The 167,880-nt window shown below is 69.6% G+C and carries 165 protein-coding genes and 1 riboswitch; of the genes, 75 read left to right on the plus strand and 90 right to left on the minus strand.

The genetic code is table 11. The features are described 5' to 3' along the window. On the minus strand, positions 1-1,415 hold a 1,415-nt coding region (locus V7Z82_RS14445; RefSeq protein ID WP_334152240.1), incomplete at its 3' end, for a gamma-aminobutyraldehyde dehydrogenase. Positions 1,416-1,514: 99 nt separating this feature from the next. On the opposite strand from V7Z82_RS14445, the gene V7Z82_RS14450 reads away from it, so the two are divergent. Genes V7Z82_RS14450 through V7Z82_RS14460 form a run of 3 tightly spaced genes read left to right on the plus strand, consistent with a single transcriptional unit; the run spans position 1,515 to position 3,770 of the window. Further along, complete coding sequence (locus V7Z82_RS14450; protein WP_334152241.1) at positions 1,515-1,979, plus strand: Lrp/AsnC family transcriptional regulator; 465 nt, start codon at positions 1,515-1,517, stop codon at positions 1,977-1,979. Positions 1,980-2,007: 28 nt separating this feature from the next. Further along, entirely contained in the window at positions 2,008-3,411 is a 1,404-nt protein-coding gene (locus V7Z82_RS14455) for an NAD(P)/FAD-dependent oxidoreductase (protein WP_334152242.1), read from the plus strand. Further along, positions 3,408-3,770 carry a cupin domain-containing protein gene (locus V7Z82_RS14460; protein ID WP_334152244.1) on the plus strand — a complete coding sequence of 121 codons (363 nt, stop codon included), beginning with the start codon at positions 3,408-3,410 and terminating at the stop codon, positions 3,768-3,770. The genes V7Z82_RS14455 and V7Z82_RS14460 overlap by 4 nt, the downstream gene beginning before the upstream one ends. Positions 3,771-3,875: 105 nt before the next feature. Here the strand turns inward: V7Z82_RS14460 and V7Z82_RS14465 are convergent, their stop codons facing one another. The 3 genes from V7Z82_RS14465 to V7Z82_RS14475 are packed head-to-tail and all read right to left on the minus strand — an operon-like array spanning position 3,876 to position 7,563. Further along, a complete protein-coding gene (locus tag V7Z82_RS14465) occupies positions 3,876-4,628 on the minus strand; it encodes a phosphatase PAP2 family protein (RefSeq protein ID WP_334152246.1) in 753 nt (250 codons plus the stop codon). After that, positions 4,625-6,226: a carboxylesterase/lipase family protein gene (locus V7Z82_RS14470; RefSeq protein WP_334152247.1), complete on the minus strand. Its 1,602-nt coding sequence runs from the start codon at positions 6,224-6,226 to the stop codon at positions 4,625-4,627. The genes V7Z82_RS14465 and V7Z82_RS14470 overlap by 4 nt, the downstream gene beginning before the upstream one ends. Positions 6,227-6,255: 29 nt before the next feature. Next, positions 6,256-7,563: an MFS transporter gene (locus tag V7Z82_RS14475; protein WP_334152249.1), complete on the minus strand. Its 1,308-nt coding sequence runs from the start codon at positions 7,561-7,563 to the stop codon at positions 6,256-6,258. Positions 7,564-7,712: 149 nt separating this feature from the next. Between V7Z82_RS14475 and V7Z82_RS14480 the strand changes: the two genes are divergently transcribed. Next, positions 7,713-8,282: a TetR/AcrR family transcriptional regulator gene (locus V7Z82_RS14480; RefSeq protein WP_334152250.1), complete on the plus strand. Its 570-nt coding sequence runs from the start codon at positions 7,713-7,715 to the stop codon at positions 8,280-8,282. 24 nt (positions 8,283-8,306) lie between these two features. Here V7Z82_RS14480 and V7Z82_RS14485 read toward each other — a convergent pair whose 3' ends face one another. The 5 genes from V7Z82_RS14485 to V7Z82_RS14505 form a co-directional block, all read right to left on the minus strand. Continuing rightward, positions 8,307-9,203, minus strand: coding sequence for a DNA-methyltransferase (locus V7Z82_RS14485; protein WP_334152437.1), 897 nt, complete (start codon positions 9,201-9,203; stop codon positions 8,307-8,309). 125 nt (positions 9,204-9,328) lie between these two features. Continuing rightward, positions 9,329-10,378 (minus strand): lipoate--protein ligase family protein, encoded by a 1,050-nt coding sequence (locus V7Z82_RS14490; protein ID WP_334152251.1) that lies wholly within the window; start codon positions 10,376-10,378, stop codon positions 9,329-9,331. Positions 10,379-10,424: 46 nt separating this feature from the next. Next, the gene (locus V7Z82_RS14495; RefSeq protein ID WP_334152253.1) at positions 10,425-11,162 is read right to left on the minus strand and encodes a DUF1684 domain-containing protein; all 738 of its coding nucleotides are present in this window, start codon (positions 11,160-11,162) and stop codon (positions 10,425-10,427) included. Between the two features lie 167 nt (positions 11,163-11,329). After that, positions 11,330-12,199, minus strand: a complete 870-nt coding sequence (locus V7Z82_RS14500) for an alpha/beta fold hydrolase (RefSeq protein ID WP_334152254.1) — start codon at positions 12,197-12,199, stop codon at positions 11,330-11,332. Between the two features lie 20 nt (positions 12,200-12,219). Beyond that, on the minus strand, positions 12,220-12,969 hold the full coding sequence (locus tag V7Z82_RS14505) for a copper homeostasis protein CutC (RefSeq protein WP_334152255.1): 750 nt from the start codon (positions 12,967-12,969) through the stop codon (positions 12,220-12,222). Between the two features lie 55 nt (positions 12,970-13,024). Between V7Z82_RS14505 and V7Z82_RS14510 the strand changes: the two genes are divergently transcribed. From V7Z82_RS14510 to V7Z82_RS14525, 4 genes are all read left to right on the plus strand, one after another. Beyond that, on the plus strand, positions 13,025-13,465 hold the full coding sequence (locus V7Z82_RS14510; protein WP_334152256.1) for a MarR family winged helix-turn-helix transcriptional regulator: 441 nt from the start codon (positions 13,025-13,027) through the stop codon (positions 13,463-13,465). A 5-nt stretch (positions 13,466-13,470) separates the two neighbouring features. Continuing rightward, positions 13,471-14,799, plus strand: coding sequence for an MFS transporter (locus V7Z82_RS14515; protein ID WP_334152439.1), 1,329 nt, complete (start codon positions 13,471-13,473; stop codon positions 14,797-14,799). A 32-nt stretch (positions 14,800-14,831) separates the two neighbouring features. Continuing rightward, positions 14,832-16,718, plus strand: coding sequence for a BCCT family transporter (locus V7Z82_RS14520; RefSeq protein WP_334152258.1), 1,887 nt, complete (start codon positions 14,832-14,834; stop codon positions 16,716-16,718). 70 nt (positions 16,719-16,788) lie between these two features. Then, the gene (locus V7Z82_RS14525) at positions 16,789-17,112 is read left to right on the plus strand and encodes a hypothetical protein (protein WP_334152259.1); all 324 of its coding nucleotides are present in this window, start codon (positions 16,789-16,791) and stop codon (positions 17,110-17,112) included. Between the two features lie 152 nt (positions 17,113-17,264). Here the strand turns inward: V7Z82_RS14525 and rocD are convergent, their stop codons facing one another. The 7 genes from rocD to V7Z82_RS14560 all read right to left on the minus strand — a co-directional run bounded on the left by rocD (position 17,265) and on the right by V7Z82_RS14560 (position 25,742). Next, positions 17,265-18,452: an ornithine--oxo-acid transaminase gene (gene rocD / locus V7Z82_RS14530; RefSeq protein WP_334152260.1), complete on the minus strand. Its 1,188-nt coding sequence runs from the start codon at positions 18,450-18,452 to the stop codon at positions 17,265-17,267. Next, positions 18,449-19,261, minus strand: a complete 813-nt coding sequence (ddaH, locus tag V7Z82_RS14535; protein ID WP_442927644.1) for a dimethylargininase — start codon at positions 19,259-19,261, stop codon at positions 18,449-18,451. The genes rocD and ddaH overlap by 4 nt, the downstream gene beginning before the upstream one ends. Positions 19,262-19,529: 268 nt before the next feature. Further along, complete coding sequence (locus V7Z82_RS14540) at positions 19,530-20,531, minus strand: NAD(P)-dependent alcohol dehydrogenase (protein ID WP_334152261.1); 1,002 nt, start codon at positions 20,529-20,531, stop codon at positions 19,530-19,532. A gap of 1 nt (position 20,532) precedes the next feature. Further along, complete coding sequence (locus V7Z82_RS14545) at positions 20,533-20,748, minus strand: helix-turn-helix transcriptional regulator (RefSeq protein ID WP_045277879.1); 216 nt, start codon at positions 20,746-20,748, stop codon at positions 20,533-20,535. Further along, positions 20,748-21,182 carry a hypothetical protein gene (locus tag V7Z82_RS14550; protein ID WP_334152264.1) on the minus strand — a complete coding sequence of 145 codons (435 nt, stop codon included), beginning with the start codon at positions 21,180-21,182 and terminating at the stop codon, positions 20,748-20,750. The genes V7Z82_RS14545 and V7Z82_RS14550 overlap by 1 nt, the downstream gene beginning before the upstream one ends. A gap of 232 nt (positions 21,183-21,414) precedes the next feature. Next, a complete protein-coding gene (locus tag V7Z82_RS14555; RefSeq protein ID WP_334152265.1) occupies positions 21,415-25,095 on the minus strand; it encodes a proline dehydrogenase family protein in 3,681 nt (1,226 codons plus the stop codon). A gap of 86 nt (positions 25,096-25,181) precedes the next feature. Next, positions 25,182-25,742: an acyl-CoA thioesterase gene (locus V7Z82_RS14560; RefSeq protein ID WP_334152266.1), complete on the minus strand. Its 561-nt coding sequence runs from the start codon at positions 25,740-25,742 to the stop codon at positions 25,182-25,184. A gap of 130 nt (positions 25,743-25,872) precedes the next feature. Between V7Z82_RS14560 and V7Z82_RS14565 the strand changes: the two genes are divergently transcribed. Then, entirely contained in the window at positions 25,873-26,379 is a 507-nt protein-coding gene (locus V7Z82_RS14565; protein ID WP_045277873.1) for a GNAT family N-acetyltransferase, read from the plus strand. 121 nt (positions 26,380-26,500) lie between these two features. Here the strand turns inward: V7Z82_RS14565 and V7Z82_RS14570 are convergent, their stop codons facing one another. From V7Z82_RS14570 to V7Z82_RS14580, 3 genes are all read right to left on the minus strand, one after another. Then, positions 26,501-27,517 (minus strand): cytochrome b/b6 domain-containing protein, encoded by a 1,017-nt coding sequence (locus tag V7Z82_RS14570; RefSeq protein ID WP_334152268.1) that lies wholly within the window; start codon positions 27,515-27,517, stop codon positions 26,501-26,503. 779 nt (positions 27,518-28,296) lie between these two features. Beyond that, entirely contained in the window at positions 28,297-29,268 is a 972-nt protein-coding gene (locus V7Z82_RS14575; RefSeq protein WP_334152270.1) for an electron transfer flavoprotein subunit alpha/FixB family protein, read from the minus strand. Between the two features lies 1 nt (position 29,269). After that, complete coding sequence (locus tag V7Z82_RS14580; protein WP_334152271.1) at positions 29,270-30,046, minus strand: electron transfer flavoprotein subunit beta/FixA family protein; 777 nt, start codon at positions 30,044-30,046, stop codon at positions 29,270-29,272. A gap of 140 nt (positions 30,047-30,186) precedes the next feature. On the opposite strand from V7Z82_RS14580, the gene V7Z82_RS14585 reads away from it, so the two are divergent. The 3 genes from V7Z82_RS14585 to V7Z82_RS14595 are packed head-to-tail and all read left to right on the plus strand — an operon-like array spanning position 30,187 to position 31,635. Further along, positions 30,187-30,723 (plus strand): MarR family winged helix-turn-helix transcriptional regulator, encoded by a 537-nt coding sequence (locus V7Z82_RS14585; protein WP_334152272.1) that lies wholly within the window; start codon positions 30,187-30,189, stop codon positions 30,721-30,723. 1 nt (position 30,724) lies between these two features. After that, positions 30,725-31,195 (plus strand): SRPBCC family protein, encoded by a 471-nt coding sequence (locus V7Z82_RS14590; protein ID WP_334152273.1) that lies wholly within the window; start codon positions 30,725-30,727, stop codon positions 31,193-31,195. Beyond that, a complete protein-coding gene (locus V7Z82_RS14595) occupies positions 31,192-31,635 on the plus strand; it encodes a YdeI/OmpD-associated family protein (RefSeq protein ID WP_334152274.1) in 444 nt (147 codons plus the stop codon). Before V7Z82_RS14590 ends, V7Z82_RS14595 begins: the two co-directional genes overlap by 4 nt. 14 nt (positions 31,636-31,649) lie before the next feature. On the opposite strand, the gene V7Z82_RS14600 is transcribed toward V7Z82_RS14595, so the two are convergent. The 6 genes from V7Z82_RS14600 to V7Z82_RS14625 all read right to left on the minus strand — a co-directional run bounded on the left by V7Z82_RS14600 (position 31,650) and on the right by V7Z82_RS14625 (position 38,321). Further along, positions 31,650-32,426, minus strand: a complete 777-nt coding sequence (locus tag V7Z82_RS14600) for an enoyl-CoA hydratase-related protein (RefSeq protein ID WP_334152275.1) — start codon at positions 32,424-32,426, stop codon at positions 31,650-31,652. A 112-nt stretch (positions 32,427-32,538) separates the two neighbouring features. Continuing rightward, entirely contained in the window at positions 32,539-33,444 is a 906-nt protein-coding gene (gene mmsB / locus V7Z82_RS14605) for a 3-hydroxyisobutyrate dehydrogenase (RefSeq protein ID WP_334152276.1), read from the minus strand. Beyond that, the gene (locus V7Z82_RS14610) at positions 33,441-34,637 is read right to left on the minus strand and encodes an acyl-CoA dehydrogenase family protein (RefSeq protein WP_334152277.1); all 1,197 of its coding nucleotides are present in this window, start codon (positions 34,635-34,637) and stop codon (positions 33,441-33,443) included. Before V7Z82_RS14610 ends, mmsB begins: the two co-directional genes overlap by 4 nt. A gap of 27 nt (positions 34,638-34,664) precedes the next feature. Next, positions 34,665-36,164, minus strand: a complete 1,500-nt coding sequence (locus V7Z82_RS14615) for a CoA-acylating methylmalonate-semialdehyde dehydrogenase (protein WP_334152279.1) — start codon at positions 36,162-36,164, stop codon at positions 34,665-34,667. A gap of 303 nt (positions 36,165-36,467) precedes the next feature. Further along, positions 36,468-37,652 (minus strand): thiolase family protein, encoded by a 1,185-nt coding sequence (locus tag V7Z82_RS14620; RefSeq protein WP_334152280.1) that lies wholly within the window; start codon positions 37,650-37,652, stop codon positions 36,468-36,470. Positions 37,653-37,685: 33 nt separating this feature from the next. Beyond that, the gene (locus tag V7Z82_RS14625; RefSeq protein WP_334152281.1) at positions 37,686-38,321 is read right to left on the minus strand and encodes a response regulator transcription factor; all 636 of its coding nucleotides are present in this window, start codon (positions 38,319-38,321) and stop codon (positions 37,686-37,688) included. 276 nt (positions 38,322-38,597) lie between these two features. Here V7Z82_RS14625 and V7Z82_RS14630 point away from each other — a divergent pair, with 276 nt between their 5' ends. Continuing rightward, a complete protein-coding gene (locus tag V7Z82_RS14630) occupies positions 38,598-39,182 on the plus strand; it encodes an antibiotic biosynthesis monooxygenase (protein ID WP_334152282.1) in 585 nt (194 codons plus the stop codon). Between the two features lie 9 nt (positions 39,183-39,191). On the opposite strand, the gene V7Z82_RS14635 is transcribed toward V7Z82_RS14630, so the two are convergent. Next, complete coding sequence (locus V7Z82_RS14635) at positions 39,192-40,355, minus strand: ROK family transcriptional regulator (RefSeq protein ID WP_334152283.1); 1,164 nt, start codon at positions 40,353-40,355, stop codon at positions 39,192-39,194. A gap of 123 nt (positions 40,356-40,478) precedes the next feature. On the opposite strand from V7Z82_RS14635, the gene xylA reads away from it, so the two are divergent. Together xylA and xylB (V7Z82_RS14645) are read left to right on the plus strand one after the other, a co-directional pair. Beyond that, positions 40,479-41,669: a xylose isomerase gene (gene xylA / locus V7Z82_RS14640; protein ID WP_334152284.1), complete on the plus strand. Its 1,191-nt coding sequence runs from the start codon at positions 40,479-40,481 to the stop codon at positions 41,667-41,669. A 7-nt stretch (positions 41,670-41,676) separates the two neighbouring features. Further along, the gene (gene xylB / locus V7Z82_RS14645) at positions 41,677-43,005 is read left to right on the plus strand and encodes a xylulokinase (protein ID WP_334152286.1); all 1,329 of its coding nucleotides are present in this window, start codon (positions 41,677-41,679) and stop codon (positions 43,003-43,005) included. Between the two features lie 141 nt (positions 43,006-43,146). Here xylB (V7Z82_RS14645) and V7Z82_RS14650 read toward each other — a convergent pair whose 3' ends face one another. The 5 genes from V7Z82_RS14650 to V7Z82_RS14670 all read right to left on the minus strand — a co-directional run bounded on the left by V7Z82_RS14650 (position 43,147) and on the right by V7Z82_RS14670 (position 49,020). Next, positions 43,147-44,082 (minus strand): aldose 1-epimerase family protein, encoded by a 936-nt coding sequence (locus tag V7Z82_RS14650; RefSeq protein ID WP_442927645.1) that lies wholly within the window; start codon positions 44,080-44,082, stop codon positions 43,147-43,149. Then, a complete protein-coding gene (gene araA, locus V7Z82_RS14655) occupies positions 44,082-45,605 on the minus strand; it encodes an L-arabinose isomerase (protein ID WP_334152289.1) in 1,524 nt (507 codons plus the stop codon). Before araA ends, V7Z82_RS14650 begins: the two co-directional genes overlap by 1 nt. Before the next feature lie 9 nt (positions 45,606-45,614). After that, positions 45,615-47,198, minus strand: a complete 1,584-nt coding sequence (locus V7Z82_RS14660; RefSeq protein ID WP_334152290.1) for a xylulokinase — start codon at positions 47,196-47,198, stop codon at positions 45,615-45,617. Then, a complete protein-coding gene (locus V7Z82_RS14665) occupies positions 47,195-47,914 on the minus strand; it encodes an L-ribulose-5-phosphate 4-epimerase (protein WP_334152291.1) in 720 nt (239 codons plus the stop codon). The genes V7Z82_RS14660 and V7Z82_RS14665 overlap by 4 nt, the downstream gene beginning before the upstream one ends. A gap of 95 nt (positions 47,915-48,009) precedes the next feature. Next, positions 48,010-49,020: a LacI family DNA-binding transcriptional regulator gene (locus V7Z82_RS14670; RefSeq protein ID WP_334152292.1), complete on the minus strand. Its 1,011-nt coding sequence runs from the start codon at positions 49,018-49,020 to the stop codon at positions 48,010-48,012. A gap of 57 nt (positions 49,021-49,077) precedes the next feature. Between V7Z82_RS14670 and V7Z82_RS14675 the strand changes: the two genes are divergently transcribed. Next, a complete protein-coding gene (locus V7Z82_RS14675) occupies positions 49,078-49,923 on the plus strand; it encodes an NAD-dependent epimerase/dehydratase family protein (RefSeq protein WP_334152293.1) in 846 nt (281 codons plus the stop codon). A gap of 171 nt (positions 49,924-50,094) precedes the next feature. Here the strand turns inward: V7Z82_RS14675 and V7Z82_RS14680 are convergent, their stop codons facing one another. Then, entirely contained in the window at positions 50,095-51,354 is a 1,260-nt protein-coding gene (locus V7Z82_RS14680) for an FAD-binding protein (protein ID WP_334152294.1), read from the minus strand. A gap of 78 nt (positions 51,355-51,432) precedes the next feature. On the opposite strand from V7Z82_RS14680, the gene V7Z82_RS14685 reads away from it, so the two are divergent. The 5 genes from V7Z82_RS14685 to arfA all read left to right on the plus strand — a co-directional run bounded on the left by V7Z82_RS14685 (position 51,433) and on the right by arfA (position 57,471). Further along, the gene (locus tag V7Z82_RS14685; protein WP_334152296.1) at positions 51,433-52,479 is read left to right on the plus strand and encodes a LacI family DNA-binding transcriptional regulator; all 1,047 of its coding nucleotides are present in this window, start codon (positions 51,433-51,435) and stop codon (positions 52,477-52,479) included. A gap of 204 nt (positions 52,480-52,683) precedes the next feature. Further along, the gene (locus tag V7Z82_RS14690) at positions 52,684-54,021 is read left to right on the plus strand and encodes an extracellular solute-binding protein (RefSeq protein ID WP_334152297.1); all 1,338 of its coding nucleotides are present in this window, start codon (positions 52,684-52,686) and stop codon (positions 54,019-54,021) included. After that, positions 54,018-54,986, plus strand: a complete 969-nt coding sequence (locus V7Z82_RS14695; RefSeq protein ID WP_334152298.1) for a carbohydrate ABC transporter permease — start codon at positions 54,018-54,020, stop codon at positions 54,984-54,986. Before V7Z82_RS14690 ends, V7Z82_RS14695 begins: the two co-directional genes overlap by 4 nt. Further along, positions 54,986-55,897: a carbohydrate ABC transporter permease gene (locus tag V7Z82_RS14700; protein WP_334152299.1), complete on the plus strand. Its 912-nt coding sequence runs from the start codon at positions 54,986-54,988 to the stop codon at positions 55,895-55,897. Before V7Z82_RS14695 ends, V7Z82_RS14700 begins: the two co-directional genes overlap by 1 nt. Positions 55,898-55,935: 38 nt before the next feature. Next, entirely contained in the window at positions 55,936-57,471 is a 1,536-nt protein-coding gene (gene arfA / locus V7Z82_RS14705; RefSeq protein WP_334152300.1) for an arabinosylfuranosidase ArfA, read from the plus strand. 142 nt (positions 57,472-57,613) lie between these two features. Here the strand turns inward: arfA and V7Z82_RS14710 are convergent, their stop codons facing one another. From V7Z82_RS14710 to V7Z82_RS14735, 6 genes are all read right to left on the minus strand, one after another. Further along, on the minus strand, positions 57,614-59,077 hold the full coding sequence (locus tag V7Z82_RS14710) for an MFS transporter (RefSeq protein WP_334152301.1): 1,464 nt from the start codon (positions 59,075-59,077) through the stop codon (positions 57,614-57,616). A 288-nt stretch (positions 59,078-59,365) separates the two neighbouring features. Then, entirely contained in the window at positions 59,366-60,556 is a 1,191-nt protein-coding gene (locus V7Z82_RS14715) for a bifunctional 2-methylcitrate synthase/citrate synthase (RefSeq protein ID WP_334152302.1), read from the minus strand. Positions 60,557-60,558: 2 nt separating this feature from the next. After that, on the minus strand, positions 60,559-61,473 hold the full coding sequence (gene prpB, locus V7Z82_RS14720; RefSeq protein WP_334152304.1) for a methylisocitrate lyase: 915 nt from the start codon (positions 61,471-61,473) through the stop codon (positions 60,559-60,561). Further along, entirely contained in the window at positions 61,473-62,999 is a 1,527-nt protein-coding gene (locus tag V7Z82_RS14725; RefSeq protein WP_334152306.1) for an MmgE/PrpD family protein, read from the minus strand. The genes prpB and V7Z82_RS14725 overlap by 1 nt, the downstream gene beginning before the upstream one ends. Further along, entirely contained in the window at positions 62,996-63,667 is a 672-nt protein-coding gene (locus V7Z82_RS14730) for a GntR family transcriptional regulator (protein ID WP_334152308.1), read from the minus strand. Before V7Z82_RS14730 ends, V7Z82_RS14725 begins: the two co-directional genes overlap by 4 nt. A 177-nt stretch (positions 63,668-63,844) precedes the next feature. Next, entirely contained in the window at positions 63,845-64,825 is a 981-nt protein-coding gene (locus V7Z82_RS14735) for an EamA family transporter (RefSeq protein ID WP_334152309.1), read from the minus strand. 39 nt (positions 64,826-64,864) lie between these two features. On the opposite strand from V7Z82_RS14735, the gene V7Z82_RS14740 reads away from it, so the two are divergent. From V7Z82_RS14740 to V7Z82_RS14770, 7 genes are all read left to right on the plus strand, one after another. Beyond that, positions 64,865-65,401, plus strand: coding sequence for a CGNR zinc finger domain-containing protein (locus V7Z82_RS14740; RefSeq protein ID WP_334152310.1), 537 nt, complete (start codon positions 64,865-64,867; stop codon positions 65,399-65,401). A gap of 298 nt (positions 65,402-65,699) precedes the next feature. Further along, positions 65,700-66,278, plus strand: a complete 579-nt coding sequence (locus V7Z82_RS14745) for a glucose-6-phosphate isomerase family protein (protein WP_334152311.1) — start codon at positions 65,700-65,702, stop codon at positions 66,276-66,278. Positions 66,279-66,284: 6 nt separating this feature from the next. Further along, entirely contained in the window at positions 66,285-67,775 is a 1,491-nt protein-coding gene (gene xylB, locus V7Z82_RS14750) for a xylulokinase (protein WP_334152312.1), read from the plus strand. Next, complete coding sequence (locus V7Z82_RS14755; protein WP_334152313.1) at positions 67,775-68,728, plus strand: phosphoglycerate dehydrogenase; 954 nt, start codon at positions 67,775-67,777, stop codon at positions 68,726-68,728. The genes xylB (V7Z82_RS14750) and V7Z82_RS14755 overlap by 1 nt, the downstream gene beginning before the upstream one ends. A gap of 10 nt (positions 68,729-68,738) precedes the next feature. Further along, positions 68,739-69,704, plus strand: coding sequence for a shikimate dehydrogenase family protein (locus V7Z82_RS14760; RefSeq protein ID WP_334152314.1), 966 nt, complete (start codon positions 68,739-68,741; stop codon positions 69,702-69,704). Then, positions 69,701-70,663 (plus strand): phosphotriesterase family protein, encoded by a 963-nt coding sequence (locus V7Z82_RS14765; RefSeq protein ID WP_334152315.1) that lies wholly within the window; start codon positions 69,701-69,703, stop codon positions 70,661-70,663. The genes V7Z82_RS14760 and V7Z82_RS14765 overlap by 4 nt, the downstream gene beginning before the upstream one ends. A gap of 82 nt (positions 70,664-70,745) precedes the next feature. Then, positions 70,746-71,042: a putative quinol monooxygenase gene (locus V7Z82_RS14770; protein ID WP_334152316.1), complete on the plus strand. Its 297-nt coding sequence runs from the start codon at positions 70,746-70,748 to the stop codon at positions 71,040-71,042. A 208-nt stretch (positions 71,043-71,250) separates the two neighbouring features. Here V7Z82_RS14770 and V7Z82_RS14775 read toward each other — a convergent pair whose 3' ends face one another. The 4 genes from V7Z82_RS14775 to V7Z82_RS14790 form a co-directional block, all read right to left on the minus strand. Beyond that, positions 71,251-72,252 carry an ABC transporter substrate-binding protein gene (locus tag V7Z82_RS14775; protein ID WP_334152317.1) on the minus strand — a complete coding sequence of 334 codons (1,002 nt, stop codon included), beginning with the start codon at positions 72,250-72,252 and terminating at the stop codon, positions 71,251-71,253. Between the two features lie 97 nt (positions 72,253-72,349). Beyond that, complete coding sequence (locus tag V7Z82_RS14780) at positions 72,350-73,384, minus strand: ABC transporter permease (RefSeq protein ID WP_334152319.1); 1,035 nt, start codon at positions 73,382-73,384, stop codon at positions 72,350-72,352. Then, on the minus strand, positions 73,384-74,886 hold the full coding sequence (locus V7Z82_RS14785; protein ID WP_334152320.1) for a sugar ABC transporter ATP-binding protein: 1,503 nt from the start codon (positions 74,884-74,886) through the stop codon (positions 73,384-73,386). The genes V7Z82_RS14780 and V7Z82_RS14785 overlap by 1 nt, the downstream gene beginning before the upstream one ends. Positions 74,887-75,073: 187 nt before the next feature. Then, positions 75,074-75,943, minus strand: a complete 870-nt coding sequence (locus V7Z82_RS14790; protein WP_334152321.1) for a sugar phosphate isomerase/epimerase family protein — start codon at positions 75,941-75,943, stop codon at positions 75,074-75,076. 193 nt (positions 75,944-76,136) lie between these two features. On the opposite strand from V7Z82_RS14790, the gene V7Z82_RS14795 reads away from it, so the two are divergent. Continuing rightward, a complete protein-coding gene (locus V7Z82_RS14795; RefSeq protein ID WP_334152323.1) occupies positions 76,137-77,138 on the plus strand; it encodes a LacI family DNA-binding transcriptional regulator in 1,002 nt (333 codons plus the stop codon). Positions 77,139-77,165: 27 nt separating this feature from the next. On the opposite strand, the gene V7Z82_RS14800 is transcribed toward V7Z82_RS14795, so the two are convergent. The 3 genes from V7Z82_RS14800 to V7Z82_RS14810 are packed head-to-tail and all read right to left on the minus strand — an operon-like array spanning position 77,166 to position 79,874. After that, positions 77,166-77,585 (minus strand): RbsD/FucU family protein, encoded by a 420-nt coding sequence (locus tag V7Z82_RS14800; protein WP_334152325.1) that lies wholly within the window; start codon positions 77,583-77,585, stop codon positions 77,166-77,168. Between the two features lie 32 nt (positions 77,586-77,617). After that, on the minus strand, positions 77,618-78,592 hold the full coding sequence (locus tag V7Z82_RS14805; protein WP_334152327.1) for an aldo/keto reductase: 975 nt from the start codon (positions 78,590-78,592) through the stop codon (positions 77,618-77,620). Then, positions 78,579-79,874 (minus strand): L-fuconate dehydratase, encoded by a 1,296-nt coding sequence (locus V7Z82_RS14810; protein WP_334152328.1) that lies wholly within the window; start codon positions 79,872-79,874, stop codon positions 78,579-78,581. The genes V7Z82_RS14805 and V7Z82_RS14810 overlap by 14 nt, the downstream gene beginning before the upstream one ends. A 118-nt stretch (positions 79,875-79,992) precedes the next feature. Between V7Z82_RS14810 and V7Z82_RS14815 the strand changes: the two genes are divergently transcribed. Together V7Z82_RS14815 and V7Z82_RS14820 are read left to right on the plus strand one after the other, a co-directional pair. After that, entirely contained in the window at positions 79,993-80,853 is an 861-nt protein-coding gene (locus V7Z82_RS14815; RefSeq protein WP_334152329.1) for a fumarylacetoacetate hydrolase family protein, read from the plus strand. Continuing rightward, entirely contained in the window at positions 80,835-81,602 is a 768-nt protein-coding gene (locus V7Z82_RS14820; RefSeq protein WP_334152330.1) for an SDR family NAD(P)-dependent oxidoreductase, read from the plus strand. Before V7Z82_RS14815 ends, V7Z82_RS14820 begins: the two co-directional genes overlap by 19 nt. Before the next feature lie 98 nt (positions 81,603-81,700). Here V7Z82_RS14820 and V7Z82_RS14825 read toward each other — a convergent pair whose 3' ends face one another. Next, entirely contained in the window at positions 81,701-82,666 is a 966-nt protein-coding gene (locus V7Z82_RS14825) for an amidohydrolase family protein (protein WP_334152331.1), read from the minus strand. A gap of 46 nt (positions 82,667-82,712) precedes the next feature. Between V7Z82_RS14825 and V7Z82_RS14830 the strand changes: the two genes are divergently transcribed. Next, complete coding sequence (locus V7Z82_RS14830; protein WP_334152333.1) at positions 82,713-83,390, plus strand: FadR/GntR family transcriptional regulator; 678 nt, start codon at positions 82,713-82,715, stop codon at positions 83,388-83,390. A gap of 58 nt (positions 83,391-83,448) precedes the next feature. Here the strand turns inward: V7Z82_RS14830 and V7Z82_RS14835 are convergent, their stop codons facing one another. Next, complete coding sequence (locus tag V7Z82_RS14835; RefSeq protein WP_334152334.1) at positions 83,449-84,111, minus strand: transaldolase family protein; 663 nt, start codon at positions 84,109-84,111, stop codon at positions 83,449-83,451. A gap of 122 nt (positions 84,112-84,233) precedes the next feature. On the opposite strand from V7Z82_RS14835, the gene V7Z82_RS14840 reads away from it, so the two are divergent. The 7 genes from V7Z82_RS14840 to V7Z82_RS14870 all read left to right on the plus strand — a co-directional run bounded on the left by V7Z82_RS14840 (position 84,234) and on the right by V7Z82_RS14870 (position 89,741). Next, positions 84,234-85,196, plus strand: coding sequence for a ribokinase (locus V7Z82_RS14840; protein WP_334152335.1), 963 nt, complete (start codon positions 84,234-84,236; stop codon positions 85,194-85,196). A gap of 15 nt (positions 85,197-85,211) precedes the next feature. Continuing rightward, a complete protein-coding gene (rbsD, locus tag V7Z82_RS14845) occupies positions 85,212-85,616 on the plus strand; it encodes a D-ribose pyranase (protein WP_334152337.1) in 405 nt (134 codons plus the stop codon). A 1-nt stretch (position 85,617) separates the two neighbouring features. After that, positions 85,618-86,430 carry a GntR family transcriptional regulator gene (locus tag V7Z82_RS14850; protein ID WP_334152338.1) on the plus strand — a complete coding sequence of 271 codons (813 nt, stop codon included), beginning with the start codon at positions 85,618-85,620 and terminating at the stop codon, positions 86,428-86,430. Between the two features lie 35 nt (positions 86,431-86,465). Beyond that, on the plus strand, positions 86,466-87,284 hold the full coding sequence (locus V7Z82_RS14855; protein ID WP_334152339.1) for a hypothetical protein: 819 nt from the start codon (positions 86,466-86,468) through the stop codon (positions 87,282-87,284). A gap of 22 nt (positions 87,285-87,306) precedes the next feature. Continuing rightward, entirely contained in the window at positions 87,307-88,365 is a 1,059-nt protein-coding gene (locus tag V7Z82_RS14860) for a PLP-dependent cysteine synthase family protein (protein ID WP_334152340.1), read from the plus strand. A gap of 190 nt (positions 88,366-88,555) precedes the next feature. Further along, positions 88,556-89,071, plus strand: coding sequence for a glycine cleavage system protein R (locus V7Z82_RS14865; protein WP_334152341.1), 516 nt, complete (start codon positions 88,556-88,558; stop codon positions 89,069-89,071). Positions 89,072-89,093: 22 nt separating this feature from the next. Beyond that, complete coding sequence (locus tag V7Z82_RS14870) at positions 89,094-89,741, plus strand: class I SAM-dependent methyltransferase (RefSeq protein WP_334152342.1); 648 nt, start codon at positions 89,094-89,096, stop codon at positions 89,739-89,741. 156 nt (positions 89,742-89,897) lie between these two features. Here the strand turns inward: V7Z82_RS14870 and V7Z82_RS14875 are convergent, their stop codons facing one another. Continuing rightward, complete coding sequence (locus V7Z82_RS14875) at positions 89,898-90,581, minus strand: FadR/GntR family transcriptional regulator (protein WP_334152344.1); 684 nt, start codon at positions 90,579-90,581, stop codon at positions 89,898-89,900. A gap of 164 nt (positions 90,582-90,745) precedes the next feature. On the opposite strand from V7Z82_RS14875, the gene V7Z82_RS14880 reads away from it, so the two are divergent. From V7Z82_RS14880 to V7Z82_RS14895, 4 genes are read left to right on the plus strand one after another with little or no spacing between them, the layout of a single operon-like run. Next, complete coding sequence (locus tag V7Z82_RS14880) at positions 90,746-91,981, plus strand: aminotransferase class V-fold PLP-dependent enzyme (protein ID WP_334152345.1); 1,236 nt, start codon at positions 90,746-90,748, stop codon at positions 91,979-91,981. Between the two features lie 43 nt (positions 91,982-92,024). After that, positions 92,025-93,335 (plus strand): ABC transporter substrate-binding protein, encoded by a 1,311-nt coding sequence (locus tag V7Z82_RS14885; protein WP_334152346.1) that lies wholly within the window; start codon positions 92,025-92,027, stop codon positions 93,333-93,335. A gap of 3 nt (positions 93,336-93,338) precedes the next feature. Continuing rightward, positions 93,339-94,286, plus strand: coding sequence for a carbohydrate ABC transporter permease (locus V7Z82_RS14890; RefSeq protein WP_334152347.1), 948 nt, complete (start codon positions 93,339-93,341; stop codon positions 94,284-94,286). After that, positions 94,283-95,188 (plus strand): carbohydrate ABC transporter permease, encoded by a 906-nt coding sequence (locus tag V7Z82_RS14895; protein WP_334152348.1) that lies wholly within the window; start codon positions 94,283-94,285, stop codon positions 95,186-95,188. The genes V7Z82_RS14890 and V7Z82_RS14895 overlap by 4 nt, the downstream gene beginning before the upstream one ends. Positions 95,189-95,324: 136 nt before the next feature. On the opposite strand, the gene V7Z82_RS14900 is transcribed toward V7Z82_RS14895, so the two are convergent. From V7Z82_RS14900 to V7Z82_RS14915, 4 genes are all read right to left on the minus strand, one after another. Further along, entirely contained in the window at positions 95,325-96,338 is a 1,014-nt protein-coding gene (locus V7Z82_RS14900) for an aldo/keto reductase family protein (RefSeq protein ID WP_334152349.1), read from the minus strand. A gap of 133 nt (positions 96,339-96,471) precedes the next feature. Further along, the gene (locus V7Z82_RS14905; protein ID WP_334152350.1) at positions 96,472-96,969 is read right to left on the minus strand and encodes a hypothetical protein; all 498 of its coding nucleotides are present in this window, start codon (positions 96,967-96,969) and stop codon (positions 96,472-96,474) included. A gap of 62 nt (positions 96,970-97,031) precedes the next feature. Then, positions 97,032-98,666: a DUF4407 domain-containing protein gene (locus V7Z82_RS14910; protein WP_334152352.1), complete on the minus strand. Its 1,635-nt coding sequence runs from the start codon at positions 98,664-98,666 to the stop codon at positions 97,032-97,034. A 75-nt stretch (positions 98,667-98,741) separates the two neighbouring features. Continuing rightward, positions 98,742-99,311: a TetR/AcrR family transcriptional regulator gene (locus V7Z82_RS14915; protein WP_334152354.1), complete on the minus strand. Its 570-nt coding sequence runs from the start codon at positions 99,309-99,311 to the stop codon at positions 98,742-98,744. A gap of 65 nt (positions 99,312-99,376) precedes the next feature. Between V7Z82_RS14915 and V7Z82_RS14920 the strand changes: the two genes are divergently transcribed. Continuing rightward, entirely contained in the window at positions 99,377-99,970 is a 594-nt protein-coding gene (locus V7Z82_RS14920) for an NAD(P)H-dependent oxidoreductase (RefSeq protein ID WP_334152356.1), read from the plus strand. Between the two features lie 88 nt (positions 99,971-100,058). Here V7Z82_RS14920 and rlmN read toward each other — a convergent pair whose 3' ends face one another. Further along, complete coding sequence (rlmN, locus tag V7Z82_RS14925; RefSeq protein ID WP_334152358.1) at positions 100,059-101,360, minus strand: 23S rRNA (adenine(2503)-C(2))-methyltransferase RlmN; 1,302 nt, start codon at positions 101,358-101,360, stop codon at positions 100,059-100,061. A 93-nt stretch (positions 101,361-101,453) separates the two neighbouring features. On the opposite strand from rlmN, the gene V7Z82_RS18135 reads away from it, so the two are divergent. The 4 genes from V7Z82_RS18135 (at position 101,454) to V7Z82_RS14950 (ending at position 104,237) form a co-directional block, all read left to right on the plus strand. Next, a complete protein-coding gene (locus tag V7Z82_RS18135; RefSeq protein ID WP_442927642.1) occupies positions 101,454-102,014 on the plus strand; it encodes a ribosomal protein L7/L12 in 561 nt (186 codons plus the stop codon). Positions 102,015-102,097: 83 nt separating this feature from the next. Continuing rightward, entirely contained in the window at positions 102,098-102,736 is a 639-nt protein-coding gene (locus V7Z82_RS14940) for a bifunctional 4-hydroxy-2-oxoglutarate aldolase/2-dehydro-3-deoxy-phosphogluconate aldolase (RefSeq protein ID WP_334152359.1), read from the plus strand. Between the two features lie 68 nt (positions 102,737-102,804). Further along, positions 102,805-103,491 (plus strand): ankyrin repeat domain-containing protein, encoded by a 687-nt coding sequence (locus tag V7Z82_RS14945; protein WP_334152360.1) that lies wholly within the window; start codon positions 102,805-102,807, stop codon positions 103,489-103,491. Beyond that, the gene (locus V7Z82_RS14950; RefSeq protein WP_334152361.1) at positions 103,488-104,237 is read left to right on the plus strand and encodes a sulfite exporter TauE/SafE family protein; all 750 of its coding nucleotides are present in this window, start codon (positions 103,488-103,490) and stop codon (positions 104,235-104,237) included. Before V7Z82_RS14945 ends, V7Z82_RS14950 begins: the two co-directional genes overlap by 4 nt. 199 nt (positions 104,238-104,436) lie before the next feature. On the opposite strand, the gene V7Z82_RS14955 is transcribed toward V7Z82_RS14950, so the two are convergent. Continuing rightward, on the minus strand, positions 104,437-105,267 hold the full coding sequence (locus tag V7Z82_RS14955) for an SDR family oxidoreductase (protein WP_334152363.1): 831 nt from the start codon (positions 105,265-105,267) through the stop codon (positions 104,437-104,439). Between the two features lie 100 nt (positions 105,268-105,367). After that, positions 105,368-106,144, minus strand: a complete 777-nt coding sequence (locus tag V7Z82_RS14960; RefSeq protein WP_334152364.1) for an SDR family NAD(P)-dependent oxidoreductase — start codon at positions 106,142-106,144, stop codon at positions 105,368-105,370. 120 nt (positions 106,145-106,264) lie between these two features. Here V7Z82_RS14960 and V7Z82_RS14965 point away from each other — a divergent pair, with 120 nt between their 5' ends. The 3 genes from V7Z82_RS14965 to V7Z82_RS14975 are packed head-to-tail and all read left to right on the plus strand — an operon-like array spanning position 106,265 to position 108,218. Continuing rightward, positions 106,265-107,005, plus strand: a complete 741-nt coding sequence (locus V7Z82_RS14965; RefSeq protein WP_334152365.1) for an aminoglycoside 3'-phosphotransferase — start codon at positions 106,265-106,267, stop codon at positions 107,003-107,005. Between the two features lie 2 nt (positions 107,006-107,007). Continuing rightward, entirely contained in the window at positions 107,008-107,349 is a 342-nt protein-coding gene (locus V7Z82_RS14970) for a CHY zinc finger protein (protein ID WP_334152366.1), read from the plus strand. Further along, entirely contained in the window at positions 107,346-108,218 is an 873-nt protein-coding gene (locus tag V7Z82_RS14975) for a hypothetical protein (protein ID WP_334152367.1), read from the plus strand. Before V7Z82_RS14970 ends, V7Z82_RS14975 begins: the two co-directional genes overlap by 4 nt. Before the next feature lie 21 nt (positions 108,219-108,239). On the opposite strand, the gene V7Z82_RS14980 is transcribed toward V7Z82_RS14975, so the two are convergent. The 3 genes from V7Z82_RS14980 to V7Z82_RS14990 all read right to left on the minus strand — a co-directional run bounded on the left by V7Z82_RS14980 (position 108,240) and on the right by V7Z82_RS14990 (position 111,126). After that, the gene (locus tag V7Z82_RS14980; protein WP_334152368.1) at positions 108,240-109,019 is read right to left on the minus strand and encodes an energy-coupling factor transporter transmembrane component T family protein; all 780 of its coding nucleotides are present in this window, start codon (positions 109,017-109,019) and stop codon (positions 108,240-108,242) included. After that, complete coding sequence (locus V7Z82_RS14985) at positions 109,016-110,473, minus strand: ABC transporter ATP-binding protein (RefSeq protein WP_442927646.1); 1,458 nt, start codon at positions 110,471-110,473, stop codon at positions 109,016-109,018. The genes V7Z82_RS14980 and V7Z82_RS14985 overlap by 4 nt, the downstream gene beginning before the upstream one ends. Continuing rightward, positions 110,470-111,126, minus strand: a complete 657-nt coding sequence (locus V7Z82_RS14990) for an ECF transporter S component (RefSeq protein WP_334152371.1) — start codon at positions 111,124-111,126, stop codon at positions 110,470-110,472. Before V7Z82_RS14990 ends, V7Z82_RS14985 begins: the two co-directional genes overlap by 4 nt. Further along, a riboswitch (TPP riboswitch) is annotated at positions 111,117-111,228 on the minus strand. (Overlaps the previous gene by 10 nt.) 82 nt (positions 111,229-111,310) lie before the next feature. Here V7Z82_RS14990 and V7Z82_RS14995 point away from each other — a divergent pair. Further along, positions 111,311-112,870, plus strand: a complete 1,560-nt coding sequence (locus V7Z82_RS14995; protein ID WP_334152373.1) for a D-alanyl-D-alanine carboxypeptidase family protein — start codon at positions 111,311-111,313, stop codon at positions 112,868-112,870. An 81-nt stretch (positions 112,871-112,951) separates the two neighbouring features. On the opposite strand, the gene V7Z82_RS15000 is transcribed toward V7Z82_RS14995, so the two are convergent. The 3 genes from V7Z82_RS15000 to V7Z82_RS15010 form a co-directional block, all read right to left on the minus strand. After that, positions 112,952-115,204, minus strand: a complete 2,253-nt coding sequence (locus V7Z82_RS15000) for an ABC transporter ATP-binding protein (protein WP_334152374.1) — start codon at positions 115,202-115,204, stop codon at positions 112,952-112,954. Next, on the minus strand, positions 115,201-116,928 hold the full coding sequence (locus V7Z82_RS15005; RefSeq protein ID WP_334152375.1) for an ABC transporter ATP-binding protein: 1,728 nt from the start codon (positions 116,926-116,928) through the stop codon (positions 115,201-115,203). Before V7Z82_RS15005 ends, V7Z82_RS15000 begins: the two co-directional genes overlap by 4 nt. Positions 116,929-117,088: 160 nt before the next feature. Further along, positions 117,089-118,150: an enoyl-CoA hydratase/isomerase family protein gene (locus tag V7Z82_RS15010; protein ID WP_334152377.1), complete on the minus strand. Its 1,062-nt coding sequence runs from the start codon at positions 118,148-118,150 to the stop codon at positions 117,089-117,091. Between the two features lie 109 nt (positions 118,151-118,259). Here V7Z82_RS15010 and V7Z82_RS15015 point away from each other — a divergent pair, with 109 nt between their 5' ends. Then, positions 118,260-120,422 (plus strand): ATP-binding cassette domain-containing protein, encoded by a 2,163-nt coding sequence (locus V7Z82_RS15015; protein WP_334152378.1) that lies wholly within the window; start codon positions 118,260-118,262, stop codon positions 120,420-120,422. A 68-nt stretch (positions 120,423-120,490) separates the two neighbouring features. On the opposite strand, the gene V7Z82_RS15020 is transcribed toward V7Z82_RS15015, so the two are convergent. Next, positions 120,491-120,943: a hypothetical protein gene (locus V7Z82_RS15020; RefSeq protein WP_334152379.1), complete on the minus strand. Its 453-nt coding sequence runs from the start codon at positions 120,941-120,943 to the stop codon at positions 120,491-120,493. A gap of 158 nt (positions 120,944-121,101) precedes the next feature. On the opposite strand from V7Z82_RS15020, the gene V7Z82_RS15025 reads away from it, so the two are divergent. Beyond that, the gene (locus tag V7Z82_RS15025) at positions 121,102-122,511 is read left to right on the plus strand and encodes an HNH endonuclease signature motif containing protein (protein WP_334152381.1); all 1,410 of its coding nucleotides are present in this window, start codon (positions 121,102-121,104) and stop codon (positions 122,509-122,511) included. A 75-nt stretch (positions 122,512-122,586) separates the two neighbouring features. On the opposite strand, the gene V7Z82_RS15030 is transcribed toward V7Z82_RS15025, so the two are convergent. The 10 genes from V7Z82_RS15030 to hemE form a co-directional block, all read right to left on the minus strand. After that, positions 122,587-123,909 (minus strand): glutamate-1-semialdehyde 2,1-aminomutase, encoded by a 1,323-nt coding sequence (locus V7Z82_RS15030; protein ID WP_334152383.1) that lies wholly within the window; start codon positions 123,907-123,909, stop codon positions 122,587-122,589. Between the two features lie 41 nt (positions 123,910-123,950). Further along, positions 123,951-124,928, minus strand: a complete 978-nt coding sequence (gene hemB, locus V7Z82_RS15035) for a porphobilinogen synthase (RefSeq protein ID WP_334152385.1) — start codon at positions 124,926-124,928, stop codon at positions 123,951-123,953. Beyond that, on the minus strand, positions 124,925-125,719 hold the full coding sequence (locus tag V7Z82_RS15040) for a uroporphyrinogen-III synthase (protein ID WP_334152387.1): 795 nt from the start codon (positions 125,717-125,719) through the stop codon (positions 124,925-124,927). The genes hemB and V7Z82_RS15040 overlap by 4 nt, the downstream gene beginning before the upstream one ends. After that, complete coding sequence (gene hemC, locus V7Z82_RS15045; protein ID WP_334152388.1) at positions 125,716-126,711, minus strand: hydroxymethylbilane synthase; 996 nt, start codon at positions 126,709-126,711, stop codon at positions 125,716-125,718. The genes V7Z82_RS15040 and hemC overlap by 4 nt, the downstream gene beginning before the upstream one ends. Positions 126,712-126,719: 8 nt before the next feature. Further along, positions 126,720-127,397 (minus strand): hydrogen peroxide-dependent heme synthase, encoded by a 678-nt coding sequence (hemQ, locus tag V7Z82_RS15050; protein WP_334152389.1) that lies wholly within the window; start codon positions 127,395-127,397, stop codon positions 126,720-126,722. Positions 127,398-127,471: 74 nt separating this feature from the next. Continuing rightward, complete coding sequence (locus V7Z82_RS15055) at positions 127,472-127,744, minus strand: hypothetical protein (protein ID WP_334152390.1); 273 nt, start codon at positions 127,742-127,744, stop codon at positions 127,472-127,474. Then, positions 127,731-128,138, minus strand: coding sequence for a phage holin family protein (locus tag V7Z82_RS15060; protein ID WP_334152391.1), 408 nt, complete (start codon positions 128,136-128,138; stop codon positions 127,731-127,733). Before V7Z82_RS15060 ends, V7Z82_RS15055 begins: the two co-directional genes overlap by 14 nt. Position 128,139: 1 nt before the next feature. Further along, positions 128,140-128,598 carry a hypothetical protein gene (locus V7Z82_RS15065; RefSeq protein ID WP_334152392.1) on the minus strand — a complete coding sequence of 153 codons (459 nt, stop codon included), beginning with the start codon at positions 128,596-128,598 and terminating at the stop codon, positions 128,140-128,142. Between the two features lie 124 nt (positions 128,599-128,722). Continuing rightward, the gene (locus V7Z82_RS15070; RefSeq protein ID WP_334152393.1) at positions 128,723-130,243 is read right to left on the minus strand and encodes a protoporphyrinogen/coproporphyrinogen oxidase; all 1,521 of its coding nucleotides are present in this window, start codon (positions 130,241-130,243) and stop codon (positions 128,723-128,725) included. Beyond that, a complete protein-coding gene (hemE, locus tag V7Z82_RS15075) occupies positions 130,236-131,261 on the minus strand; it encodes a uroporphyrinogen decarboxylase (RefSeq protein WP_334152394.1) in 1,026 nt (341 codons plus the stop codon). The genes V7Z82_RS15070 and hemE overlap by 8 nt, the downstream gene beginning before the upstream one ends. An 83-nt stretch (positions 131,262-131,344) precedes the next feature. Here hemE and V7Z82_RS15080 point away from each other — a divergent pair, with 83 nt between their 5' ends. From V7Z82_RS15080 to V7Z82_RS15090, 3 genes are all read left to right on the plus strand, one after another. Next, positions 131,345-132,673, plus strand: coding sequence for a glutamyl-tRNA reductase (locus tag V7Z82_RS15080; RefSeq protein WP_334152395.1), 1,329 nt, complete (start codon positions 131,345-131,347; stop codon positions 132,671-132,673). 76 nt (positions 132,674-132,749) lie between these two features. Further along, positions 132,750-133,340 carry an HhH-GPD-type base excision DNA repair protein gene (locus tag V7Z82_RS15085; RefSeq protein ID WP_334152396.1) on the plus strand — a complete coding sequence of 197 codons (591 nt, stop codon included), beginning with the start codon at positions 132,750-132,752 and terminating at the stop codon, positions 133,338-133,340. 9 nt (positions 133,341-133,349) lie between these two features. After that, positions 133,350-133,775 (plus strand): DUF1801 domain-containing protein, encoded by a 426-nt coding sequence (locus V7Z82_RS15090; protein WP_334152397.1) that lies wholly within the window; start codon positions 133,350-133,352, stop codon positions 133,773-133,775. A 205-nt stretch (positions 133,776-133,980) separates the two neighbouring features. Here the strand turns inward: V7Z82_RS15090 and V7Z82_RS15095 are convergent, their stop codons facing one another. Together V7Z82_RS15095 and V7Z82_RS15100 are read right to left on the minus strand one after the other, a co-directional pair. Continuing rightward, complete coding sequence (locus V7Z82_RS15095) at positions 133,981-134,463, minus strand: hypothetical protein (RefSeq protein WP_334152398.1); 483 nt, start codon at positions 134,461-134,463, stop codon at positions 133,981-133,983. A 145-nt stretch (positions 134,464-134,608) separates the two neighbouring features. Further along, on the minus strand, positions 134,609-135,994 hold the full coding sequence (locus tag V7Z82_RS15100; RefSeq protein ID WP_334152399.1) for a glycine--tRNA ligase: 1,386 nt from the start codon (positions 135,992-135,994) through the stop codon (positions 134,609-134,611). A 127-nt stretch (positions 135,995-136,121) separates the two neighbouring features. Between V7Z82_RS15100 and V7Z82_RS15105 the strand changes: the two genes are divergently transcribed. After that, positions 136,122-137,591 carry a peptide MFS transporter gene (locus V7Z82_RS15105; protein WP_334152400.1) on the plus strand — a complete coding sequence of 490 codons (1,470 nt, stop codon included), beginning with the start codon at positions 136,122-136,124 and terminating at the stop codon, positions 137,589-137,591. A gap of 46 nt (positions 137,592-137,637) precedes the next feature. Next, positions 137,638-138,051, plus strand: coding sequence for a VOC family protein (locus V7Z82_RS15110; protein WP_334152401.1), 414 nt, complete (start codon positions 137,638-137,640; stop codon positions 138,049-138,051). Positions 138,052-138,076: 25 nt separating this feature from the next. Here V7Z82_RS15110 and V7Z82_RS15115 read toward each other — a convergent pair whose 3' ends face one another. Beyond that, the gene (locus tag V7Z82_RS15115; RefSeq protein WP_334152402.1) at positions 138,077-138,766 is read right to left on the minus strand and encodes a GNAT family N-acetyltransferase; all 690 of its coding nucleotides are present in this window, start codon (positions 138,764-138,766) and stop codon (positions 138,077-138,079) included. A 69-nt stretch (positions 138,767-138,835) separates the two neighbouring features. On the opposite strand from V7Z82_RS15115, the gene V7Z82_RS15120 reads away from it, so the two are divergent. Then, the gene (locus V7Z82_RS15120; protein ID WP_334152403.1) at positions 138,836-140,278 is read left to right on the plus strand and encodes an MFS transporter; all 1,443 of its coding nucleotides are present in this window, start codon (positions 138,836-138,838) and stop codon (positions 140,276-140,278) included. A gap of 24 nt (positions 140,279-140,302) precedes the next feature. Here V7Z82_RS15120 and V7Z82_RS15125 read toward each other — a convergent pair whose 3' ends face one another. The 5 genes from V7Z82_RS15125 to V7Z82_RS15145 all read right to left on the minus strand — a co-directional run bounded on the left by V7Z82_RS15125 (position 140,303) and on the right by V7Z82_RS15145 (position 145,003). Further along, the gene (locus V7Z82_RS15125; protein WP_334152404.1) at positions 140,303-140,896 is read right to left on the minus strand and encodes a dihydrofolate reductase family protein; all 594 of its coding nucleotides are present in this window, start codon (positions 140,894-140,896) and stop codon (positions 140,303-140,305) included. Between the two features lie 67 nt (positions 140,897-140,963). Further along, the gene (locus V7Z82_RS15130) at positions 140,964-141,365 is read right to left on the minus strand and encodes a hypothetical protein (RefSeq protein ID WP_334152405.1); all 402 of its coding nucleotides are present in this window, start codon (positions 141,363-141,365) and stop codon (positions 140,964-140,966) included. Beyond that, entirely contained in the window at positions 141,365-142,318 is a 954-nt protein-coding gene (locus tag V7Z82_RS15135) for a serine hydrolase (protein ID WP_442927643.1), read from the minus strand. The genes V7Z82_RS15130 and V7Z82_RS15135 overlap by 1 nt, the downstream gene beginning before the upstream one ends. Before the next feature lie 111 nt (positions 142,319-142,429). After that, the gene (locus V7Z82_RS15140) at positions 142,430-144,415 is read right to left on the minus strand and encodes a M13 family metallopeptidase (protein ID WP_334152406.1); all 1,986 of its coding nucleotides are present in this window, start codon (positions 144,413-144,415) and stop codon (positions 142,430-142,432) included. A gap of 33 nt (positions 144,416-144,448) precedes the next feature. Continuing rightward, positions 144,449-145,003, minus strand: a complete 555-nt coding sequence (locus V7Z82_RS15145; protein ID WP_334152407.1) for a J-domain-containing protein — start codon at positions 145,001-145,003, stop codon at positions 144,449-144,451. Between the two features lie 92 nt (positions 145,004-145,095). Between V7Z82_RS15145 and V7Z82_RS15150 the strand changes: the two genes are divergently transcribed. Next, positions 145,096-146,418, plus strand: a complete 1,323-nt coding sequence (locus V7Z82_RS15150) for an MATE family efflux transporter (RefSeq protein ID WP_334152408.1) — start codon at positions 145,096-145,098, stop codon at positions 146,416-146,418. A gap of 117 nt (positions 146,419-146,535) precedes the next feature. Continuing rightward, entirely contained in the window at positions 146,536-146,865 is a 330-nt protein-coding gene (locus tag V7Z82_RS15155) for a hypothetical protein (RefSeq protein ID WP_334152409.1), read from the plus strand. A 24-nt stretch (positions 146,866-146,889) separates the two neighbouring features. Here V7Z82_RS15155 and V7Z82_RS15160 read toward each other — a convergent pair whose 3' ends face one another. Together V7Z82_RS15160 and V7Z82_RS15165 are read right to left on the minus strand one after the other, a co-directional pair. Then, positions 146,890-147,357 (minus strand): VOC family protein, encoded by a 468-nt coding sequence (locus V7Z82_RS15160; protein ID WP_334152410.1) that lies wholly within the window; start codon positions 147,355-147,357, stop codon positions 146,890-146,892. Positions 147,358-147,438: 81 nt separating this feature from the next. Next, positions 147,439-148,107 (minus strand): TrmH family RNA methyltransferase, encoded by a 669-nt coding sequence (locus V7Z82_RS15165; protein ID WP_334152411.1) that lies wholly within the window; start codon positions 148,105-148,107, stop codon positions 147,439-147,441. Positions 148,108-148,177: 70 nt separating this feature from the next. Here V7Z82_RS15165 and V7Z82_RS15170 point away from each other — a divergent pair, with 70 nt between their 5' ends. The 6 genes from V7Z82_RS15170 to V7Z82_RS15195 are packed head-to-tail and all read left to right on the plus strand — an operon-like array spanning position 148,178 to position 152,059. Next, a complete protein-coding gene (locus V7Z82_RS15170; RefSeq protein ID WP_334152413.1) occupies positions 148,178-149,464 on the plus strand; it encodes an Nramp family divalent metal transporter in 1,287 nt (428 codons plus the stop codon). Positions 149,465-149,483: 19 nt separating this feature from the next. Continuing rightward, a complete protein-coding gene (locus V7Z82_RS15175; protein ID WP_334152415.1) occupies positions 149,484-149,786 on the plus strand; it encodes a hypothetical protein in 303 nt (100 codons plus the stop codon). A 42-nt stretch (positions 149,787-149,828) separates the two neighbouring features. Next, positions 149,829-150,461 carry a metal-dependent transcriptional regulator gene (locus V7Z82_RS15180; RefSeq protein ID WP_334152417.1) on the plus strand — a complete coding sequence of 211 codons (633 nt, stop codon included), beginning with the start codon at positions 149,829-149,831 and terminating at the stop codon, positions 150,459-150,461. Positions 150,462-150,506: 45 nt separating this feature from the next. Next, entirely contained in the window at positions 150,507-151,319 is an 813-nt protein-coding gene (locus tag V7Z82_RS15185; protein ID WP_045278215.1) for an HAD-IIA family hydrolase, read from the plus strand. Positions 151,320-151,322: 3 nt separating this feature from the next. Further along, positions 151,323-151,892 carry a YdeI/OmpD-associated family protein gene (locus V7Z82_RS15190; RefSeq protein WP_334152419.1) on the plus strand — a complete coding sequence of 190 codons (570 nt, stop codon included), beginning with the start codon at positions 151,323-151,325 and terminating at the stop codon, positions 151,890-151,892. Next, a complete protein-coding gene (locus tag V7Z82_RS15195; RefSeq protein ID WP_334152420.1) occupies positions 151,889-152,059 on the plus strand; it encodes a hypothetical protein in 171 nt (56 codons plus the stop codon). Before V7Z82_RS15190 ends, V7Z82_RS15195 begins: the two co-directional genes overlap by 4 nt. 14 nt (positions 152,060-152,073) lie before the next feature. Here V7Z82_RS15195 and V7Z82_RS15200 read toward each other — a convergent pair whose 3' ends face one another. The 3 genes from V7Z82_RS15200 to pyrE form a co-directional block, all read right to left on the minus strand. Next, positions 152,074-153,231, minus strand: coding sequence for an anhydro-N-acetylmuramic acid kinase (locus tag V7Z82_RS15200; protein ID WP_334152421.1), 1,158 nt, complete (start codon positions 153,229-153,231; stop codon positions 152,074-152,076). An 88-nt stretch (positions 153,232-153,319) separates the two neighbouring features. Continuing rightward, positions 153,320-154,222: an ROK family protein gene (locus V7Z82_RS15205; RefSeq protein WP_334152423.1), complete on the minus strand. Its 903-nt coding sequence runs from the start codon at positions 154,220-154,222 to the stop codon at positions 153,320-153,322. After that, positions 154,219-154,779, minus strand: coding sequence for an orotate phosphoribosyltransferase (gene pyrE, locus V7Z82_RS15210; RefSeq protein WP_334152424.1), 561 nt, complete (start codon positions 154,777-154,779; stop codon positions 154,219-154,221). Before pyrE ends, V7Z82_RS15205 begins: the two co-directional genes overlap by 4 nt. Positions 154,780-154,877: 98 nt before the next feature. Between pyrE and V7Z82_RS15215 the strand changes: the two genes are divergently transcribed. Continuing rightward, positions 154,878-155,723, plus strand: a complete 846-nt coding sequence (locus V7Z82_RS15215) for an exodeoxyribonuclease III (RefSeq protein WP_334152425.1) — start codon at positions 154,878-154,880, stop codon at positions 155,721-155,723. A gap of 70 nt (positions 155,724-155,793) precedes the next feature. After that, a complete protein-coding gene (locus V7Z82_RS15220) occupies positions 155,794-156,597 on the plus strand; it encodes a Cof-type HAD-IIB family hydrolase (RefSeq protein WP_334152426.1) in 804 nt (267 codons plus the stop codon). 76 nt (positions 156,598-156,673) lie between these two features. On the opposite strand, the gene V7Z82_RS15225 is transcribed toward V7Z82_RS15220, so the two are convergent. The 5 genes from V7Z82_RS15225 to V7Z82_RS15245 all read right to left on the minus strand — a co-directional run bounded on the left by V7Z82_RS15225 (position 156,674) and on the right by V7Z82_RS15245 (position 162,410). Further along, a complete protein-coding gene (locus tag V7Z82_RS15225; RefSeq protein ID WP_334152427.1) occupies positions 156,674-158,140 on the minus strand; it encodes an MSCRAMM family protein in 1,467 nt (488 codons plus the stop codon). Positions 158,141-158,386: 246 nt separating this feature from the next. Next, positions 158,387-160,444, minus strand: a complete 2,058-nt coding sequence (locus V7Z82_RS15230) for an MSCRAMM family protein (RefSeq protein ID WP_334152428.1) — start codon at positions 160,442-160,444, stop codon at positions 158,387-158,389. A gap of 156 nt (positions 160,445-160,600) precedes the next feature. After that, complete coding sequence (locus V7Z82_RS15235) at positions 160,601-161,248, minus strand: dihydrofolate reductase family protein (protein WP_334152429.1); 648 nt, start codon at positions 161,246-161,248, stop codon at positions 160,601-160,603. Between the two features lie 33 nt (positions 161,249-161,281). Continuing rightward, positions 161,282-161,971, minus strand: a complete 690-nt coding sequence (locus V7Z82_RS15240) for a winged helix-turn-helix transcriptional regulator (protein ID WP_334152431.1) — start codon at positions 161,969-161,971, stop codon at positions 161,282-161,284. A gap of 1 nt (position 161,972) precedes the next feature. Next, on the minus strand, positions 161,973-162,410 hold the full coding sequence (locus tag V7Z82_RS15245) for a VOC family protein (RefSeq protein ID WP_334152432.1): 438 nt from the start codon (positions 162,408-162,410) through the stop codon (positions 161,973-161,975). 174 nt (positions 162,411-162,584) lie between these two features. Here V7Z82_RS15245 and V7Z82_RS15250 point away from each other — a divergent pair, with 174 nt between their 5' ends. The 5 genes from V7Z82_RS15250 to V7Z82_RS15270 all read left to right on the plus strand — a co-directional run. Beyond that, positions 162,585-163,850, plus strand: a complete 1,266-nt coding sequence (locus V7Z82_RS15250) for a sensor histidine kinase (RefSeq protein ID WP_334152433.1) — start codon at positions 162,585-162,587, stop codon at positions 163,848-163,850. Then, on the plus strand, positions 163,847-164,527 hold the full coding sequence (locus V7Z82_RS15255) for a response regulator transcription factor (protein WP_334152434.1): 681 nt from the start codon (positions 163,847-163,849) through the stop codon (positions 164,525-164,527). The genes V7Z82_RS15250 and V7Z82_RS15255 overlap by 4 nt, the downstream gene beginning before the upstream one ends. A gap of 58 nt (positions 164,528-164,585) precedes the next feature. Then, a complete protein-coding gene (locus V7Z82_RS15260; protein ID WP_334152435.1) occupies positions 164,586-165,755 on the plus strand; it encodes a benzoate/H(+) symporter BenE family transporter in 1,170 nt (389 codons plus the stop codon). A gap of 259 nt (positions 165,756-166,014) precedes the next feature. Continuing rightward, positions 166,015-166,908: an ABC transporter ATP-binding protein gene (locus tag V7Z82_RS15265; protein ID WP_334152436.1), complete on the plus strand. Its 894-nt coding sequence runs from the start codon at positions 166,015-166,017 to the stop codon at positions 166,906-166,908. Positions 166,909-166,973: 65 nt separating this feature from the next. After that, positions 166,974-167,880 (plus strand): ABC transporter permease (locus V7Z82_RS15270; RefSeq protein ID WP_334152443.1); only part of this gene is annotated, 907 nt, incomplete at its 3' end.

The following is a 167,880-nucleotide window of genomic DNA, read 5'->3' on the forward strand; positions in this document are numbered from 1 at the left end:
ACGTGCTTGATGCGCGTGTAGTCGTCGAAGCCGTACTGCGAGAGGTCCTTGCCGTAGCCCGAATGCTTGAACCCGCCGTGCGGCATGTCCGACACGAACGGGATGTGCGTGTTGATCCACACGCAGCCGAAGTCGAGGTCGCGCGAGAACCGCATCGCGCGGGCGTGATCGGTCGTCCAGACGGATGAGGCGAGCGCGTAGGGCACATCGTTCGCGAGTTCGAGCGCCTGCTCCTCGGTCTCGAACGCCTGCACCGTGAGCACGGGGCCGAAGATCTCGCCCTGCACGGCCTCATCGTCCTGCTGCAGACCCGAGACGATGGTCGCCTCGAAGAAGTAACCACTGTCGCCCTGGCGCCTGCCGCCGGTCTCGATCGTGGCGTGCGCCGGCAGGCGGTCGACGAAGCCCTGCACCTGGGCGAGCTGCGCCGCGCTGCTGAGCGGTCCGTACAGCACACCCTCCTCATGGGGTCCCCCGGTGCGGGCGTGCGTGCGCGCTCGAGCCACCAGTGCCGCCACGAGCTCGTCGTGCACCGAGGAGTGCACGAGCACACGGGTGGCCGCAGTGCAGTCCTGTCCCGCGTTGAAGAACGCACCGGTGATGATGCCCTCGACCGCCTTCTCGATCGAGGCGTCGGCGAAGACGATCGCCGGCGCCTTGCCGCCGAGTTCCAGATGCACCCGCTTGACGTCGTTCGCCGCCGAGCGTGCGACGGCCATGCCAGCGCGCACCGATCCGGTGATCGCGACCATCTGCGGCGTCGGGTGCTCGACCAGCGCCACGCCGGTGTCCCGGTCGCCGAGCACCACGTTCAGCGTGCCGGCCGGGGTGTGCAGCGCAACGATCTCGGCGAGCAGCAGTGTCGTGAGCGGCGTCGACTCCGCTGGCTTCAGCACGACCGTGTTGCCTGCGGCGAGCGCGGGTCCGATCTTCCACACGGCCATGTTCAGCGGATAGTTCCACGGCGTGACCTGTCCGATCACTCCGATCGGCTCGCGGCGCACGAACGAGGTGTGCCCTGCCAGGTACTCCCCCGCCGCTCGACCTTCGAGGCTTCGGGCCGCACCGGCGAAGAACCGGAGCTGGTCGATGGACTGCATGATCTCGTCGGCGACGAGGCTCGCGCGCGGCTTGCCGGTGTCCTGCGATTCCAGGTCGGCGAACTCCTCCGCCCGCGCGAGCATCTCGTCGGCGATGCGGAACAGTGCCAGCTGCCGATCGGCGGGGGTGGTGTCGCGCCAGAGCGGGAAGGCAGCGGATGCCGCGGCATAGGCGGCATCCACGTCACTGTCGTCCGACAGCGGCAGCGAGCCGTACTCCGCCTCGGTCGCCGGATCGATGAGGGGCAGACTGCCCGCTCCGCGCACGGGAACGTACCGGCCGCCGATGAAGTTCTGCAGGAGATCTGTGGGCATGCCCTCATGGTAGCCATGCGGAAACGAAATCTGAAGAACTATTTGTTTCTGACGACGGAATCAGTTGCCCGAACCGGTGCAACCTGTCAATATCGACACATGAGTACGCCGAAGCAGCCCCTCCTGGACGAAGTCTCGAAGAAGATCGTCGAGCTCCTGCAGGAAGACGGCAGACGCCCCTACGCCGAGATCGGTCGCGCGGTCGGGCTCAGCGAGGCCGCTGCGCGCCAGCGAGTGCAGCGGATGACCGAGGCAGGCATCATCCAGATCGTCGCCGTGACCGACCCGATGCAGCTCGGCTTCCACCGCATGTCGATGATCGGCATCCGCGTGACCGGCGACCCCCGCGAGGTCGCCGAGGAGCTCACGAAGATCCCCGAGCTCGCCTACGTCGTGGTCACCCTCGGCACCTTCGACATCCTGGTCGAGGCCGTCTGCGAGGACGACCAGCACCTGATCGAGCTCATCGCCTCCCGCATCCGCACCGTGCCGGGCGTCGCGCACACCGAGAGCCTGCTCTACGCGGGCCTCTACAAAGACCTCTACAACTGGGGAACGCGCTGAGGCGCGCCTCGCAACGATCGGAGTGAACATGGGCACCACCGTCTTCGAGCGCCGTCGACCGGCACAGTCCGTCATCGACCGGTCGCTCAGCGACACCGCCTTCGGGGTGTTCTGGCTGGATGACGTCGAGCGGCCGAAGCATCCGTCCCTCACCGGCAGCGTGCGCGCCGACCTCGCGATCGTCGGCGGCGGGTACGCCGGTCTCTGGACAGCAGTCCGTGCGAAGGAGCGCGATCCCGAGCGCCGCGTCGTGCTGCTCGAGGCCTCGCGAGTCGCCTGGGCCGCATCCGGTCGCAACGGCGGGTTCTGCGAGGCCAGCCTCACGCACGGCCACGAGAACGGGCTCACCCGCTGGCCCGAGGAGATCGACCGCCTCGAGGAGCTCGGCCTCGAGAACCTCGACGGCATCGAGCAGACGGTCGAGCGCTACGGCATGCAGGCCGACTTCGAGCGCACCGGCCAGCTGGCCGTGGCCGTCGAGCCGCACCAGGTCGAGTGGTACCGCGACGAGGAGGGTTTCCTCGATCGCGAGGCCGTGCAGGCCGAGGTGCACTCCGACACCTTCCTCGCCGGCGCCTGGGAGAAGGATGCCTGCGCGCTCGTGCACCCGGCGAAGCTCGGCATGGAGCTCGCCCGCGTCGCCGTCGAGCTCGGCGTCGAGATCCACGAGCACAGTCTGGTGCGTCGCGTCGAGGGCGACGGCTCGTCGGCGATCACGCTCGTGACCGAGCACGGGAGTGTCACAGCGGATGCCGTGGCGCTCGCGACCAACGTCTTCCCCTCGCTGCTCAAGCGCAACCGCCTGATGACCGTGCCGGTGTACGACTACGTGCTGATGACGGAGCCGCTGTCCGAGGCGCAGCTCGCGTCGATCGGCTGGTCGAACCGTCAGGGCCTCGCCGACAGCGCGAACCAGTTCCACTACTACCGGCTCACCGCCGACAACCGCATCCTGTTCGGCGGCTACGACGCGGTCTACCACTACGGCGGCAAGGTGCGCCCGGAGTACGAGGACCGCATGGAGAGCCACCGTAAGCTCGCCTCGCACTTCTTCACCACGTTCCCGCAGCTCGAGGGCCTGCACTTCACGCACCGCTGGGCGGGCGCGATCGACTCGTCGAGTCGCTTCTGCGCGTTCTTCGGCACCGCACGGACGGGACGCGTCTCCTACGCCACCGGCTTCACCGGGCTGGGCGTCGGTGCCGCGCGCTTCGCCGCGGACGTCATGCTCGACAAGCTGTCCGGCGAGAAGACCGAGCGCACCGAGCTGCAGATGGTGCGCGAGAAGCCGATCCCGTTCCCGCCCGAGCCTGCGGCCTCGATCGGTGTCAACCTCGTGCGCGCGGCGATGAACCAGGCCGACCACAACGAGGGCAAGCGCAACCTGTTCCTGAAGACCCTCGACGCCGTCGGCATGGGCTTCGACTCGTGAACGGGCCGGAACCGCAGGCACTCGCCGCAGGGACGGGAGCGGATGCCGCGACGCTGCCGCTCACGCATGCCGCGCTCCCGGCCGACGAGGTGCTGCAGGGTTCCCCGACCACCGCCGTGCACGCGCTCGCGACGCTCGGCGGGGTCGAGGTCGGCATCTGGGAGATGACGCCCGGCACCGCATCCGATACCGAGACCGACGAGGTCTTCGTCGTGCTCGCGGGTCACGCGACGATCGCGTTCGACGATGTGGTGTTGCCCGACCTCGAGATCGGGCCCGGCTCGGTGGTGCGGCTCGCCGAGGGCCAGCGCACCGTGTGGACGGTCACGGAGACGCTGCGGAAGATCTACATCGCCTGAGGCCCCCGGTCGCAGTTCGTGCCGCCCGGCATCCGCGTCCGCCGTTCCGGTCGCAGTTCGTGCCGCCCTCGCGGTCGGTTGACGGCAGCACCTGCGACCGGGATCTCAGGCCTGCACGGCTCCCGTCTTCGCCCGCCGCAGGAACCACACCCGCCGCGCCTGATCGCGCCGCAGCCACGGGAGGAACGCCCACCACAGCAGCAGCGCCACGGCGGCTCCGCCGATCAGGCCCGCGCACGTGTCGCTGAACCAGTGCGCGTTGATCAGGGTGCGCTGCCAGACCATGCCGACCGCGAGCAGCGCACCGAGCACGATCCAACCGCGTCGCGCCCAGACGGCGGATGCCGGGATCAGCGCCAGCACCGTGATGATGAGCGCCGCCATGCTGACCGAGTGCCCCGACGGGAACGAGCCGTGGTCGACCTGCACGAGCGGCCCGAAGAGACCGGGGTCCTCCGCAGGTCGCGGCCGATCGACCAGGTTCTTCGTAAGCTGCGACAGCAGTCCAGGACCCGCGAGCTGCACCGCGATCACGAAGAGCGCCGACCGCCACCGACCGAGCACGACGAGGGCCAGCGGCAGCAGGACGAACATCAGCACCGCACCGGGCAGCTGTCCGATGTGCTGGAACAGCTGCGCCGGCGCGAAGCCGGGAAGCCAGGAATCGGGTCCCACTCCGACTGCAGCGCGCCAGGCGTCGTCGAGGCCCTGCGTCCACGGCGACTCGGGCGCGGCGAGCACGCCGAGCGCGAGCGCCACGAACACCGCGAGCAGCCCGATCGAGGTCCACAGCAGCGCGCGAGGGCGCGGCGATGCATCCGGCCGGGATTCGATCCCGACCGGCACCGGCACGCTCACCGCTCCGCGCCCAGCAGGGGACGAACGGATGCGTAGGCGTCGGCGACGTCACGCGTCGGCGTGTCGTAGACCCGCGCGATCCCGGCATCGCCGTGATGCCGGGGCCAGCCGGGGTCTCCCCCGGTGATGAAGGCGACGGCCGCACCGTGCACCTCGTCGGCAAGCTCCTGCGGCGGGTTCGGTCCGGCGAGCGGTTCCATCGCGGGACCGTCGAGGCAGTCGAAGAAGAAGGGAACGTCGAGGCAGTGCTCCGCGAACCCGAAGCGGCCGGAGGGCCACGAGAAGCGGTACACCCAGGTCGGTGCGTCGCCGCGGTCCGCGACGACCCGCAACAGGGCGGAGCGGAACATCCGGTCGGTCAGCAGCCGACCGGCGATGCGCGCGGTGCTCAGCGCAGCGATGTCGGCGTTGGCGGCCAGATACTCCCGCCGGGCGCTCTTCGGCAGCCCGAGCTTCTTCAGCAGCGGACCCCTCGGCACCCAGCGCAGCGTCTTCTCGGCATCCGAGAACGCCATCGTGAACTCGTCGTCGGTCGCACCGAGCACGAGCGGCTTGTCGGCCCCGACGCCGGCGACGAGCGATGCCCGTGTCGAACGGGGCAGCAGGTCGCCGTCGATCGTCGGTCCGAGCGGGAGCCCCTCGTCGACGACACTTCCGATCGATGACGGCCCGAGCTGCGTCGCCTTCTTCTGCAGCGCGAGCAGGCGGCCCTCGTCCACCGAGGAGAACCCGGCGACGGTCGGATCGACACCGGCCGTCGCGGCCAGTCCCCTCCCGAACGCCTCGGCCCGCGCCTGGGCGACATCGGCGAGCGCCCCCGAGATCGCGTACACCCCGTGGAACAGATGCTGCGCCTGCTCCATCCCGAGCAGCGTCAGCACCGCGCCGCCGCCTGCGGACTGCCCGGCGATCGTCACGCGGGCGGGGTCGCCGCCGAACGCCGCGATGTTCTGCTGCACCCACTCGAGCGCGAGCAGCCAGTCGCGCACGCCGCGGTTCGACGGGGCATCCTCGATCCAGCCGAAGCCGTCGAAGCCGAGCCGGTACGAGATCGACACGGTCACGACGCCGTCGCGGTTGAAGTTGCGGCCGTCATACCAGGGGCTGGCCGGCGAGCCGGCGAAGTATCCGCCGCCATGGATCCACACGAGCACCGGCAGCCCGGCATCCGCGCCCTCGCCCCTGCGTCCCTGAGCCTCGCCGATGGGTCCCTGAGCCTCGCCCCTGCGTCCCTCAGCCTCGCCCCTGCGTCCCTCAGCCTCGCCGATGGGTCCCTGAGCCTGTCGAAGGGCAGGCGTGAACACGTTCACGTTCAGCGTCGAATCGCCCTCGACGCTCGGCTCCGGGATGAGCGTCACCCCCGGATCACCCCGCTGCGCGGTGGCGGCGAACTCGAGCGCGTCGAGCACGCCGTCCCACGGCCGCTTCGGCACGGGCGCCTGGAACCTCAGCGGCCCGATCGGCGCCTCGGCGAACGGGATGCCGAGGAACGCGGCGGACCGCGGATTCCCTCGGCCGCCCGTGGTCGGACGCCAGCGTCCTCGCACACGCCCCGCGGCGGTGTCCACCTCGACGAAGTCGGTGTCGGTATCGGTCATCACAGCATTCTCCTGTCCGTTCCTGAGCATCAGCGCACTCCCTTGATCGGCGCGGTCGCGACGGCGGCGAGGATCACGAACACGATGGCGAAGACGAAGAGCGTCGCGTAGCCGCCGAGGCTCGTGATGATGACGCCGCCGATCGCCGGGCTCAGCGCCTGCGGCACGTTCGTCGCGACGTTGAGGATGCCGAGGTCCTTGCCGGCAGAGACGCCCTCGTTCGGCAGCACCTCGGTCATCAGTGCGGCATCCACCGACATGTACAGCCCGAAACCGATGCCGTTGATGATGCTCATCAGGATCATCCCGGTCATGTTCGGCTGCAGCAGCGGCATCGCGAGCCCCGCGACCATCACGAGGGATGCTGCGTAGATGAACACCTTCCGACGGCCGACCCTGTCGCTCCACCACCCGGAGAGCGCGATCGCGATCAGCGTGGGGATGAAGGCGACGAGCGTGAGGGTGACGACGGCACCCTGCGCCTCGGCCAGCGGCATCCCGATGTAGTCGGTGAGCATGTACAGCTGGTACGACGTGACGACGAAGTAGCCGAGGATCAGCAGGAAGCGCGCGGCGAACGCCCAGGCGAAGTCCGGGTGGCGGCGAGGATCGATCCAGAAGCCCCGGAAGAACGCGCCCCAGCGGAACGCGTCGACCGCGGCATCCTTCGACGACCAGTCCCGGTTGACGAGCGCGAACAGCAGCGCGGCGACGATCACCGCACCGCCGAACGCGGCGTATCCGATGCCGATCTGCGCGGCGAAGGCGCCGGCGAGCATGATGCCGACGGTCATGCCGAGCTGCGTGCCGAGCCCGATCATGGCGCTCGCGCCGCCGCGCTTCGCCCGCGGGAAGCGGTCGGCGGTGATCGCGGTGAGCGGCGCCTGGAAGAAGTTCAACGCGACCTGGATGATGACCCAGAACACCGTGATCCAGAGGATGTCGCTCAGCGACCCGAGGCCGAACAGGAAGATGCCGCCGACGATCGCGCCGATCACCATCCACGGCACCCGGCGACCGAAGCGCGAGCGCGTCCGGTCGCTCAGCGCGCCGACGATCGGCTGCGCGAAGAGGGTGAACACGAACGAGATCGTCGTGACGAGAGCGAGGTTGCCGACCTTGTTCGCCTCGTCGATCAGCAGCACCTGGCTCGGCAGCAGGATCGCGATCAGTCCGCCGTAGGTGGCGAACAGGGTGAGCGAGGCGATCAGCAGGCTGGGCAGCAGTCGCCGGTTCGCCGGCGGACTCGCGGCTGGTTCGCCGGCGGCCGGCGGCGCGGATCGGATCGTGCCGGTGGGTGCGAGATCGGTGGTCGGGTCGAGCGGGGACACGGACATGTCAGCTCCTCATTGAGCGGGTTCAGGACCAATACCAAACAGTGTTTGGTATTCATCGCACATCGTGACAGATCAGTGGATGAGGACGCAAGTGAATCACGAACATTGTTTGGTTTTTGAGATCGAGGACGGACGGATACGCTGAGGGCATGGCGACTCGAGGGGCATACGCGAAGGGCGTCGCCAAGCGCGAGGAGATCCTCGAGGCAGCCCTCGCCGCCGTCGCCGAGCACGGCTACCGCAAGGCCTCGGTGCGCGAGATCGCGGATGCCGCAGGCCTCAGCCCCGCCGGGCTGCTGCACTACTTCGGCACCAAGGAGGAGCTGTTCGTCGCGATCCTCCGTGCCCGCGACGCCAGGGACGAGCAGGAGTACGCCGGCGAGGACGTGGTGCAGGCCTTCCTCGCCGTCACCCGTCACAACGCCTCGGTGCCGGGACTCGTGCAGCTGTATGCGCAGCTCGCCGCGGAGGCCGGCGACCCGGAGCATCCCGCGCACGCCTACTTCCGCGAGCGCACCGCCCGCGTCGAGGAGTTCACCCGCGCGCAGGTGGCCGCCGACCAGGAGGCAGGGCTCGTGCGCGACGACCTCGACCCGGCGTGGATCGTCCGAACCATGCACGCACTCGCCGACGGGCTGCAGTCGGCCTGGATGCTCGACCCGACGATCGACATGGCCGCCGAGATCGAGCGGTTCCTCGTGCTGCTGCGCCCGGCCTGAGCGCGCCAGGCAGGAGCGCCCGGCTCAGTCGACTCGCGTCGCCTCCGCGTGCGGCATCCGCTCCTGCATGACACGGATCGCCTCCGGATTGTCGTCGACGAGCACCGCATCACGGCCGAGGGCCGAGGCCACAGCGCCAGTGGTGCCGCTGCCCGCGAACAGGTCGAGCACTCGATCGCCCGGACGGCTCGACGCCCGCACGATCCGACGCAGGATGCCCTCCGGCTTCTGCGTCGGGTACCCGGTCTTCTCCCGGCCGGTCGTCGGCACGATCGTGTGCCACCAGACGTCCGTCGGCAGCTTGCCCCGCGCGGCCTTCTCCGGCGTGACGAGTCCGGGAGCCATGTACGGCTCGCGGTCGACCTCGTCGGAGTCGAAGAAGTACGCCCGCGGGTTCTTCACGTAGACGAGGATCGTGTCGTGCTTCGTGGGCCAGCGGCTGCGCGACTTCGCGCCGTAGTCGTACGCCCAGATGAGCTCGTTCAGGAACGAGTCCCGGCCGAACACCGCGTCGAGCATGACCTTCGCGTAGTGCGCCTCGCGGTAGTCGAGGTGCAGATACAGGGTCCCGTCGTCGGCGAGCAGGCGCCAGGCCTCCTCGAGCCTCGGCATGAGGAACGAGCCGTAGTCGTCGAACCGGTCGTCGTAGGCGCGCAGCATCCCCCGCACCCGTTCGTACTGGTGACCGTGGAACCCGTGGCGCACCTCGGTCTCGACCGACGGGTGTTCCGGGGTGTCGGATGCCGAGAGGTCTCCGCCGTCGGGCTCGGCCGAGTCCTGCGGAAGTGCGAACGCGCGGGTCGCCGTGACCACCTGCCGCTCCTGCGTCCGTCCGGTGTTGAACGGTGGATCGAGATAGACCAGGGTGAAGGATGCCGAGGGCAGTGCCGCCGCGACCACCAGATTGTCGCCCTCGATGATCGAGACCGCGCCGAGCGCCTGCGTCGGAGAAGTGCGCTTCTCTCGGCCTGATCCCGGGAATTCGGCCGCGGATGCTGCGCTCTTCCGCGGTTCGGGTGCGACGTCGGCGTCGGGTGCGGCGTCGGTCACGGCACCCGATGCAGCCAGGCGTCGGTCGAGAACTTCGACTCGACGAGGGCTTCCGCGTCCGCGTACTCGTCGGCGGTGATCTCACCGGTCTCGGCATCCGTCAGCGAACGGAACGTGGCGATGAAGCGCTCGATGATCTCGGCACGCGTGAGCCCGGTCTGGCTGCGCAGCGGGTCGACGCGCTTGGCGGCCGACGTCGTGCCCTTGTCGCTGAGCTTCTCGCGCCCGATGCGCAGCACTTCGGTCATGACCTGCCCGTCGAGGTCGTACGAGAGCGAGGCGTGGTGCAGCACTCCCCCGTTCGCGAGCCGCTTCTGCGCGGCGCCGCCGATCTTGCCGGAGGGGCTCGCGATGTCGTTGAGCGGCTGGTAGACCGCGTCGATGCCGAGCGAACGCAGCGCCTGCAGCACCCAGTCGTCGAGGAAGGCGTAGGAGTCGGCGAAGGTCATTCCCTGCACGAGGGATGCCGGCACATACAGCGAGTACGTGATGATCTGGCCTGCGGGGATGAGCATCGCGCCGCCACCGGAGATGCGGCGGACGACCTCGAAGCCGTGACGCGCTGCGCCCTCAGGGTCGACCTCGTTGCGGTACGACTGGAAGGAGCCGATCACGACCGCTGAGCCGTCCCACTCCCAGATGCGGAGCGTGGGGCGACGACGCCCCTCGCCGACCCGCGAGGTGAGCACCTCGTCGAGCGCCAGGTTCATGCTCGGCGAGACGGCCTTGTCGTGCACGATCTCCCAGTCGAAGTCGCGCCATCCCGGCGCGGTCACGAGCGCGCGGCGCACCGTCGTGCCGACGGCTTCCGGCGTGAAGCCGAGCAGCTGGGCACCCTCCGGGAGCGCGCCGCGGACGACCCCGGCGATCGCCGACGCATCGGTCTCGACCGGGAGGCCGTTCACCGCGGCGTTGATCGCGTCGAGCGCCGTGTCGGGCTCGAGGAAGAAGTCACCCGCCAGGCGGAACTGCGCGATCCTGCCGTCCTCGACCTCGAGGTCGACGACGACGAGCTTGCCACCTGGGACCTTGTATTCTCCATGCACGGTTCCAGCTTAAGCCGCGCACCGCCGCCTGGCCGGGTGCGCTGGATCAGCGCCCGAGCACCACCGCGCGCTCGCCGGCGCGGATCGGCGCCGAGAAGCGGTTCGCATCCGGCGGGAGCGGGCAGATGAACTGGTCGGAGAACGCGCACGGCGGCAGGTAGGCGCGGTTGAAGTCGATCACCGCCGAACCGTCCGCAGCCGGCTCATCCACCGGCAGGAACCGGAAGCGGTAGGTCTCGTGGCCGTTCGTGCCGTCGCCGAACACCGCGTTCAGCGCACCGGCGGAGTTGCGCGTGACGGTGAGCTGCTGCTCCTTGCCGCGCAGCGTGAAGCGCAGCCGTCCGGCGATCGGCGATTGGTGCTGGCGGCCGTCGACCGAGGTGAACGTGACGGTCTCGTCCGGCGTCGATTCGAACTCGGCCGGCACGCGCCAGCCTTCGTCCGGTCGGTACGTGTCGATGCCGCTGAACCGCTCGCGCTGCGGCCGCGCCGGATTGAACACGCGCAGCGCCAGCAGCTCATCCCGCGGAAAGACCCGCAGCTCGCGCCGACCGAGTCGCAGCGTATCGGCGCCGTGCAGGGCGACGGTCGCACCCTCCAGTCCGAGTTCGCTGCCGCGGATCCCGCCGTCGCCGGTGAGTGCCCAGAGCCCTGGGATGCCGTCGACCGCGGACGGGATCGTGATCAGCCAGTTCGTCGACTCGAGCGACGCCGGCCCGTACTCGGCCCCCGCGTAGCGCTCGCGCGCCGTATGCCACGCGCGCCAGTCGTCCTCGAAGCCCATCCGACCCGCTCCCTCCCTGCGGAGAGGTCGCCGTTCGCACGAGACGCCTCACCCGCCGTCCACGGAATGATGAGCCGAATCTACGATGGCGCGCACGACGGCCGACCGGCGCATGTCACACGCCTTTATGCGGCGTCACACCGCGTCATATCGCCCGAGACGGGGCCTCAGCGTGCGGGGAAGCGAGCGTCCAGCCAGGCGAGCACGTCTGCGCGCACCTCGTCCTGCTGCAGCTCAGCGAAGATCTCGTGCCGCGCGTCCGGATAGACGAGGGTCGTGATGTCGTCGAGGCCCGACCGGGTGCGGTACTCCTCGGCGAGCTTGTGCACGCTGCGGGGTCCGCCGACGGAGTCGTCGCGCCCGACCAGCAGCAGCATGGGCAGGTCGACGCCGTCGCGCGCTGCGCGCAGCTCCTTCGCCGGGCGACCGTAGAGCTTGGCCGCCTCCACAGGGCCGAACAGCTTCAGCAGCGGCACATCGGTGGTCAGGGGGTCTTCGTCGAACTGCTTCCAGACGGCCGGGTCGCGGCTGAGCCACTCGAGTCCGGTCGCATCGGGGCCCGCCCAGCGCGCGTTGAGCGGAGCGGCGTTGAGCGACCCTGGCATGCGCAGCGCTGAGCCGGAGAGGATCACGGCATCCCAGGCGTCGGGGTGGTCGTTGACCAGCATCTGCGCGAGGAACGACCCCCAGGAGTGGCCGAGCAGGATGAGCGGCAGGTCGGCGTGCTCGTCGTGGATGATGCCGGTGAGCTGCCAGATCGCATCCTTGGCGGCGCGGATGCCGCCGGGGCCGAGACGGCCGAGCTTGGCGGGCCCGCCGTGCTGGCGGATGCCGGTGCGACCGTGACCTCGGTGGTCGTCGGCGTAGACGTGGAAACCGGCGCCGGTGAGGGCGCCGATCAGAGCGCCGTAGCGCCCTGCGTGTTCACCGACGCCGTGCAGCAACTGCACGACGCCGCGCGGGGTTCCCTGCGCGGGGTGGACGTCATAGACGATGGCGATGCCGTGGGCATCCGTGAACTCGCGGGTATCCGTCACGGTGCGAGCCTACAGACGGATCAGCCGAGCGGCGACCGGCCGAGCGCAGCGAGCACTGCCAGGGCGGTCGCGAGATCCGTGACCTCGTACCCGCCGACGCCGTCCGCGGCCGAGCCCATGCGCACACCGCCCTGCTCCTGCACGGAGCGCTTGGCGGAGAAGTGGATCGCGTCGACGCCGATCGCGGCGAGCGTCGGCGCACTCGCCGCATCCACACCGCTGCCCGCCATGATCTCGATCTCGCCCTCCGCCGCGACGACCAGCGCGCGCAGCGTGTCGATGCCGTCGATCGCGGCGGAGGCTCCGCCAGAGGTCAGCACACGGCGGAGCCCGAGCTCGCGGGCGACGGCGAGGGTCGCGAGCGGATCCCCGGTGACGTCGATCGCACGATGCAGGGTGACGGATGCTCCGCCGGCGGCGTCACGCAGCCGCGCCATGACGTCGCGATCGAGGCGGCCGTCCGCGTCGAGCGCGCCGATCACGACGCCCGAGGCTCCGGCGTCCACTGCCCTGCGGACGTCGAGCTCGGAGACCGCGATCTCGTCGTCGTCGTAGTGGAAACCGCCGGCGCGAGGACGGATCAGCACGTGCACCTCGGGGCCCTGCTCGCCGGCCGCGGCGATCGCGAGCTCGAGCGTGGCCGGCGACGGCGTGAGTCCGCCGAGGGCCAGGGCGGAGGCGAGTTCGACGCGCGCGGCGCCGACCTGTGCGGCGATGCGGACGCCTGCGGCGTCCTGCACGGCGAGTTCGAGGGCGAGGGTTCTGGTCACTCGTCCATTGTGCCGCCTTCCCTCCGCCGAAAAGATTAGATAGGCTATCTAAGTAATGTCTGCGTCCGAAGAATCCCTCAGCCTCACCGCCACCGACCTGCGCATGGCCACCTTCCGCCTGGCCCGCCGCCTGCGCCGGGTCCGCGCGACCGACGCGATCAGCGACGCCCAGCTCTCGGTGCTCGCGACGCTGCGCATGCACGGACGCCGCACGATCTCAGCCCTCGCCGAGCACGAGCGAGTGACCGCTCCCTCCATGACGAGCACCGTGAACGGACTCGAGGAGCTCGGCTACCTGACCCGCACCCCGGATGAGGACGACCGTCGCCGCGTGCAGGTCGACATCACCGAGACCGGCGAGGCGATCGTGGTCGAGACGATCCACCGCCGCGATGCCGTGCTCGCCGGCATGCTCGGCGAACTCGACTACACCGAGGAGGAGCTCGAGACCCTCCGCGCTGCGAGCGCGCTGATGCGGAGGGTGACCGACCGATGAGCGCCATGTTCCGTTCGTTCTCGAACATCAACTACCGCATCTGGTTCGCCGGTGCCCTGGTCTCCAACGTCGGCGGCTGGATGCAGGCGACCGCCCAGGACTGGGTCGTGCTCACCGAGCTCACCGACAACGACGCCGCCGCGATGGGCGTCACGATGGCGCTGCAGTTCGGTCCGCCGCTCGTGCTGGTGAGCCTGACCGGCCTCGTCGCCGACCGCTTCGATCGCCGCCGCATCCTGATGGTCACGCAGTCCACGCTGCTGGCGCTCGCGATCGCGGTCGGTGTACTGCTGCTGAACGGCGTGATGACGCTGCCGATGATGTTCTGCTTCGCGCTCGGCTTCGGCGTCGTGAACGCCTTCGACGCCCCGGCGCGCCAGGCCTTCGTCTCGGACATGGTGTCGACGGGCGACACGTCGAACGCGGTGGCACTGAACTCGGCATCCTTCAACCTCGCCCGCATGATCGGGCCGGCGGTCGGTGGTCTGCTGATCGTGGCGATCGGGTCGGGGTGGGTGTTCATCGTGAACGCCGCGACATTCCTCGCGATGATCCTGGCGCTGCTGATGCTGCACCGCGAGCTGCTCGCGCCGCGCCTGAAGAACCGCAGCCGCGGTGGTCTCGCCGCCGGGTTCCGCTATGTCTGGGGACGCAGCGATCTGCGGGTCGTCTTCGTGACCGTCTTCCTGATCGGCGCCTTCGGCATGAACTTCCCGATCTTCGCCTCGACCATGGCGATCGAGTTCGGCTCCGGCGCAGACGGCTACGGCGTGCTCAGCTCGATCCTCGCGATCGGCTCCCTGGCCGGCGCGCTGCTCGCCGCGCGCCGTGATCGAGCGAGGGTGCGCGTCGTGATCCTCGCCGCCGGCGGCTTCGGCGTCGCCGCGTTCGTGTCATCCGCGATGCCCAGCTACGCCTCCTACGCCGTGACCCTGATGTTCACCGGGTTCATGATCGTGACCCTGCTGACCACCGCGAACGGCTACGTGCAGATGACCACCGACCCGGCGCTGCGCGGCCGCGTGCTCGCGCTGTACATGGCGGTCATCATGGGCTCGACACCGGTCGGCGCCCCGATCGCCGGGTGGGTGGCCGACACCTTCGGACCACGAGCCGCGATCATGCTCGGCGGCACGGCCGGTCTGATCGCGTGTGCGATCGGCACCATCTGGGTGCTCACGTCCGGACGACTGAAACGTCGTGAGGACCGGCGCTTCCTGCTCACGCTCGACGAGACGCGCCCGCTCAGCATCATCGACGAGGTCGACCCGGTCGAGTTCAGCGACGAGGCGGCGGTCACGACGCCGATCCGTTCGGCCAAGCCGAAGGACTGATCCGCGAGCCGTCGGCGATATACCGTTGACGGATGAGCGATTCCGAGAACACCGCCCTGCCGACGGATGCCTCTGCACCGCCCGAGAGCGCGCGCCGCAGGCTCCCCGCGGTGCAGCGCTGGGTCTTCTGGCCCGCGACCGCGATCATCGTCGCCTTCGTGTCGTTCACCCTCGCAGCGCCGCATCTCGCCGAGGACCTCTTCGGCATGATCCAGACCACGATCGTCAACGCGTTCAACTGGTACTACGTGCTGATCGCCGCCGTCTTCGTGGCGTTCAGCCTGTTCCTCGGCTTCAGCCGGTTCGGTGACATCAAGCTCGGCCGCGACGACGACGAGCCCGAGTTCTCCCTCATGTCGTGGTTCTCGCTGCTCTTCGCCGCCGGCATGGGCATCGGCCTCGTGTTCTACGGCGTCAGCGAGCCGCTCACCCATTTCGTCTCGCCGCGTCCCGGCGTCACCGGCACCCCGGAGCAGCTGGCCCAGGCCGCGCTCGGGCAGACCTACCTGCACTGGGGCGTCCACGCCTGGTCGATCTACGTCGTGATCGGTCTCGCGCTCGCGTACGCGATCCATCGCCGGCGCCGCCCGATCTCGATCCGCTGGACGCTCGAGCCACTGCTCGGCAAGCGGGTGGAGGGCGCCTGGGGCCATGCGATCGACGTGATCGCCCTGGTCGGCACCCTGTTCGGCGTCGCGACCTCGCTCGGACTCGGCGTGATCCAGATCAGCGCCGGACTGAGCGCTGCGGGGCTCGCTGAGCCGGATGAGACGACGCAGGTCATCATCATCCTCATCATCTCGGTGTTCGTGCTGATGTCGGTGCTGTCCGGCGTCACGAAGGGCATGAAGTGGCTGTCCAACGCGAACCTCGTGATGGCGGGACTGCTCGTGCTCTATCTGCTCGCTGTCGGACCGACCGAGTTCCTGCTGCGCGAGTTCGTGCAATCGATCGGCTACTACGTGCAGAACTTCGTCGGACTCTCGTTCAACGTGAGCGCGTTCCAGGGCGAGGCCGGCGAGCAGTGGCAGGCTCAGTGGACGTCGTTCTACTGGGGCTGGTGGATCTCGTGGGCGCCGTTCGTCGGCATCTTCATCGCCCGCATCTCGAAGGGCCGCACCGTCCGCGAGTTCGTCGCAGGCGTCATCCTGGTGCCCACACTGCTCGGCATCCTGTGGTTCGCCGTGCTCGGCGGATCCGCACTCGCGATCGAGCTGCAGAATCCGGGCACCCTCACCGGCGCCGACGGCTCGGTCGACCTGCAGGGCGCCCTGTTCGAGCTGCTCGCCCAGGTGCCGGGCTCGACGATCGTGAGTCTCGGCGCCGTGCTGCTGATCGCGATCTTCTTCGTCACCTCGGCCGACTCCGGCGCACTCGTGATGGGCATGATCGCCACCGGCGGCCAGCAGAACCCGAAGCGCTGGATCCGCACGTTCTTCGTCGCGGTCACCGCCGCACTCGCGATCGCACTGCTGCTGGCCGGCGGGCTCACCGCCCTGCAGACCGCGGCGATCACGATCGCGCTGCCGTTCAGCATCGTGCTGCTGCTCATCTGCTGGTCCACGTTCGTCGCGTTCACGCGTGAGCGCCGGGCCTACGTGCGAGCGGAACGGGCGCAGCTGATCGACAAGATCGGCGACTACTACGGCCTCGAGGTCGAGTCGCGCGACGAGAGCGGCGTGCTGGGCGGCGCGCAGCCGCGGTGGGTGCGCTCACTGCAGAAGCGCCTCGGCATCCCGGTCGCGCCGACCACGCCGATCCGCATCCCCGCGCACCTGCTCTCGGCTGAATCCCGCGCCGACGCCTCGCCGGCGACGCTCGACGTCGATGATCTCGTGTCGTCCGACGAGCTCTCGGCCTACGACGATCCTGACGTGCCGTCGCACGGCGAGGACGAGTCGCCGCAGTACCCGCGCTGAGCGTCCACCACCCGGCCGCGCGCCTGTCAAGGCCCTGCGCGCGCGGTCGGGGCAGGCTTACGCTCGCCGCATGGACGAGAACAGCACACCGCACCCGCAGGACCCCGCCGAAGGCGCCGAGCACACCGACGGCACCGACCACGACCCCCAGGGAGGCAGCCAGGGCGGCGCCATCCAGGGCGACAGCTCGCACGGCGACTCGCCGCACGGCGCCATCCAGGGCGACAGCTCGCACGGGCACTCGACCGACGGCGCGATCCAGGGCGATGCCAGCCGTGGCGACGCGCCTGCTCCCCTCGGCGGCGACGAGAACACCGAGGACCAGCTGCAGGCCGACAACCCCGCCGAAGAGGAGACGCTGAAGCTCCTCGACCCCGACAACCCGCCGGCCTGACGCGTCGCGCTTCTCGCCGCCAGCACCTCGCCGCGCCAGCACCTCGCCGCGCCAGCACTTCGCCGACCGGCCCCCTTCTGCGCGAACCGGCCCCTTGCGAACGTTCGCAAGGGGCCGGTTCGTCTGCAAAGGGGCCGGTCGGCAGCTCTGGGCTACGCGCCCAGCACGAGCTTGAGCTGCTCCACCGCCCAGTCGAGTTCGGTCGCGCGGATCACGAGCGGCGGCGCGATGCGGATCGTCTGACCGTGCGTGTCCTTCACGAGCACGCCGCGAGCGAGCAGCTTCTCGGCGATCTCGCGACCGGTGCCCTTCGCCGGGTCGATGTCGACGCCGGCCCACAGCCCGGCGATGCGCACCTGGGTGACGCCGTTCCCGAGCAGCGGCTGCAGCGCCTGCTCGAGGTGGGCGCCGAGGGCGCGGGCGCGCTCCTGGAACTCCCCCGACTCGAGCATCTCGACCACGCGGAGGCCGACCGCCGCGGCGAGCGGGTTGCCGCCGAACGTCGAGCCGTGCTCGCCGGCACGGATCACCCCGAGCACATCGGTGTTCCCCACGACGGCCGACACCGGCAGGATGCCGCCGCCGAGCGCCTTGCCGAGCAGGTACAGGTCGGGAACGACACCCTCGCGGTCGCACGCGAAGGTCTCGCCGACGCGGCCGAGTCCGGCCTGGATCTCGTCTGCGATGAACAGCACGTTCCTCTCGTCGCAGATCTCGCGGATGCGGCGCAGGTACCCCTCCGGCGGGATCACGACGCCGGCCTCGCCCTGGATGGGCTCGACGAGCACGGCCGCGGTGTCCTCCGTGATGGCTGCCGCCACGGCATCCGCGTCCCCGAACGGGACGATGTCGAACCCTGGCGTGTACGGACCGAAGTCGTCGCGCGCCGAGTCGTCGTCACTGAAGCTGACGATCGTGGTCGTGCGGCCGTGGAAGTTGCCGGCAGCGACGATGACGCGCGCCTTTCCCTCGGCGATGCCCTTCACCCGATACCCCCAGGCGCGCGCGACCTTGATGCCCGTCTCGACCGCCTCGGCGCCGGTGTTCATCGGCAGCACGAGCTCCTTGCCAGCGAGCTTGGCGAGGGCGGCCGCGAACGGCTCGAGGCGATCGCTCTGGAACGCGCGGCTGATCAGCGTGACCCGGCCGAGCTGCTCGGTGAGTGCCGCGACGAGCGCCGGATGCCGGTGCCCGAAGTTCACGGCGGAGTACGCCGCGAGCAGGTCGAGGTAGCGCTTGCCCTCGACGTCCGTCACCCAGGCGCCCTCGCCGCGCGCGATCGTGACGGGGAGCGGGTGGTAGTTGTGGGCGACGTGCGGCTCAGCCAGGACGTCGCTCACGCGGTGCCCCGCAGCTCGAGCGTGCAGCACTTGATGCCGCCGCCGCCGAGCAGCAGCTCGGAGAGGTCGACCATGATCGGGTTGTAGCCGCGCTGGCGCAGCTGCTGCTCGAACCCCTTCGCCCGCGGCGAGATGATCACGTTGTATCCGTCGCTCGCGGAGTTCAAGCCGAACACCGAGCCGTCCTCATCCGACACGAGGATCGCGTCGGGGAAGCGCTCCTCGAGGATCGCGCGGCTGGCGTCGTCGAACGCACCGGGGAGGTACGCGATGTTGGCGTGCTCCGGGCCGCCGTGCTCGGTGCCCTGCACCGGGTCGAGCACCGTGAGCGCGGTGTCGAGGTGGTAGAAGCGCGGGTCGACCAGGTTGAGCGAGATGACCTCGCGGCCGAACACCTCACCGACCTCGCGGTGGCTGTCGCCGGTCGAGCGGAAACCGGTGCCGGCGAGGATCACGTCGCCGACGAGCAGGAAGTCACCCTCGCCCTCGTTGACCTCTTCGGGCACGACGGTGTCGTAGCCGGCGGCGCGGAACCAGTCCTCGAACGCGGGGGCCTCGCCGGCGCGCTCCTGGAAGCGGAACTTCGGCACGTACGCACGGCCGTCGATCAGGAAGCCGCCGTTCGCGGTGTACACCATGTCGGGGAAGCCGACGAGCGGTTCGATCAGCTCGACCTCGTGCCCGAGCTCGACGTACAGGTCGTAGAGCTTCTGCCACTGCGCGACAGCCTTGGCGGTGTCGGTCGGGTTGGCCGGCTCCATCCATGGATTGATCTTGTAGCTGACCGTGAAGTGCTCGGGGCGGCACATCAGGTACCGGCGGTGCTGCGCGGTGCGGACGGTGGCGGTCTCAGGCGTCGACAGCGTGTTTTCGAAAGACAAGGTGCTCCTCGGAACGGGACGCGGCGGACGCTGTCCAGGGGCCCGGCGGTCCTTCGACTCGCTGCTCACGAGAGCCTGTGGCGAGGAAGATGCGACTCGGGCACGCCGGCTCCCATTGTGTCACCCGCCCGCTGTGCGCCGCCAGAGCGCAGCATCCGAATGCTCCGGTCGCCGCCGTCGTCGTCCGGCATCCCCGTCAGGGTGCGGCGGCGACCACGATCTTGCCGACGGTGTGGCCGCCCTCGACATGCGCCAAAGCAGCGGATGCCTCAGCGAAGGGGTAGGCGCGCTCGATCACCGGCACGATGCGACCCTCGGCGGTCAGCTCCAGGAGCTCGCGCAGCACCTCGGGCCTGGTCGAGGCGGCGAGCGGACGGATGCCGGGGCGCGAGCCGATCGACAGGAACGCAGCCTTCAGCATCCGTGGGACCGGACCGAGCACGTGGCCGCCGTCGCCCGCCGCGAGCACGACCGTGCCGCCCGGTGCGACCAGGCGCTGGAGCTCGCGCAACGGCATCCCGCCCGCGATGTCGATCACGGCGTCGAAGTGCGCCGCTGGCAGGCCGGCCAGCGGCTGCGTGCGGTGGTCGAGCGTGCGCACGGCGCCGAGCTGCTCCACGAGCGGAGCGTTGCGCGCACCGCAGGTGGCCCACACCTCCGCACCGCGGATCGCCGCGAGCTGGACGGCGAAGGTGCCGACGCCGCCGGAGGCTCCGATGATGAGCACACGCGGCGCGGTCGCACCCGTCAGCCCGACGCCGGCCAGGTCGAGCGCCTGCCACGCGGTGCCGCCGGCGATCGGCAGGCACGCGGCGCGCTGCGGCGCGATGTCGGCTGGACGCGGCACCAGTCGGGACGCGGCGACCGTCGCGTAGCCGGCCAGTCCACCGCCGCCGGCGAGCTCCCCGATGACCTCTTCCCCGACGTCGGCGCCGACCACATCGGGACCGACCGCGACCACGGTGCCGGCGACGTCCATCCCCCGCACCGGCTGCTTCGGACGCGTGAGTCCGAAGATCGGTCGCACGAGCAGCGGATCGCCGAGCATCAGGCGCACATCGCCGGCGTTCAGCGCGGTGGCCCTGATGCGCAGCAGCACCTCGCCGCGTCGGGGAACGGGGATCGGCACCTCTTCGAGCGTCGTTCCGGCGGCCGGGCCATAGGCCTCGCGCCGCCAGGCATTCATCGTCTGGGTCATGTCACTGCTCCGGGTAGGCGAAGAGGTCGTCGAGGCCGACCCCGAACGCGCGGGCGATCTGGAAGGCGAGCTCGAGCGTCGGAGAGTACTTCTCCTGCTCGATCGCGATGAGGGTCTGCCGGGTCACGCCGATCGTGCGGGCGAGTTCGGCCTGCGTGAGGCCTGCGGCTTCACGATGAGCGCGGATACTGTTCGAGACGAGAGTCGGCTTCACCATCAGACGAGCCCCCGCCGGTAGGCGATGACCCGCGCGATGCCGCCGATGATCGCCGACACCGCGAACCCCAGGAACATCGTGTGCGCGATCCAGAAGACGTCGGCGCCGATCGCGCACAGCACGATCACCCCGAGTCCGGCGATCACGACGAAGGCCTGCTCGACTCGTCCGCCCATGCGGCTGATGTCGCGGTCGCGGATGTCGGAGCGCCCGGTGCCCTCAGGGTCTCTGGCGTGGGCGATCAGTCCCCAGAGGATGCTGAGGACGATCGTGGCGACGATGCTCAGGCCGATCATCCAGAGCATGAGCGGGAACCAGTCGACAGCGGTCAGCGGACCTCCCCCTGCCCGCTGCAGCACCACCATGATGTAGATCGGGAGCCCGATGATCCCGACGATGAGCCCCGTCCAGGCGTTGCGCTCCTCGTAGACCATGACTGCCTCCCGTGTAAAGAATTCTTGACACGCTGAGCGTACGCTCGACATTCCTCCGTGTCAAGAATTCTTGACACGACGTTCGGGACGCTTCGACAGGCTCAGCGACCCACTGGGTCACCCGCGGGTCCCTGAGCCACCCCCTGGGTCCCGAGCCACCCCTGGGTCCCGAGCCACCCCTGGGTCCCTGAGCCACCCCTGGGTCCCTGAGCCTGTCGAAGGGCCCGGGATGTCAGATCACGTCGGCGAAGGTCGAGTCGGGGTTGCCGAAGCGGTGCGCGGTGATCGCGATCGCCTGCTCGTGCACGAACGGGAGCAGCTCGATGCGCCCTGCCGAGGTCACGTCACCGCCGTACACCGCGAGGTCCGGGTCGCCGTCGACCGCACGAGCCAGCGCCGAGGACAGCGCGTCGACGGATGCACGCGGTCCGACCAGGCGCACCCGGCCGGCACGTGGCGCGACCGGAGCCTCGCCTGGCGCGGCAGCGGGGCGCGGCTGCATCCGCTCGATCCACTCCTCGTCGCTCTCCAGGAACACCGCGGCGTCCAGATCGCCGAGCGCGTGGCGCACCGCCGACGGCAGACCGACCGGCGACGACAGCGTGAAGCCGGCACCGGCGCGCACCGCCGCGATGACGATCCGCAGCAGGTCCTGCAGCGCAGCATCCGCCGTCGCCCTGATCTCGACCGGCACCGGGCGGTACCGGAACAGGTTGCGCTCGACCTCGAGGTGCGAGACGTCGCGCACCTGCCCGAACTCACGATCCCAGGCGAGCGCATCCGACAGCGCAGAGCGCCGCAACCACTCGAACGATTCGAAGTCGAGCGAGGGCTGCGCCGACTCGATCAGGCCGGTGATCCGCGAATCGAGGCCGCGCAGATGCAGCGTGCTCGACGGCATCGCGCTCGGCTGCGAACGCCACGAGCCCAGGCCGATCAGATAGTTCGGGCCGCCGGCCTTCGCGCCCGGCCCGACGGAGGAGCGCTTCCAGCCGCCGAAGGGCTGACGCTGCACGATCGCACCGGTGATCCCGCGGTTGACGTAGAGGTTGCCGGCCTGCACGCGGTCGAGCCAGAACGCCAGCTCTTCCGGGTTCTGGGTGTGGATGCCGGCGGTCAGCCCGTACGCGACCGCGTTCTGCATCTCGACGGCTCTGGCCAGGGTCGGCGCGTGCATGATCCCGAGCACCGGGCCGAAGAACTCCTCGAGATGGAACCGCGAGCCGGGCTGCACGCCGACGCGCACGCCGGGCCGCCACAGTCGCCCGCTCGGGTCGTCGGTCGACACCGCCGGCTCGATGAGCCACTGCTCGTCGCCCTCGAGCTCGGTGAGCGCCCAGGCGAGCTTGCCCTGCGGCTTCTCGATCACCGGCCCGACCTCGGCGAGCGGGTCCGTGGGCCAGCCGACGTGCAGCGACCTGACGGCATCCGCCAGCTGCCGAGCGAATCGCTGCGAGCGTCCGACCGGACCCACCAGGATCGCGAGCGATGCCGCCGAGCACTTCTGCCCTGCATGCCCGAAAGCGCTCTTCACGAGGTCGGCGACCGCGAGGTCGAGATCGGCGGACGGGGTGATCACGATCGCGTTCTTCCCGCTGGTCTCGGCGAGCAGCGGCAGCTCGGGGCGCCAGGAACGGAACAGTGCCGCGGTGTCCCAGGAACCGGTGAGGATGACGCGATCCACCGCCTCGTGCGCGATGAGCGCCTGACCGAGCTCGCCCTCCTCGATGTCGACGAGCGCGAGCACATCGCGCGGGACGCCGGCCTGCCACAGCGCCTCGGCGATCACGGCAGCGCAGCGGCGGGCCTGCGGCGCCGGCTTGAACACGACGCCTGATCCTGCGGCGAGCGCCGCCAGCACACCACCGGCCGGGATCGCGAGGGGGAAGTTCCAGGGCGGTGTGACGACCGTCACGCGTGCGGGCACGAATGCGGCTCCCGAGATCGCGTCGAGCTCGCGTGCCTTCGAGGCGTAGTAGCCGGCGAAGTCGACCGCCTCGCTGACCTCGACATCGGCTTCGGCGAAGACCTTCCCGGTCTCCGATGCCGCGACCTCGATCAGCTCCCCGCGGCGGGACTCCAGTGCGGCGGCGGCGCGCAGCAGCACCTCGGCTCTGTCGGCCGCAGGACGCGAACCCCAGGTGGCAGCAGCCGCCTCCACCTGTCGCACCGTGCGCTCGAGCGCAGCAGCATCCGCGATGCCGGCACTCGCCAGTGTCTCGTCACCGGCCGTCGACCCGGCGACGCGGGCGCGGATGTCGGCCGCCCACTCGCGGTTCGCCGGCAGTGCGGGGTCGCTGTCGACCGCGTTCTCGAAGCCGGGGGCGCCACCCGTGCCGGTGTCCACCTCGCGCGCGGAGTAGATGGCCGTCTCGAGGAACCCCTCGCCGGCGGAGTCGTCGAACACGTCCGAACCGTCTGATCCACGCGAGATGCCGAGCACGGCCCTCGTCAGGTCGATCTCGGGCTCCGGCACCGCGAGCGCCGGACGAACGGACTCGTGCATGGGCGCGAGACGGTCCTGCGTGCGGCGCGGTCCGCGCCAGAACGTCGGATCGCTCGACAGGTCGAGGGCGTCGAGGAAGCGATCCTGCTCCCGCACGAAGAGCGACTCGTCGCTGTCGAGATGGAAGGCCGCGGAGAGGAAGTTCTCCGACGAGGCGTTCTCCTCCAGCCGGCGAACCAGGTAGCTGATCGCGACGTCGAATTCGGCCGGCGCCACGACGGGCACGTAGAGCAGCACTGGGCCGACCTCGCGCGCGACGGCCTGCACCTGCCCCTGGGCCATGCCGAGCAGCATCTCGAACTCGACGGCGTCGCGCACCCCGCGCTCCCCCGCGAGCAGCCAGGCGTAGGCGATGCCGAAGAGGTTGTGTCCGGCGACGCCGATCCGCACGGCATCCGTGTGCTCGGGGTGCAGCGCCCAGTCGAGGCAGCGCAGATAGTTCGCATCGGTCTCGAGCTTCGTGTCGTAGGTCGCGGGCGTCCAGCCGTGCATGCGCGCCTCGACATGCTCCATCGCCAGGTTCGCGCCCTTCACGAGACGCACCTTGATCGGGGCTCCCCCGTACTCGACGCGCTCGCGCGCCCAGGCGGTGAGCTCCTGCAGTGCAGGCAGCGCATCCGGCAGGTACGCCTGCAGCACGATGCCGGCGGTCAGCCCGGTCAGCCGCGGGTCCTCGAGCAGTCGGGTGAACACCGCGATCGTCAGGTCGAGATCGCGGTACTCCTCCATGTCGAGGTTGATGAACGTGCGGGTCTTGGCCGCGGTCACGTACAGCGGCAGCAATCGCTCGACGACCTGCTCGACGACCTCGTCGAACGCCCACATCGAGATGTGGCTGATGATCGCCGAGACCTTCACCGAGACATAGTCGACGTCGTCGCGACGGATCAGCTCATGGATGCCGTCGAGCCGCCGCTTCGCCTCTGCCTCGCCGAGCACGGCCTCACCCAGCAGGTTGAGGTTCAGACGCGACCCGGACTCGCGGATCCGGGTGATCGCCGGACCGAGCTTCGCTGGACGCGCGTCGACCACGAGGTGGCCGACCATGTCGCGCAGCACCCGCCGCGCGATCGGCACCACCGGTGAGGGCAGCATCGGCGCCATGCCGCCACCGAGCTTCACGGCGCCGCGCAGATACCAGGGCAGGAAATCGGGGACGATCGGGGCGATCCGGTGCAGCTGGGATGCCGCGGCGCCGAGGCTCTCCGGACGCATCACGCCGTCCACGAAGCCGAGGGTGAACGGCAGGCCGTTCGCGTCCTGCAGCACGTCGGCGAGGCGTCGCGCCGCCGGGTCGACCTCGACCGCAGCGGCTTCGGTCACCCACCGACGGGCGAGCTCGACGGCTCGTTCGGCCAGGGGTGCGGATGCCGCGGCATCCGTCGGGAAGGACGACGACTCGGACATGGCCTCAGCCTAAGTCGCCGCCACCCCTCCTGCTCGGAGCCTCGCCCGTGATCACGGGGTGTTCGGCCGCGTCAGCTGTCGACGTGCTAGTTCCAGACGCTCGGCGCCGGCTGCCGCACGGGAGGCAGGGCGGATGCCGCGGCCCAGTCGTGCACCCAGGGGGCGATCTCGGGCACGCCCTCCGGCTTGCCGACCGCGGCGAACAGCTCCTCGTTGCTGACCGTGCCGCCGGTGCGGCGCAGCATCCGCGATCGCACGATCACGCGCGCGTAGATCTCTCCATCGACGACCGCCCTGTGCTCGAGGAACACCGCCTTGTCGTCGTGACCGATGAAGCGCGACTGCACGTCGAAGCGCTGCCAGAGCTGCAGCGACTTGCGGAACGTGACGGTCTCGCTCGACACGACCGCGTACCAGCCCCGCTCGTTCATGGCGTCGAACAGTCCGGTGCGGATCAGCAGATCCCATCGGCCGAGGTCGAACAGCGACAGGTAGCGGCCGTTGTTCATGTGGCGCAGGATGTCGATGTCGGTCGGCAGCGTGGTCAGCCGGATGCTGCTGACGGACGAGGCGTCGAGCGTCTTTCCTCGACGCACGCGGCGCCGGGCACGGAGGATCACGAGGAGGGTGCGCCAGATCACGTTCACGAGGATCGATCGTAGCCAGTGGTGCATGGACTGCGAATTCCGTTGTGCGAATCCTCCATCAGTCCAACGGGGAGCTCGGACGGCATCCGCTCGATTTCCGGATCGCGGATGCCGCGCGTAGAGTCGCCGCATGAGCGCCGAAGCCCAGCCCGAAGTCATCGTCCGTCCGGTCCGTGATGTGGATGCGGAGGCCCTCGGTCGCGTGCACGCCCAGTGCTGGCACGAGACCTACGACCACCTGATCAGCAAGGCTGCGCTCGAGAAGGTGTCCCCTCGCCGCATGGCCGAGCTGTGGACGCACTGGGCCTCGCAGGGTCCGGACTTCAAGATGAACGCCGCGCTCGTCGACGGCGAGATCGTCGGCTTCGCCGGCTCCGGCCCCGCCCGCGACAAGGATGCCCCGGCATTCCGCGAGCTCTACTTCATCTACCTGCTCGACGCGTGGCACTCCACCGGCATCGGCCAGAAGCTGTTCGACGCCGCCGTCGAGAAGGACGAGCCGCTGTACCTCTGGGTCGCCGAGGACAACCCCCGCGCGCACCGCTTCTACACGCGCAACGGCTTCACGCTGGACGGCGCCCAGCACACCGAGCCGTTCCTCGGCGAGACGCTGACCGAGGTCCGCTTCACGCGCTGATCCTCCCGGCTCGGCCCCCGCTGCCGAACCACCCCCTTCTGTGCGAGCGGCCCCTTTGAGTGATGCACTCAGCGGGGCCGCTCGCATGCAAAGGGGCCGCTCGGCAGGGTGAGGAGGCGGGTCAGCGGCTGGAGACGCTGCCGAAGGCCTTCGCGATCGGAGCGATGACGAGCGGGCGAGCGGCGAACCAGCCGGCGGCGATCACGACGAGGGATGCCACGAACACCCAGAAGCCTGTCCACGTCACCGCATCCTGCGAGGCGTACATGTGGTTGAGGTTGCGCAGGAATCCGGTGAGCATCACGAGCGCGACATGCGCGATGATGAACGCCACGAAGTACAGCATGATCGGGAAGTGCAGCGCACGGGCCCACTCGACCGGGTACGCCTTCGACAGGCGCTCGGCCTTCTTCGGCCACAGCCCCGACATGCGGAACCCGGTGATCGCAGCGAGCGGCGCAGCGATGAACACGGTCGCGAAGTACGCGAGCTGCTGCAGGCTGTTGTAGTTGTTCCAGCCGTTCTCGTGCGGCCAGTCGAACGAGACGTATTGCAGCGCCGCCGACAGCGCGTTCGGGAAGACCTCCCAGCTCGTCGGCACGATCCGCACCCAGTGCCCGGTCACGATCAGCAGCACGACGAAGATCACGCCGTTCACGAGCCACAGGATGTCGAGTGCCTGGTGGAACCACAGCGTCAGGCTGATCTTGCCCTTCGGGTTGTTCCGCGGGGTCCAGAACGCGGTCGGCCGCTTCTCGGTGCGAACCCTCAGCCCCGACCGGATGATGAGCACCATCAGGAACACGTTGAAGAAGTGCTGCCACCCGATCCACGGCGCGAAGCCAGGCTCGACCGCGATCGGCGACTCGTACTCGCCCGGGAACGCCGCGAGGAAGTCCTGCATGAACGGGAAGCTCAGCAGTGTGCGCACGAGCGCGATGGCCGCGCCCGCGAGCACGCCGAGGGCGGCCGCACCCAGCAGACCGGCGATGGCCTGCGGCCAGGTCGGACGACGACGAGCGGATGCCGCCGGCGCGGCGACGTGACGCGGCGCCCGGCCGTCCCAGACGGTGCGCGTCCACGGCAGCGGGGTGTCGATGCTCGACGTGAGGATCGCGACCGGTGCAGGCGTCGGCACAGGCGCGTCCTGGGTCCCCGAGTCCGCGCCCCGGGTCGCCGAGTCCGCGCCCCAGGTCGCCGAGTCCGCAGCGTCCTGGGCCCCTGAGTCCGCACCTTGGGTCCCCGAGTCCGCACCATCGGTCCTCGAGTCCACACCTTGGGTCCCTGAGCCTGTCGAAGGGCCAGCCGCCATCAGTGCGGTGTCAGCCGGAGGCCACGGCTCTCCACCGGCGACGCGAGGGAGGCCACGGCGCACCAGCGTCTCTGCAGCGGCTGCAACTGGTGTCGGCGCAGCGTCGGTTGCCGCTGCCACGGGTGTCGGCGCAGCGTCGGTTGCCGCTGCCACGGGTGTCGCCGCTTCGATCGGCACCGCTGCTGCGGGAGCCTCCGGGCGAACGGATGGGTCGACCGGAGCCGAGGCCGGAGCGATACTCGCGGGAGCAGCGGTCGCCTCGGCGGGCGGCCAGGGCTCGCCGCCGGGGACGCGCGGGAGTCCGCGCCGGATGTGTTCGGTCGCCGTCGGGGACGCTTCGACAGGCTCAGCGACCGAGTTCGGCTCAGCGACCGAGTTCGACTCAGCGCCCCGGTTCGGCTCAGCGCCCCGGTTCGGCTCAGCGACAGGAACCTGGGTCCCTGAGCCTGTCGAAGGGCCCTCCCCCGTCTCCACGCCCTGGGTCCCTGAGCCTGTCGAAGGGCCCGCGACCTCGGTCGCCGGCGGCCAGGGCTCGCCGCCCGGCACGCGCGGCAGGCCGCGCCGCAGCATCCCGGGTCCCTGAGCCTGTCGAACGGCACCCATGGCTACTTCTTCCGCGCCTCGAGCGCAGCGATGAGCTGCGGCACGACCGTGAAGAGGTCGCCGACGATGCCGAAGTCGGCGACGTCGAAGATCGGCGCCTCACCGTCCTTGTTGATCGCGACGATCGTCTTCGAGGTCTGCATGCCGGCGCGGTGCTGGATCGCCCCGGATATGCCGAGAGCGACATACAGCTGCGGCGACACCGAGACACCGGTCTGACCGACCTGGTGCGACTGTGGGATGTACCCGGCGTCGACTGCGGCGCGAGAGGCGCCGACGGCAGCGCCGAGGGCATCCGCGAGCTCCTCCACGAGCACGAACTTCTCCTTCGACGCAAGGCCGCGTCCACCGGAGACGACGCGGGTCGCGCCGCGCAGCTCCGGGCGGGACGAAGCGACCTCGACCGCCTCGATCGCACCGGCAGTCGCTGCGACCGCACCCGAGGACGTGACCTCGATCGCCGACACCTCGGGCGATGCGACAGCCTCGGCGCGCGCCTCGACCGCACCCTGCCGCACTGTGATGACCGGCGCACCGAAGGTCGGCGCCGAATCGACGAGGTACGCCCCGCCGTAGACCGAGTGGTGCGCGACGATGCCCTCGTCGTCACGCGAGACGCCGACAGCGTCGACCGACAGCGCGAGCTTCTGTCGCACGGCGAAGCGTCCGGCGGCGTCGCGACCGGCGATCGAATTCGAGATGAGAACCGCGTCGGGCTGCACTCGCTCGAACGCGGCCTGCAGCGCATCGACGATCGGCACGGTGAGCGATGCGGCATCCGAATCAGCAGTGAGTACGACGGATGCTCCGGCCGCGGCCGACTGGCCTGCGGCATCCGCACTCCCGCCGACGATCAGCGCGACCGGGGTACCCACTACGGAGGCCGCACCGATCAGCGCAGCGGTGCTGCTCGCGACGTTCCCCGACGGGTCGACGTCGACCAGGACGAGGATCGGGTTCTCGGGATTCGCCATGTCACACCAGCCTGTTCTGCACGAGGTACTCGACGAGCTGCTCGGCGGCATCGCCCTCGTCGGTGATCTTCACGCCCGCCGCGCGCGGGGGCTTCGCGGCCACCGAGGTCATGATCGTCCGCGGCGCGACGCCCGGGTCGGCCGAGACGTCGAGATCGGCGAGCGAGAGCACTTCGAGCGGCTTCTTCTTGGCCGCCATGATGCCCTTGAAGTTCGGGAACCGGGCGTCCGGCAACGCTTCCGTGATCGAGATCACGGCCGGCAGCGGTGCAGACACGGTCTGCGATCCGGCATCCGCCGCTCGCGTGCCGGTGACGGCATCGGCGGTGATCTCGACCGACGACAGCGCGGTCGCCTGCGCGAAGCCGAGGTGCTCGGCCAGCATCGCCGGGATCACGCCGCCCGAGCCGTCGGTCGACAGGTTCCCGGTGATCACGAGGTCGGGTGCCCCGCGGCGGATGGCTGCGGCGAGCGTCTCGGCGGTGAGGCCGAGATCGGCGCCGGTGAGCTGCTCATCGGCGATGTGCACGGCGGATGCCGCACCGATCGCGAGCGCGCGTCGTACGGTCGCTGTCGACGTCTCCGGGGCCATCGAGAGGGCCACGACCTCGGTGCCCTCGTTCTTGTCGGCGTGGCTCAGCGCCACCTCGAGCGCACGCTCGGTGATCTCGTCGAGCACCACATCGCCGGCGGCCCGCTCGGCGAGCCCCGTCTCGAGATTCAGGGTGCGATCACCGTAGGTGTCCGGCACCTCTTTGACCAGGACGAAGATCTTCATCGATTGCTCCTCACGACTGCCTTGATTCTAGTCCTGCGGTACTGAGTTCCATCTGACGCGCGACCGGGAACCACCGACCTCTGCGCCCGCCGCGTGCGCGCCACCCTCGTGCGCCCCGCCGCCACCGCTACCGTAGACCTGTGGTCAGACCCCGCCCGCTCCCCGTTGATCCGCTCGCCGAAGCGAAGCGGCAATGGGTCGCGCACGGCTGGACGGATGCCGCGGACGGCATGGCCGTCGTCACCTCGGTGATGCGCGCTCAGCAGCTGCTGCTGGCGAGGGTGGATGCTGCGCTCAAGCCGTTCTCGCTGAGCTTCGCCCGTTACGAGGTGCTGCAGCTCCTCGCATTCAGCCGCGCGGGACGGCTGCCCCTGTCCAGCGCCGTCGCCCGTCTGCAGGTGCACGCGACCACGGTCACCAGCACCGCCGACAGGCTCGTCCGCGACGGACTCATCGTCCGTGAACCGCACCCGCACGACGGCCGCGCCTCGATGCTCGTCCTCACGGATGCCGGTCGGGAGCTCGTCGAGCGCGCGACCCAGGCGCTGAACGCCGACGTGTTCGCGAACCCGGGTATCGCTCGCGACGACGCCGCCGAGCTCGTCGCGATCGTCGCCCGTCTGCGCAGGGACGCCGGCGACTTCACGGATCCGCGGCCCCATCCCGAGCCGCTCTGACATGGCTCGCTTCGTCGTCGAGACCGTGATCGCTGCGCCGCCGGCCACGGTGTTCGCGGCATCCCTCGACCCGGCGCTGCACGTGCGCTCGATGGCGCGGCACGGCGAGACCATGGTCGAGGCGCCGGCCGACGGCCGGTTCGCCGAGGGCTCGACCGTCACGTGGCGGGCGCGCCACTTCGGCATCCCGTTCCGACTGCGTTCGATCGTGTTCGACATCGATCCGCCTCGCGCCTTCAGCGACCGCCAGCTCGCCGGCCCGTTCGGCGCATTCCTGCACGAGCACGTGTTCGAGGAGCATCCGGTCGGCACGCTGATGCTCGACACGATCACGTTCCGCTCGCCGTTCGGTCCGATCGGCCGCGCGGTCGACGCGCTATTCATGCGCGAGTACATGCGGCGTCTCATCATGCAGCGCAATGCGACGCTGGTCGCCGAGATCGAGGGCGACGGGCGTACCCTGTCGGCATGAGCGAACTGCGCCTGCACACCGTCCTCACCGGCCGCGGCCCCGCTGCGGCGATCCTGCTCAGCGACGAGCAGGTCGCTGAGCTCGGCGGCGGCAAGGCCTTCCCCGTCGCGGTCACGATCGGCGGCCGCACCGCCCGCCTGCGGGTCGCCCGCATGGGCGGCGCGAACATGATCGGCTTCAGCAAGGCAGTGCGAGCCGAGCTCGGGGTCGAGATCGACCAGGAGGTCGACGCCGTGATCCGCGTCGATGCCGCCGAGCGCACGGTCGATGTGCCTGCCGAGCTCGCCGCAGCGCTCGACGCCGACCCTGCCCTGCGCACCGCCTTCGACGCACTCTCGTACTCGACCCGCAAGGAGCACGCCCGCACGGTCGCCGAGGCGAAGCAGGACGCGACGCGCGAGCGCCGCATCGCGAAGATCGTCGAGTCCCTGCAGAGCTGAGTCCCGATGCATGACTAGCGGTTCTGGAAGTCCGGAGCGCGCTTCTCCCGGAAGGCCGCCATGCCCTCCTTCTGATCCGCAGTGTCGAACAGCGCCGCGAACGCCTGCTTCTCGTGGGCGAGCCCCTCGGCCAGCGTCGTCTCCATCGCCGCGTCGAGGGCGGCCTTCGCCGCGTACACGGAGGGAAGCGAACGCGCCGCGATCGTCTCGGCGAGGGTCGTCGCCTCGGCCAGCAGATCGGATGCCGGAACCACACGCGACACGAGACCTGAGCGCTCGGCCTCCTCGGCACCCATGAAGCGCCCGGAGAGCACGAGCTCGGCTGCCTTGTAGTAGCCGACCGCGCGGATCAGACGCTGCGTCCCGCCCATGCCGGGGATCACCCCGAGGTTGATCTCCGGCTGGCCGAACTTCGCCGTGTCGGCGGCCAGGATGATGTCGCACATCATGGCGAGCTCGCATCCTCCGCCGAGCGCGAAGCCGGAGACGGCGGCGATCACCGGCGTGCGCACGGCGGCGAACTCCCGCCAGATGCCGAAGTGGTCGGTCGCGATCATCTCGGCGCCCGACATCCCCTCCATCTCCTTGATGTCGGCGCCGGCCGCGAACGCCTTCTCGGAGCCTGTCACCACGATCGCCCCGACGCCGTCGTCGGCATCGAAGGCGAGTGCTGCCGCGGTGACCTCTTCGGCCACCCTGGTGTTCAGGGCATTCAGCGCCTGCGGGCGGTTCAGGGTGATCCAGCCCACTCGTCCACGCTGCTCGACGAGGATCGTCTCGAATTCGGTCATGGTGCGTCTCCCTCGGCTGTCACGTCGTCGTTGCCTTCAGTATCCCCGAGCCCTCGCCCTTCGGCTCGTCGCTTCGCTCCGGTTCCCGAGCGAGCGAAGCGGGACGAGGACCTCACACGCGGTCGTCGCGGATGTCGGTGATGATGCCGGAGAAGTCGCGACCGGCACCCTCCCCCGCTGCGAATGCCGCGTAGATCCGCTGCGCGAGGCGGCCCATCTGCGCATCCGTCGACGTCTGCTCGATGGCCTGCAGTGCGAGGCCGAGGTCCTTCGCCATCAGGGCGCCGGCGAAGCCTGGCAGGTAGTCGCGGTTCGCCGGGCTGGTCGGCACGGGACCTGGGACCGGGCAGTTCGTCGTGATCGACCAGCACTGGCCGGATGCCTGCGAGACCACGTCGTACAGCGCCTGGTGCTCCAGTCCCAGCCGCTCGCCGAGCACGAATGCTTCAGCGACCGCGATCTGCGAGACCGCGAGGATCATGTTGTTGCAGACCTTCGCCGCCTGGCCGAGGCCGGGTCCGCCGCAGTGCACGATCCGCTTGCCCATCGCCTTCAGCAGCGGCAGCGCGGTGGCGAAGTCCTCATCTGATGCGCCGACCATGAACGCGAGCGTGCCGTTCTCGGCCCCGACGACGCCGCCGGACACCGGAGCATCGATGTTGCGATGCCCCGCGGCGATCGCCAGCTCGTGCGCCGTGCGCGCCTCGTCGACCGCGATCGTCGAGGACTCGATGAACAGCGTGCCCGGACGCGCCGCCGCGAGCAGCTCGGCGCGATACGCCTCGATGACGTGCTTGCCCGCAGGGAACATCGTGATCACGACATCCGCGTCCGTGACGGCATCCGCACCGCTCGCCGCGACCGGGATGCCGGCTGCCTCAGCAGCCAGGATCGCCGCCGGCACGAGATCGAACCCGCGCACCTCGTGACCGGCCTGCACCAGGTTGACCGCCATCGGCAGGCCCATGTGCCCGAGGCCGAGGAACGCGATGACCGGTGTTCCAGGTGTCGCGGTCATGAGCTGCTCCGCATCGACGCAGAGCCAGCCGGCCGCAGCATCTCGCGTCCGACGATCAACCGCATGATCTCGTTCGTGCCCTCGAGGATCTGGTGCACCCGCAGATCGCGGACCACCTTCTCGATGCCGTAGTCCTGCAGGTAGCCGTATCCGCCGTGCAGCTGCAGCGCGCGGTTGGCGACGTCGAACCCGGCATCCGTCGCGAAGCGCTTGGCCATCGCGCAGCGCATGGTCGCGTCCGGCGCGTGCTCGTCGACCGCCAGCGCGCCGTCGCGGACCATGAGCCGCGCGGCCTGCAGGTCGGTGCGCATGTCGGCGATCGCGAACATGATCGACTGCTTCTCGGCGAGCGGCTCTCCGAAGGCCACCCGCTCATGCACGTACTGCACGGCGCGGTCGAGCGCCCACTGCGCGCCGCCGATCGAGCAGGCGGCGATGTTGAGGCGTCCGCCGTTGAGCGCTGACATCGCGATCGCGAAGCCCTTGCCCTCTTCGCCGAGCATGGCGGATGCCGGAACCCGCACCCCGTCGAGCACGACCTGGCGGGTGGGCTGCGCGTGCCAGCCCATCTTCTTCTCCAGTGCGCCGAAGCTCAGGCCCTCGGCGTCGCCGGCGACGAGGAACGCGCTGATCTCCTGGTGTCTGGGTCCCTGAGCCTGTCGGGCTCCGGTCCGCGCCATCACCACGTACACAGCCGCTTCGCCGGCGCCCGAGATGAACTGCTTGACGCCGGTGAGCACGTAGTCGTCGCCGTCGCGGACCGCACTGGTCGCGATGTTCGCGGCATCCGATCCCACACCGGGTTCAGTGAGGCAGTAGCCACCGAACTCCGACATGGCGGTGAGGCCGGGCAGCCAGCGGGCGATCTGCTCGTCGTTGCCGTAGCTGTCGATCATCCAGACCACCATGTTGTGGATGGAGATGTAGGCGGCGACCGCCGGGTCGCCCTTGGCGAGCTCTTCGAAGATCGCGACGGTGTCGACGCGGGCGAGACCGGTACCACCGGACTCCTCCCGCACGTAGATGCCGCCGAGGCCGAGTTCGCCGGCCTTCCCGAGCGACTCTCGGGGGAAGATGTGCTGCTCGTCGCGTTCGGCCGAGAACGGGGCGAGCTCGGCCTCGGCGTATTCGCGAACGGCTTCGAGGATCGCCTCGCGCTCCTCGGCGGTGGTGGCGGTTGTCGTCATGGTCATGTCGGGTTCCTGATCAGGTCGAACGGGTCAATGCATGGTGGGGATGACGAAACTGGCGCCATCCTTGATGCCGGACGGCCAGCGGCTCGTCACGGTCTTCGTCTTCGTGTAGAAGCGGAAGGCGTCGGCGCCGTGCTGGTTGAGGTCGCCGAAACCGCTCTTCTTCCAACCGCCGAAGGTGTAGTACGCGATCGGGACGGGGATCGGCACGTTCACACCGACCATGCCGACCTCGACGCGGGCGGCGAAGTCGCGCGCTGCATCGCCGTCTCGCGTGAAGATCGCGACACCGTTGCCGTACTCGTGCTCGGAGGCCATCCGCAGCGCCTCCTCGTAGTCGGCAGCGCGGGCGATCACGAGCACCGGCCCGAAGATCTCCTCGCGGTAGATCGCCATCTCGGTCGTGACGTGGTCGAACAGCGTCGGCCCGAGGTAGAAGCCATCCTCATACCCTTCGACCGAGAATCCGCGACCGTCGGCGAGCAGCGTCGCGCCCTCGTCGACGCCCTGCTGGATGTAGCCCTCGACGCGTTCGACGGCGGCGCGGCTGACGAGGGGGCCGTAGTCGACGTCAGCGGCGAGCGCCGGGCCGATCCGCAGTCGGGCGACGCGCTCCGAGAGCTTCGCCGCGAGCGCATCCGCCGTCTCCTGTCCGACGGGTACGGCGACCGAGATCGCCATGCAGCGCTCGCCGGCCGAACCGTATCCGGCGCCGATCAACGCGTCGACGGCCTGGTCGAGGTCGGCATCCGGCATCACGATCATGTGGTTCTTGGCGCCGCCGAAGCACTGCGCGCGCTTGCCGTTCGCCGCGGCCGTCGCGTAGATGTACTCGGCGATGGGCGTGGAGCCGACGAAGCCGACGGCGCGGATGCGGTCATCCGTCAGCAGCGTGTCGACGGCCTCCTTGTCGCCGTGGACGACATTGAGGACACCGGCGGGAAGCCCCGCCTCGAGGAACAGCTCGGCGAGACGCACCGGCACCGAGGGGTCGCGCTCACTCGGCTTGAGCACGACGGCGTTACCCGCGGCGAGCGCCGGCCCTGCCTTCCACAGCGGGATCATCGCCGGGAAGTTGAACGGGGTGATCGCCGCGACGACGCCGAGGGGCTGGCGCATCGAGTAGACGTCGATGCCCGCTCCGGCTCCGGTGGAGTACTCGCCCTTCAGCAGGTGCGGGGCGCCGGCGGAGAACTCGATGACCTCGAGTCCGCGCTGGATGTCGCCTTTCGCGTCGTCGACGGTCTTGCCGTGCTCGCTCGCGAGGAGCTCGGCCAGCGACTGCATCTCGCGCTGGGCGAGATCGAGGAAGCGCAGCAGCACGCGGGCACGCTTCTGCGGGTTGGTGGCCGCCCACTCCACCTGCGCGGCCGCCGCGTTCGCGATCACCTCGCGGACGTCGTCGGCAGATGCCAGCGGCACGCGGGCCTGCACGCCGCCAGAGCTGGGGTCGAACACGTCGGCGAAGCGTCCGGCATCAGGAGTGCGATGCGTTCCGCCCACGAAGTGCGGGATGGTGCGAGTCATTTTGCGACTTCCCTCCGTGCCGTCGTTGGCACATTGGAGAGTTTACTTCGGCATCCGCAGATTTACTAGGACATCCATGTATATCCGTTCGGCGCGGTCCCGGTGTTCCATCGGCGTTCACCGCGCAGTCACCTGCGTCGATTACAACTGCAGGTGCGCGGAAGACTCAGACCGGAACGGGTAGTCACAGATTTCCGCGCCGCGGAGAGCGGATCCCGCTCCCGCCGCGGTGCCCACACCGCAGGACCCCCGCCGAATCGGGTCGGCGGGGGTCTTCTCCGTCTGCAGGAGGCTCGGCTGACCTCAGAGCCGTTCGATGATCGTGGCGTTCGCCATGCCGCCGCCCTCGCACATCACCTGCAGGCCGAGGCGCCCCCCGGTCGCCTCGAGGTGGTCGACGAGCGTGCCGAGCAGGCGCGTGCCTGACGAGCCGAGCGCGTGACCGAGCGCGATCGCGCCCCCTCGGGGGTTGAGCTTCGCGATATCCGCGCCGAGCTCTGCGGCCCAGGCCAGGGGCACCGAGGCGAACGCCTCATTCACCTCGTAGGCGTCGAGGTCATCGATCGAGAGGGCGGCACGCTCCAGGATCCGCCTCGTCGCCGGGATCGGACCCGTCAGCATCATGAGCGGATCGTCGCCGACCACGGCGAAGGAGTGGAAGCGAGCGCGAGGCGTCAGGCCGAGCTGCTCGGCGCGCTCCGCGCTCATCAGCAGTGCGGCGGACGCACCGTCGGTGAGCGGCGAGGAGTTGCCGGCCGTGATCCGCCAGTCGAGCTCGGGGAAGCGCGCGGCGAGCTCCTCGGTGCGGAATGCCGACGGCAGCCCGGCCAGCCGATCCGCTGTCGTGCCGGCGCGCACGGTCTCGTCGGCGACGGCCTCCGGCGCCTCGTCCACGGCGATCACGGTTCGGTCGAAGAATCCCGACTCCCAGGCGTCGCTCGCGCGACGGTGCGACTCGGCGGCGTAGTCGTCGAGCTGATCGCGAGTCAGTCCCCACCGCTGTGCGATGAGTTCGGCGGAGACGCCCTGGTTCACCAGTCCCTCTGGGTACCTCGCCCGCAGGCGCGGCGACATCGGGGAACCGCCCGTGCCGGACGACCCGAGCGGCACCCTGCTCATCGACTCGACACCGCCGGCGATCACCGCGTCGTAGGCACCGGCGATGATCCCCTGGGCCGCGATGTGCACGGCCTGCTGGCTGGAACCGCACTGCCGATCGATGGATGCGGCCGGCACGGTCTCGTCGAAGCCGGCGGCGAGCACCGCCTGCCGGGCGATGTTCGTCGACTGCTCGCCGACCTGGCTCACGCAGCCGAGCAGCACGTCGTCGATCTGCCTGGACTCGAGCCCTGTGCGTGCGAGCAGTGCCGCGAGCGCGCCGGCAGCGAGGTCGACCGGATGCACCTCCGACAGCGCTCCTCCCGGCTTGCCGCGTCCGACGGGTGTGCGGACGACATCGACCAGGACCGCCTCACTGCGTGTGCTCATGCCCCCATTCTGCGCCTGCCCCGGCGGGACGGGTCACAGATGGGGATGGATGTAGCCGTCTTCCACCGCACGACGGTACAGGTCGACCTTGGTCGCGGCTGGTCGACCGGCGGCGGCATACTTGCCGCGGATGCGGCGGACGTGATCGAGTACGGTCTCACGCGTGATGAACAGCGACTGCGCCACGCTGTCGGCCGTCGCGCCGACCGCGTATCGGGCGAACACCTCCGCCTCGCGCGCCGACAGGGGGATGCGGGCGGGCGCCGAGGGGACCCGCGCGATCGATGCGGCCCAGTCCCCACCGGGGAATTCACCACGGACAGCCGCCCGCAGTGCGGCCATCAGGCCGGGCGCCTCGTCGGCTTTGTCGACCAGGCCGACCGCGCCCGCTCCGGCTGCCGCTCGGATCACGGCGAGTGGCTCCAGCGACGCGTGCACGAGCACCGGCGCACCGGCGCCGACGAGCGCCGCGACGTTGTCGACCGGTGTCGAGCCGTCGGAGAGCGTCAGGTCGAGGAGGATCACGTCCATCCGTTCCCTGGCAGCGACCAGTTCGGTGACGGAGCGCCCGACGGCCACCACCTGGAACCCCGGATGACTCTGGATGATCGCCGTCACCCCCACCAGCATCGCTCGATGATCATCGATGAGTCCGACACGCACGACCATTCGTTCCCCGTTCCCCGTTCCCCAGACGACGGACCGGGGCGAGCTGGGATGGGTGGGCCAGCCCCGGTCCACGGGATGCACGAAGAGGCATCCCGGAGCAGGACCCCGACGCTGCGGATTCATGACGCCGTTTCCGCGCACATGTCGTTCCACTCGGTTCCTTCGCCGCCCGATCTCCTCGCGAACGCCGAATAGAATCGATGTGGCGCCGCGACCCTGGCGCAGCCCCTTTCGGCGTGTCCGTGATCCGGCCGCCCCGTCACCCGAGGACCCGCCATGTCCAGCGATTCCATCACTGTCTCCATCCGCCGCGAGGTCGATCCCGACCGCATCAACGAGGCGACGGCCTGGGTGCAGCGCGGCGTGAACAAGGCCAACCAGTACCCGGGGTTCCTCGGCTCCGGATGGGTGCGCGCCGGTGCCGATTCGCACGTCTGGCACATGCTGTACCGCTTCGCCGACGAGGAGACGCTGGTCGCCTGGGAGGACTCAGCCGAACGCGCATCCTGGCTGGAGACGGGTCAGGGGCTCGTGCTGAGCGAACGCTCACGGCGACGCAGCGGCATCGAGGGATGGTTCGACGATCCGGCCACCGGCACGATCACGGTGCCGACCGGCGAGGGCACCGACTCCGTCTCGGTCGGCAGCGCGCCGCCCCGGTGGAAGCAGGCCGTCACGATCTGGCTCGGCTTCTTCCCGGTGAACCTCGCGTTCACGTACGCGATGAGCCCGGTCCCCGGGTGGGACTCCCTGCCGATCTGGCTGCGCGTGCTGGCGACGACCCTCGTGCTGACGCCGATCATGACCTACTGGGTGCTCCCCTGGGTCACGCGCTCCCTGCGCACCTGGCTCGCGCGCTGAGCCCTCCGCTCAGATCACGCCGACCGCGGTGAAGGCCAGCTCGGCCGCGCCGAGCAGCAGCCGGTCTGCTGCGAGCGATGCCGGCAGGATGCGCAGGTCCTCGGCGTTCTCCGCCATCGCGGATGTCGCGACCTGCTCGGCGAATCCCTCGGGATCGAGCTCGACGAGCAGCGCCAGGAATCCGCCGAGCACGACGACCGCCGGATCGAGGATGTTCACGGCGTCGGCGAGGGCCTGCGCGAGGATGCCGCGCTGGCGACCGCACTCCGCACCGACCGCCTCGTCCGCGGAGGCGGCGATGGCGTCGGCGAGCGCCGCGTCATCCGCGCCGGTCAGCCCGAGCGCGTGGAGGAGGCGCGCCCTGCTGACCTCGTCCTCGAGCGTCGCCGCGTCGTCGGTCCGCACGCGGTTCTGCCCGAACTCGCCCGCGTAGCCGCCGACCCCGCCGACTGCGATCCCGTGCACGATGATCCCGCCGCCGATGCCTGACGGCCCGCCGTTGAGGTACACCACGTCATCGGCTCCTCGCGCGGCGCCGAACAGATGCTCCGCCAGCGCGCCGAGGCTCGCGTCGTTGCCCACGGCGACCGGGAGTCCCGTCGCTCTGGCGATCGAGGCCCGAACCGGAGCATCCACCCAGCCGAGATGCGGGGCGTTGCGGACGAGACCGTCGGCCTGCCGCACCAGACCCGGAACCGCGACGCCGATCCCGACCACGCGCGACCCGTCCAGCTCACCGTTCGTCCAGCGGGAGAGAACCTCGGCGACCAGCTCGGTCACCGCGTCCGCCGACGGCAGTTCCACCTCGATCCGCTCGCGCACAGCGACCCTGCGGGCGAGGTCGATCGCGGCGATCTCGACGGCATCCACCTCGGGGTTCACCGCGATCACGACCGTGCGCGGCGCTGCTTCCACCACCGGAGACGGACGACCGACGCGTCCGGCCGGGTCGGGGTCGCGCTCGACGACCCACCCGTCCCCGACCAGCTCGGCGACGAGGTCGGCAACCGTCGAACGGTTCAAGCCGGTCGCCGCGGTCAGCTGCGCACGCGACTGCGGGCCTTCGAGGTGCACGCGCCGCAGGAGGCGGGCGAGGTTGCGTGCGCGGACGCCGTCGCCGGCGTCCTTCAGGGCAGCGGTTCCGCTGAGCTCCGTCGAAGCATCCGTCGCCACGTGCCCTCCTTCTCGTCCGGCGTCCCAGTCTAGGAGGCTGGACATCCCGACCCTCAGCCTATATGTTGTTGCTCACAACAATTACGAGGCGCCGCCGCCGCGCCCGTCATGCGAAGGAGCATCATGAGCCTCACCCCGACCCGCGCCGACAAGTTCTCGTTCGGACTCTGGACGATCGGCTACAACGGGACCGACCCCTTCGGCGGACCGACGCGTCCCGCCCTCGATGTCGTGCACGCGGTCGAGAAGCTCTCCGAGCTCGGCGCCTACGGTCTCACCTTCCACGACGACGATCTGTTCGCCTTCGGCTCGACGGATGCCGAGCGGCAGACCCAGATCGACCGCCTGAAGGGCGCGCTCGCCGACACCGGTCTCGTCGTGCCGATGGTCACCACCAACCTCTTCAGCGCGCCGGTCTTCAAGGACGGCGGCTTCACCTCGAACGACCGCCAGGTTCGTCGTTTCGCGCTGCGCAAGGTGCTGCGCAACCTCGACCTCGCCGCTGAGCTCGGCGCCAGGACCTTCGTGATGTGGGGCGGCCGCGAGGGCGCCGAGTACGACTCGGCGAAGGACGTGCGCGCTGCACTCGAGCGCTACCGTGAGGCCGTGAACCTGCTCGGCGACTACGTGACCGACAAGGGCTACGACATCCGCTTCGCGATCGAGCCGAAGCCGAACGAGCCCCGCGGCGACATCCTGCTGCCCACGCTCGGCCACGCGATCGCGTTCATCGACTCGCTCGAGCGGCCGGAGCTGGTGGGTGTGAACCCGGAGGTGGGTCACGAGCAGATGGCCGGACTCAACTTCACCGCGGGTATCGCGCAGGCCCTGTTCCACGGCAAGCTGTTCCACATCGACCTCAACGGACAGCGCGGCATCAAGTACGACCAGGACCTCGTGTTCGGGCACGGCGACCTGCACAACGCCTTCTCGCTCGTCGACCTGCTCGAGAACGGCGGCCCGAACGGCGTCCCCGCCTACGAGGGCCCCCGCCACTTCGACTACAAGCCCTCCCGCACCGAGGACGAGACGGGCGTCTGGGACTCCGCCGCCGCCAACATGCGCACCTACCTGCTGCTGAAGGAGCGCGCCGCGGCCTTCCGCGCCGACCCCGAGGTGCAGGAGGCACTGGCTGCCGCGAAGGTCGCCGAGCTCGCGACCCCGACGCTGAACGAGGGCGAGTCCTACGACGACCTGCTCGCCGACCGCGCGGCCTACGAGGACTTCGACACCGACGCGTACCTCGGCGGCAAGGGCTTCGGCTTCGTGCGTCTGCAGCAGCTCGCGACCGAGCACCTGCTCGGCGCCCGGTGATCCGCTGATGGCCCTCGTCCTCGGCGTCGACTCCTCGACGCAGTCGTGCAAGGTCGTCGTGGTCGACGCCGAGACGGGCGCGGTGGTGCGCAGCGGTCGCGCCGCGCACCCCGACGGCACCTCGGTCGATCCGAACGCGTGGTGGATCGCGCTGACCGCAGCGATCGACGATGCTTCGACGGGGCTCAGCACAGGTGCCGGCGGGCTCGACGGCGTCGAGGCCTGGGCCATCGGCGGACAGCAGCACGGGATGGTGGCGCTCGACGCGTCCGGCGCAGTCATCCGCGACGCGCTGCTCTGGAACGACACCAGGTCGGCGGATGCCGCGGCCGACCTGGTCACGCAGTTCGGCGCGCAGGAGCTGGCGGATCGCACCGGCCTGGTGCCGGTGGCCTCCTTCACCATCTCGAAGCTGCGCTGGCTGCGCGACCACGAGCCGGAGCACGCGCAGCGGGTCGCCGCGGTCGCACTCCCCCATGACTGGCTCACCTGGCGACTGCGCGGGTACGGGCCGGCAGGGGCGGATGCCGCACCGCTCGGCCCAGTGCTCGAGGAGCTCGTGACGGATCGCTCCGATGCGTCCGGGACGGGGTACTGGAGCGCGGCGACCGGCGAGTACGACCGCGAGCTCGTGATCGCGGCGCTCGGGCACGACGTCATCCTGCCGCGTGTGCTCGGCGCCGACGAGTCCGTGCAGGACGCGGCCGGGCGCCTGGTCGCTCCCGGCGCCGGTGACAACGCCGCTGCCGCGCTCGGCCTCGGCGCAGGCCGAGGAGACGTCGTGGTCTCGATCGGCACCAGCGGCACGGTCTTCGCGGTGAGCGCGGAGCCCTCGGCGGACGCCTCGGGGATCATCGCCGGCTTCGCGTCGGCCGACGGGCACTTCCTGCCACTCGTCTGCACGCTGAACGCGGCACGGGTGCTCGACGTCACCGCGACGCTGCTCGGCGTGGATCATGAGGAGCTCGGTCGACTCGCACTGGCGGCACCGGCCGGGTCGCACGGTCTGACGCTGGTGCCGTACTTCGAGGGAGAGCGCACCCCGAACCTTCCGGATGCGACCGCGACGCTCAGCGGCATGACGCTCGCCTCGACCACGCGCGAGAACCTGGCACGCGCTGCGGTCGAGGGCATGCTGTCAGGGCTCGGGGCCGGGCTCGATGCCCTGCGCGAGGCTGGGGTGCCGCTGCGGCGTGCGCTGCTGATCGGCGGCGGCGCGCAGTCGGCGGCCGTGCGGGAGATCGCGCCGCTGGTGCTCGGCATCCCGGTCGAGGTGCCGGCCGCTGGGGAGTACGTCGCGCTCGGCGCTGCGCGCCAGGCCGCCGGGTTGGTCTAGCCGGGCACGGCGCGCCCGACGCCGTGTTCCGGTCGCAGTTCCTGCCGCCTCGGCATCCGACGCCGTGTTCCGGTCGCAGTTCCTGCCGCCTCGGCGTCCGAACGGCGGCGGCAACTGCGACCGGAACAGCGGCCGTGGCCGCTAGATGCCGAAGATCCGCCAGGATGCCGCGTGCGTCGCTCCGGGAGCGAGCGTCACGAGGTCGACGCCGGAGTTGAAGGCGTCCGGCGGGCAGGTCATGGGCTCGACCGCGAGGCCGATGCGATGCGTCTCCGGCGTCGCCGGGGTGTCGGCGGTATGCACCTGCACCCACGGGCAGCGCTCGTCCCACGCCATGCCGACGCCATGGCCGTCGACGGCCGTCAGGCGCACCTCCGCAGCACCGTCGGTGCGGTCGAGTTCGGTGAAGGCGTGGTCGATGAAGACGTCGGCGATCGGGCGGGGCGTACGGAAGTCCCACTCCGGGTGCTGCGTCACCGGCTCGACCGCGACGGGGCTCAGCCGATCCGGGGTGACCGTGAGGACCTCGGATGCCGGGAGGGTGAGCGTCCAGTCGTCCACCCGCTGGGTCCCGGAGCCTGCCGGAGGGCCGGCCACGAGATACGGATGCGGTCCGGTGCCCCAGGGCGCGGCATCCGCCCCGACGTTGTGCGCGGTCACCGTCTGGTGCAGGCCATCGGCGTCGAGCCGGTACTCGACCTCGACCTCGACGCGGAACGGATAGCCGGTCTGCGGCAGGATCACGGCGGCCAGCACGACCCGGTCATCGAGCACCAGCCGGTCTTCGAACTCGACCCAGGCGAGCAGTCCGTGCAGGGCATGGCTGCGTTCGGGCTCGGTCAGCGGCAGCTGATGCTCCGCGCCCTCGAAGCGGTACCGGCCGTCGACGATACGGTTCGGCCATGGGGCGAGCGTCGCGCCGCGATACCCCGGCCGCACCGCATCCGCGCCGAACGGCACGACGAGATCGCGGCCGTCGATCGTGAGGGTCCGCAGCGTCGCGCCGATGCTCGCGATCTCGGCGCGATAGCCGGCAGCGGCGATGCGCAGCTGGCGGCCGGAGCGTGCGACCGCGATCACAGGCCCTGCGCCAGACGGTAGTACGCCTGATTCCAGCGGACCTGCTTCTGGAACTCCGGCAGCGTGGTGCTGTCATCGATCACGAGCAGCTCGACCTCCGCCATGTCGGCGAAGTCGCGGAACGCGTCGAGGCCGACCGCGGTCGACATGACCGTGTGGTGCGCGGCGCCGGCGGTGAGCCAGGCGGCGGCACTCGTGGTGAAGTCGGGCTGCGGCTTCCAGACCGCGCGGCCGACCGGCAGCTTCGGCAACGAGGCCCGAGGCGGCACGTTCTCGACCACGTTCGCGGTCAGTCGGAACCGGTCGCGCATGTCGCTGAGCGCGACGACGATCGCGGGACCGGGGTCGGCCGTGAACACCAGGCGCACCGGGTCGTCCTTGCCGCCGATGCCGAGCGGGTGGATCTCGAGCGTGGGCTTCGCGGTCGTGAGCGACGGCGACACCTCGAGCATGTGCGCGCCGAGGATCAGCTCGTCGCCCGGCGTCATGTCATAGGTGTAGTCCTCCATGAGGCTCGCACCGCCTGGCAGCCCCGAGCCCATGACGTTCGCGATGCGCACCAGGATCGCCGTCTTCCAGTCGCCCTCGGCGCCGAAGCCGTAGCCCTCCGCCATCAGGCGCTGCACCGCGAGGCCGGGCAGCTGCTTCAGCGCCCCGAGGTCCTCGAACGAGGTGGTGAAGGCGCCGAAGCCGCCCTCCTCCAGGAAGGAACGCAGCCCGATCTCGATCGCCGCACCGTCGCGCAGCGACTCGTGCCGCTCGCCGCCGCGGCGCAGCTCCGGCGCGACCTCGTACAGCTCCTCGTATTCGGCGACGAGCGCATCGATGTCGGCAGCGGATGCCGCGGCCACGGCATCCGCCAGCTCGTTCACGCCCCACGTGTTGACCTGCACGCCGAACCGCAGCTCGGCCTCGGTCTTGTCCCCCTCTGTCACCGCGACGAAGCGCATGTTGTCGCCGAAGCGCGCCAGCTTCAGGTCGCGGGATGCCGCAAGTCCTGCCGCCGCGCGCTGCCAGGTGCCGAGCTCGCGGCGAAGTCGCGGGTCGGAGGCGTGGCCGACGATCGTCTTGCGCGGCACGCCGAGGCGCGTCTGGATGTACCCGAACTCGCGATCGCCGTGCGCAGCCTGGTTGAGGTTCATGAAGTCGAAGTCGATGTCGGCCCACGGCAGCTCGACGTTGGCCTGCGTGTGCAGGTGCGCGAGCGGCTTCTGCAGCGCGTCGAGTCCGGCGATCCACATCTTGGCGGGGCTGAACGTGTGCATCCAGGCCACGAGGCCGATCACGCGGTCGTCGGCGTTGGCCTCGAGCGCGGTGCGCTTGATGGCGGCCGAGTCCGTCAGCACCGGCTTCCAGACGATCTTCACCGGCACCTCGGACGACTCGTCGAGCAGTCGCGCGATCTCCTGCGACTGCGTCGCGACCTGCGCGAGCGTCTCTGGTCCGTACAGGTGCTGGCTGCCGGTGAGGAACCAGACCTCGTAGCCGTCGAGGGAGGTGGTGAGCGGAGTGCGGGTCATGAACGGTCCTTACAGGGAGTCGACGGCGGCGGCCTCGACGGCCAGTCCGGCGCGGTAGCGGTCGAGGTAGGAGGCGAAGCCGGCGACATCCGCCGGGTCGGGGTCTGCGGTGGAGAGTGATGCCGTGGCGAACACGCGCTGATCGAGATACTCGGCGAGCGAGCGGTCGTCTGCCTCGGCGAGGTACGACGCGAGCACCGCGATGCCCCAGGCGCCGCCCTCCGCGGCAAGCTCGCCGACAGCGACGGGAGCGTCGAGCGCGCCGGCGAGGAACCGCTGTGCGACACCCGCGGTACGGAACATGCCACCGTGCGCGAACATCCGGTCGAGCCGCACCCCTTCACCCGCCAGCACCTGCATGCCGAGCGCGAGCGTGCCGAAGACGCCGTAGACCTGGGCGCGCATGAAGTTCGCGAGCGTGAAGGCGCTGTCCGGCGTCCGCACGAACAGCGGACGCCCTTCGATCGACCCGGCGATCGGCTCGCCGGCGAGGTGGTTGTAGGCGATCAGACCACCGGCATCCGCCTCGCCGTCGAGCGCCTCACGGAACAGGGCATCGAAGGCCGCGTCGTCGCTGACCGGCTGACCGGCGACCGCCGCGAAGCGCGTGAACAGTCCCGCCCAGGCGGCGAGCTCGCTGGCGCCGTTGTTGCAGTGCACCATGGCGACCGCATCGCCCGCCGGCGTGGTGACGAGGTCGAGTTCGTGGTGCACCTCGGCCAGCGGATGCTCGAGCACGACCATCGCGAAGATGCTGGTGCCGGCGCTGACGTTGCCGGTGCGCGGGGCGACGGAGTTCGTCGCCACCATGCCGGTGCCGGCGTCGCCCTCCGGCGGGCACAGCGGGATGCCGGGGCGCAGCACGCCGCTCGGGTCGAGGAGCGCGGCGCCATCCGCCGTGAGGGTGCCGGCTGCCGCACCGGCGGGGAGCACCGCTGGCAGGAGCTGTGCGGCGCGTGTGGGCAGCCGGTCGCCGATGAGGGTGTCGTAGGCGTGCAGCATCCGCTCGTCGTAGTCGCCGGTCGCGGAGTCGATCGGGAACATGCCCGAGGCATCGCCGACGCCGAGCACCCGCTCGCCCGTGAGCTGCTGGTGCACGTAGCCCGCGAGCGTGGTGACGCTCGCGATCTGCGAGACGTGCGGTTCGGCGTCGAGCACTGCCTGATGCAGGTGCGCGATCGACCAACGGAGCGGGATGTTCACGCCGAACAGCTCCCCCAGCTCGGCGGATGCGGCACCAGTGCTCGTGTTGCGCCAGGTGCGGAACGGCACGAGCAGCCCGCCGGACTCGTCGAACGCGAGATAGCCGTGCATCATCGCCGAGACGCCGATCGCGCCGAAGGTCTCCGGTCGGATGCCGTGGCGCTCCTGCGCATCATCGATCAGCGCCGCGTACGCCGCCTGCAGCCCGGACCACACCGCATCGATCGCGTAGGTCCAGCGGCCGTCCTCGAGCCGGTTCTCCCAGGAGTACGAGCCGGTGGCGAGCACCTCGGTCGCATCGGGTCCGATCAGGCACGCCTTGATGCGGGTCGAGCCGAGTTCGATGCCGAGGCTCGTGCGGGCTTCGCGGATGTCGTCCTGGATGCTCATCGCCGGGTATCCTCGCTCTGGCCGTACACGTTCTGGTAGCGGTCGAACAGGCTGTCGATCGCGGTCTGCGGGATCGGGATCAGCGGACCGGCTTCGCGGGCGAGGTGCACGGTGCGGGCGACGTCCTCCACCATGACCGCGGCCTTCACGGCATCCTTCGGGTCGGAGCCGATCGTGAACGGGCCGTGGTTCTGCATGAGCACCGCGCGGGAGCGGTGGCCGCTGAGCGTCTCGACGATGCCGCGCCCGATCGAGTCGTCGCCGATGATCGCGAAGGGGCCGACCGGGATCGGGCCGCCGAACTCGTCGGCCATCGCGGTGATCACGCACGGGATCTCCTCGCCGCGCGCGGCCCACGCCACGGCATAGGTCGAGTGCGTGTGCACGACTCCGCCGACGGCAGGCATGTGCCGATAGACGTACGCGTGGGCCGCCGTGTCGCTCGACGGGGAGCGGTCGCTGCCCGGCGTGCCCGGGATCACGGCGCCGTCGAGGTCGCACAGGATCATGTTCTCCGGCGCGAGGTCGTCGTAGCTCACACCGCTGGGCTTGATCACGAACAGGTCAGCGCCGGGCACTCGGCCCGAGACGTTGCCGCCGGTCCAGACGACCAGGCCGGAGCGGACCAGCTCGCCGTGCAGGCGGGCGACATCAGCCCGGACGGTGGCGATCGCACGCTCGACGGCGGGATCAAAGGTGGGGGCGTCGTTGCTCACAGCTGCCTCAGGTCGGTCGCGTCCGGCCACTGTGACCGGTCACGGAAGTCTGTCACGGGCGGGTTCGGTGCGTCAAGACACCCGGGGTTCGCCGGTCAGCGGGGCCGGGCGACCGAGGCGCGGGAGACCAGCACCGGGGCGACAGGGGCGAGCGCGGATGCCGCGGCATCCGCACCGCCGATCACGACGGCGACCGCACGCCGGGCGAGCTCCTCGAAGTCCTGGCGGACGGTCGTGAGCGCCGGCCAGTAGTACGCGGCATCCGGGGTGTCGTCGAAGCCGACCACGCTCACGTCGCCCGGCACGGCGAGGCCCGCCTCGTGCAGTGCACTCAGCAGCCCGAGCGCCATCTGGTCATTCGCGGCGAACACGGCGGTGACGCCGGAGCGTCGCACGGCATCGACCGCGGCATAGCCGGATCCGGCGGACCAGTCCCCCGCGATCACCGGGCCAGGGGCGAGCCCGCGGGCGGCGAGCTCTGCCGCGAAGCCGTCGGCGCGAGACTCGGCCTCGAGCCAGTCGGCGGGGCCCGCGAGGTGCGCGATGCGGGTGTGCCCTGCGTCGGCGAGCGCGGCGACGGCCAGCCGGGCGCCGGCGGCCTGGTCGACCGAGAGCCCGGTGGCGCCGAGTCCTGCGGAGTGCAGGGTCACCACCGGCACGTCGATGCGGAGGGCGGCGAGCGCCTCCAGGGTCTGGGTGTGCGGTGCGACGACGACGATGCCCTCGACGCCCTGCACGACGAGGTGATCGACCGCGGCGACGACGGCTGCGGCATCCGCGGCATCCGCGAACGCGGCGCTGACCCAGTACCCGGCCTCGCGGGCCGAGGCCTCGAGCGCGGCGAGACTGCGAGACGGGCCGTATTGCAGCGCATCCGAGGCCAGCACGCCGAGCGTCCGCGAGCGGCGGGTGCCGAGCGCGCGGGCGGCGTTGTTCATGCGATAGCCGAGCTCGGACATCGCGGCGCGCACGCGCTCCTTCGTCTCGGCGGCGACGTCGGGGTGGTCGTTCAGCACGCGCGACACGGTCTGCCGAGACACCCCTGCGCGGGCGGCGACGTCACGCACACCGATCGCTCGGCGCTGGTCGCTGCTCGTGTCACTCACGCCGACGAGTGTACGACGACCGGAGCCAGCGGCCCGTCGCCGTGCCACGCTGGTCACATGCGCATCGCTCTCACTGGATCATCCGGCAAGCTCGGCCGCGTCGTCGCACGGGAACTCCGCGCGAACGGCGACGAGGTCATCGGCATGGACATCAGCGGCACCCGTGGACCCGACTTCGTGCAGGTCGATCTGACCGACTACGGCCAGGTCGTCGACGCCTTCACGGCCGTCGGCGATCGGCACGACGGCATCGACGCCGTGGTGCACCTCGGGGCGATCCCGGCCCCCGGCATCCGCAGCGATGTCGCGACCTTCCACAACAACATGCCGGCCACGTTCAACGTGTTCTGGGCGGCGGTGCGCCTGGGCATCCGGCGCATCGTGTACGCATCGAGCGAGACGGTGCTCGGCCTGCCGTTCGACGTGCCGCCGCCCTACGTGCCGGTCGATGAGGACTACCCGGCGCGGCCCGAATCGGTCTACTCGCTCGTCAAGACGCTCGAGGAGCAGCTGGCCACCGAGCTCGTGCGCTGGCACCCCGAGGTGTCGATCACGGCGCTGCGGTTCTCGAACGTGATGGACCCGGAGGACTACGCCGAGTTCCCCTCGTTCGACGACGATGCCCTCCGCCGCAAGTGGAACCTCTGGGGCTACATCGACGCGCGCGACGGCGCCCAGGCGGTGCAGCGAGCGCTCGAGGTCGCTGCACCCGGGTTCGACCGGTTCATCATCGCGGCGGCCGACACCGTGATGTCGCGCCCGAACGAGGAACTGCTCGCCGAGGTCTTCCCCGACGTGTCGGTGACGCGCGAGTTCGGTCCGAACGAGACGCTGCTGTCGATCGACAAGGCCCGCCGCGTGCTCGGCTACGACCCGCAGCACTCCTGGCGCGACCACGTCTGACCCGACGGGCGCCGTTCCGGTCGCAGTTGGTGCCGCCCCGCGCCCGTCACGGCGGCACGAAGCGCGACCGGAAGGATGCCGGGCGGCACGAAGTGCGGAAGGATGCCGGGCGGCACCATGAGCGCACAACTGGGTTCCTGAGCCTGTCGAAGGGCCCCGGAGGGGATGCCGCTACAGCCCGAGGCGCTCCAGGTACGGGTTCACCAGGCGTCGCTCCGGGTCGAAGCGAGCCGCGAGCGCGGCGAAGTCGTCCCACCGCTGATAGCGCGAGCGCGTCTCGGCACCGTCGAGCGTGAACACCTTGCCCCAGTGCGGGCGGGCGGTCTCGGGCAGCGCGGCCTCGATCGTGGGCAGCAGCGCGCGGACGGCCTCCTCCTCGGGCTTCCAGGTGAAGTGGATGCCGACCGCCTCCGTCCCGTTCGACGAGCTCAGCCACAGGTCGTCCGCTCGCACGGTCCGGATCTCGTTCACGAGCAGCAGCGGCGCGATCTGCCCGGCGAGCGTGCGCACGGCCTGGATCGCCGCGACCGCGTCGGCGCGCGGCACGAGGTACTCGGTCTGGATCTCGGCGCCCGCCGACGGGGTGAATTCGAGCTTGAAGTGCGCGAGCCGCTCGAACCACGGGCCGGCGATCCCGAGCTGCTCGGTGCAGGCGATCGGATCGACGCCGAGGATCGGATGCCGTCTGCTCGTCGCAGGCTCGGCGCCGAGCCGCTCGAACAGCGACTCCCGCGCGGCCTCTCGCGCCTCGGGCTGACGCTGCTTGACCCAGATCTGATCCACGAAGTCGGTGCGCTCCCACGTCGAGAAGAGACTCACGCTGGTGCCGATCGAGGTCACCTCGTCGAAGTCCGCGAGCACGGCATCCCAGCTCGGGTGCTCGAACACGTGCTGCGCGACCTCGTACGTCGGCTCGACGTCGAGCGTCACGTCGAGCACGGCGCCGAGCGCACCGAGACTCACGACGGCGCCGTCGAAGTCGGCGTCGCCGCGCTCGAGCGTGCGCGTCTCCCCGGCGGGCGTGAGGATCGTGAGGCCGCGCACCGCGCTCGCGAGCGAGCCGATCGCGTCGCCGGAGCCGTGGGTGCCGGTGGCGATGGCGCCGGCGACCGAGATGTGCGGCAGCGAGGCGAGATTGGCGAGCGCGAGCCCCTCGGCGTCGAGCAGCGGCGCGATGTCGCCATAGCGCGCGGCACCGGAGACCCGAACGGCGGTCCTGGTCGGGTTGATCTCGAAGACCCGGGGCAGCCGGTCGAGTGCGATGAGCACGCCGTCGGTGTCGGCGATGTCGTTGAAGCAGTGCCGGGATCCGAGGATGCGCACCGGTCCACCCTGCGCGAGCACGCCGCGAAGCTCGTCGACCGACTCGGGATGCGCGATCGTCGAGGCCCGGTACGTGAGGTTGCCTGCCCAGTTGCGTTCGATGGTCATGGCGCCATGATAACCACGCACACACGGACTACATCGATGTATCGCGCTGCACGACAGCCCCGCCGGTAGGCTGACCGGATGACAGCGACGCCGCCGCCCCGCGCCACGATGAAAGACGTCGCCGCGCTCGCCGGGGTCTCGGCGAAGACCGTCTCGAACGTGGTCACCGGTACCGTTCCGGTGAACGAGAGCACGCGCGCCAAGGTCGAATCCGCGATGGCGCAGCTCGACTTCGTGCCCAACCTCAGCGCTCGCGGACTGCGCAAGGGACGCTCCGGGATCATCGCCGTCGCCCTCCCCGATCTCGCCACCGCGTTCTCGGCCGAGCTCGTGCACCGCATCGTCGAGGCCGCGCACGCGCGGGGTCTCGCCGTGCAGATCGAGGAGACCGCGTCGGAGCCCGAGCGCGAGAAGGAACTCGTCTCGCGCGCCAGGGCGCACCTGGTCGACGGCCTGATCCTGAACCCGATCCGCCTCGAGGACAGCGTGCTGAAGTACGCCGACCGGCTGCCGCCGCTCGTCGTGATCGGCGAGGTCGAGCAGAACCGCGCCGACCATGTGCGCATCGACAGTCGGCAGGCCGCCGCCGACGCCACCCGCCATGTGCTGTCCCGGGGTGCGACGCGGATCGCGGTGGTCGGCGCCGACGACGATCCATCGGTCGCGACGGCGACCAGCCGGCTCCGCCTCGAGGGCGTGCACGATGCGCTGCGCGAGGCCGGCATCCCGCGTGATCCGGCGCTCGAGATCAACCGCCTGCCCTGGTCGATGGACGGTGGAGCGGATGCTGTGCGCACCCTGCTCGCCCGCCGAGTGCCGTTCGACGCGATCGTCGCGTTCACGGACTCCCTGGCGCTCGGCGCCCTGCACACGCTGCACGACAACGGCATCCGCGTCCCCGACGACGTGATCGTGACCGGCTTCGACGACGTGGAGTTCTCTCGGTTCACCTCACCGGCGCTGACCTCGGTCGCGTTCGATCGCAAGGCGTTCGCGGTCGCGGCGCTCGGCCTGCTCGAGTCGCGCATGGACGACCGCAGCGCCCCGCCCCGCTCGCTCACGCTCTCGCACCAGCTGCTGGAGCGCGCGAGCACCCAGGGTCGCCCCTCCGGCTATCGCCCCTGACGCAGCATCCACGGCGAGCCACCCCGTTCCGGTCGCACTTCACGTCGCCTCCGCGGCCATCGCGCGGCAGCAACTGCGACCGGAACCACCACACGGATGCCGAAACGGCAGCAACTGCGACCGGAGTCTCGACGTGCCGCTTGCGCCACCGATTACATCGATGTAATGATGAGGCGTCCACCTCACGGTCACGAAGGAGTGACGATGACGCCCCCGCTCGATCTGTCCCGCAGGCAGTTCCTCACTGCCGCCTCACTCGCCGCCGGCACGGCGCTCCTCGCCGGCTGCGTCCCTGGAACCGGCACCGGCTCCAGCACCGAGACCCTGCAGTTCTGGCATCTGCTCTCCGGCGGTGACGGCGTCACGATGTCGTCGCTGCTCGATCAGGTGAACGGCGCGCAGTCCGCGTTCCGCATCCGCCCCACCGTGCTCGCCTGGGGCACGCCGTACTACACGAAGCTCGCGATGGCGGGTGCCGGCGGCCGCGCACCGGACGTCGCCGTCATGCACGCGACCCGCACGGTCGGCTGGGCGCCAGGCGGCCTGCTCGACACCTGGGACCTCGACCGTCTCGCCGCGCTCGGCGTCGACGAGTCGACCTTCCCGAAGCCCATCTGGGAGAAGGGCTTCGTCGGCGAGAACATGTACAGCGTCGCGCTCGACGCGCACCCCTTCGTGCTGATGTTCAACACGCACGTCTGCGATGCGGCTGGAGTCCTCGACTCCGACGGAAAGCTGCAGGAGACGAACTCGCCCGAGGAGTTCCTCGACCAGCTGCGCACCGTGAGCGGCACCGCGTCGGGCCACGCACTCTCCTACGGCTACCTCGGAGACGGCGCCCAGATGTGGCGCCTCTTCTACGGGCTGTATGCGCAGCACGGACTCGCGATGGAGCTGCCGATCGGCGGCAAGGCCGTGATCGACAAGGATGCCGCGGTCGAATCGCTCAGCTTCATGCAGACACTGCTCGACGGCGAGATCGCCGCAGCGCAGAACGACTACGGCAGCGCGATCGCCGAGTTCGCGACGGGTAAGAGCGGCATGCTGATGACCGGCGTGTGGGAGCTGCGCACCATGCAGGCCGCCGACCTCCCGTTCGACGCGACCATGATCCCGACGCTCTACGGCACCCCGGCGGTCTACGCCGACTCGCACTCGTTCGTGCTGCCGCACCAGGCGAACGCCGATCCTGCGAAGCGCGACCTGACGTATCAGTTCGTCGCCGACATGCTGAAGAACTCGTTCGGATGGGCCGAGGCCGGCCACATCCCCGCGTTCCTGCCGGTCACGCAGTCCCCCGAGTACGACGATCTGATCCCCCAGGCGCACTATGCCGAGGCCGCCGAGCACGTGGTCTACGACCCGACCGCCTGGTTCACCGGCTCCGGATCGAGCTTCCAGGGCGAGTTCGGCGCAGCGGTGCAGGGCGTGCTCCTGAACGGCGACGATCCAGCCGCCGCGATCGACCGCTTCGAACGACGCGTCAACACCCTGCTCGCCCAACCGAATCCGGCCGACCCCGAGGGGAAGTGGAACTCATGAGCACCGCGACCTCCAACGCCAACGCCAACGCCAACGCCACCCGCACGATCGTCACGGGGAAGGCATCCGACTTCCACCCTCGCCGCGCCGGCTCCCGCAACCGCGAGCAGCTGGTCAGCTGGGTGTTCCTCGCACCGTTCCTGATCGCGTTCGTGCTGTTCCTCGCCTGGCCGATCATCCACGGCATCTACCTCAGCTTCACCGACCAGTCGCTCACCGGCGCCGGGGGCGGGTTCGTCGGCTTCTCGAACTACGCCGAGGCGCTCACCGACCCGATCATGTGGCAGTCCATGTGGAACACGGTCTGGTTCACGCTCCTCTCGACCGTCCCCCTCGTGGCGATCGCGCTGCTGATGGCGGCGCTCGTCGATCGCGGCCTGCCCGGCCAGTGGCTGTGGCGGCTGTCGTTCTTCATGCCGTATCTGCTCGCCTCGACCGTGATCTCGCAGATCTGGGTCTGGATCTTCAACCCGCAGATCGGTGCGGCGAACAACATCCTGAAGTTCTTCGGGCTCGAGCCGCTCGCGTGGCTGCAGAACCCTGAGACGAACATGATCTCGATCGTGATCGCCACCGTGTGGTGGACCGTCGGCTTCAACTTCCTGCTGTACCTCGCGGCCATGCAGAACATCCCGGCCCAGCAGTACGAGGCGGCCTCCCTCGACGGAGCCAGCGCGTGGCGCCAGTTCTGGTCGATCACGCTTCCGCAGCTCGGACCGGCCACCGTCCTGATCCTGATCCTGCAGATCCTCGCATCGCTCAAGCTGTTCGACCAGGCGTATCAGATGCTCGGCGGCGTCGCGAGCGACACCACCCGCTCGATCGTGCAGTACATCTACGAGGCCGGCTTCGTGAGCTACCGATTCGGATACTCGGCCGCCATCTCGTACGTCTTCTTCGCTCTCATCGTCATCCTCGGCGTCGTTCAGGCCCTGATCTCGCGCCGCCGGAAGGAGCAGTTCTGATGTCCTCCACCACCCTCACGCCGACCGAGACCCTCACGGTCCCGAAGCCCACCCGCTCCCGACGTCCGCACCTGCCCGGCCAGAAGCCGTTCGGCCCGTTGCGCGTCACCGCGTTCATCGTGCTGGCCGTGCTCGCGATCGGCTGGCTGCTGCCCTTCCTCTGGGCGGTCGCGACCGCCTTCAAGACCGAGACGGATGCCGCATCCGGCGACCCCGGCTGGATCGGCGCGACCGGTCCGACCGTCGAGGCGTTCACCGCGATCCTCTCGCAGGGCAACGTGTACACCTGGGCACTCAACAGCCTGTTCACCTCGGTGGCGATCACCCTGATCACGCTGACCATCTCGGCCCTTGCGGCCTACGCCTTCTCGCGCCTCGACTTCACCGGACGCAAGTGGCTGTTCGTCGTGATCATCGCCTCGATCGTGGTGCCGCCGCAGGTGCTGATCATCCCGCTGTTCTACGAGATGCTCGCGTTCAACCTGATCGACACGTACTGGGGTCTGATCCTGCCGCAGGTCGTGGCACCCGCCATGGTCTTCATCCTGAAGCGGTTCTTCGACGCGATCCCGATCGAGCTGGAGGATGCCGCACGCGTCGACGGCGCGAGCCGGCTGCGCATCTTCTGGTCCATCGTGCTGCCGCTGTCGCGGCCGATCCTGGCATCCGTCGCGATCTTCGTATTCATCGGCGCCTGGAACAACTTCCTCTGGCCGTTCCTCGTCATCAACGACACCACGCTGATGACGCTGCCGGTCGGACTCCAGACCGTGATCAGCGCCTACGGCGTGCAGTACGCGCAGGTCATGGCCCAGGCCGTGCTCGCGGCGCTGCCGCTCATCATCGTGTTCATCATCTTCCAGAAGCAGATCGTCAAGGGCGTCGCGACCAGCGGCTTCGGCGGTCAGTAGTCCCCCACCCGGCCACAGAGCCAGATACAAGGAGAGCAATGTCTCAGGCCCGCATCACCATCGACCGCGACTTCACGATCGCCGACGTCCCCCGGAGACTCTTCGGCTCGTTCGTCGAGCACATGGGGCGCTGCGTCTACACCGGCATCTACGAGCCCGGCCACCCGCAGGCAGACGAGCGCGGGTTCCGGCAGGACGTGCTGGCCCTGGTGAAGGAGATGGGACCGACCGTGGTCCGCTACCCCGGCGGCAACTTCGTCTCCGGCTACCGCTGGGAGGACGGCGTCGGCCCCGCAGCGGATCGGCCGGTGCGCATCGACGGCGCCTGGCACACGATCGAGACCAATGCGTTCGGCCTGCACGAGTTCATGGACTGGGCGAAGGAAGCCGACGTCGAGGTCATGGAGGCCGTGAACCTGGGCACCCGTGGCGTCGAGGAGGCGCGCGCGCTCGTCGAGTACGCGAACCACCCCGGCGGCACCTACTGGTCGGACCTGCGACGCAAGAACGGTGCGGAGCAGCCCTTCGACATCAAGCTGTGGTGCCTCGGCAACGAGCTCGACGGCCCGTGGCAGATCGGCGGCAAGACCGCCACCGAGTACGGCCGGCTCGCGCAGGAGTCCGCCAAGGCGATGCGCCTGGTCGACCCTTCGATCGAGCTCGTGGCGGTCGGGTCGTCCGGTCGGTCGATGCCGACCTTCGGCACCTGGGAGCACACGGTGCTCTCGCACGCCTACGACGAGGTCGACTTCGTCTCGATGCACGCCTACTACCAGGAGCACGACGGCGACGCCGAGTCGTTCCTCGCCGAGTCCACCGACATGGATGCGTTCATCGAGGGCGTCATCGCGACGGTCGACGCGGTCAAGGCCGCCGGCAAGCACACCAAGCAGGTCGACATCTCGTTCGACGAATGGAACGTGTGGGACCAGGTGCGGTACAACGACGTCGAGGCGAAGGAGATCGAGCAGGCCGGGTGGAAGCAGCATCCGCGACTCATCGAGGACACGTACAACGTGACGGATGCCGTCGTCGTCGGCACCCTGCTGAACAGCCTGCTGCGACACGGCGACCGGGTGAAGATCGCGAACCAGGCGCAGCTCGTGAACGTGATCGCGCCGATCCGCTCTGAGGAGGGCGGGGCCGCCTGGCGTCAGACGAGCTTCTGGCCCTTCGAGCGGATGGCGCGCCTGGCGACCGGCCGCATCCTGCGTCTCGCGGTCACCGCACCGCAGATCGAGACGAAGCGCTACGGCGGGGTCGACTCGATCGACGCTGCGGCCACCTGGGACGAGGCGACCGGCCGGCTGGTCGTGTTCGTCGCGAACCGCTCGCTCGACGAGGCGAACGACCTCACGATCGACCTGCACGGGCTCGGCGATGTGCGCCTGCGTCAGGCCGAGACGCTGACCGTGCCGGAGGGCGGCGACCGCCACACGTCGAACCTCGAGACGGCGCCGGACAGCGTGCACATGGTGCCGCTCGCGGCAGCCGAGGTCGTGGGCGGGGCCGTTCGCGCCACGCTGCCGGCGCTGTCCTGGTCGGTCATCGAGCTCGAGGTGGCGCGCGCCTGAGCCGCATCCGACGCTTCGACAGGCTCAGCGCCCCACTGGGGTGCTGAGCCTGTCGACGTCCGGATCCCTGAGCCAGCTGGTTCCCTGAGCCAGCTGGGTCCCTGAGCCAGCTGGGTGCCTGAGCCTGTCGAAGGGTCCGGAACTACGTGTGCTTCTCCGCCGGATCCACCAGCGAGAGCGGATCGGCGATGTCCTCCAGCGACTTCCCCGCGGCGCTGACCCCGAAGATGCCGCAGATGATCCCGCCGAACATCATGATCGCCGCCCCGAGCACGTATCCCCAGAACAGCGGGCCGCGGTCGCCGGTCTCGGCGCTCTGGCCGATGAGCGACCCGTACAGCACGGGTGCGACGGCGCCGACGAGCTGGCCGATCGAGAAGACGTACGAGATCACCTGGCTGCGCAGCTCGAGTGGGAAGATCTCGCTCACCGTGAGGTAGGCCGCGGATGCTCCGGCCGAGGCGAAGAAGAACGACGCGCACCAGAACGCTGTGTGCGTGCCGGCGTTCAGCACGCCCGCATTGAACAGGAAGGCACTCACGAGCAGGATGCTGCCGGCGAGCATGTAGGTCGCGAACAGCATCCGTCGCCGACCCCAGGTGTCGAAGAAGTGACCGAGCACGAGCGCCCCGGTGAGATTGCCGACCGCGAAGATGATGAAGTACTGCGACGCCGAGGCGGGCGGGGTGTCGTAGAAGTTCTCCAGCACCAGCGCGTAGGTGAAGAAGATCGCGTTGTAGAGGAACGACTGCGTCACCATCATGGTGATGCCGACCAGGGTGCGGCGGGGGTACTTCCGGAACAGCACCTTCACGATCACGAGGAACGGAACACGACCGTACTCCTTGACGGTGATGGCCTTGCTCTCATCGACCGGAGGAATGGTCTTGCCCTCCTTGCGGATGCGCTCCTCGATCTCGTCGAGGTTGCGCTCTGCCGCGTCCTCGCGTCCGTGCGTCATCTGCCAGCGCGGACTCTCCGGGATGTGCCGACGCAACCAGATGATGAGCACTCCGAGCACCGGGCCGAGGAAGAAGCTGAGACGCCAGCCGATGTCGGCGGGGAGGATGTCGGTGTTCAGGAAGAACATGTTCGCGACGGCGCCGAGTGCGGCGCCGCCCCAATAGGTGCCGTTGATCGCGATGTCCACGCGTCCGCGGTATTTCGCCGGGATGATCTCGTCGATCGCCGAGTTGATCGCCGCGTACTCTCCGCCGATGCCTGCGCCGGCGACGAACCGCCAGATGTAGAAGAACCAGGGTGCGAAGGCGAGACCGGCGACCGCGGAGCCGACCAGGTACACGGCGAGCGACACGAGGAAGAGGTTCTTGCGGCCGAGGCGGTCGGTGAGGCGGCCGAAGACGAGTGCACCGAAGACCTGTCCGAGCAGATAGCAGGTGCCGGCGAGTCCGACCTCGGCCGGCCCCATGCCGAGCGTGGCTGCGTAGCCGTTCGCTGCGACGATCTGCACTTCGAGCCCGTCGAGGATCCAGGAGAACCCGAGTCCGACGACGATCATCCAGTGGAATCGGGACCAGGGCAGGCGGTCCAATCGTGCGGGTACGAGCGACCTGACCTCCTTGACGGACACGTCGGATGCGGACATCGGGCCTCCTTCTCGCGGGGGACGCCATCGCCCCGGCATCCGTCTTACTCCTGCCGACACGGCCGACGCACAGGGTTGACCGAGGGCCGCGGCCGCGCTAGGAACACGCCGCATGGGTCCCGCCTCGCATGGCTCCCGCCTCGCACGGGTCCCTGCGCCCGTCGAAGAGATGGGTCCCTGAGCCTGTCGAAGGGATGGGTCCCTGAGCCTGTCGAAGGGCCCGGGCACGCAGCAGGCCCCGATGCCGCAGAGCATCGGGGCCTGCTCACGATCAGGTCGAGGGTGGGATCAGCCGGCGGCCTCCTCCGGACGCTCGAGCACGTCGATCGCCGAGGTGTCCGGCTCGTACTCGTCGATGTGCCGCTCGTCCGGACCGTCGTACGCCGACAGCGGGCGGATCAGCGCATTCGACGACTGCTGCTCGATGATGTGCGCGGTCCAGCCGGTGATGCGCGCTGCGACGAAGAGCGGCGTGAACGTGAGCGTGTCGAAGCCGATCAGGTTGTATGCCGGACCTGACGGGTAGTCCAGGTTCGGATAGATGCCCTTGCGGGCGACGAACTCGCTCTCGAGCTTCTCGTACAGCTCGCCCACGGCGGGCTTGTCGTAGTGCTCGACGAGCGAGTCGAGCGCGGCCTTCATAGTCGGCACCCGCGAATCCCCGCGCTTGTACACGCGATGCCCGAAGCCCATGATCTTGCGCTTCTCGGCGAGCGCGGCGTCGAGCCAGGCCTCGACCTGGTCGGCAGTGCCGATCTCGTCGAAGATGTGCATGACGGCCTCGTTCGCGCCGCCGTGCAGCGGCCCCTTGAGCGCGCCGATCGCGCCGACCACGGCCGAGTACAGGTCGCTGAGCGTCGAGGTGATCACGCGGGCCGTGAACGTGGAGGCGTTGAAGGAGTGCTCCGCGTACAGGATCATCGAGCGGTTGAACGCGTCGACGACCACGGGATCGGGCTCCTCGCCGAACGTGAGCCACAGGAAGTTCGCGGCGTAATCGAGGTCGTCGCGCGGCTCGATGGGCTCGAGTCCTCGACGGCGGCGCTGCCCGTACGACACGATCGCTGGGAGCGCGGCGAACAGCGTGAGGCTGCGCTCCAGGTTCTCCTCGGGCGTGCCGACGGCATCCAGGACGTTGGCGATGCCCGCGGTCTCGATCGCGCCGATCACACTCACCGCGGTACGCACTTCGTCCATCGGGTGGGAATCCAGCGGCAGTCGGTCGATCGCGTCCTTGACGACGGGCGACAGTGCGCGGTGCGTGCGCTCGGTCAGTCGGAAGGCCGCGAGTTCGTCCGCAGTGGGGAGCTCGCCGTTCCACAGCAGGTACGCGACGGCCTCGAACGGCTGCGTGGCGGCCAGCTCCTGCACGGGGTAGCCGCGGTAGAGCAGGCTGTTCGTCTCCGGGTTGACCTTCGAGATCGCGGTCGTGTCGACGACGACCCCGGCGAGGCCCTTCTTGATGTCCGGCTCGGTCATGGTCACTCCTTCGTGGGTTCCCGCTCGATTGTGAAGTTGAAGACGCCGGAGTCGAAGTGGTTGTACGACTCGTAGTCGATCAGCTCGTACAGGTCGGCGCGGTGCTGCATCTCGCCGAGTTTCGAGGTCAGATGCCCCTCGTCGTTCAGCGTATCGAGCGCACGGCCCGCCGCGCCCATCGCGGTGCGAAGCAGCGACACCGGCCAGATCACGATGTTGACCCCTGCGCTCTGCAGCTGCGAGGTCGAGAACAGCTCGCTCTTGCCGAACTCGGTCATGTTGGCGAGGACCGGCACGTCGATCGCACTCGCCATCGCCTCGAACTCGTCGAGCGTTCGCATCGCCTCGGGGAAGATCGCATCGGCACCGGCATCCACCAGCGCCGTGGCGCGGTCGATGGCTGCATCCAGTCCCTCGATGGCTCGGATGTCGGTGCGAGCCATGATCAGGAAGTTCGGGTCGCGCCTGGCATCGGCGGCGGCACGGATGCGCTTGATCGCCGTGCTCTCGTCGACCACGCTCTTGCCGTCGAGGTGACCGCACCGCTTCGGGTTGATCTGGTCCTCGATGTGGGCGCCGGCGAGTCCGGCGTCCTCGAGCTCCTGGATCGTGCGAGCGACGTTCATCGGCTCGCCGAAGCCCGTGTCGGCGTCGACGATCGCCGGCAGATCGGTCATGCGCGCGATCTGCTTCGCACGACCGGCGACCTCGGTGAGCGTGGTGAGCCCGATGTCGGGGAGCCCGAGGTCGGCAGCGAGCACCGCGCCGGAGATGTAGACCCCGTCGAACCCCTTCTGCTCGATGAGCCGGGCGCTCAGCGGGTTGAACGCCCCGGGGAACCGCAGCAGCTCGCCGCTCGCGAGCCGCTCGCGGAACAGCCGGCGCTTCTCGGCCGGTGTGACGGTGGAGTACAGCATCAGAACAGCCCCTTCGGCGCATCCGCACCCTCGAGCAGTCCGGCCTTGGCGACGATCGACAGCTCACCGACCTCCGCTGCGGTCAGCTCGGGAAGGCGCTGCACGAGTGCGAGGAACCGCTCGATCTCGGCGGGCTCGAGCACGGGCTCGGCGAGCAGGCGGAACTTCGCGATGTAGTCGTCACGGGCGAACGGGCGAGCACCGAGCGGGTGCGCATCGGCCACCGCGATCTCGTCGACGACCGTCGTGCCGTCGGTGAGCCGGAACTCGACGCGACCGCCGAACGCCTTCACGTCCGGGTCCTCGGAGTGGTATCGGCGCGTCCACTCTGCATCCTCCGCCGTCGTGATCCTGTGCCACAGCTCGACCGTGTCGGGTCGTGCCGCGCGAGACGGGGCGTAGGAGTCGACATGGTGCCAGCCGCCGTCCTGCAGCGCGACCGCGAAGATGTAGGGGATCGAGTGGTCGAGCGTCTCGCGCGACGCCGTCGGGTCGTACTTCTGCGGGTCGTTCGCTCCCGAGCCGATCACGTTGTGCGTGTGGTGGCTGGTGTGCAGCACGATCGACGCGATGTTCGCGGGGTCGCGGAGCGCCGGGTTCTCGGTGCCGAGCTTGCGGGCGAGATCGATCCAGGCCTGCGCCTGGTACTCGGCCGAGTGCTCCTTCGTGTACGAGTCGAGGATCGCGCGCTTCGGCTCGCCGGCGGCGGGCAGCGGCACCTCGTACGCAGCATCCTTGCCGTCGAGCATCCAGGCGATCACGCCGTCCTCGCCCTCGTAGATCGGGGCCGGGCTCGTCTGGCCGCGCATCGCACGGTCGACCGCCTCGACGGCCATCTTGCCCGCGAACGCCGGGGCGTGCGCCTTCCAGGTCGAGATCTCGCCCTTGCGGCTCTGGCGGGTGGCGGTCGTGGTGTGCAGGCCCTGGCCGACGGCCTGGTAGATCGTCTCGACGTCGAGGTCGAGCAGTGTGCCGATTCCGGCGGCGGCCGAGGGCCCGAGGTGGGCGACGTGGTCGATCTTGTGCCTGTGCAGGCAGATCGCGCGCACGAGGTCCATCTGGATCTCGTAGCCGGTCGCGATGCCGCGCACGAGCGCCCGGCCGTCCTTGCCGGTGTGCTGCGCGACGGCGAGGATCGGCGGGATGTTGTCGCCCGGGTGCGAGTACTCCGCGGCGAGGAAGGTGTCGTGGTAGTCGAGCTCGCGCACGGCGACGCCGTTCGCCCAGGCGGCCCACTCGGGGCTCGTGCGGCGGTCGAGCGCCGCGCCGAACAGGTTCGCGCCGACGCCGCCGGTCGAGACGGGGTGGCTGAACGCCTGCGCGCGGGCCGCGTTGATCGGGCCACGGGTGAGGGATGCCGCAGCGACCGATGCGTTGTCGATGATGCGGTTGATGATCATGTCGACGACGTCCTGCTCGACCTCGACCTGGTCGGCTGCGACCTCGGCGATCTTCCAGGCGAGCTGGTCGGAACGTTCGAGGTTCTCGTCGCTGCGGTGCACGCGGATGTGGTGGCTGATGGTCATGAGAGTCCTTCGCTGGTGCTGGAGTCGAGGGTGTCGAGGATGCCGGTGAGTGCGTTATGCAGGTGCACGTGCGTGGCGTGGGCGGCGAGGTCGCCGTCGCGGGCGGCGAGCGCCTGGGCGATCGTGCGGTGCTCGGCGATGGACGCCGCGAGCCTGGCCGGACGGTCGCGCGCCATGCGCCGCACCCGCACGAGGTGGGTGCGGACGGTGCGCAGCGCTGCGGCGATGTAGTCGTTGTCGACGGCGGTGTCGAGTGCGGCATCGAACCGCGCGATCAGGGCGTAGTAGGCATCGCGGCCTTCTGCAGCGGCGAGGTCGACGTGCGCGAACTCCTCGGCGAGCGCGGCGAACAGTGCGGCGTCTCCCCTGGTGGCGGCGAGGCGGGCCGAGGTCTCCTCGAGCGCTCGGCGGATCTCGAACAGGGCACGGATGTCGTCGGCATCCAGATCCGCCACGACCGTGACGCGCGGCGACTGCTGCACGACGAGCCCGTCGGCGATGAGGCGGCGCAGCGCCTCGCGCATCGGGGTGCGGCTGACGCCGAGGCGTTCGGCCTGCTCGACCTCGCCGAGCACGGCGCCCGCTGCGAGGGTGCCGGACTGGATGTCGTCGAGCAGCGCGGCGTAGGCGCGGTCTCCCGCGGTGGTGCGCTCCACTGCCAGGCTCATCCCCTGAGTGTATACACAAAGCGTCGCGCGCGGTCGCATCCCTTCGCCCCGCGCACGCCACGTATACATTCACCACCCCGCCGAGCCACCCCTTTTCGCGCGAGCGGCCCCCGAAATGCATGCGCATATGGGGGCCGCTCGCACAGAGAGGGCCGGGTCGGCAGAAGGGTGGTCGAGTCAGCGAGGTGCGGATGCCGCGTCGGGCACCGGCTCGACGAACTCCGCCGGCGTCGGCTCACCCAGCTTCACCACCACGACCCCGACGAGCACGAGGGCGCCGCCGAGCATCTGCAGCAGATCGGGCAGCTGGCCGAGCAGCAGCCAGCCGAACAGCAGCGCGGCGATGACCTCGGCGAGCGCGATGAACGAGGCCAGGCGCGAGCCCAGCATCCGCGTCGAGGCGATGCCGAGCACGTACGCGAGAGCCGTCGCGATCAGGCCGATCGCGAGCACGGGGATGAACCACGGCACGGTGCCGAAGCGGTACGTGATGTCCTGCGTCGTCCAGGCGATCGGCAGCACGCCGACCAGTCCGGCGACGGTCAGGCCGATCGCGCCGAGCAGCAGTCCACCGCCGGCGAGCGCGATGGGCGGGAGTCCGGTGTCGGCCTTGGCGGACAGGATGAAGTAGGCGGCAGCGCCGACCATCGCCCCGAGCGCCCAGAGGATGCCGACGCCGTTCACGGTCGCGCCGGTGAGGATGTCGAGCATCAGCACGAGTCCGACGAAGGCGATGATCGCGCCGACGATGCTGCGCCGCGTCGGGCGTTCGCCGCGGCGGAGCCACAGCCACAGCACGACCGCGACCGGGGCCGTGTACTCGATGAGCAGCGCGAGGCCGACGTCCATCACCGCGACGGCCTGGAAGTAGCAGAGCTGCGTCGCGGCGACCGCGAGCAGGCCGTACGCGGCCATCATGCCGAGGTTGCGACGAAGCACGCCCCAGCGTCCGCGCAGCGAGATGACCGCGGGGACGAGCAGCACGAGCGCGGCGACCCAGATGCGAGCGGTGACCGCGGCACCTGGCGTCCATCCCGCGTCGATCAGTCCACGCGCCCACCCGCCGGACATCCCGAAGGCGAAAGCGGCGCCGATCGCGAGCGGCAGCCCGAGGCGCACTCCCCGCACGCCGACGCTGTCATTGCTCACAGTGCTCATGGGATGTGACGCTACTCCGCGCCGATGTAAGATGTCAACATGATCTTCACCGATGACACCGAGGATGCGCTCCGGTCGGCCGTCTGGCTCGTGAACTCCGCGGAGGACCCGGACACCCTGGCCGATCTCGACGACTACCGCGCGTTCCTCGAGGAGTTCCCCTACACCGGTCGCCTCGACCGCGACGCCGAAGAGCTCGCCTCCCTCCGTGCATCCCGCCCCGGCCTGCGCGCGATGCTGCTGGCTCCGCGCGACGAGATGGTCGCGCACGTGAACGACACCCTCGCGGCATCCACCCTCACGCCTCGACTCGTGCGCCACGGAGCGATGGACTGGCACCTGCACGCGGTCGCCGACGAGCGCCCCCTCGTGGAGCGGATGCTGATCGAGACCGCGATGGCGCTGATCGACGTGATCCGCGCCGACGAGGGCTCGCGCATCTCGATCTGCGACGACGACTCCTGCGAAGCGCTGGCCCTCGACCTCTCCCGCAACCGCTCCAAGCGCTACTGCTCGACCGCCTGCGCGAACCGCAACGCGGTCGCCGCCTACCGCGCCCGCCGCGCCGAGGCCTGACCCCGACCCTCCACTCCACCCTTCCGGTCGCGCTTCGTGCCGCCCGCCCGGCTCGCGGGCAGCGTCAACTGCGACCGGAACCGGGACGGCGGGTGCACGGCGGCGCCGATTGCGACCGGAACCGGAGAACGGCCGACGCCCCGCGCCTCTCGCGCACCTGCGCACTCGCCCGTGCGCGGCTGCGCACGAACACTGGACGCCAACCTGTCATAACAGGTATGCTCACTTGTTATTACAGGTTGGATGCGCGTCAGCGCGAGCAGCCGAGCAATGTCGCCCGCCGTTCCGAGGAGCACCGATGCCCGAGTTCCACACCCCGCCGATCGCGCCGATGGCGATCGCATTCGACGCCGAGAAGCTGACCCTCTCGCCAGAGGGCCCGACGCTCACCCGCCGGATGTCGGACCTCGAGGGGCTCTTCGTCGACGCCGAGGCGTGGGCCGCGGCATCCGCCGGCGACAACCCGGTCGTGTACACCGTCGTGAGCTCCCCCGTGCCCGAGGCCGACCGCGAGCTCCCCCAGTCGATCACCACGATCATGCCCGGCGACACCTCCGGCGAGCTGTGGATGACGAAGGGGCACCAGCACCCGAACCACCAGGGTGAGATCTACCTCGCACTCACGGGCCGCGGCGGACTCCTCATGTTCGACGGCGAGCGCACCGAGTGGCTCGACATGCTGCCTGGCACGATCGGCTACATCCCGCCGGGCTGGGCGCACCGCTCCGTGAACACCGGCGACGAGCCCTACTCCTTCCTCGCTGTCTACCCCGGCGGCGCCGGTCACGACTACGGCTGGGTGCTCGAGCACGGCATGGGCTCCCGCGCCTACCGCGGCACCGACGGCGCAGTCGACCTCCGCCCCTACTCGGCCTGACCGCTCATGATCATCGCGCACGACCTCGGCACCACCGGCAACAAGGCCTCACTGCATCACCCGGACGGGCGCCTGGTCTCGTCCGTGACCGTGCCGTACCCGGCGCACTTCGCGGCCGGCGGCATCGCCGAGCAGAATCCGGACGACTGGTGGGATGCCGTGGTCGAGGCGACGCGGGCCCTGCTCGCGAAGACCGAGACCGCTCGGGCCGACGTCGCCGGGGTCGTGGTCGGCGGCCAGATGATGGGCGCTGTGCTGCTCGACGCCGACGGCGCCCCCGCACGGCCGGCGATCATCTGGGCCGACACCCGTTCCGGGGCGCAGCAGCGCGAGCTCGAGGCCGCACTCGGCGCTGAGCACGCCTACGCCATCCTGGGCCACCGCCTGAATCCCACGTACTCGGTCGAGAAGATCATGTGGGTGCGCGACAACGAGCCCGACGTCTGGGCGCGCGTCCGCCGCGTGTGCGTCGCGAAGGACTTCATCGTGCTGCGGCTCACCGGCCGCCTCGCGACCGACCGCTCCGACGCCTCGGGCACGAACGCCTACGACCAGGCCGCCGGCACCTGGTCGGACGAGGTGCTGCAGGCTGCTCGCCTCGACCTCGCGCTGTTCCCCGAGATCCTGGAGTCCACGTCGATCGCAGGACACCTGACGGATGCCGCGGCGGCCGCGCTCGGCCTGCACACGGGTGTGCGCGTGGTGATGGGCGGCGGCGACGGTCCGCTCGCAGCTGTCGGCTCCGGCGTGGTGGCCCCGGAGGACGGCGCGTATGTCTGCCTCGGCACCTCGTCGTGGATCTCGTTCGCGGCGGATGCTCCGCTGCACGACCCGGCGATGCGCACCTTCACCTTCGACAACGTCGTGCCCGGCTCGTTCGTGCCGACCGCGACGATGCAGGCCGGCGGCGCGTCGGTGCAGTGGATCGCCGAGGCGCTCTCGCCCGATCCGGCGCATCCCGAGACCGGCCGGCTCACGGCCGAGGCGGCCGGCGACCTCGACACCGAGGACCTCTACTTCCTGCCGTATCTGCTCGGGGAGCGCTCCCCGCACTGGGACCCGGACGCCCGCGGCGCCTTCGTCGGCATCGGCCGCCACCACACCAGGGCCCACCTGGTGCGCGCCGTGCTCGAGGGCACCGCGTTCAACCTGCTCACCTGCATCCAGGCGTTCCGCGCCTCCGGGGCGACGATCGACCGGATCGACGCGGTCGGCGGCGGCGCCCAGAGCGACGCGTACCTCGCGGTGCTCGCCGACGTCTGGGGCGTGCCGGTGCGTCGCCGCACGATCGTCGAAGAGGCGAACAGCCTCGGCGCTGCGGTCACCGGCGCAGTGGGCCTCGGGCTCGCCGAGTTCTCGGCGGCGCGCGCACTGAGCGAGGTCACTGCGGAGTTCACGCCGGATGCCGCTCGGCACGCCGTCTACGCGCAGCGGCACGCACGCTTCGACGACGCGTACACCGCGCTCGCGCCGTGGTTCGCCGGAGCACCGCGCTGATGGGCGTCATCCTGGTCACGAGCCGCTCGTTCTCGGACGGCGACCTCGATCTCGTGCAGCGCGCGAGCCGGGCCGGGCACCGCATCCTCCGCGGACCGGCGCATCACGAGCTCGAGGAGCTCCGCTCGCTGCTGCACGGGGCGGATGCCTGGATCGCCGGCACCGGCCCCATCACCGACGAGCATCTCGCCGCAGCACCGCGCCTGCGCGTGATCGCCCGCTACGGCGTCGGCACCGAATCCGTCGATCTCGACGCGGCCCGCCGCCGCGGCATCCCGGTCACCAACACACCCGGCGCGAATGCCGATGCCGTCGCCGACCATGCGATCGGCCTGATGCTCGCCGCCCTCCGCTTCGTGCCGGACGGCGACCGCCGCGTGCGCTCCGGCGACTGGGGCGTTCGCCGCGGCCGCGAGCTCGGAGCCGCGACGGTCGGCATCGTCGGCTTCGGTCGCATCGGTCAGGGCGTCGCGAAGCGGCTGACCGGCTTCGGATGCGGCGTGCTCGCCGCCGACCCGTTCCTGTCCGCCGATGCCGTGCGCGCGAACGGCGCGGAGCCGGTCGAGATCGACGACCTGTTCCGCCGGGCCGACCTGATCTCGCTGCACGCGCCGGGCGGTCAGCTGCTCGTCGACGCGGCGCGGCTCGCCTCGATGCGACGGGGCAGCATCGTCGTGAACACCGCACGCGGCGACCTGATCGACGAGACCGCCGTGGCCGAGGCGCTCCGCGACGGCGTGCTCGCCGGCTACGCGGCCGACACCCTGCACGGCGACACTGCGGCGAGGCACAGTCCGCTGCTCACCGCCGAGTTCGCCGACCGCGTCACCGTGACCCCGCACCTGGGCGCGCAGACGACCCAGGCCGTCGACAACATGGGGTCGCTGTCGCTCGACGACGTGATCGCCGTCCTCAAGGGCGCAGAGCCCGTCCACCCCGTCACCGCCCGCTAGGAGCTCACCGATGACCTCGTCCCCCATCACCACGGAAGACGCCACCGTCGACGCCGCGACCGTCGACTACATGGGCTTCGTGGGTGTCAGCACCGGCTCGTCGTCGATCATGCAGGTGTTCCCCCGGTGGGCCGACGTGCTCGGCCTGCCGACCCGCAACCTGATCGGCCACGACCTGCCGATGGACGCCACCCCGGAGCAGTACGTCGCGATGGTCGAACAGATCCGCGACGACCCGAACCACCGCGGCGCACTCGTCACGACGCACAAGATGAACGTGTACGCCGCGGCATCCGAGCTGTTCGACGAGCTCGATCCGTTCGCGGTGTCGTGCAGCGAGATCTCGAGCATCTCGAAGCGCGGTGACCGCCTGATCGGACGCGCGAAGGATCCGATCACGGTCGACCTCGCCCTGAACGACTTCCTGCCGGTCGACCACTTCGCCCGCACAGGGGCAGAGGTCGTGATCCTCGGCGCCGGCGGCTCCGGCACCGCACTCAGCTGGGCGCTCGCAGAGCGTGCCGATGCACCGGCCCGCGTGACCGTGACGGCCCGCAGCGACGAGGCTCTCGAGCACCTGCGCGCCGTGCACGAGCAGCATGGCACGGCATCCGATCTCATCCGATACGTGCGCACCGACACCGCAGCCGAGGCCGCAGCCCTGGTCGAGGCGGCCACGCCAGGCTCCGTGATCGTCAACGCCACCGGACTCGGCAAGGACCGCCCGGGCTCCCCCCTGCCCGACGAGGTGATCCTCCCCGAGCACGCGTACGTCTGGGAGTTCAACTACCGCGGCTCGCTCGAGTTCCTGCACCAGGCCAGAGCACAGGAGGCCGCTCGATCGCTGCACGTGGTCGACGGCTGGCGCTACTTCATCCACGGCTGGTCGCAGGTGGTCGCCGATGTCTTCGAGCTCGACCTCACACCCGAGATCGTCGAGCAGCTCGCCGAGGCAGCGGACTTCGCACGACGATGATCCGCACCGTCCTCGGCGACATCGAACCGGCGCAGCTCGGCACCACGAACACGCACGAGCACCTGTTCCAGGTCAGCCCGCTGCTGCCGGGCGACGAGCTGGACGACGAGACCCGCTCCGGCGGCGAGGCGCGGATGCTGCGTGAGAGCGGCTTCGCAGCCATGATCGACGCCACGCCGATCGGACTGGGTCGCGATCCGGAGGCGCTCGCCCGCATCAGCGCCGCCACCGGGCTGCGCATCGTCGCCACGACCGGTCGGCACCGTGAGGCGCACTATGCCGCCGAGCATCCGACCCGGGAGTGGAGCGTCGAGCAGCTCACGGAGCGCTTCGTGCACGACATCACCCGCGGGATGCCCGTCGACGACACGGAGGTCGACCCGGCATCCGAGCAGCAGACCGTCGCGGCGCACGATGGGTCCCCGGTGCGCGCCGGCATCCTCAAGGGCGGCATCGACTACTGGCGCATCAGCGACTTCGAGCGAGCCACCCTGCTCGCCCTCGCCGCAGCGCATCGTCGCACCGGCGCCGCGATCATGGTGCACCTGGAGTTCTGCACCGGCGCCCACGAGGTGCTCGACCTGCTCGCGGCGGAAGGGGTGCCGTCGAACCGCGTCCTCCTGGCACACGCAGACAGAGACCCCGACCCCGGCCTGCACGTCTCGCTCGCCGAGCGCGGCGCCTTCCTCGGCTACGACGGGTTCGCCAGGCCTCGCACCCGCTCCGACGCCGAGCTGCTCTCCCTCGCCGCCGCGGTCGTCTCGCGCGGCGCCGGCGAACGCGTCGTCCTCGGCGGTGACGTCGCCAGACGCACGCGCTACATCGCCTACGGCGGGATGCCCGGCCTCGCGTACCTCGGCACGAGATATGTCCCGCGCCTGCGGGCGCTGGTCGGCGACGAACCCGTCGATCGGATGCTGGTCGCGAATCCCTCGCGACTCCTCACGCTTTCGCAGTGATGCCGCGAGCGAATCTCGGTTCACAAATCTCCATGCAGACCGATCTCCCGCCATACTGAAGAGGAGCCCCCGAAGGAGCCCCATGTCTGAGCCGACCATCCTGCACGCCACGTTCACGGCACGTCCGGGAACGAGTGACCGTGTGGCCGCTCTCCTGCGGGACTTCGCCACGGAGGTGCAGTCCGAAGACGGCAACATCGTGTTCGACGCCTCACGTCTCGCCGACGACCCCGACCGATTCTTCGTGTACGAGGTCTACCGCGATGACGAGGCCTTCCAGGCCCACCTCTCCTCCCCTGCGGGAGCACCGTTCAACGCCGAGCTGCAGGAGCTGATCGTCGAACCGGCGTCCCAGCTCACGTTCCTGCAGCGCATATGACCGTCCGGCGGCACCGCCGTCGACCCATGCCCCCGGAGTCCCCACACCCCTCCGTGTAGGAATCCGGGCGAAAGGCACGGATGCCGGGAAGATCCCCCCTCTCCCCGGCATCCGTGTATCGACCTCCGCGCCGAGCAGATCGCGCGATGCGCACGAAGAAGCCCCCCACCGGATGGTGAGGGGCTTCTTCGATCTCAGTGGATCCGGATCACTCGTAGAGCACCGCGGCGATCTTCGGGTCCTCGAGGTTCGTCTTGTCATACCAGTACGAACCGGTGTCGTAGAACTCCTCGACCGAGTCGCCGTTGGCTGCGTCGTAGGCCGCCTGGACGACCTGCTTGCCGATGCCGATCGGGTCCTGCGTGATGGCGCCGGCCATGGTGCCGTCCTTGATCGCGTTGATCTGCGCTGCGCCGGAGTCGAAGCCGACGATCGTGATCTTGCCCTTCTCCAGGCCGAGCTCGTTCACCGCGTTGACGACGCCGATGGCGGAGCCCTCGTTGGTGCCGTAGATGCCCTTGAGGTCGGGGTGAGCCGCGATCAGCGTCTTGGCGATGTCAGCCGACTTCAGGTGGTCGCCGTCGCCGTACTGGATGTCGACGATCTTGATGTCGGGGTAGTCCGCCTCGATCTTCTCGACGAAGCCGTCACGACGCTCGACACCGGTCGAGTTGATCTGCGAGTGGCCGACGATCGCGACCTCGCCCTCGCCGCCGATCAGGTCGGCCATGTGCTCGGCTGCGAGCGCACCGGCGACCTTGCTGTCGGTTGCCGAGAGGCTGAGTCCGACGTCGCCGTCGCACGGAGCGTCGAAGTAGACGACCGGGATGTCCTTCGCCTTGGCCTGCTCGAGCGGGGCGACGCACGCCTCGGGGTCGAGGGCGGCGTAGGCGATGGCGTTCGGGTTCTTGTCGATCGCGGCGGTCAGCATCTCGAGCTGCTGCGCGATCTCGGTCTCGGCCGCGGGGCCTTCGAACGTGATCCGGACGCCGAGCTCTTCCGCCTTCTCCTCGGCACCCTTCTTGACTGCCTGCCAGAACTGGTGCTGGAAGCCCTTCGAGACGAGCGCGATGTACATCTCTCCATCGCCGCTGCCGCTGCCTCCGCCGCTGCCTTCTTCGATCACGTCTCCGCCGCCGGCACAGCCGGCGAACACCAACGCGGATGCTGCGACGAGTGCCGCGAATGCGGTCTTCTTGCCGAATTTCATGGAAACTCCATTGTTCTCTGTGAATGAGTGGTGCTGTGATTGCCGGCCGGGGCCGACGGGGTGATGGTGCGTATTGAGTTGGGTCGGGTGGAAAGCGTCAGGTCCGCTGGCGGTTGCGCAGCGAGTCGAGGAACACGGCCAGCAGCACGACGACACCGACGACGATGTTCTGCCATTCGGACTGGATCGACATGATGCGCAGGCCGTTGACGAGCACGCTCATGATCAGCGCGCCGATCACGGTGCCGAGGATGGAGCCTCGTCCGCCGAGCAGCGAGGTGCCGCCGATGATGACTGCGGCGATCGCCTGCAGCTCGTATCCGGTGCCGATCTGCGGCTGGGCCGAGTCGAGGCGAGCGGCGATCACGATGCCGGCGATGCCGGTGAAGGCACCGGCGAACATGTAGATCAGGATCGTCCAGCGGCGCGTGTTCACGCCCGAGAGGCGGGTGGCCTCTTCGTTCGAGCCGATCGCGAACGTGTAGCGGCCGAGGAGGGTCTTCGACAGCACGAGCCACGCGATGATCGCGGCCACTGCGGTGATCAGCACGGCGTTCGGGATGCCGGGGATGATCACGCCGAGCGCGATCTTCTTGAAGTCCGGCGCCGAGGTGGAGAAGTAGATCGGCGAGACGTTCGAGATGACGAGGGCGAGGCCGCCGGCGATCATCATCATCGCGAGCGTCGCGATGAACGGCGGGAGCCGGAGGAACGTGATGTTCACGCCGTTCACGAGTCCCATCAGGACACCCGTGAGGACGCCGCCGATGACGCCGACCCAGACCGGGAGCCCCATGTTCGTCACGAACACACCCGTCATCACGGCGCAGAGCGCCATGCCGGTGCCGATCGAGAGGTCGATGCCGCCGGTGATGATGACGAAGGTCGTGCCGAGCGCGAGGATGCCGATGACCGCGGTCGACAGGAGCACGGTGGCGATGTTGCTGAAGGTGAAGAAGTTCGGGCTGGCGATCGAGAAGAAGATCACCAGGACGATCAGCGTGCCGAACGCGAGCGACTGCTGGAGCTGACGCTTCAGGAAGCCGCCGATGTCACGCTTGTCGGTGTTCTCGTCGACTGCCGTCTGGATGATCGTCGTCGTCGACGATCCGGGCTGCTGCGGGCTGCTCATCAGTCTTCCTCCCCGTGTGCTGCGAGTTGCATGATCTTCTCCTGGCTTGCTTCCTCGTTGCGGAGCGTTCCGGTGATGCGACCGTTCGCGAAGACCGCGATGCGGTTCGCGACGCGGAGGATCTCCGGGAGCTCCGATGAGATGACGATGATGGACTTGCCCTGGTCAGCGAGCTGCTGCATCAGGCGGTAGATCTCTTCCTTCGCGCCGACGTCGATCCCTCGGGTCGGCTCGTCGAAGATGAGGATGTCGCAGTCGCGCATCAGCCACCGGGCGATGACGACCTTCTGCTGGTTTCCTCCGGAGAGGAGCTTGACGACCTGGTTCACCGACGGCGTCTTCACGCGCAGCTGCTGCACGTACTCCTTGGTGCGGTTCTTCGCCTTGCTGTCGCTCATCCAGCCGATGCCGCTGGCGTACGACCCGAGCGAGGCGAGCACGGTGTTGAACGTGACGTCCTGCTCGAGCATGAGACCGAGCAGCTTGCGGTCCTCGGAGAGGTAGCCGACGCCGTGCTTCACGGCATCCGCCGGCTGGGAGATCCGCACCTGCTGGCCGCTGATCGAGATCGAGCCGCCGTCGCGGTGGTCGGCGCCGATGACCGCGCGGGCGGTCTCGGTGCGGCCGGCTCCCATGAGCCCGGCGAAGCCGAGGATCTCGCCGCGGTGCAGCTGGAACGAGACGTCCTTCAGGAGCTCTCTGGTCGACAGGCCCTGCACGTCGAGGACGACCGGATCGTTGGCGTGGTCGCGCGCCTGCGGGCGGGTCCCCTCGTCGATCACGCGGCCGACCATCATCTCGATGATCTTCGGGATGCTGACCTCGGACTTCTCGAGTGATCCGATGTATGAGCCGTCGCGGAGCACGGTGACCCGATCAGCGAGGCGGCGGAGCTCGTCCATGCGGTGCGAGATGTAGACGATGCCGGTGCCCCGAGCCTTGAGCTGCTCGATCAGCACGAACAGCGTCTCGACCTCGGAGTCGGTGAGCGCGGAGGTCGGCTCATCCATGATCAGGACCTTGGCGTTGAACGACAGCGCCTTCGCGATCTCGACCATCTGCTGCTCGGCCACCGTGAGCTCGCCGACGAGCTGCTTCGGGTTCAGGCGGATGTCGAGGCGACCGAGGAGCTCGGCGGTCTGCACGTTCAGCTTGCGCTCCGAGAGGAACGGCCCGGTCGTGGGCTCGCGGCCGACGTAGATGTTCTGCGCCACGGTGAGATCGGGCATCAGGTTGAGCTCCTGATGGATGATCGTGACGCCGAGCTCCTGCGCCTGCAGCGGGCTGGTGAGCTCCACCTCCTGGCCCTCGAACGTGATCGTGCCCTCGTCCTTGGTGTAGATCCCGGAGAGGATCTTCATGAGCGTGGACTTGCCTGCGCCGTTCTCGCCGACGAGCACGAGCACCTCGCCGGAGCGCACCTCGAGGTGCACGTCCTTGAGCGCCTGCACACCGGGGAATCCCTTGCTGATGCCATCGACTTTGAGAATGGGATCACTCATGTGCTCACCTGCTTCCTTGAAGGTTCTGAACTTCCTCCGCCTGCGGTTCGCGCCGCAAACATCGGATCAATTCTGCACTTCCGCACCATGCTGCGCAAGTTGTATCTAAATGTATCTACTGCCGAGCCGGATGGGAAGACCTGTAATAACATCTTGGCCACAGCTCGTCCGGGGCTGTCGAGAGTGCTCAGTGCAGCCGGATCGATTCGACGGCGATGAGCTTGTCGCGGATGAAGGCGTTCGCATGCGCGCCGAGCTCCTCGTTGTCGGTCCAGAGGTTCCGCCAGATGCCCAGCATCCGGCTCAGGTCCGGCGCCACCACCGCCGACGAGAACGACTCGAAGACGATCGGCCCGTCGTAGCCGATGCGTCCGAGCGCCTTGAAGAACGTGTCGAAGTCGACGGTGCCGGTGCCGAGGTAGCCGCGGTGGCTCTCGCCGATGTGCACGTACCGCAGGCTCGGCTCCGCATCGAGGACCGGCGCGAACATATCCGACTCCTCGATGTTCATGTGGTACGTGTCGAGGTGGATGCCGAGGTTCGGGCGATCGATCTCGGCGAGGTAGGCGACGGCCTGGCGTGCGGTGTTCAGCACGTTGGTCTCGTAGCGGTTGACGACCTCGAGCGAGACCGAGATGCCGCGCTCGGCCGCGTGGTCCGCGACCTTCGCGATCGCCCGACGGCTGCTCTCGAGCCCCTCGGGGGTGACCGGCTCCATGTACTTCTTCATGGCGCTGTAGATCACGCCGCAGAAGTGCGTGCCACCCAGCTCGGCGAGCACGTCGACCGCGCGGAGCAGCAGCGCTTCGCCTGCCGCGACGATCTCCGGGTCGCTGCTCGTGACATCCGTCGCCTCCGACAGGCCGAGCGATGCGCTCACGGCGAGGTCGTGCTCCTCGAGGGCAGCCTTGGCGGCGGCGACATCGAAGGAGAACGGGTCCATCAGTGGGAACTCGATGAGGTCGAAGCCGGCCTCCTTCGTCTTCTCCACCGAGAGCCGGATGCCGTCGGCATCGAAGTTCCCGGTCCAGACGAGCCCGTGGCATCCGATGTTCATGAGACCTCTCGGAGACGGGTGTGGGGCACCATCGCCTCGGCGACTTGGCACGTGCCAAGTTGCGCTAGGTCACAAGCTACGTCGGCGCGTCACAGGCTGTCAAGAACTTTCTTGGCACGTGCCAAGTTCACGGGATACTGTTGTGCCGACCGCTCATCCGCGCATGCGCGGCCACCGAGACGAAGGAGTTCCGATGCCGGCCAGCGTGAAGGACGTGGCAGCGCTCGCCCGCGTCTCGTCGTCGACGGTCTCGAACTACCTGAACCACCCGCACGTGCTCGGCGCCGCCAGCCGAGAGCGCGTTCGGGCCGCGATCGAGGAACTCGGCTTCGTGCCGAACGAATCTGCTCGACAGCTCCGCGCCGGCTCGAGCAAGGCCCTCGCACTCATCCTCCTCGACGCCTGGCTGCCGTACTTCAACGAACTCTCCCGAGGGGTGGAGGATGTCACGCGCGAGGGCGGCTGGTCGCTGTTCTTCAGCAACAGCAATCGCGACAGCGAGCAGGAGCGCCGCAACATCGAGATGTTCGAGGCGCACCGCGTGCAGGGCATCGTGATCTACCCGCATGACGACGTCGTGCCGCAGCTCGAACGGCTGGCCGACCGCGGCATCCGATCGGTGGTCGTCGGTCCGATCCCGGCGTCGGCCAAGGTCGCCTCGGTGCTGTTCGACGATCACGGTGGCGGACGCCTCGCCGGCGAGCACCTGCTCTCGATCGGACGCCGCCGCATCCTGTTCCTCGGCAGTCCGACCGTCAGCCAGTCCAACGACCGGCTGGCCGGCCTGCAGGATGCCGCCGTCGGCACCGACGCCGAGGTCACCGTGCACGACGTCCCGGCGCTCGTCACCGAAGAGGGCCTCCGTGCCGCCGAGGCGATCCTCGCGATGCCCGCGTCAGCGCGACCGGATGCCGTCTTCGCCGCCAACGACATGGTGGCCCTCGGGGTGCTCACCGGACTCCTCCGGCAGGGCGTCCGGATCCCGGAGGACATCGCCCTGGTCGGCTTCGACGATGTCGACCAGGCGCATCAGAGCGTCGTGCCGCTGACGAGCATCCGCCAGCCCGGCTACGAGATCGGCCGTGCGGCGGGCGCCGTGCTGCTGCAGCAGCTCTCCGCGCCGGACGCTCCCCCGCCGGCGACGACGCCGTTCGCCGCCGAGCTCATCGTGCGGGAATCGACCGTCGGGCGCTGAGCACTGCCTTCACGCAGAGCACTGCCTTCACGCAGACGCGTGCCCCACGACGCCCTTTCGCAGCAGTGCGTTGCCGTACTTCCGCGTCTCGCCGGTACGCACCAGCAGGTACGCGGTCTTCGCCAGGTCGTAGTAGGCGAAGCGCTCCACGAAGCGGGTCGTGTCGATCACGGTGCCTGCTGCGGCCATGAGCTCGTGCTGCACGTCGAGCAGTTCGCCGTCGGCCGAGCGCATCAGGTCGAGACCCGGAGCATCGTCGAGCGGCAGCACGGTGCGGATCGCCGCCACGACCTCGGGCGTCGTCGTCCCCGGCAGATCGACGACCCGCTCGCCCAGCCCCCAGGCCGGGAAATGGGCGTCGGCGATCACGACCGCATCGGAGTGCCCCATCCGGTCGAGATGCAGCAGCAGCTCGCCGGTGAGCAGCGGGTGGATTCCTTCGAGCACGAGTGCTCCTCTCGGTCAGACAGCCGGCGGGGTCAAGCGGCCGGGATCAGCCGCTCGGCCGCGAGGTGCTCCCACAGGGCGGCGGGGATCTCGAGCGCGGCGTACTCGGCGTTCTGCTGCAGCTGCGCAGGGCGGCTGCCGCCCACGACGACCGACTGCACCGCGGCGGCCTGCAGCGGGAACTGGATCGCGGCCGCAGGCAGGGGCACGCCGTGGTCGGCGCAGACCGCGGCGATCCGCACCAGCCGGTCCCACAGCTCGTCCGGCAGCTGCCCGTATTCGTAGCGGCCGTCGCGGCGCGGCTCATTCGAGGCGAGGAGCCCGGAGTTGAAGACGGATGCCGCCACGATCCCGGTCCCGGTCTCACGACAGGCCGGCAGCACGTCGACAGCGGCAGGCTGCTCGAGCAGCGTGTAGCGACCGGCGACCATGATGAGGTCGAGGTCGGCCGATCGCACGGCGGTGGCGAGTGCATCCGCCACCATCGACCCGATCCCGATCGCGGCGACCTCGCCGTCGGCCCGCAGCTGCTCCATCGCGGGGAACGCCTCGGCGAGTGCGAGATCGAGGTCGTGCCGCTCCGGGTCGTGCAGGTAGAGCAGGTCGATGCGCTCGATGCCGAGGCGCTCGCGCGACTCCTCGAGACTGGCGCGGATGCCGTCGGACGAGAAGTCCCACACGCGCTGCAGGTCGTCGGGCACATGGAACTCGTTGGCGGTGTCCAGGCCGCCGGCGAACCCGGGGTTCGGGCGCAGCAGGCGCCCGGCCTTGGTCGACAGCACGAACTCGTCGCGCGGCTTGGTCTGCAGGAAGGCGCCGAGGCGTCGCTCCGACAGGCCGAGTCCGTAGTGGGGTGCCGTGTCGAAGTATCGGATGCCGCTGTCCCAGGCGGCATCCAGCACGGCCCACGCCTCGTCGTCGCTCAGCGCCCGGAACAGGTTCCCGACGTTCGCTGCACCGTAGCCGAGCGAGGGGATGCCGAGGGGGAACGCCTCAGGAGACGACATGTGCGCCCGTCCAGGTGTACTTCGCGATGCTGTCGGCTTTCATCTCCATGCTCGTGCCGGGTTCCGTCGGCGCCATGTACGACCCGCCCTGGATGTCGGTCGGCACGATGAAGTGTTCGTGCAGGTGATCGACGAACTCGATCAGGCGACCCTCGCGAGTGCCGGTGACGGCGACGAAGTCGAACATCGACAGGTGCTGCACGGCCTCGCACAGGCCGACGCCGCCGGCGTGCGGGCAGACCGGCACGCCGAACTTCGCGGCGAGCAGCAGGTTGGCGATGTTCTCGTTGACGCCGGCGACGCGCACGGCGTCGATCTGCATGACCGAGATGGCCTCGGCCTGCAGCAGCTGCTTGAAGATGACGCGGTTCTGCGCGTGCTCGCCGGTGGCGACCCGGATCGGCGCGATGCCGCGGGCGATCTCGGCGTGGCCGAGCACGTCGTCGGGGCTCGTCGGCTCCTCGACCCACGCCGGGTTGAACTCGGCGAGCGCGTTGACCCACTCGATCGCCTCCGACACCTCCCAGCGCTGGTTCGCGTCGATCGCGATCGGGAAGTCGGGGCCGCACACCTCGCGGGCCTTGCGGAAGCGGCGGATGTCATCGTCGAGATCGGCGCCGACCTTGAGCTTGATCTGCGTGAAGCCGTCGGCCATGGCCTCGCGGGCGAGACGCTCGAGCTTCTCATCGGAGTAGCCGAGCCAGCCGGGGCTCGTCGTGTACCCCGGGTAGCCGGTGGCGAGCAGCTCGCGCTCGCGCTCGATGCGACCGGGCTCCGCCGCGCGCAGGATCTCGAGCGCGTCCTCCGGCGTGAGGGCGTTCGTCAGGTAGCGGAAGTCGACGAGGTCGACGATCTCCGCAGGCGTCATCCGGGCGAGCAGCTGCCACAGCGGCAGCCCTGCGCGCTTCGCCTTGATGTCCCACAGCGCGTTGATGACCGCGCCGATCGCCATGTGCATGACGCCCTTCTCCGGGCCGAGCCAGCGCAGCTGCGAGTCGCCGATGATGTCGCGGAACGTGCCGCCCATGTCATCGAGCAGCGGCTCGATCTCCCGCCCGACCAGGTGTCCGGCAAGGGCGTCGATCGCTGCGACCTGCACGTCGTTGCCGCGGCCGATCGTGAAGACGAAGGCGTGCCCCGAGATGTCATCACCGGCGTCGGTGCGCACGATGACGTAGGCGGCCGAGTAGTCGGGGTCGGGGTTCATCGCATCCGAGCCGTCGAGACTGAGCGACGTGGGGAAGCGGATGTCGGTGGTGTCGAGTGCGACGATACGGCTCACGGGGTTCCTCTCATGCGCGAACAACTCACGCAGACCTCTTGGAGTGTAAACATCCGATGTCTATACTGTCAACGACGCAGGTCGCTATGGGGCGGCCGACCGACGAAACAGGAGAATCATGAAGTTCGCGCGGCTAGGCGACCCTGGGGCCGAGATCCCCGTCCTCGTTGAGGGTGACCGTTTCTTCGACCTTCGGCCCGTGACATCCGATGTGAACGGCGACTTCCTCGCGGGCGACTTCCGTGCCGCCGTCGCTGCGGCGCACGAGGCCGGCGACCTTCCGGAGCTCGCGGATGCCGCATCGCTCCGGGTCGGCGCACCGATCGCCCGACCCAGCGCCGTGATCTGCATCGGCATGAACTACGCGGCACACGCCGCCGAGTCCGGCTCCCAGCCGCCGACCATCCCGATCATCTTCCTGAAGACGCCGAACACGGTCGTCGGCCCGTACGACACCGTGACAATCCCGCGCGGCAGCGAGAAGACCGACTGGGAGGTCGAGCTCGGCATCGTCATCGGCGCTCGCACCTCGTACCTGGACTCCCCCGAGGAGTCGCTCGCGCACGTCGCAGGCTTCGTCGCCGCGAACGACGTCTCCGAGCGCGCCTTCCAGATCGAGGTCTCGGGCGGTCAGTGGTCGAAGGGCAAGATCGCCCCCGGCTTCAACCCGACCGGTCCGTGGCTGGTCACCCCCGATGAGGTCGACCACCAGGCACTCGGTCTCCGCAGCTTCGTGAACGGCGAACCGCGCCAGGACTCGAACACGAGCGACATGATCTTCACGGTCGAGCACATCGTGCACCACCTCTCGCAGTACGTGACCCTCGAGCCCGGCGATCTGATCCTCACCGGCACCCCGCAGGGCGTCGCCCTCTCGGGCAACTTCCCCTACCTCGCCGCCGGCGACGTGGTCGAGGTCGAGATCGACGGACTCGGCCGCCAGCGCCAGGAGTTCGTCGCATGGGAGGCGAAGCAGTGACCGGCCAGCTCGACGGACTCGTCGCGATCGTCACCGGCGGCGCATCCGGCATCGGCGCCGCGATCGCGCAGCGCCTGCTCGACGACGGCGCACAGGTGGCGGTGCTCGACCGCGACATCACCAACGCCGGCGAGGGCTTCGCCGCGTTCACGGCCGATATCTCCGACCGTGCGAGCGTCGATGCGGCCGTCGCGGCGGTCGCGGAGCAGTTCGGACGCATCGACATCGTCGTCAACAACGCCGGTATCGGCGCGACCGGCGACATCACCGCGAACGACGACGACGAGTGGGCACGCGTGCTCTCGGTCAACGTCACCGGCATCGCCCGCGTCACCGGCGCCGCGCTGCCCTGGCTGCGGAAGTCGCCGGCAGCCGCGGTCTGCAACACGGCGTCCATCGCATCGACGACCGGCCTGCCGCAGCGCGCGCTGTACAGCGCGTCGAAGGGAGCTGTCACCGGTCTCACCCGGGCGATGGCAGCGGATCACCTGCGCGAGGCCATCCGCGTGAATGCCGTCAACCCCGGCACCGCCGACACCCCCTGGGTCGGACGGCTGCTCGGCGCAGCATCCGATCCAGCCGCCGAGCGTGCTGCGCTGGAAGCCCGACAGCCGCACGGCCGCCTGGTGCGTCCTGAAGAGGTCGCGGCCGCGGTCGCCTACCTCGTCAGCCCAGCCGCCGGCTCGACGACCGGCACATTCATCGAGGTCGACGGGGGCATGGCGCAGCTGCGCCTCCGCGACGCCTGAGCCTTCTCGGCCGGCTTCCGGTCGCAGTTGCTGCCGCCTCCCGCACGCCGGGACGGCACGAACTGCGACCGGAACGGACGCAACGGGGGGCTCCCGCGTCAGCGATCCCCGCGGAGCCAGCCCCGGATGCCGCGGCGCTCCCGCTCCGGCGCTTCGGGCGCAGCACCCGTGCCGTAGAACCGCTCCGCAGTGCCCCACAGGATCGCATCGACGTCATGGCCGCGCGCGTTCGCCCAGGCGACCACGACCTCGAGCCAGCGCGTGCGGGCCGTCGGCTGGTAGGTCGCCGATCCGTCTTCGGGCGCATCGTGGTCGCCCGCTTCGGCCGGACCGATCGCCGAGACCGGCCAGTCGCTCCCCCACATCAGCCGCTGATCGCCGAACGCGTCGGCCGCGGCGTCCAGGAAGGGCTCGAGCTGCGCTGCGCTCCAGGTGCCGCCGGCCTCGGCGGGGAGCCCGGACAGCTTGCAGAAGGTGTTCGGATGCCGCGCCAACTCGTCGAGGTCGCGCACCCATTCAGGAGACGGCAGCGTCGGAGCATCCGCCGTGCCCACCGACGGCTTGCCGAGGTGATCGACCACGATCTGCAGCTCGGGGATCGCGCCGGCGAGCCGAGCGATGTCCGGCACCTGCGATGCACGGATGCAGGCATCGAAGGTCCAGCCGCGCCCGGCGAGCTCGCGGGCGCCGGTCACGAACGCCATCGACATCGCGAGTCCGTCGTCGTCGTTCTGCAGCATGTGCCGCACGCCGCGGACGAGCGGGTGCGCCGAGAGCTCCCCGAGATGCGTGACGGTGTCGATGCCGCGGTCGAGCCGAGCTCCGGCGACGATACCGACCACACCGAGAGCCTCGGCGTGGTGCTCGACCCAGCGCACCTCGTCGAGGAACTGCTCGGCGACGGTCTCGGCCTGCACGAAGATCGCCGTCTCCTCGTTCACGCCGGTCAATCGATCGTGGTCGAGCTCGGCCTGAGCGAATCGGTGGGCGTAGGGCCCTTCCAGCCACGTGTACGTGAGGACGTCCTCGTCCCAGAGGTGCAGATGTGAATCGATGACGCGCATGCGACCATCCTGCCTCAGACATCCGACCAATAGGTAGTATGTCGATATGGCAGTCACGGACGAGGCGATCGAGAAGATCAAGGCCATGATCGTGTCGGGTGAACTCGCCCCCGGCGATCGACTTCCTCCGGAGAAGGAGCTGTCGGACCGCCTCGGCCTCTCCCGCAACTCGATGCGTGAAGCCGTGAAGGCGCTCGAGGTGATCCGGGTGCTCGACGTGCGCCGCGGTGACGGCACCTACGTGACGAGCCTGGAGCCGCACCTGCTGCTCGAGGCGATCTCGTTCGTCGTCGACATGCACGACGACGGTTCGATGCTCGAGATCTTCGCGGTGCGACGGATGCTGGAGTCGCAGGCCACCGGGCTCGCCGCGACCCTCGGCACCGACGAGGAGATCGCCGAGCTGATCGCCGAGGTCGAGGCGATCGATGCCACGGTGAGCATCGAGGAGCTCGTCGAGCACGACATCCGCTTCCACCGGGAGATCGTCCGGATGGCGGGCAACGCCTACCTCGCGAGCCTGATCGAACACCTCAGCAGCCAGACCGTGCGCGCTCGTGTGTGGCGCGGCCTCACTGAGGGCGGTGCAGTCGAGCGCACGCTCTCGGAGCATCGCGCCATCGCCGACGCGATCGCGCAGCACGACCCCTCGCTCGCCACGTCCCTCGCGACGGCGCACATCGCCGGCGTCGAGCGTTGGCTGCGCCAGGCGGCATCCGCCTGAATCCTGGGCCCTGAGCCTGGGCGAGCCTGGACCCTGAGCCTGTCGAACAGCCCGACCCTCAGGCCCCGAGCCGCACCATCGCCGCGTCGAACTCCGCCGCCGAACTGTCGCTGACCGCGTGGAACAGCACCTGCTCGATGACGTCGGGTGCCGCCGTGAAGTACGGCACGCCCGCCAGTCGCAGGCCGGTGATGTCATCCGCTGAACGCAGCGATGCCGCGAGCACGTTCGAGCCGCTGCCCGCGCACACCTCCTGCATCCGAGCGATCACGGCGTCGCCGTCGATCCCCGCATCCCGCATCCGTCCGAGGTACGGCGCGATGTAGTGCGCACCGATGCTGGCGCACGCGAGCGCCTGGGCCACCGAGTACACGGCCGTCACGAGCACGGTCGCGCCGTCGCGGACGAGGGCGGATGCAGCGGCGAACCCGTCGGCCGTCGCCGGCACCTTCACCGCGACGCGGTCGCCGAGCGCACGGATTCCCTCGGCGTTGCGCAGGAACGACGCGGCGTCGCCGCCCCAGGTCTGGAAGAAGATCTCGCGAGCGCCCTCCGACGTCCAGCGGGCGTAGAGGTCGGGGATCTCCGCTGCGGTGCGGCCGCCCCGTTCGAGGATCGTCGGGTTGGTCGTCACCCCGTGCACGACGCCTGCGGTGAGGAGTCGGGAGACCCGGTCGGTGTCGGCGCTGTCGACGTAGAGACGGGGTGCGATCGCAGTCATCGGATCTCCTCAAGGGAACCTGTCGTTACAGGTTCGGCTTCGGCTAATGTAATGACAGGCGACCCGCGATGTCAAAGACGTCGAGGCTGCCCAGCATGCTGTCGAAGAAGATCAGGAGCGACATGGCCCCCGCACATCCAGGCGACCGTTCGGGCGTCGTCATCGTCGGCAGCGTGACCGCTGATGTGACCACCTTCTCGCAGCGCCTGCCAGCCCGCGGCGAGACCATCCTCGGCGATCAGTTCACCCTGATGCTCGGCGGCAAGGGCGCCAACCAGGCGGTCGCCGCCGGTCGCTCCGGGGCCCGCACGAGCTTCGTCGGCTGCGTCGGCGACGACCTGTTCCACGACCTCGTGGTCGCCGGGCTCAGTGAGGCGGGCGTCGACCTGACGCATCTGCGCACCGTGCCCGGCCCGACCGGCATCGCGCACATCCGTGTCGACGCCTCGGCGCAGAACGACATCGTCATGGTGCCGCTCGCGAACGCGGCCCTCAGCACCGAGCAGATCGACGCCGCACTCGCCGCTCTCGCGCCGACCACGTCGGTCCTGCTCACGCAGCTCGAGACGCCGTCCGCCCTCACCGCGCACATCACGGCCAGGGGCCGCGAGCACGGCATGACCGTGATCCTCGATCCCGCCCCTGCTGCGACGCTGCCCGCCGAGGTCTGGCGGAGCATCGACATCGTGACCCCGAACGAGACCGAGGCCTCGCTCATCAGCGGCATCGAGGTGACGGATGCCGACTCGGCCGAACTCGCAGGACGCTGGTTCCTCGATCAGGGCGTCGGCGCAGCCGTGATCACGCTGGCCGGTCAAGGCTCGTGCGTCGTGACCGCTGAGGGGGCGACCGTGGTTCCGCCGTTCCCGGTCGACCCCGTCGACACCACCGCCGCCGGCGACGCCTATGCCGGCTACCTCGGCGCAGCGCTCGCGAACGGCGGCACCCTCACCGAGGCCGTGCGCCTGGCGACGGCGGCCGGCGCGCTCACCGTCACCAAGCAGGGCGCCTCGCCCAGCCTGCCGCTGCGGGCAGCGGTCGACGCCTTCCTCGCGGACCGCGAATCCGCGCACGCCGCGAACTGAGAACCGGAGCATCTGATGCGCAAGACCGCCACCACGATCAACCCCGCACTGTCCCGCGTCATCAGCGAGACCGGGCACACCGACATGCTGGTCGTGACGGATGCCGGGCTGCCGATTCCGCCTGGGTCGGAGCGGATCGACCTGGCATACCGCCCCGGTGCCCCCGCCTTCCTCGACGTGCTCGACACCGTGCTCGCCGAGCTCGTGATCGAGGGAGCGACGGTGTCGGAAGAGGTCGCCGAGAAGAGCCCCGAGGTGCTCGCCGCGCTGCGCGAGCGCTTCGCCGACATGGACTTCGAGATCACGTTGATCCCGCACGTCGAGTTCAAGTCGCTCACGCACGGCGCTCGTGCGTTCGTCCGCTCCGGCGAGTTCACGCCCTATGCGAACGTCATCCTGCACGCGGGGGTCGCATACTGACATGACCATCACCGACGACGCGATCGACCGCCATTCCGCGGCGCCCATGTACGACCAGCTGCGCCAGCTGATCATCGACGGCATCGCCCGCGACGGGCTGCAGCCGGGCGACCCGCTGCCCGGCGAGCATCGCCTCTGCGAGCGCTACGGCATCTCCCGCACGGTCGTGCGGCAGGCACTCGCGCAGCTCGAGCACGAGGGACTCGTCGAACGGGTCAAGGGCAAGGGCACATTCGTGTCGCGTCCGAGGACCAGTGAGAGCCTCGTGCACACCCTGGTCGGCCTGTACGACGACGTCGAGCGACGCGGCGGCCACGTGCACAGCGACGTGCTGCGGCACGAGCGCACCGCTGCCGATGAGGAGATCGCACTCGCGCTCGACGTGCCGGTCGGCGCTCCCGTAGTCGTGCTCGAACGCCTCCGTCACGTCGACGGCGAGCCCTGGTCGCTCTCCACGACCTGGATGCCGGAACACGTCGGCGCGATCACGCTCGACGTCGACCTCGCCGAACGCTCGCTCTACCGGCTGCTGGCCGAGAACGGCGTCATCGCGACGAGCGGCGTCCGCTCGGCCGAGGCCACCGTCGCCACGCACGAGCAGGCACTGCACCTCGGCGTCAGCGCCGGTTCCGCGCTGCTGCGGCTGCGCAGCGTGAGTCGCGGCGAGGGCGGCGCGCCGATCGAGTACTTCGTCGCGTATCACCGCGGCGATCGCTCCCGCTTCGAGTTCCAGCTGCAGCAGGAGCAGTCGCAGGCCTCGCTGCTGCACATCGACGGCGACGGCGGAGCATCCCGCGCCGGTACGGTGAGCTGAGGGCGAGGACCGCCGAAGCGAACCGGGGGCGAACGATGGGCGATGAGCGCGGCACCGACTCCGACCCGGACCGGGTCGGCCCTCCGGCGCCGTTCGACGCGGGGCAGCCGGCGGTTCCTGCCGCGCCTCCGCTCGCGCCGCTGGCACCTCCGCTGAGCGGATCGGCGCCGCCGCAGCATCCGGTCCCGCCGCCCCCGTTCCAGCCGACTGCTCCGCTGCCGCCGTATGCCGTCGGCGCCCATTCAGCTCCGCCGTCGTCCCCCGCGCCCACCCACCCCGCCGTGTCCCCCGCACCGCAGTACCCCGCACCGCCGTATCCAGCGTCCCGGTCCTCGTCGAACCGTCTCGGGATCGTCCTCGCGGTGGTCGGTGGCGTCGTCGTGCTCGCCGTCGTCGGCGTCGCCGTCGCGATCGGCAGCCTCCTCGGAGTCGACCGCAGCCCCTCCATCCCGCTCCCGCCGACCGCGGTCGCCGAGGATCCCGATGCCCCGACCGATGCGCCGGCCGACCCCGCCCCGGAGGCCGACACTTCTGGGATCGCGGCGCGGCTCGAGGCGAAGATCGACGAGTACAAGCGGCTCCGCGATTCGGGCGCGCTCTGGCAGAGCATCCCCGATACCGACTTCAACCGCACCGCGGTCTCGGCGTTCCTGTACTTCCTGACCGACATGAAGGTCGCGACCATCTGGGGCGTCGACGAGCAGCAGGCGCAGGAGTACGACGAACGGATGGCGATGCTCGAGGAGAAGCTGCTCGCCCAGGAGCCGCTCGGCGACGACATCTCCATCACGCTCGAGGACAAGGTCTTCACCTACGACGGTGAGACCGGCGAGGGCGGCTACACCGCGAAGTGAGGCGACGCGTTACGCTCGATCGGTGACCTCTTGGACCAGCACCGCGATCGCCCTGCTGGAAGCCGACGCCAACCGCAGCGCCGACACGCACCTGCACCTGTTCCCGCTGCCGCCCGAATGGGGCATCGACCTGTATCTGAAGGACGAGTCGGTGCATCCGACCGGCTCCCTCAAGCACCGGCTCGCGCGGTCGCTGCTGCTCTACGGGCTGGTCAACGGCCGCATCCACGAGGACTCGACGCTGGTCGAGTCCTCGAGCGGGTCGACCGCCGTGTCCGAGGCGTATTTCGCGCGGATGCTGGGACTGCCGTTCGTGACGGTCGTGCCGCGCTCGACGAGCCAGGAGAAGATCGACCTCATCGAGTTCTACGGTGGTCGCTGCCACTTCGTCGACCGCGCGGAGGATATGTCGCCGGAGGCGCAGCGCCTGGCATCCGACTGCCACGGGCACTATCTCGACCAGTTCACGTTCGCCGAGCGCGCGACGGACTGGCGCGGCAACAACAACATCGCCGAGAGCGTGTTCAGCCAGCTGTCGCAGGAGCGGCATCCGATCCCGCGCTGGATCGTCGTCGGCGCAGGCACCGGCGGCACCAGCGCGACCTTCGGCCGCTACGTGAAGTACCGCCGACACGAGACGCGGATCGCGGTCGTCGACCCAGAGGGCTCGGCGTTCTACGACGGCTGGGCCGGCACGGTCGACCCGCCGGCAGGGCGCCCCAGCCGCATCGAGGGCATCGGTCGCCCCCGCGTCGAGGCCTCGTTCGTGCCGACCGTGATCGACGAGATGATCCGAGTGCCGGATGCCGGGTCGATCGCAGCGATCCGGATGCTGCGCGAGCGCACCCTGCACCTGGCCGGCGGCTCGACCGGCACGAACCTGTACGGCGCCTTCCAGCTGATCGCCCGCATGCGGGCGATCGGCGAGACCGGCAGCGTGGTGACCCTGATCTGCGACAGCGGCATCCGCTACGCCGGCACGTACTACTCCGACGAGTGGGTCGCAGCGCAGGGCTGGGACCTCGCCCCGCATCGCGCGCGTCTCGACGGTTTCCTCGAGTCCGGGGTCTGGGCCGACTGACCACCCTTGGTCCCTGAGCCCACACCTTGGGTCCCTGAGCCTGCACCTTGGGTCCCTGAGCCTGCACCTTGGGTCCCTGAGCCAACACCCCTGGGTCCCTGAGCCTGTCGAAGGGCCCGACGCTTCGACAAGCTCAGCGACCCAGCACACTGCGCAGCACCCGGGGAAGCCATCCGGCTACGCTGGCCGCATGACTACTCTGATCCTCACCGTTGCCGGAGCAGACCGACCAGGACTCGTCGCCGCGGTCGCCGATGTCGTCGATGCACACGGCGGCAACTGGGAGAACAGCTCACTCGCCGAGCTCGCCGGAACCTTCGCGGGCGTGATCGAGGTCTCGGTGCCGACCGACCAGGCGCCAGCGCTCGAGAGCGCACTGCGCGGGCTGCAGGGTCAGGGGCTCCTGACGCTCGCCGTGCTGACCGGCACGCCCGATGCCGAGGCCGACGAGGACCAGCTGCTCGAGATCCAGGTGCTCGGCAACGACCGTCCTGGCATCGTCCGCGAGGTCTCGAACGTGCTCAACGCGCACGCGCTGAGCATCGAGGAGCTCGCGACCGAGACGCGGGATGCCGCGATGGCCGGAGGCCGCCTGTTCGAGGCATCCGTCGTGGCGCGCGTGCCGGCATCCGTCGATCTGGAGACGCTGCGCACCGACCTCGAGCGCCTCGCCGCCGAGATCCAGGTCGACATCACGCTCGGCTGACCCACGTTCCCGCGCAGCGCAGATGGGTTTCCTGACGGCCCTCGGGCGGGTGAACGCCGCTCACCCGTGGTCGCACAACGATGCCTTCGCGAGCTTCGTGATGCGACAGGGAAGAGCAGTGCGTCGCCGCGGCGGCGACACGGCTGTCGACGTGGGCTGCGGTACCGGAAACATGCTCGGCCGCTTGTCTGAGGTGTTCTCGATCGTGATCGGCATCGAGCCCGATGCCGAAACAGCCGCGGCTGCTGCTCGACGCTTCGACGGATCAGCAATCCGGGTCGAGGCGCGGCGCTTCGGAGCCGAGCCACCTGCTGCGTACGACCTGGTCGTGTTCGTGGCCTCGCTGCATCACATGCCCCTGCGCAGCGCATTGCGGGATGCTCGCGCGGCGCTGCGACCGGGCGGGCGCGTCGTGATCATCGGCGTGGCAAGAGAGACGTCGAAGGACGCGCTGCGCTCCTGGACATCCGTTCTGCTGAATCCGATCATCGGCCTGATCCGCCATCCGGCGCGCGCGAGTGGACCGCCAGCACACATGCAGGCCCCGACTGCCGAGGCGACCCAGACGTTCGACGAGATCCGTGCGATCGCGAACGACACGCTTCCCGGCATCCGCATGCGCCGTCGTCTGTTCTGGCGCTACACGGCGTCCTGGGTCGCGCCGAGCTGAGGCATCACGCTCGGCTGACCGGACTCCTCAAGCCGCCGAGCCACCCCTCTGTGTGCGAACCGGCCCCTTACGCACGCACGCAAGGGGCCGGTTCGCACACAAAGGGGCCGGTCAGCATCAGCGGGTCAGCGGGACGCGGGACGCGGGATGCCGGGATCACGCCTCGTCGTCGGTGTAGCGACGCACCCAGTATTCGGTGTACGCCACGTGCGATGACGCGGCGGCACTCGCGGCGACCGGGTCGGCGGCGGCGAGGCCGCGCAGGATGGCGCGGTGCCCGGCGTCGGAGTGCAGCTTGAGCTCGGCCGCATCACCGGCATCCGGGATCCGGTAGGCCCGCGACCGCGATCGCAGCACGTCGATCAGGCTCGTGAGCGCGTCGTTGCCGGCGACTCTCGAGATCGTCATGTGGAACTCGTGGTCGAGCCGCGAGTGCAGTTCGAAGTCATCGCTCGCCTCGATCTCGCCGAGCACGCGGTCGAGCTGTTCGATCGTCTCGAGGTCGATGCGCGCTGCGGCGAGCGCTGCGGCGTGCGGTTCGAGCACGCGGCGCAGCTCGGTGAGTTCGAGCACACCGGCCATCGGCAGCAGCCCCACCGTGAGCGAGAGGCTGCCGATCAGGTCGGCCGCCCGCAGCTCGCCGACGTAGCTGCCTGAGCCGTGCCGGGTCTCGAGCACGCCGAGCGCGGCCAGCATCCTGATCGCCTCGCGCAGCGATCCACGTGAGACGCCGAGCCGCTCGCACAGCTCTCCCTCGCTCGGCAGCCGGTCTCCGGGGCGCAGCGCTCCGTCGGCGATCAGCGCACGCAGTCCGTGCAGCGCGGTGTCCAGTGCGCTCATCGTCATCCTCCCGGTCACGCCAACTCCCTTGTGAGTCTGTCGGATGGGGGGACTCCGACCAATTCGTATAACAACTAAGTCCGATTCTCGAATAATTGTGGCGATATGTGTACCCCTGTGGCAAAGTTGTGCAACAACTCACCGGACACCCTAGACGAGGACGCATGTCGGCACTCCCCTTCCCCGCACCGCTCGGGCTGCACTCCTTCGCCAGGGCGCGGGACGCCTGGCCGCTGGACCCCGAGGTCATCCACCTCAACCACGGCTCCTTCGGCGCGGTCCCCACACCTGTCGTCGCCCACCAGGAGGCCCTGCGTCGCCGCGCCGACCTCAGCCCGGTCGAGTGGTTCCCGCGGATCGCCGAACGGGTGCGCGAGGCGCGCGAGCGCACCGCCCCGTTCGTGGGGGCACGCCCAGAGGACAGCGCCTTCGTGCCGAACGCCTCAGCCGCGGCGACCGTCGTCTACAACGCGCTGCGCCTGGACCGCGACGACGAGATCCTCGTCACCGACCAGGGCTACGGCGCGATCACGATGGGCGCGCAGCGCCTCGCCCGCCGCTTCGGCGCCCAGGTGCGCGCGGTCGAGCTTCCCCTCCTCTCCTCCGACGACGAGGTCGTGCAGCGCTTCAGCGACGCGATCACCCCGCGGACGCGGCTCATCGTGGTCGACCAGATCACCTCCCCCACGGCCCGCCTGCTGCCGACCGCCCGCATCGCGCAGCTCGCCGCCGAGCGCGGCGTCCGCACGCTCGTCGACGGCGCGCACGCTCCCGGCCTGATTCCGGAAGCCGCAGCCGTGGCCGGCGGCGACTGGTGGTTCGGCAACCTGCACAAGTGGCCCTGCGCTCCTCGCGGATCAGCCCTGCTGGTCACCACCACAGCCGACCGCGACGAGCTGTGGCCGCTCATCGACTCCTGGGCGGCGAACGAGCCGTACCCCGAGCGCTTCGACACCCAGGGCACGATCGACGCGACCACCTATCTCAGCACGCCGGCGGCGATCGACTTCGTCGAGAACGAGATCGGCTGGCAGCAGACGCGTGAGGCCATGGCGCTGATGGCGGATGCCGGTGCCGAGATCATCGCCGAGGGCTTCCGCCCCTACGACGACGCCGATCCGCTCACGCCGCTGCTCTCGCCGGTGCCGTCGATGCGACTCGTGCGCCTCCCACTCGGACTCGGCGCCACGCGCGAAGAGGCAGACGAGCTGCGGATGCAGCTGCTCGACGAGACCGCGGTCGAGACCGCGTTCACGAGCTTCCGCGGCATCGGCTACTTCCGACTCTCGGCGCACCTGTACACCGAGGCATCCGATTTCGAGGCGTTCGTCGAGCGCTGCATCCCCTCGATCCTCCGCCGAGCCGGCATCCGGTCCGCCGAATCCGTCGTCATCCCCTGACCCGATCCCCACCCCGAACACCCACCACACTGAGAGGCACATCGTGAAGCACAAGATCTTGACGGCAGCTGCAGCATTCGGCACCGTCGCCGCACTCGCGCTGACCGGCTGCTCCACCGGCAGCGGTCCGTCCGCCGATGGCACCGTCACCCTGCAGATGGTCGAGAGCCTGACCAACCCCGCCCGCACCGAGCTCATCCGCGGACTCCTCGACGAGTTCGAGAAGGAGAACCCGAAGATCAAGGTCAACCTGGTCTCGCCGCCGACCGAGCAGGCCGACGCGAAGATCCAGCAGATGCTGCAGTCCGGCAAGGGCGTCGACCTCCTCGAGGTCCGCGACATCACCGTCGGTCCGTTCGCGAACAACGGCTGGCTGTACGACCTGGGCGCCGACCTCGAGAAGTGGGACGGCTGGGACGCCCTCACCGACAACGCGAAGTCCGCCTCGGTCGCCGAGGACGGCAAGAGCTACTTCGTGCCCTACGGCTTCTACGGCCTGTCGCTGTTCTACCGCACCGACCTCGTCGCCGACGCCGGCTTCGACGGCCCACCGCACAGCTGGAAGGACCTGCTCGAGCAGGCCAGCACGATCCAGGACCCGTCGAACAACATCTACGGTTATGCCTTCCGCGGTGGCGCCAACGCGAACAGCAACGTCGTCGCCGCGATCGAGGCGTACACGATCGACGGTCTCGACGTCGACGACGCGTTCCTGATGGAGGACGGTTCGACGATCTTCGCCGCACCCGAGGCGCAGGATGCCGTCGACGACTACTTCGACCTGTTCAAGGAGGCGTCTCCGCCCTCCGCGGTCTCCTGGGGCTACCCCGAGATGGTCGCCGGCTTCACGAACGGCACCACCGCGTTCCTGCTGCAGGACCCCGAGGTCATCGCCACCGTGCAGGACTCCTCGCTGACCGAGGACCAGTGGGACACCGCTCCGCTGCTCACAGGTCCCAGCGGCAAGGCCGCGCAGCCGCTGGCCGTCGCCGGCTGGGGCGTCGCCGAGAAGAGCGAGAACAAGGAAGCGGCCGTGAAGCTGGTCGAGTTCCTCTCGTCGGCCGAGCCAGCGACCGAGTTCGCGCAGGCCAACAGCCTCGTGCCGATCATCGCCTCCGCTGCGGATGACGACTTCTACTCGACCGGCCCCTGGACGAGCTACGTCACCATGACGGAAGATCCCGAGACCTACGTCAACGTCCGCCAGCCGCGCGGCGTCAGCTGGTGGACCGAGTGGATCCAGAAGTCCGACCAGGACGTGCAGAACGTGCTGCTGGGCAACATGTCGACCAGCGACCTGCTGGCCTCGTGGGACACGTTCTGGACCGAGAAGTACGCAGCGGAACAGGGTTGATCCGTGTCATCCGCTCTTCGTGAGAGAGGCTCCGTCGGCACCGCCGGCGGGGCCTCCCCGGGCCCTCGCCGCCGGCAGTTCCGCAGCCGCCACGCGCTGACGCTGCTGGCCTTCATGGCCCCGGCGATCGTGTTCGTGTGCTGGTTCACGTACTGGCCGATGCTGCAGGGCGCTCGGATGGCGTTCCACGACTGGAACCTCTGGGACCTCACCTCGACCCCGTTCGTCGGATTCGACAACTTCGTCGCGGTGTTCCAGGACCCCGCCTTCCCTGTCGTCGCCTGGAACTCGGTGCTCTGGGTCGTCGGCTCGCTCGTGCCGCAGCTCGTGATCGGCTTCCTGATCGCACTCGCGCTGCGCACGCGATTCCGCTTCCGCGGGCTCTACCAGGCGCTCGTGTTCTTCCCCTGGGCGGTGTCCGGCTTCCTGATCGGGATGCTGTTCCGCTGGATGTTCAACGCCGAGTTCGGCGTCGTGAACGACCTCCTTATGAAGGCGGGGCTCATCGACGCTCCGCTGCCGTGGCTGGCCGACCCGAAGCTGGCGATGTTCGCGGTGATCGTGGCGAACATCTGGTACGGCGTGACGTTCTTCGCGATCATGATCCTGGCGGCGCTCCAGTCCGTTCCGGACGAGATGCTCGAGGCTGCGAGCCTCGACGGCGCCGGCAAGGTCCGGCAGCTGTTCTCGATCATCATCCCGTACATCTCGGTGACGCTCCTGCTCACGGTGCTGCTCCGGGTGATCTGGATCTTCAACTTCCCCGACATCATCTACGCCATGACCAACGGTGGGCCCGCGAACCAGACCCACATCATCACGACCTGGATGATCAACTACACGCAGCAGGGCAACTACGGGATCGCGAGCGCGATCGGCCTGATCGTCGTGGCCTTCCTGTTCGTGTTCTGCGCGTTCTACCTGATGGCGATGCGGAAGGCCCAGCGATGACCATCACCGGCACGACAGTCACCGAGACCCGGCGTCTCACCGTCCCCGATCTGGCGAAGGCCCCTCGACCGAAGCGAAAGGTGACGCCGGGTGGTGTCATCCGCGTCGTCGGCCTCGGGCTCTGGCTCGTGATCACGCTCTTCCCGCTGTACTGGATCGCGCTGACCTCGTTCAAGTCGCCCGGCACGATCAACAGATTCCCGATCGAGTACTGGCCGAGCGAGCCATCGTTCGAGAACTACATCAGCCTGTTCCAGCAGAGCTCGTTCGCGGTGTTCCTCGGCAACTCGGCGCTCGTGGCGATCGTCGCGGGAGCCGTGGCGACGCTGATCGCCCTGCTGAGCGCCTACGTGATCGCGCGCTTCGAGTTCCGCGGCAAGGGCGCGGTGCTGATCGCGTTCCTGCTGACGCAGATGATCCCGGCGTTCATCGCACTCGGCCCGCTGTACTCGATGATGACCGACCTCGGTCTCGTCGACACCAAGCCCGGGCTGATCCTCGTCTACATCGCGGTCTGCATCCCGTTCTCGACCGTCATGCTGCGCGGGTTCTTCGAGAACGTCCCGGACGCGCTGGAAGAAGCGGCCATGATCGACGGATGCTCCAGACTCGGCGCCCTGTTCCGGGTGCTGGTGCCGGTCATGACCCCCGGCATCATCGCGGCATTCATCTTCAACTTCGTGAACTGCTGGAACGAGCTGTTCCTGTCGGTCGTTCTGATGAACACCGACGCCAACCGCACGGTGCCGTCGGCGCTGAACGGCTTCATCTCGACGTTCAACATCGACTGGGGCTCCATGAGCGCAGCAGCGGTCCTGACCATCCTGCCGACCATGGCGATGTTCGCGCTCGCGAGCAAGTGGATCGTGCAGGGCCTGACGGCCGGCGCCGTGAAGGAGTAGTCCCCCTCTCCCCCTGCCGAGCGGCCCCTTTCACGACGAACCGGCCCCTTTCGTACGTGCGAAAGGGGCCGGTTCGGTTGTAAAGGGGCCGCTCGGCGAACGCGCTCGAGCAGAACGCGCGAGCAGCGCCGCGAGGTCAGACCAGGCGAGTCTTCGGCGAGGTCGTGTACGTGTGCTCGGCGTCGCGGTTGACCGTGTCGCCCAGCGCCGTGTCGATCGCGGCGAGGGTGTCTGCGTCGAGCTTCACACCGGAGGCCTTGACGGTCTCGGCGAGCTGCTCAGGGCGGGATGCTCCGACCAGGGCAGCGGCGATGTTCGGGTTCTGCAGCACCCACGCGATCGCGAGCTGCGGCATCGAGAGGCCGGCCTCCTCCGCGATCGGCTTGAGCTTCTGCACGGCGGTGAGGATGTCGTCCTTCAGGAAGCTCTTGATGAAGTCTGAGCCGCTGTGCGGGTCGGTCGCGCGCGAGCCCTCGGGCACCGGCTGGCCGGGGAGGTACTTGCCGCTGAGCACGCCCTGCGCCATCGGCGACCAGACGATCTGCGAGATGCCGAGCTCCTCGGATGCCGGCACGACCTTGCCCTCGATCACACGCCACAGCATCGAGTACTGGGGCTGGTTCGAGATGAGCTGCACGCCGACCTGCTTCGCGAGCGCGTGGCCCTCGCGGAGCTGCTCCGCGGTCCACTCCGAGACGCCGATATAGAGCGCCTTGCCCTGACGGACGACGTCGGCGAACGCCTGGAACGTCTCCTCGAGCGGGGTCTCGTAGTCGAAGCGGTGCGCCTGGTAGAGGTCGACGTAGTCTGTGCCGAGGCGCTGCAGCGAGCCGTTGATGGATTCGAGGATGTGCTTGCGGCTCAGGCCGGTGTCGTTCGGGCCCTTCGGGCCGGTCGGGAAGTAGACCTTCGTGAAGATCTCCAGCCCTTCGCGGCGCTGCCCCTCGAGGGCCTTTCCGAGGATGACCTCGGCCGCCGTGTTCGCGTAGGTGTCCGCGGTGTCGAACGTGGTGATGCCGGCGTCGAGCGCCGCGTGGACCGTCTTCACAGCGGCGTCGTCGCCGACCTGCGAGGCGTGCGTGACCCAGTTGCCGTAGGTGATCTCAGAGACCTTGAGACCGCTGTTACCGAGATAGCGATAGTTGACCATGGTCCAACGCTACTGGCTCTCGGATGCTGCACGGGTGAAAATCCGTGACCGGTCTCAGGCGTATGTCCTCCGGTTCCGGTCGCAGTTCGCGTCGCCCCGACCCCGCGGAGCGGCAGCAACTGCGACCCGAGCGTCAATCGGCGATGCTGGGGCCGAGCCGCGCACGACGAATGCTGAGGATGCCGCCGATCACCACGCCGATCGCGGCGAGTGCGCTCACCGCATACAGCGGACGAGCCCACGGCGAGTGGTCGGCACCACCGATGCCGAACGTGTCGGCGAGCCCCATGCCCGCTCCGAATGAGGCGACGAAGTATCCGAGGGTTCCGAGCATCAGGAGCGCGAGCATGGACATCCCGGGGACGATCGGCGGCGCCTTCGTGACGATCGCGGCGAGGGCCACCCCGACGGCCGTCACCACGCCGATGCCCAGGACGAGGAAGACGCCTTCCGGCCCCAGCCCCTCCCCGGCGTCCGACATCTCCGCCCGGATCTCGTCCAGGGTGAGTCCCGGTGCCGCGGCGAGCGGGTTCAGCACCAGGATCTGCACCGCGGCGAGCGCGGCATACGCGGTGACCGCGATGACACCGGCGATCGAGACCCAGAGCGTGTGACGCGGCATCCGTTTCATGCGGCCACCCTAGGCACCGAGTCCGAGAGACTCCCGATACTCGAGCCAGCTCGGCGGGAGGCTCAGCCTGCCGCCGAGCTGACCAGGTCTTCCTGCTCCTCGAGCGTCTGTGCCTGGGCACGCTTCTCGGCCAGCTCGCGCTCCTGCGCCTCTGCCGCCTCACGACGCTCCGCACGGGTCTGCGGCTCACCTGAACCGGCATCCGACTGCATCCCCTGGGATTGCGAGGTGACGATGGCGGCCCGATCACGGAATCCCTCGGCCGTCACCCGGTCGAGATCGACCTGCTTGCGGATCGCCGCAGCCTTCTCGTACAGGCTCGGCTCGCCGTAGCTGGTGAGCACCTTCACGAGCACCGGCAGCAGCTCGATCATGAAGAACAGCGCCGCGATCAGGATGTGCGCCCACAGGATCGTCGGCTCCTTCTCGCTCAGGCGGTTCAGTCCGCTGATCTGGCTGAGCAGTCCGATGGCTCCGGCGTTGCCCTGCGCGACTGCATCCGCCCTCGCGTTGTACGCGGCGAGCGCCTGGTCGTAGGTATCGCGTGCACCGGCGAGCTGCGACTGCGCCTGCTCGCGGTTCTGCGCCTCCGACGTCGAGGTGTTCTCCTTGGCGGCGGTGCCTGCTGCGGCGAGCTCCTCGTTCGCGGTGCGCAGCTGCACGGCCAGGGCGTCGTAGGTCTGCTGCGCTTCGGCGAGCTGAGCCTTGGCGGCATCCGAGCTCGCTCCCTCGCCGTTCACGCCGGTGCAGCCGGGCACGGTGCCGGCGCCCTCCCCGGTGAGCTCGCACTGGTAGAGCACGCGAGCCTGATCGATCACGCCCTGCTGTGCCGTCATCTTCGCCGTCACGTCGTCGACGGTCGCCTGCGCGGCCGATTCGGATGCCGATGACGAGTCGGTGCCCGCCACGATGCCGGTCGCGGCCTGGTTCTCGAGCGCGGCGACACGGTCGGATGCCGCATCCAGCGCGATCTTCTCGGGGCCGGACTCGAGCGCCTCCTGATCGGACTGCGACTGGGTGATGTTCGTCGACGCCACCTCGCGGGCGATGTCGTTGTTGAAGATCTGCAGCACGAGCGGCTCAGCGACCACGAAGCCGATGATCGCGGCCATGATGACTCGCGGGATCGCGAGTCCGATGAGTCGCCAGACGTTCTTGGTCGACGCCATGGTCGACGTGAGGAACCGGTCGAGGTTGAAGATGATGAGCGCCCACACGAGCGCGAGCGGCACGGCCAGCCAGACAGCGGCCTGCACACCGGTGGTCAGTGCGAAGAGCATCGAGATCGCCGAGACCAGCGCGGTGCCGGCGAGCACGAAGAACATCTGCACGAAGCGCGGGGTCTCGTTGGGCACGCGGTCGAGGATCTCGCCCTCTGCGCCACCGAGGATCGCGAGGGTCCTGGCGCGGGAGCCCGGCGTGCGCGGACGGCGCGGCTTGCGCACGCGCGGCTTCCGCGGCGCGCGCTCGGTGGGTCCCTGAGCCTGCCCGGTGGGTCCCTGAGCCTGTCGACGGGCGTCGATCGGGGTCGCGTCGGACGGCTCGGAGACGGGGGTCTCGCCGGTCGAGTCTGCGGCGCCGGTCGGCTCGAACTCGCGCAGGAAGTCGAGGTCATCCGTGTCGGCGTTCGGGTCGCCGTCGATGATGATCCGACCCTGCGAGTCGAAGCGACCCGGTCGGTGGGCGGAGTAGGGCATCAGACCAATGTAGGGAAGGGTCCCTGTGCGTCCGTTGGAAGACTCCTTTGAGCGGCTCTCAGCTTTCCACGGGAATCAGCTCGCGAGCAGCCGGCCAACCGTCGCGGTGTGGGCGGCGAAGGCGTCGTCGATCGTGAAGTGGCCGGCGGCTGCGAGCGTGCCGAGTCCATGGATCAGCCCCCACAGCGCGACGACGTCGGCCGGGCGGTCGAGGCCGGCAGCGACAGCGCCGTCGGCGAGCACCTGCTCGAGCGCGTCGATCAGCGGCGCCATGGTGGCAGTGGGCGAGCCGGGGACGCAGACGGTCGGGTCGTAGACGGCGTCGAAGGCGTGCGGGTGCTCGACGGCGAAGCGGATGTAGGCGAAGCCGCCCTCGAGAACCCGCTCGCGCGGTGTTCCGGCATCCGCCACTGCCGCCCGCACCTGGGCGAGCAGATCGGCCATGCTCCGCTCGGCCAGCACCTTGAGCAGCCCCAGCCGATCGGCGAAGTGGTGGTACGGGGCGTTGTGGCTGACGTTCGCTGCGCGGGCGACCTCGCGCAGGCTGATGTCGGCCGCCGGCATCCGCTCCAGCAGCTGCATCGCGGCATCCTCGAGCGCCCTGGCGAGATCGCCGTGGTGGTACCCGTCCTTCGAACTTGACATGCGCAACATCCTCTCCTATCTTGACAGTGTCCACCTACTTGACACTGTCCAGATTGGAACCGCACATGACCGCTCTCGTGATCGACGGCCACCCCGACGCCCGCTCCCTCACCGCCGCACTCGCGCAGCGCTATGCCGCAGGCCACGGCGACGCCCGTGTGCTCGCGCTGCGCGACCTCGATTTCGACCCGCACCTGCGCTTCGGCTATCGGGAGCGCATGACCCTCGAGCCCGATCTGGTCGATGCCAAGCGGGCGCTCGGCGAGGCCGACACCGTGGTCGTGACGACGCCGCTCTGGTGGGGCTCGGTGCCCGCGGTGCTGAAGGGCTTCTTCGACCGGGCACTGCTCCCCCAGCAGGAGTACCGCTACACGAAGCTCGGGCTGCCGGTCGGACTGCTGCCCGCCCGCCACGGCCGCCTGCTGCTGCTCGCCGACACCCCCTGGTACGCCGCGCCGTTCACCGGGCTCCCGGCGCAGACGCACGTCGCACGCAACACGATGCGGCTCTGCGGCATCCGGTCCGTCCGCACGCATCGGATGCTGGGCGTGAAGGATGCCGACGAGGCGACCATCTCGCGCTGGCTCGATCGCGCCGAGCGTCTCGGTGCCGCCGACGCACGCGTCTCCGTACGTCGACCGGCCGTGGTCACCGCGTGACGACGGCCTTCACGGTGCGGGGTCGGAGACGCACCGGAATCGCAGGATCCGGGTGCGTTCTCGCCCTCGCGCGAGCCCTCGACCGCGCTCAGGCCATGGCAGCGGAGGCAGCCTCGTCCTCGGTCGTGGCGACCAGCTGACCGCAGGCGCCGTCGATCTCCTTGCCGCGGGTGTCGCGGAGGGTCGTCGGGATGCCGGCGTCGTTCAAGCGGCGCACGAACTCGTCGGTGACGTCCTTCTCCGACGAGGTCCAGATGGAGCCCGGAGTCGGGTTCAGCGGGATCGGGTTCACGTGCACCCAGCCGCGGCCCCGCTGGTTGAGCTTCTCCGCGAGCAGATCGGCGCGCCAGCCGTGGTCGTTCATGTCCTTGATCAGCGCGTACTCGATCGAGACTCGGCGACCGGTCTTGGCGTAGTAGTCGTAGGCGGCGTCGAGGGCCTCGTCGACCTTCCACCGGGAGTTCACCGGGATGAGCTCATCGCGCAGGTGGTCGTCGGGCGCGTGCAGCGACAGGGCGAAGGTGACGGGGATGCCCTCGTCGGCGAGCTTCTTGATCGCCGGGACCAGGCCGACGGTCGAGACCGTGATGCCGCGCGCGCTCATGCCGAGGCCGTCGGGCTGCGGGGCGACCATGCTGCGCACGGCGTCCATCACGCGCTTGTAGTTTGCGAGCGGCTCACCCATGCCCATGAACACGATGTTCGAGACGCGCTCCATGCTGTGGTCGTCGGCCTTCTTGCCGCCGAGGCCGCCCTCCGCGATCAGTCGGTTCGCGCGAACGATCTGCTCGACGATCTCTGCGGTCGACATGTTGCGGGTCAGCCCTGCCTGTCCGGTCGCGCAGAACGGGCAGTTCATGCCGCAGCCGGCCTGGCTCGACACGCACAGCGTGATGCGGCCGGGGTAGCGCATGAGCACGGACTCGACGAGCGCACCGTCGTGCAGACGCCACAGGAACTTGATCGTGTCGCCGCGGTCGGTCTCGAGCCGGCGCACCTCGGTGAGCAGCGGCGGCAGGAGTCCGGCGACGAGCTGCTCACGAGTCTCGGCAGGGAGGTCGGTCATCTGGGCGGGGTCGGACGTGTAGTGCCGGAAGTAGTGCGTCGACAGCTGCTTCGCGCGGAAGCCGGGCAGACCGAGCTCCTTGACCTTCTCGGTGCGCTCGGCCGGCGTGAGGTCGGCGAGGTGCACGGGCGGCTTGCCGCGCTTGGGGCTGGCGAACTGCAGAAGCGGACGCCCTTCGGCATCCTTCTGCTGGGTCCATCCCTCGGTCGCCGGGCGCACCTGTGCGGGCTTCGTGGAACGGATCTTGCCCTGGGCCGGTCGACCCTGCGGGGCGGACGCGGATGCTGCGGGGCGCGTCTCGCGCGTGCGGGGAGTATCGGTCATAGATACCAGGGTACGGGGTGGCGGGTGGGAAGGCCCTGGAGCGGCGGTCGGGAACCCCTGGGGCGAGCGGCATCGCGTCCGTAGACTGAGCGGATGGACACCATCGTCTGGATCGTCGTCGCCGTCGTCGTGCTGATCGTGGCGGTGCTGATCCTCCGGGCCGCGTTCCGCGGGATGCGTCCACAGGCGCCAGAGGCGCAGACGTACACGCCCACCCCCGCGACGCCTCGATCCGCCCCCGCATCCGCCGCTCCGACGACGCTCTCCGGCCTCACCCCGGCAGCGACCGCCGAGATCGACCGGCTCGTCGCCGCCGGGCAGAAGATCCACGCGATCAAGCTGCTCCGCGACAGCACCGGCCTGGGGCTGAAGGAGGCGAAGGACCGCATCGAGCACTGGTCGGTCAGCACCACCGCGCCCCACCTCGCCGCGGTCTCGAACGCGACGGCCGCCTACTCGTCGATCACGCCGTCGGCCGCGACCCCCGCATCCGTGCGGGCCGCGCTGCCGACGAACGTGGCAGCCGACATCGATCGACTCGTCGCCGGCAACCAGCAGATCCACGCGATCAAGATCGTCCGCGAGCAGACCGGGCTCGGCCTCAAGGAGTCGAAGCACGTGATCGAGGGCTGGGTCCCGCACTCCGCGCGCTGATTCTCGCTCGGGCCGGTCGCTGAACTTGTCATTACAGGTTGACGTCGGCGAGAATGGACGCGACCACCCGAACAAGGAGCCCCATGTCTGACCGTCTCGACCGCGCCCGCACGACCGGAATCCTCGCCGTGCTGCGCGCACCGTCGCCCGAGCTGGCTCTCGAGGCCTCCGAGGCGATCATCCGCGGCGGCGTCACCGGCATCGAGGTCACCTTCTCCACGCCGGATGCCCCTGCCGTCATCCGCGAGCTCATCGCACGCCACGGCGACGCCGCCTACATCGGCGCAGGCACCGTCACGACGGCGGAGCAGGCAGCGGATGCCGCAGACGCGGGCGCCGAGTTCCTGGTCAGCCCCGGCACGCTCCCCCACCTCACGCGAACGATGCTCGACACCGGCCGCGTCGTGATGACCGGCGCGATGACTCCGACCGAGGTCATGGGCGCGCTCGAGCTCGGTGTCGACGTGGTGAAGATCTTCCCGGCATCGCTCGGCGGCCCCTCGTACCTCGGCGCGCTGCGCGGCCCGTTCCCGACGGCTCCGCTCATGCCGACGGGCGGCGTGAGCCCCGACAACCTGGCTGCCTGGTTCGCGGCGGGCGCTGTCGCGGTCGGCGCCGGCGGAGACCTCGCGAACGGCGCATCGATCGCGGCATCCGACTGGGCAGACATCGAGCAGCGCGCTGCGCGGTTCGCGGCCTCGCTCGCCGCCGCCACGGCCTGAGTCGTCACCGGCCGACTCATTCACCCGTCAGCTTCCGTTGGTATACCGGAGCGATGAGAATGAGACGGATGCTGTGCGCTGCCGCCATCGCGACGGCCACGCTCCTCGCAGCGAGCGCGTGCACGGCATCCGTCGATCCGTCCCCCGCAGCATCCGAGGAGTCCCCTGTGTCCGCCGCCACCCGTGACCTGCTCTCCGCCGCGACCGCCGGCGATGCCGCTGCGGTGCGCGCCGCCCTCGACGCCGGCGCCGACATCGATGCTCGGGGCGAGGGCGGCATGACGGCGCTCGTGAGCGCGACCAAGGCAGATCACATCGACGCGGCACGGGTGCTGATCGACGCCGGCGCCGATGTGAACGCGAAGGACGACATCCAGGATTCGGCGTACCTCTACGCGGGTGCCAGGGGTCACGACGAGATCCTTCGCCTGACGCTCGAGCACGGCGCCGATCTGCGCAGCACGAACCGTTTCGGCGGCACGGCGCTGATCCCGGCATCCGAGCGCGGGCTGCTCGCGACCGTGCGGATCCTGCTCGAGGCTGGCGTCGACCCGAACCACGTGAACAACCTCCACTGGACTGCACTGCACGAGGCGATCGTGCTCGGCGACGGCTCGTCTGCCTACGTCGACGTCGTGCGGGCGCTCATCGACGGTGGTGCCGACATCGGCATCCGCGACGGCGACGGCGTGCTCCCTCGCGAACTCGCCGTCAGCCGCGGCTACGACGACATCGTCGCCGAGCTCGACCGGTGATCGCCCTCGATCCCTGGGCCTGGACGGCGCTCGCCCTCGCCGCGGTCACGATCGGCATCTCCAAGACCGCCCTGCCCGGCGGCAGCATCCTGGCCATCGCGCTGTTCGCGACCGTGCTGCCGGCCCGGACGTCGACCGCGGCGATGCTGCTGCTCCTGATCGTCGGCGACGTGTTCGCGCTGATCACCTACCGCCGCCACGCGCACTGGCCGACGCTGCTCCGCCTCGCACCGGCTGTGGTGGCCGGGCTGCTCGCCGGGTTCGCGTTCCTCGCGCTCGCGGGCGATGGGATCGTGCGGCGAGCGATCGGCGTGATCCTGCTGGCGATGATCGCCGTGACGCTGTGGCGGCGCTGGCGGCAGAACAGGGCGGATGCCGCGGCACCCGCACCCGGCGGCATCGTGCTCTCCGGCGTCTACGGCACGCTTGGCGGATTCACCACGATGGTCGCGAACGCCGGCGGCCCCGTCATGTCGATGTACTTCCTCGCGACCCGCACTCCGGTGCAGGTCTTCCTCGGCACGTCGGCCTGGTTCTTCGCGATCATCAACCTCATCAAGGTGCCGTTCCTCGCCGGCCTCGGACTCTTCGAGGGGCACGTCCTGCTGATGGATGCCGTGCTCGCGCCGCTCGTCGTGATCGGCGCACTCGCCGGCATCCGTCTCGCGCGCCGCATGGATCAGCGCCTGTTCGACCGCATCGTGATCGTGCTCACGATCGCCGGCGCCCTGTACCTGCTGTTCTGAGCCCCGGCGCAGGAGGGGTCGCGAATGGTCGCTTCGCGCGCGCGGAGGCGTCCATGCGCGACCCCTCGTCGCGGGCAAGGGTCGCGAATGGTCGCTTCGGCGGCGCGGATGCGGCCATTCGTGACACCGCGGCCCTCGCCGAGTCCGCGCAACCTGGGTCGCTGAGCCTGTCGAAGCGTCCCCGGCCGACTCCGGAGCGTCAGTCGAGGAAGATGTCCGGGAAGAGCCGGTCGTCGGGGGTCCCGGGGATCGCGGCGTAGCCGGAGAAGTCCGTGATGCCGTCTGCCTCGAGCACGTCCTCGACGATCAGCGACCGGCCCGTGTACTCGGCGGCGGGCTTCACGAGCACGGCGTAGGCGGCATCCGCGTAGATGTCGGCGGTGCGGCTCGCGGCCATGACCTTGTCGCCGCCGAGCAGGTTCTGCACCGCGGCGGTCGCGATCGTCGTGCGCGGCCACAACGTGTTGGCGGCGATGCCGTCGCGGGCGAATTCCGCCGCGAGGCCGAGCGTGACCATCGTCATCCCGAACTTCGCGAGCGTGTACCCGGTGTGCGCGCCGAGCCATTTCGGCGACGGGTTGAGCGGCGGCGAGAGCGAGAGGATGTGCGGGTTCTCGGCATCCTTCAGGATCGGCACGGCCGCGCGCGACAGCATGAACGTGCCTCGCACGTTGACGTCCTGCATCAGGTCGTACTTCTTGGCGTTGAGCTCGAGCGACCGCGAGAGGTCGATCACGCTGGCGTTGTTGATGACGATGTCGATGCCGCCGAACTCGCCCTGCGTGCGCAGCACCGCCTCGGTGATGTCGTCGTCCTCGCGCACGTCGCCGACGATCGGCAGGGCCTGGCCGCCCGCCGCCCTGATCTGCTCGGCAGCGGTGTGGATCGTGCCCTCGAGCTTCGGATGCGGGCTGTCGGTCTTCGCGAGCATCGCGATGTTCGCGCCGTCTCGTGCAGCGCGCAGTGCGATCGCGAGGCCGATTCCGCGGCTTCCGCCGGACATCAGGATGGTCTTTCCTGCGAGTGACATGGATTCTCCTTGGATGCTGGTGGTTCCGGTCGCAGTTCCTGCCGCCTGTGCTCCACCTGGGCGACACGAAGTGCGACCGGAGCGCCGTCGGGGTCTGGGGTTACTTCGGCGCCATGCGGATCGCGCCGTCGAGGCGGATCGTCTCGCCGTTGAGGTAGCCGTTCTCGACGATGTGCTGCACGAGCGCGGCGTACTCGTCGGGACGGCCGAGGCGGGACGGATACGGCACCTGCTGGCCGAGCGAGTCCTGCGCGGCCTGCGGCAGCCCCATCAGCATCGGGGTCTCCATGATGCCTGGAGCGATCGTGCAGACGCGGATGCCGTAGCGGGCGAGCTCGCGCGCGACCGGGATGGTCATGGCGTGCACCCCGCCCTTCGAGGCGGAGTACGCGGGCTGGCCGATCTGGCCGTCGAACGCGGCGACGCTGGCGGTGTTCACGATCACGCCGCGGTCCTCCGACCCCGATCCCTGAGCCTGCCGGAGGTCGTTCTTCGAGATGACGGCGGATGCCTGCGAGAGCACGTTGAACGTGCCGACGAGGTTGATGCGGATCACCCGCTCGAAGTCGGCGAGCACGGCAGGGTTGCCCTCGCGATCGAGCACCTTGGCAGGAGGGGCGATGCCGGCGCAGTTCACGACGATCCGCAGTGGGGCGGCCGCCTGTGCGGCGGCGACGGCCGCCTGCACCTCGTCGACGCTGGTGACGTCGGCCGGCACGAAGAGGCCGCCGAGCTCATCCGCGAGCTCCGCACCCTTCGAGGAGGGGAGGTCGATGATCGTGACGTGTCCGCCGGCTGCGGCGAGTCGCCGGGCGGTGGCCAGTCCGAGTCCGGAGGCGCCGCCCGTGATGAGCGCGCCCTGACCGCTGATCTGCATGCTGTTCTCCTTCGAACGACGTCGTGACCGGTGTCTACGAGACTAGTCGTGCGACGCAGTCTCAGCCAACGCGGCCCTCCGTCTCACGTCCTCGTCGGCCTCATGCAGCAGGATGGTGGGATGGTCATCCCCTCGGCATCCGTCCCCGGCGCCTCGATCGAGGTGCCGGATCGCGTGCGTGAACTCGCCAGAGGCGCCGCGCTCACGCCGGTCTGGCTGAACGGGATCGGCGGCCTGACCTTCCGCACCGATGACGCCCGCTACATCAAGTGGGGGCCGCTCGACCTCGAGGCGTCGATGCGCGACGAGGCCGAGCGCATGCGCTGGGCATGTCGCTGGATCGCGACGCCGGAGGTGATCGAGCAGGGCGAGAACGACGTCGAGGAGTGGCTCGTGACGGTCGCACTCGATGCGCACAGCGCGGTGGATCCCCGCTGGAAAGGTGCACCCGAGCTCGCGGTGCGTGCGGTCGGCGAGGGGCTGCGAACCCTGCACGACGCGCTGCCCGTCGACGAGTGCCCCTGGGAGTGGAGCGTCGAGGCACGGATCGCGAACGCCGCTGAGCGCGAGGTCATCGTGCCGGCTGGCCTGCTCGATGCGCCACCGATCGATCGGCTCGTCGTCTGCCACGGCGACGCCTGCATGCCGAACACGCTGCTCGACGACGCGGGGCGTCCTGCCGGGTTCGTCGATCTCGCCGCCCTCGGTACCGCTGATCGCTGGGCCGATATCGCTGTCGCGTCGATGAGCACGCTGTGGAACTTCGGCGAGGGCTGGGAGGACACCCTGATCGACGCCTACGGCATCGAACCCGACCGTGATCGCATCGCGTACTACCGCCGACTCTGGAACGAGACGTGAGCGTGGCACCTGCAGAACGGCCTCGGGTCCTCGGCGCGGTCGTCGACGACATGACCCGCTGCGTGCACTACCGGGGTGCGACCGACATCATCGCGATCCGCTTCGCCTGCTGCGGCGAGTACTACCCCTGCCACCGGTGTCACGAGGAGTCGGCCGGGCATCCCGCGCAGCAGTGGGCGACGGATCAGCACGATCGCACGGCGATCCTCTGCGGTGCGTGCTGGCACGAGCTCACGATCGCCGAGTACTTCACGGCGACGGCGTGCCCTCGATGCGCGGCGCTGTTCAACGAGCGCTGCGCGCTGCACCGCGAGTACTACTTCCAGGATCGGGTCACGGGATGAACCTCGCCCTCCGCAGCGCCGCCGCCGCCGCATCCGTCGCGATCGTCGCCCTGCTGGGCACCGGTTGCGCGACATCCGCTGGATCCTCCTCCCCGACGCCGAGCGCCACGCCGGACCCGATGACGGAGATCTGCGCAGACCCGTTCGTCGTCACGTGCGAGCGCGGCGGCGGCTTCACCGTCGTCGTCATCGCCGACGACGCGGAGGACGAGTCCGTGCTCGAGTTCGCACCGGCGCTCTTCACAGCGGCTTCCGCTTCTCCGGACACGGTGACCCTGCGCCGCCCGGCCGATGACGCGACCACGCTCGACCCGGAGGTCTCCGCACCACCCAGGTGGGAGGTCTCGGTGGAGGCCGAGACGGACGCAGCATTCGAGGCTGCGCTCTCCGAGACGCTGGTGGTCGCCGCCGTCCCCGGCACCACGGGCATCGTCACGATCGACGGATGGCCGTCCGTGACGGTGGAGACGCTGGACGAGTTCGACGACGTCTTCTCTCGGGTATCGTCGACCGAGCTGTTCCGCGACGGGGGAACGTACACGCTGCAGTCCCTCGACGAGCAGCTGCGCATCGTGCATGTCCCGACCCGCACCACCGACGAGGCCATCCACGAGATCATCGACATCGCACGGTCCTATCCAGATGCAGAGGTGCTGCTCGAAGCCACCACCTCCGGCCCGCAGTACCCGAAGCTCTACGTCTCCCGCCTCGGCTCCGACCAGGTGGAGGCGGTGGAAGCGCGGCTGCGCGCGCCGCGACTCGCCTCGGCCGATGTCGACGGGTTCCCGCTGGAGTTCGTCCTCAGCTCGCTCGACGAGCAGGGCACCACCTCCGTCAGCGGCACCTTCGGCGACGTCCCGGCAGGCTGAGTCCGGCGACCCTGGCCTGGCTCAGCTCCAGACGAAGCGGAACGTCCCGACCGCCACAGCGGCGGCGAGCGCGAGCGCCATGATCGCGATGCCGCCGAGCAGTGCGACGGCGTCGCGCGAGTGCAGGCGCGACGGTCGAGACCAGGTGCGAGGGATGCCCGAGCCGAAGCCGCGCGCCTCCATCGCGAGCGCCAGCTTCGATCCGCGTCGAACAGCGAACACGAGCAGCACGAAGGCCATCGAGAAGAATCGTCGGAGCAGGCCCCGATCGCCGACGCCGCGGGCTCGACGCGCGAGGCTCATCGTGCGCCAGTCGTCGAGGAACAGACCGAGCATCCTGGTGCCGGCGAGGATGCCCAGCACGAAGCGGCTCGGCAGCTTGGCGACCTGCGCGAGCGCATCCGCGAGCTCGGTCGGGTCGGTGCCGCCGAAGAGCAGGATGGTCGGCAGTCCGAGCGCGATCACGCGCAGGCTCACCGCGATCGCGAGCGAGATGGAGTCGTCGCTGATGGTCGCGAATCCGAACGTCCAGTAGATGTGCCCAGCGGGTTCGGCGTACAGCAGCATGCTGACACCGGCGATCGGCGCGAAGATCGCGATCGGCAGCAGCCGCTTGAGCACGGTCGCCAAGCGCAGCCCGGTCAGCGGCAGGCAGAGCAGCTGCAACGCGATCGCGGCCAGCGCGCTCGTGACGTCGATCGACGCGAACAGCGGCACCGAGAGCAGCACCGCGAGCACGAGCTTCGTGACCGGGTTCACGCCGTCGAGCCAGACCGGGCGAGTGGTCTCGGTCGTCGTCACGATGCCACCCCCAGCTCGATGCGATGGCCGCCGAGATGTCGGATCACGGCGTCGTCGTGCGTGACGGCGATGATCGAGCGGCCGCGCGCGATCTCCTCCTGCAGCAGCGCGACGAGCGAGATCCATCCCCGACGGTCCTGCCCGAAGGTCGGCTCGTCGAGCACGATCACCTCCGGCGACCCGGCGAGCACGGTCGCGACCGACAGCCGCCGCTTCTGCCCTCCCGAGAGCGTGAAGGGATTGGCGAGAGCGAGCGGGGCGAGCCCGAGCCGCTCCAGCAGATCGTCGACCACGGCCTCCGTCCTCGCCTGCTCCCAGCCGAGCGCGCGGGGACCGACCGCGAGCTCGTCGCGCAGCGTCTGGGTGAGGAACTGGTGCTCCGGCTCCTGGAAGACCATGCCGATGCGGGTGAGCAGCTCGCGCGATGTCCAGCGGATCGGCCGTGTTCCCCTGCGACCGGCGAGCTCCGGCGCTGATCGCACCTCGCCTGCCTGCTCCGGGATGAGGCCTGCGAGGGTCAGGGCGAGCGTCGACTTGCCTGCACCGTTCGGCCCGGTGATCACGGTCGCGTTCGCGCGCGGCACGCGCAGGTCGAGTGCCGACTGCACGACGACACCCGACTCCCTGGCGATCGAGAGGCCGGATGCCGACAGCGCATCGGATGCCGCCACCTGCTCCAGCACCGGAAGGTCGACGCCGCGATCGGGCACCCACACCCCGGCATCCGCGAGCACATCGCCGTGCTCGGCGAACACCTGCGTCGGTGCGCCGTCGGCGAGCAGCCCGCCATCGGCCGCGAGCACGATCACGCGGGTCATCAGGTCGACCCAGATCGGGGTGCGGTGCTCGACCACGATCAGCGTCGCGCCTGTGGAATCGACGGCACGCTCGACACTCGCGCGTACCTCGCGGACGCCCTCGGGGTCGAGGTTCGCGGTCGGCTCGTCGAGCAGCAGCAGCCCTGGGCGCATCGCCAGGACGCCAGCCAGCACCAGCCGCTGCTTCTGTCCTCCGGAGAGCGCCTTGGTCGTGCGCTGCAGCGGAACGTCGAGGCCGACGGCATCCAACGCCTCCGCCACGCGGCCGGGGATCTCGGATGCCGCGACGCCGAGGTTCTCGCAGCCGAAGGCCACATCGTCGCCCACCTTCGACAGCACGATGCCGGCATCCGGATCCTGCAGGACGAGTCCCACGTGCCCGTGCCGCGACTCGGGAGCCGCACCGTCGATGCGGAGCGAGCCCGTCCGCTCCCCCTCATCATCGTCGCCGAGCACACCGGCGAGGCCGGCGAGCAGCGTCGACTTGCCGGCGCCGGATGCGCCGAGCAGCAGCACCCGCTCCCCCGGCTCGATCGTGAACGAGACGTCGGTCACGGCAGGACGCTTCCGCCCGGCGTACCGCCAGCCCCAGCCCGCAGCCTGCACGCGGGCCGGGGCGGCGACGGTCACGCTCAGACCTCGCGCACGTGCTCTCGCCCGACGGCGAAGCGGTTGAGGGCTCCGGTGACCGCAAGGGCGCGCACGAGCAGCCAGCCGACCACACCGGCCAGGATCGCGCCGGAGATGACGACGCTGACCAGGTAGATCGCGTTGAACTCGAACGACTTCAGGATGTTGGGCGAGCTGCCGTAGAAGAGCTCGAACACCCAGGCGGCTGCCGCTGCTCCGATGCCGGCGAGGGCGGCGACCGCGATGCCGAAGCGGCGGTAGAAGAACAGGGCGAAGATGATCTCGGCGCCGAGGCCCTGCACGAGACCCGACAGCACCGTCGAGATGCCCCACACGTTGCCGATCAGCATCGACACGATCGCGGCGACGAGCTCGACCACCAGTGCGGCACCGGGCTTGCGGATCACGAGACCGCCGACGACCCCGCCGAGCAGCCAGATGCCGACCGCGATGCCGCCGAGACCCGGGGTGAGGGCATCGGCCGCGCCGAACCAGGCGTAGCCGATCGTGTTCCAACCCCAGAAGACGAGACCGATCGCGACGCCGAGCACCGCGGCGACGACGATGTCGACCACGCGCCAGCGCCAGACCGGCGTGCGACGAAGGCCGTTCGCGCCGGCGGATGCCTGCTGCGTGGATGTGGACGTGGACGTACTCATCTGAACTCCTCCCTGCGCTGGCATGACCCAGATCAGGTTCGACGGTCGAAGCGCGATTCGCTCCCTCTCAGCCCGGCTCGCCGGACTCCCGTGGTTGTAGTGACGATCCTAGCGACTCCCGACACCACTGTGTCGGTGCGCCGCCTTCACGGCGACAGGCGAGAGGATTCGGTACCGTAGGCAAGTGACCGCTCTTGACCCTGCCGAGGCCACCGCCGCGCCCGACGCCGCGGATGCCGTCGACGACGCTGCTGGCGCTGACTCGCCGGCAGACGCTGAGGTCACCTCGCCGACGACCGCTGAGACGGAGATCGTCGCGCCGGAGCCGACCCCCGAGCTGCGGTGGGCCGACCCGACGGCGATCCTCGTTCCCGAAGCCCAGTGGGCGGATGACACCGAGAAGGTCCCTGCCCTCACCTGGGTCGACCCGGCACAGGTGGCCGCGAATCCCCCCACCGCCACACTGGATCGCGCCGACGAGGCTGCGGCTGGCGCCGCTCTCATGCGCGGGGCGAAGCTGCGACCGGCGTTCGCCCGACCCCGAGTGCTGGTGCCGCTCGGCGTGCTCGTCGGACTCGTCGGGGCCTACGCGGGTACCACGCTCCTCTGGCCGCTGCACGAGATCCCGCCGACCATCGCGGCCGTCGAGTTCGCTCCGACTCCGGCGGATGCCGCCACGCTCACCTGGCCGGCCCAGGGCAGCGCCGGTGTCGGCATCGCCGGCATGGGCTCCGCCGCATCCGCGCTCGACCCCGTGAGCATCGCCAGCGTCACCAAGGTCGTCAGCGCCCTGATGGTGCTCGACCGGATGCCGCTTGCCCTCGGCGAGCAGGGACCGGAGTTCTCGTTCACGCGTCAGGACAATCTCGACTACTGGTCGTACCGGCGCTCGGATCAGTCCGCGCTCGACGTCCCGGTCGGCGGCGTGCTCACCGAGTACCAGATGCTGCAGGGCACGCTGCTCGGCTCCGCCAACAACTACATCGATCGGCTCTCGGATGAGATCTGGGGATCCGATCAGGAGTTCGCGCAGGCTGCACAGGTCTGGCTGAGCTCGCGCGGGTTCACCGGCGTCACCGTGGTGACGCCCTCAGGGTTCGATGAGCGCAACGTCGCCACTCCCGAAGCCCTCGTCGCGATCGGCGAGTACGCGATGCAGAACCCCGTGTTCGCCGAGATCGTCGGCACCCGCTCCGTGAACCTCCCCGGTGCGGGCGAGGTCACGAACACGAACGGCATGCTCGCCGACCCCGGCGTGGTCGGCATCAAGACCGGCACGCTCGTGGGGTGGAACCTGCTCACCGCCAAGGACGTCACGGTCGACGACACGACCGTGCACCTCTTCGCGGCGGTCCTGAATCAGCAGGACGATGCGCAGCGCCTCGCGGCGACGCGCTCGCTGTTCGCCGAGATGGAAGCCGCGCTGAACGCCCAGGCGCCGACGGTGCCGCAGGGCACTGTTGTCGGCCAGGTGGAGACCGAGTGGGGCGAGACGGTCGACATCGTCACCGATGCGGATACGCGTGTGGTGCTGTGGGCGGGAGCATCCGCGACAGCGACGCCGGGGTTCGATCTCGGCGATGCGCGTGACCAGGACGACGCGGTCGGCACGCTCACGACCGCTGGCCCGCTCAACACGACGACGACCACGATCGCTCTCGCCGATGACATCGTCGGCCCGAGCCCGTGGTGGCGCCTGACGCATCCGCTCGAATTGCTCGGCCTCGACTCCGAGAAGCTCTGAGCGCACACCGCTCGCACGCAGACCACACGACGATGCCCCGCCCGGATCACCGGGGCGGGGCATCGTTCATCTGCGTGCGGACTAGCGCTGCTGCTCGGGTGCCTCGTTCGGCGTCTCGACCACGGCCTTCGCTGCAGCGGCCTCCGACACCGGCGACTGCGCTCCGACCGATGCGCCGATCACGGCATCCGCCGCTGCTTCCTCGGCCGAGCCGCTGACGACCGTCGGCGTCGAACCCGTGAGGGCGCCTTCGGCGTCGATGTCGGTCGCGGCCTGCTCGAACTGCGACTGGTACAGCCGCCAGTACGCACCCTGCGCGGCGATGAGCTCGTCGTGCGAGCCCTTCTCCACGATGTCGCCGTGCTCCATCACGAGGATGAGGTCGGCGTCGCGGATGGTCGACAGGCGGTGCGCGATCACGAACGACGTGCGTCCGTGCCGGAGCGCCGCCATCGCGTGCTGCAGCAGCAGCTCGGTGCGGGTGTCGACCGCCGACGTGGCCTCATCGAGGATGAGGATCGACGGCTGGGCGACGAACGCGCGAGCGATCGTGATGAGCTGTCGCTCGCCCGCCGACACGTTCGCCGCGTCCTCGTCGAGCACGGTGTCGTACCCCTCGGGGAGCGCGTGCACGAACCGGTCGACGTACGTCGCCTTCGCCGCCTCGAGCACCTCGTCGTCGGTCGCGGTGGAGCGACCGTAGCGGATGTTCTCGCGGATGCTGCCGGCGAAGAGCCACGGGTCCTGCAGCACCATGCCGGTGCGCGAGCGCAGGTCGTCGCGGGTGATCTCGGCGATGTCCTGCCCGTCGAGCACGATCCGGCCGCCGCTGAGCTCGTAGAACCGCATGATCAGGTTGACCAGCGTCGTCTTTCCCGCACCGGTCGGCCCGACGATCGCGACCGTCTGCCCTGGCTCCACCCGGAACGACAGGTCCTTGATCAGCGGACGATCCGGCGTGTACGAGAACGCGACGTTCTCGAACTCGATGACGCCCTTGCCCTCGACGAGCGCAGGCGCGTCGGCATCGTCGGCCTCCTGCTCGTCGGCATCCAGCAGCTCGAACACGCGCTCGGCCGACGCCGTACCGGACTGCACGACCGCGGCCATGCCGCCCAGCTCGGACAGCGGCTGGGTGAACTGCTGCGAGTACTGGATGAATGCCTGCACGTCACCGAGACGCAGCTGGCCGTTCGCGACCATCAGTCCACCGAGCACCGCGATGCCCACGTAGCTGAGGTTTCCGACGAACATCATGGCCGGCATGATGATGCCGGAGAAGAACTGCGCCTTGAAGCTGGCCTGGAACAGCTCTTCGTTCTCGACCTGGAACTTCTCCAGCGCATCCTTCTCGCGTCCGAACACCTTCACCAGCGCGTGGCCGGAGAAGGCCTCCTCGACACGGGCGTTCAGTCGGCCGACCTTGCGCCACTGGGTGCCGAAGGCCTTCTGCGAACGCGGTCCGATCACACCGAAGATCACGCCCATGAGCGGCAGGGTGATGAGTGCGACGAGTGCGAGCTGCCACGAGATCGAGAACATCATCACGAGCACACCGATCACGGTGAGCACGGAGGTCAGCGCCCCGGAGAGCGACTGCTGCATGGTCTGCGTGATGTTGTCGATGTCGTTCGTGACCCGAGAGATCAGTTCGCCGCGCTGCACCTTGTCGAAGTACGACAGCGGAAGCCGGTTGATCTTCGCCTCGACGCGCTCGCGCAGGCGCCACATGGTGCGCACCATGATGACGTTGATGACGTAGCCCTGGATCCAGGTGAGGAACGCTGCGGCGACGTAGATCCCCAGCACGGCGGCGATGACCAGTCGCAGTGCGTCGAAGTCGACGCCCTGGCCGACCGTGAAGTCGCCGAGCGCGCCGACCTGATTCGCGAAGTCGTCCTGCCCGGCGCCTCGCAGCGCGTCGATCACGACGTCCTGCGGCGTACCGGCCGGGAAGCCGGGAGCGTCGCCGTTCGACTGTCCGAGCTGGATCGAGATGAAGCCCTTGTAGACGAGGTTGGTCGCCTCGGCGAGCACCTTGGGCGCCGCGACGGTGAGCACGACGCCGAGGGCGCCGAGCAGCGAGACGAAGACGAACCAGATGGCCGAGGGCTTCAGCAGCCCGATCATCCGCGCGAAGCTCGGCCCGAAGTTGTCGGCCTTGCCCGGTGCGACGCTGTCCCAGTCGCCGGAGTTCTGGCGAGCCTGTTCGGCGAGCTCTGCTTCGTACTGCTCTTCTGCGGTCAGTTCGGGCTCGACGGTGGCCGCCTTGCCGCGTCCGCGCCGGCCCTTGGCGCCGGAGTCCGTCGACGGGCTCGTGTGCTGGTCGCTCATGCGTCCACCCCCAGCTGCGATTCGACGATCTCTCGATACGTGTCACTCGTCTCGAGCAGCTCCTCGTGGGTGCCGACGCCGACCATGGTGCCGCCGTCGAGCACGACGATGCGATCGGCATCCGTGATCGACGAGACGCGTTGCGCGACCACGATCTTCGTGACGTGCGGGAGCTCCCGCCACAGGGCCTGTCTCAACCGGGCGTCGGTCGTCAGGTCGAGCGCCGAGAACGAATCGTCGAAGACGAGGATCTTCGGCTGGTGCACGATCGCGCGGGCGATCGCCAGACGCTGACGCTGACCACCGGAGACGTTCGTGCCGCCCTGGGCGATCCGCGACTCGAGGCCGTCGGGCATCTCCTCGACGAAGTCGCGACCCTGAGCGATCTCGAGCGCGGCCCAGAGCTCTTCGTCCGTCGCCTCCTCGCGGCCGTAGCGCAGGTTGGATGCGACGGTGCCGGTGAAGAGGAACGGACGCTGCGGCACCAGGCCGATGCTGTCCCACAATGCCTCGACGTCGGCCTCGCGCACATCGGTGCCGCCGACGTGGACGGAACCACCTGAGACGTCGAAGAGACGCGGGATCAGCGAGATGAGGGTCGTCTTGCCGGATCCGGTCGAGCCGACGATCGCGACGGTCTCACCCGGCTGCGCACCGAAGCTGATGCCGCGCAGCACGGGAGCGTCGGCACCGGGATAGGTGAACTCGACGTCGTCGAGCGCGACCGCGCCGGGAGCAGGGAACTCGGTGACGCCGTTCTCCGGACGCACCAGGGTGGACTCCGAATCGAGCACCTCGCCGATGCGCTCGGCCGAGACCGCAGCGCGCGGGATCATCATCGCCATGAAGCTCGCCATGATGACGCCGCCCATGATCTGACCGATGTACTGCATGAACGCGAAGAGCGTGCCGACCTGCACGGTGCCGTTGTTGACCTCGATACCGCCGAACCAGATGACCGAGACGACGGTCACGTTGAGGATCAGCATGAAGAGCGGGAACAGCAGCACGAACAGCGAACCGACCTTGCGGCCGACGACCATGATGTCGGTGTTCGCCCCGCGGAAGCGCTCCTCCTCGATGCGCTCGCGCACGAACGCGCGCACGACGCGCACACCCGTGAGCTGCTCGCGCATGATGCGGTTCACGTTGTCGAGCTTGCCCTGGTAGCTGCGGAACAGCGGCACCATGCGCCCGATCACGAGCGCGGCGAGGAGCAGCAGCAGCGGCACCGAGACGGCGATGAGCCAGCTGAGGCCGACGTTGGTCTGCACGGCGAAGATGATGCCGCCGATCGCGAGCAGCGGCGCGGTGACGAGCATCGTCGCGCCCATCATCGCCAGCATCTGCACCTGCTGCACGTCGTTCGTGTTGCGGGTGATCAGCGAGCCGGCGCCGAACTGCGAGACCTCGCGCTCGGAGAAGCCGCTGACCTTGCCGAACACGTCGGCACGGATGTCGCGGCCAGCGCCCATCGCGGCGCGCGCGGCGAAGAAGGTCGCGGTGACCGAGGCGACGATCTGCCCGAGGGACACCGCGAGCATGAACAGACCGGTGCGCCAGATGTAGCCGGTGTCACCCTGGGCCACGCCCTTGTCGATGATGTCTGCGTTCAGGCGCGGGAGGTAGAGGGTCGCGGCAGCGCTTGCGAGCTGGAACACCAGCACGCCGAGGAGCAGCCACCGATAGCGAGAGAGATAGCGGAAGAGGATTTTTCCCAGCACAGGCGGACTTTCTAGGAAGAGTGCAACGGCGGATTTCTCGGCAGACGGATGCCGACCGACAATCGGCCACAAGAAAGAGTGCCACGAAGCGCGGACATTCGTATCCCCCTCCAGGGGGACCTTCGCTGACAGCGAACCGCAGCAGCCCTGCGAACCCGACTCAGAAGAGCGGCAGCGCAGGCACGTAGTCCCGTGCCGGCGCACCGGCATCCGCGTCGAGTTCGGCGATCGTGGGGGGCTGCCAGTGCGGGTTCCGGTCCTTGTCGACCAGCTGCGCCCGGATTCCCTCGACCAGGTCCGGATGCTGCGTCACGAACCACATCACGCGCCGATACTCCCCCTCCAGCGCAGCCCTGAGGCCCGGAAGCTCGCGCGCCTCGCGCACCGCGTCGAGCGTGACGGCGAGGCCGGTCGGGCCGAGTCCGCCGAGCAGACCGGCGACCTCGGCGGCATCCGTCGTCCCCTGCGCATGCAGGCGCTCGACGATCGCCGGCAGGGTGGGCGCCGAGAAGACGTCGTCCACCCATCCGCGTGCGGACGGGAGCTCGGAGGGGTCGGGGGTCTCGTCGAACAGCAGCACGATCTCGCTCGGCCCTGTCGGGTCGGCGCGATACGCCAGCGCCTCACGGAGAGCCTCGAGACGGTCGGAGGGCACCATGTGGTCCGCGAACCCGAGATAGACGGCATCCGCTGCGTTCATCGACGAGCCGGTGAGCGCGAAGTACTCCCCGAACCGTCCAGGCGCTCGGCCGAGCAGCCACGTCCCGCCGACGTCCGGCGTGAAGCCGATCCGGGTCTCGGGCATCGCCAGCTTCGAGCGCTCGGTGACGATGCGGATCGCCGCATGCCCGGCGAGGCCGATGCCGCCGCCCATCGTGATGCCGTCGGCGATCGTGACCACGGGCTTCGGGTACTCCGCGATCAGGACGTTGAGCGCGTACTCGGCGCGGAAGAACTCGGCCGTCTCATCGGCCCGACCCGACACGATCTGCGCGTGCAGGGCACGGACGTCGCCGCCGGCGCACATGCCGCGCTCGCCCTCGCCGTCGATCAGGACGATCTGCACATCGGTGTCGCTGCGCCACGCCTCCAACGCGTCGGCGAGCTGCTGGATCATCCCCAGATCGAGCGCGTTGATCGCCTCAGGGCGATTGAGCGTGAGCCTTCCGAGGGCTCCTTCCGTGCGGATGAGGACACGGGGAGCGGTCTGGGAATCGGTCACGGGTGCCAGGCTACCCCGATCACAGGGGCGCGAATCAGCATGAAATACGCGATCCGACCGCTTTTCCGGCAGGATAGAGGGAAGTGCCCAATGCAAGGAGAGGTCGCGGATGCCCGACGGACAGGTGCTCGAATTCACGAATGTGACGAAGCGCTTCAATGAGGTGACCGCTGTTTCGGACCTGTCCGCACGCGTCGAGCCCGGCGCAGTCACTGCTTTCCTCGGCCCGAACGGGGCCGGCAAGACCACCACGCTGCGCATCCTGCTCGGCCAGATCCGCGCCACGAGCGGCACGGCGACGATCGGCGGCACCACGTTCGCCGAGCTCCGTCAGCCGCTGCGCACGATCGGCTCCGTGCTCGAGGAGACGGTCTACCGTCCCCGCCGCACGGCGAGCCGTCAGCTCACGATCGCCGCGAAGGCCAACGGCATCGCGCTCTCCCGCGTCGACGAGGTCCTCGCCGAGGTCGGCCTCGAGGGCGAGGGCGACTCGCGCATCGGCGGCTTCTCGCTCGGCATGCGTCAGCGCCTGAGCGTCGCGCACGCGCTGCTCGGCGATCCGGGAGCGCTCGTGTTCGACGAGCCGGCGAACGGCCTCGACCCCGAAGGCATCCGGTGGATGCGCCTGCTGATGCGCCGCCTGGCCGACGAGGGCCGCACCGTGCTCGTCTCCTCGCACGTGCTCAGCGAGGTCGAGCAGGTCGCCGACAACGTGCTGGTGCTCTCGAAGGGCCAGCTGGTGCTGTCGAGCGGCATCGAGACCCTGGCGGACCCGGCTGCCGGTTCCGTCGTGGTGGATGCCGCAGATCGCGCCGCTCTCACGGCCGCACTCTCCACCGCAGGCTTCGACGTCGAGGTGCTGCGCTCCGGACTCACGGTGCGCGGCGGCGATGCCAGCACGGTCGGCGCCGTCGCGGCGCAGGCCGGCATCGCGCTCAGCACGCTCGTGCAGCGTGGTCCGACGCTCGAAGACGTCTTCATCGATCTCGTGCGCGGCGGCAAGCTCGAGGCGCGCGCCTCCGCAGCGGCCTCGCAGCTCACTCCGGCGCGCTCGGGGCTGCCGATCGCCGCGGCGCCGATCACCGCGGCGCCGGTCACTGTGGCCGCTGACGCTGCGGACGCGGATGCCGACACTGCAGGCGAGGCCCTGGTCGCGGAGACCTCGGCCGTGTCTGCCGCTGTCTCGGGTGCGGCCACGGCCGATCCCGTCGCCGCCGCCGGAATCGCCGCGAGTGCCGAGGGCGAGACCGACGCCGCGCCCGACGATGACGCATCGCCCACCGCCGAAGAGGACGCATCGCCCACCGCCGAAGAGGACGCAGAGGCCATCGCTGCCGTCGACGAGGCCGAGGCTGCAGACAGCATCCTCGCCGGCGACGTGGATGTCACCGCCGACGCGGACACCACCGACGAGGATGCCGCAGCCGAGGCAGCCGCCGAGGAGTCGGCCCCGGCGGACGACGCGGTCGCCGAGGCGGTCGCGGATGCCGATGCCGAGGGCTCTGACGCTGGGCGTCCTGCCGCAGAGGGTTCCGACGCAGAGGGCTCCGACACCGAGGCGATCTCCGACACCGAGGGCTCCGACACCGATGGCTCCCCCGAAGCCGCGGAGGCGCCTGCTTCGCCTTCGTTCGATGAGATCCTCTTCGGCACCGCGGCGCCGGTCGCCGCCGGCGCGACGCAGGGCGAGGGCGACGAACCGGTCCACGACGTGGGTCAGATCTTCGCCGACCAGAGCGACAGCGAGCGGAACGATGGCGAGCAGCCCGGCGACGGGCAGCCCGATGGCGAGCAGCCCGGCGACGAGCACGAGAGTGCTGGCGACGCGGATGCCGACCCCGAGCGCACCGAGGATGATGGCGCCGAAGCATCCGGCATCGAGATCTTCGACGACCTCGGCGGCTCCGTGCCCGAGGCCGACGATGAGGCCTCCGATGAGGATCCTCGTTCCGCCGCCGTGAGCACGATGCTCGCAGCGGCCGCGCGTGCGTACTACGAGGACGAGCCCCGCGACTACCCGCTCGGAGAGCAGACCGAAGACGAGTCCGCCGCCTGGAGCGTTGCCTCGACAGGTGTCATCGACACGGTCCCGCAGACCGCATCGGACGACGCTGCGAACGAGGAGGCATCCGAGGAGCAGGAATCCCGGGAGCACGGGTCCGAGGACTCCTCCGGCGAGCACCACGAGAGCGACGAGCACCATGAGGGCGAGCACCATGAGGGCGAGCACCATGAGCACCACGAGGGTGACGACCACCACCACAACGGCTGAATCGGGTCGTCCCGACTGACGAGAGAAGCCCTCCGCGAGATCGTGGAGGGCTTCTTCGTTCGGACTGCTCAGGAAGCAGGGCGCGGCCGGATCACCGGGCGTCGGCTGCCCTTCGTCACAGGCGTCGGCGACGTGGCCACGATCTCCTCGACGTCAGCCGGCTCATCCGACACATCGAGGCGCAGGGCCTGCGTGAGGGAGACGCCGTGGCGGGTCGTGAGGATGAGTCTGCGGTACTGCGGATCGCCGTCGAGGTCGATCACGACGCTCGGGCGACGACGACGGATGAGCACGAAGTCGAGGCTGCCTGCGGCCTTCCAGCTGCCGGCGGCGAGGACGCCGGGGATGTGCGTCCCCGGATTCGGCACACCGCGCAGCCAGGTCCAGGCGTCATCGGTCAGCTGCACCTTGGTGATGGTGTCGCGAGCGATGCGCACGTTCTCGCGGTGGAAGGTGGCGGCTCGCTCGATCGGCGAGAGCACGACCTCGAGTTGCGTCTGATCCAAGAGCAACGTCACCATGACACCAGTCTGCCAGCGCGGCCCTCCCAGTTGTCTGGAAGTTGCTCACAGGAAGGCAACGATCCATTGTCGGATTCCTCCTTCATCGAGCGATTCGCGTCCACGAGTTGTCCACAGCCCTTCTTCCGAGTGTCGTACATATGTTCTATTCTAGGGGCATGGAATCACCCACCCAGCACGACCTCGAGCAGCGTCAGACGATGCTCGACGCCTGGGTGGCGAAGCGCCGGGAGATCGCCAGACTCGAGTCCGAGGCGATGGAGCTGCTCGCCGATCGGATGCGTCTCGGCGACGCCGATGCGCGCGAGAACCCGCACCACCGCGACACGATCCATCGGTCGATGATCGCCGAGTACTCCGCTGCCGGTCACGCCTCCAACGGCAGCGTCGACCGCGCGTTCGCGGATGCCGCAGTGCTCGAAGGGCACCCCGCGGTCCGAGCATCGTTCCAGCAGGGCGCGATCACGGCAGCGCACGTGCGAGAGATCATCAGCGCGGGTGCAGTCGTGCGTCAGGCGGTGCGCGACGGGCGGGTGGATGCCGGAACGCTGGGCATGTACGACGAGGCCGCCGTCGTGGTGGGCGAACAGGACACGCCGATGCGAACGCGCGCACTGGTCCGTCAGCTCGCCGCAGCTCTCGCGGGGGCGACGGTGGTCGAACGGCATCGGATCGCAGCCGCAGAGCGCACGGTCACGATGCGCTCCGTCGACGACGGTCTCGCGCTCATCTCGATCGTGCTGCCCGAGCATCTCGCCGCCGCGGTGATGGATCGACTGACCAGGCTCGCGCGTCAGGTCATCGCCGCTCGCGACGACGTCGAACCGCTCCTCGACATGGACCTCCTCGACGACGGCGAGGATCCGGTGTTCCCCGAAGATCTCGACTGGTCAGACCCGATGCTCGACGAATCCGCGATCTTCGGTGACGACACGTTCACGACCGACCCGCTCCCAGAGCCCTGCGTCGAAGTGATCCCCGCTGACACCCGCACGATGGACCAGCTGCGTGCCGACCTGATGACCGATCTGCTGCTCACGTCCGACCCCACGACGCCTCGCGGCACGGCGGTCGAGCACGTGCAGGCGCGCATCCAGGTCACGGTCGCCGCGACCACCCTCGCCGGTACGGACGACCGCCCGGCCGAGCTCGACGGGTTCGGTCCGATCGACCCCGACATCGCTCGAGAGCTCGCAGCAGGCACCGGCGGATGGTCGCGGTTGTTCCTCGATCCGACGGGCATGATCACCGAGTCCGACACCTACACGCCGACCGAGGCGATGCGAAGATTCCTGCGGGCGCGAGATCAGCATTGCCGATTCCCCGGATGCCGGATGCCGGTGCATCGATGCCAGATCGACCACAATCACGACCATGCTCTGGGCGGGCGAACGACCCTCGACAACCTGAGCCACTTCTGCACCGGCCACCACGTGCTCAAGCACCCCGGCATCGACGACCGCCACCGATGGAGCGCACGCCAACGAGCGGGCGGCGACATCGAGTGGATCAGCCCGCTCGGACACAGCTACACCGATCAGGCGCCGCGTCGCGTCATGTTCGTCTGACCAGACGCTGCGGCCGGGCGCGGCGACCGGACGGTGTGGCCGGGCGCGGCGACCGGACGATGTGGCTGCTGCCCGTCAGGCCTGTGCGCCGGCGGCGGCCGCAGCAGCGACGGGGAGCGCTGCCTCGATCTGCTGCAGCTCCTGCTCGCCGTGTGCGGCGGTCAGGAACCAGGCCTCGAAGACGCTCGGCGGGAGGGCGATGCCCTGTTCGCGCAGCGAGTGGAAGAACGGCGCGTACCGGAACGACTCCTGCGCCTGCGCCTCGGCATAGTCGCGAGGGGCAGATGCTCGGAACGACGCGTTGAACAGGTTCCCGGCCCGCGCGACGGCGTGCGTGACGCCAGCACCGGTGAGCGCGGCATCCAGAGCGGTGGCCACGCGGTCGGCGGCAGCATCGACCGTGGCGTAGACCTCGGGTGTGGCGAGGCGCAGCGTCGCGAGACCTGCGGCGACAGAGAGCGGGTTCCCAGAGAGGGTTCCTGCCTGGTAGACCGGGCCCAGCGGGGCGAGCAGGTCCATGATCTCCGCGCGTCCGCCGAGAGCGGCCAGCGGCATCCCACCGCCGACGACCTTGCCGAACGTGATGATGTCGGGAAGATACTCCTCACCGGCCGCGGCCTGCAGGCCCCAGAAGCCAGCGGGGTGCACGCGGAACCCGGTGAGCACCTCGTCGAGGATCATCAGCGCGCCGTGCGCGTGCGCGGTGTCGGCGATCAAGCGGTTGAAACCGGGGATCGGCGCCACGACGCCCATGTTCGCGGCTGCGGCTTCGACGATCACGGCGGCGATGCGCTGGCCGTGCTCGGCGAACACTGCGGCCAGGGCCTCAGGGTCGTTGTAGCCGATCACCAGCGTCTGGGCGGCGATCGGCGCAGGCACACCGGCCGAACCGGGCAGCGCGAGCGTCGCGACGCCCGAGCCCGCCTCGGCCAGCAGCCCGTCGGAGTGACCGTGATAGTGCCCGGCGAACTTCACGAGCAGATCACGACCGGTCGCACCGCGCGCCAGGCGGATCGCCGTCATGGTCGCCTCGGTGCCCGTGGACACCAGGCGCACGCGCTCGACAGGACGCACCTCGCCGAAGCGCACACGATCAGCGATCACGGAGGCGAGTTCGACCTCGCCCTCGGTCGGCGCGCCGAAGGAGAGCCCTCGGGTCGCGGCCTCCTGCACTGCTGCGACGATCTCGGGATGGGCGTGTCCGAGCAGCGCGGGCCCCCACGAGGCGACGAGGTCGACGTAGGTGGTGCCGGCGGCATCCGTCACCGTCGCACCCTTCGCCGAGGCGAGGAAGCGAGGGGTCCCGCCGACCGATCCATACGCGCGCACCGGCGAGTTCACCCCACCGGGGATCACCGCTCTGGCAGCGGAGAACAGGTCGTCGTTGCGGTCGCTCATGATGGTGAAATGCTCCTCAAGCGTCGAGATCAGGCGTCGACTCAGGCGTCGAGCCAGCGGGCGACTTCCGTCGCCCAGTACGTCAGGACCGCGTCTGCGCCGGCGCGGCGGATCGACAGCAGCGATTCGAGGATGGCCGCACGGCGGTCGATCCATCCGTTCGCGGCTGCAGCCTCGATCATCGCGTACTCGCCGGAGACCTGGTATGCCCACACCGGAATATGCACGGTGTCGCGGACTTCGCGCAGCAGGTCGAGGAACGCCATCGCCGGCTTCACCATGACGATGTCGGCGCCCTCCGCCTCGTCGACGACGGCCTCTCGGACGCCCTCGCGGCGGTTGCCCGGGTCGAGCTGATACGTGCGGCGGTCGCCGACCAGCTGCGAATCGACGGCCTCACGGAACGGACCATAGAACGCGCTCGCGTACTTCGCGGCGTACGCGAGGATCAGCGTCTGCGTGAAGCCCTCGGCGTCGAGCGCTTCACGGATGACCGCGACCTGGCCGTCCATCATGCCGGAGAGGCCGAGCAGCTGGGAGCCCGCACGCGCCTGCGCGAGCGCCATCGAGGCGTAGCGCTCGAGCGTGGCGTCGTTGTCGACGGAGCCGTCGGCGGCGAGCACGCCGCAGTGGCCGTGATCGGTGAACTCGTCGAGGCAGAGATCGGTCTGCACGACCAGGGCGTCGCCCACCTCGGCGGCCAACGCCTCGGTCGCGACGTTCAGGATGCCCTGAGGGTCGTCAGCACCGGAGCCGCGCGCATCGCGAACCGCAGGCACGCCGAAGAGCATCACACCGCCGACACCGGCCTCCGCTGCGTCGACCGCCGCGGCCCGCAGCGAATCGATCGAGTGCTGGGCGACGCCCGGCATCGACCCGATCGCGACGGGTTCGTCGATCCCCTCCCGCACGAACAGCGGGAGCACGAGCTGGCTCGGCCGCAGCGTGGTCTCGCGGACGAGGTCGCGCACGGCACGGGACTGACGCAGCCGCCTCAGGCGGACTTCGGGGAAGCTCACGGCGCGAACTCGTCGGCAGCGTGCGGAAGCGTGAAGTGCGAGACCGCGTCGATCAGCGCATCGACCGTCTGGCGATCGGCGACGACCGACACCGGGAGCCCGGCCTTCTCGGCGTCGCGCGCGGTGCGCGGTCCGATCGCGGCGAGCAGGGTCTCATCGGGGATCTCCGGGAACTGCTCTCGCACCTGCTCGGCGACCGAACCGCTCGTGATGAGGATCGCGTTGATGCGGCCGTTCTCGACATCGCGCTTGATGCGCTCGGTCACCGGCACACCGACCGTGCGATACGCGACGACGCTGTGCACGTCGTGCCCGGCGTCCGAGAGCATGCTGCTGAGCACGGGCTTCGCGATCTCGCTCCGGAGGGCGAGGATGCGGCGGGGCTCGGTCTCGAGCGCGAGCAGCTGCGTCGCCATGCCCTCGGCCGAATTGTCCTGCTCCGGCACCAGCGCGACCTCGTAGCCGACGGCCTGCAGTGCTGCGGCGGTGGTCTCACCGACGGCAGCGATCCGCGTGGTGCGCGGGACGACAGCGCGGTGCGCGAACATCACGTCGACCGTGGTGGCGCTCGTGACGGTCAGCCAGTCGAAGGCACCGGCGGCCAGCTGCTCCAGTGCGACGTCGAGCGTCGGCTGGTCCGTCGTCGGCGCGAAGTTGATCAGGGGTGCGACGACGGGGACTGCGCCCTGTGCCCGCAGGGATGCGGCGACACCGTCGCCCCACGGCCCTCCGCGCGGCACGAGGATTCGCCAGCCGTCCAGTGGTCGTTCGTGTTTCGTTTCGGATGTCATGAGGATTGCTCTCGGGAGACGAGGTCGGCCGCCCCTTGATCGAGCAGCCGACGGGCAACAGTCAACCCGAGTTCGCGCGCTGCGCTGATCGGGCCTGCACCATCGGCAGCATCCGCTCCATTGCCACTGCCGTTCCGACGAATATACTCCCCGTTCAGGGCTTCGGTGACGTCGAGGCCGATCCGGCGCCCTCCATCGGTCGCGTAGACGACGGTTCTGATGCGCACGGAGTCCCCGTCGACCACGGCGTGCGCGGCCATCGGAGCCTGGCATCCCGCGTCGAGTCCCTCGAGGATCGCGCGCTCGACGGTGACGGCCAGACGGGTGTCCTCGTCGTCCAGAGCCGCAAGGGCGGCACGGAGCTCGGCCGGAGCATCCGTCGTCGTCTCCACGCCAAGCGCACCCTGCCCCGGAGCCGTCGGCCACTCGGCGAGACCGAGGCCTTCGCGACGCAGCGGGGACGCCGAGTCGAGGCGGCTCAGACCGGCGGCCGCCAGGATCACGGCGTCCAGTTCGCCGGACACGACCCTGGCCTGCCGGGAATCCACGTTGCCGCGGATGTCGACGACCTCTGCATGCGGTGCACGCCTGCGAACCTGGGCGATGCGGCGCGGCGAACCGGTGCCGATCGTGCTGCCTGCCGGCAACTCGTGCAGCGGGATGCCGTCCCGCGTCAGCGCGATGTCGCGAGCATCCTCCCGCGCCGGCGTGGCGGCGATCACGAAACCTTCGGGGATCGCGGTCGGCAGATCCTTGAGCGAGTGCACGAGGAAGTCGCACTCCCCGGCGAGCAGCGCCTCCCGCAGCCGGGTGGCGAAGATGCCCTGGCCGCCGATCTCAGACAGCGATGCGCGGTTCGTGTCGCCCTCTGAGGTGATGGTGACCAGTTCGACCGGACGGCCGATGACCTTCTCCAGCGCAGCGGCGACGTGACCCGACTGCGCCTGCGCGAGCGCGCTGCGTCGGGTTCCCAGACGGATCGGAGTGCTCATCGGGCGGCCTACTGCAGCACGTCCGCGATCTCGTCGAACCGGAGCCTGCGTCCCGTGTAGAACGGCAGCTCCTCCTTCACGTAGAGACGCGCATCGGTATAGCGGAGGTCGCGCATCAGGTCGACGAGCTCGGTCACGTCATCGGCCTCGAGCGGCAGGATCCACTCGTAGTCGCCGAGCGCGAACGCGGCGACCGTGTTCGCGATGACGCCCTTGAACGCGGCGCCCTTGCGGCCGTGGTCGGCGAGCATCTTGCGACGCTCCTCCTCGGGGGCGAGGTACCACTCCGGCGTGCGGACGAACGGGTAGAGGCAGAGCCAGTCCTTCGGCTCGACGCCGCGGAGGAAGCCGGGAACGTGCGAACGGTTGAACTCGGCGTCGCGGTGCACGCCCATCACGTTCCAGACCGGGAGGAGCGAGCGGAGCAGCTCGGTGCGGCGCAGACGGCGCAGCGCCTTCTGCAGCTCTTCGGCGGTCTCGCCATGCAGCCACACCAGCAGGTCGGCGTCCGCCTTGAGGCCGGACACGTCGTAGAAGCCTCGGACGGTCACACCGGAATCCTCGACGTAGGAGACGATCGTCTCGAGCTCCGTCGAATCGGTCTCGGTGACCGGCACATCGGGATTGCGTCGCCACACGGCCCAGAGGGTGAAGCCGGACGGGTTCTCTTCGCGCACTTCGGACATGCCCCCAGTCTGCCCCCTTTACGAGGCGGTCGCGAACGCGGTGACCGACGGCCCTGCGGGCGGGCCCAAGGAGGTCAGCGCGAGATGAAGCGAGCGATTCCCCAGACCAGTCCGCCGACGGCGGCGGCCAGCACGACGACACCGGCGACGGCGGCGACGGGATTGCGATCCGCGAACACTCGGCCCTTCGCGATCGCGCGCTTGGATGCCTTCTCGACGCGACGAGGGACGTTGCCCTTGATCTCGATCGCAGCGAGCGCGGCCTTCAGCTCGGCACGAGCGGACTGCACGGGATCGACGATCCCGACAGGCACGACGGTACGGGGCAGGTTGTCAGAGACGGTCATCGCCGGCGTCCTTCACGAGTCGGATGTCTTCGGCCACGGCCTGCGCCGGGTTCTGTCGCCGCAGGACCTTGCGGAACTTCAGGATGCCGAGGAGCGCGAACAGCAGGACGGCCAGCAGCAGGATGCCGAAGACGACGATCGCCGACAGCCAGACCGGCCACCACGAGGAGAGTCCGGCGATCGCGAACACGAGGATCACCGGCACGGCCCAGAACAGGAAGAACAGGGCGACGAGGAACCAGACAGAGCCGATGCCTGCGTCTTTCGCCGTGCGCGAGATCCACGCCTTGGCGTTGTCGATCTCGGCCTTGACGAGGTTCGTGACGAGCTCGGGGAGATCCCCGAGGAGCGTCAGCAGACTGTCGTCGGCACGGTCACGGAATCCGCGGGGCATCTCAGGCGCCGGTCTTCTTCGGTGCGGACTTGGCGGCCGGCTTGCGCGCAGCCGGCTTCGTGTTCGAGCTCTTGGTCGCCGAGCTGTTTGCGGCCGAGGTCTTCGGCGTCGACTTCGACACAGCGGCCTTGGCGTCGTCGATCACGGATTCCGCGGCATCCGCCACGTCCTCAGCGGCCTGCTTGCCCTTGGCGATGGCGGAGTCGAGCTTCTCGCCGGGCGTGCCGGAGCCGCCGATCGAGGAGACGACCTTCACAGCGCCGTTCCAGATCGCGCCGGGAACCGCGGCGGCCTTGTCGCCGACGAAGGCCTTCACGACCTCGACGCGCTCCTGGACGGGATCGAGGTGCCAGACCTTGAGCCACTGCGTCTTGATCTGCTCATACCGCTCGCGCCCGGCACGCGTGCCGAGGACGTACCCCACGCCGAGTCCGACGACGAGTCCGATCTTCCCCTTCATGGGGTCTCCTCACGTTGTTCCGGTCGAGCCGCAGGCTTCGATCCCCGTCGGCCAGGTACCCAGCGTAACCCCGTATGCCGATTTCGGCATCTACTCGGCAGGGGGGTTGACACCAAGAGTTCACTCACGCAAAGAGCAGGGCGTGTCGCAACCGGTCGGACTCGGCCTTCGCATCCGGCAGCACCTGCGCCAATCCGGTGCCTGCGAGCCACGCGCCGACGGTGGCGAGTCCCGGCACGGCCTGCACCGCTGCGCGGGCGGCATCGCGGCGCTCTCCCGCTCCGATGATCGATGCGGGCTGCGCCTGCACGTACCGCGCGCGATGCGCCGCGATCAGCGAGGACGGGGCGAGCGGCACTCCCAGCAGAGCGGATGCCTCGCTCAGGGCGAGCTGCGCTGCGGCATCGTCATCGAGGTCGGCGGTCGCGGCCGGTTCGCCCTGCGCCCCGAACGAGACCCGGACCACGTGCCGCCCTCCGGCGGCATCGCGCACCCACTCCCACTTGGCGGTCGAGTGCGTGAGCGCCTTCGCGATGTGGCTGCCCGGCACCGTCAGCACACCGGTGCCTCGCGGTGCCGCGTCGAGGGCCGGCGCGTCGAGCAGCAGCGTCACGACCTCGATCTCCGGCGCGACGGTCGCGGCATCGGCCGCGCTCGCGGCGAGTGCGGGCACGGCGTCGGCGAGCAGCACGCGGGCGGTGCCCTCGTCGGTCGCGATGATCACGGCATCCGCATCGAGCTCCTCGACGAGGTCCTCGATCTCGGGCTCGTCGGCGGCATCCTGCAACGTGACCTCCGGCTTCGATCGCGTGGTCACACGCCAGCCATCGCCGTCGCGCGAGACCTGCTCCGCACGCGTCGCCGTTCGCACCTCGGCGTCGAAGCGAGCGAGATCCTCGAGCAGCGCGTCGAGCAGCGCACCCATCCCGCCGATGAGTCCTTCGACCGCGGCACCGGGGGTCTTGCGCGCTGCGCCGTCCTGTCGCAGCGCCATCACCGCACCGGAGAGCGAGCCGACACGGGTCAGCGCCGCGTTCAGACCGGGGGCGGCGACATCGACGTCGACGTCGTCCGGCGACGCGGAGTAGACGCCGGTCGTCACCGGGGCGACCAAGCGGTCGCGCACCTTCGCACCCATGCGCGAGGCGACCAGTCGACCGAGCGAGAGCTGGTGCCCGATCGTGAGCGGCGGACGCACACGGTCGAGGTAGGCACGCCACGCGCCCGACCATCCGATCACGCGGCGCACGTCCTCCTGGAAGGGGTTCGAGGGGATGCCGAGCAGGCCGCCGACCGGCAGCGGTGCGGCGCCGATCCCTGGAATGCCGGCGAGCCAGGCGCCACCGGCAGCCGGCGCGACGATCCGATCATCGAGGCCGAGCTCCTGGAGCAGGGCCCGGACATGGCCGCCCCTGGTCGCGTAGCTCTCGGCGCCGGCGTCCAACTCGACCCCGTCGAGCTCGGTGCGCCGGATCGCTCCGCCCACGGCATCCGCCGCCTCCAGCAGGGTCACGCGCATGCCGACCTTCGCGCACTCGCGTGCGGCGATGAGGCCGCCGACACCGCCGCCGATCACGACGACGCGCGTGCCGGCGGCGCGGGACGCCAGGTCATCGGCGCTCGGCGTCGTCGGGGTCTCAGCCACGTTCGTGCACCAGCTCGACGATGCGCGTGAGCTGATCAGGGTCGGTCTCGGGCGGGACACCGTGGCCGAGGTTGACGATGTGCGCCCTGGCCGCGCGGCCACGTGCCAGCACGTCGAGCACGTGCGCCTCGAGCACCGGCCACGGGGCGGAGAGGAAGGCAGGGTCGATGTTGCCCTGCACCGTGACGTCGGGGCCGAGGATCGCAGCGGCCTCGTCCAGCGGCATCCGCCAGTCGACACCGACCCCGTCGGCCACGCCGCCGAGTCGCATGTCATCGAGGAACGGTCCGGTGCCGACGCCGAAGTGGATGCTGGGGATGCCGATGCCTTCGAGCGCGGTCGTCGAGTGCGGTGCCACGAACTCGCGGAAGTCGGCGGTGCTGAGAGAGCCTGCCCACGAGTCGAACAGCTGCACGACCGAGGCTCCGGCGTCGCGCTGCGCGATCAGGAAGCGTCGCGAGATCTGGGCGAGCCAGCCAGCCAGGCGGTTCCACGAGTCCGGGTCGGCGTGCATCATGCCTCGTGCCCGCATGTGCTCCTTCGACGGGCCGCCCTCGACCAGGTAGGCCGCGAGCGTGAACGGCGCCCCGGCGAAGCCGATCAGCGGGGTGTCGCCGAGCTCGGCCGTCACGAGACGCACGGCCTCGGTGATCGCGGTGGAGTCGAGCGAGTCGGGGTCGATCGCGGTGATGCGGTCGACGTCGGATGCCGTGCGCACCGGGTTCGCGAAGACCGGACCACGGCCCGGCTCGATCTCGACCTCGACGCCGGCGAGGCGGAGGGGGATCACGATGTCGCTGAAGAACACGGCAGCGTCGACGCCGTGGCGGCGCACCGGCTGCAGCGTGATCTCTGCGGCGAGCTCGGGCGTGAGGCAGGCGTCGAGCATCCTGGTGCCGACCCGCAGCTCACGGTATTCGGGGAGCGACCGGCCTGCCTGACGCATGAACCAGACCGGGGTCTGGTCGGGGCGGTCGCCCGTGAGAGCGCGCAGCAGAGGAGCATCGGAGAGTGCCATGCATCCATCCTCCCACCCGACGCGTGTGCTCCCGCTGAGGGGCGGCGGCGACCGAGCCCGCGCACGAGGGGTACAATCGAAGGGTGCTGCTGTGTGTCACGGCGAGTCACAAGACCGCCTCCTTCGACCTGCTCGAACGCCTGAGCCGCACCCCCGACGGCGTCGCCCCCACCCTTGTGGAGATGACTCCGTGCGTGCAGGGTGCCGTTGTTCTCGCGACGTGCAACCGGTTCGAGGCGTACGTGGAAATGGACGAACCGGTCACCGCGGCAGGCGCCATCGGCGTCGAGGCAGTGCTGGAAGCCGTCGAGTCCGTCACCGGCGTTCCGGCCACCGAGCTGGACGGCGCGTACACCGTGCATGCCGGCCGCCGCGTCGCCGAGCACCTCTTCTCGGTCGCCTCCGGCCTCGAATCGGTCGTGTCCGGTGAGGGCGAGATCGCCGGACAGGTGCGTCGCGCGCTGAAGTCCGCCCGCAAGGAGGGCACCACCTCCCCCGAGCTCGAGCGCCTGTTCCAGCGCGCCAGCCAGGCGCAGCGCAAGGTCAAGAACGTCACCGCCCTGGGCCGCGCCGGCCGCTCGCTCGTGCGACTCGCCCTCGAGCTCGCAGACAGCCGCATCATCGACTGGTCCGCAGAGCGCGTCCTGCTCGTCGGCACCGGCGCCTACGCCGCCGTCACCCTCGCCACGCTGCGAGAGCGCGGAGCGGTCGACATCTCCGTCTACTCGCCCTCCGGACGTGCGCACATCTTCGCCGCCAAGCACGGCCTCCGCGCGATCTCCGCCGAGGACTACGCCCGCACCGCCGCGCACTCGAGCCTGTTGATCACCTGCACCACCGCCACCGAACCCGTTCTCGGCATCGAGCAGTTGCAGCGACCGACGGGCCTCGCAGCGGTCGGCTGCCCAGTCGACGTGTCGACCGGTGCCACCGCATCGCACAACCAGCTCGTGGTCGACCTCGGCATGCCGCGCAACGTCGACCCTGCTGTCGCATCGCTCGAAGGCGTCGCACTGCTCGACCTCGAGACGATCCGACTGCATGCCCCGGTCGAGGAGCTGCAGGCGACGGATGCCGCGCGCACCGTCGTCCGTGAAGCCGCCGACACCTTCCACGTCGTGGGCGCACGCCAGAGCGTCATCCCCTCGGTCGTCGCGCTGCGCTCGCACATCTTCACGCTGCTCGAGAGCGAGATCGACCGTGCCCGCGCTCGCGGCGACGAGGACGGCAAGGTCGAGCAGGCGCTGCGGCACCTCTCCGGCGTCCTCCTGCACACGCCGACCGCACGCGCCCATGAGCTCGCCGCCGCCGGGCGCGCCGACGAGTTCGCCGCCGCGATCAGCGCGCTGTACGGCATCGCCCCGGCAGCAGCATCCGACGCCGGTGACGACGCGGCATCCTCCATCGCCTGAGCATCTGCTCGCCCGACGATCCACCCGGCTGCTCGACCCGAGCACAGAATCTCCGGCCGGGTGCGAGACTGGACGCATGGCCCTGCACATCACCGGAGACACCGACGCCGACGCCCTGCTGACCGACAACCCGCTGGCGCTGCTGGTGGGCATGCTGCTCGACCAGCAGGTGCCGATGGAGACTGCGTTCGCCGGCCCGCTCAAGATCGAGCAGCGCACGGGTGCGGCCGACGCCACGTCGATCGCGGGCATGGCACCGGACGAGTTCCTCGAGGCGTTCAAGCAGACGCCGGCGGTGCACCGCTTCCCCGGATCCATGGCGACGCGCGTGCAGACGCTGTGCCAGACGCTCGTGGACGACTGGGACGGGGATGCTGCGGCGCTCTGGACCCGCCCTTCGTCGGACTCCGGGACGGTGCCCTCCGGCGCCGAGGTGCTGCAGCGGCTCAAGGCGCTGCCGGGGTTCGGCGAGCAGAAGGCGAAGATCTTCCTCGCGCTGCTCGGCAAGCAGTACGGCTTCACGGGCGAGGGCTGGCGTGCGGCCGCCGGCGCCTACGGCGAGGACGGCTCGTTCCGCAGCGTGGCCGACATCGTGTCGCCGGAGTCGCTCACGAAGGTGCGCGAGCACAAGAAGGCCATGAAGGCGGCCGCGAAGGCCGAGAAGTAGGGGATCAGGATGCAGCCGACCGGTGACGACGTCGCGGGACTGATCGCGCGCTCCTCCCCCGCCGTCCGTCGGCGGGATGCCGAGACGCTGACCGCTCTGATGCAGGAGATCACCGGGCGAGAGCCGGCGACCTGGGGCACGATCATCGGCTTCGGCTCGTGCCACTACCGCTATCCGACCGGCACGGAGGGCGACTCCGGCCTGCTCGGCTTCGCGCCACGCAAGGCCGCGAGCACGATCTACCTGTTCGACGGCGTGGACGCGCACGCCGAGGCGCTCGAGCGGCTCGGCCCGCACACGCGGGGCGCCGGATGCCTGTACATCAAGGACCTGGAGCAGATCGATCTCGACGTGCTCCGCGGCATCCTCGAGCGCTCCCTCGCCTGGGTCGAGGCCGGCGGCACCCCCGAGGTGCAGCTCACCGTCACCGGCTGACCTCCCGCCGAGCGGCCCCCTCCCGCCGAGCGGCCCCCTCCCGCCGAGCGGCCCCCTCTCGCCGAGCGGCCCCCTTCCGCCGAGCGGCCCCCTCCCGCCGAGCGGCCCCCTTCGCAGCGAGCCGGCCCCTTGCGGACGTTCGCAACGGGCCGGCTCGCACACAAAGGGGTGGTTCGGCGCGGTCAGGGGCCCGCATGGTGCTGGCTCAGCGCAGGACTTCGACGAGCGCGACCCACGACACCACGATCGCGGAGACGATCGCGAGCAGGCATCCGGCGGCGGCCACGAACAGCCCGGCGGGATGCCCCGACCACACCAGCGTGCCGGCGACGAGGTACGCGACGATCGGCAGGAAGCCGACCAGGTACTTGAGCGGGCGCGCCGTGTCAGCCGGATCGGGGTCGATCGCGATCAGTCGTGTCGCGTGCACCTGGAAGACGGCGGCGAGGAGGGTTGCGACGATCGTCACCGCGCCGAACCACGCCGGGTCGATGCCGGGAACCAGACCGAGTGCCGACACGGCGAGCGCCAGCACGAGCGCTGCGATCCCGGCCAGCAGTCTCGCCGTGAGCGTGCGCGACTTCACGATCTCGCCGATGTTCACGCTCGAGGCGACGATCACGAGGCCGGCGAGCGCCGCAGTGGCCCCGGCCATGGCGACGTTGAACTCGCTCCACTCCTCGATCATGCGGTCAGCATAGACCCGCGCCCTCCCTCGCCGACCCGGCCCCCTCGCAGCGAACCGGCCCCTTGCAGACGTTCGCAAGGGGCCGGTTCGCACACAAAGGGGTGGCTCGGCAGGATGGGCAGGATGCCGGAGCCGGATGCCGGAGTCAGGCGCCCTTCAGACGCTCCGCGAGGTACTCGTGCAGCGTGTCGATCGAGACGCGCTCCTGCGCCATGGTGTCGCGGTCGCGCACCGTGACGGCACGGTCGTCGAGCGAGTCGAAGTCGACCGTGACGCAGAACGGGGTGCCGATCTCGTCCTGGCGGCGATAGCGGCGGCCGATCGCACCGGCATCGTCGAAGTCCACCGACCACGAGCCGCGCAGCGTGTCGGCGACCTCGCGGGCCAGCGGCGACAGGCGCTCGTTGCGCGACAGCGGCAGCACGGCCGCCTTCACCGGTGCGAGACGCGGGTCGAGCTTCAGTACGGTGCGCACGTCGGTGCCGCCCTTGGCGTTCGGCACCTCCTCCTCGCGGTACGCGTCGACGAGGAACGCCATCATGGCGCGCGTGAGGCCGAACGACGGCTCGATCACGTACGGCGTGTAGCGCTCGCCAGTGGCCTGGTCGAAGTACGTCAGGCTCTGGCCCGACGCCTCGCTGTGGCTCGACAGGTCGTAGTCGGTGCGGTTCGCGACGCCCATGAGCTCGCCCCACTCCTTGCCGGTGAAGCCGAACTTGTACTCGACGTCGATCGTGCCGGCGGAGTAGTGCGCGCGATCGTCTTCTGGCACGTCGAACTGACGCATGTTCTCGGGGTCGATGCCGAGATCGATGAACCAGTTCCAGCAGGCCTCGACCCAGTGCTCGAACCACTCCTGCGCCTCGGCCGGCGGGGTGAAGAACTCGATCTCCATCTGCTCGAACTCGCGCGTGCGGAAGATGAAGTTGCCGGGGGTGATCTCGTTGCGGAACGCCTTGCCGACCTGGCCGATGCCGAACGGCGGCTTCTTGCGGCTCGCGGTGAGCACGTTCGAGAAGTTCACGAAGATGCCCTGCGCCGTCTCGGGGCGGAGGTAGTACAGGCCGGACTCGTCGTCGACGACGCCGAGGTAGGTCTTCACGAGGCCCGAGAAGGCCTTGGGCTCGGTGTACTGGCCCTTGGTGCCGCAGTTCGGGCACGGGATGTCGGCGAGGCCGTTCTCGGCCGTGCGGCCCTTGCGCGCCTCGAAGTCCTCGATGAGGTTGTCGGCGCGGAAGCGCTTGTGGCACTGCAGGCACTCCACCAGCGGGTCGGTGAAGGTCGCGACGTGACCGGATGCCTCCCACACGCGCTTGGGCAGGATGATGCTCGAGTCCAGGCCGACCATGTCGCCACGGCCGCGCACGAACGTCTGCCACCACTGCCGGCGGATGTTCTCCTTGAGCTCGGTGCCGAGGGGGCCGTAGTCCCATGCAGAACGGGAACCGCCGTAGATCTCACCGGCCTGGAAGACGAACCCGCGGTGGCGGGCGAGGGCGATGACCTTGTCGAGACGGGACTGTTCGGCCATGGTGGCTCCAATGGTCGGATGCGGGAGGAACCCGTGAACACGGGCGTTCCCATTCTATCCGCGGTCGAGCTGGGACTCTGAGCCCACCGACTGGGACTCTGAGCCCGTCGAAGAGTACCGTCGAGGGATGAGCGCAGCGCAGCCCACCCCGCGGACCCGCGACGAGAACACCCGTTTCTTCGGCCAGCCGTGGTCCTTGGTCCACGTCTTCGGCGTGGAGATGTGGGAGCGGTTCAGCTTCTACGGCATGCAGGGCATCCTGCTCATCTACCTGTACTTCTCGGTCTCCCAAGGCGGACTCGGCATCCCCGAGGCTGTCGCCGGCGGCATCGTCGGCGCCTACGGCGGCTCGGTCTACCTCTCCACGATCCTCGGCGCCTGGGTCGCCGACCGGCTCTTCGGGTCTGAGCGCGTGCTCTTCGTCAGCGCGATCGTGATCGTGGCAGGACACCTCGCACTCGCGCTGCTCCCCGGTCTCGTCGGCGTCGGCGTCGGCCTCGTGCTCGTCGCTCTCGGCTCCGGCGGTCTCAAGGCGAACGCCACCGCGGTCGTCGGCACGCTCTATGCGCCGGACGACGACCGCCGCGACGCCGGCTTCTCGCTGTTCTACCTCGGCATCAACCTCGGCGCCTTCATCGGACCGATCCTCACCGGCATCCTGCAGTCGACGCTCGGCTTCCACTGGGGCTTCGGGCTGGCCGCAGTCGGAATGACGCTCGGACTCGTGCAGTACTCGTTCGGCCGTCGGTCACTGCCGGCCGCAGCGCGCGAGGTGCCGAACCCGCTGCCGGCGAAGCGCTATCCGCTCGTCGGGCTCATCGCCGCCGGAGCCGTCGTGCTCATCGCGGTCCTCGCGCTGCTCGGCGTGATCCGCGCCGACAACCTCTCCACCATCGTGATCGGCGGCACGCTCGTCGCAGCCATCGCCTACTTCGCAGTGATCCTCACGAGTCGGCGCATCGACAGCACCGAGCGGTCACGCGTGTGGGGCTTCCTGCCGCTCTTCATCACCAGCGTCGCGTTCTGGTCGCTGTACCAGCAGCAGTTCACGGTGCTGACGCTGTACGCCTCGGAGCGCCTCGACCGGAACATCTTCGGCTTCGAGATGCCGATCCCGTGGGTGCAGTCGATCAACCCGGTCTTCATCATCATCCTGTCCGGCGTCTTCGCCGCGATCTGGACCCGTCTCGGCAAGCGCCAACCGTCGACGCCGGTCAAGTTCGGCCTGAGCGCGATCATCATGGGCTCGGCGTTCCTGCTGTTCCTCCCGTTCGCCGGCGGTGGGGAGAACTCCACGCCGCTGCTCGCGATCGTCGGCATCCTGTTCGTCTTCACGGTCGCCGAGCTGCTGCTCTCGCCGGTCGGACTCTCGGTCACCACGAAGCTCGCGCCGTCGGTGTTCCACACGCAGATGGTGGCGCTGTTCTTCCTGTCGATCGCGCTGGGCACGGCGATCTCCGGCTGGCTGGTGCAGTTCTACGATCCGAAGAACGAAGTGCCGTACTTCTCGATCCTCGGCACGATCGCGATCGTCGTCGGCATCGGACTGCTGCTCTCGATCAAGCCAGTGCTCCGCCTCATGCAGGGCGTGCGCTGAGCAGCACCCGTTCCGGACGTCGGATGCCGGTGCAAGACTCGTCTGCATGGAACAGCGCGTCAGCTTCATCACACTCGCCGTCTCGGACCTCGCCGGCAGCCGGGCCTTCTACGTCGACGGACTCGGCTGGGAGCCGATCTTCTCGGGCGACGACGTCCTGATGTTCCCGGTCGCCGACAAGGTCATCCTGTCGCTGTGGTCGGTCGAGGGGTTCACCGCCGAGGTCGGCGAGGCCCCGGCATCCGGTGTCGCACCGCTCACGCTCTCGCACAACCTCGCCACCCCCGCAGAGGTCGACGACGTGCTCGCCGAGGCGGCACTCCTCGGCGCGACCGTGAGCCCCGGGCAGCAGCGGGAGTGGGGCGGGTACTCCGGGTACTTCGTCGACCCTGACGGGTTCCGCTGGGAGATCGCGGTCAACCCCGGCGAGACCGGGGAGTTCGTGCTGCCGCCGCGCTGAGCTCGTCGGCGCGCGGCAGCGAGGCTCAGGCCGTGAAGAGGTAGCCGCGCTCGACGTCGAAGCCGGCGATGCGGAGGCCGCGTCCGAGGATCTCGGCCATCTCCGCGCGCAGCCGCGTACGCCATTCGTGTGCGGCAGCCGGGTCCGATTCCCGCAGGGCCTCGATGTCGGCGGGGATCTCGAGCGTCTCGACGATGTCGGCGGATGCCGGCGGCTTCGCGATGTCGGCGAGCGCCCATTCCACGTCGAGGCGGTCGCTCTCGTCGCCGGCGTCGCCGCCGCCGAAGATGCCGTAGCGGTTCACCGAGTAGCCGGTGGCCCTGGCACCCAGCACCGACAGGAAGAAGTGGGCATTGCGCGCCACGAGGGGATCGAAGGTCCACGTGATGCGGCCGACGTCGCGCGAGAACGCCCACTGACGCTGGTGCTCCTTGAGCTCCCGGCCCCAGCCGCGGCCGCGGAACTCCGGAAGCAGCGCGGTGATGTGCGAGTGCATCGCACGTCGGGCCGGCTCTCCGAAGAAGGCGATCGACGCGCCCACCATGCGCTCCTCGTCACCCTCGCCGTCGAAGAAGCCGACGACGTAGTTGCCGGACTGCTGCAACGCCCGCAGGGTGCCGGCATCCACGACGCGCAATGGGCCTCTGATGGAGTCGAGCAGCGCCTGCGCATCGAGGATGAGTTCAACGGTGTCGAGATCACGGATGGTTCGCACCCGCCCAGTCTGCCAGTCCTGAACACCTTCGGTGACCCCGGTGCCCGCTGGCGCCGATAGCCTTGGGCAGTGGGTGCGAACGATGACAATGCCAGGAAACGTCTCTCTCGAACCCCTCCCAAGTGGGCGATCGTCGCGGTGCTCGCGTTCGCAGGGCTCTGCTCCTCGTTCATGTTCACGCTGGTCGTGCCGCTGCAGGCCGAGCTGCCGCAGCTGATGAACGCCTCCCGCGAGGACACCACGTGGGTCGTGACGATCACGCTGCTGGTCGCCGCCGTCGCCACGCCCATCTCCGGCCGACTCGGTGACATGTACGGCAAGCGCCGCGTCGTGATCGTGCTGCTGGTCCTGCTCATCGTCGGCTCCGTGATCGCAGCCGTGTCCGGGTCGATCGTCGGCGTCATCATCGGCCGCGCGCTGCAGGGCGCCGTCACCGGCGTGGTGCCGCTCGGCATCGCGATCATGCGAGACGTCCTGCCGACGAACCGGCTCGGCACCGCGGTCGCGCTCATGAGCGCCACGATGGGCGTCGGCGGTGCGATCGGGATGCCGGTGGCCGCCCTCCTCGCGAAGAACGCCGACTGGCACTGGCTGTTCTGGCTCGCCGCAGCGCTCGGTGTGGTCGGGCTCGCCCTCGTGCTCGCCGTCATCCCCGAGGACGTGCTCCGATTCCCCGGCCGCCTCGACGTGCTCGGCGCCGTCGGCCTCGCGATCGGCCTCACCGGACTGCTGCTGTTCGTCTCCCGCGGTGCCGAGTGGGGCTGGACCTCACCGCTCGCGCTCGTCTGCATCCTCGGCGGCGTCGTCGTGCTGCTGGTGTGGGGCTGGTATCAGCTGCGCACGAAGGATCCGCTGCTCGATCTGCGCGTCGCTGCGCGCCCGGCCGTGCTGTTCACGAACATCGCCGCGATCGGCATGGGCTTCGCCCTGTTCGCCTCCAACGTGACCTTCCCGCAGCTCCTGGAGGGTCCGGCGGCCGGCGGATTCGGCTTCGGACTCGACATGGTCGCCGCCTCGCTCATCATCATGCCCGCCGGGCTCGTGATGATGGTCATCTCGCCGCTGTCCGGTTGGCTCGAGCGCACGGTCGGCCCCCGACCGCTCTTCACGGTCGGCGCGATCGCGATCGTGCTCGCCTACGTCTTCGTGCTGCTGTGGTCGAGCGAGGTGTGGCACATCCTCGTCGGGAACCTGCTGATCGGCGTCGGCATCGGCTTCACGTTCGCGGCGATGCCGATGATCATCATGCGCTCGGTCCCAACGAACGAGACCGGGGCCTCGAACGGCCTGAACGCACTGTTCCGCTCGGTCGGCACCTCCAGCGCCTCCGCCGTGATGGGCGGGGTCCTCGCCGCCATGAGCGTCGAGGTGGGCGGCGTGTTCGTGCCGACGCGCGCCGCGTTCGAGGTGTGCTTCTGGCTCGCGATCGCCGCCGGCATCATCGCCGTCGTGCTGTCGCTGTTCATTCCGAAGCAGCGCGGAGCCGAGCAGCATCCTTCACTGCCGAACTAGCCCCTCGCCGCAGACCCCGACCGCTCAGAGCCGTCGATAGGTGATGTGCGTGACGAGCGAGGTCGCACGCACCGACACGCGCTCGAGTCGCTGCGGAGGGACGCCCTCGAAGACCCGCACCCCCGCGCCGAGGATGCTCGGCGTGATGTGCAGCCGCAGCTCGTCCAGGAGCCCGGCAGCGAGGAACTGATTCACCGTGGTCGGCCCGCCCGCGATCGAGATGCCCTGCTCTCCCGCGACCTCCCGAGCCTGCGCGAGCGCCGATCCGACGCCGTCCGTGACGAAATGGAAGGTCGTGCCGCCCTGCATCTCGATCGGCTCGTGCGGGTGGTTCGTGAGCACGAAGACCGGGTTGTGGTACGGCGGCTCGTCACCCCACCAGCCCCGCCAGTCGCGATCCCACTCGCCGCGGACCGGGCCGAACATGTTGCGGCCCATGATGGTCGCGCCGGACTCGACGATCGCGTCGACCTCGGCCTTGTTCTCCTCGTAGGCGTCGAACATCCAGCTGTGCAGCCAGCTCGTGTCGATGTCGCCGAACGGCGACTCCTCGGTCTGGTTCAGACCGGTCGCGTACCCGTCGGCCGAGACCGCGAGATCACTGAAGACGATGCCCATGTTGACTCCTCACCGACGTGACCGCCGCGGTCGCGCCCCTCTGGTCTACGCGGTCGAGCGTCGGGCGTCAACGAGAGATCTCGCGCGGATCGGGATCGCCGGGGCGCGGCGGCCGCAGTCGATCCGGGATCGGCCACGCCAGCACGAACTGCGCAGTCGCGGGCCGGGTCATGTCGCCGAAGTCGTCGATCTTCACCACGATGCGGCCTGGCACGCCGTCGTCGTCCGGCGTCACCTCGAGCAGGCGCACCCGCAGCGGACGCTCGCCCTCGCCCTCCAGCATCCACGCGTCGGCCAGCCAGGCGATGCCGTGCTCCTCGAGCGCAGCCTCGGCGTCGAGCCACTCGGTCGCATCGGATGCCGCACGCCCGAGCACATCGACGGCCACCCAGAGATCGCCATCGGGGTGGATCCAGCCGAGCAGCTCGCCGTCATCGCGTCGATGCGGCGTCCAGTCGCTCGACACCATCAGTGCGTGTACTCCATGAGCTCGACGCCGAGCACGCGGAACGCGTCGTGCGCACGCAGCCGGTGCGTGATCGAGAGGTCGTCGAAGCAGACGATGAGCGAGTAGGCGACGCCGGCGCGCGGACCGGCGAGCACGCCGGCCTCGGCGCGCACGCCGCGGTCGCGACCGGTCTTGTTCACGAACAGCAGGCCGTGCGCATCGTGGTCGTGCGAGAAGGGGTCGAGTCCGGTGGAAGCAGCGACGAGGCTGAGGTCCTGATTGAGGCTGAGCCACTCCGACACCTGGGCGCTCACGGCGGCGTCGACCACGGCCGAGTTGACGAGCGCGGAGAAGAGCCCGGCGAGCTCCCGCGTCGAGCCGACGGCGACGTGGGGCGCGTCATCGGGGCCCCGCCGATCGCGGAACTGGTCCAGCAGCGCGGTGCGTCGCAGGCCGATGCGCTCGATGCGCTCACGGACGCGCTCGTGGCCGACCTTCTGCAGCAGCGCGTTCACGGCGATCGGGTCGCCGGCGGTCGCTGCCAGCACCGCCAGGTCTTCCAACGGCAACGCCGGGGCGTGCAGGTTCCGCCAGAGGCCGGACGTCGTCACCGCGTCGACGCTGTCGCGCTCGATGATCTCGAGGGGATCGAGCTCGCCGCTCTGGAAGCCCGCGGCCACCTCGATCAGCAACGGCACCACGCCGAGACCGGCGACCGGCATCGTGACGTGGTCGTCGCCCGCGAGCACATGCTCGTGCGAATCGAGGTCGACCACGTGCACCGACACCTGGGCGCCGGCATCCGCCAGCGACTCGAGCGCACGCAGCGTCGAGGTGAACGAACGGCGGCCGACAGCGGCACGCCGAGGCAGTCTCCTGCTGGTGCTCTGCGAGCGGCGCAGCATGGCCCCGTCGACGGGCGCACCCTGAGCCGAGCCGAATGGCTCAGGGAACGAGGGTGTGCGGGATCCCACGCATGATCCTTACGGAGAGGGCGGATGGGGGCGCCACTGAGGCGCTATCCCCAGCGGCACCGATATCGTAACCCCGCTCGGTAGGGATCCCTCACAGACTCCGGGTGTTGGTCACCAGATCGTCACACGCTCGTCTTCGGGAAGCCACAGGGCATCCTTCTCGCCGACCTCGAACGCCTCGTAGAAGGCGTCGATGTTGCGGACGATCTGGTTGCAGCGGAACTCGTTCGGCGAATGCGGGTCGATCGTCAGCAGTCGCAGCGTCTCGGCCTCACGACCTTTCTGCTGCCAGACCTGCGCCCACGACAGCAGCAGCCGCTGCACCCCGGTGAGGCCGTCGATCACCGGCGCCTCGACCTGGGTCCCTGAGCCGGTCGAAGAGCCCAGCGACAGCTCGTACGCCTTGAGGGCGATGCCGAGACCGCCGAGGTCGCCGATGTTCTCGCCGATCGTGAGCGCGCCGTTCACGTGGTGCTCGGGCGCGAGGCCCTCCGGCACCAGCGCGTCGTACTGGGCGATGAGCGCCTTGGTGCGCTCCTCGAACGCCGTGCGGTCGGCATCCGTCCACCAGTCCTCGAGGCGTCCGTCGCCGTCGTAGCGGCTGCCCTGATCGTCGAAGCCATGGCCGATCTCGTGACCGATGACCGCGCCGATGCCGCCGTAGTTCGCGGCGGCGTCGCGCCCTGCGTCGAAGAACGGGTACTGCAGGATCGCAGCGGGGAACACGATCTCGTTCATCGAGGGGTTGTAGTAGGCGTTCACCATCTGCGGCGGCATGTGCCACTCGTCGCGGTCGATCGGCGTGCCGACCTTGTCGACGTGACGGTCATGCTCGAAGATCGCAGCTCGGCGCACGTTGCCGAACAGGTCTGCGCGGTCGATCGTGAGGCTCGAGTAGTCGCGCCACACATCGGGGTGCCCGATCTTCGGCGTGAAGGAGTCGAGCTTGGCGAGCGCGCGCTCGCGCGTCTCGGCGGTCATCCACTCGAGCTTCGTGATGCTCTGCCGGTACGCCTCGATGAGGTTCGCGACCAGCTCGTCCATCGCGGCCTTCGCCGTCGGCGGGTAGTGCCGCTCGACGTAGACCTTGCCGATCGCCTCGCCCAGCGCGCCCTCGGTCACCGAGACGCCGCGCTTCCAGCGCTCGCGGATCGTGGGGACGCCGGTGAGCTCGGTGCCGTAGAACGAGAAGTTCTCCTGCACGAGGTCATCCGTCAGGTACGGTGCTGCGGCGTGCACGACCTGTGCGCGCAGCCATGCCTTCCAGTCGTCGAGGCGCTCTGCGGTGAGCAGCGTGCCGAGTCCCTCGAGGAAGCTCGGCTGCGAAACCACGACCTCCGCGAACGCGGCCGGGTTCGACGGGGCGACCGCGTCGCGCCACGGCGCGAGGTCGACGCCGGCGAGCTCCTGGATCTCGTCCCAGGTCTTCAGGTTGTAGGTCGCGACCGCGTCGCGGCTCTTCACGTTGTCCCAGTGATGCCCGGCGAGCTCGGTCTCGAGGGCGATCGCGCGGTCGGCGTTCGCCGCGGCATCCGGGATACCGCCCAGCGTCAGCAGCCGCTCGAGGTGCGCGCGGTAGGCGGCGCGGGTGCCCTCGAACGTGTCCAGGCGGAAGTAGCTCTCGTCGGGCAGCGACAGCCCCGACTGCACGACGACGGGGACGTAGCGCTCCGGGTTGCCGGGGTCGCCGTCGACGTAGAAGCCGATCAGGTGCGCGCGACCGTCGCGGTCGTAGGCGCCGACGGTGCGCAGGAACGAGGGGATGCCGTCGATCGCGTCGATCTCGGCGAGGGTCTCGGTCAGCGGTGTGGTGCCGGCGTCCGCGATGCGCTCGGTGTCCATGAAGCTCGCGAACAGGTCGCCGATCTTGCGTGCGAGGGTGCCCTCTTCGGCATCCTGCGACTCCTCGATGATCGCGCGGACGTCCTTCTCGGCCTGCTCGGCGAGGAGGTGGAACGATCCCCACCGCGCCTTGTCGCCGGGGATCTCGGTGCGGGCGATCCAGGCACCGTTCACGTGACGGTAGAGGTCGTCCTGCGGGCGGATGTCGGAGCTGAACTCGTCAAGGGCGAGGCCCACGGGAAGCACGTCAGTCATGCGTCCCACCCTATGACGCGCAGACGGGCCAGGTCACTCGCTTCGGCGAATCCCCCACCTGCGACGACGGGTCGGTGCAGGTGCAGGAGCGGATGCCGCCGGCCGCGCCAGACGGCGCTCAGCCCAGGCCGCGACCGTCGCATCGATGTCGCGCGGCGAGGTCACCACCGGCGGCCCGCCCTGCAGCTGGCGCCGGGCCTCGATCACCCGACGGTTGAAGTCCTCGAGCACGCTGCGCACATCGGATTCGTGGCCGAGCAGGTCGAGTTCGGCGTCCAGTCCCTTGTCCTCGGCGCGCAGCAGGATCGCGGGCGGACCGAGACCAGTGAGGTTCTCGGTCTCGATCTTGCGGCGGATCCACCAGTCCGGATCGTGATGCGTGCCGAGGCCCTCGATCGGCTTTCCCGCACCCGGCAGGTCATCGAAGTCGCCGCGGCGGATGGCGACCTGGATCGCCGTCTCGATGAACGCCGCCCTGTCGACCGCTGCGCCGACGCCCGGCGGGGTACCGCCCTCGTCGTCGCCGTCCGGGCTCGCGGCCTGCTGCCGCGCACGGTACTGAGCCGCGGCTTCTCGAGGATCCGACATGATGCACCTCCGTGGCATCCGGTTCCCTCCAGCGTACGACGACGCCGTCGGGTGAGGGCTGGCACGTCGGCGCCAGCCCATAGGCTCGGAGGATGACCGCGCGCCCCTCCCTCAACCGAGAGATCCTGCGCCTCGCGGTCCCCGCCCTCGGCGCGCTGATCGCGGAGCCCGCGTTCCTGATCGTGGATGCCGCACTCATCGGCCACCTCGGCACCACGCCGCTCGCCGGGCTGGGCATCGCCGGCGCCGTGCTGCAGACCATCGTCGGGCTCATGGTGTTCCTGGCGTACTCCACCACGCCGGCGGTCGCCCGGCGCTTCGGCGCAGGGCAGCCGGGCGAAGCCGTCTCGGTCGGCATCAACGGCATGTGGCTCGCGCTCGGACTCGGCGCCGTGCTCGCGGTCGTCGGCGCCGTGTCGTCGCCCTGGCTCGTCTCGCTGTTCGGCGCTGGCGACGCCGTGTCGGAGCAGGCGAACGACTACCTCGTGATCTCGATGTGGGGCCTCCCCGCGATGCTGATCGTGTTCGCGGCGACCGGGCTGCTGCGTGGGATGCAGGACACGGTCACCCCGCTCTGGATCGCCGGGCTCGGCTTCGGTGCGAACGCCCTGCTGAACGTGCTGTTCATCTACGGCTTCGGGTGGGGCATCGCGGGCTCCGCCGCCGGAACGATCACGGCCCAGTGGGGCATGGTCGGCGCCTACGTGCTGGTCATCCGACGCCTCGCCACCACGCACAACGCCTCGCTGCGCGCGCAGCGCGAGGGCATGGGCAGCACGGCGCGCTCCGGCGGCTGGCTGTTCCTGCGCACGGTGAGCCTGCGGGTCGCCCTGCTCGCGACCGTCGGCGTCGCGACCGGCATCGGCACCGACGAGCTCGCCGGGTGGCAGATCGTCTTCACGATCTTCTCGGCTGCCGCCTTCGCGCTCGACGCGCTCGCGATCGCGGCACAGGCCCTGATCGGCAAGGAGCTCGGCGCCGGTGACCAACCGCAGGTGCGACGCGTGCTCGGCCGCACGGTCGCGTGGGGAGCGTGGTTCGGCGTGATCGTCGGTGCGCTCATCGCGGCGCTCTCCGGCCTGCTCGGCATCGTGTTCACCGGATCGGCCGAAGTCGCGACGCTCGTGCAGCCGGCGCTGCTGGTGCTGGCGGCCGCGCAACCGATCGCGGGAGTCGTGTTCGTGCTCGACGGCGTGCTGATGGGGGCGAACGACGTGCGCTACCTCGCGATCGCGGGCGGGCTGAACCTCGTTCCGTTCCTCCCGGCGCTGTGGATCATCGCGGCGCTCGGCGTCGATGGCACCGCCGGTCTGATCTGGCTGTCGCTCGCCTTCTTCGGCATCTACCTGCTCGCTCGCCTCGCGACCCTCGGCTGGCGGGTGCACTCAGGGCGCTGGCTCACCGCCAGCAGCTAGTCCTGCACAGGCGTCGGGGAAAACGAGTTCTCCCCACGGCCCGAAAGCGGCGGAATACTGCACGCCGCACCCCTGGTGCGCTCGACATCATCGAGGCACACTGAAGGGATGCTGGGGATGAACGAACCACAGGCCTGGACGCTGATCGGCGTCTTCGCCGCCGGGATGTTCGGCACGGTCACACTGATCTCGACCATGTTCGTGCGGATGATGCGCGACGGGTTCCACAGCGTGCGGACCGAATTCGACAGCGTACGAAACGAGTTCGGCAGCGTACGAAGGGAATTCGACAGTATGCGAAGGGAATTCGCGAGCGGTCGCGCCGAGATCACCAGCGAGTTCGCGAGCGTGCGGACCGAGATCCGCGCCGTGCACGGGCGCATCGATCACCTGGATCGCGACGTCAACGCGATCTACCGCCACCTGTTCGGCATCGACCGGGGCTGAACGGGCGCATCGCCCGAAACGCGCTCAAGCGGTCTCGAGCTCCTCGATCACGATCTTCTTCATGTGCATGAGCGCCTGGATCTGCTCAGGGCGCTGCTGGAGCAGATCGAGGCCGGCGGGGACGATCTGCCAGCTCACACCGAACCGGTCCTTGCACCACCCGCACGCCTCGGCATCCGGCACCGCCGAGAGTGCCTGCCAGTAGTGATCGATCTCCGCCTGGTCGGCGCACTCGACCACGAACGACACCGCCTCGGTGAAGGTGAACGCCGGTCCACCGTCGATGCACCCGAACCTGGTGCCGTTCAGGGTGAACTCGCCGTTGATGACCTTGCCGCTCATGCCCTCGAAATGCTCGCTGAGGCTCTCATCGGGATAGTGGGCGATCCGGTCGATCGACGAGTTCGGGAACACGGAGACGTAGTACTCCATCGCCTCCTGCGCGGAGTCGTGGAACCAGAGATACGGACGGATGGGCACAGGACCTGCCATGTCGGCCTCCTCGATCGGCACTCACGCTACGCCCGCCGGCATCCCGTGTCGAGAGGGTGTCCGGCACGATCAGCCCCGCGATCAGTCGGCGTACCGCCGACACCACTCGTACATGATCACGGCGGCCGCTGCGCTGGCATTGATCGACCGCGTCGACCCGTACTGGGTGATCTCGATATGGGCGGATGCCGCGGCGAGCGCCTCGGCGGAGAGCCCGGGTCCCTCCTGGCCGAACAGCAGCACGCAGCGCTCCGGCAGTTCGGCGCGGTCGACGGGGACCGATCCGTCGACGTTGTCGACGGCGACGATCGGCATCCGCTCCCCTGCAGCCCAGGCCGCGAAGGTCTCGATGTCCTCGTGATGCACCACGTGCTGGTACCGGTCGGTGACCATGGCTCCACGCTTGTTCCAGCGGCGTCGTCCGATGATGTGCACGGTGTCGGCGAGGAACGCATTCGCGCTGCGCACGATCGAACCGATGTTCATGTCATGCTGCCAGTTCTCGATCGCGACATGGAACGGATGCCGGTGCGTGTCGAGTTCGGCGACGATCGCCTCCATGCGCCAGTACCGGTAGCGGTCGATCACGTTGCGGGTGTCACCGTGCTCGAGCAGCTCAGGGTCGTACTGCTCCGCCGTCGGCCACTCCGCGCGCCCGCCCGGCCACGGCCCGACGCCGTGCGTGCTGCGCTCCGGTGTCGAGCTCTCCGGTGCGTGCTCGGGCGCGTGCTCCGGCGTCTGCTCATCCATCCAGCCAGGCTATCCGCCGCGCAGTCGCCGAGATATTTAGGTACGCCGAAAAATCCGCTACGATTTCGGCATGCCTAAAAATTCCGGGACCATCGAGGCTCCTGCCACGCGCACGACCCCGCCACGCAGCCTGTGGCTGCTGGGCCCGGCCCTCGTCGCCGGTGTCGCCTACCTCGATCCAGGCAATGTCGCCAGCAACATGACCGCGGGCGCCACGTACGGCTACCTGCTGGTGTGGGTCGTCGTCGCAGGCAACGTCATGGCCTGGTTGATCCAGTACCTCTCGGCGAAGCTCGGTGTCGTCACCGGCCAGAGCCTTCCCCAGGTGCTGGGCTCGCGCATCCGCAATCGGTGGGCCCGCCGCTCCTACTGGCTGCAGGCCGAGCTCGTCGCCATGGCGACCGACCTCGCCGAGGTGATCGGCGGCGCGGTCGCCCTGCACCTCCTGTTCAACGTGCCGCTGCTCCTCGGCGGGATCATCACCGGAGCGGTGTCGATGGTCCTGCTCGCGGTGCAGAGCCGCCGCGGACCTCGGCCGTTCGAGTTCGTGATCATCGGGCTCATGGCGATCATCACGATCGGCTTCGTCGCCGGGGTCTTCGTCGCCCCGCCGGACCCGGCCGGCGTCGTCGGCGGCCTCGTGCCGCGCTTCGAGGACACTGGATCGGTGCTGCTCGCGGCATCCATCCTCGGTGCGACGATCATGCCGCACGCGATCTACGCGCACTCCTCGCTCACCCGCGACCGCTTCGGCGCCACGACCGCCCACGCCGGCGACGAAGCCGTGCGCACCGAGACCTCGCGCATCCGCCGTCTCCTCAGGGCCACCCGCTGGGACGTGTCGATCGCCATGATCATCGCCGGATCGGTGAACCTCGCCATCCTGCTGCTCGCCGCCGCGAACCTCGCCGGCGTCGAGGGCACCGACTCGCTCGAGGGCGCGCACGCTGCCCTCGCCGCGGGCCTGGGTCCGGTCGTCGCGACGTTCTTCGCGGTCGGGCTGCTGGCCTCGGGTCTGGCCTCGACCTCTGTCGGCGCCTACGCGGGGGCCGAGATCATGCACGGCCTCCTGCACGTGCGCATCCCGCTGCTCGCCCGCCGCCTGGTGACGCTGATCCCCGCGCTCGTGATCCTCGGCGTCGGAGTCGACCCGACACTCGCGCTCGTGCTCAGCCAGGTGGTGCTGTCGTTCGGCATCCCGTTCGCGCTGATCCCGCTGGTCATCCTGACGGCACAGCGGCGCACGCTCGGCATCTGGGCGAATCGCGCATGGACGACCGCGGCCGGCGTGATCGCCTCGGTGCTGCTGATCGCGCTCAACGGTGCGCTGCTGTGGCTGGTGATCACCGGGGCATGAGCCCGGATAGGCTCTGAGCATGCCCGCCGAGAACGCCCGCCGCACCATCCGCATCCTCACCTGGATCGGCATCGCGACCGGCGTGATCGGCGGCCTGCTCGTCGCCTTCCCGAACGTCATCGGCGATGCCAGCCCGTGGGTGCAGCTCGCCCTCGGCATCGCGACCCTCGTGCTGGCGTTCCGGGCCCGCAAGATCGGCATCGCCGCGATCGAGGGCTTCGACGGTCGGCTCTCGCTCGCCGCTGCCCTGCTCGGCTTCCTGGTCTGCTTCTTCGCCGGCCAAGCCGCCTTCGGCATCCTCGTCGCGGTCGCGAATCCCTGACCAGCCCCGATCGCTGAAACCGGCCTGATCTAGACTGGTCAGGTGGCATCCCCTGCAGCTGACGACTATCTGAAGACCGTCTACGCGCACACCGAATGGCAGGATGCCGCGATCACCCCGTCGGTCCTCGCCGCGAAGCTCGGTATCGCACCGTCCTCGGTCACCGAGATGGTGAAGAAGCTCGCCGCAGCCGGTCTCGTCTCACACGTCCCCTACGGCGCGGTCCGCCTGACGGATGCCGGCACGCAGCGCGCGCTGGCGATGGTGCGACGACACCGACTGGTCGAGACCTGGCTCGTGCGTGAGTTCGACTACCGCTGGGACGAGGTGCACGACGAGGCAGAAGTGCTCGAGCACACGATCAGCGACCGGCTGCTCGAGGGCATCGATGTGCGCCTCGGGCGTCCGCGGTTCGATCCGCACGGCGACGCGATCCCGGATGCCGATGGCCGCGTCGACCGCGAGCCCTTCGTGCTGCTGGCCGACGCTCCGGTGGGACACGTCGGCCGCGTGCTGCGGGTGAGCGACGACGACCCGGAGATCCTGCGGGCCCTGGAATCGCACGGCGTCGACGTCGGCACGCAGGTCGAGGTGACCGCGAGCGGGGCGCGGATCGACGGCGCTGCGGTGCCGCTGCCGGACGGCGCGCTGTCCGCCGTGTGGCTGAGCACCTGATCACGCACTGCTGTCCCGGGAGCCCGCCCCCTCTAGGCTGAGCACATGGCACAACGAGACGACATCGAATGCTGGCTGACCGACATGGACGGCGTGCTCGTCCATGAGAACGACGCCATCCCCGGCGCGTCGGAGCTGCTCGCGGAATGGGAGCGCAACGACATCCCGTACCTGGTGCTCACGAACAACTCGATCTTCACCGCGCGCGATCTGTCAGCGCGCCTCCGCACGAGCGGCCTGAACGTGCCGGAGCACCGGATCTGGACCTCGGCGCTCGCGACCGCCGACTTCCTGAAGCAGCAGCTCCCCGGCGGCTCCGCCTTCGTGATCGGCGAAGCCGGCATCCTCACCGCCCTGCACGACGCCGGCTTCATCATGACCGAGACGAACCCCGATTTCGTGGTCGTCGGCGAGACGCGCAACTACTCCTTCGAGGCCATCACGAAGGCGATCCGCCTCATCATCGGGGGCGCCCGCTTCATCGTCACGAACCCTGATGCGACCGGCCCGAGCGTCGACGGACCGCTGCCGGCCACCGGCGCGATCGCCGCCCTCATCACGAAGGCCACCGGCAAGGAGCCGTACGTCGTCGGCAAGCCGAACCCGATGATGTTCCGCTCCGCACTGAACAAGATCGGCGCGCACTCAAAGCGCACCGGCATGATCGGCGACCGCATGGACACCGATGTCGTCGCCGGCATCGAGGCGGGTCTGCACACGATCCTGGTACTGACCGGCATCAGCGATCAGGCCGAGATCGAGAAGTACCCGTTCCGTCCTGACGAGATCGTGCAGTCGGTCGCCGACCTGCTGCCGCGGATCACCGAGACGATCACGACGGTCAAGACGAAGAAGTGATCGATGGGCGCGCTTGACGAGGGCGAGCGGGTCAGCGCCGCGGATGCCGAGGCCTGGCGCGCCTGGCTCGAGGAGCACCATGCTCGCACCGCCGGCGTCTGGCTGCTGAGCGTTCGCGGCAAGGCCGCCGGCGGAGTCGGCTACGACGATGCCGTGCGCCAGGCGCTGTGCTTCGGATGGATCGACGGCCCCGTGCGCACGTTCGACGATCAGACCGTCGGCCAGTGGTTCTCGCCGCGACGCCCTGGCAGCGGCTGGGCGGCGACGAACAAGGCCCGCATCGCGGAGCTCGAAGCCGCAGGCCTGCTCGCCGCCGCCGGCATCCGCGCGCTCGACGTCGCGAAGGCGAACGGCGCCTGGGAGATGCTCGACGGGCCGGAGGCGGGGATCGAGCCGCTCGAGCTCACGGCAGCGCTCGATGCGTCGCCCGACGCGCGCGCGAACTGGGATGGGTTCCCGAAGTCGGTCAAGAAGTTCGGGCTGACGCACATCGCGATGGCGAAACGGCCGGAGACGCGCTCCGCGCGCATCGCGAAGATCGTGGCGGATGCCGCGGAGGGGAAGCGACCATGAATCAGAGCGACCTGCTGTTCCTGGTGCTCATCCTGATCACCTCGAGCACCCTCGTCATCTTCGTCGTGCAGCTCGTGCGCTCCCGACGACGACGCGGCGAGGGCGAGGACGAGGGCCGCGCCGGGTGGTGGGAGGGCCCCTGGGACGACGACGACCGCAAGCGCTGACGCCGCTCAGCGGCTCAGGGCGTGTGCAGGACCAGGCTCGTCACCGCGGCCACCGGCTCAGGCAGCCGCAGCGGACCGGTCCCCGGCGTGATCGTGCCGAGGATGCGCGACTCACGAGCACCCGTGCCGCCGGGGATGACGGCCGGCACCCCGTGCATCGTGCACCAGCCGATCAGCGCGAAGAGGACCGCTTCCTTGTTGTCGGCTGAGGCGCCGAGTTCGTCGGCGAGCACGACCTCGACCTCGGGCAGCGCATCGCGGAGCCCCTGCATGATGAGCGGGTTGCGGCAGCCTCCACCCGACACTGCGAGGTAGTCGATGCCGGCGGCGCGCACGTCGTTCGCGACGGTCTGCACCGTCAGCTCGGTCAGCGTGCGGATCAGGTCAGCCACGCCGATCTCGCCGTGCGCGTCGACCAGGGCCCGCACGTAGTCGAGGTGGAAGTGCTCCTTGCCGGTGCTCTTCGGCGCCGGCAGGGCGTAGTACGGGTCGGCGAGCAGCGCGTCCAGCAGGGCCTTGTCCACGGCGCCGGTGCCGGCGATCGCGGCATCCTCGTCGTATCCGAGGTCGTTGAGCTCCTCTGCCACCACGACCGCATCGACGAGCGCGTTGGCGGGTCCGACGTCGTACGCGGAGATGCCGTCGCCCACGATCGTGATGTTCGCGATGCCGCCGAGGTTCAGCGCGGCGGACGTGCCGTCGCGGCCGCGGAGCAGCAGTTCGTCGAGGAACGACACCAGCGGGGCGCCGTGCCCGCCGACGGTGATGTCGCGGATGCGCACGTCCGAGACCACCGGGGCGCCGACGCGCTCGGCGATCCAGGCCGGCTGGCCGATCTGGAGCGTGCCGAGCGCGTGCCCCTCGTCGACCCAGTGGAAGACGGTCTGGCCGTGCGTGCAGACCGCGTGGACGCCGCCGACGGCTGCTGCGGCATCCGCGGCGACTGCGGCGAACGCCTGTCCGATCAGGGTGTCGAGCTCGCACATCTCGGCGAACGTGGTCCGGGCCGGGGGCAGCGCAGCGACCAGCCGCGCGCGCAGCTCGGGCGCGTAGGGCACGCTGTCCTCGTGCAGCACGGTGCCGCGAAGGGCGCCGTCCGTCTCCTGGAAGTCGACGACCGTCACGTCGATGCCGTCGTGTGAGGTGCCCGAGAGCAGGCCGAGTACGCGCATGCGCAGTCCTTCCGTCGTCTGCTCCGAGCCTACGACGTATTTGTTAGGGCAGTGGACGGAATCGAGGATCCCGGTCGGTGCGCGCTGCTCAGCGGATGACGAGCGCGGCCGCCCCGATCAGTGGACCCTCGTCGCCCAGTCCCGAACGCACGACCCGTGCGCGACGCGAGTACTCGTGCGCGGCGCTCGCCGTGAGCGCCTGCTGCACCAGGTCGATGTAGTCCTCGGAGACCCGGGAGAACCCGCCCCCGATCGCGACCATGTCGAGGTCGACGAGGGTCGCGGCATCCGCCAGCGCCTCACCGACGGCCTTCGCCGAGCGCTCGATCGCGGCTCGCGCGACCGCATCGCCGGCAGCCGCATCCCGCGCCAGGTCCTCGCCGGTGGCTCCCGACCATCCCTGCCGCTGCGCCCACGCGGCGCTCGCAGGACCGGAGGCGATCTCCTCGAGCGTGAGCCCGCCCTCGCGGCGGACCTGACCGAGGTGCCCGGCGTTGCCGGTCGCCCCGGGGATGTAGGCACCGTTCGCGACGAATCCGCCGCCGACGCCCGTCGAGACGACGATCGAGAGCGAAGCTCCTGCGTCCTGCGTCGCGCCCAGCCAGGCCTCGGCGAGCGCGAGCGCACCGCCGTCGTGTCCGAGCACGGTCGTCACCTCGCGGCCGAGCACGGCGGATGCCGCAGAGCGCACCGCTTCAGCGAGCCCGAACCCGCGGGCGAGGGGCATGTTCACCGGCATGATCGCGCCGGCAGCCCGGTCGATGGGTCCTGCGCTGCCGACGCCGGCTCCGACGATCTCCGCATCGGCCGGAGCCGCGGCCAGCGCGTGCGCGACGATCGCCTGCACGGCGGCAGTGAGCGAGTCGAGCGTGGCCTCTCGCCCCGTGGCCTGCCGGCTGCGGCTGCCCTCGACGAGCACGCCGTCTTCGTCGACGAGGACGGCTTCCATCTTCGTGCCGCCGACATCGACGGCGAGCGCGTAGCGGGTCACTGGGGGTCGAGTCCGAGGTCGTCGAGGTCGAAGGCCGCGCGCCATTCGAGGCCCTCGGCTTCGATCGCGGCCTGGGCCCCGGTCTTGCGGTCGACGATCACGGCGACGGCAACGATCTCGGCGCCCTCGCGGCGCAGCGCCTCGACGGCCTTGAGCGCGGACTGGCCGGTCGTCGAGGTGTCCTCCAGCACGACGACGCGCTTGCCCGCGACGTCGGCGCCCTCGATCTGGCGGCCGCGGCCGTGGTCCTTCGGCTCCTTGCGCACGACGAACGCGTCGAGCGGGCGGTCGGCTGCGACCGACGCATGCAGCACGGAGTTCGCGATCGGGTCGGCGCCGAGCGTGAGACCGCCGACCGCGACCACGTCGAGGTCGCCGATCAGGTCGAGCATGATGCGCCCGATCGCGGGCGCGGCGCGGTGGTCGAGGGTCAGCTTTCGCATGTCGACGTAGTACGTCGCCTTCTTGCCACTGGAGAGAGTGAAGTCGCCGTGGAACACCGCCTCGTCCTTGATGAGGTCGAGGAGTGTCTGGCGGTCTGCGTCGAGTGCGGTCACGGCATCCAGTGTAGGAGGCGCGGGCTTCGTGTTCTGCGGGAAGTCTGCGTGTCCGATGCCGCAACTCCGTTGTCCGATGCCGCAACTAGGCTTGACGCATGCGCTTGGCCACCTGGAACGTCAACTCCATCCGCACCCGCGTCACCCGCACCGTCGAATTCGCCGTGCGCGAAGACATCGACGTGCTGGCAATGCAGGAGATCAAGTGCAAGCCGGAGCAGTTCCCCTACGGCCCGTTCGAGGAAGCCGGGTACCACGTCGAGGTGCACGGTCTGAATCAGTGGAACGGCGTCGCGATCGCGAGCCGCCTGCCGATCACCGATGTGCGCACCGCGTTCGACGGCATGCCCGGCTTCGCGAAGGGGCATGAAGGGCCGGATGCTCCGCTCGAGGCCCGTGCCCTCGGCGTCATGGTCGACGGCGTTCGCGTCTGGAGCCTGTACGTGCCGAACGGCCGCTCGCTCGACGATCCGCACTACACGTACAAGCTGCACTGGCTCGAGGAGCTGAAGAAGTCGACCGCCGCTGAGCTCGCGGCGAACCCTGCGCTTCCGCTCGCACTGGTCGGCGACTTCAACATCATCCCGTTCGACGGCGACAACGGCGATCCCGACATCGTCGAGGGCGTCTCGACGCACGTCTCCCCGCAGGAGCGCCAGGCGTTCTTCGCCTTCCAGGACGCCGGGGTCACCGACGTCGTGCGCCCGCTCATCCCCGAGGGCTTCACCTACTGGGACTACCAGCGACTGAAGTTCCCGCGCAACGAAGGCGTGCGCATCGACTTCGTGCTCGGTTCGCGCACCCTGGCGGATGCCGTCATCGGAGCCTCGATCCATCGCGAGGAGCGCAAGGGCGAGCAGCCGAGCGACCACGTGCCGGTGGTCGTCGAGTTCGACCTGGGCGGCGCGGCGGAAGACGACGATCTGCCGATGATCTTCTCGTGACCCTTCGACAGGCTCAGGGACCCATTCGACAGGGTCAGGGACCCACCCGACAGGGTCAGGGACCCACCTGATGCGGCTGATCGCGACCGACCTCGACGGCACCCTGCTCGATTCGGCATCCGCGGTCTCCCCGCGCACCAGGGCAGCGCTCGATGCGGCCAGGGACCGCGGCATCCACGTCGTGCCGGTCACCGCCCGTCAGCCGATCGGTCTGCGCGCGATCGCCGCCGATGCGGCCTTCGACGACTGGGCGCTGTGCAGCAACGGCGCCTACGCGGTGCATCTCGCCGAGGGACGGATGCTGTTCGCCGAGGAACTGCCGGCAGCGACGATCCGCACGCTCGCCGAGGCGCTGCGCGCGAGCATCCCCGGCCTGCTGTTCGCCAGCGTGCGCGAAGGCGGCGAGACCTTCGTGGCGCAGCAGGGCTACGCCGAGATCGCCGACCTGTCCGACCACAAGCGCGACCCGAAGACGATGGGTGGCGTGCCGCTCGATCAGGTGCTGTCGGCCCCGAGCCTGAAGTTCGTGATCCGGCATCCGGAGCTCGCACCCGCTGCACTGTTCGACACCCTTCGCTCGCTCGGCCTCACGGGGTTCGAGGCGACGCTCTCAGGCGCGCCCTTCGTGGAGGTCATGGCGGAGGGCGTCACGAAGGCCACCGGCCTCGCCCGCCTCTGCGCGCACCTCGGGATCGACCGAGCCGACGTCGTGGCCTTCGGCGACGCGCTCAACGACGTCGAGATGCTCCGCTGGGCAGGTCGCGGGGTCGCGATGGCGGATGCTGCTCCAGTGGTGCAGGATGCCGCCGACGAGACGACGGTGTCGAACGACGAGGACGGCGTCGCACGCGTGATCGAGCGGTTGCTGGGCTGACCCGGCAACCGCTCGATCACGCAATCAGCTCTCGCGATCAGCTCTCGCGATCAGCTCTCGCGATCAGCGCACGCGATCAGCTCTCGACGCGTCGGCGACGCACCATCGCCGCGCCCAGCGTCGTCAGGAGGATGCCCATCGCGACGAGTGCGACCGGAACCTCGGCTCCGGTGGCTGCGAGGGCGCCTCGCGGGGCTGTCGCCCCACCGGTCGACTGTCCGCCAGCTCCCTCCCCTTCGGGGGCCTGACCGCCGGTTCCTGGTCCACCAGGAACCGGAGCTGCGGTGACGTCCACGGCCGCGCTCGCGACCACCGCGGCGCCGGAGAGCGCGACCAGGGTATGTGCCCCGACGGGCGCGCCGACGGGGATGCGCAGGCTCCCGGCGAGCACTCCGTCAGCATCGGCAGTCAGCGAGCCGAGAGCGATCGGATCCGAGCGGAGCTCGAACGCGACGGTGGCGTTCGGCTCGAACCCGCTGCCTGAGACGGTGACCGCATCGCCGGCACGGATCGTGCCGGCCGAGAGCGTGATCGTCGGTTCAGGCTGCGGCTCCGGGGCGTCGACCAGCGTGAAGTCGATTCCCGTCACGGTCTGGTCGGGCGAAAGCGAGATGGGTGTCGCCGCGTCCGCTGTCGCAACCCCGTTGTAGTACTGGGAGGCGATCGTCGTCCCGTCCGCGGACATCGCGGTCGCACGCAGGACGTATGTGCCCTTCTGGAGCGCCAGCGAGTACGCACCGGTGTCAGGTTTCGCGGAGATGGTCCTGACTTCGATCCCGTCGATCCAGGCTGTCACCTGCACCTTCGCCGCCCCAACAGCGTCCACCGTCACCGTGCCGGAGATCGCGCCGGGCCTCTCGAGCGCGGCGTCGATGCCGACGACCTCGTCACCCGCCGCGACGGTGATCTCGGTCGCGGTGTCCCAGTACCCCGCGTCCTTCCAGTACTCCTCAGCCAGACCGAAGGACCGGAAGACGACCTTGTAGGTTCCCGCCGGCACCCCGATGCGATAGGTGCCGTCACTCATGGTGTTGCCGGTCTCGATGTCGAACGTGTCGTTCACGTCGTAGACCGACACCCACGACGACAGCGGCGCCCCGTCGGCACCTCGCGTCACCGTGCCACTGATGAACGCCGCGGTGGCGAGTGCTGCGTCGACCCCGGTTGCGGCCTGCTGCCCGGTGATGGCGATCTGCGTCGCGTAGTCCCAGCTGTACTGGTTCTTCCAGTACTCGGAGAGCAGTTCCGGATCCGGCGAGCCGAAGTGGAGGCGATACGACCCGTCAGGAAGACCACCCAGGTCATAGGCGCCTGCGGCGTCGGTCTGCGTCTCGCCGACGACCTCCCGATTCGCATCGAGAGCCGATACGGTGACCCCCTCGAGCGTCGACCCGTCATCCTCGCGGGTCACGGTCCCCGAGATCGAGCCGGTGGCGTCCGCCGGCAGCTCTTCGGCCGCCGCTGCGGTCACACCGCCGAGGGCGAGCGCGAACGCCGCCATTCCGCCGAGCACCGCTCGGAGCATCCCGTGTCGTCGCGTCATCGTCCCACCCCTCCAAGGAGGCCGTGCGCGCAACGATGATGCTGTCCCGCTCGACCCCGAACCTCTGCCGATCGTGCGGCACATATCCGGTCGAATCTATGCGAGCGGTACACAGAGACGGAATAGTCAATTCGCAGCAGTTACGGGCATGTGATCATCCGAAAGTACCGACCTCCGGCACTCGGACCATGAGACGCGACCAATCAGTCATAGTATCCACGCCCCGCCACCTCGTCGTGCCCTGTGTCAGCCGCCGACTCGGCGACGGCGTGCGAGGACGAGGCCGGCTGCCAGGAGTCCGAGCGCCATCATCGCTGCGAAGGTCGGAGCCTCGGACCCGGTGTTCGCGAGACGATCACCGGTGGCGGATCCCGAGGTGCTCTGACTCGATGCCGCGGTCACCTGCAGTGCGGCACTCGCCACGGCCACCGACTGCGCGTTCAGGGCGACGAGCGTGTGCGCCCCGACCGGCGCACTGACCGGGATGCGGAGGCTGCCCTTCAGCACGCCCTGCGCATCGGCGGTGAGCGAACCGAGCGCGATCGGATCGGAGTGCAGCTCGAACGAGATCTTCTCGCCCGGCGCGAAGCCGGTACCTGAGATCGCGATGTCCCCACCCGCGCGCACACTGCCGGCGCCGAGCGCAAGGGCCGGCTTCGGTTCGGGCTCCGGCGTGTGGCATTCGGTCGCCAGCGTGATGTCGATGTCGGTCACGACCTGTCCGCCGACGACGTCGATCGTCTCCGCGTCATCAAGCGTCGCTCCGCCACCGAGGAACTGCGTGCAGAAGCCTTCGGCCTGGACGCCGATCGTGTAGGTGCCGGCCGGCAGCAGCCCGCCGTTCTCCGCAGGGAACTCGCGATCGCCCCCGAGAACGAAATCGCCCCCGGTGTTCGAGGTCGTCACCGCGTTCCACTCGCCGTCGCCCCAGAGGTAGGCCGTGACGGTCGCACCGTCACCCTGCAACTCGGCGCCCCCTCCGGAGACCGCACCGTGGATCGCGCCACCACGGGAGAGATCGAAGTCGATGCCGGTGGGGTCCGCCGAAGATCCGAGCGAGACGACGGTCGCCGAAGCGGCCGTGTCAGCACCGTCGAAGTACTGCCAGGCGTAGGTCTGGTCATACGCGGTTCCGTAGGCGCGGACCGTGTAGTCGCCGGCCGGCAGGACGAGCGTGTATTCGCCGTTCTGTTTCGTGTAGGCCATTGCGGCCACGGGCTGTCCGTCCATGAACGGTTCGACGATGGCGTCCTCCAGCGGCTGCCCATCCGAGCGAACGACCCCGCTGATCACGTGCCCGGTCTCGAGCTGCGGATTGAACTCGAACATTCCGCCGCCGGAGGCGACGACCACCGGAGATGCATCGGCCTGCGAGTACGCGTTCTCGAGGTACTCCGAGAGCACCAGCGGATCAGCACTGATGAACTGGACGATGTAGACGCCGGGGCCGACCGTCAGACGATAGGAGCCGTCCGGTGCGATCGGGGTCGAGAACGTCGGCCCAGCGCCCGATGCAGCCGTGGCCGAGACGGAGCCGGGGACGGGAGAGCCGTCGACAGCCCTGGTGACGGTCCCCTCGAACCCGATCGCGCCGGTGAGCGATGCGTCGATCCCCGTGGCGACCTGGCCGGCGACCACCGGCACGAGCGTGGCGGACTGCTGATCGTATGCGCTCTCCCAGTACTCGTCAGCGAGCGCGTCGTCCGTGGCCTCGAACTTGACCGTGTATGCGGCCGGAACCAGCCCATCCGTCAGATAGACGCCGTTCTCGTCCGTCATCACGACCGCGGGCGATGCACCGATCGAGTCCGGGGAGACGGAGACGCTCGCACCCGAGATGGGCGTGCCGTCGCTCTCCCGCGTGACGCGTCCGGTGATGGATGCGCCCTGCTGCAGCGTCGCGTCGATGTCGGTGACCGTCTCGCCGCCGACCGCCGTGATGCGCGTCGCGGACTCGGCGGTGCGAGCACCGTCCCAGTATTCGGAGATGAGCCCGGTTTCAGTCCCCGCAGTCGCGAAGCGCACCGTGTACTCACCGGGCTCGAGACCGGTGACGGTGTAGTCGCCGTTCGCGTCGGTCGATGCCGCGCCGTTCTTCGTGAAGTCCGTGCTGTTCACGAAGACGCTGATCGAGGCCACCGGCGCCCCGCCGTCCTCCCTGGTCACGGTGCCGGAGATCGTCACTGTGGGGTCGGCGTCGTCGGCCGCAGCCGACACCGCTCCCGTCAAAGCGAGTACCGAGACTGCCGTTCCCGCGAGCAATGCCCGCAGCGACACCCGTCGGCCCATTCGTCGTGACGCCATGGTTCATCCCCTCGCGACGGGGATGCGCGCTCAACGGCGACGTTGCCACGGCGGCCCCGAATCCAGCGTGCCGCTCGTGCGGCAACGCGATTTTGAATCTAGAGCCTCGGCGCACAGGAAGGGAATAGTCAATTCATGGGAGTTACCCGGGCGTGATCACCCGAAAGTACCGACCTGGGGCACTCGATCGGTGCGTCCGTAGCGCAGCAGGGTCACGCCGCCGTCGTCGGTGATCGGCGGATGCAGCAGACGGAGCACCGAGGGCAGCGCGTTGTCATCGAAGACCTTCTTGCCGGCACCCAGCAGCAGGGGGTACACCCAGAGGTTGAGCTCGTCGAAGAGCCCTTCCGCGAGCAGCGTGTGCACGAAGTCGATACTGCCGATCACGTGCACTTCACGGTGGGTCGCGCGCATCTCCGCGACCTCGGCTGCGAGATCGTCACCCACACGGGTACTGCCCTCCCAGTCGAGTTCGACGGCGGAATCCCGCGTCGCCACGTACTTGGGCACCCGGTTGAACAGCTGCCCGATGTCACCCTCAGGGCCGTCGGTGTGGTGCGGCCAGTACGACGCGAAGATGTCGTAGGTGCGCCGGCCGAGCAGCAGCGCGTCGAGTCCGCGCATGCCCTTCTCGATCTCCTCGCCGACCCCGGATGACGGATAGCCGGCCTGCCATCCGCTGAAGCGGAAGCCGCCTGAGGTGTCCTCGTCGGTGCCACCCGGCCCCTGCGCCACCCCGTCGAGCGAGGTGAAGAGATCGATCAGAATGCGACCGGATCCTGTCCTGGATTCTGCAGTGCTCATGTCGTGCTCCTTGCCTGAAGAACTTCTTCGTGTTCAGTGCTGCGCCGCGACCAGCGCGGCGATGTGGAAGGTCGCGGCGAACGAGTCGAGCCACGCCTCCTCGCCGCGGACGACCGCGACGACGTCCTGCTCGAGAGCCTCGGCCGGCGAGAGCTGTCCGCCGATGAGCAGACGGATGCCGGGACCGGCGACGATCACCGCATCCGGGTCACCCTCCGGCCCGGCGCCGCCGGAGGGCGGCGCCGGCGGCGCGAGTTGCGCGATCCGGAGCTCGCCGTCCCGCACGGACGCCCGGAGGGCGACATCGCCGACGTGCAGTTCGTACTCGGCGTCCGCCGCGGCATCCGACTGGAAGGCCGTTCGCAGCGCCATCGTGAGCGAATCAGGGGTGACGACATCGCCCTCCTGCGGGTCGCCCATCGCCTGGAACCCCCAGCGCCCGAGCGCGAGCATGATGGGCTCGAACGAGCGGCCGTAGGGGGTCAGCTCGTACACGAGCCCGCAGTTGTGCAGCGGGACCCGCCGGATGACGCCGCCCTCCTGCAGTTCCTTCAGGCGCGTGGAGAGGATGTTGGTCGGGATGCGCGGCAGACCCTGCTTGAGGTCGGTGTAGCGCCGCGGACCGACGAACAGATCACGCACGATGAGCAGCGCCCACCGCTCGCCGATCAGGTCGACGGCCGCGGTGACCCCGCAGTACTGGCCGTAGCTGCGCGCTGCCACGTCAGGATCCGGTGCTCTGCTCCGCGACGTGCTCCGGCCCGTTCTCGACAGCCTCCTCGGTCATGAACAGGAAGCCGAGCGAGTTGCCGTCAGGATCGTCGAGGTCGCGGGAGTACATGAAGCCGTAGTCCTGAGCCGGCTTCGGCTCGGCGCCCCCGGCGGCCAGCCCCTTGGCGAGGATGTCGTCGACCTCATCGCGCGAGTCACGACTGAAGGACACCGAGACCTGCGCGACCTCGTTCGGATCGGCGATCGGCTTGTCGGTGAACGTGGCGAAGAACTCGCGCTTGAGCACCATGAAGAACACGTCATCGCTCCACACGATGCATGCGGCGTTCTCGTCCGTGAAGAGCGGGTTGATCTCGCAGCCGAGTGCGGTGTAGAACGCCTTGCTGCGCTCGAGATCGGTGGTGGGCAGGTTGACGAAGACCTTGGTCACGATGACTCCCTTGTCGATGTGCGCCCGGAGGCATCCGAGCCGGGGCCCCGCTGTGGTGCTGAGCCTGTCACAGCATACTTGCAAAAAACAAGTACGGCGTCAACAGTCAGTTCCAGGGGAATCTCCCCCACGCGACGGATGCCGCGGCATCCGCCATCGCCCTACGGTGGGAGGATGCCGTTCACCCGCACGCCGACCGACCGCGAGCGGCGCAGCGATCTGCTGCTCGCCGCCGTGCTGTTCGCCGGCGCCGTCCTCAGCGCCGGGCTCTCGTCGCTCTCGCAGATCTACGGCGACGAGCAGGCGGAGCTGTGGACCGCACTCGTCTACGCCGTCGTCGTGACCGCCCCGCTCGCATTCCGTCGTCGCTGGCCGGGCATCGTCGCCGCGATCACCGCGACGGCCTATTTCGTGGCCGTCACGGTGAGGATCCCGGAGCTGTACGTCGGCAACATCGCGATGTTCATCGGCCTGTACTCGGTCGGCGCCTGGATGAACGACCGCTGTCGCGCCATGATCGTCCGCATCGCGATCATCGTCGGCATGTTCGCGTGGCTGCTGATCACCATGTACTACGAGGCGATCAAGCAGGCCGACGAAGCCGACGTCATGGCCGGAGCCTTCTCTCCCTACATCGCGTTCATGATGATCCAGATCCTGTTGAACGCGCTCTACTTCGGCGGTGCGTACTACATCGGCGATCGCGCCTGGAATTCCGCCGCCGAGCGCGAGGTGCTCGAGCAGCGCACCGTGGAGCTGGAGCGGGAGCGCGAGGTGACCGCCGCGCAGGCCGTCGCCCTGGACCGGGTGCGCATCGCCAGGGAGCTGCACGACGTCGTCGCCCACCACGTCTCGGTCATGGGAGTGCAGGCTGGCGCAGCCAGGCTCGTGATCGATCAGGACCCGGCCCAGTCGACTCGCATCCTCACCAGCATCGAGTCGTCGGCGCGGGACGCGATCAGCGAGCTGCGGCAGCTGCTCGAGACGCTGCGCACGCCGGGTGGCGAGACGCTCGAGCCGGCATCGACGCTGACCCTCGACGACATCGCCGAGCTCGCCGCCGCTTCGACGGATGCCGGGCTCCCCACCGACTACGCCGTGATCGGCATTCCGACGCCGGTGCCGTCGCTCGTCGCCGTGAACCTCTATCGGATCGCCCAGGAATCGCTGACGAACGCGCGTCGCCATGCGGGCGTCGGGGCCACCGCCGATGTCCGGGTGCGCTACGACGGAGAGGGTGTGGAGGTCGAGGTCGTGAACAGCGGTCGCTCCGTCAGCCACCTCCGGCCCGGACTCGGCCAGCTGGGCATGCGCGAGCGCGCGATCGCCTCCGGCGGGACCATCGAGGTCACGCCGCGCCCGCTCGGCGGGCTGCGGGTGCGGGCACGCGTGCCGCTCCCGGCGCGACAGCAGGAGACGACAGCGAAGGACCCAGCATGACCGCCGCACCCATCCGAGTGCTCCTCGTCGACGACCACTCGATGCTGCGGGCGGGGTTCCGCACGATCCTCGAGACCCAGCCCGACATCACGGTGGTCGGCGAGGCGGCGACGGGTGCGGATGCCGTGGCGCAGGCATCGGTGCTCCTGCCGGACGTGATCACGATGGACGTGCAGATGCCCGACATGGACGGCATCGAGGCGACCAGACGGATCGTCGCCGACCCTGGGATCACCGCAGCCATCGCCATCGTCACGACCTTCGACCGCGATGAGTACCTGCACCACGCGCTCGAGGCCGGAGCGAGCGGCTTCCTGCTGAAGAACGCCGGCGCTGAGGACCTGATCGCCGCCGTGCGCGCGCTCGCTGCCGGCGACGGCATCCTGGCGCCGGAGGTGACCCGTCGCGTGCTCGCGCGCTTCGCGGCAGCGCCCGTCACCGCCCCCGTCCCGACGACCCCGTCGGTGCCGGCGACGGCGCTGGCCGAACCGCTGACCGAGCGCGAAGCGGAGGTGCTGACGCTGCTCGCCGACGCCCGCAGCAACGCCGAGATCGCGACCGCCCTCTTCATCGGCGAGGCGACGGTGAAGACCCACGTCTCGCGCATCCTCCAGAAGCTGGGCGCCCGCGACCGGGTGCAGGCCGTCGTGCTCGCGCATCGGCTGGGACTCGCGTAGGTGTACTGACCCAGCCACGGCATGGGTGCTCACGCCCGCTGAGCGCTAGCCTCGGAGGATGCCAGGCAGCACCCCTCTCTCCCGACCGATCCTGGCGGGCGTCGTGACCGCGCTGGTCGGCTTCACGAGCTCCTTCGCCGTGGTGCTCACGGGGCTCGGCGCGGTCGGTGCGACGGCGGCGCAGGCCGCGAGCGGGCTGCTCGCAGCCAGTCTCACGATGGGGCTCGCCTGCATCGTGCTCGCCTGGCGGTATCGGATGCCGATCACGTCAGCATGGTCGACGCCAGGGGCGGCGCTGCTCGTCGCGACCGGCACGGTGGAGGGCGGCTGGCCGGCCGCGGTCGGCGCCTTCCTGGTCTCGGCTGCCCTCATCCTGCTCACGGCGCTCTGGCCGGCGCTCGGGGCATTGATCGCCCGCATCCCGCCGTCGATCGCGCAGGCCATGCTCGCCGGCGTCCTGCTGCCGCTGTGCCTCGCACCGATCACGGGCATCGTCGCGAACCCCTGGGGAGTGATCCCCGTGGTCGCGACCTGGCTCGTCGTCGCGCGGCTGGCCCCGCGCTGGGCGGTGCCGACCGCGTTCGTCGCCGCCGCCGTCGTCGTCGCAGTCTCGCTGATCCAGGCCGGCGCACCGGTCGATCCGGCGCTCCTGCTGCCGCGGTTCGAGCTCACAGCCCCGACGTTCACGGTCGGCGCGCTCGTCGGGCTGGCGCTGCCGCTGTTCATCGTCACGATGGCGTCGCAGAACGTGCCAGGCACCGCGATCATGCGCAGCTTCGGCTACGAGGTGCCGTGGCGTCCTGCGATGCTCGTGACCGGGCTCGGGTCTGCGCTCGGTGCTCCCGCCGGCGGGCACACGATCAACCTCGCGGCGATCAGCGCGGCACTCGCCGCCTCGCCCGACGCCGATCCCGATCCGAAGCGCCGCTGGGTGGCCGGCGTCTCGACCGGGGCGTCGTATCTCGTCCTCGGAGGTTGCTCCGCCGCATTCGCCACCCTCGTGCTGCTTGCGCCGGATGCCGTGATCCCCGCCGTCGCCGGACTCGCCCTGTTCGCGGCCTTCGGCTCGGCCGTGCAGCAGGCCATCGACGATCCGGGCGAACGGCTCCCTGCCGTCGTGACGTTCCTGGTCGCGGCATCCGGCATCGCCGTGCTCGGCGTGAGCGCCGCGTTCTGGGCGCTGGTCGCCGGACTCCTGGTGCGCACGGTGCTGCACGCCCGGCGCTGACCTGCCCTTTCGCCCCTCCCCCTTCGACAGGCTCAGGGCCCCAGGCTCAGGGCCCCAGGCTCAGGGACCCAGGCTCAGGGACCCAGGCTCAGGGACCCAGACTCAGGGCCCCAGGCTCAGGGGCCAAGGCTCAGGGACCCAGGCTCAGAGACCCAGGCTCAGGGACCCAGGCCCAGCGCCTCTCCCCCGCCGGGATGACATCGCGCTCTCCCCCGCACGGGGGATGCCGTGGCATCCGCCGGTCCCTAGCGTTAGGGGTATGACAGGACCTCTCGAACTGACCGGCATCACCAAGAGCTACGGCTCGCGGCTCGTGCTCGACGACGTCTCCTTCCGGGTCGAGCCCGGGAAGCTGACGGGATTCGTCGGCGGGAACGGCGCGGGCAAGACCACCACCATGCGCATCGTGCTCGGGCTGCTCTCCTCAGACGGCGGACGGGTCGATCTCGACGGCGCGCCGCTGACGGCCGCGGACCGACGTCGCTTCGGCTACATGCCGGAGGAGCGCGGGCTGTACCCGAAGATGAAGGTGCTCGAGCAGATCGTGTACCTCGCCCGGCTGCACGGCTTCGGCAAGGCCGAGGCCACCGCCAGGGCGACCGAGCTGCTCACCGAGCTCGGTCTCGGCGAGCGGCTGAACGACACGATCGAGTCGCTCTCGCTCGGCAACCAGCAGCGCGCGCAGATCGCCGCGTCCCTCGTGCACGACCCCGAGGTGCTGATCCTCGACGAGCCGTTCTCCGGACTCGACCCGCTCGCGGTCGACGTCGTCGCGAGCGTGCTGCAGTCCAGCGCCGCCAAGGGCGCGGCGATCCTGTTCTCCTCCCACCAGCTCGATGTGGTCGAGCGCCTGTGCGACGACCTCGTCATCCTCGCCGGCGGCACGATCCGCGCCTCCGGTTCGCGCGACGCGCTCCGCGCCGAGCACGCCGGCAGCCGCTACGAGCTCGTCTCAGCGGGCGATGCAGGCTGGCTGCGAGCCGAAGCGGGCGTCACCGTCGTCGACTTCGAGGGCGGCTACGCCCTGTTCGACGCCGACGGCCCCGAGACCGCTCAGCGCGTGCTGCGCGCCGCCGTCGAGCGCGGCGACGTCGCGAGCTTCGCCCCCAAGCATCCGTCCCTCGCCCAGATCTTCAAGGAGGTCATCCAGTGAGTGCTTCGACACGCTCAGGGGCCCAGTCCGTCCGCCCTTCGACACGCTCAGGCCCCCAGGCGTCCATGGTCTGGCTCGTCGCCGAGCGCGAGATCAGCTCCAAGCTGCGCAGCAAGGCGTTCCTGATCTCCACCGGCATCCTGCTGCTGATCGCGCTCGCCGGCATCGTGATCGGCGGGTTCGCGAGCAAGAACACCGCATCGGATGCCATGCCGGTCGCCGTGACCTCGCAGACCGCATCGGCCGTCTCGGCGCTGCCGAACGTGAAGGTCACCGAGGTGTCCGACGAAGCCGCAGCCGAGGAGCTCGTCCGATCCGAGAAGGTCGACGCCGCCGTGCTGCCGGGGGACAACCCCTCCGGGTATACCGTGATCGCCCTGCAGGACGCCCCCGGCTCGCTCGTCTCCGCGCTCTCGCAGGCGCCGGACGTGCAGATCCTGGAGCCGGCGACCACCAACCCGCTGCTGCGCTACTTCATCGCGATCGGCTTCGGTCTGGTGTTCATGATGGCCGCGGCGACCTTCGGCGGCACGATCGCGCAGAGCGTGGTCGAGGAGAAGCAGACCCGCGTGGTCGAGGTGCTGCTGTCGGCGATCCCGGCTCGCACGCTCCTCGCCGGCAAGGTGATCGGCAACACGGTGCTGGCGATGGGGCAGATCCTCGCCCTCGCCGCGATCGCGACCGTGGGTCTCATCGTCACCGGTCAGAACGCCGTGCTCTCGACCCTCGGCGCGCCCATCATCTGGTTCGCGGTGTTCTTCCTGTTCGGATTCATCCTGCTCGCGGCGCTGTTCGCGGCAGCGGCGTCCATGGTGTCCCGCCAGGAGGACATCGGCTCGACCACGACCCCGATCACGATGCTCGTGATGGCGCCGTACGTGCTCGTGATCATCTTCAACGACAACCCGCTGGTGCTGACGATCATGTCGTACGTGCCGTTCTCGGCCCCGGTCGGGATGCCGATGCGCCTGT

The organism is Microbacterium sp., assembly GCF_036823965.1.
Lineage (GTDB): Bacteria > Actinomycetota > Actinomycetes > Actinomycetales > Microbacteriaceae > Microbacterium.

What these genes read in the sequence shown, in the direction of transcription:
- V7Z82_RS14755 (WP_334152313.1), top strand. Translation starts at nt 67,775, where the DNA reads ATGGGCGTCATCCTGGTCACGAGCCGCTCGTTCTCGGACGGCGACCTC.
- V7Z82_RS14680 (WP_334152294.1), bottom strand. Translation starts at nt 51,354, where the DNA reads ATGACCATCGAACGCAACTGGGCAGGCAACCTCACGTACCGGGCCTCG.
- V7Z82_RS15265 (WP_334152436.1), top strand. Translation starts at nt 166,015, where the DNA reads ATGACAGGACCTCTCGAACTGACCGGCATCACCAAGAGCTACGGCTCG.
- V7Z82_RS15060 (WP_334152391.1), bottom strand. Translation starts at nt 128,138, where the DNA reads ATGCCCCGCGGATTCCGTGACCGTGCCGACGACAGTCTGCTGACGCTC.
- V7Z82_RS15195 (WP_334152420.1), top strand. Translation starts at nt 151,889, where the DNA reads ATGAATCAGAGCGACCTGCTGTTCCTGGTGCTCATCCTGATCACCTCG.
- araA (WP_334152289.1), bottom strand. Translation starts at nt 45,605, where the DNA reads ATGACCCGCACTCCGCTCACCACCTCCCTCGACGGCTACGAGGTCTGG.
- V7Z82_RS15020 (WP_334152379.1), bottom strand. Translation starts at nt 120,943, where the DNA reads ATGGTGACGTTGCTCTTGGATCAGACGCAACTCGAGGTCGTGCTCTCG.
- V7Z82_RS14910 (WP_334152352.1), bottom strand. Translation starts at nt 98,666, where the DNA reads ATGCCCTACTCCGCCCACCGACCGGGTCGCTTCGACTCGCAGGGTCGG.
- hemQ (WP_334152389.1), bottom strand. Translation starts at nt 127,397, where the DNA reads ATGTCCGAAGTGCGCGAAGAGAACCCGTCCGGCTTCACCCTCTGGGCC.
- V7Z82_RS14965 (WP_334152365.1), top strand. Translation starts at nt 106,265, where the DNA reads ATGGTCATCCCCTCGGCATCCGTCCCCGGCGCCTCGATCGAGGTGCCG.
- V7Z82_RS14940 (WP_334152359.1), top strand. Translation starts at nt 102,098, where the DNA reads ATGTCTGACCGTCTCGACCGCGCCCGCACGACCGGAATCCTCGCCGTG.
- V7Z82_RS14610 (WP_334152277.1), bottom strand. Translation starts at nt 34,637, where the DNA reads ATGACCATGACGACAACCGCCACCACCGCCGAGGAGCGCGAGGCGATC.
- V7Z82_RS15225 (WP_334152427.1), bottom strand. Translation starts at nt 158,140, where the DNA reads ATGACGCGACGACACGGGATGCTCCGAGCGGTGCTCGGCGGAATGGCG.
- V7Z82_RS15260 (WP_334152435.1), top strand. Translation starts at nt 164,586, where the DNA reads ATGCCAGGCAGCACCCCTCTCTCCCGACCGATCCTGGCGGGCGTCGTG.
- V7Z82_RS15165 (WP_334152411.1), bottom strand. Translation starts at nt 148,107, where the DNA reads ATGGATGAGCAGACGCCGGAGCACGCGCCCGAGCACGCACCGGAGAGC.
- xylA (WP_334152284.1), top strand. Translation starts at nt 40,479, where the DNA reads ATGAGCCTCACCCCGACCCGCGCCGACAAGTTCTCGTTCGGACTCTGG.
- V7Z82_RS14695 (WP_334152298.1), top strand. Translation starts at nt 54,018, where the DNA reads ATGAGCACCGCGACCTCCAACGCCAACGCCAACGCCAACGCCACCCGC.
- V7Z82_RS14830 (WP_334152333.1), top strand. Translation starts at nt 82,713, where the DNA reads ATGGCAGTCACGGACGAGGCGATCGAGAAGATCAAGGCCATGATCGTG.
- V7Z82_RS14470 (WP_334152247.1), bottom strand. Translation starts at nt 6,226, where the DNA reads ATGACCGATACCGACACCGACTTCGTCGAGGTGGACACCGCCGCGGGG.
- V7Z82_RS14805 (WP_334152327.1), bottom strand. Translation starts at nt 78,592, where the DNA reads ATGTCGTCTCCTGAGGCGTTCCCCCTCGGCATCCCCTCGCTCGGCTAC.
- V7Z82_RS14700 (WP_334152299.1), top strand. Translation starts at nt 54,986, where the DNA reads ATGTCCTCCACCACCCTCACGCCGACCGAGACCCTCACGGTCCCGAAG.
- V7Z82_RS15255 (WP_334152434.1), top strand. Translation starts at nt 163,847, where the DNA reads ATGACCGCCGCACCCATCCGAGTGCTCCTCGTCGACGACCACTCGATG.
- V7Z82_RS14495 (WP_334152253.1), bottom strand. Translation starts at nt 11,162, where the DNA reads ATGGGCTTCGAGGACGACTGGCGCGCGTGGCATACGGCGCGCGAGCGC.
- V7Z82_RS14455 (WP_334152242.1), top strand. Translation starts at nt 2,008, where the DNA reads ATGGGCACCACCGTCTTCGAGCGCCGTCGACCGGCACAGTCCGTCATC.
- V7Z82_RS14480 (WP_334152250.1), top strand. Translation starts at nt 7,713, where the DNA reads ATGGCGACTCGAGGGGCATACGCGAAGGGCGTCGCCAAGCGCGAGGAG.
- V7Z82_RS14825 (WP_334152331.1), bottom strand. Translation starts at nt 82,666, where the DNA reads ATGCGCGTCATCGATTCACATCTGCACCTCTGGGACGAGGACGTCCTC.
- V7Z82_RS15230 (WP_334152428.1), bottom strand. Translation starts at nt 160,444, where the DNA reads ATGGCGTCACGACGAATGGGCCGACGGGTGTCGCTGCGGGCATTGCTC.
- V7Z82_RS15155 (WP_334152409.1), top strand. Translation starts at nt 146,536, where the DNA reads ATGAACGAACCACAGGCCTGGACGCTGATCGGCGTCTTCGCCGCCGGG.
- xylB (WP_334152312.1), top strand. Translation starts at nt 66,285, where the DNA reads ATGATCATCGCGCACGACCTCGGCACCACCGGCAACAAGGCCTCACTG.
- V7Z82_RS15250 (WP_334152433.1), top strand. Translation starts at nt 162,585, where the DNA reads ATGCCGTTCACCCGCACGCCGACCGACCGCGAGCGGCGCAGCGATCTG.
- V7Z82_RS15090 (WP_334152397.1), top strand. Translation starts at nt 133,350, where the DNA reads ATGCAGCCGACCGGTGACGACGTCGCGGGACTGATCGCGCGCTCCTCC.
- V7Z82_RS15190 (WP_334152419.1), top strand. Translation starts at nt 151,323, where the DNA reads ATGGGCGCGCTTGACGAGGGCGAGCGGGTCAGCGCCGCGGATGCCGAG.
- V7Z82_RS14715 (WP_334152302.1), bottom strand. Translation starts at nt 60,556, where the DNA reads ATGACCGAGCCGGACATCAAGAAGGGCCTCGCCGGGGTCGTCGTCGAC.
- V7Z82_RS14870 (WP_334152342.1), top strand. Translation starts at nt 89,094, where the DNA reads ATGGGTTTCCTGACGGCCCTCGGGCGGGTGAACGCCGCTCACCCGTGG.
- hemC (WP_334152388.1), bottom strand. Translation starts at nt 126,711, where the DNA reads ATGAGCACTCCGATCCGTCTGGGAACCCGACGCAGCGCGCTCGCGCAG.
- rbsD (WP_334152337.1), top strand. Translation starts at nt 85,212, where the DNA reads ATGCGCAAGACCGCCACCACGATCAACCCCGCACTGTCCCGCGTCATC.
- V7Z82_RS14840 (WP_334152335.1), top strand. Translation starts at nt 84,234, where the DNA reads ATGGCCCCCGCACATCCAGGCGACCGTTCGGGCGTCGTCATCGTCGGC.
- V7Z82_RS15040 (WP_334152387.1), bottom strand. Translation starts at nt 125,719, where the DNA reads ATGACATCCGAAACGAAACACGAACGACCACTGGACGGCTGGCGAATC.
- hemE (WP_334152394.1), bottom strand. Translation starts at nt 131,261, where the DNA reads ATGGCACTCTCCGATGCTCCTCTGCTGCGCGCTCTCACGGGCGACCGC.
- V7Z82_RS14785 (WP_334152320.1), bottom strand. Translation starts at nt 74,886, where the DNA reads ATGAGTGATCCCATTCTCAAAGTCGATGGCATCAGCAAGGGATTCCCC.
- V7Z82_RS14515 (WP_334152439.1), top strand. Translation starts at nt 13,471, where the DNA reads ATGTTCCGTTCGTTCTCGAACATCAACTACCGCATCTGGTTCGCCGGT.
- V7Z82_RS14850 (WP_334152338.1), top strand. Translation starts at nt 85,618, where the DNA reads ATGACCATCACCGACGACGCGATCGACCGCCATTCCGCGGCGCCCATG.
- V7Z82_RS15185 (WP_045278215.1), top strand. Translation starts at nt 150,507, where the DNA reads ATGGCACAACGAGACGACATCGAATGCTGGCTGACCGACATGGACGGC.
- V7Z82_RS15170 (WP_334152413.1), top strand. Translation starts at nt 148,178, where the DNA reads ATGCCTAAAAATTCCGGGACCATCGAGGCTCCTGCCACGCGCACGACC.
- arfA (WP_334152300.1), top strand. Translation starts at nt 55,936, where the DNA reads ATGTCTCAGGCCCGCATCACCATCGACCGCGACTTCACGATCGCCGAC.
- V7Z82_RS14795 (WP_334152323.1), top strand. Translation starts at nt 76,137, where the DNA reads ATGCCGGCCAGCGTGAAGGACGTGGCAGCGCTCGCCCGCGTCTCGTCG.
- V7Z82_RS15215 (WP_334152425.1), top strand. Translation starts at nt 154,878, where the DNA reads ATGCGCTTGGCCACCTGGAACGTCAACTCCATCCGCACCCGCGTCACC.
- V7Z82_RS14685 (WP_334152296.1), top strand. Translation starts at nt 51,433, where the DNA reads ATGACAGCGACGCCGCCGCCCCGCGCCACGATGAAAGACGTCGCCGCG.
- V7Z82_RS14675 (WP_334152293.1), top strand. Translation starts at nt 49,078, where the DNA reads ATGCGCATCGCTCTCACTGGATCATCCGGCAAGCTCGGCCGCGTCGTC.
- V7Z82_RS14920 (WP_334152356.1), top strand. Translation starts at nt 99,377, where the DNA reads ATGACCGCTCTCGTGATCGACGGCCACCCCGACGCCCGCTCCCTCACC.
- V7Z82_RS14780 (WP_334152319.1), bottom strand. Translation starts at nt 73,384, where the DNA reads ATGAGCAGCCCGCAGCAGCCCGGATCGTCGACGACGACGATCATCCAG.
- V7Z82_RS14525 (WP_334152259.1), top strand. Translation starts at nt 16,789, where the DNA reads ATGGACGAGAACAGCACACCGCACCCGCAGGACCCCGCCGAAGGCGCC.
- V7Z82_RS14725 (WP_334152306.1), bottom strand. Translation starts at nt 62,999, where the DNA reads ATGACCATCAGCCACCACATCCGCGTGCACCGCAGCGACGAGAACCTC.
- V7Z82_RS14855 (WP_334152339.1), top strand. Translation starts at nt 86,466, where the DNA reads ATGGGCGATGAGCGCGGCACCGACTCCGACCCGGACCGGGTCGGCCCT.
- V7Z82_RS15175 (WP_334152415.1), top strand. Translation starts at nt 149,484, where the DNA reads ATGCCCGCCGAGAACGCCCGCCGCACCATCCGCATCCTCACCTGGATC.
- V7Z82_RS14835 (WP_334152334.1), bottom strand. Translation starts at nt 84,111, where the DNA reads ATGACTGCGATCGCACCCCGTCTCTACGTCGACAGCGCCGACACCGAC.
- V7Z82_RS14820 (WP_334152330.1), top strand. Translation starts at nt 80,835, where the DNA reads ATGGGAGGCGAAGCAGTGACCGGCCAGCTCGACGGACTCGTCGCGATC.
- V7Z82_RS14765 (WP_334152315.1), top strand. Translation starts at nt 69,701, where the DNA reads ATGATCCGCACCGTCCTCGGCGACATCGAACCGGCGCAGCTCGGCACC.
- V7Z82_RS14520 (WP_334152258.1), top strand. Translation starts at nt 14,832, where the DNA reads ATGAGCGATTCCGAGAACACCGCCCTGCCGACGGATGCCTCTGCACCG.
- V7Z82_RS14620 (WP_334152280.1), bottom strand. Translation starts at nt 37,652, where the DNA reads ATGAGCACACGCAGTGAGGCGGTCCTGGTCGATGTCGTCCGCACACCC.
- V7Z82_RS14475 (WP_334152249.1), bottom strand. Translation starts at nt 7,563, where the DNA reads ATGTCCGTGTCCCCGCTCGACCCGACCACCGATCTCGCACCCACCGGC.
- V7Z82_RS14540 (WP_334152261.1), bottom strand. Translation starts at nt 20,531, where the DNA reads ATGACCCAGACGATGAATGCCTGGCGGCGCGAGGCCTATGGCCCGGCC.
- V7Z82_RS14895 (WP_334152348.1), top strand. Translation starts at nt 94,283, where the DNA reads ATGACCATCACCGGCACGACAGTCACCGAGACCCGGCGTCTCACCGTC.
- ddaH (WP_442927644.1), bottom strand. Translation starts at nt 19,261, where the DNA reads ATGTGCCGCCCCGAGCACTTCACGGTCAGCTACAAGATCAATCCATGG.
- V7Z82_RS15055 (WP_334152390.1), bottom strand. Translation starts at nt 127,744, where the DNA reads ATGACCGTCTCTGACAACCTGCCCCGTACCGTCGTGCCTGTCGGGATC.
- V7Z82_RS15160 (WP_334152410.1), bottom strand. Translation starts at nt 147,357, where the DNA reads ATGGCAGGTCCTGTGCCCATCCGTCCGTATCTCTGGTTCCACGACTCC.
- V7Z82_RS14945 (WP_334152360.1), top strand. Translation starts at nt 102,805, where the DNA reads ATGCTGTGCGCTGCCGCCATCGCGACGGCCACGCTCCTCGCAGCGAGC.
- xylB (WP_334152286.1), top strand. Translation starts at nt 41,677, where the DNA reads ATGGCCCTCGTCCTCGGCGTCGACTCCTCGACGCAGTCGTGCAAGGTC.
- V7Z82_RS14880 (WP_334152345.1), top strand. Translation starts at nt 90,746, where the DNA reads ATGTCGGCACTCCCCTTCCCCGCACCGCTCGGGCTGCACTCCTTCGCC.
- V7Z82_RS14625 (WP_334152281.1), bottom strand. Translation starts at nt 38,321, where the DNA reads ATGGTCGTGCGTGTCGGACTCATCGATGATCATCGAGCGATGCTGGTG.
- V7Z82_RS14975 (WP_334152367.1), top strand. Translation starts at nt 107,346, where the DNA reads ATGAACCTCGCCCTCCGCAGCGCCGCCGCCGCCGCATCCGTCGCGATC.
- V7Z82_RS14565 (WP_045277873.1), top strand. Translation starts at nt 25,873, where the DNA reads ATGAGCGCCGAAGCCCAGCCCGAAGTCATCGTCCGTCCGGTCCGTGAT.
- V7Z82_RS14580 (WP_334152271.1), bottom strand. Translation starts at nt 30,046, where the DNA reads ATGAAGATCTTCGTCCTGGTCAAAGAGGTGCCGGACACCTACGGTGAT.
- V7Z82_RS14900 (WP_334152349.1), bottom strand. Translation starts at nt 96,338, where the DNA reads ATGGTCAACTATCGCTATCTCGGTAACAGCGGTCTCAAGGTCTCTGAG.
- V7Z82_RS15015 (WP_334152378.1), top strand. Translation starts at nt 118,260, where the DNA reads ATGCCCGACGGACAGGTGCTCGAATTCACGAATGTGACGAAGCGCTTC.
- V7Z82_RS15200 (WP_334152421.1), bottom strand. Translation starts at nt 153,231, where the DNA reads ATGCGCGTACTCGGCCTGCTCTCGGGCACCTCACACGACGGCATCGAC.
- V7Z82_RS14575 (WP_334152270.1), bottom strand. Translation starts at nt 29,268, where the DNA reads ATGGCGAATCCCGAGAACCCGATCCTCGTCCTGGTCGACGTCGACCCG.
- V7Z82_RS14545 (WP_045277879.1), bottom strand. Translation starts at nt 20,748, where the DNA reads ATGGTGAAGCCGACTCTCGTCTCGAACAGTATCCGCGCTCATCGTGAA.
- V7Z82_RS15030 (WP_334152383.1), bottom strand. Translation starts at nt 123,909, where the DNA reads ATGAGCGACCGCAACGACGACCTGTTCTCCGCTGCCAGAGCGGTGATC.
- V7Z82_RS15150 (WP_334152408.1), top strand. Translation starts at nt 145,096, where the DNA reads ATGACCGCGCGCCCCTCCCTCAACCGAGAGATCCTGCGCCTCGCGGTC.
- V7Z82_RS15235 (WP_334152429.1), bottom strand. Translation starts at nt 161,248, where the DNA reads ATGAGCACTGCAGAATCCAGGACAGGATCCGGTCGCATTCTGATCGAT.
- V7Z82_RS15100 (WP_334152399.1), bottom strand. Translation starts at nt 135,994, where the DNA reads ATGGCCGAACAGTCCCGTCTCGACAAGGTCATCGCCCTCGCCCGCCAC.
- V7Z82_RS14615 (WP_334152279.1), bottom strand. Translation starts at nt 36,164, where the DNA reads ATGACTCGCACCATCCCGCACTTCGTGGGCGGAACGCATCGCACTCCT.
- V7Z82_RS14865 (WP_334152341.1), top strand. Translation starts at nt 88,556, where the DNA reads ATGACTACTCTGATCCTCACCGTTGCCGGAGCAGACCGACCAGGACTC.
- V7Z82_RS14630 (WP_334152282.1), top strand. Translation starts at nt 38,598, where the DNA reads ATGTCCAGCGATTCCATCACTGTCTCCATCCGCCGCGAGGTCGATCCC.
- V7Z82_RS14875 (WP_334152344.1), bottom strand. Translation starts at nt 90,581, where the DNA reads ATGAGCGCACTGGACACCGCGCTGCACGGACTGCGTGCGCTGATCGCC.
- V7Z82_RS15145 (WP_334152407.1), bottom strand. Translation starts at nt 145,003, where the DNA reads ATGTCGGATCCTCGAGAAGCCGCGGCTCAGTACCGTGCGCGGCAGCAG.
- V7Z82_RS14730 (WP_334152308.1), bottom strand. Translation starts at nt 63,667, where the DNA reads ATGAGCCTGGCAGTGGAGCGCACCACCGCGGGAGACCGCGCCTACGCC.
- V7Z82_RS14735 (WP_334152309.1), bottom strand. Translation starts at nt 64,825, where the DNA reads ATGAGCACTGTGAGCAATGACAGCGTCGGCGTGCGGGGAGTGCGCCTC.
- V7Z82_RS14815 (WP_334152329.1), top strand. Translation starts at nt 79,993, where the DNA reads ATGAAGTTCGCGCGGCTAGGCGACCCTGGGGCCGAGATCCCCGTCCTC.
- V7Z82_RS15110 (WP_334152401.1), top strand. Translation starts at nt 137,638, where the DNA reads ATGGAACAGCGCGTCAGCTTCATCACACTCGCCGTCTCGGACCTCGCC.
- V7Z82_RS14775 (WP_334152317.1), bottom strand. Translation starts at nt 72,252, where the DNA reads ATGAAATTCGGCAAGAAGACCGCATTCGCGGCACTCGTCGCAGCATCC.
- V7Z82_RS14905 (WP_334152350.1), bottom strand. Translation starts at nt 96,969, where the DNA reads ATGAAACGGATGCCGCGTCACACGCTCTGGGTCTCGATCGCCGGTGTC.
- V7Z82_RS15130 (WP_334152405.1), bottom strand. Translation starts at nt 141,365, where the DNA reads ATGGTGTCGAGCGACTGGACGCCGCATCGACGCGATGACGGCGAGCTG.
- V7Z82_RS15125 (WP_334152404.1), bottom strand. Translation starts at nt 140,896, where the DNA reads ATGGGCATCGTCTTCAGTGATCTCGCGGTCTCGGCCGACGGGTACGCG.
- V7Z82_RS14745 (WP_334152311.1), top strand. Translation starts at nt 65,700, where the DNA reads ATGCCCGAGTTCCACACCCCGCCGATCGCGCCGATGGCGATCGCATTC.
- V7Z82_RS14960 (WP_334152364.1), bottom strand. Translation starts at nt 106,144, where the DNA reads ATGCAGATCAGCGGTCAGGGCGCGCTCATCACGGGCGGCGCCTCCGGA.
- rlmN (WP_334152358.1), bottom strand. Translation starts at nt 101,360, where the DNA reads ATGACCGATACTCCCCGCACGCGCGAGACGCGCCCCGCAGCATCCGCG.
- V7Z82_RS14990 (WP_334152371.1), bottom strand. Translation starts at nt 111,126, where the DNA reads ATGAGTACGTCCACGTCCACATCCACGCAGCAGGCATCCGCCGGCGCG.
- V7Z82_RS14955 (WP_334152363.1), bottom strand. Translation starts at nt 105,267, where the DNA reads ATGTCACTCGCAGGAAAGACCATCCTGATGTCCGGCGGAAGCCGCGGA.
- V7Z82_RS15220 (WP_334152426.1), top strand. Translation starts at nt 155,794, where the DNA reads ATGCGGCTGATCGCGACCGACCTCGACGGCACCCTGCTCGATTCGGCA.
- V7Z82_RS14790 (WP_334152321.1), bottom strand. Translation starts at nt 75,943, where the DNA reads ATGAACATCGGATGCCACGGGCTCGTCTGGACCGGGAACTTCGATGCC.
- V7Z82_RS14510 (WP_334152256.1), top strand. Translation starts at nt 13,025, where the DNA reads ATGTCTGCGTCCGAAGAATCCCTCAGCCTCACCGCCACCGACCTGCGC.
- V7Z82_RS14690 (WP_334152297.1), top strand. Translation starts at nt 52,684, where the DNA reads ATGACGCCCCCGCTCGATCTGTCCCGCAGGCAGTTCCTCACTGCCGCC.
- V7Z82_RS14740 (WP_334152310.1), top strand. Translation starts at nt 64,865, where the DNA reads ATGATCTTCACCGATGACACCGAGGATGCGCTCCGGTCGGCCGTCTGG.
- V7Z82_RS15025 (WP_334152381.1), top strand. Translation starts at nt 121,102, where the DNA reads ATGGAATCACCCACCCAGCACGACCTCGAGCAGCGTCAGACGATGCTC.
- V7Z82_RS15140 (WP_334152406.1), bottom strand. Translation starts at nt 144,415, where the DNA reads ATGACTGACGTGCTTCCCGTGGGCCTCGCCCTTGACGAGTTCAGCTCC.
- V7Z82_RS14915 (WP_334152354.1), bottom strand. Translation starts at nt 99,311, where the DNA reads ATGTCAAGTTCGAAGGACGGGTACCACCACGGCGATCTCGCCAGGGCG.
- V7Z82_RS15065 (WP_334152392.1), bottom strand. Translation starts at nt 128,598, where the DNA reads ATGAAGGGGAAGATCGGACTCGTCGTCGGACTCGGCGTGGGGTACGTC.
- V7Z82_RS14595 (WP_334152274.1), top strand. Translation starts at nt 31,192, where the DNA reads ATGAGCGAACTGCGCCTGCACACCGTCCTCACCGGCCGCGGCCCCGCT.
- V7Z82_RS14450 (WP_334152241.1), top strand. Translation starts at nt 1,515, where the DNA reads ATGAGTACGCCGAAGCAGCCCCTCCTGGACGAAGTCTCGAAGAAGATC.
- mmsB (WP_334152276.1), bottom strand. Translation starts at nt 33,444, where the DNA reads ATGACCGCGACACCTGGAACACCGGTCATCGCGTTCCTCGGCCTCGGG.
- V7Z82_RS14600 (WP_334152275.1), bottom strand. Translation starts at nt 32,426, where the DNA reads ATGACCGAATTCGAGACGATCCTCGTCGAGCAGCGTGGACGAGTGGGC.
- prpB (WP_334152304.1), bottom strand. Translation starts at nt 61,473, where the DNA reads ATGCTGTACTCCACCGTCACACCGGCCGAGAAGCGCCGGCTGTTCCGC.
- V7Z82_RS15085 (WP_334152396.1), top strand. Translation starts at nt 132,750, where the DNA reads ATGGCCCTGCACATCACCGGAGACACCGACGCCGACGCCCTGCTGACC.
- V7Z82_RS14550 (WP_334152264.1), bottom strand. Translation starts at nt 21,182, where the DNA reads ATGGTCTACGAGGAGCGCAACGCCTGGACGGGGCTCATCGTCGGGATC.
- V7Z82_RS14710 (WP_334152301.1), bottom strand. Translation starts at nt 59,077, where the DNA reads ATGTCCGCATCCGACGTGTCCGTCAAGGAGGTCAGGTCGCTCGTACCC.
- V7Z82_RS14770 (WP_334152316.1), top strand. Translation starts at nt 70,746, where the DNA reads ATGTCTGAGCCGACCATCCTGCACGCCACGTTCACGGCACGTCCGGGA.
- V7Z82_RS15000 (WP_334152374.1), bottom strand. Translation starts at nt 115,204, where the DNA reads ATGAGCGACCAGCACACGAGCCCGTCGACGGACTCCGGCGCCAAGGGC.
- V7Z82_RS15105 (WP_334152400.1), top strand. Translation starts at nt 136,122, where the DNA reads ATGAGCGCAGCGCAGCCCACCCCGCGGACCCGCGACGAGAACACCCGT.
- V7Z82_RS18135 (WP_442927642.1), top strand. Translation starts at nt 101,454, where the DNA reads ATGGACACCATCGTCTGGATCGTCGTCGCCGTCGTCGTGCTGATCGTG.
- V7Z82_RS14760 (WP_334152314.1), top strand. Translation starts at nt 68,739, where the DNA reads ATGACCTCGTCCCCCATCACCACGGAAGACGCCACCGTCGACGCCGCG.
- V7Z82_RS14555 (WP_334152265.1), bottom strand. Translation starts at nt 25,095, where the DNA reads ATGTCCGAGTCGTCGTCCTTCCCGACGGATGCCGCGGCATCCGCACCC.
- V7Z82_RS15095 (WP_334152398.1), bottom strand. Translation starts at nt 134,463, where the DNA reads ATGATCGAGGAGTGGAGCGAGTTCAACGTCGCCATGGCCGGGGCCACT.
- V7Z82_RS14590 (WP_334152273.1), top strand. Translation starts at nt 30,725, where the DNA reads ATGGCTCGCTTCGTCGTCGAGACCGTGATCGCTGCGCCGCCGGCCACG.
- V7Z82_RS14660 (WP_334152290.1), bottom strand. Translation starts at nt 47,198, where the DNA reads ATGAGCATCCAGGACGACATCCGCGAAGCCCGCACGAGCCTCGGCATC.